Annotated in this window: 231 protein-coding genes and 5 riboswitches (1 of these 236 running past the window's edge); of the genes, 48 read left to right on the top strand and 183 right to left on the bottom strand. The window is 38.4% G+C overall.

The window, feature by feature from the left end:
- From ACMGGO_RS08710 to ACMGGO_RS08695, 4 genes are all read right to left on the bottom strand, one after another.
- Positions 1-329: the 5' portion of an ABC transporter ATP-binding protein gene (locus tag ACMGGO_RS08710; RefSeq protein ID WP_066037788.1), read on the bottom strand. 361 nt of this gene lie to the left of the window's left edge; only the first 329 of its 690 coding nucleotides appear in the window; the start codon lies at positions 327-329; its stop codon lies off the left edge, out of view.
- Positions 326-715 carry a GntR family transcriptional regulator gene (locus tag ACMGGO_RS08705; protein ID WP_004230719.1) on the bottom strand — a complete coding sequence of 130 codons (390 nt, stop codon included), beginning with the start codon at positions 713-715 and terminating at the stop codon, positions 326-328. The genes ACMGGO_RS08710 and ACMGGO_RS08705 overlap by 4 nt, the downstream gene beginning before the upstream one ends.
- Positions 716-1426: 711 nt before the next feature.
- Entirely contained in the window at positions 1427-2422 is a 996-nt protein-coding gene (locus ACMGGO_RS08700) for an LLM class flavin-dependent oxidoreductase (RefSeq protein ID WP_103118359.1), read from the bottom strand.
- A 74-nt stretch (positions 2423-2496) separates the two neighbouring features.
- Entirely contained in the window at positions 2497-2922 is a 426-nt protein-coding gene (locus ACMGGO_RS08695; RefSeq protein WP_048392403.1) for a hypothetical protein, read from the bottom strand.
- Between the two features lie 215 nt (positions 2923-3137).
- Between ACMGGO_RS08695 and ACMGGO_RS08690 the strand changes: the two genes are divergently transcribed.
- The 5 genes from ACMGGO_RS08690 (at position 3138) to ACMGGO_RS08670 (ending at position 8214) form a co-directional block, all read left to right on the top strand.
- Positions 3138-3905, top strand: coding sequence for a sulfite exporter TauE/SafE family protein (locus ACMGGO_RS08690; protein WP_066037790.1), 768 nt, complete (start codon positions 3138-3140; stop codon positions 3903-3905).
- Positions 3906-4058: 153 nt separating this feature from the next.
- Positions 4059-4577 (top strand): sigma-70 family RNA polymerase sigma factor, encoded by a 519-nt coding sequence (locus ACMGGO_RS08685; protein WP_004230723.1) that lies wholly within the window; start codon positions 4059-4061, stop codon positions 4575-4577.
- Positions 4570-5460, top strand: coding sequence for an RsiV family protein (locus ACMGGO_RS08680; RefSeq protein WP_054550465.1), 891 nt, complete (start codon positions 4570-4572; stop codon positions 5458-5460). Before ACMGGO_RS08685 ends, ACMGGO_RS08680 begins: the two co-directional genes overlap by 8 nt.
- A gap of 148 nt (positions 5461-5608) precedes the next feature.
- Positions 5609-6733, top strand: a complete 1125-nt coding sequence (locus ACMGGO_RS08675; protein WP_420281785.1) for a GerAB/ArcD/ProY family transporter — start codon at positions 5609-5611, stop codon at positions 6731-6733.
- A complete protein-coding gene (locus ACMGGO_RS08670; protein WP_048392399.1) occupies positions 6733-8214 on the top strand; it encodes a spore germination protein in 1482 nt (493 codons plus the stop codon). Before ACMGGO_RS08675 ends, ACMGGO_RS08670 begins: the two co-directional genes overlap by 1 nt.
- 39 nt (positions 8215-8253) lie before the next feature.
- Here ACMGGO_RS08670 and ACMGGO_RS08665 read toward each other — a convergent pair whose 3' ends face one another.
- Positions 8254-8673, bottom strand: coding sequence for an SRPBCC family protein (locus tag ACMGGO_RS08665; protein WP_387255165.1), 420 nt, complete (start codon positions 8671-8673; stop codon positions 8254-8256).
- Positions 8674-8968: 295 nt separating this feature from the next.
- A complete protein-coding gene (locus ACMGGO_RS08660; protein ID WP_420281784.1) occupies positions 8969-10729 on the bottom strand; it encodes an ABC transporter ATP-binding protein in 1761 nt (586 codons plus the stop codon).
- Positions 10730-11144: 415 nt separating this feature from the next.
- Here ACMGGO_RS08660 and ACMGGO_RS08655 point away from each other — a divergent pair, with 415 nt between their 5' ends.
- Complete coding sequence (locus ACMGGO_RS08655) at positions 11145-11906, top strand: TerC family protein (protein ID WP_016994674.1); 762 nt, start codon at positions 11145-11147, stop codon at positions 11904-11906.
- A 200-nt stretch (positions 11907-12106) separates the two neighbouring features.
- Positions 12107-12616 carry a ferritin gene (locus ACMGGO_RS08650; protein WP_048392396.1) on the top strand — a complete coding sequence of 170 codons (510 nt, stop codon included), beginning with the start codon at positions 12107-12109 and terminating at the stop codon, positions 12614-12616.
- Between the two features lie 119 nt (positions 12617-12735).
- Here ACMGGO_RS08650 and ACMGGO_RS08645 read toward each other — a convergent pair whose 3' ends face one another.
- The 17 genes from ACMGGO_RS08645 to ACMGGO_RS08565 all read right to left on the bottom strand — a co-directional run bounded on the left by ACMGGO_RS08645 (position 12736) and on the right by ACMGGO_RS08565 (position 35389).
- Entirely contained in the window at positions 12736-13908 is a 1173-nt protein-coding gene (locus ACMGGO_RS08645) for an iron-containing alcohol dehydrogenase (RefSeq protein ID WP_054550470.1), read from the bottom strand.
- A gap of 17 nt (positions 13909-13925) precedes the next feature.
- The gene (gene ahlS, locus ACMGGO_RS08640; protein WP_048392394.1) at positions 13926-14771 is read right to left on the bottom strand and encodes an AhlS family quorum-quenching N-acyl homoserine lactonase; all 846 of its coding nucleotides are present in this window, start codon (positions 14769-14771) and stop codon (positions 13926-13928) included.
- Between the two features lie 27 nt (positions 14772-14798).
- Positions 14799-16220 (bottom strand): aldehyde dehydrogenase family protein, encoded by a 1422-nt coding sequence (locus ACMGGO_RS08635; protein ID WP_054550472.1) that lies wholly within the window; start codon positions 16218-16220, stop codon positions 14799-14801.
- 100 nt (positions 16221-16320) lie between these two features.
- Positions 16321-17322, bottom strand: coding sequence for a LacI family DNA-binding transcriptional regulator (locus ACMGGO_RS08630; protein ID WP_231595618.1), 1002 nt, complete (start codon positions 17320-17322; stop codon positions 16321-16323).
- 72 nt (positions 17323-17394) lie between these two features.
- Positions 17395-18615 (bottom strand): RtcB family protein, encoded by a 1221-nt coding sequence (locus ACMGGO_RS08625; protein WP_054550473.1) that lies wholly within the window; start codon positions 18613-18615, stop codon positions 17395-17397.
- A gap of 104 nt (positions 18616-18719) precedes the next feature.
- On the bottom strand, positions 18720-20570 hold the full coding sequence (locus ACMGGO_RS08620; protein ID WP_048392390.1) for a dynamin family protein: 1851 nt from the start codon (positions 20568-20570) through the stop codon (positions 18720-18722).
- A gap of 256 nt (positions 20571-20826) precedes the next feature.
- Positions 20827-21711, bottom strand: a complete 885-nt coding sequence (gene rbsK / locus ACMGGO_RS08615; RefSeq protein ID WP_115673341.1) for a ribokinase — start codon at positions 21709-21711, stop codon at positions 20827-20829.
- A gap of 408 nt (positions 21712-22119) precedes the next feature.
- Positions 22120-22710: a 3-isopropylmalate dehydratase small subunit gene (leuD, locus tag ACMGGO_RS08610; protein WP_048392388.1), complete on the bottom strand. Its 591-nt coding sequence runs from the start codon at positions 22708-22710 to the stop codon at positions 22120-22122.
- Positions 22711-22743: 33 nt separating this feature from the next.
- Positions 22744-24153, bottom strand: coding sequence for a 3-isopropylmalate dehydratase large subunit (gene leuC / locus ACMGGO_RS08605; protein ID WP_279495346.1), 1410 nt, complete (start codon positions 24151-24153; stop codon positions 22744-22746).
- A 17-nt stretch (positions 24154-24170) separates the two neighbouring features.
- Positions 24171-25271, bottom strand: a complete 1101-nt coding sequence (gene leuB, locus ACMGGO_RS08600; protein ID WP_004231422.1) for a 3-isopropylmalate dehydrogenase — start codon at positions 25269-25271, stop codon at positions 24171-24173.
- Between the two features lie 184 nt (positions 25272-25455).
- The gene (locus ACMGGO_RS08595; RefSeq protein WP_048392386.1) at positions 25456-26991 is read right to left on the bottom strand and encodes a 2-isopropylmalate synthase; all 1536 of its coding nucleotides are present in this window, start codon (positions 26989-26991) and stop codon (positions 25456-25458) included.
- A complete protein-coding gene (gene ilvC / locus ACMGGO_RS08590; RefSeq protein WP_420281783.1) occupies positions 26978-28012 on the bottom strand; it encodes a ketol-acid reductoisomerase in 1035 nt (344 codons plus the stop codon). Before ilvC ends, ACMGGO_RS08595 begins: the two co-directional genes overlap by 14 nt.
- 86 nt (positions 28013-28098) lie before the next feature.
- Positions 28099-28614 (bottom strand): acetolactate synthase small subunit, encoded by a 516-nt coding sequence (ilvN, locus tag ACMGGO_RS08585; RefSeq protein WP_016991907.1) that lies wholly within the window; start codon positions 28612-28614, stop codon positions 28099-28101.
- Positions 28611-30377 carry a biosynthetic-type acetolactate synthase large subunit gene (ilvB, locus tag ACMGGO_RS08580; protein WP_054550476.1) on the bottom strand — a complete coding sequence of 589 codons (1767 nt, stop codon included), beginning with the start codon at positions 30375-30377 and terminating at the stop codon, positions 28611-28613. Before ilvB ends, ilvN begins: the two co-directional genes overlap by 4 nt.
- 485 nt (positions 30378-30862) lie before the next feature.
- Positions 30863-32533 (bottom strand): dihydroxy-acid dehydratase, encoded by a 1671-nt coding sequence (gene ilvD / locus ACMGGO_RS08575; protein ID WP_004231412.1) that lies wholly within the window; start codon positions 32531-32533, stop codon positions 30863-30865.
- Between the two features lie 370 nt (positions 32534-32903).
- Positions 32904-34226 (bottom strand): D-arabinono-1,4-lactone oxidase, encoded by a 1323-nt coding sequence (locus ACMGGO_RS08570; RefSeq protein WP_305192902.1) that lies wholly within the window; start codon positions 34224-34226, stop codon positions 32904-32906.
- A complete protein-coding gene (locus ACMGGO_RS08565; protein WP_420281782.1) occupies positions 34214-35389 on the bottom strand; it encodes an amino acid deaminase/aldolase in 1176 nt (391 codons plus the stop codon). The genes ACMGGO_RS08570 and ACMGGO_RS08565 overlap by 13 nt, the downstream gene beginning before the upstream one ends.
- 804 nt (positions 35390-36193) lie before the next feature.
- Between ACMGGO_RS08565 and ACMGGO_RS08560 the strand changes: the two genes are divergently transcribed.
- A complete protein-coding gene (locus tag ACMGGO_RS08560; RefSeq protein ID WP_004231402.1) occupies positions 36194-36451 on the top strand; it encodes a GlsB/YeaQ/YmgE family stress response membrane protein in 258 nt (85 codons plus the stop codon).
- 35 nt (positions 36452-36486) lie between these two features.
- On the opposite strand, the gene ACMGGO_RS08555 is transcribed toward ACMGGO_RS08560, so the two are convergent.
- Positions 36487-37185, bottom strand: a complete 699-nt coding sequence (locus ACMGGO_RS08555) for a lytic transglycosylase domain-containing protein (protein ID WP_016995260.1) — start codon at positions 37183-37185, stop codon at positions 36487-36489.
- Positions 37186-37389: 204 nt separating this feature from the next.
- On the opposite strand from ACMGGO_RS08555, the gene mscL reads away from it, so the two are divergent.
- From mscL to ACMGGO_RS08540, 3 genes are all read left to right on the top strand, one after another.
- Positions 37390-37779, top strand: coding sequence for a large conductance mechanosensitive channel protein MscL (gene mscL / locus ACMGGO_RS08550; RefSeq protein ID WP_009370295.1), 390 nt, complete (start codon positions 37390-37392; stop codon positions 37777-37779).
- Between the two features lie 473 nt (positions 37780-38252).
- Positions 38253-39368 carry a methionine biosynthesis PLP-dependent protein gene (locus ACMGGO_RS08545; RefSeq protein WP_026023403.1) on the top strand — a complete coding sequence of 372 codons (1116 nt, stop codon included), beginning with the start codon at positions 38253-38255 and terminating at the stop codon, positions 39366-39368.
- 3 nt (positions 39369-39371) lie between these two features.
- Positions 39372-40532, top strand: coding sequence for an aminotransferase class I/II-fold pyridoxal phosphate-dependent enzyme (locus tag ACMGGO_RS08540; protein WP_420281781.1), 1161 nt, complete (start codon positions 39372-39374; stop codon positions 40530-40532).
- Between the two features lie 52 nt (positions 40533-40584).
- Here ACMGGO_RS08540 and ACMGGO_RS08535 read toward each other — a convergent pair whose 3' ends face one another.
- Positions 40585-41013, bottom strand: a complete 429-nt coding sequence (locus tag ACMGGO_RS08535) for an NUDIX hydrolase (protein ID WP_004231389.1) — start codon at positions 41011-41013, stop codon at positions 40585-40587.
- A 69-nt stretch (positions 41014-41082) separates the two neighbouring features.
- On the opposite strand from ACMGGO_RS08535, the gene ACMGGO_RS08530 reads away from it, so the two are divergent.
- The gene (locus ACMGGO_RS08530; protein ID WP_004231387.1) at positions 41083-41574 is read left to right on the top strand and encodes a GNAT family N-acetyltransferase; all 492 of its coding nucleotides are present in this window, start codon (positions 41083-41085) and stop codon (positions 41572-41574) included.
- A 30-nt stretch (positions 41575-41604) separates the two neighbouring features.
- On the opposite strand, the gene ACMGGO_RS08525 is transcribed toward ACMGGO_RS08530, so the two are convergent.
- The 10 genes from ACMGGO_RS08525 to ACMGGO_RS08480 all read right to left on the bottom strand — a co-directional run bounded on the left by ACMGGO_RS08525 (position 41605) and on the right by ACMGGO_RS08480 (position 49490).
- A complete protein-coding gene (locus tag ACMGGO_RS08525; protein WP_279495374.1) occupies positions 41605-41943 on the bottom strand; it encodes a cupin domain-containing protein in 339 nt (112 codons plus the stop codon).
- A 20-nt stretch (positions 41944-41963) separates the two neighbouring features.
- A complete protein-coding gene (locus ACMGGO_RS08520; RefSeq protein ID WP_420281780.1) occupies positions 41964-42500 on the bottom strand; it encodes a hypothetical protein in 537 nt (178 codons plus the stop codon).
- 119 nt (positions 42501-42619) lie between these two features.
- A complete protein-coding gene (locus ACMGGO_RS08515) occupies positions 42620-42772 on the bottom strand; it encodes a YpzG family protein (RefSeq protein ID WP_004231380.1) in 153 nt (50 codons plus the stop codon).
- Positions 42773-42880: 108 nt separating this feature from the next.
- A complete protein-coding gene (locus ACMGGO_RS08510) occupies positions 42881-44053 on the bottom strand; it encodes an amidohydrolase (protein WP_420281779.1) in 1173 nt (390 codons plus the stop codon).
- Between the two features lie 17 nt (positions 44054-44070).
- On the bottom strand, positions 44071-45258 hold the full coding sequence (locus ACMGGO_RS08505) for a hypothetical protein (RefSeq protein WP_115673345.1): 1188 nt from the start codon (positions 45256-45258) through the stop codon (positions 44071-44073).
- A gap of 225 nt (positions 45259-45483) precedes the next feature.
- Positions 45484-45798, bottom strand: coding sequence for a DUF3784 domain-containing protein (locus tag ACMGGO_RS08500; protein ID WP_082148133.1), 315 nt, complete (start codon positions 45796-45798; stop codon positions 45484-45486).
- A gap of 11 nt (positions 45799-45809) precedes the next feature.
- Complete coding sequence (locus ACMGGO_RS08495; protein ID WP_259419657.1) at positions 45810-47093, bottom strand: alpha/beta hydrolase; 1284 nt, start codon at positions 47091-47093, stop codon at positions 45810-45812.
- Positions 47094-47106: 13 nt separating this feature from the next.
- A complete protein-coding gene (locus tag ACMGGO_RS08490; protein WP_269898236.1) occupies positions 47107-48186 on the bottom strand; it encodes a DUF1648 domain-containing protein in 1080 nt (359 codons plus the stop codon).
- A gap of 7 nt (positions 48187-48193) precedes the next feature.
- Positions 48194-48571, bottom strand: a complete 378-nt coding sequence (locus ACMGGO_RS08485) for a GntR family transcriptional regulator (protein WP_054549216.1) — start codon at positions 48569-48571, stop codon at positions 48194-48196.
- A gap of 541 nt (positions 48572-49112) precedes the next feature.
- Positions 49113-49490 (bottom strand): carboxymuconolactone decarboxylase family protein, encoded by a 378-nt coding sequence (locus tag ACMGGO_RS08480; protein WP_112118372.1) that lies wholly within the window; start codon positions 49488-49490, stop codon positions 49113-49115.
- A 103-nt stretch (positions 49491-49593) separates the two neighbouring features.
- Between ACMGGO_RS08480 and ACMGGO_RS08475 the strand changes: the two genes are divergently transcribed.
- Positions 49594-50948, top strand: a protein-coding gene (locus tag ACMGGO_RS08475; RefSeq protein WP_139111235.1) for an IS3 family transposase whose coding sequence is annotated in 2 segments (ribosomal slippage) — positions 49594-50047 and positions 50047-50948 — 1356 coding nt in all. Because the reading frame shifts where the segments join, the coding sequence is not laid out codon by codon here.
- Positions 50949-51141: 193 nt separating this feature from the next.
- Here the strand turns inward: ACMGGO_RS08475 and argH are convergent.
- The 6 genes from argH to ACMGGO_RS08445 form a co-directional block, all read right to left on the bottom strand.
- Complete coding sequence (argH, locus tag ACMGGO_RS08470) at positions 51142-52521, bottom strand: argininosuccinate lyase (RefSeq protein ID WP_009370279.1); 1380 nt, start codon at positions 52519-52521, stop codon at positions 51142-51144.
- A gap of 81 nt (positions 52522-52602) precedes the next feature.
- Positions 52603-53796: an argininosuccinate synthase gene (locus ACMGGO_RS08465; protein ID WP_004231366.1), complete on the bottom strand. Its 1194-nt coding sequence runs from the start codon at positions 53794-53796 to the stop codon at positions 52603-52605.
- 288 nt (positions 53797-54084) lie between these two features.
- Positions 54085-54891, bottom strand: a complete 807-nt coding sequence (locus ACMGGO_RS08460; protein WP_420281778.1) for a CPBP family intramembrane glutamic endopeptidase — start codon at positions 54889-54891, stop codon at positions 54085-54087.
- Between the two features lie 74 nt (positions 54892-54965).
- The gene (locus ACMGGO_RS08455; RefSeq protein WP_420281777.1) at positions 54966-55760 is read right to left on the bottom strand and encodes a MerR family transcriptional regulator; all 795 of its coding nucleotides are present in this window, start codon (positions 55758-55760) and stop codon (positions 54966-54968) included.
- A gap of 109 nt (positions 55761-55869) precedes the next feature.
- Positions 55870-56625, bottom strand: a complete 756-nt coding sequence (locus tag ACMGGO_RS08450; RefSeq protein ID WP_048392368.1) for an SDR family NAD(P)-dependent oxidoreductase — start codon at positions 56623-56625, stop codon at positions 55870-55872.
- An 8-nt stretch (positions 56626-56633) separates the two neighbouring features.
- On the bottom strand, positions 56634-57623 hold the full coding sequence (locus ACMGGO_RS08445) for an MBL fold metallo-hydrolase (protein ID WP_016995064.1): 990 nt from the start codon (positions 57621-57623) through the stop codon (positions 56634-56636).
- A gap of 347 nt (positions 57624-57970) precedes the next feature.
- Here ACMGGO_RS08445 and proC point away from each other — a divergent pair, with 347 nt between their 5' ends.
- Positions 57971-58774 (top strand): pyrroline-5-carboxylate reductase, encoded by an 804-nt coding sequence (gene proC / locus ACMGGO_RS08440; protein ID WP_004231357.1) that lies wholly within the window; start codon positions 57971-57973, stop codon positions 58772-58774.
- 48 nt (positions 58775-58822) lie between these two features.
- Positions 58823-59833, top strand: a complete 1011-nt coding sequence (namA, locus tag ACMGGO_RS08435; RefSeq protein ID WP_103118373.1) for an NADPH dehydrogenase NamA — start codon at positions 58823-58825, stop codon at positions 59831-59833.
- A 49-nt stretch (positions 59834-59882) separates the two neighbouring features.
- Here namA and ACMGGO_RS08430 read toward each other — a convergent pair whose 3' ends face one another.
- Positions 59883-60161 carry a DUF1450 domain-containing protein gene (locus ACMGGO_RS08430; RefSeq protein ID WP_004231354.1) on the bottom strand — a complete coding sequence of 93 codons (279 nt, stop codon included), beginning with the start codon at positions 60159-60161 and terminating at the stop codon, positions 59883-59885.
- Positions 60162-60537: 376 nt separating this feature from the next.
- Positions 60538-60753, bottom strand: a complete 216-nt coding sequence (locus tag ACMGGO_RS08425; RefSeq protein WP_004231352.1) for a DUF3955 domain-containing protein — start codon at positions 60751-60753, stop codon at positions 60538-60540.
- A 224-nt stretch (positions 60754-60977) separates the two neighbouring features.
- Here ACMGGO_RS08425 and ACMGGO_RS08420 point away from each other — a divergent pair, with 224 nt between their 5' ends.
- A complete protein-coding gene (locus ACMGGO_RS08420; protein ID WP_225340304.1) occupies positions 60978-61421 on the top strand; it encodes a hypothetical protein in 444 nt (147 codons plus the stop codon).
- Positions 61422-61507: 86 nt separating this feature from the next.
- Here ACMGGO_RS08420 and ACMGGO_RS08415 read toward each other — a convergent pair whose 3' ends face one another.
- The 26 genes from ACMGGO_RS08415 to ACMGGO_RS08290 form a co-directional block, all read right to left on the bottom strand.
- Entirely contained in the window at positions 61508-62182 is a 675-nt protein-coding gene (locus tag ACMGGO_RS08415; RefSeq protein WP_374805922.1) for a serine/threonine protein kinase, read from the bottom strand.
- A 355-nt stretch (positions 62183-62537) separates the two neighbouring features.
- Entirely contained in the window at positions 62538-63104 is a 567-nt protein-coding gene (locus ACMGGO_RS08410; RefSeq protein WP_269898231.1) for an NADPH-dependent FMN reductase, read from the bottom strand.
- A 13-nt stretch (positions 63105-63117) separates the two neighbouring features.
- On the bottom strand, positions 63118-64173 hold the full coding sequence (locus ACMGGO_RS08405; RefSeq protein ID WP_131521583.1) for an LLM class flavin-dependent oxidoreductase: 1056 nt from the start codon (positions 64171-64173) through the stop codon (positions 63118-63120).
- A 16-nt stretch (positions 64174-64189) separates the two neighbouring features.
- Positions 64190-65131: a ring-cleaving dioxygenase gene (locus tag ACMGGO_RS08400; protein WP_288584577.1), complete on the bottom strand. Its 942-nt coding sequence runs from the start codon at positions 65129-65131 to the stop codon at positions 64190-64192.
- Between the two features lie 58 nt (positions 65132-65189).
- Entirely contained in the window at positions 65190-65633 is a 444-nt protein-coding gene (locus ACMGGO_RS08395) for a MarR family winged helix-turn-helix transcriptional regulator (RefSeq protein ID WP_048392361.1), read from the bottom strand.
- Between the two features lie 100 nt (positions 65634-65733).
- Positions 65734-66354 (bottom strand): sporulation-specific diadenylate cyclase CdaS, encoded by a 621-nt coding sequence (gene cdaS / locus ACMGGO_RS08390; RefSeq protein WP_054549207.1) that lies wholly within the window; start codon positions 66352-66354, stop codon positions 65734-65736.
- 118 nt (positions 66355-66472) lie between these two features.
- The gene (locus ACMGGO_RS08385; RefSeq protein ID WP_009370265.1) at positions 66473-66703 is read right to left on the bottom strand and encodes a hypothetical protein; all 231 of its coding nucleotides are present in this window, start codon (positions 66701-66703) and stop codon (positions 66473-66475) included.
- A 65-nt stretch (positions 66704-66768) separates the two neighbouring features.
- Positions 66769-68763: a methyl-accepting chemotaxis protein gene (locus tag ACMGGO_RS08380; RefSeq protein WP_374805921.1), complete on the bottom strand. Its 1995-nt coding sequence runs from the start codon at positions 68761-68763 to the stop codon at positions 66769-66771.
- Between the two features lie 323 nt (positions 68764-69086).
- Complete coding sequence (gene rnz / locus ACMGGO_RS08375; RefSeq protein WP_054549205.1) at positions 69087-70019, bottom strand: ribonuclease Z; 933 nt, start codon at positions 70017-70019, stop codon at positions 69087-69089.
- Between the two features lie 98 nt (positions 70020-70117).
- Positions 70118-70954: a class I SAM-dependent methyltransferase gene (locus tag ACMGGO_RS08370; protein ID WP_048392356.1), complete on the bottom strand. Its 837-nt coding sequence runs from the start codon at positions 70952-70954 to the stop codon at positions 70118-70120.
- On the bottom strand, positions 70951-72450 hold the full coding sequence (locus tag ACMGGO_RS08365; protein ID WP_066036245.1) for a cobyric acid synthase: 1500 nt from the start codon (positions 72448-72450) through the stop codon (positions 70951-70953). The genes ACMGGO_RS08370 and ACMGGO_RS08365 overlap by 4 nt, the downstream gene beginning before the upstream one ends.
- A gap of 88 nt (positions 72451-72538) precedes the next feature.
- Positions 72539-73075: a cob(I)yrinic acid a,c-diamide adenosyltransferase gene (locus tag ACMGGO_RS08360; RefSeq protein ID WP_048392354.1), complete on the bottom strand. Its 537-nt coding sequence runs from the start codon at positions 73073-73075 to the stop codon at positions 72539-72541.
- A gap of 13 nt (positions 73076-73088) precedes the next feature.
- Positions 73089-73649, bottom strand: a complete 561-nt coding sequence (locus ACMGGO_RS08355; RefSeq protein ID WP_048392353.1) for a nitroreductase family protein — start codon at positions 73647-73649, stop codon at positions 73089-73091.
- Positions 73650-73682: 33 nt separating this feature from the next.
- Complete coding sequence (gene cobA, locus ACMGGO_RS08350) at positions 73683-74450, bottom strand: uroporphyrinogen-III C-methyltransferase (protein WP_054549204.1); 768 nt, start codon at positions 74448-74450, stop codon at positions 73683-73685.
- Positions 74447-75085, bottom strand: a complete 639-nt coding sequence (locus ACMGGO_RS08345; RefSeq protein WP_009370253.1) for a precorrin-2 dehydrogenase/sirohydrochlorin ferrochelatase family protein — start codon at positions 75083-75085, stop codon at positions 74447-74449. Before ACMGGO_RS08345 ends, cobA begins: the two co-directional genes overlap by 4 nt.
- Positions 75078-76445 carry a cobyrinate a,c-diamide synthase gene (locus ACMGGO_RS08340; RefSeq protein WP_048392351.1) on the bottom strand — a complete coding sequence of 456 codons (1368 nt, stop codon included), beginning with the start codon at positions 76443-76445 and terminating at the stop codon, positions 75078-75080. Before ACMGGO_RS08340 ends, ACMGGO_RS08345 begins: the two co-directional genes overlap by 8 nt.
- Before the next feature lie 11 nt (positions 76446-76456).
- A complete protein-coding gene (locus ACMGGO_RS08335; protein WP_259419665.1) occupies positions 76457-77578 on the bottom strand; it encodes a cobalt-precorrin 5A hydrolase in 1122 nt (373 codons plus the stop codon).
- Entirely contained in the window at positions 77571-78356 is a 786-nt protein-coding gene (gene cobM, locus ACMGGO_RS08330; RefSeq protein ID WP_374805920.1) for a precorrin-4 C(11)-methyltransferase, read from the bottom strand. The genes ACMGGO_RS08335 and cobM overlap by 8 nt, the downstream gene beginning before the upstream one ends.
- The gene (gene cobI / locus ACMGGO_RS08325) at positions 78356-79063 is read right to left on the bottom strand and encodes a precorrin-2 C(20)-methyltransferase (RefSeq protein WP_004231310.1); all 708 of its coding nucleotides are present in this window, start codon (positions 79061-79063) and stop codon (positions 78356-78358) included. The genes cobM and cobI overlap by 1 nt, the downstream gene beginning before the upstream one ends.
- Complete coding sequence (gene cbiE, locus ACMGGO_RS08320; protein WP_374805919.1) at positions 79056-80276, bottom strand: precorrin-6y C5,15-methyltransferase (decarboxylating) subunit CbiE; 1221 nt, start codon at positions 80274-80276, stop codon at positions 79056-79058. The genes cobI and cbiE overlap by 8 nt, the downstream gene beginning before the upstream one ends.
- Positions 80233-81366 carry a cobalt-precorrin-5B (C(1))-methyltransferase gene (locus tag ACMGGO_RS08315; RefSeq protein WP_004231305.1) on the bottom strand — a complete coding sequence of 378 codons (1134 nt, stop codon included), beginning with the start codon at positions 81364-81366 and terminating at the stop codon, positions 80233-80235. Before ACMGGO_RS08315 ends, cbiE begins: the two co-directional genes overlap by 44 nt.
- Positions 81366-82025, bottom strand: a complete 660-nt coding sequence (locus ACMGGO_RS08310) for a precorrin-8X methylmutase (protein ID WP_004231303.1) — start codon at positions 82023-82025, stop codon at positions 81366-81368. The genes ACMGGO_RS08315 and ACMGGO_RS08310 overlap by 1 nt, the downstream gene beginning before the upstream one ends.
- 12 nt (positions 82026-82037) lie before the next feature.
- Positions 82038-82799 (bottom strand): precorrin-6A reductase, encoded by a 762-nt coding sequence (gene cobK / locus ACMGGO_RS08305; RefSeq protein ID WP_048392346.1) that lies wholly within the window; start codon positions 82797-82799, stop codon positions 82038-82040.
- Positions 82796-83716, bottom strand: a complete 921-nt coding sequence (locus ACMGGO_RS08300) for a sirohydrochlorin chelatase (RefSeq protein ID WP_374805917.1) — start codon at positions 83714-83716, stop codon at positions 82796-82798. Before ACMGGO_RS08300 ends, cobK begins: the two co-directional genes overlap by 4 nt.
- 14 nt (positions 83717-83730) lie before the next feature.
- Positions 83731-85398: a precorrin-3B C(17)-methyltransferase gene (gene cobJ / locus ACMGGO_RS08295; protein WP_281216242.1), complete on the bottom strand. Its 1668-nt coding sequence runs from the start codon at positions 85396-85398 to the stop codon at positions 83731-83733.
- A 4-nt stretch (positions 85399-85402) separates the two neighbouring features.
- On the bottom strand, positions 85403-85774 hold the full coding sequence (locus tag ACMGGO_RS08290; RefSeq protein ID WP_004231296.1) for a (2Fe-2S) ferredoxin domain-containing protein: 372 nt from the start codon (positions 85772-85774) through the stop codon (positions 85403-85405).
- Between the two features lie 145 nt (positions 85775-85919).
- Positions 85920-86102, bottom strand: a riboswitch (cobalamin riboswitch).
- A gap of 251 nt (positions 86103-86353) precedes the next feature.
- Positions 86354-86539, top strand: a riboswitch (cobalamin riboswitch).
- Between the two features lie 148 nt (positions 86540-86687).
- Here ACMGGO_RS08290 and ACMGGO_RS08285 point away from each other — a divergent pair.
- From ACMGGO_RS08285 to ACMGGO_RS08265, 5 genes are all read left to right on the top strand, one after another.
- Positions 86688-87434 (top strand): energy-coupling factor ABC transporter permease, encoded by a 747-nt coding sequence (locus tag ACMGGO_RS08285; protein WP_048392343.1) that lies wholly within the window; start codon positions 86688-86690, stop codon positions 87432-87434.
- Between the two features lie 3 nt (positions 87435-87437).
- Positions 87438-87710: an energy-coupling factor ABC transporter substrate-binding protein gene (locus tag ACMGGO_RS08280; protein ID WP_009370241.1), complete on the top strand. Its 273-nt coding sequence runs from the start codon at positions 87438-87440 to the stop codon at positions 87708-87710.
- Between the two features lie 5 nt (positions 87711-87715).
- Positions 87716-88489 carry a cobalt ECF transporter T component CbiQ gene (gene cbiQ, locus ACMGGO_RS08275; protein WP_054549197.1) on the top strand — a complete coding sequence of 258 codons (774 nt, stop codon included), beginning with the start codon at positions 87716-87718 and terminating at the stop codon, positions 88487-88489.
- On the top strand, positions 88486-89322 hold the full coding sequence (locus tag ACMGGO_RS08270; RefSeq protein WP_054549196.1) for an energy-coupling factor ABC transporter ATP-binding protein: 837 nt from the start codon (positions 88486-88488) through the stop codon (positions 89320-89322). Before cbiQ ends, ACMGGO_RS08270 begins: the two co-directional genes overlap by 4 nt.
- Positions 89323-89469: 147 nt before the next feature.
- Positions 89470-92967 (top strand): S8 family peptidase, encoded by a 3498-nt coding sequence (locus tag ACMGGO_RS08265; RefSeq protein WP_374805916.1) that lies wholly within the window; start codon positions 89470-89472, stop codon positions 92965-92967.
- A 97-nt stretch (positions 92968-93064) separates the two neighbouring features.
- On the opposite strand, the gene ACMGGO_RS08260 is transcribed toward ACMGGO_RS08265, so the two are convergent.
- The gene (locus tag ACMGGO_RS08260; protein ID WP_374805915.1) at positions 93065-93505 is read right to left on the bottom strand and encodes a GNAT family N-acetyltransferase; all 441 of its coding nucleotides are present in this window, start codon (positions 93503-93505) and stop codon (positions 93065-93067) included.
- A 118-nt stretch (positions 93506-93623) separates the two neighbouring features.
- Complete coding sequence (locus ACMGGO_RS08255) at positions 93624-94712, bottom strand: glycosyltransferase (protein WP_054549193.1); 1089 nt, start codon at positions 94710-94712, stop codon at positions 93624-93626.
- Positions 94713-94968: 256 nt separating this feature from the next.
- On the opposite strand from ACMGGO_RS08255, the gene ACMGGO_RS08250 reads away from it, so the two are divergent.
- The 3 genes from ACMGGO_RS08250 to ACMGGO_RS08240 are packed head-to-tail and all read left to right on the top strand — an operon-like array spanning position 94969 to position 97478.
- Complete coding sequence (locus ACMGGO_RS08250; protein ID WP_016993848.1) at positions 94969-95568, top strand: glycosyltransferase family 2 protein; 600 nt, start codon at positions 94969-94971, stop codon at positions 95566-95568.
- A 30-nt stretch (positions 95569-95598) separates the two neighbouring features.
- Positions 95599-96627 (top strand): polysaccharide biosynthesis protein, encoded by a 1029-nt coding sequence (locus tag ACMGGO_RS08245; protein ID WP_054549192.1) that lies wholly within the window; start codon positions 95599-95601, stop codon positions 96625-96627.
- Positions 96624-97478, top strand: a complete 855-nt coding sequence (locus ACMGGO_RS08240; RefSeq protein ID WP_054549191.1) for an SDR family oxidoreductase — start codon at positions 96624-96626, stop codon at positions 97476-97478. Before ACMGGO_RS08245 ends, ACMGGO_RS08240 begins: the two co-directional genes overlap by 4 nt.
- 47 nt (positions 97479-97525) lie before the next feature.
- Here ACMGGO_RS08240 and ACMGGO_RS08235 read toward each other — a convergent pair whose 3' ends face one another.
- Genes ACMGGO_RS08235 through ACMGGO_RS08225 form a run of 3 tightly spaced genes read right to left on the bottom strand, consistent with a single transcriptional unit; the run spans position 97526 to position 100987 of the window.
- Positions 97526-98278, bottom strand: coding sequence for an alpha/beta fold hydrolase (locus ACMGGO_RS08235; protein WP_004231273.1), 753 nt, complete (start codon positions 98276-98278; stop codon positions 97526-97528).
- Between the two features lie 24 nt (positions 98279-98302).
- Positions 98303-99541: a DNA polymerase IV gene (locus ACMGGO_RS08230; protein WP_115673363.1), complete on the bottom strand. Its 1239-nt coding sequence runs from the start codon at positions 99539-99541 to the stop codon at positions 98303-98305.
- 48 nt (positions 99542-99589) lie between these two features.
- Positions 99590-100987, bottom strand: coding sequence for a PLP-dependent aminotransferase family protein (locus ACMGGO_RS08225; RefSeq protein ID WP_004231269.1), 1398 nt, complete (start codon positions 100985-100987; stop codon positions 99590-99592).
- A gap of 128 nt (positions 100988-101115) precedes the next feature.
- On the opposite strand from ACMGGO_RS08225, the gene ACMGGO_RS08220 reads away from it, so the two are divergent.
- Positions 101116-102279: a PLP-dependent aminotransferase family protein gene (locus tag ACMGGO_RS08220; RefSeq protein ID WP_048392333.1), complete on the top strand. Its 1164-nt coding sequence runs from the start codon at positions 101116-101118 to the stop codon at positions 102277-102279.
- Between the two features lie 42 nt (positions 102280-102321).
- On the opposite strand, the gene ACMGGO_RS08215 is transcribed toward ACMGGO_RS08220, so the two are convergent.
- On the bottom strand, positions 102322-102876 hold the full coding sequence (locus tag ACMGGO_RS08215; RefSeq protein ID WP_288584533.1) for a helix-turn-helix domain-containing protein: 555 nt from the start codon (positions 102874-102876) through the stop codon (positions 102322-102324).
- Positions 102877-102989: 113 nt separating this feature from the next.
- Between ACMGGO_RS08215 and ACMGGO_RS08210 the strand changes: the two genes are divergently transcribed.
- Positions 102990-103577, top strand: coding sequence for a LysE family transporter (locus tag ACMGGO_RS08210; RefSeq protein WP_103118395.1), 588 nt, complete (start codon positions 102990-102992; stop codon positions 103575-103577).
- A gap of 41 nt (positions 103578-103618) precedes the next feature.
- On the opposite strand, the gene ACMGGO_RS08205 is transcribed toward ACMGGO_RS08210, so the two are convergent.
- The 6 genes from ACMGGO_RS08205 to ACMGGO_RS08180 all read right to left on the bottom strand — a co-directional run bounded on the left by ACMGGO_RS08205 (position 103619) and on the right by ACMGGO_RS08180 (position 108073).
- Positions 103619-103741, bottom strand: coding sequence for a hypothetical protein (locus ACMGGO_RS08205; RefSeq protein WP_004231260.1), 123 nt, complete (start codon positions 103739-103741; stop codon positions 103619-103621).
- A gap of 318 nt (positions 103742-104059) precedes the next feature.
- Positions 104060-105055: a biotin synthase BioB gene (gene bioB / locus ACMGGO_RS08200; RefSeq protein ID WP_048392330.1), complete on the bottom strand. Its 996-nt coding sequence runs from the start codon at positions 105053-105055 to the stop codon at positions 104060-104062.
- Positions 105052-105645 carry a biotin transporter BioY gene (locus ACMGGO_RS08195; protein WP_374805914.1) on the bottom strand — a complete coding sequence of 198 codons (594 nt, stop codon included), beginning with the start codon at positions 105643-105645 and terminating at the stop codon, positions 105052-105054. Before ACMGGO_RS08195 ends, bioB begins: the two co-directional genes overlap by 4 nt.
- Positions 105638-107014, bottom strand: a complete 1377-nt coding sequence (gene bioA, locus ACMGGO_RS08190) for an adenosylmethionine--8-amino-7-oxononanoate transaminase (protein WP_374805913.1) — start codon at positions 107012-107014, stop codon at positions 105638-105640. The genes ACMGGO_RS08195 and bioA overlap by 8 nt, the downstream gene beginning before the upstream one ends.
- Complete coding sequence (bioD, locus tag ACMGGO_RS08185) at positions 106995-107699, bottom strand: dethiobiotin synthase (protein ID WP_259950830.1); 705 nt, start codon at positions 107697-107699, stop codon at positions 106995-106997. The genes bioA and bioD overlap by 20 nt, the downstream gene beginning before the upstream one ends.
- Before the next feature lie 191 nt (positions 107700-107890).
- Positions 107891-108073, bottom strand: a complete 183-nt coding sequence (locus ACMGGO_RS08180; protein WP_048392326.1) for a DUF4177 domain-containing protein — start codon at positions 108071-108073, stop codon at positions 107891-107893.
- A 139-nt stretch (positions 108074-108212) separates the two neighbouring features.
- Here ACMGGO_RS08180 and ACMGGO_RS08175 point away from each other — a divergent pair, with 139 nt between their 5' ends.
- Both ACMGGO_RS08175 and ACMGGO_RS08170 read left to right on the top strand, forming a co-directional pair.
- Positions 108213-108677 (top strand): hypothetical protein, encoded by a 465-nt coding sequence (locus ACMGGO_RS08175; protein WP_112118338.1) that lies wholly within the window; start codon positions 108213-108215, stop codon positions 108675-108677.
- A gap of 177 nt (positions 108678-108854) precedes the next feature.
- On the top strand, positions 108855-109556 hold the full coding sequence (locus ACMGGO_RS08170; protein WP_333879753.1) for a response regulator transcription factor: 702 nt from the start codon (positions 108855-108857) through the stop codon (positions 109554-109556).
- Positions 109557-109577: 21 nt separating this feature from the next.
- On the opposite strand, the gene ACMGGO_RS08165 is transcribed toward ACMGGO_RS08170, so the two are convergent.
- The 3 genes from ACMGGO_RS08165 to ACMGGO_RS08155 all read right to left on the bottom strand — a co-directional run bounded on the left by ACMGGO_RS08165 (position 109578) and on the right by ACMGGO_RS08155 (position 117640).
- Positions 109578-114713 (bottom strand): ATP-binding protein, encoded by a 5136-nt coding sequence (locus tag ACMGGO_RS08165; protein WP_387255228.1) that lies wholly within the window; start codon positions 114711-114713, stop codon positions 109578-109580.
- A gap of 891 nt (positions 114714-115604) precedes the next feature.
- Positions 115605-116648, bottom strand: a complete 1044-nt coding sequence (locus ACMGGO_RS08160; RefSeq protein ID WP_279495436.1) for a beta-carotene 15,15'-monooxygenase — start codon at positions 116646-116648, stop codon at positions 115605-115607.
- A gap of 98 nt (positions 116649-116746) precedes the next feature.
- Positions 116747-117640: an AraC family transcriptional regulator gene (locus ACMGGO_RS08155; protein WP_112118334.1), complete on the bottom strand. Its 894-nt coding sequence runs from the start codon at positions 117638-117640 to the stop codon at positions 116747-116749.
- Between the two features lie 106 nt (positions 117641-117746).
- On the opposite strand from ACMGGO_RS08155, the gene ACMGGO_RS08150 reads away from it, so the two are divergent.
- Together ACMGGO_RS08150 and ACMGGO_RS08145 are read left to right on the top strand one after the other, a co-directional pair.
- On the top strand, positions 117747-118664 hold the full coding sequence (locus tag ACMGGO_RS08150; RefSeq protein ID WP_257960718.1) for a DMT family transporter: 918 nt from the start codon (positions 117747-117749) through the stop codon (positions 118662-118664).
- 160 nt (positions 118665-118824) lie between these two features.
- Positions 118825-119874 carry a Cj0069 family protein gene (locus tag ACMGGO_RS08145; protein WP_420281776.1) on the top strand — a complete coding sequence of 350 codons (1050 nt, stop codon included), beginning with the start codon at positions 118825-118827 and terminating at the stop codon, positions 119872-119874.
- 30 nt (positions 119875-119904) lie between these two features.
- On the opposite strand, the gene ACMGGO_RS08140 is transcribed toward ACMGGO_RS08145, so the two are convergent.
- From ACMGGO_RS08140 to ACMGGO_RS08130, 3 genes are all read right to left on the bottom strand, one after another.
- The gene (locus ACMGGO_RS08140; RefSeq protein ID WP_048392317.1) at positions 119905-120537 is read right to left on the bottom strand and encodes a LysE family translocator; all 633 of its coding nucleotides are present in this window, start codon (positions 120535-120537) and stop codon (positions 119905-119907) included.
- A gap of 102 nt (positions 120538-120639) precedes the next feature.
- Positions 120640-121383, bottom strand: coding sequence for a tetratricopeptide repeat protein (locus tag ACMGGO_RS08135; RefSeq protein WP_420281775.1), 744 nt, complete (start codon positions 121381-121383; stop codon positions 120640-120642).
- Positions 121384-121473: 90 nt separating this feature from the next.
- Entirely contained in the window at positions 121474-123186 is a 1713-nt protein-coding gene (locus ACMGGO_RS08130) for a methyl-accepting chemotaxis protein (protein WP_420281774.1), read from the bottom strand.
- 202 nt (positions 123187-123388) lie between these two features.
- Here ACMGGO_RS08130 and ACMGGO_RS08125 point away from each other — a divergent pair, with 202 nt between their 5' ends.
- From ACMGGO_RS08125 to nspC, 3 genes are all read left to right on the top strand, one after another.
- The gene (locus ACMGGO_RS08125) at positions 123389-123595 is read left to right on the top strand and encodes a hypothetical protein (RefSeq protein ID WP_004231223.1); all 207 of its coding nucleotides are present in this window, start codon (positions 123389-123391) and stop codon (positions 123593-123595) included.
- A gap of 449 nt (positions 123596-124044) precedes the next feature.
- Positions 124045-125274, top strand: a complete 1230-nt coding sequence (locus ACMGGO_RS08120) for a saccharopine dehydrogenase family protein (protein ID WP_048392314.1) — start codon at positions 124045-124047, stop codon at positions 125272-125274.
- The gene (gene nspC, locus ACMGGO_RS08115) at positions 125271-126410 is read left to right on the top strand and encodes a carboxynorspermidine decarboxylase (RefSeq protein WP_004231219.1); all 1140 of its coding nucleotides are present in this window, start codon (positions 125271-125273) and stop codon (positions 126408-126410) included. The genes ACMGGO_RS08120 and nspC overlap by 4 nt, the downstream gene beginning before the upstream one ends.
- Positions 126411-126455: 45 nt before the next feature.
- On the opposite strand, the gene ACMGGO_RS08110 is transcribed toward nspC, so the two are convergent.
- The 6 genes from ACMGGO_RS08110 to mce form a co-directional block, all read right to left on the bottom strand.
- Entirely contained in the window at positions 126456-127337 is an 882-nt protein-coding gene (locus ACMGGO_RS08110) for an amidase (protein ID WP_328012600.1), read from the bottom strand.
- A 43-nt stretch (positions 127338-127380) separates the two neighbouring features.
- A riboswitch (cyclic di-GMP riboswitch) is annotated at positions 127381-127472 on the bottom strand.
- Positions 127473-127609: 137 nt separating this feature from the next.
- Positions 127610-128098 carry a chemotaxis protein CheW gene (locus tag ACMGGO_RS08105; RefSeq protein WP_004231214.1) on the bottom strand — a complete coding sequence of 163 codons (489 nt, stop codon included), beginning with the start codon at positions 128096-128098 and terminating at the stop codon, positions 127610-127612.
- Between the two features lie 23 nt (positions 128099-128121).
- On the bottom strand, positions 128122-129237 hold the full coding sequence (locus tag ACMGGO_RS08100; protein ID WP_420281773.1) for a M20/M25/M40 family metallo-hydrolase: 1116 nt from the start codon (positions 129235-129237) through the stop codon (positions 128122-128124).
- A gap of 134 nt (positions 129238-129371) precedes the next feature.
- On the bottom strand, positions 129372-130325 hold the full coding sequence (locus ACMGGO_RS08095) for a hypothetical protein (protein ID WP_066036220.1): 954 nt from the start codon (positions 130323-130325) through the stop codon (positions 129372-129374).
- A gap of 106 nt (positions 130326-130431) precedes the next feature.
- Positions 130432-131979 carry an acyl-CoA carboxylase subunit beta gene (locus tag ACMGGO_RS08090; RefSeq protein WP_009370220.1) on the bottom strand — a complete coding sequence of 516 codons (1548 nt, stop codon included), beginning with the start codon at positions 131977-131979 and terminating at the stop codon, positions 130432-130434.
- Between the two features lie 5 nt (positions 131980-131984).
- Positions 131985-132398 carry a methylmalonyl-CoA epimerase gene (gene mce, locus ACMGGO_RS08085; RefSeq protein ID WP_004231207.1) on the bottom strand — a complete coding sequence of 138 codons (414 nt, stop codon included), beginning with the start codon at positions 132396-132398 and terminating at the stop codon, positions 131985-131987.
- A 125-nt stretch (positions 132399-132523) separates the two neighbouring features.
- Between mce and prli42 the strand changes: the two genes are divergently transcribed.
- A complete protein-coding gene (prli42, locus tag ACMGGO_RS08080) occupies positions 132524-132619 on the top strand; it encodes a stressosome-associated protein Prli42 (RefSeq protein WP_009370219.1) in 96 nt (31 codons plus the stop codon).
- Between the two features lie 22 nt (positions 132620-132641).
- Here prli42 and ACMGGO_RS08075 read toward each other — a convergent pair whose 3' ends face one another.
- The 10 genes from ACMGGO_RS08075 to ACMGGO_RS08030 all read right to left on the bottom strand — a co-directional run bounded on the left by ACMGGO_RS08075 (position 132642) and on the right by ACMGGO_RS08030 (position 145778).
- Positions 132642-133652, bottom strand: a complete 1011-nt coding sequence (locus ACMGGO_RS08075) for an aromatic acid exporter family protein (protein WP_081010952.1) — start codon at positions 133650-133652, stop codon at positions 132642-132644.
- Between the two features lie 152 nt (positions 133653-133804).
- Positions 133805-134245 (bottom strand): BrxA/BrxB family bacilliredoxin, encoded by a 441-nt coding sequence (locus tag ACMGGO_RS08070; protein ID WP_004231203.1) that lies wholly within the window; start codon positions 134243-134245, stop codon positions 133805-133807.
- A gap of 161 nt (positions 134246-134406) precedes the next feature.
- Entirely contained in the window at positions 134407-135504 is a 1098-nt protein-coding gene (meaB, locus tag ACMGGO_RS08065) for a methylmalonyl Co-A mutase-associated GTPase MeaB (protein ID WP_048392309.1), read from the bottom strand.
- Complete coding sequence (gene scpA / locus ACMGGO_RS08060; protein WP_048392308.1) at positions 135504-137657, bottom strand: methylmalonyl-CoA mutase; 2154 nt, start codon at positions 137655-137657, stop codon at positions 135504-135506. The genes meaB and scpA overlap by 1 nt, the downstream gene beginning before the upstream one ends.
- A complete protein-coding gene (locus tag ACMGGO_RS08055) occupies positions 137654-139357 on the bottom strand; it encodes a methylmalonyl-CoA mutase family protein (RefSeq protein ID WP_420281772.1) in 1704 nt (567 codons plus the stop codon). Before ACMGGO_RS08055 ends, scpA begins: the two co-directional genes overlap by 4 nt.
- A gap of 121 nt (positions 139358-139478) precedes the next feature.
- Complete coding sequence (locus tag ACMGGO_RS08050) at positions 139479-140822, bottom strand: dihydrolipoamide acetyltransferase family protein (protein ID WP_048392306.1); 1344 nt, start codon at positions 140820-140822, stop codon at positions 139479-139481.
- Between the two features lie 170 nt (positions 140823-140992).
- Entirely contained in the window at positions 140993-141976 is a 984-nt protein-coding gene (locus ACMGGO_RS08045) for an alpha-ketoacid dehydrogenase subunit beta (protein WP_016993882.1), read from the bottom strand.
- A complete protein-coding gene (locus ACMGGO_RS08040) occupies positions 141976-142992 on the bottom strand; it encodes a thiamine pyrophosphate-dependent dehydrogenase E1 component subunit alpha (RefSeq protein ID WP_048392305.1) in 1017 nt (338 codons plus the stop codon). Before ACMGGO_RS08040 ends, ACMGGO_RS08045 begins: the two co-directional genes overlap by 1 nt.
- 86 nt (positions 142993-143078) lie before the next feature.
- Positions 143079-144506 (bottom strand): dihydrolipoyl dehydrogenase, encoded by a 1428-nt coding sequence (gene lpdA, locus ACMGGO_RS08035; RefSeq protein WP_054549169.1) that lies wholly within the window; start codon positions 144504-144506, stop codon positions 143079-143081.
- A 177-nt stretch (positions 144507-144683) separates the two neighbouring features.
- Positions 144684-145778: a Leu/Phe/Val dehydrogenase gene (locus ACMGGO_RS08030; RefSeq protein ID WP_048392303.1), complete on the bottom strand. Its 1095-nt coding sequence runs from the start codon at positions 145776-145778 to the stop codon at positions 144684-144686.
- Positions 145779-146165: 387 nt separating this feature from the next.
- Here ACMGGO_RS08030 and ACMGGO_RS08025 point away from each other — a divergent pair, with 387 nt between their 5' ends.
- Entirely contained in the window at positions 146166-146402 is a 237-nt protein-coding gene (locus ACMGGO_RS08025; RefSeq protein WP_004231186.1) for a DUF2627 domain-containing protein, read from the top strand.
- A gap of 47 nt (positions 146403-146449) precedes the next feature.
- On the opposite strand, the gene ACMGGO_RS08020 is transcribed toward ACMGGO_RS08025, so the two are convergent.
- From ACMGGO_RS08020 to ACMGGO_RS07935, 18 genes are all read right to left on the bottom strand, one after another.
- Entirely contained in the window at positions 146450-147178 is a 729-nt protein-coding gene (locus ACMGGO_RS08020; protein WP_048392302.1) for a glycerophosphodiester phosphodiesterase, read from the bottom strand.
- Positions 147171-148742 carry a DUF342 domain-containing protein gene (locus tag ACMGGO_RS08015; protein WP_048392301.1) on the bottom strand — a complete coding sequence of 524 codons (1572 nt, stop codon included), beginning with the start codon at positions 148740-148742 and terminating at the stop codon, positions 147171-147173. The genes ACMGGO_RS08020 and ACMGGO_RS08015 overlap by 8 nt, the downstream gene beginning before the upstream one ends.
- Positions 148743-149020: 278 nt before the next feature.
- Entirely contained in the window at positions 149021-149200 is a 180-nt protein-coding gene (locus ACMGGO_RS08010) for a hypothetical protein (protein WP_259950887.1), read from the bottom strand.
- Positions 149201-149502: 302 nt separating this feature from the next.
- Positions 149503-149694, bottom strand: a complete 192-nt coding sequence (locus ACMGGO_RS08005) for a hypothetical protein (RefSeq protein ID WP_420281771.1) — start codon at positions 149692-149694, stop codon at positions 149503-149505.
- An 11-nt stretch (positions 149695-149705) separates the two neighbouring features.
- Positions 149706-149954, bottom strand: a complete 249-nt coding sequence (locus tag ACMGGO_RS08000) for a hypothetical protein (RefSeq protein WP_420281770.1) — start codon at positions 149952-149954, stop codon at positions 149706-149708.
- Positions 149955-150303: 349 nt separating this feature from the next.
- The gene (locus ACMGGO_RS07995; protein ID WP_420282319.1) at positions 150304-150888 is read right to left on the bottom strand and encodes a tyrosine-type recombinase/integrase; all 585 of its coding nucleotides are present in this window, start codon (positions 150886-150888) and stop codon (positions 150304-150306) included.
- Positions 150889-151223: 335 nt separating this feature from the next.
- Positions 151224-151658, bottom strand: a complete 435-nt coding sequence (locus tag ACMGGO_RS07990; protein WP_420281769.1) for a phBC6A51 family helix-turn-helix protein — start codon at positions 151656-151658, stop codon at positions 151224-151226.
- Positions 151646-152125 (bottom strand): hypothetical protein, encoded by a 480-nt coding sequence (locus ACMGGO_RS07985; RefSeq protein WP_420281768.1) that lies wholly within the window; start codon positions 152123-152125, stop codon positions 151646-151648. The genes ACMGGO_RS07990 and ACMGGO_RS07985 overlap by 13 nt, the downstream gene beginning before the upstream one ends.
- Positions 152126-152201: 76 nt before the next feature.
- A complete protein-coding gene (locus ACMGGO_RS07980; RefSeq protein ID WP_420281767.1) occupies positions 152202-154382 on the bottom strand; it encodes a phage tail protein in 2181 nt (726 codons plus the stop codon).
- A 3-nt stretch (positions 154383-154385) separates the two neighbouring features.
- On the bottom strand, positions 154386-154700 hold the full coding sequence (locus ACMGGO_RS07975) for a hypothetical protein (protein WP_420281766.1): 315 nt from the start codon (positions 154698-154700) through the stop codon (positions 154386-154388).
- Positions 154701-154828: 128 nt separating this feature from the next.
- Positions 154829-155212 carry a hypothetical protein gene (locus tag ACMGGO_RS07970; protein WP_420281765.1) on the bottom strand — a complete coding sequence of 128 codons (384 nt, stop codon included), beginning with the start codon at positions 155210-155212 and terminating at the stop codon, positions 154829-154831.
- A gap of 186 nt (positions 155213-155398) precedes the next feature.
- Positions 155399-156166 (bottom strand): hypothetical protein, encoded by a 768-nt coding sequence (locus ACMGGO_RS07965; RefSeq protein WP_420281764.1) that lies wholly within the window; start codon positions 156164-156166, stop codon positions 155399-155401.
- A 17-nt stretch (positions 156167-156183) separates the two neighbouring features.
- Positions 156184-156405: a hypothetical protein gene (locus ACMGGO_RS07960; protein ID WP_330493224.1), complete on the bottom strand. Its 222-nt coding sequence runs from the start codon at positions 156403-156405 to the stop codon at positions 156184-156186.
- A 316-nt stretch (positions 156406-156721) separates the two neighbouring features.
- On the bottom strand, positions 156722-157264 hold the full coding sequence (locus ACMGGO_RS07955) for a hypothetical protein (RefSeq protein ID WP_420281763.1): 543 nt from the start codon (positions 157262-157264) through the stop codon (positions 156722-156724).
- Position 157265: 1 nt separating this feature from the next.
- Positions 157266-157484, bottom strand: a complete 219-nt coding sequence (locus ACMGGO_RS07950) for a helix-turn-helix domain-containing protein (protein WP_216485988.1) — start codon at positions 157482-157484, stop codon at positions 157266-157268.
- Between the two features lie 105 nt (positions 157485-157589).
- Entirely contained in the window at positions 157590-158330 is a 741-nt protein-coding gene (locus ACMGGO_RS07945; protein ID WP_420281762.1) for a hypothetical protein, read from the bottom strand.
- Between the two features lie 47 nt (positions 158331-158377).
- Positions 158378-159580, bottom strand: a complete 1203-nt coding sequence (locus tag ACMGGO_RS07940) for a hypothetical protein (protein ID WP_253294158.1) — start codon at positions 159578-159580, stop codon at positions 158378-158380.
- A 346-nt stretch (positions 159581-159926) separates the two neighbouring features.
- A complete protein-coding gene (locus ACMGGO_RS07935; RefSeq protein WP_420281761.1) occupies positions 159927-160148 on the bottom strand; it encodes a hypothetical protein in 222 nt (73 codons plus the stop codon).
- A 438-nt stretch (positions 160149-160586) separates the two neighbouring features.
- Here ACMGGO_RS07935 and ACMGGO_RS07930 point away from each other — a divergent pair, with 438 nt between their 5' ends.
- The gene (locus ACMGGO_RS07930) at positions 160587-161222 is read left to right on the top strand and encodes a hypothetical protein (RefSeq protein WP_420281759.1); all 636 of its coding nucleotides are present in this window, start codon (positions 160587-160589) and stop codon (positions 161220-161222) included.
- 257 nt (positions 161223-161479) lie between these two features.
- Here ACMGGO_RS07930 and ACMGGO_RS07925 read toward each other — a convergent pair whose 3' ends face one another.
- Positions 161480-161737, bottom strand: a complete 258-nt coding sequence (locus ACMGGO_RS07925; protein WP_420281758.1) for a hypothetical protein — start codon at positions 161735-161737, stop codon at positions 161480-161482.
- A gap of 112 nt (positions 161738-161849) precedes the next feature.
- Here ACMGGO_RS07925 and ACMGGO_RS07920 point away from each other — a divergent pair, with 112 nt between their 5' ends.
- Positions 161850-162086 (top strand): helix-turn-helix domain-containing protein, encoded by a 237-nt coding sequence (locus ACMGGO_RS07920; protein ID WP_420281757.1) that lies wholly within the window; start codon positions 161850-161852, stop codon positions 162084-162086.
- Between the two features lie 26 nt (positions 162087-162112).
- Here the strand turns inward: ACMGGO_RS07920 and ACMGGO_RS07915 are convergent, their stop codons facing one another.
- The 15 genes from ACMGGO_RS07915 to nusB all read right to left on the bottom strand — a co-directional run bounded on the left by ACMGGO_RS07915 (position 162113) and on the right by nusB (position 177743).
- Entirely contained in the window at positions 162113-163204 is a 1092-nt protein-coding gene (locus ACMGGO_RS07915) for a hypothetical protein (protein WP_420281756.1), read from the bottom strand.
- 25 nt (positions 163205-163229) lie between these two features.
- Positions 163230-163592 (bottom strand): hypothetical protein, encoded by a 363-nt coding sequence (locus tag ACMGGO_RS07910; protein ID WP_322605032.1) that lies wholly within the window; start codon positions 163590-163592, stop codon positions 163230-163232.
- Positions 163593-164309: 717 nt separating this feature from the next.
- Positions 164310-165281, bottom strand: coding sequence for a tyrosine-type recombinase/integrase (locus ACMGGO_RS07905; RefSeq protein ID WP_420281755.1), 972 nt, complete (start codon positions 165279-165281; stop codon positions 164310-164312).
- 139 nt (positions 165282-165420) lie between these two features.
- Positions 165421-166212 (bottom strand): sporulation transcription factor Spo0A, encoded by a 792-nt coding sequence (gene spo0A, locus ACMGGO_RS07900; protein ID WP_016993890.1) that lies wholly within the window; start codon positions 166210-166212, stop codon positions 165421-165423.
- Positions 166213-166596: 384 nt separating this feature from the next.
- Entirely contained in the window at positions 166597-167544 is a 948-nt protein-coding gene (locus tag ACMGGO_RS07895) for a SpoIVB peptidase S55 domain-containing protein (protein WP_048392300.1), read from the bottom strand.
- A 122-nt stretch (positions 167545-167666) separates the two neighbouring features.
- Positions 167667-169358 (bottom strand): DNA repair protein RecN, encoded by a 1692-nt coding sequence (recN, locus tag ACMGGO_RS07890; RefSeq protein ID WP_315061321.1) that lies wholly within the window; start codon positions 169356-169358, stop codon positions 167667-167669.
- A 33-nt stretch (positions 169359-169391) separates the two neighbouring features.
- A complete protein-coding gene (ahrC, locus tag ACMGGO_RS07885; protein WP_004231170.1) occupies positions 169392-169841 on the bottom strand; it encodes a transcriptional regulator AhrC/ArgR in 450 nt (149 codons plus the stop codon).
- A 100-nt stretch (positions 169842-169941) separates the two neighbouring features.
- Entirely contained in the window at positions 169942-170760 is an 819-nt protein-coding gene (locus ACMGGO_RS07880) for a TlyA family RNA methyltransferase (protein ID WP_004231167.1), read from the bottom strand.
- On the bottom strand, positions 170760-172661 hold the full coding sequence (gene dxs, locus ACMGGO_RS07875) for a 1-deoxy-D-xylulose-5-phosphate synthase (protein ID WP_048392297.1): 1902 nt from the start codon (positions 172659-172661) through the stop codon (positions 170760-170762). Before dxs ends, ACMGGO_RS07880 begins: the two co-directional genes overlap by 1 nt.
- Positions 172662-172824: 163 nt before the next feature.
- Complete coding sequence (locus ACMGGO_RS07870; RefSeq protein WP_269898196.1) at positions 172825-173706, bottom strand: polyprenyl synthetase family protein; 882 nt, start codon at positions 173704-173706, stop codon at positions 172825-172827.
- A gap of 3 nt (positions 173707-173709) precedes the next feature.
- Complete coding sequence (xseB, locus tag ACMGGO_RS07865; RefSeq protein ID WP_008179899.1) at positions 173710-173943, bottom strand: exodeoxyribonuclease VII small subunit; 234 nt, start codon at positions 173941-173943, stop codon at positions 173710-173712.
- On the bottom strand, positions 173940-175298 hold the full coding sequence (gene xseA / locus ACMGGO_RS07860) for an exodeoxyribonuclease VII large subunit (RefSeq protein WP_054549164.1): 1359 nt from the start codon (positions 175296-175298) through the stop codon (positions 173940-173942). The genes xseB and xseA overlap by 4 nt, the downstream gene beginning before the upstream one ends.
- A 230-nt stretch (positions 175299-175528) precedes the next feature.
- The gene (locus ACMGGO_RS07855) at positions 175529-176344 is read right to left on the bottom strand and encodes an undecaprenyl-diphosphate phosphatase (protein WP_048392294.1); all 816 of its coding nucleotides are present in this window, start codon (positions 176342-176344) and stop codon (positions 175529-175531) included.
- A gap of 129 nt (positions 176345-176473) precedes the next feature.
- Entirely contained in the window at positions 176474-177328 is an 855-nt protein-coding gene (folD, locus tag ACMGGO_RS07850) for a bifunctional methylenetetrahydrofolate dehydrogenase/methenyltetrahydrofolate cyclohydrolase FolD (protein WP_420281754.1), read from the bottom strand.
- Between the two features lie 31 nt (positions 177329-177359).
- Positions 177360-177743 (bottom strand): transcription antitermination factor NusB, encoded by a 384-nt coding sequence (gene nusB / locus ACMGGO_RS07845; protein ID WP_004231146.1) that lies wholly within the window; start codon positions 177741-177743, stop codon positions 177360-177362.
- A gap of 385 nt (positions 177744-178128) precedes the next feature.
- On the opposite strand from nusB, the gene ACMGGO_RS07840 reads away from it, so the two are divergent.
- Together ACMGGO_RS07840 and ACMGGO_RS07835 are read left to right on the top strand one after the other, a co-directional pair.
- Entirely contained in the window at positions 178129-179031 is a 903-nt protein-coding gene (locus tag ACMGGO_RS07840) for a MerR family transcriptional regulator (RefSeq protein WP_420281753.1), read from the top strand.
- Between the two features lie 126 nt (positions 179032-179157).
- Positions 179158-180327, top strand: coding sequence for an MFS transporter (locus ACMGGO_RS07835; RefSeq protein WP_048392291.1), 1170 nt, complete (start codon positions 179158-179160; stop codon positions 180325-180327).
- A gap of 95 nt (positions 180328-180422) precedes the next feature.
- Here ACMGGO_RS07835 and ACMGGO_RS07830 read toward each other — a convergent pair whose 3' ends face one another.
- Positions 180423-180833, bottom strand: coding sequence for an Asp23/Gls24 family envelope stress response protein (locus ACMGGO_RS07830; RefSeq protein WP_004231142.1), 411 nt, complete (start codon positions 180831-180833; stop codon positions 180423-180425).
- Between the two features lie 111 nt (positions 180834-180944).
- Entirely contained in the window at positions 180945-181271 is a 327-nt protein-coding gene (locus ACMGGO_RS07825) for a nucleoside triphosphate pyrophosphohydrolase (protein ID WP_305193082.1), read from the bottom strand.
- 103 nt (positions 181272-181374) lie between these two features.
- Here ACMGGO_RS07825 and ACMGGO_RS07820 point away from each other — a divergent pair, with 103 nt between their 5' ends.
- Positions 181375-181782, top strand: a complete 408-nt coding sequence (locus ACMGGO_RS07820; protein WP_305192932.1) for a hypothetical protein — start codon at positions 181375-181377, stop codon at positions 181780-181782.
- A gap of 176 nt (positions 181783-181958) precedes the next feature.
- Here ACMGGO_RS07820 and accC read toward each other — a convergent pair whose 3' ends face one another.
- From accC to ACMGGO_RS07755, 13 genes are all read right to left on the bottom strand, one after another.
- Complete coding sequence (gene accC, locus ACMGGO_RS07815) at positions 181959-183326, bottom strand: acetyl-CoA carboxylase biotin carboxylase subunit (RefSeq protein ID WP_004231135.1); 1368 nt, start codon at positions 183324-183326, stop codon at positions 181959-181961.
- 14 nt (positions 183327-183340) lie between these two features.
- Positions 183341-183847 (bottom strand): acetyl-CoA carboxylase biotin carboxyl carrier protein, encoded by a 507-nt coding sequence (gene accB, locus ACMGGO_RS07810; protein WP_279495485.1) that lies wholly within the window; start codon positions 183845-183847, stop codon positions 183341-183343.
- A 200-nt stretch (positions 183848-184047) separates the two neighbouring features.
- Positions 184048-184602 carry a SpoIIIAH-like family protein gene (locus ACMGGO_RS07805; RefSeq protein ID WP_004231131.1) on the bottom strand — a complete coding sequence of 185 codons (555 nt, stop codon included), beginning with the start codon at positions 184600-184602 and terminating at the stop codon, positions 184048-184050.
- On the bottom strand, positions 184603-185022 hold the full coding sequence (locus ACMGGO_RS07800) for a hypothetical protein (RefSeq protein ID WP_048392288.1): 420 nt from the start codon (positions 185020-185022) through the stop codon (positions 184603-184605). It abuts the gene before it with no gap.
- 62 nt (positions 185023-185084) lie between these two features.
- Positions 185085-185228: a hypothetical protein gene (locus tag ACMGGO_RS07795; protein ID WP_004231124.1), complete on the bottom strand. Its 144-nt coding sequence runs from the start codon at positions 185226-185228 to the stop codon at positions 185085-185087.
- A gap of 1 nt (position 185229) precedes the next feature.
- A complete protein-coding gene (locus ACMGGO_RS07790) occupies positions 185230-186141 on the bottom strand; it encodes a stage III sporulation protein AE (protein WP_004231121.1) in 912 nt (303 codons plus the stop codon).
- A 12-nt stretch (positions 186142-186153) separates the two neighbouring features.
- Positions 186154-186531, bottom strand: a complete 378-nt coding sequence (locus ACMGGO_RS07785; RefSeq protein ID WP_016994741.1) for a hypothetical protein — start codon at positions 186529-186531, stop codon at positions 186154-186156.
- A gap of 5 nt (positions 186532-186536) precedes the next feature.
- A complete protein-coding gene (locus ACMGGO_RS07780; protein WP_012295089.1) occupies positions 186537-186746 on the bottom strand; it encodes a hypothetical protein in 210 nt (69 codons plus the stop codon).
- Between the two features lie 90 nt (positions 186747-186836).
- Positions 186837-187844 (bottom strand): NAD(P)H-dependent flavin oxidoreductase, encoded by a 1008-nt coding sequence (locus tag ACMGGO_RS07775; RefSeq protein WP_048392287.1) that lies wholly within the window; start codon positions 187842-187844, stop codon positions 186837-186839.
- Positions 187845-188038: 194 nt separating this feature from the next.
- Positions 188039-188596, bottom strand: coding sequence for an elongation factor P (gene efp / locus ACMGGO_RS07770; RefSeq protein ID WP_004231115.1), 558 nt, complete (start codon positions 188594-188596; stop codon positions 188039-188041).
- A 17-nt stretch (positions 188597-188613) separates the two neighbouring features.
- Positions 188614-189675 carry a M24 family metallopeptidase gene (locus tag ACMGGO_RS07765; RefSeq protein ID WP_081010950.1) on the bottom strand — a complete coding sequence of 354 codons (1062 nt, stop codon included), beginning with the start codon at positions 189673-189675 and terminating at the stop codon, positions 188614-188616.
- Positions 189676-189677: 2 nt separating this feature from the next.
- A complete protein-coding gene (gene aroQ / locus ACMGGO_RS07760; protein ID WP_004231111.1) occupies positions 189678-190112 on the bottom strand; it encodes a type II 3-dehydroquinate dehydratase in 435 nt (144 codons plus the stop codon).
- Between the two features lie 122 nt (positions 190113-190234).
- Positions 190235-190660 carry a hypothetical protein gene (locus ACMGGO_RS07755; RefSeq protein ID WP_048392286.1) on the bottom strand — a complete coding sequence of 142 codons (426 nt, stop codon included), beginning with the start codon at positions 190658-190660 and terminating at the stop codon, positions 190235-190237.
- A 112-nt stretch (positions 190661-190772) separates the two neighbouring features.
- Between ACMGGO_RS07755 and ACMGGO_RS07750 the strand changes: the two genes are divergently transcribed.
- Positions 190773-191744: a DUF1385 domain-containing protein gene (locus ACMGGO_RS07750; protein ID WP_048392285.1), complete on the top strand. Its 972-nt coding sequence runs from the start codon at positions 190773-190775 to the stop codon at positions 191742-191744.
- Between the two features lie 36 nt (positions 191745-191780).
- Here ACMGGO_RS07750 and ACMGGO_RS07745 read toward each other — a convergent pair whose 3' ends face one another.
- The 5 genes from ACMGGO_RS07745 to ACMGGO_RS07725 form a co-directional block, all read right to left on the bottom strand.
- A complete protein-coding gene (locus tag ACMGGO_RS07745; RefSeq protein WP_420281752.1) occupies positions 191781-192515 on the bottom strand; it encodes an ABC transporter permease in 735 nt (244 codons plus the stop codon).
- Entirely contained in the window at positions 192512-193237 is a 726-nt protein-coding gene (locus ACMGGO_RS07740; protein ID WP_420281751.1) for an ABC transporter ATP-binding protein, read from the bottom strand. Before ACMGGO_RS07740 ends, ACMGGO_RS07745 begins: the two co-directional genes overlap by 4 nt.
- Positions 193227-193694, bottom strand: a complete 468-nt coding sequence (locus tag ACMGGO_RS07735; RefSeq protein WP_420281750.1) for a DUF3021 domain-containing protein — start codon at positions 193692-193694, stop codon at positions 193227-193229. The genes ACMGGO_RS07740 and ACMGGO_RS07735 overlap by 11 nt, the downstream gene beginning before the upstream one ends.
- A gap of 10 nt (positions 193695-193704) precedes the next feature.
- Entirely contained in the window at positions 193705-194145 is a 441-nt protein-coding gene (locus ACMGGO_RS07730; protein ID WP_048392281.1) for a LytTR family DNA-binding domain-containing protein, read from the bottom strand.
- Between the two features lie 457 nt (positions 194146-194602).
- The gene (locus ACMGGO_RS07725) at positions 194603-195529 is read right to left on the bottom strand and encodes an alpha/beta hydrolase fold domain-containing protein (RefSeq protein WP_420281749.1); all 927 of its coding nucleotides are present in this window, start codon (positions 195527-195529) and stop codon (positions 194603-194605) included.
- 466 nt (positions 195530-195995) lie between these two features.
- Between ACMGGO_RS07725 and ACMGGO_RS07720 the strand changes: the two genes are divergently transcribed.
- Positions 195996-196502: a helix-turn-helix domain-containing protein gene (locus tag ACMGGO_RS07720; RefSeq protein WP_066038258.1), complete on the top strand. Its 507-nt coding sequence runs from the start codon at positions 195996-195998 to the stop codon at positions 196500-196502.
- Positions 196499-197341 (top strand): IS3 family transposase, encoded by an 843-nt coding sequence (locus tag ACMGGO_RS07715; RefSeq protein WP_066038259.1) that lies wholly within the window; start codon positions 196499-196501, stop codon positions 197339-197341. Before ACMGGO_RS07720 ends, ACMGGO_RS07715 begins: the two co-directional genes overlap by 4 nt.
- A 62-nt stretch (positions 197342-197403) precedes the next feature.
- Here ACMGGO_RS07715 and ACMGGO_RS07710 read toward each other — a convergent pair whose 3' ends face one another.
- The 3 genes from ACMGGO_RS07710 to ACMGGO_RS07700 all read right to left on the bottom strand — a co-directional run bounded on the left by ACMGGO_RS07710 (position 197404) and on the right by ACMGGO_RS07700 (position 201519).
- Positions 197404-197556, bottom strand: coding sequence for an IS3 family transposase (locus ACMGGO_RS07710; protein ID WP_081010949.1), 153 nt, complete (start codon positions 197554-197556; stop codon positions 197404-197406).
- Between the two features lie 412 nt (positions 197557-197968).
- Positions 197969-200539, bottom strand: coding sequence for a vitamin B12-dependent ribonucleotide reductase (locus ACMGGO_RS07705; RefSeq protein ID WP_066036346.1), 2571 nt, complete (start codon positions 200537-200539; stop codon positions 197969-197971).
- Positions 200540-200739: 200 nt separating this feature from the next.
- Positions 200740-201519, bottom strand: coding sequence for a lipoate--protein ligase family protein (locus ACMGGO_RS07700; protein ID WP_081010955.1), 780 nt, complete (start codon positions 201517-201519; stop codon positions 200740-200742).
- Between the two features lie 263 nt (positions 201520-201782).
- Here ACMGGO_RS07700 and ACMGGO_RS07695 point away from each other — a divergent pair, with 263 nt between their 5' ends.
- On the top strand, positions 201783-202169 hold the full coding sequence (locus tag ACMGGO_RS07695; protein ID WP_004231073.1) for a rhodanese-like domain-containing protein: 387 nt from the start codon (positions 201783-201785) through the stop codon (positions 202167-202169).
- Between the two features lie 524 nt (positions 202170-202693).
- Positions 202694-202770: riboswitch (glycine riboswitch) on the top strand.
- A 152-nt stretch (positions 202771-202922) separates the two neighbouring features.
- Positions 202923-204260, top strand: a complete 1338-nt coding sequence (locus ACMGGO_RS07690) for an amino acid permease (RefSeq protein ID WP_349531903.1) — start codon at positions 202923-202925, stop codon at positions 204258-204260.
- Between the two features lie 34 nt (positions 204261-204294).
- Here ACMGGO_RS07690 and ACMGGO_RS07685 read toward each other — a convergent pair whose 3' ends face one another.
- The 21 genes from ACMGGO_RS07685 to comGA all read right to left on the bottom strand — a co-directional run bounded on the left by ACMGGO_RS07685 (position 204295) and on the right by comGA (position 226882).
- A complete protein-coding gene (locus ACMGGO_RS07685; protein ID WP_420281748.1) occupies positions 204295-205257 on the bottom strand; it encodes a glutaminase in 963 nt (320 codons plus the stop codon).
- Positions 205258-205326: 69 nt separating this feature from the next.
- Complete coding sequence (locus tag ACMGGO_RS07680) at positions 205327-206742, bottom strand: M20 family metallopeptidase (protein ID WP_420281747.1); 1416 nt, start codon at positions 206740-206742, stop codon at positions 205327-205329.
- Positions 206743-206761: 19 nt separating this feature from the next.
- Positions 206762-207982, bottom strand: coding sequence for an MFS transporter (locus tag ACMGGO_RS07675; RefSeq protein ID WP_048392272.1), 1221 nt, complete (start codon positions 207980-207982; stop codon positions 206762-206764).
- A 299-nt stretch (positions 207983-208281) separates the two neighbouring features.
- Positions 208282-209583, bottom strand: coding sequence for a hypothetical protein (locus ACMGGO_RS07670; protein ID WP_315061374.1), 1302 nt, complete (start codon positions 209581-209583; stop codon positions 208282-208284).
- 153 nt (positions 209584-209736) lie between these two features.
- Complete coding sequence (locus ACMGGO_RS07665; RefSeq protein ID WP_420281746.1) at positions 209737-212586, bottom strand: hypothetical protein; 2850 nt, start codon at positions 212584-212586, stop codon at positions 209737-209739.
- Between the two features lie 268 nt (positions 212587-212854).
- The gene (locus ACMGGO_RS07660) at positions 212855-215134 is read right to left on the bottom strand and encodes an ATP-binding protein (protein WP_112118808.1); all 2280 of its coding nucleotides are present in this window, start codon (positions 215132-215134) and stop codon (positions 212855-212857) included.
- Between the two features lie 50 nt (positions 215135-215184).
- On the bottom strand, positions 215185-215343 hold the full coding sequence (comX, locus tag ACMGGO_RS07655) for a competence pheromone ComX (protein ID WP_048392269.1): 159 nt from the start codon (positions 215341-215343) through the stop codon (positions 215185-215187).
- 276 nt (positions 215344-215619) lie between these two features.
- Positions 215620-216003 (bottom strand): SMI1/KNR4 family protein, encoded by a 384-nt coding sequence (locus ACMGGO_RS07650; protein WP_066036352.1) that lies wholly within the window; start codon positions 216001-216003, stop codon positions 215620-215622.
- A gap of 29 nt (positions 216004-216032) precedes the next feature.
- A complete protein-coding gene (locus tag ACMGGO_RS07645) occupies positions 216033-216980 on the bottom strand; it encodes an ADP-ribosylglycohydrolase family protein (protein ID WP_115674079.1) in 948 nt (315 codons plus the stop codon).
- Between the two features lie 30 nt (positions 216981-217010).
- Complete coding sequence (locus ACMGGO_RS07640; protein ID WP_420281745.1) at positions 217011-217778, bottom strand: macro domain-containing protein; 768 nt, start codon at positions 217776-217778, stop codon at positions 217011-217013.
- Between the two features lie 391 nt (positions 217779-218169).
- On the bottom strand, positions 218170-219633 hold the full coding sequence (gcvPB, locus tag ACMGGO_RS07635; RefSeq protein WP_048392265.1) for an aminomethyl-transferring glycine dehydrogenase subunit GcvPB: 1464 nt from the start codon (positions 219631-219633) through the stop codon (positions 218170-218172).
- Positions 219626-220972 (bottom strand): aminomethyl-transferring glycine dehydrogenase subunit GcvPA, encoded by a 1347-nt coding sequence (gcvPA, locus tag ACMGGO_RS07630; RefSeq protein WP_420281744.1) that lies wholly within the window; start codon positions 220970-220972, stop codon positions 219626-219628. Before gcvPA ends, gcvPB begins: the two co-directional genes overlap by 8 nt.
- Positions 220973-220997: 25 nt before the next feature.
- Positions 220998-222101, bottom strand: a complete 1104-nt coding sequence (gene gcvT / locus ACMGGO_RS07625) for a glycine cleavage system aminomethyltransferase GcvT (protein WP_054549144.1) — start codon at positions 222099-222101, stop codon at positions 220998-221000.
- A 248-nt stretch (positions 222102-222349) separates the two neighbouring features.
- Positions 222350-222442, bottom strand: a riboswitch (glycine riboswitch).
- A gap of 144 nt (positions 222443-222586) precedes the next feature.
- Entirely contained in the window at positions 222587-223102 is a 516-nt protein-coding gene (locus tag ACMGGO_RS07620) for a shikimate kinase (RefSeq protein WP_004231053.1), read from the bottom strand.
- Between the two features lie 20 nt (positions 223103-223122).
- Positions 223123-223284 carry a hypothetical protein gene (locus ACMGGO_RS07615; protein ID WP_225340350.1) on the bottom strand — a complete coding sequence of 54 codons (162 nt, stop codon included), beginning with the start codon at positions 223282-223284 and terminating at the stop codon, positions 223123-223125.
- 16 nt (positions 223285-223300) lie between these two features.
- Positions 223301-223726, bottom strand: a complete 426-nt coding sequence (gene comGF / locus ACMGGO_RS07610) for a competence type IV pilus minor pilin ComGF (RefSeq protein WP_115674082.1) — start codon at positions 223724-223726, stop codon at positions 223301-223303.
- On the bottom strand, positions 223719-224036 hold the full coding sequence (locus ACMGGO_RS07605) for a hypothetical protein (RefSeq protein ID WP_054549142.1): 318 nt from the start codon (positions 224034-224036) through the stop codon (positions 223719-223721). The genes comGF and ACMGGO_RS07605 overlap by 8 nt, the downstream gene beginning before the upstream one ends.
- On the bottom strand, positions 224029-224466 hold the full coding sequence (gene comGD, locus ACMGGO_RS07600; RefSeq protein WP_048392261.1) for a competence type IV pilus minor pilin ComGD: 438 nt from the start codon (positions 224464-224466) through the stop codon (positions 224029-224031). Before comGD ends, ACMGGO_RS07605 begins: the two co-directional genes overlap by 8 nt.
- Positions 224466-224804, bottom strand: coding sequence for a competence type IV pilus major pilin ComGC (comGC, locus tag ACMGGO_RS07595; RefSeq protein WP_048392260.1), 339 nt, complete (start codon positions 224802-224804; stop codon positions 224466-224468). Before comGC ends, comGD begins: the two co-directional genes overlap by 1 nt.
- Positions 224805-224814: 10 nt before the next feature.
- Positions 224815-225888 (bottom strand): competence type IV pilus assembly protein ComGB, encoded by a 1074-nt coding sequence (gene comGB / locus ACMGGO_RS07590; RefSeq protein WP_420281743.1) that lies wholly within the window; start codon positions 225886-225888, stop codon positions 224815-224817.
- Positions 225863-226882, bottom strand: coding sequence for a competence type IV pilus ATPase ComGA (comGA, locus tag ACMGGO_RS07585; RefSeq protein WP_420281742.1), 1020 nt, complete (start codon positions 226880-226882; stop codon positions 225863-225865). Before comGA ends, comGB begins: the two co-directional genes overlap by 26 nt.
- Before the next feature lie 327 nt (positions 226883-227209).
- Here comGA and ACMGGO_RS07580 point away from each other — a divergent pair, with 327 nt between their 5' ends.
- Both ACMGGO_RS07580 and ACMGGO_RS07575 read left to right on the top strand, forming a co-directional pair.
- Positions 227210-227920 carry a helix-turn-helix transcriptional regulator gene (locus tag ACMGGO_RS07580; protein ID WP_048392257.1) on the top strand — a complete coding sequence of 237 codons (711 nt, stop codon included), beginning with the start codon at positions 227210-227212 and terminating at the stop codon, positions 227918-227920.
- Between the two features lie 117 nt (positions 227921-228037).
- Positions 228038-228280, top strand: coding sequence for a DUF2626 family protein (locus ACMGGO_RS07575; RefSeq protein WP_004231035.1), 243 nt, complete (start codon positions 228038-228040; stop codon positions 228278-228280).
- A 75-nt stretch (positions 228281-228355) separates the two neighbouring features.
- On the opposite strand, the gene ACMGGO_RS07570 is transcribed toward ACMGGO_RS07575, so the two are convergent.
- Positions 228356-229000, bottom strand: a complete 645-nt coding sequence (locus ACMGGO_RS07570; RefSeq protein WP_257960689.1) for an MBL fold metallo-hydrolase — start codon at positions 228998-229000, stop codon at positions 228356-228358.
- 169 nt (positions 229001-229169) lie between these two features.
- Between ACMGGO_RS07570 and ACMGGO_RS07565 the strand changes: the two genes are divergently transcribed.
- Entirely contained in the window at positions 229170-229349 is a 180-nt protein-coding gene (locus ACMGGO_RS07565) for a DUF2759 domain-containing protein (RefSeq protein WP_004231029.1), read from the top strand.
- Between the two features lie 55 nt (positions 229350-229404).
- On the opposite strand, the gene tyrS is transcribed toward ACMGGO_RS07565, so the two are convergent.
- A complete protein-coding gene (tyrS, locus tag ACMGGO_RS07560; RefSeq protein ID WP_420281741.1) occupies positions 229405-230619 on the bottom strand; it encodes a tyrosine--tRNA ligase in 1215 nt (404 codons plus the stop codon).
- Between the last annotated feature and the right edge of the window lie 67 nt (positions 230620-230686).

The following is a 230686-nucleotide window of genomic DNA, read 5'->3' as shown; positions in this document are numbered from 1 at the left end:
AATTCTTCTGCCCTCTGAGGATTCCAGCTTTTATAAAAATCAGCCATGAACGCAAAAGCTTCATTGATTTTCATTTGTGGCAACATCGTTATTGTGTCTGGGATGAAGGTTATTTTTTCAAAACTTTCTTTTGTGATTTTTTCTCCATCCATTAAAATTTCACCACTATTAATTGGTGTGAGCGCCATAATAGCTTTCATAATGGTCGTCTTACCTACACCATTTATTCCTATTAAACAAGTAATCTCTCCTTTTTCTGCAGTAAAAGAAATGTCTTTTAAAACCTGTTTCCTGCCGTATTTCTTGTTAACATTTTTTACTTCTATCATTTCGATTCCTCCGCTTCTCCGCTTTCGGCATCATGTTTTTTCTTTACAAGTTCCAATACTTCGGCTAAAGGCACATCGATAGATTTAATAGAGCCTAAAAATAAGTCAACCGCTTCGATAATCAATTCCTCACGGACATTTTTAAGGACTGCTTCATCTTTCGTAATGCAGCTAGGCATATTCCCCTCTGTAAAAATCAATCCTTGTTCCTCCATTTCCTTATAAGCTCGTTGCGCAGTATTTGGGTTAATCTTTAACTGATTGGCTAATTCCCTTCTGGATGGAATCTCCTGACCTGGCTCATAAAATCCCTTGGCAATTTGTTCTTTCAAATGCCGAATAACTTGGACATACACCGGGTCCCGATTATTAAAATTTATAGTCAAATAACTCAACTCCTCAAAAATTAATTCCGCGTATTAACCACTTAATACACAGTATGTAGAATGATGGGTTGCACCTATCAACATGGACATATTTTTTCTCTCGTTAACACCTCAGTGTATTAAGCGCTTAATACACCGACAATAAAAAAATGTATTAAACAGTTAATACACTTCTTGAAATGTATTATATGCTTAATACACATTTTAAGTCAACCACATTTATGGAAATATCTATCAATAATTAAAATCACAGCCAGTTGTACAAGTAGCATGTACATCATGGATGCCAATATACTTTTCTTCAAACAGACGAGTGTTTTTATCTTCATTGTTAACTGGTAATGACTGTATGTTTTCTTGTAATTATTTTTTAGCACAAAAATATTTTATGTTCACAAGAGGTATAAGAAATAGAAGTTGAGCTATACTATTAAAGATTTCACTTCAAATCCAATGACTAGGAGGGTTAACCCGATGAGTGCGATTGATCGATAACTCAGAAGGACCATCAAAACTGAATAAGCTAAAGTACAGATTTCTTAGGAATATCTTAAGATCCTATGCGGAAGCGAGGCAGTGTGTCATGGAGCAGAAAATGTAAGTGGTAATCAGACCCGGAAATTCATTTCCGGGTTTTTCTAATTGTAAAGCCGTTATTCTAATTCAGCTAAATACATAAAAGCCATATTCAGATGAATATGGCTTTTCCTCTTATCCAATTAATTCCTTTGCAAGGAATCTATAGGTATTTAAACGACTTTCTAATTCATATTGATTGCAATTTAGCATCACTTCATCAAAGCCATAGCGTTCTTGCTCAGCGCTTAAAAAAGCAGCAATGTCTTGGGGTGTCCCGACAAGATTCGCCTTGCGATTATTGTCAATCGTCAATTTATCCATTTCAGTTAATGGATAATCTTTCGCTTCTTCGGGTGACATTGTTTGAATGATTTGCCCTTTCATTAATTGAAGACGAGAAATATCAATCGGTTTAGCTAAATATTCCGCTTCTTCTAGGGTTGGGGCAACTGTTGCTGCATATGTCACAATGATTTGTGGTTTATCCATATAATAAGAAGGCGTAAAATAGGCTTTATAGGCATCAAAGATATCCTTTGACATATTGCCCGTGAAAAATTGTGCATACGAATAGCCTACTCCCAGCTGGCCAGCCTGCATTGCGCTCTGACCACTAGAACCTAGTAACCAAGCCTCTGGTAATGAAATATGAGCAGGAGCTGCAATGACTTGATCATAGACATGTTCACCTGTTTTTTGATTATTCATTAGTTTTAATATGATTTCTAGCTTATCATACTGTTCTGTGAAGCGTTGTCGCCTTCCCTCTGCCAAGGCATAGATAGCGGCATGATCACCACCAGGAGCTCTCCCCACACCAAAATCAATACGATTGGGTGCCAGCCCCGATAATGTTTTAAAGACCTCTGCTAGCTTATAGGGTGAATAATGCATCATCATGACACCACCCGTACCAATGCGAAGCCGCTGTGTTTTAGCAGCTAAAAAAGCAGCAGTTACTTCAGGAGCTGAACTCGCCAATGACTGGCTATTATGGTGTTCAGCAAGCCACATACGGTGATAGCCAAGCTCTTCACCTAGCAATGCCAGCTGTTCTGTACGTTGGAAGGCCTCTTCTGCAGAATGACCTTTTGGAATCGGCATTTGATCTAAAATACTTAATCTCATGTAAAACATCCTCTCTGTCTCTAGCTCCCCCTTTTACTGTAATACAGTTTGGATGATTTACAAAATAAAAAACCTTACTCATAAGCTAGTTGTTTCTTTTCCCAAGTGTGATAGACCATGCCAACAAGCTTTTGTTGTTGTTGCTGGTTTAATACGACTTCTTTAAATTTCATTGCCTCTAGGGAAAATTGCTGCGTTTGTTCGTTCACGACAAATTGGAGAATAGCATGTCCTTTTTCGTCTTGAAACGTAATATCACCTGACAATTCTACAACTTGCTCCCCAGTTTTTGCTTCATAATAGCGCCAGTAAGGTTCATAAAAAGCGTAATTAAACGCATTTCGAACTGTGACATCTGAAAAATTCTCCAAATAGCCTTCCTTTACGGTATCAATATACTCATGATCTGTTATATCTTTTTTTGCATTAAAGACATACCCTACAAGTACTCCCATAAACACAACACAGAGAAATACACGTATATGATTTCCTAAACTCATGTCATCACGTCCCCTTTACGTAAAAACACCATTATCTACATAATACATCAAAATAATGACTCCAAGTAGAATTTTTTTGAGTTATGTAGAAATTATCGTCATTTCTTATTGGATCACTTCATTTATTTCTATTAAAAAATAGCAGCTAGAGTATTTACAGCCTATCCTCAGTTCGCTACTATCAGATTATTATGATAGAAAAGAGATGACCTTTTGTGCCTTTTGATTTAGATGTAAATATTTTATTAATTTTAATCCTCTTCGGTTTTTTAGCAGCCTTTATTGATTCAGTGGTTGGAGGAGGTGGGCTTATCTCATTACCAGCTCTTATGTTCGTTGGTCTTCCTCCCTCTGCTGCAGTAGCAACCAATAAATTGGCAGGTACAATGGGTTCCCTTACTAGCACAGTGACATTTTATCGCTCTGGTAAACTAGATATAAAAGCCGTCTATAAGCTATTCCCCTTCGTCTTTTTTGGCTCTATGCTGGGTGCTTGGATTGTCCACTTAATGGACCCAAGTGTACTGAAGCCATTAATGCTGATTATGCTTGCAGTCGTTGCCATTTATACCATCTTTAAAAAAGACTGGGGCAGTATGACCACCTTTAAACAATTAACCCCTAAGCGTTCTATTATTTTTGTTTTCGTGATTACACTTATTGGCTTTTATGATGGCTTTTTAGGTCCTGGGACAGGCTCGTTTCTACTCTTTGCTTTTCTCATAGTTGGCTATGATTTTTTACAATCAGCAGGAAACGCCAAATTTTTAAATTTCGGCAGTAATGTAGCTGCCCTCCTTATGTTTATATACTTAGGACAAATAAATTATGCCTATGGACTACCAATGGGTCTTGCGCAAATTGCAGGAGCTATTGTTGGTTCAAAATTTGCCATTAAACGCGGCAGTGGCTATGTACGTAAATTATTTATCGTTGTGACCATTCTATTACTCTTGAAAAATACATATGACTATTTTTCATGATCAGCCGTTATACTAACGTATGCCAATACTATAGAAGGATCAAACTTATCTCAATTGGGGTAAGTTTTTTTCATGGTATCAACTTTTTCCCTCTCCTCGTACGTCTAGTAAATGTATACAATTTGATAATGTTAAAAAGGAGCTTCTTTGGACATGAGAACAAGAAATGCATTTCAACATGAAGAGGTGTTTGTCCAATTCATTCGAGAACAAAAAGAGCGTTTTTATTTGCTCGCGTATAGCTATACAAAAAATGAACAGGACGCACTAGATGTTGTACAAGACAGTATCCAAAAAGCCATGCTTTCATTAGATCGACTTGAGAATGTGACCTATATGAAAAGCTGGTTTTATAAAATAGTTGTTCGTACAGCCATAGATTTTTTACGTAAGCATAAACGCTTACAAGTGACAGATGATGATACATTACAATATTTAACACCTGCTCAAGAGGATGTTTATGAGAATGTTGACTTGGAGCATGCGTTGGATGAACTCCCGCAAATGTATCGAGAGGTTGTCATTCTCCATTATTTCGAGGATTTAAAACTCGCTGACGTGGCGAACATCCTCGACATTAAGTTGAGTACAGCCAAATCGCGTCTTTATAAAGCATTAAAACTATTGAAAATCCAATTGGAAGATGTGAAGGGAGAAACTGCACATGGATAAAAAATTACAGGAGTTAGAAAAACAATATATGAAAGTCCCGATTCCAAAAGAGCTAGACTTCGTGGTTGAAAAAGCACTTAAGCAAGGTCGAAAAAAGAAAAAAAATCGTACACCTCAATGGGTCCTTGGATCTGCCGCTGCAGCCATGCTATTTACAGCTGGTTTAAATGTAAGTCCTGCAATGGCACGCACACTCTCAGAAATTCCCGTGGTTGGTAGTGTGATAAAAGTATTGACTTGGACAGAATATGAAGTGGCTGAAGATAATTATGATGCCAACATTAAAGTACCTTCTATTGAAAACTTAGAAAATCAAGATCTGGCGAATACATTAAATGAAAAATATCGTGCAGAAGGTAAGACACTTTACGATGAATTTATGGCAGAAGTGGGCGATTTAAAATTAAATGGCGGTGGTCATTTAGGTATTGATAGTGGCTACGAAATCAAAACTGATAACGAACAAATTTTGTCGATTGGCCGCTATGTAGTGAATACCGTTGCTTCTTCTTCAACGGTGATGGAATACGATACGATCGATAAAGAAAACGAAATTTTAATTACCTTACCAATGCTCTTTAAAGATCAACACTATATTGAAACAATTAGTGAAAATATTAAAGAACAAATGCGTACACAAATAGCTGAATCGAATCAAGATAAAGTTTATTGGGTAAAGGGTGCTGGCCTTGCCGATGAAGAGTTAATGGAGGAATTTACAACTATTAAACCTGATCAGCAATTCTACATTTCTGATAAAGGCAAGCTTGTGATTTCCTTTGATAAATATGAAGTGGCACCTGGCTATATGGGCGTTGTAGAGTTTGAAATCCCAACAGATGTCTTAAAAGAAGATCTTGTAAGCACAAAATATATTCATTAATTTAGCTTACTTTTCCTATGACGAGGTATTGGATGATGGTGTCATCCAATACCTCGTTTTTTCATGAAACCATACCATTTTCTGCTTATAAAGCCGACTTTTTTTGTCAAAGCTAATATGTATCAATCAATGTTAGAGGGTTTTCAACATGAAAAGTGTAGGATCAATCAGTATTTTACATGTCATCTTCCTATCAATGACTGTTATTGGCTTAAAAAATCATGTAACCATTATTCCTCCGCTACTAGATGTGGCCAAAAGAGATGGCTGGCTATCCGTATTGTTTGCTGGAGGAATTATTTTCTTTTGGCTATTTTTATTAGTATATATTCAATCAAAATCTAATCAGGAGCCCATCCGAGATTGGCTTGATTCAAAAATCGGGAAAATTGGCTCTACTATTGTTATTTATACAGTTGCTATTTTTTTAATGATTATGGCAGCTTTTACAATGGTTGAAACATTGCAATGGATTAATACTACATTTTTACCGCAAACGCCTGTTATCATCTTATTATTTATCTATACCATTCTGTGTATTCTTCTTGTGGCGACTAGCTTACAGACAATTGTCATTTTAAACGTTTTTGTATTATTCGGTGTAGTTATCTTTGGCTTTTTCGTTGCCTTTACGAACATGCAGGTGAAAGATTATGAATTATTGCGTCCATTTTTTGAACATGGATTCCAGCCTGTATTGCGAGGCATGATTTTCCCTGCATCCGGGTTTATTGAGCTTTTAATGTTGCTATTTTTACAGCATCAATTTAAGGAACGTATTCGCTGGTACCATTTTGCTATTATGCTGGCCATTTTAGTAGGACTGACATTAGGACCATTAATTGGGGCCATTACAGAATTTGGACCGAATGAAGCAGCTAAGCAACGCTATCCTGCCTACGAAGAATGGGGATTAGTGACAATCGGTCGCTATATCGAGCATCTTGACTTTTTCTCCATTTATCAATGGCTGACAGGAACCTTTATTCGTGTTAGCTTCCTTTTGTACATTGTGGCAGATTTATTGAAGATGACAGGAGATCCCAAGCGTATATGGCAAATGCTTGCTCCTCCCTTCTTTATTCTTTGTTTACCATTAATCATGCTAAATGAAAGCCTATTTTTAAAAGTAAAAGGACATTATATTCTGGCAGCCACTTTTATTTTTTTCTTTTTACTGTCAATATTTTTCGTAGTCGTAGCTTTCTTGTCGGATAAATCTTCTAAAAAGGGGAAAACTGAAAAACAAGATAAGAAAAGTGGTGAATCATAATGCCTCAGCAAGAACAAGCGCTAGATCTTAGTACGCTCAGAAAATTATTTCAAAAATCAGCAGATATTCAATTTCAGGAATATATGTTTAATCAGCAGAAAGTACACTTTATTACGTGTGATGCTATGATTGATCAACAAATGCTTAATGAAGTGATTATTCAACGTATTCAATATTTATATGATCATTTGGATGAGGTTCCCTTTGAAGAGAATATCGCAAGGCATCTTCATGTTCCAAGTATTCAAAAAGTACAAGACAAGGAACAGCTGATAACTTTTGTCTATAGTGGCTTCTTGTTGTTGTATTTTGACGAAGACAATCTTTTATATGCAAGCAATATTGCCCAAAAGCCGAATCGCCAGCCTGAAGAAACGCGCATGGAGGTTCTTGTTAAAGGGCCCAGAGATAATTTCATTGAAGATATTCGCGTCAATATCGCACTTATAAGAAAACGTTTGCCGACCAATTCATTTTGTGTGGAAAAAGTGGAGCTTGGGAAACGATCAAAAACTACGGTAGCCATTCTTTATTTTGATGATATTGTGGATATGGATATTTTACATGGCATCAAAAAGCAGCTTGCTGCTGTGGATACAGATATTGTTTTTAGTGGCGATTTATTGATGGAACGGGTGAATAAAAATTCCAAGCTTTTTCCGAAGTTTGATTATACTGGACGACCTGATTATGCGGTTCAGGCCTTAGCAAGAGGACGTTTTATTATTTTTGTAGATGGCGTCGCCTATGCCATCATTACCCCTGTCAATTTGTTTCTCTTACTGAAATCAGCTGAGGATAATGAATATCCTATTATTTTCAGTTCACTGGAACGATTATTAAGAATATTTGGTATTTTAATCGGCTTACTACTTCCTGCATTCTGGCTTGCCTTGACAACCTATCACCAAAACCAACTGCCGCTTCAACTACTCGCAACCGTCGTGCAAGCGAAGGCTGGCTTACCGCTCCCCTCTTCGCTTGAAATGTTGCTGATGCTGCTGATGTTTGAATTATTTCGTGAAGCAGGCTTGCGTCTCCCTTCCGTTATTGGTGGGACCATCAGTGTTGTAGGTGGATTAATTATTGGGGATGCAGCCATTCGAGCAGGTGTAACGAGTCCTGAAATGATCGTTGTCATCGCTATTTCTACCATTGCTTCCTTTACATTAGTGAATCAGTCACTTGTTACTTCAGTTAGCATATTACGCGTTGCCTTTATCTTTGCTAGTGCCTTTTTCGGGTTATTTGGCTTCTTTGTTTCTTTATACCTGACACTGCTTTATTTAAGTAATATTCGAATTTACGGCTACTCTTACATGAATCTAGCAACAGATCTAAATTGGGCAACCATTAAAAAATCCATCTTTCGATTATCACCCAAAGGCTATACTGAGCGGAACAAAGCGCTTGCTCCTCAGGATTATACACGAACTTCAAAAGGGCATGAGAACAAAGATTCTCCACATAAAAACAAATAGCATCCTTATCCATTGTGAAGGGATGCTATTTTTATTCGCTCAACTATTTTGGACTCTTTCTTTTATAAGGTCCAGTACACTTTCCCAATGACCTTTCATTTCTTCTCGTACTGTCTGATTAGAAAGATGTTCTTGATGAAAGCTAATAGTTGTTTTATTACGCTCTTTGGGTAAAATACGGATTTGTACGGTAGATGGTTTTGACCACTCTTCCTTTTGCCAAGTCAATCGAAGCTGCTCTAATGGTTTAACAATCCTGATTTCGCCTGTCCCTGTCTTTGAATGGTATTTGTACCCAGGTTCGAATATAACTGAAGTGTCTTCCCCCAGCCATGTACGTACTCCTTCTGTTGTCGTAATCAATGCCCATGCTTGCTCCTGCGAAATTGGAAATGTCCTTCTAACCCCGATTTGAAAACCCACACTTTTCGTTTGACCGATAATTTTTTCGTTATCCATTGCTTCACCTCTATTTTATGACCTTTATTGTGAACTGTAATGTTCTATTCGATTTACCTGCTAAACATTCCTTCTATGATTCATAAATGAATGTTCCATTTTCCATATTAAAGATTTGACCTGTTACCCTATGCATATTCGATGGCATTACCTTCAATCGATTCCCTCTTTCCACATAAACCTTCACTATGCATGTCAGTGTCCTTTGGCTACCACATAAGCAGTTGTACAAGTAACTAAGGGAAGCAACCAAAAAAGGGAAATTGTTTAAAAAAACAATCTCCCCCTCCTTCATTTACGTCAATTCCACAAACTCTTTCTGAACGCTTTGTTCTGTTTGTCCCTTGTGAAATTGAATATGATGAAGCTTTGCAAAAATCCCATTTTGAGCCACTAGCTCATCATAGGTACCATCCTCTTCAATGCCCTTCGGTGTCACAACTAATACACGATCAGCATTGCGAATAGTTGCCAGTCGATGGGCAATAACTAGTGTTGTACGATTTTCAGCAAGCTCTGTTAACGATTGCTGAATAATCATTTCTGTTTCTGTATCTAAGGCAGAGGTTGCCTCGTCTAAAATTAAGATAGGCGGGTTCTTTAGGAACATACGAGCAATCGCTAGTCGTTGCTTTTGTCCTCCTGATAATTTTAAGCCACGTTCACCTATTTGTGTATCATAGCCATCGGGCAGCTCTGCAATAAATGCCTCTAGATGTGCTTTTTTCGCTGCCTCTCGAATTTCCGCTTCACTTGCATCTAATTTTCCATAGGCAATGTTTTCACGAATCGTACCTGTAAATAAAAAGACGTCCTGCTGTACGATACCAATTTGAGCACGTAATGACGCTTGTGTCATATTACGTATATCGATACCATCAATCGTAATAGCGCCTTTTGTCACCTCATAAAATCGAGGAATCAATGAGCAGATTGTAGTTTTACCAGCACCCGAAGGCCCTACAAAGGCAATGGTTTGGCCAGCTTTTACATCAAATGATATATCATGTAAAACCTGTTTGGATGCATCATAATTAAAATGAACGTGATTGAAGGCAATATTTCCATCTAAATGTTTTATAACCTTTGCATCCTCACGATCTTGAATTTCTGGCTCCTGTTCAATTAATTCACGGAAGCGCTTAAAGCCAGCCATTCCTTTCGGATAAAGCTCTAATAAAGCACTAATTTTATCAATTGGTTTAATCAGGACATTCGTATATAAAACAAAGCTCACTAGCTCCCCATAAGATAATTTCCCATTAAAGCTTAGCCAAGCCCCGACCACTAACACCATTAATGTAAGGAGGCGCGTCATCATGTAAATACTGGAGTGTGTCCCTGCCATAATTTTATAGGCATATAATTTAGCCGTACGGAAATATCCATTTTGCTCCTTAAAGCGTTTAATTTCAAAATCTTCATTTGTAAAGGATTTCACAACACGGACACCAGACACACTATCCTCTACACGTCCGTTCACATCAGCAATTTTGCCATACATCGTTTTCCAAGCATTGTTCATTTTTATATTACTAAATGTCACAAGCCATGTTAAAAATGGCACCATAATCGCTGCAATCAAAGCGAGTGTTGGATTGACATTAAACATAATGGCAAAGGCCCCAACAAAGGTCATGATCGCAATAAAGAGATCCTCTGGTCCATGATGGGCAAACTCACCTATATCAAACAAATCATTGGTAATGCGACTCATAATATGACCTGTTTTCGTATTATCAAAGAATCGGAAAGATTGCCTTTGTACATGCGTAAATAATTCCTGACGCATATCCGTTTCGATATTTATGCCTAGTTTATGCCCTAAATAGTTAACGATAAAGTTCAATAATGTACTAATGGCATAAACAAGCAGTAATAGGACACTTATTTTCACGATCATGCCCCAATCCCCTGTTGGCAATAACTCATCGATAAACCATTGAACAGCCAATGGAAACGCAAGCTCTAAGATTGCTACAATAATGGCACTCGAAAAATCGATGACAAACAATCGTTTATGTGGCTTGTAGTAGGAAAAAAATTTTCTATACATGTTTGTCTCCTCTCTAAGTTGTAAAAATTTTGCCTATCTTTTAATAGTACCATTTGTGCAAACGTAACGGAAAAGTATTTTTTCTCCATAGCAGTATATTTTTATTTACTTTTAAAATGTTGCATGTTACTATGTTAGTAAGAATTGAATAGCTTTTGACTTTATTGTCAAAGGGGAGTAGCTAGCAGATGCGATCGAAGCATCTGATTCACATTCGTCATTACATGGTATATTACCATCGGGTGTGATGGCATTTCTTGTCACACAGAACACTTTCTGTGCAACGAACAGTTAATTGCTTAGCAAGACCTTTGCCTATTTTTTAGGCAGGGGTCTTTTTCTTTTGCTTAAAATAGGGAAAGAATAAGTTAGCAAGCCATTCATTTCTGTTCAACAATTAAAGGAGGCAATAAATTTGGAGGCAATATTTTTAGAATACGCATGGGTACTTGTCGTATTAATTGTACTAGAAGGTTTGTTAGCAGCAGACAACGCCGTCGTAATGGCTGTTATGGTTAAACATTTACCAAAGGCACAACAACAAAAAGCTTTATTGTATGGATTGGTGGGGGCATTTGTTTTCCGTTTTGCCGCATTATTCCTTATTACAACGCTCGTTAATTTCTGGCAGATTCAAGCAATAGGTGCCGCTTATCTACTGTTTATGTCTATTAAGCATATTTATGATTCACGGAAAGCATCTCAAAACTCCGAAGAAATTCAAGAGCCGAAAAAACAATCTGGCTTCTGGATGACGGTTGTAAAAGTAGAACTTGCTGATATCGCATTTGCTGTGGATTCTATTCTTGCGGCGGTTGCCATTGCTGTCACACTTCCACATATCGGTGATTTTGATATTGGCGGTATTAACGCAGGTCAGTTCGCAGTGATGTTCTTAGGTGGTATTATTGGTGTCATCATGATGCGTTTCGCAGCTCGTTGGTTTGTAAAGGTTCTCGACAAATTCCCATCACTTGAAACAGCTGCTTTCCTAATTGTCGGCTGGGTTGGTGTAAAATTAGCTGTATTAACATTAGCACATGAAAAATTGGGTGTGATTCCACACGAATTCCCCCACTCCACTCTTTGGAAAGCTATTTTCTGGATTGTCTTAATTGCTATCGCATTAGGTGGCTACCTAATCGGTGTCAAAAATCAAAAGAAACAAGAACAATAATAATGAAAAATCGCTTCGATTACGATCGGGGCGATTTTTTTATTTTCTTAAAAATATAAAAGAAGGTATTTTCTAATTGAGAACGAATATCAATTATTTTTTTGCATGAATTGCTTTAAAAATTAAATTTTTTGTATGTTACTGCCTCTACGCTGTATACTAGTAAAGAAGTCATTTACTGCAAAAGGAGGAAAACTTTTATGTTATCTGAAAAACTACACACAGCTCTTAATGAACAAATGAATTTTGAATTCTACTCTGCGCATGCCTATATGGCAATGGCAGCCTATTGCACAGATCAAGATTATGATGGCTTCGCTAACTTCTTTTTAGTACAAGCAGAAGAAGAACGCTTCCATGCCATGAAATTTTATAATTTCTTAAGTGATATGGGCTACCGCGCAACAATTCAAGGTTTTGAAAGCCCAGGCAATCATTTCGAATCCATTTTAGATGCCTTTAAAACGGCTCTATCACACGAAAAAGAAGTAACACGCCGTATTTACAATTTATCAGACATTGCTTTAGATGAACGTGAGCATGCGACAATGGCCTTCTTAAAATGGTTTATCGACGAGCAAGTAGAAGAAGAATCTACATTTGATACATTAATTCGTAAAATCGAGCGTATCGAAACTGACTCAAACGCAATCTTTATGCTAGATGCAGAATTGGCTACACGTACATTTACACCAGATACAGAAGCATAATATTTCTTATAAAAAATCTGCCATTAAGGCAGATTTTTTTAGGTATCTATCTTGCTTGTGGGATTTTCAAAAGATGCAATAAAAGAGAAACGTTGAAAAATCAACGTTTCTCAGGTTCTTTATGGTTCCCTTACCACACCATCAAAGGCAGCTTGATAGATTTGATAGATATCTTCACGCTTTAATGGCATTGGACTTCGCGCTAAAATACGCGTTTGTTTTGTAGCATCCTCTGTTAGCTGTTCAAGTGCTGATGCAGGGATATTGAATCCTTGTAATGTTGAGGGAATTTTCACATCTTGAACGAGTTGTTGTAAGGCGTCAACACATTTATAGGAAGCCTCTTCTTGCGATAAATAGGAAGATGATATCCCCATGGCATCTAAAATATCTTTCATTCGTTTTTCACAGCTTTGACGAATATACCCCATGACATATGGTAATAGTACTGCATTGGAATCACCATGAGCTATATGGAACTGACCTCCCAGGGGATAGGCTAAAGCATGGACGCCTGCTACACCGGCATTGAAAAAGGCTAACCCTGCTAAATAGCTGCCATAACTCATATCTGTGCGCGCTTGCTTGTCTTGCCCATTATGGACAGCTGTTCGTATTGACTGGCTAATTAAACGGATAGCTTGTAGTGCAAGTGCATCCGTTACTGCATTCGCATTTACTGATACGTAGGCTTCTATCGCATGAGTTAACGCGTCTACCCCAGTCGCCGCTGTCACCTTCGATGGTAAGGAAATCGTTAAGGCAGGATCTACAATCGCTACATCCGCTAATAAATAATCATGTGTCACAACATCCTTGGTTGTATCCAGTGATAGCACAGAAATATTTGTTACCTCCGAGCCTGTCCCAGAAGTGGTAGGAATTAAGATTTTAGGTAACCCTTTATTATCTAATGTTTTCGTTCCTGTTAGGTTTAAATAATCTGCAACTTTTCCATCATGTTTTGCTAATACGGCGGCAAGCTTTGCTAAATCCAGTGCACTGCCCCCACCTACACCAATCACCAAATCAAATGGATGCTTTCTCGTAAAATCAACCAGTTTTTCGCCAATTGCAAGCGGAGGCTCTGGTGCAATATCCGTATAAATGGTCGTTGTATAGCCTTTCTCAATCAAAGGCTTTTCAACATTGTCCGTTAGACCTATTTCTTTTAATAATGGATCTGTCACGATCAAAATATTGTGAGCGTTAAACTTCTTTACCTCTAGCAGAAGCTGACTCAAACAGCCCCAGCCAGTATAGCTAGCAGGCGTAAAGGTTAATTTATGCATGGCTTCTCTACTCCTATCTATTCATAATAGCCTTCCGTTGATTTTCTAAATGATTTAAATTGAATAGGATCATGGCCAAACCATACCTGTGAATTTGTTTCATTTGCTAGTCTTCGAATCCGTTCCACTGTTGAATTATAGCCTACAGAATCGTAGATAATGCCTGGTGGCTTGACAGGAGGCCCAAAGCTTTCTGCCGTATAAATGGCATCTGAGGCTAAAATAATACCACCTGTGTCAGGCATTTGAATATGCAAACCTAGCATTCCCCAAGCATGACCACTACCAAAATTTAATACTTGTATCCCTTCAGCTAGTTTTACATGATCCTCGCCACGTTTGATTAAGCGCCATTGTAGATTGTTTTTAATCCACATATCAATGTCACCCCAAACATAGGCACCGTCTTTCACGTTTCTAGCATATGTTTGTAATGTGCCATTAAACTCATCTTCCTGTACAATAATTGTGGCATTTGTAAAGAGTTCTAAGCACCCTGCATGGTCGAGATGCAAATGGGAAGCAACAACATATTTGATATCCTCTGGACGAACATTTAATTCTTCTAGACGATGATGTAAATAGCATTCTTCTGGCATATTAATAGGAAATGCTTTTTGCGTAAATTCACCCCATCGCCCTTCTGGACCCATCGAGTTTGGATTGCATGCAGTATCAAATAGAATTTTGCCTTCTGGATGATCAATCAATACTGTATAAACAGGGAATTCAACAAATTCATTTGGCTGGTTTGGATGATCGATGGTTGCGGGATTGTGCATCGCAATCATATAATTTTTATCCATTCGCATCGTACCATTGTCCATCACATACAATTTTGGATGTTGTTTAATCATTTTCATTTTCCCATCTCCATTCGTGATTATTAGTTATTGGTTATTCCAAATTACTAGCTTCATTTCCGTCATTTCTTCTAACGCATATTTAATGCCTTCACGGCCTGTGCCGCTTTCCTTTACACCACCATATGGCATGTGATCTACTCGATAAGTAGGTACATCATTAATGATGACTCCACCAACGTGCAATGCTTTTGTAGCCTGAAAAGCTGTCTGAATAGAAGGAGTGAAGATGCCTGCCTGTAGGCCATAGTGAGAATTATTGATAGCCGCTATCCCTTCATCAATGGTGGATACCGTATTAACGATAACAACAGGTGCAAAAATTTCTTCACAGGATACACGACTCTGTGGCTGAACATTATATAAAACAGTGGGCAATAAAATATGATTGTCAATGTGACCACCTGTAATTACTTGTGCCCCTTCAGCTACTGCCTCTTTAATCCATTGATAAGCACGCTGTTGTTCAGCTTGTGAAATCATCATAGCAAGATCTGTTTGATTATCCATTGGATCACCAATTGTAAGCTGCTCTATTTTTTCCTTCAGCCGAATTAAAAATTCCTCCACCATACTTTCCATGACATAGATACGTTGTAAAGAAATACAGACTTGACCTTGGTTGGAAAAGGCCCCCATCACAATGCGATCCATAATACGCTCTAGCTGTACCCCTTCATCGATAATTACGCCTGCATTGGAACCTAATTCTAAGGTTACTTTCTTCAAGCCTGCACGATTGCGTAGAGAAATCCCTACCGCTGGACTTCCTGTAAACGTTATCATCTTAACATTTGGATGTGCTAAAAATGCATCGCCTACTAATTTACCTTGTCCAGTTACAAGATTAAAGGCACCTGCTGGTAAATTTGTTTGCGCCAATAATTTTGCCAAAAAATGGGCGGATAGCGCTGTTTGTGTGGCAGGTTTCAATACAATCGTATTGCCTGCAGCTAATGCTGGCCCAACTTTGTGTGCTACTAGATTTTGCGGAAAGTTAAATGGTGTAATCGCTGCCACAACACCGATTGGCTCTCTTAATGTATAAGCAAAGCGCCCCTCTCCATTTTTTGATGCATCCATTGGAACCATTTCACCAGTAAGTCGCTTTGCTTCTTCTGCCGCAAATTTATAGGTTTCAACTGTGCGATCAATTTCAGCGTAAGCATACTTTAACGGTTTGGCTGATTCCATTGCAATGATACTTGCTGCTTCATCTCTATTTTCTGCAAAAAGGATGGATAACTGCTCTAATATCTCTGCTCGTTGAAAAGCAGTTAATGCAGCCATTTGAGGAGCTGCAGCATGCGCACTTTCAATGGCCTCCTGTACATCTTTTTCAGTGGCCATCGCAAAGTGTGCCAATACCTCTTGTGAATAGGGAGATTGGATCTCCATCCATTCAGCAGTCATCTTCCATTCTCCATTAATCCATAAGCCCTTTTTCAATCGTAATTCACTCCTTTCTTTTTATGGTTACGTATTCATTTCAGAAAATAAAGAAATGAATACGTAACCATTTTGGTGTAAAAAATAAACTGATGGTCTATCAGTTTATTTTACACGTTGTATTTCTTGGGAAAATCTTAACAGACTCTGTTTGTCTAATGCAAGTACTTTTTTTCTCCATTACCTCAAATAATTTTTCGATAGCAATAAAACCTAAGTTCTCTTCTGATGTTAAACCTACAGTTGTTAAGGCAATAGAGTGATGTTTACTAAGCTCTACATTATCAATACCAATGATATTAAAATCTCTCGGAACCTGAAAACCTCTCTCTAAACAAAGATTCAATATTTCAATGGCAATGGCATCCGTAGCAGCACAAATAGCTGTTGGTCTTTTTTCGAGTTGTAAAAGCTCTGCAAACGCACGTTCAATATCCATTTTATTGGTGTTCGTTAAAAAAGTAGGCACTAATTTTGCATCTAGCCCATAATCCTGTAAAGCTTGTTCAAATCCCAGATAGCGTCCATAGAAGGTACTCATTTGATGTGGACCCCCTATCCAACATAAAGAGTCATGCCCTAATGATAGGACATGCTTGGTCGCAAGGTAACCTGCTTGAACATTATCAATTTCTACAAAATGTCTATTCTCTTTATGCTTACGGTTAAACATAATAAATGGAATAGCTAGTTTTTCTAGTTTATAAAATAAATCATCTTGATACAACATAGAAGACAATATAATTGCGTCTGCTTTCGTTTCTAAAACGGCATTGTAGATTGAATTAAGATTATCCTCTGTGCCAAAATAGACATTAACTTTATAGCCACGTGCATTAACATAATTCACGATGGCTGTAGTTGTATCAACAAAAAAAGGGTTGTGTAAGGGCCCCGAAATCAATGTAATAATACCTGTTTTTTTCTGAACAAGCGATCTTGCTATATCATTTGGCACATAGTTTAGTTCCTCTATCGCCTGCATTACTTTTTCAATTGTTTTTGGCTTTACAAGCTCTGGTGTATTCAATACTCTAGATACAGTTGTTTGTGAGACACCAGCATGCTTCGCCACATCTTTTGAAGATACCAAAAAAACCACCCATTTCATCATTGTGAAGCTATATTATATCATCTATAGAATAATGATTATAGTGATGATTCCTTCTCTACCTTAACGCTTTCGCTCATATGGCTTTGCAGCTTCACTCGCTTTAAAGTTATAAACAGGTTTAATAACTTTGACAATATCTACAGTTTCCCTAATCGCAGAAGTAATTTCTGTCATCGGCTTATAGGCCATTGGTGCCTCATCCAATGTTTCTTCATTGACTGATGTTGTCCAAATCCCCTGCATCGTATCTTTAAAATCGGCCATATTCAAAGCTTTTTTCGCTGCGCGTCGTGAAAACATGCGTCCTGCTCCATGGGGGGCTGAATAATTCCATTCCGCATTGCCTTTCCCTATACAAATCAGAGATCCATCCCGCATATTCATTGGAATAACTAGCTTTTCATCTTTATTTGCACGAACAGCCCCTTTGCGAAGCGTCATCGTTTCTGTATCGATATAGTTATGAATCGTATCAAACGTATCTGTAAAATGCCAATCCATCTGTTTAGCAATGGTTTCTGCAATGGTCCAACGATTCATCCGTGCAAATTGCTGTGCAATCTTCATATCATGGATATAATCATGGAAAGCTTCCCCCTCTAAATATGACAAGTCTTTCGGAACGAACGGTGTTTGTTCTTTATAGGCTTGTATCATGGATTGAATCTCTTGTTGTCGTCCTTGCTGTTTCATTGCTTCTATTTTTTCTGTCAAATCTTCTCGACGTAAATTTTCATAAGCTCTTTTTTGATGCCAATTAGCAACCTTTGCCCCTACATAGCGTGACCCCGTATGGATGAGCAAATAGTGCTGATCATCTTCATCTTTGGCAAGTTCAATAAAATGGTTGCCTCCCCCAAGTGTACCTAATGACAAGTTCGTATAGTCGTCTTTCAAGCCGCTTGCTCGAAATTGTTTACCTTCAAACTCTACAAAATGTCGGCTTGGCGATACTTCTTTATGAATATCCTGCCCACTTGGTACATATGTGCGAATGATGGCATCGAGTTGAGCAAAATCAACTGTTGTTACGTCAAGTTGTGCTACAAATACACCACACCCCACATCAATGCCGACAAGATTGGGTACAACACGGTCTTGCAATTGGATGGTCGTGCCAATGACACATCCTTTACCCGCATGATAATCTGGCATAATACGTACTTTAGTGCCTGCCATAAAAGCCTGGTCTGTTAATTCTTGAATCTGATCAACAGCTGTTTGTAATGCTGTTTGCGCAAAGATTTTTGCATTCGTGAAGCGTCCATTTATTTCAATCAAGTGTATCCCTCCTTACTACTTATACGTAAAACTGGAATGATTTGTTTCATATCATAAAGAAAACGTTCTAAAAGCATGCTACTTTTAGAACGTTTGGTGAAAACCTAATCTTCATATTGTACAACTAATTTTTTAGGTATTTCGGGTATATCATTTGATTTTACATCTTCTTCCCTTAAGTCAAGCATTTGCAGGGGATATTTTTCTTGCACCTCAAAAGGTATTGCAATACTTTCCATTTTATTATTCATTTGACTTCTTGCGAGTAAGCCATTGTTTGATAAATCAATGGCTAAAATAGCCTGCACAGTTTCCTCAAGCATGGCAATATCCTTCGATTTCAACGGCATTTGCTCATTCATTAAAAATGGTTGAAGATGCTCTTTTATATAACCCTGTGCTTCGATTAAGCAAGAAAATTCATTTAATTTTTCAGCATAGCGCTTTAACTGACGCTTATCTTTTGCACGCTGTTGATTTAGTTTCTGTACCTTTTGTTCAATACGGCTCATGCGTACTTTCACTAAATCAATCAAAAAAGGCTGGGTATCTCGAATCGCCTGTAGCATTGAAACCTCTGCTTGTTGTACCTTGGCATATTGGGCGACACAAACCTCTTGCTGCTCATTGAGTTTTTGAACACGCTCTTTGAAAAATTCATTTTGCGTATGTTGGCCAAAGAAAGCTTTCATAAGACCTTTACCATGAATTTTTTTATGTTGTGCATCTAAACGCTCATATTCGCGTAAATACTCACTGTGCATGTTGCGGTATTCACGCAACATTTGTTGATAGTGCACAGCAATTTCAGTAAATTCTTCCACCTTGGAATCGTGTAAATAATCATGTTGCGCTATCGTTTGTAATAGCTGATACAGTGTTTGAACCTGTTTAAACGTGTTCGCTACCTGTTCATATTCTTGCTCATATTCTTTGACAATTGCTAAGTCACGTTGATAGCGAGAATATTCATATTGGGTATCGCCTGCGTATTTTTCTATATTCTCTACAGCAGATTGAAATGGATCTCGTTGTGGAATTACAGTTAATTCGAAGCGGAATCGTTCAAGCCATTGTAAGAAGCGAATTAGGATGGCATATGTTTTTTTATCACTATTTTCAGCCACACGATGAATGTGAGCAATTAATTGATCATACTGACTTTTTTGCCAAAGCTCATGACTGTCTGTTTGTTTGGCTACTAGTGCATTAATTGCTGAAATCCCTATAAAATCACTCATCAAATGACCAATACGTTGTTGTTCAGAGTCCATAAATGCTGTAGCATGTTCCTCATCATCGATGCCGTTGATGACACATAAAGGTTCAACACCTTTATTCTTTAACGTTTCAATCAAGAGAAGTTCAGCATCCATTGCCATTGAACCAGCGCGTAACACCCAGAAAATTTCATCAACACGGTTCATAAGCGCCTCTGAAAAATAAGCCATTTCTCCTCCGCCTGCTTCTAATGACACAGAATCAATTATTGTCACGGATTTTAATAAATCATTTTTCAAATAGACTTCTAGGTAATCTAAATGTTCACGTAAAATCTGGGAAGCAAACGTATCGCCAGTTGTTAGTAGCTCTAATTTACTGAGATCAAATACAGCGACAACACCATCTAAAAAATAAGCTTTAATCTCTTCTTGCTCGCCGTAGCGTATAAACGTATTTACACTTGTTGGATGCTGATCATCTACCGATAATATTTCGCGTCCTAGAAGTCCATTCACAAGTGTTGTTTTGCCCACCCGCTCTTTTCCAACTATTAAAATCATCGTCTGGTTATTGGCATCTTGAATGATTCGATTTAAATGTTTTGCTGTATCTTTCACATATGTATTTTGGACGATGATGCCATACAAGTGTCGTAGTTGGTCAACAAATTGGGGCAAAATATTATTCGCTGAGGTTGTATTTTCGATTGGCGTATTGTCAATGTTCGTCATCCTCAAAACCTCTTTTCGTATGTATCTATAAGACCATTATAAATGAAACTATGGCTTTTCTAATACATGGATTGATGAAAAGAGGACAATATACTTATACGTTTATACGACAAATAGGAATTCATCCTTACACCTATTTCCTGTCTGCTTCATATATGATTGCTACACAGACTAAAGGGAATAGTCCCAGCTATGAGTTTAGAAGTATTAGGCTTGGAGATTTCTCTCCAAGGTTGCTGAATAGCTGACCTTTGTCCTATTCCTCCAAACCAGCCATACGTGCATAAACAGCTCCAAGTAATGGCATTCCACCTTGGGCACCTAGTTTCTCTACAGATAAGGAAGCAGCGATATTAGCAAAATATACAGCCTCATCCAACGATTGCCCTTCTACTAAAGCATAGGCTAAAGCACCATTAAAGGTATCACCTGCGCCCGTTGTATCCACGACTGTTGTCATATAACCTGGAACATGAATTGGATAGGAGCCATCGAAATAACGTGCACCATCACTTCCTAGCGTCACGATTAATTTATTAGGATATTTTTCTAAAACTTGTTCCACAGGCTCGTTAAAAATTTCAGCACATTCTGTCTCGTTAGGTGTTAAATAGGTAATATCGTCCATCCACTGCACATCAAAATTGGCTGCTGGAGCAGGGTTTAACAGTACCGGAACACCCGCTTCTTTACATAAATGAATGGCATGGGCTGTCGTCTCTTTAGGGATTTCAAGCTGTATAATTACCAAGTGACTTTTTTGTATCAACTCTTTTGAAGCTTCAAGATGGGATATGCTTAGGTCATAATTAGCTCCAGGTACGACAACAATTCGATTATCGTTATTGTAAATAAGTATATTAGCAATGCCTGTAGGAGCAGTGGTGCTTTTTACAATGGCGTTTGTCTGAATCTGCTCTTGCTGTAAAGCGGCATGTAATGTCTCACCAAAATGATCATTCCCTAAACAGCCAACCATCGCCACCTCACTGCCAAGACGAGCTGCGGCAACTGCTTGATTAGCCCCTTTTCCTCCTGGAACTGTTTGAAACGAGTTACCTAGAATGGTTTCCCCCTGCTTTGGAAAAGCATTCATTTGTACAACTAAATCCATATTTAAACTTCCTATAACTGTAATCATGAAATTCCACCTTTCATCTTTTGATCAAACAAAAAACAACTGAAATGAGTAGTATCATTTCAGTAGCTTAACAATATAAAAATTCGTATAAACTAAAAACCTATCGACTGTTTTAGGGATGCCCTAAATTCTTTCACTTACTGTAAATCGATACGAGCTTCTTTTACTCGTTAAATGAAAACGATCTAGTCACTCAGGCTATCTTCCTGTTATGCGAAGCAATGCTTCAGATGACGCTTTCAAAAACTGGCTGGATTTGTCCTTTAATATACAAATATTATTATAATGATAACATAGTGCCACCTTCGCATTTGATGTTTCCTTTATTATAAATAATTTCATATAGGAAATGCACTACAAACACAAAAAAACTGAAGACAACATAAAACTTGTCTTCAGTCATATCAATTAATAGGCTACTCGCTTCGCCTCATATGCGGCAATGTGGTCCTCGTATTTAAAGGTTAAGGCGATTTCATCCCAGCCATTCAGTAACGTTTCTTTATAGTATGGGTCAATTGTAAAATGATAGACTGTACCATCTTCCCCTGTTACGGTTTGCTCTGCAAGATTTACTTCCATACTATAGGGCTTTGCTAAGCCTTTTGCTAAAATAGCATCACATTCCGATTCTGTTAGCTTAATCGGTAAGATACCGTTTTTGAAGCAGTTATTATGGAAAATATCTGCAAAAGAAGGTGCAATCACAACGTTAAAACCGTAATCTAAAATTGCCCATGGTGCATGTTCACGAGAGGAGCCACAGCCGAAATTATCTTGCGCCACTAGAATTTTAGATTCTTTAAATTCAGGTTTATTTAATACAAAGTCAGCTATTTCATTCCCTTGTGCATCGAAACGCCAATGGTAAAATAAAAACTGTCCAAAACCTGTGCGCTCAATACGTTTTAGAAATTCTTTTGAAATAATTTGATCGGTATCAACATTTTTTCGATCAAGTGGTGTGATGACACTATTTACGATATTAATTGGTTCCATTTTTCAATCATCCCTTCCCGAGTAAAGCAAGACTTACACTGTTTCCTTCACAAATTCACGTACATCGACGAAGTGACCTGCAATCGCAGCGGCTGCTGCCATTGGTGGTGACACTAAATGTGTACGAGCTCCAGCGCCCTGACGTCCTTCAAAGTTGCGGTTTGAGGTAGAGGCACAGCGTTCTCCAGCTGGTACGATGTCATCATTCATCGCAAGACACATCGAGCAACCAGACTCTCGCCATTCAAAGCCTGCATCCATAAATATTTTATCTAAACCTTCTGCCTCTGCTTGTTTTTTCGTTGTATGTGAGCCTGGGACAACGATGGCTGTGACCTTGTCATGCACCTTACGCCCTTTGATAACATCAGCAGCTGCACGCAAATCACTAATGCGTGAGTTTGTACAGGAGCCAATGAAGACATGCTGGATGTCAATGGATGTTAATGGCTGGCCTTCCTCTAAGCCCATATAGGCAAGTGCTTTTTGAAGTGCCGCCTTGTCTGATTCATCCTCATAATCTGCTTGTGTTGGAACATGCCCAGAAACACCAGTACCCATCGATGGGTTTGTTCCCCACGTAATGATTGGTTCAATTTCTTCAGCTTTTATAATACGAACCGTATCGTACGTTGCATCTTCGTCTGAAGCAAGACTTAACCAGTAAGCGGCTGCTTCTTCCAATTTTTCTCCCTGCGGTGCATATTTGCGTCCACGAATATAATCGACTGTTGTTTGGTCAGGTGAGATAAGCCCTGCTTTTGCGCCTGCCTCAATTGACATATTACAAATCGTCATGCGTTCTTCCATAGATAGTTTGTGGATAGCCTCTCCAGTGAATTCCACAATATGTCCTGTACCAACACCTATTCCGAACTTGGCAATGATGGCTAGAATAATATCCTTTGCCGCTACCCCAACTGGTAGCTCCCCTTCAACACGAATCTCCATCGTTTTCGGCTTATTTTGCCATAATGTTTGCGTCGATAATACATGCTCCACCTCTGATGTTCCAATACCAAATGCAATGGCCCCGAAGGCACCGTGTGTCGATGTATGAGAATCACCACAAACAATGGTTTTACCAGGCTGTGTTAATCCAAGCTCTGGCCCAATCACATGGACAATCCCTTGGTCAGGGTGACCCATGCCCGCTAACTCAACGCCAAATTCCTCAGCATTTTTAGCTAATGTTTCGATTTGATTGCGCGCAATGGGATCATGGATAGTTGGTAAATTTTTTGTTGGTACGTTATGATCCATTGTCGCAAAGCTTAAATCAGGACGACGCACTTTACGTCCGTTCATGCGTAACCCTTCAAAAGCTTGCGGAGATGTTACTTCATGAATTAAATGAAGATCAATATATAACAGGTCCGGTTTGCCCTCTTCCTGATAAACAACATGTTTATCCCAAATCTTTTCAATTATATTTTTACCCATTGTCTTCACCTATTTCTTTAAATATATGTTGTCATAATACTTTGTGATACAAAGCTAGTATCAATTTCGTTAATTACCTTATCTGTCCATTCATTAGTCGATAAAATACGACTGCCGTCACGAGCAAGATCTGCTGTAAAGTAGCCATCATCAAATACTGCACTTACCGCGCGTTCAATTTCTGCTGCTTCTTCTTTTAAGCCAAATGAATATTGCAGCATCATCGCTACGGATAAAATGGTTGCAGCAGGATTTGCTACACCTTGCCCTGCAATTTCTGGTGCGGAGCCATGTACTGGTTCATATAAGCCAAAATTATCACCACGAATGGATGCGGATGGTAAAACACCTAGAGAACCAGTAATAACAGATGCTTCATCACTTAAAATATCACCAAACATATTTTCAGTAACGACTACATCATAGTGTCCAGGATTTGTAATAAGTTTCATTGCGACAGAGTCTACTAGGTTATGTTCTACGATTACATCTGGATACTCTTTTTTCTTTGCTTCTACAACTTCACGCCATAAGCGACTTGTTTCAAGCACATTCGCCTTGTCAACAGAGCATAATTTGCCACCACGTAAACGTGCTAGTTCAAAGGCATTTTCAACGATACGCTCTACCTCTGCTTTAGAGTAAACCGTTGTATCAATTGCGCCATTTTCAGTACGCATACGTGGTTCCCCGAAGTATACGCCGCCTGTTAGTTCACGTACAATCATTAAATCAACGTTCTCAGCCACTTCACGCTTTAATGGTGAAGCATCTAGTAAACTCGGGAACGCCTTTACTGGACGTAGATTGGCAAATAAATCGAAGTGTTTCCGAATTCGCAGTAACCCTTTTTCTGGGCGCAATTCAGGAGGGTTTTGATCCCACTTTGGACCACCTACAGCTCCTAATAAAATCGCATCACTATTTTCACACATCTCGATTGTTTCATCAGGTAATGGATTATTGTGCTGGTCAATCGCAGCACCACCAATTGTTGCATATCCTAAATGAAATGTATGATTAAATCGTTTACCAATCACCTGTAATACACGTACAGCAGAAGCAACAACCTCTGGCCCAATTCCATCACCGGGAAGTACTGTAATTTTTCTCTCCATCGTCAAAACACCTTTCTTTGTATAGCGTATTCGCTAATTTAGTAAAGACGCTCACCTACCTTTTATCGAGGTGAGCGTAGTCATTACGTCTAAGCGTAATTTTTGGTTAATTGATACAATACGCCATGACATCATTGCATCCGACTTGTGAATGGTACTTCATACAATTCACTACCTCAGAAACCTATACAGGATGTGCGCGAAGGCTTGCTTGAATTAAATGACGGTTAATAGCATTTAAATAAGCTTTTGCCGATGCTTCTAAAACATCTTGAGAGGAATTACGGCCTGTAGTCGAAACCTCATCATAGCGAATATTAATAACCGCTTCACCCAGTGCATCTCGTCCTTTGCCAACCGATGTCACACGGTAATCAATGACATGTACAGCTCCAGGTACAAGTTGCTCCAGTGTATTAAAAATTGCTTCTACTGAACCAGAGCCAGTAGCTACAACGGTTTTTTCTAGTCCCTCAGGTGTAAGCACAATAGCTGTAGCTGTAGGAATATTTTCAGTACCATATTGCACCTGCACCATTTTCAACTCAAAGAGTGGTACATCTTCTACTTGAACTTGTTGCTCAGTAAGAAGAGTAAGTAAATCTTCCTCTGTAATTTCTTTTTTACGATCAGCCAATTTTTTAAATTCCACAAATGCTTTGTTCAACTTTTCATCAGAAAGATGGAAGCCCATTGTTTCCGCACGATCACGGAAGGCTGCACGACCAGAATGTTTCCCGAGAACTAATGGAATCTCACCTTCGCCGATTAAAGCAGGTGAAATAATTTCATAGGTTTCTGGATTTTTTAAGACACCGTCTTGATGGATGCCCGATTCGTGTGCAAAAGCATTTCTTCCTACAATCGCTTTATTTGGCTGAATCACAACATTTGTCAATTTACTGACTAATTGAGACGTACGTTTAATTTCTTGCAACTGAATGCCCGTTTGCACCTGATAAATATCCTTGCGAATATGAAGTGCTACAGCAATTTCCTCGAGTGCCACATTACCTGCGCGTTCGCCGATACCATTGATTGTTCCTTCGACTTGTGCAGCACCATTTTCTATTGCGGCAATCGTGTTAGCTGTTGCCATCCCTAAATCATCATGACAATGGGCAGAGAATTTCACTTTATCAGCACCTTTGACATTTTCCAGTAGGAACTTAAATAATGCACCATATTCTTGCGGGGATGCATACCCTACAGTGTCTGGAACATTAATCGTTGTTGCACCAGCAGCAACCACTTCGTTCATAATTCGCACTAAAAATTCACGATCAGAGCGGAATGCATCCTCGGCAGACCATTGTACAAGTGGGAAGTACTTTTTAGCGTATTTAACAGCCTCTACCGCTTGCTCCACCACTTGCTCAGGGGATTTTTTTAATTTGTATTCCATATGAATAGGTGATGTGGCTAGAAAAATGTGAATATGTGGCTGTTGTGCTACTTTTATCGCTTCCCATGTAGCATCAATATCCTTTTGGATACAGCGAGCTAGCCCCGTCACAATGGAATTTTTTACTGTACCTGCAATGCGATGGACTGCATCAAAGTCACCAGGTGACGAAGCAGGAAATCCTGCTTCTATAATTGTCACACCAAGGCGCTCTAATTGTTTGGCAATTTCAATCTTCTCGGCTGTGTTTAAGTTGATCCCTGCAGATTGTTCACCATCGCGAAGCGTAGTATCGAAAATATCAATTTTTCGCACTTGTCGCCACTTCTCTCACAACTTTTTCTTTACCTTCGTTGATGAATGGCATCATAGCACGTAGTTTTGCGCCTACTTCTTCGATTTGATGGTTCGCACCAGCTTCTTTGAATTTTGTATATTCTGGACGACCATTTTCATTTTCTTGAATCCAACGACGAGCAAATGTACCATCTTGGATATCTGTTAATACGTCTTTCATACGAGCTTTTACAGACTCATCGATAATGCGTGGTCCTGCAACATAATCTCCCCACTCTGCTGTATCTGAAACTGAGTAGCGCATTGTTGCCATACCGCCCTCAAACATTAGGTCAACAATTAATTTAAGCTCATGTAGTGTTTCAAAGTAGGCTAATTCTGGTTGATAACCAGCTTCTACTAATGTTTCGAATCCTGCTCTTACTAGCTGTGTTGCACCACCACAAAGTACCGCTTGTTCACCGAATAAATCTGTCTCTGTTTCTTCTTTGAATGTTGTTTCAAGAAGCCCACCACGTGCAGCACCGATTCCTTTACCATACGCAAGCGCTAAATCTTTTGCTTGGCCTGTAGCATCTTGGTGAATAGCGAATAGTCCTGGTACCCCAGCACCTTCTTGGAATTGACGACGAACTAGATGTCCTGGTCCTTTTGGTGCTACTAAAAATACGTCAACGTCTGCTGGTGGTGTAATTTGACCGAAATGGATATTGAAGCCGTGTGCAAACATCAATGCTTTACCAGCTTGTAAATGTGGCGCAATTTCCGCTTCATAAACTGCTTTTTGGCGCTCATCTGGTAGTAGAATTTGGATAACATCTGCTTCTTGTGCTGCTTCAGCCACTGTTTTCACGTCAATACCATCTGCTTTTGCCGCATCGAAGGATCCACCTGGACGAACCCCTACTACCACGTCAAAACCTGATTCTTTAAGGTTTAAAGCATGTGCATGACCTTGTGAACCGTAACCGATAATTGCGATTTTCTTTCCTTTTAATACGTCCTCGTTGATATTTCGCTCATAGTACATTGTAGCCATTGTTAATTTCCTCCTAGAATATGTTTTGTTTTTTATAGCTTTAGATACTTGCTCTGTCTATAAAGCTATTCATTTTTATATGCAAACTATTTTAAAATAGAGAGCTGCGGGTTTGAGACTTTTTGTGTTTCACGAACGGAGGCAGTTGCCCCTGTACGTGTAAGTTCTTTAATGCCATATGGTCGAATGAGTTCGATAAAGGCATCAATCTTCTCTGGATGCCCTACTACTTGATACGTCACAACATTTTTGGCTGTATCAATAATTTGGGCGCGGAACGGTTCAACAATTGAATTCATTTCCAAACGTAAATTTGGTGGGGAAATCACCTTTACTAGTGCTAGCTCTCGCAGAACAATCGATTTATCGGTAATGTCATTGACCTTTAACACATCAATTTGCTTGGATAGCTGTTTCACTAGTTGCTCAATTTTGCGTTCGTCCTCTATGTTGACAACGAAGGTCATCTTTGAAAAATTCGGTTGCTCCGTATGACCTACTGTAATCGATTCAATATTGAACTGACGCTTCATCAATAAACCTGTCAAACGGTTTAATACACCACTTTGGTTAATCACAGTTACGGTAATTACTCGCTTCAATTTTTTTTCACCCCAATCATTTCATGTAAGCCTGTGCCAGGTGCTACCATTGGGTAAACACATTCAAGCTGTTTCACTCGACAGTCAATTAATACTGGCTCATCAGACAACAGTGCCTCACGGAAAATAGACTCTGCTTCATCGATTGTGTTAATACGATAACCTTTAATGTTATAAGCATCAGCTAACTTAACAAAATCTGGTTGGATCGGCATAAGTGATGATGAATAGCGCTCTTCATAGAATGTTTGTTGCCATTGACGTACCATGCCAAGACAGCTATTATTCAAAATCACTATTTTTACTGGTAAGTTAAATTCCTGTAGGATGGATAGCTCCTGTGCCGTCATTTGGAATCCTGCATCTCCTACAATCGAAATAACTTTTTTGTCTGGCTTCGCAAATTGGGCGCCAATTGCGGCCGGGAAGCCGAAGCCCATCGTACCAAGTCCACCAGACGTTACCCATGAATGATCATTATTTAAATGATAATATTGCGCTGCCCACATTTGATGCTGCCCAACATCTGTCGTCACAATGGCATTACCTTCAGTTACCTTGTGCACTAATTGCAATGCCTCTTGTGGTAGGATTTCTTGCGTATTTGTATCCTTGCAATACCATAATGGATATTCCATCGCATGATTCCTTAAATAAGCTAACCAATCGGCTGTATCAGGACCTTGGAAATCCTTTTTCAATAGTGCTTTTAAAGCCTCCTTGGCATCAGCAACAATTGGAATATCTGTCGGTACATTTTTGCCAATTTCAGCAGGATCAATATCGATATGGATAATCGTTGCATTTGGTGCAAATGTAGCTAGATTACCTGTTAGACGATCATCAAATCGTGCCCCAATATTGAGTAATAAATCCGATTTTGTGATCGCTGTATTTGCTGTAGCTGTACCATGCATCCCAGCCATCCCAAGGAATAAGTCATGTTCACCATGGATGGAGCCCAATCCTAGCAATGTGTTCGTTACTGGAATACGATATTTTTCTGCGAAAGTCGTTAATTCCTCACGTGCATCCGCAAAAAGAACACCTGCACCCGCTAAGATGATTGGGTTTTTTGCCAATGAAATGGCTTGAATCGCCTTTTGGACTTGTAAATAATTTGGTTTATATGTTGGCTGATAGCCTGGTAAATAAATTTCATCAGGTGCTTGCGGTGGATTCTCTACATCAAACAACATTTGGGAAACGTTTTTTGGGAAATCCACGACAACTGGTCCCTTACGACCTGTGCTAGCGATATGGAAAGCTTCCTTCACAATGCGGGGAATATCATTGACATCCTGCACCTGATAGTTGTGCTTTGTAATCGGTGTTGTAATCCCCATAATATCGGCTTCTTGGAAAGCATCTGTACCGATCACAGATGTCGCAACCTGTCCTGTAAAAACAACCAATGGAATAGAGTCGATCATGGCATCCGCAATACCTGTTACAAGGTTTGTTGCACCAGGTCCACTTGTGGCAATAACAACGCCCGTTTTACCTGAAACACGAGCATAGCCTTCCGCCGCATGAATAGCACCCTGTTCATGTCTTGTTAAAATATGGCGAATTGGGTTTTTATACATCGCATCATAAATTTGTAATACGGCTCCTCCTGGATAGCCAAAGACAATTTCAACCCCTTGATCGTGCAATGCCTGCACTAATACATCTGCACCGTCCTTCGCTTGATAGGTTTGTTCAGCTGTTGCTGTTGTAGCTAATTGTTCTTGTTCATTGATTGAAACATTCGCACTCATCAAATTATGCCTCCTTCATTTCTTTCAAACTCACACATCAGTGTTGTAGATTAGTGAAGTGTCAATAGCTGGATTGACTATTCCTCTCATCCTTTTCGTTGAGAGGCTGTTCAATTGCATCGTGAAAATAATAAAAAGCCTTTTTCTCCACACGCAAAGAACTACCTTACGTAGGGATGAAAAAGACTTTCCATGGTACCACCCTTTTTTATAGCAAATAATTGCTACCTCGCGAATAAATGACAGCATTTATGCACCAATGCGAAAGACATCGCATCCAATATAGTGCCATAAAACATTTATTCATTAATAACGAGCACTTTCGACTATGCCCGGAGCTATCTAATGGTGTAAACACGTTTAATAGCCCACTCCGAGGGGATGTCGGATCTAGTTGTATCGCCGGCTTCCAGCACGACCGGCTCTCTGGTAGATACAAGGCTCTAGAACCTTTAACCTCATCAACGTTTTTATTTATCTAGTTGTTAAATTTTCATTACGCCTCCAGTGGAAGCGCTCGTCACTAATTTTGAATATCTTGCTAACCAACCACGTTTGATTTTTGGCTCAAAGACTGGTAATTTTGCACGACGTTCAGCTAAAACTTCATCTGAAACTTGTAAATTAATCGTACGATTTGGTAGATCAATTTCGATAATATCTCCGTTTTCTACTAAAGCGATTGGACCGCCTTCAGCAGCTTCTGGTGAAATATGGCCAATTGAAATACCACGAGATGCACCTGAGAAACGACCATCTGTAATTAATGCAACCTTTGTACCAAGGCCTCGACCTTGAATGGCAGATGTTGGTGCAAGCATTTCTGGCATCCCTGGGCCACCCTTAGGTCCTTCATAGCGAATGACGACTACATGGCCCTCTTTCACCGTTCCATTATCAATGTTTTCTTGTGCTGCTTCTTGTGAATCAAAGACAATTGCCTCGCCCTTGAATACTTTGATAGAAGGATCAACGGCCCCTACTTTAATAACAGAGCCATCTGGTGCGATGTTACCGAATAAAACTGATAATCCACCTACAGCACTATACGGATTGTCTTTTGTTCGAATGACTTGATCATTCGTGATGTGATAATCTTTGACAAGCTCACCCATTGTAACGCCTGCTACGGTTGGACGGTCTGGATGAATAGCACCTGGAATAGATGTTAATTCATTAATAATGGCACTTACTCCACCTGCTTTATTAATATCATCCATTGAAATATCTGAAGCAGGCATGATTTTTGCTAAATAAGGCACTCTTTCCGCTACTTTATTAATATCTTCAATGTTGTAATCTATTTCGGCTTCATTGGCAATTGCTAATGTATGAAGAACTGTATTTGTGGAGCCCCCCATTGCCATATCAAGAGCAAAAGCATCATCAATTGCCTCTTTTGTAATAATATCGCGAGGTTTAACGTCTTCCTTGACCATGCGAATTAATTGCTTAGCTGCTTCTTTAATCAGCTTGTGACGCTCTTCAGAAGTGGCAACGATTGTACCATTTCCAGGTAAAGCAACACCAAGCATTTCCATTAAGCAGTTCATGGAATTTGCTGTAAACATGCCTGAGCATGAACCACACGTCGGACAAGCATTATTCTCAATATCCAACAGCTCTTCCGCAGACATTTTTCCTGATTTGTGTGCTCCTACACCTTCAAACACAGATGTTAAGGAAAGCTGTTTCCCTGCTGCAGAAGTTCCTGCCTCCATTGGACCACCTGAAACAAAGATAGATGGTACATTCGTACGAACTGCTGCCATAAGCATTCCTGGTGTAATTTTGTCACAGTTTGGAATATAAAATACGCCATCAAACCAATGTGCATTAATAACTGTTTCAGCAGAGTCTGCTATAATTTCACGACTTGGTAAGGAATAACGCATACCAATATGCCCCATTGCAATACCATCATCGACACCAATTGTATTAAATTCGAATGGAATACCACCCGCTTCAATAATAGCTTCTTTCACTACATCAGCGAACGTACGTAAATGAACGTGACCTGGTATTATGTCGATATAAGAGTTACAAACCCCAATAAATGGTTTGCCTAGATCTTTTGCTTTTACTTTGCCTGTTGCATATAAAAGACTTCGATGTGGCGCTCGATCTACGCCTACTTTAATCATGTCACTTCTCATTTTAAACGCCCCTCATTGCTATCCATACTATGTTCGTTGCTATAGACAAAATGTTCTGTCTTTTTAATTTTTGTTTATAGAGTAATAGCCTCTTAGACGACTACTGCTGTAACGAACGTGTTAAATTGTTGTTATCATAGTACGAAAAAAAGGTCTCGTCAACACTATTTTTTGAATTGTTTAAACAATTAAAAAAATCTGTCAAAATTGAAATCGTTTACATGCTGATTAAGCATCAGTTTTATCTCGCTTTGATAAAAATTTTGACATTTCGTTCAAATTTTAATTTTTTAATAATAAACAAAAATGGATAAATAAAAAATTCCCATATATTTGAATAAGCTAAGTTATCCAATCCTAGAGATAACGCTTACAATAGAAACAACTTTTTTAAGTATCCTGTAAAAAATATTTGTTCAGGATCGTATTGGTGTCGAATGCTTAAAAACTTTTCAATCTCTGGATACAACGCATAGACCGTTTGCGCTGTTAAATGATGTTGTTTTCCCCAGTGAGGACGACCTTCATATTTTTGCATCAATGTATGCACCCATTTAAAGTAAGGCTCTTCTGCCATTCCCTTATACATATGAAAGGCTATAAAAGCCGACTCACGCCCTTGTGTTGGACTTAAAAAACCTGCTTCGCCTGCAGTTGTTCGACACTCTAAAGGAAAATGAACATTAAAAGTCCCTTTTTTAAAGGTTGCATGGATTTCCTCCAAACAAGCTTCAAACTGTGATAAAGGGATGGCATATTCACTCTCTTGAAACTTCACGCTACGAGGTGAGGGATAAATTTCGTAGCTTATCCCTACTTTTTCACTTTCTACCACATTGGCAGCCGCTATCTTGCTCATGGCACCACTTAAACCTGGTTTCCACTTACAAAGCTCTGACATCGCAAAGAAAGCCCCGTTTTCTACTATTTGTAGCTTTAACGTTTCTATTTTTTTATTCCATTCACTTTGAAAAACAGGCGCGACCGCATTCATCCGTTTTACTTGAATTGTTTCACTACCAGGGAAATAAAACCACTCCACATGACGATGTTGACGAATATCCTCCGCAAATAACGAGAGACCATTTGTCAATGTTTCTCTTGCCCCCACATAATGCAAACCATATAGTGGTATGACCTTAATCGTTACTTTGACCAGAACACCTAGCATCCCAAGAGATACATGCAGCGCTTCAGATAAATCATCCATACCTCTCCTATGTTCCTGATAAGTACCAGTACCGTCTACAAATCCCCATGCCTGGACAGCTGACGATAGAGAACCAAGTGTAACCCCTGTGCCATGTGTGCCAGTTGACACTGCCCCTGCAATGGTTTGCTCCTGTATATCGCCCATATTGATTAACGCAAAACCGTGTTTCGCTAGCATTGGTCCAATTTCATATAGGTAGGTCCCCGCCCATAATGTTGCCTCCTGCCTTTCCTCATTCACAGCGATTAATCCACGCAGATTATGTAAGGAAATTGCTATATGCTCAGGCATAGCCACAGCGCTAAAAGAATGAGCAGCACCTGTGACACGGATTGTCTTTCCTGATTGACACGCATGCTTCACAATTGCTGAAACTTCATCAATAGAGTGTGGTAAATACATTTCACTCGGATAGGAAATAACATTCCCAGCCCAGTTTGTCCACTTTTCACCATTTCGCCATTTTTCTATAGAAAACATTGTCCATCTCCCCTATATGTTGTGTAATGTCCTGCATACTTGTCACCACGAATAGCATGCAGGACCTGAAAACGCTCACAAAGCTCTCCTGCCTTCGCATGTCGAAAATAAATGGTATCGCCAATATTGATAATCTTCCCTTTGACCTTAATAGGTGTTTGCACTTCCCCTGCGCCTTCTAGGCTAAGATATGCAAAAGTGGTAGGGTCATAGAATACAGGCAAACGATCCATCCCAATGGCTCCAGAAGCCGTATAGCCTCCCCCATGACAAACAACGATATTTTTTTCAGGCATTCTTGTTACACGTAAGGCAAATCCAGCAGCCTTTTCTAGCTGTAAATGTGTAAATTGATCGAACAATGCGGGTGCATAAAAAGCCGAGCCAACTGTAATTTCCGTTACTTCCTTCTGTTGATTGGTGTACGTCATACTTCCTGATCCTCCACCATTAACAAAGCGTAGATTTGGAAAATAAGCCTTGATATGGGCGATCGCTAATCGACGAAACTGCGTTACTTGCTTTTTGGCTTGTACTTGTATGGCTTCTATGACTCTACCTTTTAAAGCATTTGCAGGACGATTGCCCACCCCTGCTATTTGAGCCTCATAGCCCATCGCTCCTACCACTTCAATTACAGGGGTGTTTTGAATGGTTTGTAAAAAAGGTGTCAACGTTTCAAGAGAAGACAATGACGAACGTTTTGTTCCAAAATACAATACTTTAAAATCATTAGAAACATTAAGATCAATACAAACCTGTACACGTACGCCAATCTCTTGTCCTAATTTCTCCAATAGTTGGATATGTTCTGGTCTGTCTACCATAAAGGTGACGATTTTTCCTTTCTTTACAAAATGCAACAATCGACGAATCGTTGCTTCCTCCATTACTGGATAGCCAAGCAATAAGTCATCAAACTGCTGCTCTAATAAAAAAAGGGTCTCTGCTGCAGTAAATGTCATAAACCCCACAACATTCACAAGTTTTTTCTGTATATAAAGAAGGACCTCAATAGAACGAATCGATTTTGTTGCAATACGAATTTGTTTTCCCCCACAAGCATCTTGAACCATTTGTATATTTTTATCTAGTGCATCTAAATCTAACCATGCAAATGGTCTTTCCAAATCACAAAATGCTTGATCCAATCTTGACGTCATTTCATCACTCCCTTGTATAAACTATGTATTTGACATTTAGCGGAATAATTCCTTTTTTCAGTTAATTAAGCATAATAAAACAACCGTGAGCCTGTTTTACAATAAGACTACACGGTTGTTTTAATATGGGATAAACATTTCATTCACCTTTCTATTAAATTGGTTACGATGCGTATAAGAAATCAGCTGCAAGATTTAGCATTACTAATAAATGCAAACCAGCAATTAAAAAGCCTTGACGATTTAGACGTTTCATAACAGCCATATTCATATGACCACGCTCCTTTTCTACATTATAATCCCTTTATACAGAATTTTCAAACTATTAAAAAGTGGAAATTTACCCATTTTTCTTTTTCTACACAAAAAATTCTCCCAAAGAAATAAGGAATCGCACATAGAATTGACATTCTGTTTCAATAAAAAATAATGTATTTTTTCACGAATGAAAAGGTTATTGTAGTAAATAATTTAGTTAAATGGCTGTTTTTTTATTGTTACTGGCGATTGGGCGTTGCATGCATTTCTGGTACGAATTGAATACATGAACATACTATAGAAGTAAGCGATAATCGGTGTATGTACAATATAGAAGTAATTGTAGTTAATGTGGACATTTTCACGGTAGTTTATGCAGGGGGATTAGCTATAAAGTGAGCACAGCAAAGGAGCTGCATTCACTTGTCTACAGCCTTATTTACAACATGTAATAATTACTAAACAAAATCACAGTGTTTAATCTACTCCATTCAGGGTATAACTAAGTAATCGCCATTATATCTTAAATTTAAGGAGATGAAAGTAATGATTAGTTTCATTTGGTATTTAATTATTGGAGGAATTCTTGGATGGCTAGCTGGCGTCATTTTAGGTAAAGATGTACCAGGCGGCATCATCGGGAATATTATTGCAGGGATTGTCGGTTCTTGGATTGGTAGTATGGTTTTAGGGAACTGGGGCTGGAGAGTAAGTGATTTCTACGTGTTCCCAGCACTAATCGGTGCCATCGTGTTGATCTTTATCGTCAGCCTTATTTTAAAAGGTATGCGTAAAGCAACTTAAATATGTAATGAAGAGCCATCCAATGTGATGGCTCTTTATTTTTTTTCATGTAAGAGAACAGCTGCTTGGAGTTCATCGTGAAAATCATCATACAACTGGTAGTAATATAACACATCCTCAACATATTTCTCGCTATGGTTGTATTGGTAAACAGCTTTCTTAATATTCCCTGTCGCAGCACCGTATTTGGATAAGTAATTCGCAGCACTAAATACTGCATCCTCAATATCATAGGGATCAGCTATTCCATCCCCATTTGCGTCAACGCCATATCCTCCATATTTAGCAATCGTCTCAGGACTCATCAATTCAGTTTTTGTGATGCTTCCTTTTCCCAAACCTGAGCATGTGGGATGCTGCCAGCCAACGAATGTACAGGGCATGAATTGCATATGCCCCTCTGCCCCAGCAGATGATACCATTGATTTTACCGTAGAAAACCGTGTTTCAATACGATGATGCGCAGCAAGTAATGTCCAGGGTACACCATATTTTTCTTCTGCAGCTACATAAACGGGAATGTATTGCTCAGGAATTTTCATATCGAAATGCTGTTGAATCTCCTCAATTGCCTTTTGCTGGACAAGCTTTTCGAATATCGGTAATGTTTGAAGCTCCTTCCAAGCAAAAAATGTGAGAACATAAACGGTAATTGCAATTGGAATCAATAATGCTATCATACCCAATTTTGTCGCGGGTGATAACAGAGGTTTGTTATTCTTTTTCTTTGCCATACGTCACACCTAATCTAGTATTCTTTTTCTATATTACCAAATTTTCCGTAATGTGCAGTATATCTTTTCATTTTGAAAGAATGAAGTCTTCCACATCTATGAAAGTACATCATTTCCACCATGAAAGCAGTTGAAAGGTTTGCTAAAAATATAGTAAAATACAGATTGATTCGTTTATTGGATAATAATAGGGAGGAATTTATTTTGTGGAAAGACTTTAAAGAATTTGCGATGAAAGGCAATATTGTCGATCTAGCAGTAGCAGTAGTCATTGGTGGTGCTTTCGGTAAAATTGTTACCTCCTTAGTTGAAAATATCATCATGCCATTAGTCGGTGTTTTAACAGGTGGTATTGATTTAACAAAGAGTTTTGTTTTTGGCTCAGGTGAAGCCCAAATCAATTTTGGTGTATTTCTACAATCCATCATTGATTTTTTAATCATAGCATTTGCCATTTTTATGGCCTTACGAATTATGACAAAGCTCACACGTAAAAAAGAAGAAGCAGTCGTGGAAGAACCGGCACCTGAACTCGATGCCAAAGAAGAGCTTCTCAAAGAAATTCGCGACTTGCTAAAAAAAGAACAAGCCTAACATGTTGTTAAAGCATCTGTCTCTCAAAGGAGGCAGATGTTTTTATTTTGTCTCCTTTATTTTTTGTGTTCTAACCGCTACTTCAAAACTATCCCCCACTTTGTCTGCTCTATCCACCACTTTTCGCGTTGTATCCGCCACTTTTTACGTTCTATCCGCTACTTCAGAACCTATCCCCCACTTTGTCCGCTCTATCCCTCATTTTTTACGTTGTATCCGCTACTTTTCACGTTCTAACCGCTACTTTCTATCTTGTATCCGCTAACTTGAAACTATCCTCTCTTTAGCTCTATCTTTATCCTGGAATCTCCTACTATTCCTAGGTGATTAACTATAAATAATCTAGCTAATTTTCAGAAATCACCTTGTTCTTCTTTAGTATCCATGTTAAATTGGTAACAATTATTGAGAATACTATTAAATTGAAAGCAAAAGTTGTTGCTTTTAATAATATTGAAGAAAAGAGTGACGTCATGACATTAAACAGAAGTATTGAAACAAAGCTTGTACAACTTGGTAATTTAAGTGACCCAGCAACAGGAGCTGTAAGCCCACCCATTCATTTATCGACTGCTTATAAACATACTGGGATTGGTGAATCTACTGGTTTTGACTATACACGTACAAAAAATCCAACACGTGCTCTTTTAGAAGCAGGAATTGCTGATTTAGAGGGTGGCGATATGGGCTTTGCCTGTAGTTCCGGGATGGCTGCCATACAATTGGTGTTATCCCTATTTAAACCAGGCGATGAATTAGTCGTGCCAGATGATTTATATGGTGGTACATATAGACTTTTTAATTTCTTCCAAGATACTTATAATATTAAGCCTGTTTATTCAAAATTTGAATCGGTTGAACAGGTGGAAGCATTAATGAATGAAAATACACGTGCAATATTTATTGAAACACCAACAAATCCACTTATGCAGGAGTTTGATTTACAAGTGTATGCGGAGTTAGCACATAAGCATGGGGCATGGTTAATTGTGGATAATACTTTTTATACGCCTTACTTCCAACGCCCTATTGAATTAGGCGCAGATATTGTGCTTCATTCTGCAACGAAGTATATTGGTGGTCATAATGATGTTTTAGCTGGGCTAGTGGTTGCTAAAGGCACAGAATTAGCCGAACGCATTGGCTTTATTCATAATGGTAGTGGCATGGTGTTAGGAGCTATGGATTCATGGTTACTTATTCGTGGTCTAAAAACAATGCATCTACGCTTAAAGCAACATGATGCCAATGCGAAGGCTATTGCTGCTTACTTAGAGGAAGAAGAGTTAGTGACCGATGTCCTTTATACTGGAAAAGGTGGCATGCTGTCATTCCGCTTGCAAAAGCCTGAGTGGATTGACCCATTCCTTCGTAACTTAAAGTTAATTACTTTTGCTGAAAGTCTTGGCGGTGTCGAAAGCTTTATTACGTATCCTGCTACACAAACACATGCAGATATGCCTTATGAAGAGCGTGTGGAGCGTGGCGTTTGTGATCGTTTATTACGCTTCTCTGTTGGCATTGAGGAAGCAGAAGATTTAATTGCAGACTTACGACAAGTGTTTGATATCCTTAGAAAAGAGGCGTAATTGATGAAGCAACGTATTGAAACAAGCCTCATTCACGCAGGTGTTCGTGATGGCTATAGTAATAAAAAAGGGGCTGTTAACGTCCCGATGTATCTGTCCTCTACTTTCCATCAAGAAAGTATAGATGAATTTGGAGAATATGATTATGCTCGTTCAGGCAACCCTACAAGAGATGCGTTAGAAAAAGCTGTAGCAGAGCTTGAGGGTGGCGTTCGTGCCCATGCATTTTCATCTGGTATCGCTGCCGTATCAGCAGCATTAATGCTGTTATCGCAGGGAGATCATATCGTCATGACTGAGGATGTTTATGGTGGAACCTATCGTTTTGTAACAAAGGTGTTGCCGCGCTTTGGGATTTCCCATACATTTGTAGATTTTACGGATCTAGCAGCTGTAGAAGCAGCAATCACGCCAGCTACAAAACTACTTTATATGGAAACACCATCAAATCCAACGTTAGGCATTACAGATATTCGTGGTGTAGTGGCGCTTGCCAAGCAACACCACTGCCTTACATTCTTGGATAATACTTTTATGACACCGTTACACCAACGCCCACTAGAACTTGGTGTAGATGTCGTCATTCATAGTGCAACGAAGTTTTTATCTGGACATTCTGATATTATTGCTGGCTTAACGGTTACTGCCGATGAAAAGCTAGGTCAGGATCTCTACTTTATCCAAAATTCATTCGGTAATATTTTAGGTGTACAGGATTCATTCACACTACTACAAAACATCAAAACAACAGATGTACGTTTTAGTCGTTCTGCTGAATCTGCACAAAAAATTGCTGTGTATTTGGCTAGCAATCCACTAGTTGAGCAGGTCTACTATCCAGGGCTTGCTTCACACCCTGGCTACGCTATTCATCAACGTCAAAGCACAAGTCCTGGGGCCGTTTTATCCTTCCGACTACCAAGCTATACAGCTGCAAAGGTATTGGTTGAGGCGATGACAATTCCAGTATTTGCGGTCTCTCTTGGAGGAGTAGAATCTATTCTTTCTTACCCTGCAAAAATGAGTCATGCTGCTATGGAGCCTGAAGAGCGTGCTAAACGAGGCATCACAGATGGTCTTCTACGTTTTTCTGTAGGACTTGAGCATGTTGATGATTTAATTGCTGATTTTGCACAAGCCCTAGAGATTGCTGCCAAGGCTTAATTGAATCAACATAAAAACCGCGTCCAATTGACGCGGTTTTATTATAATAGGTTCAATTTCTCACCTTTGCTAACAATCGGTATAAATAATCGCCATGCCCCTTTGCTAGCAGGGCATCTTGCTCAGCTGAAATCCAATAGAATGAAAAGATTAAATCCCCTTCGTTTAAGCCTGTTGGATGATGTTGCCATGCATCCCGTGTTTCATCGGATGTTAAATGATAAAAATACCGTTTCTGTAAAACACCTGATGGATGATTAAAATAGTCCTGTGCTATTAGCGCTTGAACGACAAGTGTGGTTAGACCTGTTTCTTCTAGCATTTCACGTTTCACAGCATCTAAAGGTGTTTCCCCTTCCTCAACCGTACCTTTGGGCACCTGGATACCTGCCCCAACTGAATTCTGTTCAAATACGAGTACCTGTAATTGATCCTCATGCGTTCTCGTGATATAGCCAAAAGCTTTTTCAATTACTTGCATGAAAGTGACCCCCTTTGAATGATTGAATGTTACAATAAAGAGAAAAATTGGAATAGCAGGTGAAAAGTGTTGACACTTATTATACGACAGATGCAAGAAAATGACATTACTTTTGTACAAGAAATTGCTAGAATAAGCTGGCATCATACATACGAAGGAATCATTCCACGTGACATTCAAGATCGTTTTTTACAACTAGCTTATAGTCGAGAACGATTAATCGAACGTCTTATCAATAGTCCGTTTCTCGTTGCAATTTTTGATGAATGGCTAGTAGGCTTTGCTAATTTTTCAAATGTAACACAAGGTGAGGCGGAGCTACATGCGATTTATTTACATCCTGATATGCATGGTAAGGGCGTGGGTACTGCACTTTTACAGGAAGGACTACGCATGCTCCCAAATCTATCGTCTTTATTTGTTTGTGTAGAGAAAGAAAATAAACTTGGTATGCATTTTTATCAAGCAAAGGGATTTGTAGCAATAGAAGAATTTGATGAACAATTTGATGGCCATCTACTTAAAACAGTTAAATTGGTTAAACAATATGAAAAAGTGTAACGGTTCTTGCAACTACCGTTACACTTTTATTTATGTAAGATTTATCTGCTCCGCTTGGATAACAAGTGCTGTTAAGCCCGTTATACTACCAGATTCATGTGCCTGTCCTTGATGCCATAGTACTCCCTGTCCTGTTTTTATCGTGATTTTTTCAGCATCTTCACCACTAATCCATCCCTCTCCATTAATAACGATAAAAAGCTGTGGAATGGGCGCGTCATGCAAACCAACCACACCGCCTGGCTCAATATAGATGAAACCGATCGTCGTAGGTACTTCCGTTTTCGTGATTTTTCTATAAAATGTATCGATGGATTGGTATTGATGAATTGGATTTGCTAAATCTTGTGTAAATTGTATGAGTTGCATTTCGCGAAAATCCCTTCCTATTAGGCTAGTTCTTCTTCAGCAAATGCTAAAAGTGTTCCATCTTCTTTTTTAAAATAAAAAGCAAATGCATCATAGCCATTTCTTTTAATCGTTTCCCAGTTAGTGGTTTCTCCATTTATAAGTTGAACATTTTCTTGTTCATCTACCTCATAGTCGTCTATTTCTTCGTCATAGTCGATGTTATAGAAAAATGATAATACGACTTTTGTTTCGGGTAAATTATATTTTTCTAGTGGACGGTTGTCACGGTGATTCTCTGTATACGCCTCACAAAATAGCGCATTATAACCATGTAGAGTCGCATCAAAGAGCAAAATTTCCTCGGCGGATAAAGGATCTTTAGCAACGATTCTAGCGGTTGAGCCTGTAATATAAGGCATTTCCTCCCCTTCAATCATTAGCAAATCACCGTAATACCAAATTTCAAATTGTTCATTGCCTGCACTAGAATGAAGCTGAAGCTGGGATTCAACGTCATCTATAATTTGGACGTTTCCTGCAAATTGCTGTAGATAAATGGGAATAGGATTAATCATAGCTTTCCTCTCCTTTTCTGTTAGAAATTACCTCCTTACAATATAATACATCTTTCTTAGTCATAAAGAAAAACCCAGAATTTTTTCTGGGCTTGATGACACTTACTTTTCTAGCATGATTAAAACTGACGGGCCTTTGCTTCACTTCGCAAGAGGCGGTTATGGAGAGTAATCTCCGTTTCACCATTTACTTGCGATTTTGATCGCTTAATCCTTGACCAGTTGCGGTGGATTTTTTGAGATTTGGGGTCTAGTTGTTCGAACCTACTCATTTTTCATCCTCCTCATCATTATAGATTTCATAAGTGAAATCTTCTTTATTATGACCCGCTAAGGTGAATTTATACTAATTTCATAAGAAGCTTAGTTACTTCACTTTATTAGTTTTCGCTTAACCAAGTTAATGCATATTGTACATATAATTCGGCTCCAACGCGCAAACCATCTTCATCGATATTAAAATGACCGTTATGATGTGCCCAGCGTGTATCCTTTTCTGTATTGCCTGAGCCTACTAGAGCAAAACAGCCAGGTACTTCATCTAAGTAAAAGCTAAAGTCTTCTCCACCCATTGTCGGATCATCAATATGATAAGCATCCGCGCCAAAATGTTCAGCTGCAAGGAGCTCGACTAAGCTGGCACTCGCCACATCATTGTTGACGGCTTGTGTACCATATTCATAAACGACCTCTGCTGTGCCCCCATAAAGTGAGGCAATCTGGTCAGCATAATGACGAATTTGCGTTTCGATATGTGAACGAACCTCTTTATCAAAACAACGCACAGTCCCTTCTAAAATGGCATCTTCTGCAATTACATTAAAGCGTGTGCCAACCTCCATTTTTCCAATTGTAAGAACGGCAGGTTGAAGTGGATTGACTGTACGTGCCACAACTGTTTGGACATTCAAAGCAAACGTTGAAGCAATCATCACGGCATCAATGGCATCATGTGGGACTGCGGCATGACCGCCCTGCCCTTTAAAGCGCACTTTGAAAATATCAGCAGAGGCAAAGGCAGGACCTTTATTACACTGAATTTTCCCTGTGTCAATTTGTGACCAAATATGAATACCAAAGACGTTATCTACACCTTTCATTGCTCCTTGCTCTACCATCGCTTTTGCGCCTGTAGCTACTTCTTCCGCTGGCTGGAAAATAAAACGAACTGTTCCCTCAATTTCTTCTTGTACCATATGTAATGTCTTAGCTGCAATCAGCAACATGGCTGTATGCGCATCATGACCACAGGCATGCATCTTACCATCAGTTTTAGAGCGATACGGAATATCTTCTCGTATTTCATAAACTGATAATGCATCCATATCTGCACGTAAGGCAACGGTTTTTCCTTCCTTGCCCCCTTTTAACTCCGCAATAATGCCTGTTGGCTCTGTTCGTCTATACGGAATACCAAGGTTCTCTAAATATGCTGCTACATAATTCGTTGTTTCATATTCTTCCCAAGATAGCTCTGGCTCACTGTGCAATTTTTGACGAATTGCCACAAGCTCACTATTTAATTCCGCAATAATTTCTTTCATTTTATTCATGCTGACTCTCTCCTTCTTTATAGCCAATTGACAAAAATACCCGCTAAAATCACAGATGTTATCGTTACACTAATGAAACCTCCCACAAGCATCGGTGGTAACATATGACTTAACAGCATTTCTCGTTCTTTTTGATCGGCTGTGGACGATTTCACTACTTCATTCGTTAAAATATAATCTGCTGGGAACCCATAGAGCGCTGTTAAGGATACAGCAAACGCTAAATTCGGGCTGACCTTTAAAACTTTTCCTGCGATGAAAGAGAAAATATACATACCAATGACTGCTAAGACAATAGACACTACTAATGGCACAATAATACGCATCAGCATTTCAGGGGAAGCCTGTTTTAAGCCATCAAATATAAAGAGCATTAACCCCATAATGGCAAAACCGAAGCCATTTGCTTTTTGCAATGGTTGTCTTTCTAAAAAACCAAATGTCGATGCAAGGACACCAAACACTAGGCATAGCACTAACGCATTGACTGTCACAACAGGTGCTAATGCTGTAGATGTACCATACGCTAATAATCCAACAAGCGCTAAACGGAAAAATTTAAAGTATTCTGTATTGTACTTGGTAGGAATTTTACTAAATAATTTTGGTTGCTCAGATGCCTGTTCAACATCTTCCTCTACCTGTGTTACCGATTGTATATTCCCTTGCTGATGTTCTTTTAATAAACGTTTTGCTTCACGCTTCAATACAATGGACGTGATGGGATATCCTGCAAAACCTTGAATAACATAAATTACAATGGCAAAGACGGCTAAATCCTCTAAGCCAGCTGCAGAAGCGCCTTCTGACATCACTAGCGCTGCCACAACACCACCGACTAATGGTGGAACTGCAACAATCATCGTTTTTAAATCAAATAGCAAGGCACCAATTGTAAATAATATGGCGATGATGCCTACAATACCAGCTAAAGAAATAACGATGGCTTTCCACTGGTTTTTCAATTCCTTAAGGGACAGAAGTGTACCCATATTCGTAATTAATAAATACATTAACATCGTGGCAACGACTGGACCAATCCCGGCAATACTAACAATATCTTTCGGGAAGAATGTCCAATAGCCAATTAAAAATAATACCGCACAGACGAACACAGATGGAATCCACGCCTTCGTTCTTGTTGCTACGATATCTCCGATGTAAAGAATAGCAAGTACTATCGTCAGTGCTAACATTTGCGACATATCAAAGAATTCTCCTAACTTAGTAATTTTTTAATGTCATCTATAATAATACTAATTATTCTTAAAATTCTATTTTTACAGAAAAGAAGAAAAACAGCGCATGAACGAGCATATTCGTGACACTAAAATTACGGTTTTCCAAATATTTAGATTTTAAAGAATTTTCATAAAGCGCTTACAAAAAAATAGAACCATTATAAAATGGTTCTACTTTTTTCTTACATGCTATTTTTTGAAACGATTACCTGTGTTCGCATAGATCAATAAAAATATCGTAAGGGCGACAAAAAGTACAAGACCTACATGAAATAACCATTGTGTATGGAAAAATTCGTTTAGTATCCATAAAAGGACACAAAAACAGTAGCCATACATCATTTTTCCCATAAATCTTGCCAGTGCCTTTTCATCATATTGTTCTTTATCTTCCTGTGCCATCGTATGAAAGCCTTCAAGTAGAAAAGATCCTTTACCTTGCGATAGAACAATGGCGAAGATGAGAAACGGCAGCATGATTATTAAATAGACAAGTACTCCCAAGGTTAATCATCCTACTTTTCATTTTTAATAAATTGCTCAATTGCTGGTAGTAATTCTTCATGCAGTGGCAGCGAAGGGTCTGCATAGGTTGCTAAGTTTTTGGCGCGATCTGCCGGTGCCTTTTTCAATACGTGATTCATACCCGCTAGATAAAGTAATTTTGAGTCTTGTTTGCCTTTCTTCAATGCCTCAGCATCGGCTTCCTTCACTTGTAAATCCGTTGTTCCTTGTACTAGCAATACACGGCTTTTTACTTTTGCAAGCTCATTAGCAGGTTGATATTTTAGCAAGGAAATCAGGAAAGGCTGTACAGATGGACGGAAAAGGGCCTGTAGCTCTGGCGAAATATTTTTCACTTGCTCCCCTTGCTTTAAAGCTGTCAAAATATTCGTGGATTCATTAAAAAGCTTTGGTGCTAATTGACCTTTTAATTGCTCTAAAAGCACTTCATCTAACGATCTACCTGCACCGGCAATGGAGACAAAGGATGCTACGCCTGTCTTTTGAGCCGCGAGCAAACCAATGAGTGAGCCTTCGCTATGACCAATCACATGGACACTTGTGTAGGCTTTATCAGCCATCAATGTTTGGATAATTTGTACAGCATCATCAACGTATTGGTCAAACGTTCCATCCTCTTCCTTTGTTAAGAGCGCTTGATTGTCACCAAGTCCTCGCTTATCATAACGCACCGTCGCAATGCCCTGTTGTGCTAAACCTTCCGCCAACATTTTCAAGCTATTATTTTTTCCAGCCAAAGCGGAATTACCATCTTTATCAGTTGGCCCCGATCCTGCTATTATCAGTGCCACTGGTGATGGAGATGGAGAAGCCTTTTGTACAGCTACCGTTAAGTTACCGTTTTGAACGGGAATTTTTAATGTGTCATAGGTAACAGGTTGCTCTTTATAAGCCTTTAGTATTAAAGGAAATTTCCCACCATTTTGTTGAAATGTAGCCTCTATTTGTTCATTTTTGATTGTGCCATTAATGGCAATAGCAGAGCCGTTTAAATTTATGGACACTTTTACTTTATCACCTGTATACGTCACACTTTGAAATGGAAAATTAGATAAGCCCTGTGCTGGCACGGATAATGTACCACTTTCCTTCTTTAAATCGATAATAATCGGTAATGGTCCATTTGGCGTTTCAATAGTTCCTTCCCATTTTCCAATAAACTGTTCATTCATTGCATTTGTCCCCTTTGATCCTTGATGTTGTGCAGTGACCTCTTTTTGCCCACAGGCAGCTAAAAGTAAAATTGTACAGCAAATCAATAACCATTTTTTCATCTAATCTTCCTTTCTATATGAAAATCACCAATAAAATTGGCAGTAACGTAATCGCTATTAAGATGTAACACCATTTGTTCGCGAAATTTACAGTCCAACCAATCCCGAACTTTTTAGGCACTAATAAGGATGGATCATTTTTATTGCAATAAAAAATACCCCATTTCCAGTATTGATCATCTGTGGCAGCTGTTTCATTTGTATGTACCTCATCAAAACGTTCATTACTTTTACTGAGCTTCCAAATGAACACTAGTAAACCACCCAACGTAACGACATTAAAGACAAGAAAAAGTGGGAAGAAGTAGGGAGCCGTTTGGTCTTGTAAAATAACAGTTGTATAGTGTAAAACAACAAATAGAATTGTCATACTAAAATTAATGGCTGCCAGGTACCAGCTTCCGTATTTACGCTGAGTTAACTCCCGATGAATGGATGCTTCTTTGGCCTGTGCACTTAATTGAATTTTGGCACTTTTCATGCCTTGACTCATCATGAAAAAACTAATTTGTATTGCCAATAATATAAGTGGCATACTGATGACTGAGAGCCGCGATTTTTGAGTCCAACCATCGACCTCTCCTGCCCCATTCCAATGTGTTGCGAAAACCTCAGGGATTGACTCATAGTTCATGTACGTAAAAGCGATTAATGCAAGTGTGATGATAATGGGTACACTAAAAAATATAGGTGATAATGTTTCCTCTTTCTGACGGATAGACAAATCTGTCACATATACTGTTTTTATTTGTGCCTCCCACTGCTCCTGCACCTTTAATTTTTTCGTTTTAGCATGATAACTCATGTAGAGACCTGATGATAAAAGGAGCATGACATACAAAAGGATAAAGGAAATTAAAGATACCTTCTCCTCTTGTATAGGTGAAAGATAGAGAGCGATTTGACCTACTAAGAATAAGCCAGCAACCCCTGCGATGATTTGGCTATAATGCTTCTTCCACAGCTTTAATTGTGGATGTTTGACATAAGGTTCGGGTATGGAAACACCAAAAACAAGTGTTTTTCTTGTTAAATGTGGTGTCATCATTTCCATAATTCCGACAATGATAAAGATGCCTACAATTATAAGCATACTACCCCTACTTCCATTGTTTTAAAATTCGCTGGAACAAACTTGTCATTTGCTCTTTCTCGAGGCCACGCGCAAAAGCCTCCGCCATGATAGGCTTCAAGGCATTTTCGACTTTTTCAACCTCCGTTTCTTCCAGCGCTCTCTTTTGACCACCAATAATGACCGCTTTTGCTTTCGGCTTCAATTCAATTAAGCCCTTCTCTTCAAGCTCATGATAACTTTTACTGACCGTGCTAACATTGATGCCTAGATCTGTAGCCATCGAACGTACAGACGGTAAAGTATCACCATTTTTCAGCTCACCTTGCGCAATGCATTCTATTATTTGATTGGCCAATTGTTTATATAGCTGCAATTCACTGTTTGGATCTAATTGTATTTGCATAATAACCCTCCAATCTGTATTGCTTGTAACCAAACAGAAATCTGTTATGTATAGAGTAATACAGATTTTCTTTAATGTCAAATGAAGGAATTTTTCATGGTGTTGAGTAGAGGTTTTTTCACAATAAGAGCGGGAGCCTTCCCTTAGTAGTGCTTTGAACTTCATTTAGAGCGGGTTCTCCTTCCTTATGAGCGCTTTAAATTTCATTTAGAGCGGATAGCTTGAGTACTTTAGACCCCAAATAAGAAACAAAAAGGACCCAGAATAATTCTGGATCCATGGACACTTATTGCTTCTATTTGATTTTTAACTGATATGGTTTACACTTCTTCTTAATCTATAGCAAAACAGAATGTTCTGTTTCACCTTTAGGCTTAAGATTTATGAAGCTTCAACCTTCAACAGTTGTGGCGGACTTTCCTGAGATTCTTGGTCTTTGGGTGTTTGACTATTACTACTCATTCTGCATCCTCCCCATCAGATTAGATTAATAAGTGGTTCCTCTCTTATTATGAACCTTCTTCTATTTTTTATACATGCTTTAGCTTTTTTCTGCAAAGACCTGTTGGGCTATCGTTAAAGCATTTTGCACTCTTGGAAAACCGATGTAGGGTGCTAATTGTAAAAGTGCCTCGACCACTTCTGTCTGTGTCAAGCCTGCATGTAATCCACGCTGAATATGCGTTTTGGTTTGTGGTGCAGCACCTTGTGTAACTACCGCTGTTATCACGACGAGTGCTCGACTCTTTGCATCCAGCCCAGGCCGTGCATAGACATCACCGTAAGCAAATTCAATAATCATTTTGCGTAAATCGGGTGCTATATCGGCTAATGCATCGGATTCAATCATCCGTGCTGCTTCTTCTTCTGTCACATATTGTTTAATTGTTTCGAGCCCCTTTGTAAAACGTTCATTCATTTCTTCATCCCTCCTACATTTACTTATACAAAAACCCCAATTCCGCGTCTGAACTGCTCCCCAAATGTTAGACACATCTAACATTTGGAGGAGCAGTTTTTATATGGCTAAATTTACATCGGAAGAAAAACTACAAGCAGCCTTACGTTACATAAAAGGCAATGAAAGTTCACATGAAATTGCTAAATCTATCGGAACAGATCACAAAGCAATTCTTAATTGGGCGAAACAATATGAGTATAATGGCGTAGAAGCGTTTATAAAGCGATATACAAATTATTCGGCACAGTTTAAACTAGACGTACTAAACTTTATGATTGAAAATGGTACGTCCTTACTTGAAACAGCAGCTATCTTTAAGATAGCTACGCCTTCTACACTTCGTAGTTGGAAAAAGCAATTTAAAACAAAAGGATTCGATGCCCTTCAATCAAGGAAAAAGGGGCATCCATCCATGAAAAAAGAAACGAACAAACAACCAAAACAAGCACCAGTAGAAGGGACACCTGAAGCACTTCAAGCAGAAATCAATCGTCTACGTATGGAAAATGAGTACTTAAAAAAGTTGAACGCCTTAGTTCAAGCCAAGGAAAAATCACCAAAGAAGACAAAGTAAAGGTCATCTATGAATTAAGGCATAAATACTCGGTGAAGGCGCTTGCGAAATTCGCAGGCATTCCACGTAGCACGTACTATGATTTAGTGAAGAAGATGGATCGTCCAGATCCAGATGCCGAGTTAAAGGCCGAAATTCGAGCAATTTATAACGAACACGAAGGTCGTTATGGTTATCGTCGTATTCGTGATGAGCTAGCAAATCGTGGGAAAAAAGTGAATCATAAAAAGGTTCAACGTATCATGAAAGAATTAGGTTTAAAGTGCTTAGTGCGTATGAAGAAATACAAATCTTATAAAGGGACAATCGGTAAGATTGCGCCTAATAGATTGGATCGTAACTTCATAGCAGAAGCACCGAATGAAAAATGGGTTACAGATATTACGGAGTTTAAGCTGTTTGGTGAAAAGCTCTATTTATCACCTATTTTAGACTTATTTAACGGCGAAATTATTACGTACACAATTGGTCATAGACCAACATATTCGCTTGTATCAGAAATGTTGGAGAAGGCACTAGAGAGGTTGCCAGAGGAACATCAATTATTGATGCATTCAGATCAAGGTTGGCATTACCAAATGAAACAATATCGCCACGCCCTTGAATCAAGAGGCATTGTGCAAAGTATGTCACGTAAGGGAAACTGTTATGACAACTCTGTCATGGAGAATTTCTTCGGCATCATGAAGTCAGAATTCCTCTACTTAAAGGAATTTGATAGTGTCGAGCATTTTAAAAAGGAACTTGAAAAGTATATAACGTATTACAACACGAGACGTTTAAAGGCAAAATTAAAACTGAGTCCGGTAGAATACCGAACTCAGTTTACCCAAGCTGCCTAAACGAAATAACCGTGTCTAACTTATAGGGGTCACTTCAGTCTCCAGAATTGGGGATTGTCCTTCACATATGTAAGGTTCTCTTCTTCACGTCACCCTCTGGCTCAGTGAAAAAGGATAAAGGTTTTCATAGTGCCTCACAGGACAGCTTTAATGAATATCTATGCAAAAAGTCACAAGGACATGCACGCAAAAATTAAATGGCTACAAGACAGGCTTTCGCTTTTTCAATTTGGATTTTTACTTGTTCAAAGCCAGTACCACCTAAGGAATGGCGGCGGCGAACAGCAGCTTCTGGCGCTAGTACATCATAAATATCCGCTTCAATTAACGTACTTTCTTGCTGCATTTCTTCCAATGGCAAGTCTAATAAATAAATGCCCTTTTGAATACATGTAAAGACAAGCTTACCAGTCACCTCATGTGCCTCACGGAATGGCATCCCCTTTGTAGCGAGGTAATCTGCTAGCTCCGTTGCATTTGAAAAATCAGCGTGAACAGCCTGATGTAAGCGTTCCGTGTTGACGGTCATTGTACGAACCATACCTTCAAAGATTTTAAGGGAACCAAGAATCGTATGAACAGTGTCAAACATCCCCTCTTTGTCCTCCTGCATATCTTTGTTATATGTTAATGGTGTGCCTTTTAACACCGTTAATAAGCCCATTAGATTCCCATAAACACGCCCTGTTTTACCACGAATAAGCTCTGCCATATCTGGGTTTTTCTTTTGTGGCATAATCGAAGAACCTGTTGAGAAGGCATCATCCAGTTCGATAAATTTAAATTCATCTGTAGACCAGATAATAATTTCCTCAGCAAAGCGTGATAAATGCGCCATAAGTAAGGAGGAATGACTTAAAAATTCCACGATAAAATCACGATCACTTACAGCATCCATGGAGTTTGCGTAAACCTCGCTAAACCCTAATAGCTCTGCTGATTTTAAACGGTCAATCGGGAAAGTTGTCCCTGCCATTGCCCCAGCACCTAAAGGTAAAATATCAATACGTTTTATGGATTCTGTAAAACGTTGTTTATCACGCTCTAGCATCCAAAAATAAGCCATTAAATGGTGTGCAAAGGAGATTGGCTGTGCACGTTGTAGATGCGTATAACCTGGTGCAATCGTTTCAATATGCTCTTGTGCTTTGTCTAATAGTGTTTGTTGGAACGTCACAATTAAATCAATTGCTTCCTGCACACGCTTTTTCAAGAAAAGATGCATATCCGTTGCTACTTGGTCATTTCGGCTACGTCCTGTATGTAGTTTGCCACCGACAGGACCTATTAAATCAATTAACATTTTTTCTAAATTTAAGTGTATATCTTCATTGGCAACGCTAAATTCAAGCTCACCTGCGATTGCCTTATCTTTTAATTGGGCAAGACCACCTAGTATGGCCTCTACATCAGCTGCTGGTAAAATTCCTGTGGCACCAAGCATTGTGACATGTGCAACACTACCTTCAAGGTCCTCTAGCACAAGTTGCTGGTCAAAGCCAATGGATGCGCCAAATTCGTCTACCCATGCTTCTGCTGATTTTTGGAAACGTCCACCCCAAAGTTTTGTCATGTCAGCTCACCTTTTCCTCGATTACTTATCAAAAGGTGTAGTATAAGCACAAATGCCTCACCACACCTTGCTTGTTCAACATTACTTTTTATTCACAGATGAGTTCACTACAGTTGGTAGACCCCATAACTCGATAAAGCCTACAGCGGAAGCATGATTGAATTGATCTTCCTTCGAGTATGTTGCTAGCTTTTCACTGTATAATGAATTTGGTGATTTACGTCCTTCTACAATCGCATGTCCTTTAAATAGTTTCACACGTACTGTACCATTCACATATTGTTGTGTTTGCGCAAGGAATGCTTCCAGAGCATCACGTAATGGTGAGAACCATAGACCGTCGTAAATTAATTCGGATAGTTTTTTCTCGATTACTGGCTTGAAGTGTGCTAATTCTTTTACAAGCGTTAAGTCCTCAAGCTCTTTATGCGCTGTTAACAGCACTTTTGCACCTGGAATTTCATAAACCTCACGAGATTTAATACCAACTAAACGATTTTCAACGTGATCGATACGTCCTACACCATGAGCACCTGCTACTGCATTTAATTCTTGAATTAAATCAGCAAGCTTCATTTCTTTTCCGTTTAATGCTACTGGTTTACCAGCTACAAACTCGATTTCCACATACTCTGCTTCATTCGGTGCATTTTCAACAGAAACAGTTAAGCCATAAGCTTCTTCTGGTGGTGACACCCATGGGTCTTCCATGATGCCAGCTTCATTCGCACGGCCCCATAGGTTTTGGTCGATTGAGAATGGTGAATCCAATGTTGCAGGAATCGGTACATTATGCTTCATTGCATATTCGATTTCCTCATCACGGCTCCAGCCCCACTCACGTACTGGTGCTAATACCTCTAAATCTGGATTTAATGCTTTAATCGATACTTCAAAACGAACTTGGTCATTCCCTTTACCTGTGCAACCATGCGCAACAGCATCTGCGCCTACTTGATTAGCAATCTCTACTAGTTTTTTCGAGATAAGTGGACGGGAAAGTGCTGATACTAATGGATACTTTTGCTCATACCAAGTATGTGCTTGTAAAGAAATTAATGCATACCCTTCAGCAAATTCGTCTTTCGCATCTACCATATAAGATTCAATCGCTCCTACTTGAAGAGCTTTATTTTTTACGAATTCAAGATCTTTCCCTTCGCCAACGTCAAGACATACTGCAATTACGTCCCAACCTTGTTCTTTTAACCATGGAATTGCTACCGAAGTATCAAGTCCACCTGAATAAGCTAATACCACTTTTTTATTTGCCATTAAAAATGCGCCTCCATTGCTCTATCGATATGTATGTTTATACATTCATTTAAAAGTTTATACACGAATAGTATCATGTTATAAAAATAAATACAAGTGTATTTTTATAAATTCATAGACTTTTATTTTTATTGTCAAAAGTAAGTCGTTCCTTGTATAAGGTTGACAAGAAATCCATGGCAATTCACTCGAAAAAACGTTTTTTTACTATATATATAAATGTATACTATATAAATTTAGCAACGGACGAAAAAAAAGAATCCATGATACAAACTGGATTCTTTCTAGTTACTCGGCTGATTGTATCTTATACAATACTTTTTTAGGATTAATCAAAATAAGTAGAACGGCCACCGCCGAATATAAAATGGCATTATACATAATTAAATCAATTAGGTTTCCATTAATGGAGCCGATAAAAAAATTAAAGAGCTGATGAATAATAATAGGAATGATTAAATTCTGATTGATCGTATAAAATACTGTCATGATGATGGTCGTAGCTATAATCGTTAACATAAAGAAGAAGCTATATTTGATCAAATCCATTCCTATAAACCCTGTTGTAAGCCATATCGGTAAATGCCACATTCCCCACCAAAAGCCTATGATAATTGAAGCTATTAATGGCGAATACTTCTTTTGCAGCTCCAGCAGTGCAAAGCCCCTCCATCCTAACTCCTCACCCAGTGGTCCTGACAAAAGCGTTTTAACAAAATAAAAACTGAGCATGCCCCATGAAGACAGCGTAAAAATAGAGTTTTCTTCATAATTATTCATGATATGAAACAAAATCATGATAAAGATAGCTGTTTGTATCATCACGATTAAAACAATTACTGAAAGTGACAATTTGTTTTTGAATTTTTGTTTGACAAAGTGTATAAAACGTTGCCCAGGATAGATTCTTGGAAATAGTAACGCAAAGGCAAAGGTGGATGACCAAGCCGATAGACAGCGTACGGTATCAAATAGCCAAGTAGGATAGCCTAATAGCTTGGCGGCTCCTACAACACAGAAAAGTGGCCAAAAAATAATATTGGTTAAAATAATAAAGCTTGCTACTGTTTTTTTTAATTTCTTTTTTCTACGCAAGTAGATCCCCCATTTCATCTGAATATCTTCAGCATAAACCTAGGGGTTGCTCACAGGTCAAACCCATTTTGCCATTATTTTATCGGTACATACATTTCTAAAAAAATACGTTCAAGCCCTTCTTCATAAGTGGTAAGCAATAAGTTGATATAAACAAGCCCTAAAAGCTCATAGCCATTTTCCTTAGCTACTTTTCTTATACTAGCCTCTACTTTATTGTCTGTATTTTTGCCACCTGTTGACCAGCGCCCATCTTCAATAACTGTATAAAGACATTTGGGATGCGCTAAAACTTCACCTTTAATTGGATAATCGCTATTTTCTACTTTCCTGACAACCATAAATTTATTTTCGAGCATTCCGCTATCATCGAATCTAATAACTCTTCTTAAAGAAGTAAGAATTACCGCTTTCTTTATACTGTCTGCATTTTCTTTTAACGAATCATATTCATCATAGGCTGTATAATGATCTATTACGCCCATTATTTCTAATGGTTTCATTTCCTTTATAGTATACGTGCCTAGATATTGGCTAATTTTTTGACAATCCTCTTTTACAAGCTGGAGCTTTTTTAATTGTAGCTTTTTATAAGCTATTTCCTCTAACATTACTTGTTCTTTTTCTACTAACAATGATTGGATGCCCTCTATACTCTTGCCTTTTCTCAATTCCTGAATCTTTTTGATTTCAAAATCAATTTCTCTATAAAAATTGATTGTTGTGATATCGTATATATCAAAATGATTGTATGTTCTATACCCATTTTCACTATTTTGCTGGGGCTTTACTAATCCCTTTTCTTCATAAAATTTTAAGGTATCTCTAGAAACTCCTAAAAATTTTGCAACTTGACCAATTGTATACATCTATGTCTCCTTTTCAACTCTTCCTTTTTACTACTATAGCTACAATTATATGTAAATATGAAAAAACCGTAGACATGCACGTGAAGCATGTTTACAGTTTCAAATGTTGTTATTTCTTATGGAAAAATGATTTGCCTAGCCATTCAATGGTTGCAGGGGCTAATGCATACAATTTACTCGACAATCCCATAATTCTAGGTAGATTAATCTCACGAACAGGACGATCAATCGTTTTCACTGTCTCTTGAGCTACTTCCTCCGCTGACAATAAAAAGCGCCCTAAGGATTCTCGGTAGCCACTTGTATCATTGGCTTTATCTAAAAATGGTGTATCAATGGGACCAGGATGGATGGCTGTCACTTTTACATTGTACGGAGCTAATTCCATACGCAATCCATTGGTAAAACCGACAATAGCATGTTTCGTCGCAGCATAGACACTCGCTTTTGGTGTGGCCACTTTCCCAGCCTGAGAACCAATGAATATTAAATGGCCCTGTTTGCGCTCTATCATCTTAGAGGCTAATCGTTTGGCAAGATAAATGGGTACGCTAACATTTAATTCGATCATTTGCGCAATATCCTCATCCTGTAAAGCAGGGGCTACAGCAAACTTCCCTACACCTGCTGAAAGAATCGCTACATCAATCGGTGGTAGCTGCGCACAAACATCATCAAGTGTATGTAGATTGGTTAAATCCGCTTGGATCACTTGAGCACCTAAACGCTCTAGCACCTTTAGTGCAACGGCATTGCGACCTGTGGCATAAACGATATGCCCTTGAGCTACTAGTAATTCAGTTATTTTTAAGCCAACCCCACTTGTAGCTCCTGTCACAAAGATTGTTTTGTTAGGATGTTTCATGTATAAACCTACTTCCTTTGAAATAAATAGATACCTGCTTCTGTCTTTGTTGACGTAATATACTCATTGGCCTCTAGGTAATCTAAATGACCAAGTGTTTTAGATAAAGTTAAACCAAGCTGATGCTGGAAGATAGCCGGATACAAGCGTTTTGTTACTTGGACAACTGTTAATTGATCATCGCCTAATAATTCAAAAACTTTCATTGATTGTTGGTGCTGTCGCTCTAATCGTTTATCAATTAACAACGGAATATCCTCTAGCTCTGCTCCATGCCCTGTATGCATCATTTTGACAGGTAATTGACGTAGAATTTCAAGGGATGCATTATATTGTAGTAAAGATTTTGTACGTCCTACAGTACGATCCAATGGTGGCTCTATTAATGGATTGGGCGTTATTTTTTCAAGCAATAAATCTCCACCAATCACATGATGAGTTTTTTCATCCCAAAAAATGAAGTGACTTTGTGCGTGACCTAATGTTTCGATTGCCTTTAATCCTGGATGCCCAGGAACTTCATCTCCATCTTCCAAAATTTGCGTTAATGGTCTTTCCCCTACAAGCTCCAATTCACGACGAACATGGACACTTTTTGCAATATATTCTTGTGGTACCCCATGCTCCAATAAACGTTCACTGTAAAATTGTTCATGATAGCGTAAAAAGTCTTCATCATGACGAAGCCATTTGTCATTATAGGCATGCCCTAAAATTTCTGCATATGGAAAAGCATCGACCCATCCCGCATGATCTGGATGATGATGGGTTAACACAACCTGTTCAATATCTTGCATGTCAAAGCCTGCTGCTCGAATCCCCCATTTTAAAGCATCATAGGCTTCCATTGTTTTTGGGCCAACATCAAAAATGCTAAGTGCATCGCCTTTTACAATAAATGCATTGACATCTCCTACTGCATAGGGTGTTGGTATTTCTATTTTGTATATAGACAAAGTTGTCTCCCCCTTTTCACGCACTTGTGAATACTGATTCATTCTATTTTACAAGTTTTTTCTGTTTTCGTCATCCTCCTGTTGACAGGTTGCCTATTCCTCACTATAATTTTGAATAATCTAATTATTTATGTGCGTTGAAGAAGACGAGTACGTATCTGGTGAAGGTGTTAGAGAGTGTTACATTTGCTGAGAGTAACATCACCCGCTCCCATTACCGAACCTACTTCTGAGCAGTTATGCAAACATAACCGTTTCCCTTGCGATAAGAGGGCTAAGAGTTGTGCCAACAATTGGCAAACAAAGGTGGTACCGCGGAAACGAGAGCGTTTTCGTCCTTCTAGATAAGGACGAGAGCGCTTTTTTATTTTGAACTGGAGGTTTTGTTCATGAAAAAAATTTTATTTATCGGTGCAGGCTCAATGGCGGAAGCATTGATGCAAGGCTGGATTAAACAAAAGGTGTTCACACCACAGGAAATTTACGTCACCAATCGCTCAGACAAGGAACGCTTACATTTCCTACATGAAACATATGGTGTCCATTGTGTGTTTGATCCTGCGATTTTTCAACAGGCAGATCTGATTATCTTAGCGATGAAGCCGAAAGATGCTATTGCTGCTATGTGTGATTTAAAGCCTAAACTTACAGCGCACACTGCTGTACTATCTATTTTAGCAGGCATTGCGATTGATACGATTACAGAATTTTTAGGGAGTCGCCCAGTAGCAAGGGTGATGCCGAATACTTCCGCTACAATCGGCATGTCAGCAAGTGGCATTGCATTCAATAACGAGGTATCTGCAGACCAGCGTATCCTATTCCTCCAGTTATTAGAGGCTGTTGGCTCCGTTATTGAAGTCGATGAAGATCAGTTACATGCAGTCACAGCCCTTTCAGGTAGCGGCCCTGCCTATATCTATTATTTAATGGAAGCATTTGAACGAGTAGGGACGAAGGTAGGCTTATCGAAAGATACGGTGCGCTTGCTGATGACTCAAACACTTGCGGGGACAGCTGAGATGCTCAAGCAGTCATTAGATGAACCAGATGTCTTACGCAAAAAGGTGACGAGTCCTGGTGGCACGACGGAGGCAGGGATACAGGCATTAGAGCAATATCAATTTAATGAAGCCATCGAAGCTTGCATTAAAGAAGCCGAGGCACGATCTCGTTCACTTGCAAATGGGTAGCATTATGTGCAAAATAGAGTGTATCACTAGGAATTAGGAGGCTTTATTTTGAGTAAATTATTCGAACCCTATACATTGCAATCTATCACCTTAAAAAACCGTGTTGTGATGGCACCTATGTGCATGTACTCAGCACAAGACGATGGCATGGTAACACCCTTTCATTTGGTCCATTATGCAACACGTGCAGCTGGTCAAGTAGGCTTAATCATTTTAGAAGCTACTGGTGTTGTGCCTGAAGGTCGTATCTCAAATAAGGATTTAGGGATTTGGGATGATGCACATATTGAAGGATTAAGTCAATTAGTTGAGGGGATGAAAGCGTACGGCGCTAAAACAGGCATCCAGCTTGCACATGCTGGTCGCAAAGCAACAGTAGATGGCGAAATTTTTGCTCCATCAGCTATTGCCTTTAGTTCAGACTATAAAACACCAACAGAAATGACAGAAGAGGACATTCACTATGTCATCGAGGCATTTAAACAAGCAGCTATTCGTGCCGCAAAGGCTGGCTTTGATGTACTAGAAATTCATGGCGCACATGGCTATTTAATTAGCGAGTTTTTATCACCTGCTACGAATAAACGTCAAGATCAATATGGGGGCTCACAGGAAAATCGATATCGCATTCTACGTCAAGTCATCGATGCTGTTCGCAGTGTATGGGATGGTCCTTTATTGGTACGTGTCTCTGCGGAAGATTATGCGGAAGATGGTACAACAATGGATGACTTTATTGTTTTTAGCCGCTGGATGAAATCTCAAGGTGTTGATTTAGTTGATGTGTCAACAGGGGGCGTTGTACCAGCAGCCATCAATGTCTTTCCAGGCTATCAGGTACCACATGCAGAAGCGATTAAGCATGGGGCTGATATTCCTACTGGTGCAGTTGGTCTTATTACCACAGCCATTCAAGCCGAAGAGATACTCCAAAATAATCGTGCAGATTTAATATTCTTAGCGCGTGTTTTATTACGAGACCCTTACTGGGCACTACATGCAGCTAAAGAGCTAGGAGAAGACGTGCAGCCTCCCGTACAATACGTCCGTGGTTGGTAATTACATTTCCATCAAAAAACAGCTTGTGCTCCAGCAAGCTGTTTTTTCATTAGAAAAGTGGATTTTGTTTTAATTCTTCATCAATAGCCTGTACCAATGTCTCCGCGTCATCTGCTGTCACAACTTCCCCATTTACTATCGCAAAAATACCTTGCTCACAGATTTCACAATGGGATGTACAACCAGATTCCTCTATCTCAATATCTTCTCGTTCTACTAATACATCATACGCATCTGCCGCACCAAGTGCTAAATTAGTGATACAAAACTCCACTCTATTTTTTAGCTGCTGTGGTTCCTTCTTTTTTTTAAAAAGAGAAAATACCATGTTATTGACCTCCTACTCTCTAAAAATAATCATACCACAATTCCGTAAACTTCATGAAAACTGTAGCGTTAAGCAAAATGATTATCATAAAATACTATTAATCTTTCAGCTCAATCAACATAAGTTTTTCTTATGAAATTAATGTACAACCATTAAACGAAGATGACTGCCTTGAAAAAAGGTAGTTACAAACTTATCATGCAAAACCTTCAAGTACAATTTTGCAGTCAACTAAAATAGCTATTTATGTTGTTCAATCAAATCATCAGTCTACTCCATAGATCGTAAACAAAACTCCCACACAAATGTAGTGCTTTTATTAAGTAAATATTAAAAACAACCAAGTCTCTTATGTATGACCTGGTTGTTTTATCTCTTATTTAACGTATTGTGTCTTTTTAATAACCGATTTTAACGCCACCCCTACTACACATATAAATCCAATAAATAACAATAAAAATCCTGTTGGAATAAGAAAGAATGGTTCTTCTAATGTACCATCAGGTGCTACATTACTCCCTTTCACCATAAAGATTAAAAAACTAAGTACGCCTAATATGATTGGCATTAATGCAAAAATATATTTTTTCATAACTTTTTCTTCTCTCCTAAATATTTTTATGTTTAATTCCTACACGGCAGCTTTCTACAACTCGCCGTAACAATCATAAATCCAAAATATATTCCAAGTCAATCATTTTTTATTGATAATCAATAAATTTTTATTCTAATTCAACCAATCTCAAAATTGACATTTTGAAATTCTAACTATAAAATGACCATAATCTCAAGTGATAATATGGAAGGGTGATTTGTATGAACTATGAAGATTTAATGCAATGGAAAGGTTATTTGTTTTTAGATAATATAGTAGAGCCAGGGACAAACTCTTTGAGAGTTTCTATTTCTAGAGCTTCCGTCAGCGCCGAAAGCGAGGATATAAGTTTTGAGGAATATACTATAAATGATGTCTATCCTATTGAAATTGATAAGACATTACCGGTCATACATATAGAATTCGATTCATATGTAGCCTATACTGTTTTTGACGAATCATTTCATTTTGTCAATCAAGAAGATGATTTCTTGGGTAACTTAGTACGTCTTTTTACAAAATCAACTTATTTAGATTTTATAAGTAAAGGAACTATAGCTCTCGATATCTATTCCTACAAGGAGCTATTCCATTATCAGATTGTTTGTTTAGACCATATTATTGATATTGTCTCATTCGATAAACCCACTATTATAAGCGAATAAGTATTTTTTAAAACAGTCAATGAAATTTTGTTGTCTGTTTTCTTTATTTCTATTAAAGCATCTCGTAAAAGGTAGCTCCCGTAAGTTCAATTATTTTTTAATAGAAACTTTAAAATATTTTTTGTAAACTCTTCGTATGAAGTATTCTTTCCACGCTGGTTATACCACTTTCGTATTGTTTCTACTAACCAAAACGGCACAGAATTTCCATCAATTAAATGATAGTATTGCTCATATCCTTTTTTTAAATGCTCCCATCGATGATCATTACCCTGTAGTGTGTACTCAGAGACATCAATTATTTTTGCCCTTCCATTCTGTAGCAAAATATTTTTCAAATGAATATCACGAGGGTTAAGGCCCTTCTTCCGAACATATTCTCTTGCATCCTCCACTTCATTTATAACCTGTTTTGGAATGTGAATACCTTGTAGAGTGCAATCAAAAAGCGTTTTTCCTTCTTCGTAACTTAAAACAAGGTATTCGTCATGTGAAGCAAAGCATGTTGAAAAGAAAGGTGAATCTCCAAGTAATTGATACACATTTGCTTCAACTTTTACTTTGTGCACTTTGTCTTTGGCATATACTTTAAATGCATACGCTGGGGCGGAAAGAGCTTGAAAAACAGCCGCATCTGTCCCAACACCTATACATTTCAAATCATCAGCTTCACCACTTATGGTAACCGGCTCGTTATTTGGATTTGAATAAACGTTTATTTTAGAAAGAGAACCTATAGCTTTATCCCAATCGTTTTCCATTTCCATCTCTCCCATCATTTGCATTGAAGTATACTACACTATCTAATTACTTTAGTAGGGATTCTATATCGCCCCTAACAATATTCAAATCTCAAGTTTCCTACACGTACTCTTTAATTTTAAAACGTTGGGAACTACTAGAAGTTTCTATATCCATTTCTCCATATGAAAGTATACGGCTTTGTTAGCTACAGAAGAACCAGTTCTATCCTCTATTTACCCTTAACCACCTTTATTAAAAACTCAAAGTGATTTGGGTTTTATTTTTATCATGATTGTCACGAACTTATAGCTAGCCTTGACACAAAAAGAAACGCTGTGTCAGACTACTTCACAGCGTTTCTTCTATTAATCTTTAAAAATCATATTCAGCATCTTTTTTGGCTCGAATTTCTGCAAAAGCCTCTGTAACCATCACGGTATCCTCTGCTAACCGTTCTAAACGAAAAAGGACATCATCATTGACAATTTCTTTACGTAAAAAATCCTTTTCTTCTATAAATACATAGGTCGGTACGATGTGCGCTTTCATATAAGCAAGGATCGGCTTTAGTTGCTGTTCCACCATTAAATAATGCTTGGATGTACCTGCTGTAACAATAACACTGACGACTTTATCGCGGAAGGCATTGACAGGTAAAAGGTCAAAGATGTTTTTTAATGTAGCTGGTATAGATGCTTGGAATGTTGGCGTCCCAATAACGATTGCATCTGCAGCCATAATGGTTTCCGTCACATATTTTGTATCGCCTTCATATTCAAAGTAATTACGTCCATCACTAAAAACTAGCTGATAGTCAGCAAGATCTAGTAATGTTACTTCATGCTGTGGGTATTTTTCTTGTAACATCTCGACTAACTTTTGTGTAGCTGTTCTTGTCTTTGAGCCGACAATAGAACCCGCAAGTGCGACAATTTTCATAATGAGCCACTCCTTATTTTGCTGTGTGTTTTTTTATCGCTGGAATTATATCATTACCAATGATTTCAATATTTTTCATCAATTTTTCGAAGGGTACGCCACCAAAATCGATTTGTGCCATAAAGCGTTGCATGCCATATAGTTCGTATTGATAAAGTAGTTTTTCAATAATTTGCTCTTTACTGCCCACCATTAAAGCATCACGTGTATCAGGCGCTTGTGCAAATTGTTGCTTTGGATAGCCCCCACCACGAATAGCTTGGAAACCACCGTTTAAATGTGGATACATGCCCTGTAATGCCTCTTTTGTTGTGTCTGCTACATAAAACAAGCTTGTTGTGGCAATAGGTAATTCATTTGGGTCAAAGCCTTTGCGCTCTGCCGCTTCGCGATAGGCATCCACTGATGGTTTAAAGTTGATAGCAGGTCCACCTAATGTTGTAAGCATCATCGGAATGCCCATATATCCTGCTTTAATGGCGCTGGCAGGTGGTCCACCCACCGCACGCCATATTGGCAACGAGCCGTTTTTTGGCTGCGGTAAAATTTGTGCATGATGGAGAGGTGCTCTAAATTGCCCTTCCCAAGTCACAAGCTCCTCGTCATTGATTTTCATAAGAAGCTCTAATTTTTCCTCAAAGATTTCTTCATAATCTTGTAAATCAACACCTAGTAAGTGATAGGCACCTACACGTGAACCACGTCCCGCTACAATTTCTGCACGACCATTTGATAATAAATCAATTGTGGCAAAATCCTCATATACTCGTACAGGGTCTGAAACACTTAATACGGTTGCGGAGCTAGACAATTTAATGGTCGAAGTTGCTTGTGCGATAGCACCTAACACGACCGTATGTGCCTGTGTTGTAAAATAAGACTGATGACTTTCACCTATGCCAAATACATCAATTCCAGCTTGCTCTGCTAATTGACTTGCCTCGACTAGCTCTTTTAGTCGTTGTTGAGCAGAAATACGCTCGCCTGTTAGTGGATTAGGGATATGATCACCTAAAGAGTACAGTCCGAATTCGAGTCCTTGTGCTTGATCAATACGATATTTTTCCATCATGTGTTATCTCTCCTTATTCTAGCGGTTCTAAAATAGCTTCAATTTCTGAACGTCTCTCTTCTAAAAATGGCGGGAGGTCTAACTCTTTGCCAAGTTCTTCGACTGCTGAATCTACCGTAAACCCTGGCCCATCTGTCGCCATTTCAAATAAAATACCGTTACGATCTCTAAAATATAGACTTTGGAAATAATAACGATCAACCACACCAGTACTATCCAATCCAAGCTCCTTAATTTTGGTATCCCATTGCTGTAATTCTTCAACGGTTGCAACACGTAACGCAAGATGGTGAATACTGCCTTTACCAGGTTTCTCGCTTGGTCCTTCTAATTCTTTGACAACAATCTCGCCAAGCACTTCCCCTTCTATCGATTGTAGAACCGTTTCTTTGTCCTTTTCTGCAATAACTGTATAGTGAAATAAATCTTGTAATAAATTGACCGTTCTTGGTAAATATCGCACAGTGATTTCAATAGTCCCCATGCCTAAAATACGATGTTCCTGCGGTATATCATTTCCATCCCATGGTTGCCATTGAGCAGGCGTTTCTTGTCCTTGGTGGTTTAACAATACCATCCGTAAACCTTCATGATCTTCAAAAAATAAAGCCTCTTTGCCTGCATAAGTAGTGATATCGCTATGTTCTACCTCTAGCTGCTGAAAGCGTTCTTTCCAATATAGTAGGCTTTCGAAGCTAGGTACAAGTAAGCCAATACGTGTAATAGCATTCGTCCCTCGCACTGTACGTCCTGCAACAGGCATTTCAAAAAATGTTAATTCTGTACCTGCTGCGCCTGTTAAGTCTCCATAAAATAAGTGATACATGGAAGGTGAGTCTTGATTCACCGTTTTTTTCACACGTCGTAACCCTAAAATAGTTGTGTAGAAGTGATTATTCTGTTTACCATTTTTCGTTAGCATTGATATATGATGGTGTCCGCTTAATTTGTTCATCATAATTGTTCCTCCTCATTATTTTCACTTGACTAAGCAAGTGATTTCACAAAAAAAATTACACGGGCGGCAATTTTTTTTCTCGGCTATGTTTTTCAAGCTTTGTCATCGCAATATATAAAGATTTAATTTCTTCAGCTGATAATACTTCTTCAAAAAACGAAGACTGGAAGTGAAGTTGACTAGGTGTTGCTGCATCAATCATTTGCTCCCCTTTTGATGTCAATGAGATGGTTTTCGTCTTCCAATTTTGTTTACGCTCGATTAGTCCCTCTTTTTCTAGTCGGGCAAGCATGCGAGACATGCCACCTTGTGTTACAGTTACTTTTTCTGCTAATTGAGACTGTGTAATCGGGGCATATGTTTTAATCTGGATTAACACATCAAATTGTGCTGTCGTTAAGTCGAAACGTTTTAAAAATTCATTCGATAACTGATTACTTTGCGTTGTAAAGCGCATCATCCGAATCCACGTTAAGGTGCCTAGTGTATGATTTCTCATGACTTCACCCTCCCTTCAGTTATCACTTTACCACGCAAGTGATACTTCCGCAAGAAAAATATCTCGAATTCAAGATATTTTTTTAACATAGGGAGACCCCCTATATGATGCCAGGTGTTGTAACAGGATATAAATTGCCCTTAAGAGCAAAAGAAATTCTACCCGTTTCTTCTGATACAACCATTACAAGTGCATCACTTTGCTCACTCAATCCCAGCGCTGCACGATGTCTTGTTCCTAACTTCTTTTCCCCTGTATACCGCTCTGACAATGGCAGTACATTGGCAGCTGACTCAATTTGATTTTGATGGACAAGTACCGCTCCATCGTGAAGTGGATTACCAGGGAAGAAAATAGATTCTAATAAAGAATGGGTTAAATCTGCACCAATATGAATACCAGGCTGAATTAAATTCTCTAAAGCATCCTGTCTTTGAATAACAATTAAACCACCATGCCTTCTCAAAGACATATTTTGCACACTGTGTGATAGCTCTGGATACTTTTCAGTAAACGGGGAAAGATAACAATTTAAATAGAACGTTGCAGCTTTCATTTCAATTGTCATAAACTTCTCTTTAATTTTTTCAAAATTACCGAGGAGACAATTTGCATCTGTATCCATTTCCTGCACACTCTGCTGTAAGGACATGATCACTTCGAGAAGCTCATCTTTTAAAGTTTCTTTCATTGGTGAAAAATCACAATTTGTTGGATCCATATGATACACACCTCTTCATTTCATCACTGTTTACGATAGTTTTTCTCTCTATATGTTTTTTATTCTCCTTTAAGTAAAACGACCTCCTACAATGTTGAATAGGAAGTCGTTAATATCCTTACATATGCCCTGCTCGGATTTTCTTTACGATGCTGAAAGTCGTGTAGGCAGCAGCGGGTGCTAATACGACAATAAAAATAATCCACACAGTTAAATTATTGGTTGCTTTTAATGTTTCATAATTTGTCATGACAAAAATAATTAGACCGAATAATAGTAAATAGCTCAGCACATTGGGAAAAATGACGATTAATCGTAATAATGCTGGCGGCATCTTTTGTTGATTCATTTAAACCACACCCCTTTTTTCAATTATACGGGAATATAGTGATTTATCGTACTATATTTTTCCTTTTATACTTTATATTTGCCTGCTGATAGTTGGAGGTTTGCCGCTGTTGTATTTAATTGGTCGATAAATGCGGTCATGCTCTCCATATTTTCCGCTTGATGTTTAGCCTTTTGAGCAACGGCATCAACACTTTGCGATGTCTGCTTAGCCAAGAGCGAAACATCTTCCATGGTAGCTGTTACTTCCTCTGTACTAGCAGCAATTTCCTCAGTGGAGCTTGATACTAAATCCACTTGTGTTGCTAACACCTGTACATCATTATGAATTCCTTCAAACGATTGCTGTGCTTCTTGTACGATTGCACGTCCTGCATGTAAGACATCTGCTGTTGCTTGGATGGTTGCTACAATATTGGCTGTTTCCTTTTGGACATTCATCACCACCTGGGTGATTCTATCCGCCGCACTCTTAGAATCTTCAGCTAATTTCCGAACTTCTTCAGCTACAACGGCAAAGCCTTTCCCCGCTTCACCAGCACGCGCCGCTTCAATAGATGCATTTAATGCCAGTAAATTCGTTTGATCAGAAATTCCCGTAATCACATTGGTAAATTCCCCGATCATTGTAGATAGCTTTTCAAGCTCCTGTGTTCCAATCACCGCAAAATTCGTTTTCTCATGAACAGTCACTAATTGCTTTTGTAAGGACTGCATAATTTGTAATCCATTATCTGCGTTTTCCTCAGTATTACGTGAAATACTAGAAATTTCTGCTATGGATTCCGAAATATATTGAATGCTGCGCGCCAATTCCTCCATTGAATGCGCACTGTCTGCCGTATTATTCTGTTGTGCAAAGGAGGCCTGAGCTACCTGACTAGATTCTCCTTGGATAATTGCGGCTGATTCAAGTGTTTCATGAGCATTTTCTTGAATTGTATAGGTAGCTTCTTTTATTTGATTGGCCCCTTGCTTTATCTCACACATAATTTGTTGGAAATTATCCATCATCCCATTAAATGATGTCACTAATTGGCCAATCTCATCTTTTGCATGGATTGGAATACGCTTGGTTAAATCTGCTTCTCCATTACTAATTTCCTCTAAGGAATTGCGCACACTTAAAATACGCGATACTTGCTTTGAAATAGACAGGCCCGTAGTGAAGAAAATCACACAGACAACGATCAATGAAGCTACAATTGTGCCTACCAAAATTTGTGAGAGGATAGCATTGGATACAATAATAGCTAAGTATGTACCGTTTGATAATGGCTTTACATATTGCGTGACACGTGTGCCATCGTAGCGCCCTGAAAATTCAGTCGACTTTTGTGCTGAAAATTGGGCTGGCTCAAAACCAATATTCGCTAAATTTTGTTTTGCTGTAGCGGCAATGGCTTGGCCTTTTTCATCTACAATAGCGGCGAATAATACGGTTGAGGATAAATAGTTGTTCAGTTGATCGATATAAGATTCACTGCCGATACTTGCTTCTAAATCTAGTAGCTGCTGTCCATGGCGAGCCACCTGTACAATTTGTGGAGTTGCTGGATTCCAGCTACCTACCCCGACAAATTTGAAAAATTGATCATCGACATCGCGAATTTGTGCTTTTTGGACAATTTCTTTCGCTCTTCCATCTAAAAGTTGCATATATTCGGCAGCTTGTCCGTTTGGATCAGCGCCAAAGTTAAAATCAACAGTTGGAGCTACTGATGTCACCGTTGTATTCCCTTTATCATCTGTACTCCAAATCTCATCGAGGCCACCACGCTCAGCAATGGCCTTTAAATCCTCATATGTAGCACCTTTGTCAATGATATAAGAAGCCATTACAGATTCGGCAATCATTTCTTTTTCCATAATTTCTTCTGCTTTTTCTCTAGATTGAATTGCTCCTTCCAATCCCATGACAATGGAGTTGGCGATTGCTTCTCCATTGCTTTTTTCACTTTTATATGTAGCTTGATAAACATAAATAGAAAATGCCGCTATAATGAACACCACAATGCCCATAATCTCCAGAAGCATTTTCCATTTCATTGACTTTCTCATGATGAGATCCCCCTAAAAATTACGATTATTTCCACTTCATCATACAATATTACTTCCATATATTTCATTAACAATTTATTAAATATAAAATAATAATTTTTGAAGAAGTTTAAATTGTCATTAATTTGTAAAAATTTCGAAATAGAGAAGCAAGGAGGATAAATCTAACTATTTTGTACTAGTAGAGGTATGCAAAAAAGGATAATTCTCATGATTAAACAGTAATATTTAAACAAAATTATCTATACACCTTTAGGACTATAAACTAAAAACATCTATTAGAAGAATATCCTCTAATAGATGTTTCTCACTTAATAACTATATCAAAATAATTTATTATGTTGCCATGTATATACGGCTTGATCAGCTGTTAGGAATGTATTCGGAAAAATCCCCTGTGCTTCAGCTAAAAATTGAGGTAAGTCATATGGAAGAAAACGTGCGCTTAAATGATTTAATAATAAATAGTGTGCTCCAGCTTGCTGTGCGACTTTTGCTGCCTCCACATTTGTTGCATGACCGTAGCTTGCTGCTAAATCTGTTGTTGTACCATCAAAAGTTGCTTCATGGACAATGATATCAGCGCCCATTGATAATTGGATTGCTTCTTCACAATATTTCGTGTCGCCTAAGACTGACAATGTAAAGCCCTTTTTGGCTGGTGCCACCACGTCTTTCGCAAGTACCACATCACCATTTTCAAGTACAATATCGTGGCCATTTTTTAATTGGCCTAGTAAAGGTCCCTTTGGAACACCAAGTGCCTGTGCTTTGTCGATTAATAATTCGCCTGGTAAATCCTTTTGTTCGATACGATACCCATAGCAAGGTACAACATGGCGTAATTCCTTAGCATGAATTGTAAAATGAGCATCCTCAAAAATAATGCCTTCTTGTACTTCTACAAAGCGTAAAGGATATGTTAAATGGGTTTTTGATAGGGCCAATGTTTGTTCAATCCATTGTTGTAAGCCAGATGGTCCGAAGATCGTTAGCGGCTCATCCCCACCTTGAAAGGAACGCGAGCTTAAAAAGCCTGGAAGTCCAAAAATATGATCCCCATGTAAATGTGTAATAAATATTTTCGTCACTTTCCGTGGCTTTAACGACGTATGAAGGATTTGATGCTGTGTCGCCTCCCCACAGTCAAATAGCCACATTTCACTCACTTCGTCTAATAGCTTTACCATCAGAGCACTTGTATTTCGTTCTTTTGAAGGCATGCCTGCGCCTGTCCCTAGAAAATGTAGCTGCAACATAAGCCACCTCACTTCTTATTTATATCATTTTATTGTACCTTATCCATTCCCATAAGAAAAACCTTTGGTGTACAGTTTCTCCAAAGGTTTCTTAATTATTTTGGTTGCCATGAAACAAGCGCCGCATGGAAATCATGACGATAATAATAACGTCCATCCTTTTCTTCGATAAAAGGTAGCAGTGATTCTTCTACATGGGCTCGCTGAAAATTCGTCGTTAATATTTTTTTACTCTGCGTTGTCACAAGCTGCTCATAGCTTTCATATTCATAGACACGTTCTAGAGGGATAATCTGACAATCCGCGTAAATATCCATTTCATAGAGTAGATTCAAAAACTCGATATAATCTCTGCGCGGAAATTTAATGTCATAACCATACTTTTCATATAACTTTTCATAGTGTGGCTGAATGGGGCCTGTCGTCATCCCAATGATAGCACGCTTTCTCGCCAGCCGATTCATGTGATATAAAGCTGCTTTTATTTCATACATTCGGTAAAAACAATTCACGCCCAAGACGATATCATGTGGTTCAATCTCATCATGCTCTAAACTTTCCCACTTTGCATGAATATAGGAAACGTGCTCCTCCTGCGGCATACACTGCTGTAAGTAATGCAAAATGCTTTCAGAGCTATCCACACATGTGAGCTTCCTTACTTTATCAGCTAATGGAAATGTATAATTGCCCCACCCAGGACCAATTTCTAATACAGAATGCTGAGGTTCAATCTTTTTTTGAAGCTCCTGAAAAATCAATGCAGCATAAGGATCTGTTTGTCCCACTTTTTTACGTGCCACTGATTGGGCCCAAAATTGCTCCTCTAGCTGATCATTCACCATTCGTTCAGGCATATTGCCATGCCAGTCCTTCATGCCTTCCTGCCATAATGCCTCATAGTTAATGGCTAACGGTCCTTTTCTCGTCATATAGATACCTCTAACGATAATATTTCATATATTTTTTTCATATCAAGATTTGCACGAACGTGGTCGGCTAACATATTATAGGCATCTTCTCTTCGTTCTGCGTCACTTTTCACATCACTTGGTAAAGCTGCTAGCCCTTTTTTCACTCGTATTTCATTGACGAGTTGGCGGGTAAAGGGACGATTATGGAACAAGCCGTGGAAATATGTGCCAATCACTTGCTCATCTTGACTAACCGCACCATCTTCTCTTCCATCCTCTAATAGTAAAAACGGTGATACCGCACCACGTAAAATTTTTGTACGCCCTAGATGGATTTCATAGCCTGTCAATGTGTCCTGCCCTCTTACGCCTGTCATTTGCACCGTTTTTTTATTGCCTACAAAAATGGTTTCCATCGGTAATAGCCCAAGACCATCTGCAGATTCACCATTCCCCTCCACTGCTTCTGGATCAAGTAATGTTTCACCAAGCATTTGGAAACCGCCACAAATGCCAATAATTTTAGTACCGTACTCACGTAAATGTGTGATGGCTTGATCGAAGCCCTGTGCTTTTAGCCAAGCTAAATCATCCATTGTACTTTTCGTTCCTGGCAGAATGAGTAAATCTGGTGTACCTAATTCATTGACATGACCAATTAAACGTACACCCACCTCAGGCTCATCGAAAAATGGATCAATATCGGTGAAGTTTGAAATACGAGGTAAACGAATCATGGCTACATCTACAGCAAATTCGCCTGGCTTTGGTTTTTTAAAACGTAGTGACGATAATGCAAGAGAATCCTCTGCTTCAATATTGACATCGACATAAGGAATCACACCAAGTACCGGAATACCAGTTTCGCGCTCCACCCATGCCAAACCATCATCCAGTAATTCACGCATGCCTCTAAACTTATTGATAATTAATCCCTTAACACGTGCTCGTTCTTCCTCATCTAACAATGCCAGTGTACCAACAATCGAGGCAAAGACACCGCCACGATCAATATCAGCAACGAGGACTACCGCTGCATCTGCTAAATGAGCCATTCGCATATTCGCAATATCGCGATCCTTTAAGTTAATTTCTGCTGGGCTACCAGCGCCCTCTAGGACAATAACATCATATGTATGTTGAAGCGTGCGAACTGATTTTTCTACGATTGGCATCGCTTCTTGCACAAAATTATTGCGGTAGCTTTTGGCATCCATATTTAAAAAATGCTTACCATGAACGATAACCTCTGACATCATATCTTGCTTCGGTTTCAGCAAGATAGGGTTCATATCTGTCGTTGCAACAACACGAGCCGCCTCTGCCTGTACCCCTTGTGCGCGGCCGATTTCACCGCCATCCTTTGTAACAAATGAATTAAGAGCCATATTTTGTGATTTAAATGGGACTACCTTCAGTCCATCATCTGAAAATATACGACATAGTGCAGTACAAATCATACTTTTTCCAACATCGGAAGCTGTTCCTTGAATCATGATTGATTTTGCTGGCATAGTCACTCTCCTCCGTAATTATTCTATGGCAGAACGCATGTATTCGTTTTCGCTTCGTGTGTATTCCCTCCAGCAATTGTAAAGGGCTTTAAAATTCGAGCCCTTTCACCGCTGGAATCCCTTCATCATAGTAATGCTTTGTCGCCTCAATGGTTGACACTAAATCAGCCATTGCTAGTAATGCTGGATTCGCACTTCGTCCTGTGACAACCAAATGCATTGTAGAAGGGCGGTGTTGGATTGCCTCGATGACTTCTGCTAGGGGAAGGACATCATCGATTGGAAACTTGGTGATCGCTAGGGCATTGTTGAGTTCATCTAGGACCAATAAATCAATGCTGTCATCCTGTAGAGCTGCCTTCGTTTTTTTCCAAGCCTTGGCTAATGCAGCTCGATGCTCCTCAGGTGTTTTTGTCCATGTAAAACCTATGCCCATTTGTTCCATTTCTACGCCTAGCTTACGAAGGGCAATTTGCTCTCCATAAGTACGTTCTGGGGATTTGATAAACTGCAGATAACGCACATTTAAGCCTCGACCAACTGCACGCAATGTAACGCCAAGAGATGCTGTCGTTTTGCCCTTACCCTCACCTGTATATACTAAAAACAAGCCTTTTCTTGCCATACTGATAGCCTCCTTACAGCCATGTTGTCTTTTCTGCAAACGGCGTTCGTTTCTTGTCGGTTTGTTCTTGCTCCTGTGGGTAGCCAATAAATATTGTACCAACTACTTTTTGAGCGTCGCTTGCACCAATAAACGTATGCATACGAGGATCATGTACGAGGCCAACACCACGTGTACGCCAAACAAAGCCAAGACCTAGCTCCTCTGCTGTCAACCACATAGACATAATGGCACTACATACAGCAAAGACATTATCTTCTGTCGCATCTGTGTCCCCTTCTACTATGTCAGCTGTCACCACAATGGCTACAGGGGTTGTTTGTACAACCTTTAATGAACTTTCCACTAAATTTGGCTTCGTGGGAAAGCGTTCTTGTAAATAAGCACTTGCCATTTCTTCATAACGCTTCATGGCTTCATCTTGAATGACATAAAAATGCCAGGGCTCACGCATCCGGTCATTTGGTGCATAGGTTGCTGCCTGTAAAATTTGCTCAATTTTTTCTTTCTCTACCGGTTGTGTCGTGTAATTACGAATTGCTCGACGTTTTTTTAATGCTTCAATGACAGTCATAGTGCTTCCTCCTTGTGCGCTTATAAGAAATGATTATGAAAAGGTAAGACCTTGCTCTTCAAACCATTGAATTTTTTCCCGTACATTGACAACCTCGCCAACAACAATCATAGAAGGGTTATGGTACCCTTCACGCTCAATGATGCTGGCTATCTCATCTAGCGGCCCTGTAATCGTGCGTTGCTGAGCAGTTGTTCCCCACTCAATGACCGCTACTGGCGTTGTTGCCTTCCGTCCATTTTCGATTAATTTGCGAGCAATGTAGGCAATATTACCAACGCTCATATAAAAGGCAACGGTATCTATACCCGTAGCTAAAGCGGGCCAATTCAAAAAATCTTGTCCTTTTTCTTCACGACCATGTCCAGTTACAAGGGCAAAGCTTGTCGCGAAGTCTCTATGTGTAACTGGAATTCCTGCGTATGCAGGAGCTGCAATTCCTGCTGTAATCCCCGGAACGATTTCATAGGCAATGCCATGATTTTTTAATATTTCAGCTTCCTCCGCGCCACGTCCAAAAACAAAGGGATCGCCACCTTTTAGGCGTGTAACAATTTTACCTTCTTGTGCTTTTTCAACGAGTAATGCATTTATTTCCTCTTGAATGAGATGATGTTTCCCAGGTAATTTGCCACAATAAACTAGCTCCGCATCCTTTTTTGCAAAATCAAGCAATTTAGGATTTACAAGACGGTCATAAGCAATTACATCAGACTTTTGAATACATTCCAGTCCATACACAGTAATGAGCTTCGGATCGCCAGGACCTGCTCCCACGATATATACGATTCCATCCTTCATTGCGTTGCTCCCATCAATAGTTGTTGTAAATATGCTTCTCGTCGATCGATCTCACCATGACGTGTCCATTCAAGGATGTTTGGCTCTAGCAATGCTTGTAATGCCGCACGTCTTTGTGGACCTTTATCATACTTAGCAGCAATCATTAATCGAGCTTGCTGTAAAAAGCATACATAGTCATCATAAGCATCATCGAATTGCTCTTCTAAATCTGCTTTAATCTTGCGGGCTAGACTTGGGCTTGCTCCCGATGTCGAAACAGTTACCACCAACGGACCACGGCGAACAGTAGCAGGCGTAATAAAATCACTTTCACTTTGTTTATCTGTTCGGTTGATTAATTGCCAATGCTGTGCTGCTTCTTGAACGGCTTCGTTAACTGCTGTCACATTCGTTGCAGCGATAATGAGAATGGCGTCATCTAAATCACGAGGTTCAAATTCCTTTTGCTTCCAAGTAATTTGCCCTGACTCTGCAAGTGACTGTAATGTGTTATGTAAGGTTGGACTGACAATCACGATGTTTGCCTTTGCTGGTAACAGGGATGCTACCTTCTGCGTTGCCACGTGACCCCCGCCTACAATCACAACTGTTTTATATTCTAGATTGATATGAATAGGAAAATAATTAGTCATTACTTTTCACCTTCTTACAAGCTGTTAACCAATTGTCAACTAGCTTTGGGTTTGATACAAAATGGAAATGAGTATAGCCAGCCACTAAATTTCCTTCTTGATAGCCTTCTTTCTTTTTGCCAAAACGACCAATCGTTTCATAGGCTGCTGTATTGTGAGAACCACTATATTTGGAATAATGGAACTCATGGCCCTTCGCTTGTTCCTCAGCACCAATTAAGAAATTATCGGCTGTGCCAAAAATTTCACGATAACCAAGTGCTGCTAGTTTTGTTTGCATCGCCACTTCTCCAGGAATTACCCCTACCATGTCATAGCGGTCGCCATGGCTATTTGTAATGGCCTCTGTTAAATACATAAAGCCCCCACACTCAGCTAATGTTGGAAGACCTTTAGCAATGACTTGACGAATAGAGTCTTTAACGACTGTATTGGTAGCAAGTGACTCTGCAAATTCCTCAGGAAAGCCACCACCAATATACAAGCCATCTGCTTCAGCTGGTACAGGCTCATTCGCAAGCGGTGAGAAAAACTGTAGTGTCGCACCTTTCGCACGTAACAAAGCCAAGTTCTCTTCATAATAAAAATTAAAAGCTGCATCTCTTGCAACTGCTATACAAATATTTCGTGAAGGCTCCTCCCGAAATAAATGGCCTGATTCTTGCAAGATAGGAGCCTTTGTTAAATGTATTAATTGATCTAAATCAATCGTTTCCGCCATCAGGTTCCCTAGTTTATCAAAAAATGAATCTAGCTCTCCTCTTTCAATAGCAGGTACTAACCCTAAATGACGACTAGGGATATCGATCCCTTCCTCACGCTTTAGGTAGCCAATAACAGGTATGCCGCATTCTTGTTCAATAGCTGCCTTCGCAATTTCGTAATGACCGACACTACCAACCTGGTTCGCAATAACACCAACGATATTCGGCTTATCTGATAGTAATTGGAAGCCTTTCACAACTGCTGCTACGCTACGTGCCATGCTAGCACAATTGACAATTAAAATAACAGGACTCTCTGTCACTACGCTAATATCAGCAGCAGACCCAGCGTCAGATAAAGGGCTTTTACCGTCATAAAAGCCCATCACACCTTCAATAATAGATACATCTGCATCTATACTTGCACGTGCCACAATATCACGGACTGCTTCGTGTGAAAACATCCAGCTATCAATATTACGTGATACTCTGCCCGTTACAGCTGTATGATAGGTTGGGTCGATATAATCAGGACCGCATTTAAAGCCCTGCACCACGTTCCCTTTGTTTTGAAGTGCCTTCATCAGTCCAATGGTAAAAGTAGTTTTGCCTACACCACTACCCGTACCAGCTAGTACAAAGCGATTTGTTTGCATGGACTTCCTCCTTAAAATAGGTATCTAGCAACTGAAATCGTAGCATTACCCGATTTTTTCTTCTCTAATAGAAGTGATGGAACCTGTGCATAGCGCATAGCTGCTGGTTCACTCACTCCGTATGCACCTGTATATTTAAAGACTGTTTCAGAGGGTGATGGAAATTCGATTTCATTTAATTCATCCGGTGTATACGTAACGAACTCCCAATCATATTTCTTCGTAATCTCTAAGAAACATTGCTCATCTTTCTTCAAATCAATCGTGCATAAGGCTTTCACACTTTTTTTCGAAAGCTTTAGCTCTGCCAAGGTTTCATCGATTACTTGTTCAATTTCCTCTAAAGATGTACCACGGTTACAGCCCATTCCTAGCACAATGGATTTTGGGCGATAAATAACACCGTTTTCTAGAAGAACCTCTTCTTCAGGTTCAATGATTCGATCTGTTATTAATAATGTGGCATGGGGAGTTGCTTGGATGGCTGCCTGTGTTGATGGATAGATTTTAATTTGCTCTGGCATCGGTGTTTCACGCATCCACCAATCACGTTCGCCTGTTTCCTGTACAATGGCTACATGTTCCTCATTTACAACAGATGCACTAACTGGTGTCAATTTATCCGCACTATCCCATACCCAGCCAAAGCGGGCTCCAAATAAATCAACTGGAATCGTCTTTTGTACATCAGAAGCCGTTGTAATAATCGGATTTGCACCAAGTGCAGCTGCCACCTCGTGTGTTAGCTCATTGGCACCACCTAAATGCCCTGATAATACGCTAATAACATTTTCCCCTCGATCATCAATCACCACAACACCAGGGTCTGTCTTTTTATCCTTTAAAATCGGCGCAATCATTCGTACAACTGCCCCTAGTGAAATAATTAAAATTAACCCTTTATATTGCTTAAAAAGTGTTGGCAATAGCAGGCGCACTGTTCCTGTAAATAGTTGAATATGCTTTTCTTCTTCATCGCCTTGTTCAAATTTACTCATATAATATAAATCACTTGCTGCAAAGGTTTGCTGCAGACGACGTCCTATTTGGACACCATGCTTCGTAATGGCTACAACGGCATAAGGATTACGTTGGTCAACCTCTGGTAACACACCCTCTTGTAACTCAATCACTTGTCTTCACACCTTTTCTAAAGCCGTGTGTAAAGCTTGCATCATATAACTTCGAACGATATTGATCTTTATCATGAATGTTCGGGTCTAATGCCCAGCCCGCTAAAATCATCGCATGCTTACGAATACCATTCACACGCATCGCTTCATCTAATTTGATTAAAGTTGTTCGTACGATTTTTTGATCGGGCCATGAAGCTCGTTGAATAACTGCTACAGGCGTGTCATCAGCCCAACCAGCACTTTGTAGCTCTTTGACAATTTTTTTCGTCAGCGTTGCACTAAGGAATAAGGCAATTGTACAATGATGGCTCGCTAAATCACGCAGCTTTTCAAATTCTGGTACAGGTGTGCGCCCCTCTGCACGTGTTAGAATAAGGGTTTGTGTTAGATCAGGAATTGTTAGCTCAGCTCCGATTGCAGCGGCCGATGCAAATACAGAGCTAACTCCTGGAATGACTTCATACCCAATGCCTTCCTTTTTTAATAGCGCAACTTGCTCCATAATGGCACCATACATCGCTGGATCACCTGTATGCATACGTGCCACTGTTTTACCAGCATTGACTCGGTCCACCATCACAGCAACCATTTCCTCCAAATGCATACCAGCTGTACGAATGACCTCCGCATCTGGTCTAGCTTTCGCAATAAGGTCCTCACTCACTAAAGAATCTGTATACATGACAACGTCCGCTGTTTGTAACATATGTAAACCTTTGACTGTAATTAAATCTGGATCACCAGGACCAGCGCCGACAATATAGATTTTTTTCATTATTTACGCACCACCATTAATGTTAAATATTCTAAATCGACCCCATCCAACTCACGCACATCCCAAATGATTTCTTCATCAGATGTTACCTTTGTCACCACGGATGCTTTATCTAATAAATCTAAATCGCGTAGCACTTCAAGCATTAAATCAATCACTTTCGCCACTTTAATAAAAACAACAGCATCATGTGTTTCAATCGCTTCACGCATAGCTTCGTAATTGTCATACGCAGGAATAATCGCAACACGATCATCACCATCCGCTAACGCAATGCCTAAGCGTGATGCAGAGCCATTAAACGAAGAAATTCCTGGTACCGTTCGAATTTCGACATCTGGATGCTTGTCCTGCATTAGCTTCATCATATGAATAAACGTACTATACAATAATGGATCGCCCTCTGTAACAAAGGCTACATCTTTGCCTGCTTGTAATTTTTCGTAGACAAGTTCTACTGACTTTGTCCATTCACGTTCTAAAACAGCCTCATCTTTCGTCATTGGGAATACAAGACCAAGCATATCTTTTTCTTCTGGATTAATATACACATCTACAATACGATGGGCATAGCTTTTACTGCCTTTTAGCTTTTTTGGGTAAGCAATAACAGGTGATTCCTGAATCACTCGAAATGCCTTTACTGTAATTAATTCTGGATCGCCAGGACCAACGCCCAAGCCATATAAAATTCCTAGATTACTCATGATTTTCTTCCTTTCGATAAGCGGAAATAATGTATATTGGATTTAATGGCACAAAGCGTGTCATATCTAAAATTGGTTTACTGCGTGCCAGCTGAGCCTGTAAAATGTCAACAGCAAAACCACAAGCTTTAAATGCCTCAACAGCTTTATATAAATTTTCAATAGTCGCCGCATTTAAGACAATGCGCCCATTTTGCTTTAAACGCTGACAGCATAATTGCAGTAACTCAGCCATTTCACCACCAGTGCCCCCGATGAAAATGGCATCAGGGTCTGGAAAGTTGTCTAAACCCTCTGGTGCTTTACTATGAATAGCAGTTATATCGACTCGAAACTTTTGTTGGTTTTGAAGACAGTTTTCTAAATCAGGGGCATTTTTTTCTACGGCAAAAACTTGTCCCTCAGGAGCAAGCTTACCTGCCTCAATGGCCATGGATCCCGTACATGTGCCAATATCCCAAATAATGCTATCCCGTTGAAGCTGCATGGCTTGCAAACTTAAAACTCGAATTTCTTTCTTCGTAATAAGTCCTTTATCTGGCTTTCGTTGTGAAAATTCTTCATCATCAATCCCAAGTGTGTAGCGTTTCGGTGCTATTGTTTGTTTTAAAACCACGACATTTAAAGGAGAAAAATGAGTAACTTCCATTTCATCGAGCGAGTACCAGCCACTTTTTTCGTTGTCGCCCTGTAAATTTTCGGCGACAAACGCACGATATTCCGTCATACCAAAATGCTTTAGATATTTAGCAAGAGCATTCGGACTATTCTCTACATCGGTTAAAAGTGCTACTTTCTTTTTGCCATCAATTCGCTGTGCCAAGCCCTTCATTGGTCGTCCATGAATACTCGTTACGTAAGCATCCTGCCAGCTCTCTCCCATTTTCGCAAAGGCCAGTTGGACGGAGCTCATATAGGGATAAACCTCTATTTGTAGCTTTTTGGCTAAATAGCCTCCGATGCCATAAAATAATGGATCTCCAGATGCAAGAATCACGGTATTTCTTGTTTCTTCAGACAATCTTTCAACAAGTGTTGAAAGACCTCCTTTTATCAAGATTTTTTCACCCCTAAAGTCTGGGAAAAAATCAAGTACTCGCTCACCACCAACAAGTACCTCACAGTCTTCAATCCACTGAAGGTATTGAGGTAATAAGCTTGCTAATCCGTTATCCCCGATCCCAATCAACTTCATCGATCGATGCAATGTCATCAGCCCTTCCTAATAATTGTCCCTGCATCGAATAGATCGATGTGGAAAGCGTTAAACCGCCCTTAATATGATGGATAGAGGAATAGCAGCAAGCCTCACATAAACGATGGAAGAACGCATCATAGCCCTTCTCCATCATCATCTCACCTACTTGTGAAGCTGTATTTGCCTCCAGAACTTGTGCTATCGTTTCTCTATCTGCCCCTATATCCTCTGCCAGTTGTGCTAAAAAATTAAAATCGATTGGTGCACTTTTGGAATGCACCATCATGACTCCTTGTGCGACTTTAGAAAATTTCCCCATCATCCCAACGAGTGAAACTTGTTTGATGCCTAGACGCTTACAATGCTTTAATGTAAAACCTACAAAGTCACCCATTTCAATAAACGCTTCTTCTGCTAGATGTGGGTATTGTTTCATCGCAAACTTCTCACTTCGTCCACCTGTTGTCACCACTAAATGCTCACAGCCAGCCTCTTTCGCTACACTGATGGCTTGGACAATACTGGCCATATAAGCAGAACTCGAAAAAGGCACGACGGTTCCCCTTGTGCCTAAGATTGAGATGCCCCCAAGTATACCGAGTCGTCCATTTAACGTTTTTTTAGCAATCTCCTCACCCTTAGGTACAGAAATCACCACATTCACGCCTCGTGTAATGTGAAATTCGTCCAACACACCTTGGACCGTGCTATAAATCATTTTACGAGGTACAGGATTAATGGCTGCCTCTCCGACAGGCACTGGCAAGCCAGGCTTTGTGACACGCCCGACGCCAATACCTCCATCTAAATGAATCCCAGGTGTATCTGCCCAGCTCACTGTGCCAACAATGAGTGCCTGATGGGTCGCATCAGGATCATCACCAGCATCTTTAATCGTCTCACAGCTGACAGCATTTTCTTCAAATATGCATTTTTCAATTGTAAAGGTTGCATCTCGACCAATAGGTAAATGAATCGTACTTGTCTCTTGCTCCTCCTTAGTAATAAGGGCAAGCAGTGCAGCCTTTGATACAGCAGTTGCACAGGCTCCCGTCGTATAACCGTGACGCATGTCCTTGGGGTCCTTTTTTGGCTTCCGCTCCATTATTTTTTCGCCTGTTCGTCCGCTAAAAGTGAGATGGCATTTAAAGCAGCAACCGTCACTGTACTACCGCCTTTACGCCCAACATTTGTAATGTATGGAATCCCTTCTAGTTTAAGCAGCTCTTCTTTTGACTCAGCTGCTGACACAAAACCAACAGGCATACCGATAATTAAATCTGGTTTTGCTAGCCCTTCTTTAATTAATCGAATCAATTCCAGCAATGCAGTTGGTGCATTACCAATGGCATAAATACCACCTTCATGTAATTTTGATGCCTTTTGCATCGAAATAATGGCACGTGTTGTATTTTGTTTTTTCGCTTCTATTGATACATCTTCATCCGCAATATAGCAATGCAAATCACCACCATGTTTTTGGAAACGCTTTTTACCAGAGCCACTTTCAATCATTTGCACATCTGCAATGACATGACGTCCTGCAAGAATAGACTTGATACCCGCTTCAATAGCACCTGGTGTAATGATGACACTACGACCTAGCTCGAAATCAGCTGAGGCATGGATAATGCGACGTACAACTTTCCATTCATCTTCTGAGAAGTCATGCTCGCCCATTTCCTCTGCAATAATAGAGAAACTGTAATCGTAAATTTTATCTGGGTCTACCGTTAATGGTTTAAAATCTGTTTTAAAATCCATGGAAAATGCCTCCTAAATTGTATGTTCAACAGCCTGTAATACTTCTTCAAATGTTGAATATTGTTGGCCGTACTGTATATTTGGTCGTGCAATAAGAATCGTTTCAATCTGGCATGCGAGAGCTGCCTCTAGCTTCTCATCAACTGAGCCCACTTTACCGCTTTCTTTGGTAATCATCAACGTCACTCCGTATTGACGAAATAGAGCTTCATTTAATTCCTTTGAAAACGGACCTTGAATAGCCACAATATCTCGCTGCGCCACGCCAAGTGCCTCACATTTTTCCATATTATCCAGTCGTGGAAGCATACGAGCGATTACTCTTGTGTTTTCTAAGCCCTGTAAAACCCTTGTAAATGTAGCGAGTGTTTTACTACCTGTCGTTAGCATAATGACACCGCGTTTTTCTGCAGCTAGCTGAGCTGCCTCCTCATAATCCTTTACAACAGTAATCAAAGGATGGGCATAATGTTCATGAGCTCTTTCATAGCGAATATAAGGAATCTTTGCCTGCTCTGCCGCTGCCATCGCATTTTTAGAGGCTTCCTCCGCAAATGGATGAGAAGCATCTACCACCAATTGATAGCCCTGCTCTGTCATGATGGTCGCCATTTCCTCAGCTGTCAGTCTACCGATCAAATGTGGCAGGCCAACGTCAGCAAGACTAGAGGCTGCCGATTCAGTGACGACCGTAGCGGTTACCGCATAACCTGCGCTTTGTAATGCAAGGGCTAGATCCCTTGCATCACTTGTCCCTGCTAACATGAAAATCATTTTACCGGCTCCTCTTCATGATGATGGTCATGGTCATGATGGTGATGGTCGTGATGATGATGATGCGCATGTCCATGATCGTGATCATGATGGTGATGGTGATGTGCATGTCCATGTACTGCCGCATAGGCGCGATAATCTTCTAGATCTTGCATACCTGTTGATGTACCGTTGATTGCCTGTTCAATACGCTCTAATAAAACATTTTGTAACCGTTCATGGTAGCCAAAATAGTTAGCAATTTGAATATCACAATCTGGATAAAGTTCATTAAACTTCTCACACATGCCATGCATGCGTTCCATCAAAATGCCTGTGAATAAAAAGTATGGTAACATGATGATTTTTTTTGCACCTAGTTTGACACAACGTTCAATTCCTTCTTCAACTCGTGGATCTGTGACACCCATAAAAGCACTTTCTACGTATTTCACAGGTAGTTTTTCCCATAAAAGTCGCGTGATTTTATAAAAATCACCATTAGCAGATGGATCACTGCCACCTCGTGCAATCAATAAAATCGCTGTGTCTTCCTGCTCTTGTTCTGAATTAAAGCCAATTTCAGCTAGGCGATCTTGTAAAATGGCAAAGATTTCATCATGGATACCAATTGTTTGACCATATGTGAAGGTAATCGTTGGATAATGCTCACGCGCATGCTCTATTTCCGCTGGAATATGCAGTTTTGAATGGCCTGCATGCAGTAAAATGATTGGAATTACATGTACCTCTGTAGCTCCCTTTTTCACACAGTTTGTAATACCTTCTTCGATGTTAGGTGAAGCAAATTCAAGGAAACAAGTTTCCACTAAAAATTGTTCATCAATACGCGGTGTCATTTGTTCGATAAATGTACGAACCTCATCATTTCCTGCTGCTAAACGGCTCCCATGGCCGACAAATAAAATAGCTTTCATCTCTCTACTCCTTACTAGTCGCCGCACGGAGCTGGCTCTACTTTTATTTTGGAAGACATATCTTGATACGTAAAATGCAGTATTTTTTTCACACGTTTAAAATATTTAAATAAGCGTTCATTTGGATGAGCATTTGCTTTATATTCTTCAATAATATCTGTAATGAGTGGAATCAGCTGCTCAGGCTCCAGCCCTTCTACAACAGGCTGTGCTGCGTGTGCTGTACGACCGACTGGTTTTGCTCCAATAAAGACATCAAATTTACTTTTGCGGTAGACGATGCCAATATCATCAAATACAGCCCGATAACAGGCCATCCCACAGCCATTAAAGCCAATATTTAATGTCTTCGGTAAGGACATACCGCCTAGTTTTTCTTGTATTTCCTCTGCATATGGTATTGAATCAGCCTTTTCACCGTAGCAAAAATCACAAGCCTTCAGTGATAACACATCACCAATCGGGGCTAATAAAAACCCTACTTCCTGTAATTTCTCTGTGATCTGTTCAGGGGCAGTCGTTGGTATTTTCAAATGAATTTGATGATCTGGTGTGTATTCCATCGTCCCCTCATCCCCAACGACCTCCGCTAACATCATCATTTGCTGGGGAGTAAAAAACTTATTGGCTACACCAGGACTTACTGCTAATTCAAAAATAGATTCTATTTTTTGCTGTACAAGCTTCGGTGTTACTTTGACTGCGCTTGTCCCTTTTACCATTGCAAGTGCCGCTGTAGCCATTTCAAGAGCTGTTTTTTTCGGCTTTGGCGTAGCGGCTATACTGGGTTTATTAAAGCGCCCTGCATTAGGGTCAGCCGTAAAGTCATTTCGCGCTGTTCCCGTCTCTTGGTTCATTGCCCAAGGTTCATTTTCTTCGCGTAAACGTTGATGTGGACGTAATGGCTGTTTCTCTTCACCCAGGGTATATTTACGTTGGTAACCGCGGGGCGTAATCATCTTATTGTCATAGAAAAATGTTGACGAATTCCCGATAATGACAGTTGTCAACATACCAATATCATGTTCTAGCATTTCTGCTAGTGTTGTCATGGTCACTTCTTGACGTTCTCGATAGGCACTTTTCACAAGCCCAACTGGTGTGTCTGGCGAACGATATTCTAAGAGTATTCGTTGAGCCTCGACAATTTGTCTTGTTCGACGTCCACTTTTAGGATTGTATAAAGCAATGACAAAGTCCGCCATTGCAGCTGCCTCGACACGCTTTGCAATTAAATTCCAAGGTGTTAGATGGTCACTCAAACTGATTGTACAAGCATCATGCATAATAGGTGCACCAAGTATGCTAGCGCATGAATTAATCGCAGAAATCCCAGGAACAATTTCAACTTCAATTCCTGTTGCTTCTGTCCAGCCTAGCTCAATTAACACCTCATAGACTAATCCTGCCATGCCATAGACGCCTGCATCACCACTCGAAATTACTGAGACGATGCTCCCTGCTTCGGCTTGACGAACGGCTTCCTGTGCACGCGACACTTCTTCTGTCATGCCTGTACTAACAATCGATTTTGCACTTACTAAATCTTGAATCAGCTCTACATAGGTTTTATAGCCTATAATCATATCACTTTGTTGTAAAGCCTCTACTGCACGTGTCGTAATATGCTTAAAATCTCCAGGTCCAAAGCCTACTACGAAAATTTTTCCTTTTTGCGCCATGTTGTTACCCCTCTTTCACCTTTTCGATCCCTTTAATGGCAGTTGTTTGAGCAGTACGCTGTAATGTACCTTCACGAAGTGTAAAGACATGTTCGTTGTATAAGGATTCATGATGTAAATCTTGTACTAGTGTTCTAGCATGCTCTGTTGATGGCACACGATACCAGTTTCCTTGAGGATAAGCGATTACCACACAAGCATCCTTGCAGCGTCCATTACAGCGCGTTCTTGTCGTATGTATTTCCTGATCGAGTGCTTGCCGTTGTATCTCATCTCGAATGGCTAAGGTAATTTCCTCCCCATCCTTCTTCATGCAGCTACTGCCATTGCAAATAAAGAGATGTGTTTTCATCCCCTCTAAATTCCAAGTTGTCATCTTCTGTCTCCCCTCATTTGCTTTTTGGAAAAAGAAAAACCTTTACTCTATAACGAAGAGTAAAGGTTTTGTAGAAGCCAAATAAAAACGAATAGAATGAAATACAGGTACCCGCTTTCGCTTCAACTTCTCCCTCCGAAAAGTTTGCATGCACAATCAAATAAGCAGGTTTCCTGACTTAAGCTTCATTTTACTGTCGCACCTTCCCAAGTTTGTACCAGTGGCTTTGCGATTTCATCAGCTATTACAGTAGCGGGGGCTGTATTGGATTTTCACCAATTTCCCTATTATCTCGAGCTATTCGAGCACTTATTGACGTTTTATATGAAATTTTTAGTAGAATTTTAAATAGAAAACTGTCTTTATCATATCTTATTATTTTAAAATTTCAATATTTCTTTAAAAATTTATGACAAATTTATCAATTTTGAATGGAACTAGGTATGAAATTTATACAATCTATATAATTTGCGCACAAAATTTTATCAGAATATTCACCGTTGACCTTTAATTTAAAAAATTTCATAAAAGGTATAGCATATTTATGGAAATTCATGTTACACTTTGTCGTGAAATCTCACAATTTGAATGTTTTTCGGTGCAAAGTGCTTGTCATTTTGCTTAAAAGGGAAGCCGGTTTGAGTCCGGCGCGGTCCCGCCACTGTAATAGGGAGCTTTATAGAATATGTCACTGTCCAACGGATGGGAAGACCTATAAAGCATTGAACTAGAGCCAGGAGACCTGCCGAAAAATAAGTGATCGTTTCAACCTACGAGGATAGGTGTGCGGCTTAGCAGATGAGACTGTTATTTGCTTTTTTAGCTATGCACTTTTCCACCTAAGGAGAAGTGCTTTTTTTAATTACGCACGCAATATTCTAAAAATCTATTAATTAGTTAGGAGGAAAGCTTTTTGAAATTATCATGGTGGAAACTTAGTTATTTTTTACTAGCCTTTTTAATCGTGCCAAAACGTGCCTTTGCCATGCATATCATGGAAGGTTTTTTACCAATCGAATGGGCTATTTTTTGGTGGGTGATCTCTATCCCATTTATCATTCTAGGATTGCGTTCTATTCGAAAAACCATTGATGAAAATCCTGAAACAAAAATGCTTTTGGGGCTTTCAGGGGCCTTTGCCTTTGTGCTATCCGCCCTAAAAATCCCTTCAGTTACAGGTAGTTGCTCTCACCCAACTGGTGTAGGACTTGGGACAGTACTCTTTGGCCCTCTAGCAATGAGTGTAATTGGAACAATCGTTTTATTATTTCAATCTTTATTATTAGCTCATGGAGGAATTACAACTTTAGGGGCTAATGCCTTTTCTATGGCTATTGTTGGTCCTTTTATTGCTTACTTTGTCTTTAAAGGGGCTCAAAAAGTAGGGTTGTCATTTTCACTAGCCATATTCTTTGCAGCTATGCTTGGTGATTTAGGTACATACATTGTGACTTCTGTACAACTAGCACTAGCCTTTCCTTCAGAGGTTGGAGGCTTTATGGCATCCTTTACAAAGTTTGCAGGTATTTTTGCCTTAACTCAAATTCCTTTAGCAGTGAGTGAAGGAATTTTAACGGTCATTGTGATGAATTTCTTGAAAAAATACAATGTTAGCGAATTAAAAACGTTACGTGTTTTCTCAACAAAGGAGGCACATTAACAAATGAAGAAAAATTTATTGTTATTAGCAATTGTTGTGTTGTTAGCCATCATTCCCTTATTCATACAAAAAGGTGCTGAATTTGGTGGTGCTGATGGAGAAGCAGAAGCAGCTATTGGTGAAATTAATGCGGAATATGAACCATGGTTTGAAAGTCTATGGGAGCCACCAAGTGGTGAAATCGAAAGCTTATTATTCGTGCTACAGGCAGCTATAGGAGCTGGCTTTATTGGCTACTTCATCGGCTATATGCGTGGCAAACACAAAGAAGGTTAACCATTATGTTACTCATTGATAAGTATGCCTATCTGAATAAGCTAGCGTCCGTTCATCCGCTAGAAAAAATGATATTTTCACTTGGACTACTTCTCATAACGCTCATCATGAGAGATGAACGACTTTCACTCATTACATTTTTTGTAATGAGTGCTTTTATCATTTTAGGTGCAAAAATTCCGCTTGCATACTACGGCAAATTATTATTGCTACCTAGCTTTTTCTTATTAACAAGTCTCGTATCTATTTTACTTTCCTTTACATCATCAACGAATACACTCCCTGCCCATATTTGGTCGTTTACATTTAGGAATTGGACTGTCTTTATTGGGAATGCAAGTGTTTTAGCAGCGCAACAGCTGTTCTTTATTGTCCTTGGTAGCATTAGTTGTTTATACTTTTTAATTCTAACCACTTCCGTACAAGGAATATGTTATGTGCTACGACAATGGCGACTTCCCTCTTTATTAGTGGAGCTCGTCGAACTAATCTATCGTTTTATTTTTATGTTTTTAGAAAGCATGCAAAATATACATCTCGCCCAGCAAGCACGTCTTGGCTATCATTCACCGATGCAATGGCTACGCTCTGTCTCCATGCTTATTGTGGCATTATTTGTGGAAATGTTTCAGCGTAGCCGAGAGCTCAACAATGCCATGCAATCACGTGGAGGCGAGGCTGTCTACTGGCAAGAGATGGGCTCTTATAGCAAGAAAAATTGGCTAGGCATGGCAGCTATTTTACTAGTCCTCATCGTATATGGAGGGTATTTTACATGACAGCATTTTATTTTAAACTCAACCAATTATCTTATGCCTATGCGGATGGTACGAAGGCGTTGTCAGATATTACATTAGACATTCCAAAAGGTAAAAAAATCGCCATACTCGGGCATAATGGCGCAGGAAAATCGACTTTATTTCAGCATCTTAACGGTATTTTAAAACCTACAGCTGGAACGATTGTATTCGAAGGCAACGATCTGGAATATAGTCGAAAAGCTTTAAAGGCCCTACGCCAAAAAGTCGGCATTGTTTTTCAGAATGCAGATCATCAGCTTTTTTCAGGGACCGTCAAGCAAGATATAGCATTTGGCCCATTGAATCTCGGCTGGTCTACTGAAAAAACGGAAGAAAAAATAGCATGGGCCGTTGCGCAAACCGAAGTGGAAGATTTGCTTGATAAACCCATTCATTTTTTAAGCGTAGGTCAGAAAAAACGTGTAGCAATGGCAGGTGTTTTAGCGATGGAGCCCTCTGTCCTTTTGTTAGATGAACCAACAGCAGGTCTTGATAATTATTATGCTACACAAGTATTACAATACTTAGCCAAATTAGATGATGGTGAGAGAACCATTTTACTAGCAACCCATGACATACCTCTCGCCTATGAATGGGCAGATCTAATCATTGTTATGGAGGCTGGAAAAATTATTTATAACGGTGATCCAATCACCTTGTTTTATGAAGACGAATTGTTACATCGCGCGCATCTTGAACGTCCATGGATTTTTGAAATGGTCATAGCTTTGCAAAAAAAGAAGCTATTGCAGGAAAATATCAACATCCCTCGTTCCAAGCAGGAGCTACAACAATTAATAGAACAGATCTAAAGCTTTTAATAATGCTAGGTTTTTTCGTTATACCTACCAAAAATTAAAATAGCAAAGAAAAATTTTCCTCCATTACGAAACTTTTCTAATCTTTGTCCGTATTAATATAGTCGAGATTTAATTTATAACACCAAGGAGAGATAACAATTGAAAAGTTGGTATAAAAAATCAGTCGCTGTTGTAGCATCTGCTGCACTCATGGTTCCTGCTGCCTCTGCCTTTGCTGAGGCACCTCAGCATAAAGCGAAAAACATGCTGGCAAACAGTGCGAAACAAACAGAGAAGAATGAAGAAAAATGGATGAGTAAGGATACAATTGTTATCAAGCATTCAGGTCTTGATAAAAACGTACATAAAAAAATTGGCTCCAAGGTCATCCGCTCCATTCCTTCATTAGGGTATGATGTTGTACAACTAAATAAAGGCGTATCGATCGAAAAAGCCGTCTCTTACTATTTAAAGCAAAACGGAATATCAAGTGTATCTCCTAGTTACATCTATCATTCTTTTAATAAAGAAGCTGATCCTAAAAAACAAGAGATGTATCATTTAAACTTACTGCAAATGGATAAGGCACTAGAATTAGCAGGCAACCATGATGTCACAGTTGCTGTCATTGATTCTGGTGTAGATTTTAAACACCCCGATCTAAAGTCACAAGTACTCCCACCCTATAATGCAGCAGCACCTGCTAATACTACCTATTCAGGCGATCACGGAACACATGTGGCAGGTATTATCGCCGCAGCAAAAGATAATGGCGTAGGTGGGCATGGGATTAATCCGAATGCAAAGTTACTGCCAATTGATGTATTTAACGGCAAAGAAGGTGCTAATGATTTCATCATTGCACAGGGTATACTTTATGCAATTGAGCAGGGCGTTGACGTCATTAATATGAGTCTAGGAGGCTATGGTGAATCTCCCCTGATGAAGGAAGCCGTTCAGAAGGCGATTGATAGTGGGATTACAATTGTGGCGGCCGCAGGAAATGAATCGACAGATGAATATTCCTTCCCCGCTTCTTTCGAAGGTGTCATTAGTGTTGGTTCAACAAACGAACGCAACAAACTATCAAGCTACTCCAATAACGGCCCGTCTGTGGATATTGTTGCACCAGGTGAAGACATTTATAGTACCGTTCATGATGCGAAGAAAGGATCATCTTTTGTCAAGTTTAGTGGAACATCCATGGCCTCTCCTGTCGTGGCAGGTATCGCCTCTCTTCTTAAATCCAAAGACCCATCTTTAAAACCGCATCAAATAGAAGCGATTTTAGAAATGACCGCACAAGATTTGGGCGAGAAAGGCTATGATCTTACTTATGGTCACGGATTAGTTGATCCTGTAAAAGCATTACAATTTGATTTAAATAAATTGCCTAAGCATTATTCAGAGACAAAGGAAGATCGTATTAAGAACGCCAAGATCCTTGCTAAAAATAAGCTAAATACAGAACATGGTGCTTTTGAACAGCAAGACGAAAAGAAATGGTATAAAGTCGATTTAGAAGAAAATGAATATGCTCAATTAACATTAAAAGGCGCTGACAAATACGACTATGCCTTTGATTTATATTTCTACCCAAATAGCGGGATTGGAGATGTAGAGCCTATCCATGTCAATGATGTTCGCGTAGGAAAAAAAGAAGGTTATCTATTTAAAGCAGATCAAAAGGGAACGCTTGTTATTGGTGTCAAAGATCATAATGGAAGCTATAGTTTAAAAGGCAAATCTACTTACATTTTTACAGCACAAACGACGAAGGACTTGCCAATTGATACAATAGACAAGTCTACGATGGAGCCTATTAAAAAGTTCCCATATAGTACAGCAGGTAAAAACTATACATTACTGTCAAAAGATCAACAACAAGATCAAGATTACTTCACGTTCTCTGTCAAAAAACCGACGACGTTACAATTTGATCTATCGGGAATTCCAGGTGTCACTGCCTCTATGGAGCTTTATCTAAAAGATGACTTTAATCCTGTGCCACCAGAAGAAATCGATCAAGCTGAAAATGATGAAGGTGAAGAAGAAGCCTATCCAATGCAGACCGCTTATGGTACAGCAAAAGGTGAACCGGTTCGTATGATTATCGACGCTGTTCCAGATCAAGAGTACGTTTTAAGTGTATCTAATGAAAGTAATAGCGAGTTTTCTATGGAGATGTTCTTTAGTGGCGGCATCGAAAAAGAAGAAACGATCAGTGAATCGATGATCCCTTACACATTAAAAGGTGAAGTAGTTTCCCTCCCACCTGATGAGGATGGTCTACCTGTAGATGAAGCCATGATCGAAGAAAATGTTCCAGAGAGCCAATTACCGCTTATAGAAAACAACATAAAAAAACGTAATGAAATTGACAGCCTGATGAGTATGTTATTGAATCCTACGGCTTCAGGCAACCTAGAAAATGTTGACCCTATCATTAAGCAAGCAATCCGCTTTGAAATAGGTGACGATCAAAAAGCTTATTTCCAAACAGATTATGATGAGGATTATTTCTTATTTAAAGCGAAGGAAGACGCCCTTTATAGCTTCAGCTTTTTGAAAGGCATGAACCAAATGCCGACAGGTACAGTGTTTGAATATGATGAAGAAACAAAAGAATTAATTCCCGTTTCTTCCTTAACTAATGACCTTGGTATACTGGCACTACTACTTGGTTCAGCTGGTAACGAAGACGATGCAAAGGTCATACCATTGAAAAAGGACAAAACATACGTGGTAGCCGTTGTCAATGCTGGAGAACGATCTGCTGAGCCTTATACATTGAAAACAAAGAAAATAGGCGATATTCCAGCAGAGTACAATCCAAACAATCATGAGGAAGCAAAAGCGCTAAAAATTCAACCAGGTACTACTTATAGAGACCACCTGATTTATCAAGATGATGTAGATTATTACTACTATAAGCAACAAGGCAATGATGAGGTCATGAGTCTGCTTCTTTCTTCAGTTCCTTTTACTAATGAACAATTGGCTCAGCTACCTAAAGAACTGCAAAAAGACTTGAAATTTGCAGGAGCTATTATCGAAGATACGAACGGCAATATGAAGATTGATGCCAAAGAAATGGAGACAGAAATTCCATTTGGCTTAGGTGATAATATTCTTGAAATGTTACTTGGAATGATGGGTACAAACGATGTAAATACATCGTTTAAGGCGAAGAAGGATCGAGGCTATTTTATTCTAGTCAACAGCATGGGGCTTGGCCAAGTATCGATTCAGCCTTATACATTAACATTGTTTGATCATAAGCATGTGGATGAAGATGCGGATTCAAAATTAGTAAATGGAGTACCTAGCAAGCCATCTGTTCTTGTGAAAAAGGATGAGAAATGGGTTGCAACGCAATATTTAAATGCAGGTATACCATTTGGTGATAAAGACTATTTTGAATGGAATAACGATCAGAAACGCGAAGTCTTCTTCTCACTCCAAACAGAAAAAGCGTTGGATGGTGTTATTCGAGTGTTAGATGCAAACGGAAAAACCGTCAAAAAATTCGATCTTTACGGTGTTGGTGATGCCGAGGTTGGTACGGTGGAGCTTGATGCAGGCAAATACTATATTGAAGTAAGTGAGTTTGATGGCAAAGCTAGCACACAACCCTATACGCTTGAAATAAAATAGTTAGAATTAAAAATATCCCCTAGATCAAAACGATCTAGGGGATATTTATGATCTGAAAGAAGCATTTTCATCCAACGATGAGATTCACCACTTCGGCTTACATAAAATATTTAACATAATTACAATATTCATCTTGCTTCATTTGTAGCTTTTCATAAAGCTTACGTGCATTTACATTATCAGCCGCCGTTTGTAACGTGACATAGCGAGCATACTGTTGCTCACAATAATGAAATACCTTTTCCATCAATGCCTTGCCCACCCCTAGGCCTCTAGCATCTTCTGTTACATAAATATCATTTAAAATATAGGCTTGCTGTAAAGCAATGGACGAAAATGTTGGATATAATTGTGTAAATCCAATTATCTTGTCATCCATCAGCGCGATAAAAATGACGGATTCTTTCAAGGCCAATCGTAATTGTAAAAATGCCTTGGCACTGCTTATATCTGACTCAATTCCATAAAATTGACGATATTCATCAAACAGTTTTGCTAAGTCCTCTAGTTCATCCATTGTTGCTTGTAGTATTTCCATTCTAGTCTCCCCTTGTGTCTACCCATGATTGTCTAGCTTTATAAAACTAGTTTTTATTATATAGGAAATACTGGTATAAAGAAAAGAATACTCCTCTCAATCCAGAAAAGATTCACTTTTATTCACCTAAATAATTGGCAACCTTCTTGACGATCTGCCTCCAATTTAATTCCTTGCGGGCAAATGCTTGAAGCTGGACACAAGTATCTGCCAATAATGATTCCTGTGCTGCAACTTGTTGCAATGTCTGACCTATCGCCTCCCAATCATGTGTAGGATGGATTGTACCAAAACGCTGTTGTTGTGTAATATCAGCAGCACCATCCACATCTGTTGTCACGATATAGCAACCATTTTTAGCTGCCTCCGCAAAGACATGGGCATAGCATTCGACTAAAGACGTTAAGCAAAAAATTTTAGCCTTACGATACTCCTCTTCTAGCTGAACCTTATCAAAAATAGGTCCTACCATCGTTACTTGAGCGGCAAGCGGATGACTATCTAGTAATAGTCTCAGCTCTTCTTGAAATGAGACTGACATCGGCCCTACTAAACGAAGCTCCCAATCTGGCAGTTGTGCTGCTAAAAATGCCTTGACTGTCAAAATTGTTTGCTTCTCTGGTGCATCCAATCGCCCAACTGTTAGAATTCTATTTTCTTTCTCGTGAAACGGCACTGGCTCTGTGGGAAAATGTTCATAAAAACCATTGGGTATATGTTTAACATCCAATTGTGAAAAGTCTTTGATTGCTGTTTGAATAGATATGCATTCAGAGGTAAGGAGATCACAAAGCTGCAACAACTCTAAAAAATAGGGATAGGTTTTTAATCGATTTAGCCAAAATCGATTGACATCTAATTTCATATAAATTTTGCCATTTGGATTAAAATGCTTATAGGTTTTCAAAATAGCTAAATAGGATGGATAGGGTCCAATAGCAAAGGCAATGTCGATGTCCCTTGCATGCTGGGCTAAATAAGCATTCATATTCACCACATAATCATCTTCAAATGGTACAGACTCAAATTTTACAGTGGGAAAGACTTGTTGAAGTAGAGCTTCATTCATTTCTGTCGTGACAATAGTGACCTCATAGCCTAAATGTTCCCCCAATAAAATAGGCACTAGACACAAATCTTTGAAAATATGGGCATCCGAAAGTTTGTAAGATTCCACGCTACAAATAAATGCTATTCTTTTTGTCATCGTATCCCTCTTTCTAAAAAAAGCGCTCTCGCTAGTTTATGACCTCTCTTGCTAAATGTGCTTATGTTAGTAAATTTTCATCTTTCTTATGCCATATCTCTAGTAAACATAAAAATTCTATCTAAAAACACTCTCTTAAAAACATCCTAAAATAAGCAATTGCCTACAGTAGCACTACGTCTACGCATATTGTATTAAAGGATCTACTCAGTCACATGGAACAACTCTACTAATGAACATAGAATGGAGGGATCAGATGAAGATTAGTTTTTTATCACCTGCATTTAATAGCGAAGAATGGATCGTAACGATGCTTGATAGTATTCCTAAAGAATATGCCTATGAAATTATTGTGGTAGATGATGGCTCTACAGACAATACGCTAGCCATTTTACAGGATTATCAGAAAAACTGTGCAGCTTTAAAAATCATCGTTCACCCAACGAATTTAGGTGCGAGTGTTGCCTACAATCGCTGCATTGCAGAAGCAACAGGAGATTATATAGCCATCATCGATAGTGATGACCACTATTTACCTGCTATTCGCAATGTACTAGCACAAGTGGATGGCACATTTGATATTTACTACTACAACATGATTATTAAAAATGGCTTTGCTTTTATTAAAGATGAATCCAACCGTTATTCCTTGCCTGGGCAATTTAAGATTATCAGGAGAAGTTTAATTGGAGATGCGAAATTTACGATACGCAAAGATATTGCAGGAGATTGGGATTTTAATTGCGCCCTGATGGATAAAAATCCGACAAGTAAATATACTAACGAATTTGCTTATTGGTACAACTACCCTAGGGAGAACTCAGAATGTGACCTACATCAAAGAGGATTGAAATAATAGCATGCAGGAGGTGTAACGAACTATACAATGTTTACAGATAAAATATTATTGATTACTGGAGGCACGGGCTCTTTCGGGAACGCCGTATTAAAGCGATTCTTAAATACGGATATCAAGGAAATTCGGATTTTTTCAAGGGATGAAAAAAAGCAAGATGATATGCGAAAACACTATCAGCATACAAAAATTAAATTTTATATCGGGGATGTCCGCGATATTCAAAGCATTCACAATGCGATGTATAATGTTGACTATGTATTTCATGCCGCCGCTCTCAAGCAAGTTCCCTCCTGCGAATTTTTTCCCTTAGAAGCTGTGAAAACCAATATTTTAGGAACAGATCACGTACTAACAGCCGCCATTCAAGCTGGCGTCAAGAAAATCATTTGCCTGTCAACAGATAAGGCCGCGTACCCTGTCAATGCGATGGGTATATCCAAGGCAATGATGGAAAAAACGTTTATTGCAAAGTCACGAATGGTTGACCCTCACCATACCCTAATTTGTGGCACTCGATACGGTAATGTCATGGCTTCGCGAGGCTCGGTTATCCCATTATTCATTGAACAGATAAAGGCTGGGAAACCTTTAACGATTACGGACCCTCATATGACACGTTTTATGATGAGCCTTGAGGAAGCGGTAGAATTGGTATTGTACGCATTCTCACATGCTCAAAACGGGGATATTATGGTGCAAAAATCACCTGCTGCCACAATAGCAAATTTAGCACAGGCTTTACTTGAGATCTTTCAAGCAAACAACGCCATGCAAATTATCGGAACACGGCACGGAGAAAAAATGTATGAAGTATTATGTACGAAGGAGGAAGCAGCAAAAGCTATTGATATGGGCCATTTCTATCGAATCCCCGCGGATAATCGGGATTTAAATTATGGAAAATACCTCGATGAGGGCTCTCCAAAAATTACATTAACGGATGAATATAACTCCAACAATACCCAACAATTAAGTGTGGCTGACATTAAAGTAAAGCTATTAACATTGCCTCTTATACAAGAAGAGCTCCTTCATTGGACAGGAGGAAAACCATGAAATTTTTAGTGCTCGGTGCTACAGGCATGGCTGGTCATACCATTGCCATCTATTTATGTGAACAAGGGCATGATGTAACAACATACTCTCGAACCCCTTTTCCCTATGGCAATAATAGAACAGGTGATGTGACAGACTCCCATTTTTTAAGGTCGCTACTACTAGACAATGAGGTAGATGTCGTCATTAATTGTATTGGTGTTTTAAACAATGCTTGTGAGGCTCATCCTGCCCAAAGTGTTTTACTGAATAGCTATTTACCGCATGCCATTGTATCTCTCCTTGAAAATCGTCACACAAAGCTTATTCATCTAAGTACCGACTGCGTATTTTCAGGCAAAAGTGCTCCCTACTATGAAAATAGTGTACTAGACGGGGAAACCTTTTATGACCGCACAAAAGGTATAGGGGAAGTGAATAACGACAAGCACATAACATTTCGTAATTCCATAATTGGTCCTGATTTGAAAAAGGATGGCATCGGACTCTTCAATTGGTTTATGCAACAAAAAAGTCCCGTCTATGGCTATTCGGGTGCTATTTGGACGGGAGTGACAACACTTACTTTGGCTAAAGCCATTGAACGTGCTGCACAACAAGATTTAACAGGACTCTATCATCTCGTCAATACGACAAATATTTCTAAACACGATCTACTGCATCTATTTAATAAGCACTTCCTGAACAACAGTATAAAAATTCTTCCTCATCACGTTGTTCAAATCAATAAAACATTAATAAATACAAGAAATGACTTTTCATTTATTGTCCCTAGCTACGAAGAAATGATGATAGAGATGAAGGAATGGATATTACAGCATAAACACTTATATCCTCACTATTTTCAATGATCCATACATCAACTCCATTATGGATGACGATTCGTAATGGGGTTCCCCTACCGAATAACTGTCCCTTCAGGTAATTGACCATCCTTAATCCAATTCTCTACAAAGCGATTAAAAAATGCAGGCTGGGCTAATGAGACGCCGTGACCGATGTTCTTCAATAACACACCCTTGCTATTTGGATGACTTTGCACAAGTGCTTTAGCGGATTTTCTCATGTTGCTTTTCTCTTTTTCTCCCACAGTTATTAGGATCTTTCCTTGAGCTTTGTTAAAGTCAGCTGGGATGGAAAATGACATATTTTCTCGCAAAATTTGAATCAATGTATCTACTTTCATCGTGGCACTCTCTTGATAGTAACGCTCAAAATAGTCTTCTTGAATGTACAGGGCTTTTGCTTGAAGTTTCGCAAATGTTTTATTTTTTATAAGCGGAAATGACAGCCGAATAAACGGTTGAAGCATCCTTTCTACAGTAGGAGAGGGTATCACGAGCGCACTATTGATGATCGTAAAATCGATTAAACTAGGCTGTAGACTTAGCATTTGAATAGCGATTTGCGCTCCTAAAGAGAAACCAATTACTATAACAGGCTTCCCATTGGCTTTTTTCTCAATAAGCAGAAGAAGCTCTTTCGCACTTTGTTCAATGGAAAATGGATTGTGTGTCATTAGCTCAGGTATAACACAGTGATAATGGGAAAAATGGCGAACTTGCTGATCCCACATCCACCCTCCAACGCCCCCTCCATGAATAAACATCATGAAAGGATTGTTAGCATCCCCATACTCCTTGTATTGCATAGATACACCTACTTTCATTCTTTCTCATTCATGGTCATCTAAAAAATCTTTACTAAAGCTTGTTTGTGATTGATAGGAGGAACGTTTCCCTAAATCTACACCACGTTTTATAATCCCCTTGCCAAACCGTCCCTCAATTTCATCGACAAGCTTGAGAATCGGTTCATCTTTCGCATGCTCCTGAAAATCAAATATCGATAATTGCTGTGAATAATCTTTACGATCCACCACATTGGAAACCGTTACACCAAGTAATCTTACAGGAGATTCATCCCAATGCTTATCAAATAAAGTACAAGCAATGTCGTAAATTTCTTCATAACGATACAGGACATTGGACATTGTTTTCGAACGTGTATGATTATGCCAATCAGCATCCCGTATTTGAATGCTCACAGTTGAACCTGCTAAGCGCTTGGCATCAAGACGCTCCACCACTTTTTTACATAGACCTTCGATTGTTTTATGAAGTGTACGAACATCTGTTACATCTTCTGGTAATGTTGTTGAATTCCCAACGCTTTTCGTATCAAAGATTGCCTCAGGATCGACCATGCGCTGATCCACCCCATTGGCCCTTGCTCGAAGCCGTACCCCATTCTTCCCTAAAATTTGCTTCATTTTAAATTCTTCTGTCTTAGCTAAATCACCTATTGTAAAGATGCCTTGTGCATTTAATTTTTTAGCAGTACTTGCTCCAATCCCATGCATGTTGACAACCTCACGATGCCATAATTGCTGTTCAATATCCCGTATTCGTAGTACGGTAATCCCCATTGGTTTCTTCATATCAGAGGCTGTTTTCGCTAAAAATTTATTCGGTGCAATACCGATGGAACAAGGTAAATCCAGCTCAGCTAAAATGCGCACTTGTATTTCCTGGGCAATACTTAAGGCATGCCGTTCCTTGCTTAGCTCAGTCACATCCAAGTAGCCCTCATCAATCGAAACAGGCTCTACTAATGGTGTATAGCTTCGAAGAATGGTGAACATTTCTTTAGATGCATGACGATACTTTTGAAAATCTGGAGGTAATAACAATAGCTCAGGACATTTACGCTTCGCTTCATGAACAGTCATAGTTGTATAAATGCCTAGCGCTCTTGCTTCATATGAACAAGTTACTAAAATGCCACGCCGTTCCTTTGGGTTCCCTGCAATTGCGATAGGCTTCCCCTTTAAACTTGGGTCATGTGCTTGCTCCACAGAAGCATAGAAACTGTTCATATCCACATGCAAAATAACACGCCCTTTATGTGCCATGCTCATCACCTCGTTTCTTTCTTAGCCTTATTATACGCCCCATAACCTCTAATCAACAAATGCATAATCACCATTACTTTCGAGGAGGTCCTTTAAAATAATTAACGCTTGCTCAAGTTGAGATTCTGGCGCTGCAATGGCTAAACGAACGGCATTGACAGGCTTTGTATTCCCTACGGCAAAGCGTTCCGCTGCATAGACTTGTACACCAGCTTTCGAAGCTAACAATTCAAATTGAACACCCGTAAATTTATCAGGCAATTGGAGCCACCTAAAAATACATTCCTCATCCCCTAATATGTGATAATCCCCTAAATACTGATCGACAAGCGCATTTTGCTGCTTGGCATATGCTCGGTGTTTTTCTAATATCGTTTGGGCAACACCTTCATGGATTAATCGTGCTGCAAGCTCCAGCATGATAGGAGAAACAGAAATGTTGATATTATAGAGTGTCTCCATTATTTTTTTACGTAGCGCAGGCGGTGTCACAAGGAAGGATAATCGTAAACCAGGTGATAGTGTTTTAGATAGGCTAGCAATGTAAATAACCTTATCAGGTGCATAAGAAGCAATCGGAGCAAGCGGTTGCTCCTTGAGAAAACTATAGATAGCATCCTCGATTACAAGCAAATCCTTCTGTCTTGCCACGTCTGCAATCATTTTTCTTGTTTCTACTGACATCGTATGAGTCGTTGGGTTATGAAAATCAGGGATCACATAGATTCCTTTGATATGCTCATTTTTACAAGCATATAGTAATCCTTCTTTTGTCATTTCCCCCTGACATTGTTGGATAGCCACAAGCTGGATACCAAGCATATTTGCAGCTGTTTTAATGCCTGCATAGGTAATTGGATCTGTACCAATGCGGTCGCCTGGCTGAAATAAAGCTGCAAGGGTTCCCACAATGGCATTTTGTCCGCCTGCTCCTAGAAGAATAGGCTGATCTGTTTGAAAATTTACTAGTTCGAGTAGCTTCATCACGGCTTCGTTTTGCCATGCATTGCCCTCAGGTCGTCCATATTGAAATAGCATGCTAAAACTAGGTTCGTTTATCATTTTCTTCATAAAGCGTGTAATATCATCATTAACAAAATTATCTGGTAAAACAGAGCCCATTTCAATGATAGGTGTGGCATGGTTGGTTGGCAGTAGCATTTTATTGCTAGCCGCATCTGTTGAAACGAATGTACCGCTGCCAATTGAGGCATAAATTAATCCTTTTTGGCCACAAAGCTTAAAGGCTCTTGTAATCGTACTCAAATTCACATCTAAAAAATCAGCTAATTCACGCTGGGGTGGCAATTTTGTTCCTGGTACTAGCTTTCCATCCTTAATATCTTGTTCTAGCTGATGTGCGATGGCTATATATAACGGAGCAGAAATATTGCTAATATCCGGCTTCCAACTCATTGGATACTCGTCAAATGAATTAATAGGCATTCACTAGGCCCTTCTTTCTCTTAATTTGCATACAATAGTTTAATTGTCTTGCATACAATGATAATATTGTATGCACACGATGACAATGATATAATTTTTAAAAAATCAGAAAAAAAGGACCGATAATTATGCAATATTCTGAAAGAATCTTAAAAACACCATCCTCATTTATTCGAAATATTTTAAAAGTGACAGATGCCGAGGACGTTATTTCCTTTGCAGGCGGGCTTCCAAACCCGATTTCTTTCCCGATTGATGCATTGAGAGCATCCGTAGACCATGCTATTACAGTAAATGGCAGCCGATTATTCCAATATTCATCCACACAGGGTTATGCACCATTGCGTGAATATATTGCCGCGAAATATCAACGTGTCCATGGACTTGATGTACATGCTGACGATGTCTTTATTACTACAGGTTCACAGCAAGCGCTTGAACTAATTGGTAAAGTACTTATCAATAAAGGCGATGGCATTATCATCGAAGAGCCAGGTTACCTAGGGGCTATTCAAGCCTTTACTTTAACAGAGCCAACTTTCCATGGTGTTACGCTAGAAAATGATGGTCTTAACTTAGAAGAGTTAGAGCGTGCTCTACAACAACCAAATGTAAAATTCATTTATACGGTGCCGAACTTCCAAAACCCAACAGGACTCACATATTCGAAAGAAAAGCGTGAGCAAATTTGCGAAATAGTGGCAAAATATGATGTTGCTTTAATTGAGGATGATCCATACGGAGAGCTACGTTTCCAAGGGGAGCCACTTCCATATATCGGTGCTGGAAAATTAGAAAATAGTATTTTACTAGGTTCTTTCTCTAAAACGGTCACACCAGGCATGCGTCTTGGCTTTATTATCACAAAAAACAAAGAGCTATTGCAGCATATTGAAACAGCGAAGCAAGCGTCTGATCTTCATACTAATATTTTTTCACAATATGTTATCTACGATTACTTAGCAAGTAATGATTATACCGAACATGTAAAGAAAATTATTGCTTTATATAAAAATCAGTCGGATGCGATGCTTGATGCTATGCAGGAGTTTTTCCCTGCCCATGTTGAATATACTCGACCTGAGGGTGGCATGTTCATTTGGGCAACAATGAAGGACGGTACACCGGCCCTTGATGTATTCAATAAAGCGATGGAACAAAAGGTAGCTTTCGTGCCTGGCGATCCATTCTACACATCAAAAACAAATGTGAATACAATGCGTCTTAACTATACAAACGCAACACCTGAAGTCATCCGTGAGGGAATTAAACGTTTAGCTAGTATTTTATAAAACGAAAACGTATAAACGCTGTGAAAAGCGTTTATACGTTTTTTAATGTGGATAGTAAATAGTCATACTAAGTCGTGTTACTGTACTACCTGGATTGCTGTATGTGTGTGGACGGTCAGCCTTAAATCGTATGGCATCACCACTTGTTAATCGATAATCCTGACCCTGTATATGGATGATTAATTCCCCATCAAAAACGGTTATATATTCCTCCGTTCCTTCTCGATGAGCCTCAGCATCTAACATTCCATTTTCTTTGATTTCAATTGTATATATTTCAAAACGACTATCCTTTTGATAGGGGAAATGAGGATAAACCATATATCGGCCATGATCTTCCTTCAATACTTGAATTTCTTTACCGCGAATAACCTCCGTCTCAGGTTGGGGAGGATGAATAAGCTCTGTAAACGAAACCTTTAATCCATTTGCAATTTTCCAAATCGTTGTCAAAGTTGGACTGGATTCTCCCCTCTCAATTTGACCAATCATCGTTTTACTCACGCCACTAAGCTGAGAAACTTTCTCTAAGCTTAATTTCTCCCTTTCTCGAATTGCCTTTAAATTTCTCGCAAAGACGAGATGAATTTCTTCCATCTAAAAGCCCTCCTTGCATGTACAATATAACGTACGTTTTGTATAATAAAAAGACCGACGTTATACAGTCTATTTCGTGCATTATATCACACAACTTGAAAGAAGGGATTGTTTTGCCTGTATTTTCCTTTTTATTATTTATCATCATTACAAGCTTTACACCTGGCCCTAATAATTTTATGGCGATGGTTTTTGCTAAACAATATGGCTTAGCGAAAACGATTCCATTCTGTTTAGGTGTAGGGATTGGTTTTTTCATCATTATTGGTCTTAGTAGCTTTTTTAACACGATCATGTTAAACATTTTACCTGCCATTGAATTACCCCTAACCATATTTGGTGTAGGCTATATGTTGTACCTGGCTTATAAAATTTTAACAAGCAAAGAAATAGAGGATCACGACAACGAAGAAAAAAAACGAAACCTATTTTTTTTAGGAGCGTTCGTTCAATTTATTAACCCAAAAGGTATTTTATTTGGTCTTACTGTTGTCGCAACTTACATCCTACCCTACTACTCATCCTACATAAGCTATCTACTCTTCTCGTTCTTTTTAGCGCTAATAGGGGTAATCAGTACATTTAGTTGGGCATTATGTGGCTCCGTTTTTCAAAAAGCACTACAGCAATACCGAAAACCATTTAACATGATCATGGCACTATTATTAATGTACAGTGCTGTTTCCATTGTTGTACATTAAAAAACAGCCCTCTGTCGGTAGAGGGCTGCTTTATCAGCAACTTATTTTGTATACGTTAAAACGGCATTTTTCTTGAATTTTGCTAAAGCTTCTGTTGCCTCATTTTTGCTCGCGTACTCAAAAATTCGAACGTCCTTTTTATCAAAAACTGTAATAACCCACATGTGAAAAGCTCCCTTCACTCATTATTTTTGTAATATAACAACCACCAAAATTTGTGATACGACTTATCAACTGTTTTATAACAATTCCTTACTTGATTCTTATTTTACGCTGATTTTTTCAAAAAGAAAGCTTTATGTGAAGGTCTTCACAAACTGTTCAATTTCAAAACGCTTTCATTGAACAATTTGTGAAAACCTTGATTTTATAGGTATATCCACTGCCAGTGAAGTAGGTCTATCCGTCTCTTTTCATCTATAGCCAAAAAACCGTACAAAAGTACGGTTTTTGCTGTAGTAGTAGATTTACATGTCATAAGTTTAACAAAATACTTCTTCTTGTTTATGTGTTAATTCAATTTCGAAGCCCAAATCCTCCAGCATGCGATAATCGCTATTCGCTTCCTGTCCTGCTGTTGTTAAATAATCCCCAACAAAAATACTATTAGCTGCATAGAGACCAAGTGGCTGAAGTGAGCCTAAATTGATTTCACGACCACCCGAAATACGGATTTCCTTTGTCGGATTGATGTAGCGGAATAAAGCTAAAACCTTTAAACAATAACGGGGATTTAAATCCTTTGTCCCTTCTAGCTTTGTGCCATCAATTGCATTTAAAAAGTTTACAGGAATAGAATCAGCGTCCAATTGATGGAGGGCGCGTGCAATATTGACGACATCCTCTTTTGTTTCCTTCATCCCAATAATGGCACCCGAGCAAGGTGAAATTCCATGCTTTTTCACAATCTCTACCGTATTGACACGATCCTCATATGTATGTGAGGTCGTGATGAAGGAATGATGACGTTCCGATGTATTTAAATTATGATTGTAGCGATCCACCCCCGCTTCCTTTAGTTGCTGTGCCTGTTCTTCTTTTAGTAAGCCAAGACAGGCACAAACCTTCAAGCCATACTTTTCTTTTATTTCAGCAACCGCCTCACTCACGACATTGACATCCTTACGTGTTGGCCCACGACCACTGGCTACAATACAATACGTCCCAATCTTATTGTCAAACGCTCGTTTTGCACCTGCTAAAATTTCCTCTTTTGTAATAAATGGGTATTTCTCAATAGGAGCCGTTGATTTAGAGGACTGGGAGCAATAGCCACAATCCTCGGGGCAATATCCGCTTTTGGCGTTCATAATCATATTCAATTTAACTTTTTTACCATAATAATGACGACGAATCGTAAAAGCACCATCCATAAGCTGTAATAGCTCATCATCCTCACTATTTAATATGGCAAGTGCCTCTTCATTGCTAATGATCTTTCCAGCAATAACTTCTTGTGCTAATTGGTAATAATTCATATTACATTCTCCCCCTCTACGTGTGAAAATTTCACATTTCTTGCTGACTGAAATACTTTATACAAGCGCTCAGCTAATAGCGCTGATGTAATAGCTAAGCAAAAATCAGCGACAATACTACTTAAAAAGCCGACAACAAACACATGTGACCAGCTTGACTTCATGTCTAACCAGAAATTCAATGCTACATACAAATAAGGAACAGCCACAGCATAAATAATAACCAGCCCAATAATGGTTGCTGCAATAAAATGCTTTTTCGTCGGCGTCTCAATCCTTTCAATAATGAACCCAATCACATAGGCGGCTAGGGCAAAGCCAATCAGATAACCAAAAGTTGGCTGTAAGACATATGTGATACCACCACCCTGTGTAAAAACAGGTAAGCCTACTAAGCCCACGCTGATATAGACAAGTTGACTATAAAAACCATTCCGACTTCCCAATAAACAGCCTGCTAAAAACACAAAAACAATTTGTAATGTAAACGGTACGACAGGCAATGGAATTTTAACAAAAGCTCCGATTGCTGTTAGAGCAGCAAATATGGCAATCATGACTAGCGCTAATGTTTGTTGTCGCTTACCCACCCTTAGCCCCCCTGTCCTGGAAAAATTGTTCGATTGTCTCTTTCGTTGTATGAATCATAAATGACATTTCCTCTTCAGAAATAATATAAGGTGGCATAAAATACAGAACATTGCCGAGCGGTCTGATGAGTAAGCCTTTCGTTAAAGCCCGTTGATAAATTTGATAGCCGATACGCTCCTCACTTGTGAACGCTTCCTTTGTCCGCTGGTCCTTTACTAGTTCAATCGCTCCCACTAAACCAACTTGTCGGTATTCACCCACATAAGGCATATCACAAAAAGCTTCCATGGCTAACGCTCGCATGTATTGTCCCTTGTGCTGAATCATCTCCATCACTTGTTCCTCTTGAAACATCGTTAATACTTCTAGTGCCACACGACAGGCCAAAGTATTGCCTGAATAGCTATGCGAATGTAAAAAAGCCTTCATTGTTCCGTAATCATCATAAAAAGCGTCATAGATTTGCTCCGTCGTTAAGACAACTGATAAAGGTAAATAACCACCTGTTAGCCCCTTTGATAAACACATAAAATCTGGCATGATGTCCGCTTGTTGACAGGCAAATAATGTACCGGTCCGACCAAAACCTACAGCAATTTCATCTGCAATGAAGTGCACATCATAATGTGAGCACAACGCCCGTAAGCGCTGTAAATAGACAGGTGGGTACATTTTCATACCTGCTGCAGCCTGAATTAATGGTTCAATAATAACTGCTGTGATTTCCTCATGATGCGCTTGAAGTTGTTCCTCAACAAATTGACTACATGGTGCATTACAGCTTGCTGGATCTTCCTGAAATGGACAGCGGAAGCAATCTGGCCCTTTAGCACGAACAGTATCTAATAACAGTGGCTGGTAAACTTCATTGTAAAGCCCTACCCCTCCTATGGATAAAGCACCAATAGTTTCTCCATGATAGGCATCCGTCAAGGCGAGAAAGCGCTTTTTTGCTGGTTTCCCCGTCTGCATATGGTATTGAAAGCTCATTTTCAGTGCAACTTCAATAGCAGATGAGCCATTATCGGCAAAAAAGACTTTATGTAATCCCTGTGGTGCTAATGCGGTTAATTTTTCAGCCAATTGTATGGCTGGTTCATGTGTAAAATTAGCAAAGATCGTATGCTCTAATGTAAATGCTTGCTCACTTAAAGCTTTGCTAATACGCGGATTGGCATGTCCAAATAAATTAACCCACCAAGAAGATACAGCATCCAAATAACGCTGATCATGTTCGTCATAAAGCCACACACCTTGCCCCTTTTTTATGACGATGGGTGGAAATGCCTCATAGTCCTTCATTTGTGAGCATGGATGCCAAACATGACGTAAATCTCTTAGCTGTAAATCAGTTAATGCTTGTTTCATAGTTAAAAAGCCTTTCAAACAGTGTTGTGTGCGTCATGGCATAATCCATTAGCTGTGACAAATTTTGTAGCTTTGGAATAATCGCATAGGGCAAGGGATGGTACTGTAAAATCGTTTGTATATTATCTTGCTCCATACTGCTACCTGTGTTCCCATTAAACACTATGCCAAGAACGTCAACTTCACGAGAGCGCAATGCCTCTATTGTTAATAATGTGTGATTGATCGTCCCTAGGGATGTCCTTGTAACAAGCACTACTGGCAGCTTGCTACTGACGATGACATCAAGCAGCGTCATCCCATGGGGAGCAGTAAAAGGAACAAAAAGCCCACCCGCTCCTTCACATATCACAACATCATAGGACGCTTGTAATAATTGAATCCGCAATAATAGCTCATTGACATCAATTTGCTGCCCCTCCAGTTGCGCAGCAAAATGTGGCGATGCAGCTTCTCTAAATGAATAGCTATTGAGATGCTCTTGTTGAAGCTTTTGTAAGGAATACTTTTCATACATGGCTGTATCATGATAATAGCCACGACCGTTTTCGTATACCTCTCCTGTTTGCACAGGCTTGTATGGTGAAACTTTCAAGCCTTGTTTTTGTAAATGACACATCAACATGGTGGTGACAATTGTTTTCCCAACATCCGTATCTGTACCGACAACCCAAAAATGTTGCATTGTTAACCTCCCTCTTTTAAGTTAACCATTAACACTATTTAAGTTAACACATATATTTTTGTTTTGTAAATGCTATTTCTATATTTTTCTGAATACACTATTTTTGTTAATAAAAACAGCAAATTTTGTATTAAAATAAGAAAACGCTAAACTCCCACCATTTATGGCAAGAATCTAGCGTTCATTGATAGTCATGATAATAATCTCTCAAAAATGATTTCATAGTCTGTTGGTTTCCCATGACCATTATAAGCAATCGGCAATACTTGCACTAAACGCCAACCTTGCTTCGCGTATTCTTCGATTGTTTTCCGATAGGTAGATTCCTGAAAAAAGCTACCTAAATGTGTTTGTACAAATTTATACTCATACATTCACTCACCCCCTGTAAATCTTTACGTAACTACGGAGTCAGGGTTTCAATAATTAGCAGGTTCTCGCTTTTGAATATTATGATTATTTTAAAGGATTTTAATCTTCACTCGTAGTATTAAACTACATGGGGGTGGTAGTATGTTTGGCATTTTTAAAGAACCAGCGAAGATCATCGATACATATGAACAAGTGCATTCAATTTTAAAATCATTACTTACCTATGAACTAAAAGAATTACCTAATCGTTATGAATTTTGGTATCGTGTGGCCATCCGTCAAGAGGAGTATCGGACATTACAAGCAGAGCATCGGGCAAAAATCTCAATGACTTCTGCCGTAGGACGTTTTCATCAAACACAATATGAAGTGATGACACAGAAATTAGCAAAGTTTGAACGCTTATCCGATATTTATAAACTATTTTGTATTGAAGAAGAACGAGAGCTATTAAACCATCGTCTCTCTTTTCATCAAGAAACGATTGCTGCCATCTATGACCATGTTCAACATAAAGAGCTTTATACGTACAGTGATAGTGTTCAACAGCAATTTTGGGAGGCCATCCGTGATGATCTACTCCGAGCTATCGCACACTTAGATTAATTTTTTAGAGACTTCATTTCTAATGGGAAATAGAAGTCTTTATTTATTTTTAGTAAACTCGCATGATTATTTTGACTAAGGTTATGAGGGATTCTAAAATCATTCGAGTCCTAAGTCTTCTAATTCCCAACCTAGACAAAAGTTGGTATATTTGAAATAGGAAGGTGATTAATAGATATGTCGAACGAGAAAATTTTAATAGTGGAAGATGATATAGATATTATGGAGGTTTTATCGCTCACGCTAGCTATTGCTAACTATAATGTATTAAAGGCATCATCTCTAGCCAGTGGCTGGCATCTCGCTGTCACGCAACAACCAGATTTAATCTTGTTAGATGTTAATTTACCAGATGGTACAGGCTTCGAGTTAGCCAAAAGAATCCGTGATGTATCGGATGTCATTATCATTTTTGTGACCGTCAATCATCTAATTGAACAGAAACTTGAGGGCTTTGAGGTGGGGGCAGATGATTATATGACAAAGCCATTTATTCCAAAAGAATTATTGGCCCGTATCCAAGCAAATTTAAAAAGAAGAAACCCAACAAAGAAAAGTAATATTGTACATATAGATAATTTGTCCATACATTTAGATGAGAAAAATGTTTATAAGGATGGACAGCTTTTAAATTTATTTACGAAGGAGAAGCTACTCCTCTTTTTTCTAATTGAGCATGCGAATCAAGTGATTAGTGTCGATCAACTCATTGATCATGTGTGGGGCTATGACGGTGTCACTGATTTGAAAACCGTATCTGTCCATATTAGTACGCTTCGTCGTAAAATTGAAGATATCCCCTCAAAGCCGAAATGGATTCAAACAGTGAGAGGTTTTGGCTACCAATTCGTTTATAAAAAAGAGAGTGGTGAGAAGTAAGAAAACACTCACCACCCCTTTTTAATTTTTTACCAATACCTTAACTAGTGGTAATGTAAAGCTAAATATGCTTCCTTCATTTTCAAGACTTTCAACAAAAATCTCACCATTATGCTGGTGAACAATTTGTTTACAGATAGCTAAGCCAATGCCATGCGAATGTGCTTCATGGATGTTAGTTGCTCGATAATAGCTATCAAAAATAAAGGGAAGATCACTCTCAGCAATACCAATGCCACTATCTGCTATCGAACAAATCAAGTGCTTGTCCTCTACATGGAAGGACAATTGAATACCACCATTTGATGTATATTTCATTGCATTTGTCATGATATTTTCAATCACTTGATTGATTCGCGTTTTATCAATCAGTAGCTGAGCTTCTTCATGACCGTAAAAGTGAGCACTGAATGTTAATCCTGATTGTTTTACTTCATCCTCATAACGGGTTGCCATTTGTAAAAATAATTCCTTTGCCTTTACCTCTGTAAAAGAAAATTCTGCTCTACCAGCTTCTAGATTTGCTAAATCAAACAAATCTTGAATTAAGTTATTTAATGATAATAGCCTTTCTTTACTTCGTATTAAATATTTCTTTCTGGCTACTGCGTCATCAATCACGCCCTCTAGCATAAGTTCTATATACCCTAATGTAGAGGTTAACGGGGAGCGTAATTCATGGGAAATACTATGCAAGAGTTTTTTACGTTCCAGTTCATTTTTTTCTAAACGTTCATTCATTTTTATCAAATGCCGATTCGTCTCATCTAGCTCCCTAGTACGCAACTGAACACGTTTTTCTAAATCTCCATATATTTTCGCATTTTCAAAAGAAACGGCAATTTGAGCCGCAATTACTTTCAATAGCTGGACATGAGATGGATGGAAGGCATTCGTCATTAAAGTATTCTCAAAATACAATATCGAAATAATTTCATTTTGATGGATAATAGGTAGGCAAAGAATAGATTTAGCCGTCGAATAGGAGAAAAGAGGATGCTGTGTTATTTGTGTATTGTCGATAATCACATGCTCTTTACTATTAAGAACATAGCGTATAATCGATTGCATATTCGCATTAAAATTCTCCATACTTTGTTGATCATACATCGTAAATGTTTTTTCCGCAGCTTCCGCCTTTGCTAACACCAATAATTCCTGCTGCTGTTTATGAATGAAATAGCCACTATCTGCCCCCACATGCTTTAACAGTGAAAACAATATTTTATGCAGTAATTCTTCCATACGAATAGCTGTTGCAAATGATTGAGTCGTTTCAAAAACCGTCATCATATCAAACGTGAGTGATTCTCTACTGTGATTCTCCAGTTTGCGATGCACTTGATATTCTCTTGCCCATCTGCTAGCAACTGTTTCTGCTCCCCACGTTTCAATACTTTGAATACCATTCAATATATAATGCCTTGCCGTTTTCTTTTGCTGTTTTGCGAGATAATAGTTTGCAGCTCGTTCATATGCTAAGGCTGTATCCTGGACAAAACCATTCATACTTGCTAATCGTATTGCTCGGTCATAATAGAGTTCTGCCTCACTGTCGTTGTTGTGTAAACGGTAATTCTCTGCCATTAATAAAGCATAGAGATGCTCATAATTTTCTGAAGAATAAACAGCCCATTTCTTAAATTTCTTGAGGCTTTGACGTATATCCGTTAAAAATAACCTCTGCTCCTGTACCTGACAATTTTGACTATGCAGAAAGTGAAATTGCCACATGGCCCGATAAAAATAATAGACTGTGGTGATTGGTAATGTATAAGTGTCCTTACTTAGCTTCTTTAATTCAACCAGAATCGCTTTCCCTTGTATTTCATCCGCTAATAAAAAGGACATTTGTAAACGCACTGAATAATGCATGATTTTAATAGCAGGCTGATCCTGTATTGTGATAGGACAGGCCCAATGTACAGGATGATGAGGAGAGCGGAGGATATTCATCCATCTCCCCATTTCGGCTAAAAAGTCAATCGAAAGGGTACTTGCATGAATAGAAAATTCATCTTGTTGTCGTCTAATTTCTTGTTGTAAATCCTCTAGGTTAACACCCTGAATAAGGCGTATAGCGACAATAAAACATGATGCTGAGGATACTAAATGATATAAGCCAAGCTCTTGGCTTTTTGCTTGAGCCTCATTAATATATTGAATACTGGTTTCATAGGGCTCTGTCCAATGACTGATAAACACGCCATACACATAATAAGTATGGCCCTTGATATATATGCTTTCTTGGTTATCCGCAACAATGATGGCAAGTTTGCCAAAGCGAGTGGCTTCTTTTATATTGGTAAAACCTGCATTTAAAAGCATAGCATAGTTAATCAATACCATGCCGCTTTTCGATGTAGCGCCATACTTCAACTGTAAACGCAGCCCTTTCATTAAAAGAATGCCTGTTAAGTTAGGATTTAATAGGAAAGCACTTGCCGTCATATTAATAATTAAATGAATCAAAATATCAATTTCTTTACTATTCGTTGGCGGATGCTGCAACAAGTCTTGGTCAGACATATGTCGCAATGCCCATTTCAACAATAGATACTCTTTTAGAAGCTGTGACTTTTTAGGATATGCTGAAATTTTAAGATTCGCAACTTGAAAACCTGCCAAGCCTGCTTCTAGACCAATAGTAGGGTTATCGGACTCAATGTATAATACCGTTTTCAAATTGTTAATCATCAGTTTTTCTAATTTTGTCTCTGCGTGCTGTAAAGCTTCTGTTAAATGCATTTCCGATTGTTCGTAGTGGCCAGTTAAATATTCACATTCACCTAAATTTGCATATAATTTAACCGACTGTTCTCTCCTAGTCTCCCAATGATCAGGCGTCAATAGTTCTTTACTAGTTGTAAAAAATTTTAGCGCATTATCAAAGAGCCCTATTCTTTTAGCCTCAATACCGAGTTGATAATTCCAGATAGCCAGCTTTTGCTTTTCTTCCCCAGTCAATAATTGGCGACTGTAATTGAAATGCATGACGATTTCGCTTAATCGATCATGATCTGCAGCCATTTGAGAGTCATCTGTTAAAAGCTGGCCAATTTGATAATGGTATTTAGCACGCAATTGCCCTGATAAGTCCTGATAAGCTACTTGTTGAATACGATCGTGAACAAATTGGAATTTGGTAGAAAATGTATGTAAAATTCCTTCATGCTCTAACGTACTTGCCCATTTATAATGGGCATCTAACGGAATAATAAAGCCATTCTCAACAAGTGTTTCCAGGTGTTTTAATAACGCTTGAGCTGATAAGGACACGAGCTTTAAGACATCTGTAAATTCAAAGCGCTGACCAAAACATGCAACTATGCGTAAAATCTCATGGGCTTCTGTTGTTAAATTAGCCATTCTAGTTTCAATAAAGACAAGTAGCTCGTTGTTCAATCGGGATAAATTAAATTTCTTACGATTAAACTCCCATTCTTTTGTTGTTGCATTAAAATAAATTGTGTTATCTTGCTGGAGTGATCGAAACGCCTCTTTCACAAATAACGGATTTCCTTTGGTCAAATTAAATAATTGCTTGGCAATTATCTGTATGGTATGAGGCTTTGCCTGGAAAGATGCCTCCAACCATTGTTGAACATGTTGTTCCTGAAGCAAGGGTAAATGGATATGATGACCGCTCGAAAAACTAGAAGTTCTTTGCTGATTTTCCTCCTCTGCGCTGTCCTTATTCACTCGGAATGTACCAATCATCATAAAGTATCCTGCTCGGTGTTGCTCAAAAATTTGGGTCATAATTTCAACTGTACTTTGATTGGCCCAATGCAAATCATCTACAAACCATATAACTGGTTTCTTCTGCATAGCAAATGTTAATAAAATTTTTTGAATCGATATAAACGTATAGGAATGGAGCTGTTTTGTATTTTGGCTAACTTCTTTTTGGAAGTGTACTTCCTCCTTCACAAACCATTTAAGTTCAGGTAATAGATGGATAAGTTCATCTGTCACAACTAATTTAACCTCTTGAAATAATTTTTTCCATAAATGGACAGACCTTTCACCTTCCATATAAATAAATTTCAATAAACTCCTTAAAGGATGGATAACAATGGAATAGTCATTTTCTAATTGCAATTGCTCATACTTAGTTGTAATAAAATAGCCTTTTGCGGCCGCTATTTCACCCTTTAATTCTTGAACTAACTTGGACTTTCCATACCCTGCTTGTCCTGATATCGTAACCATCTTTTTGTCACCTTTTGCAACCTGACGAAAAACAGAGGAAAGCTCTGCGAATTGCGATTCTCTCCCATAAAGCTTAGTAGACAGTCCCGTATTCAGATGCAAATCCTGTTCACCAAGCAGGAAATTTTCAAGCGGTTCGTTTACTAAAAGTTTCTGTTGGATTTGTAGCAAATCCTCTCTCAAACCAATGGCACTTTGATAACGATCAGCTGGGTTTTTAGCTAATAGCTTTTCAATCATTTCCCAAAGCAATGAATGATAACGACTGTCTAAACTTACCAATGGTTCTGGTTTTTTTGTGATGATTTCATAAATCAAATCGACGGCATCCTTTGCTTGAAAAGGCAATTGACCGCCCAGTATTTCGTAAAAAATGGTCCCCAGTGCATATAGATCTGTCCGATAGTCTACCTCTAAATGAAGTCTGCCAGTTTGCTCAGGTGCATAATAGGGTAGCTGTTCTAGTCGTTCATAGGGATTTTCAATCACAACTGGAGATTCTACATCATATTTTGTACTAAATTCAGAGCTTAATAGTTTTATTTTTAAAGAATTAGGATTGATTAAGATTTGATTAGGATGTAGGTGTAGATAAAGTAAACCACTTTGTTGCATTTTCATACAAATATTGACAAGGTCAATGGCAATCTGGAGAAATTGATGCAAAGAAATCAAGTTATTACTGAATTGCTTTAAGGGGACTCCATTAAAATTTTCATAGATGATCGCATATTGATCATCTATATAATCAATAGCTATTGGCTTTAATAACCAAGGATTTTGCTCATTCGAAAACAAGGAAAATTCATATTGTAGTTTGGCTCTTGTCTCTGCTGAATTATGATGAACACTTTTTACCAGTACCAGTTTGTTAAACTTCTTCATATACATTCTCTGTAGATGCCAATCTTGACTAGACTGCAAAAGAATGCAATCGTTCATACACAATCCCTCCTTTTCTATGCTAGTATTTATCATCTTTGTAACCGCTTATATTTTTGCCATGCTACCTTTAGATTTATTTGTTTAACTGATTGTCCAGCAAAGCTAAAAACGAGGCCCTCTAACTTCTTTGGTATAATATAATAGACTCTTCGAATGAACAGATAGTGTCTCTATCATAATAGGACAGATATCCTTTACATAAAAAACACCAGTAAAGGAATACTTGCTCGTAGATTTTGATTGACTAGAAAGATGCAGAGGTTTTTGTTTTCGTATCTTTTGTTACTCTTACATTTTCTAACATTACTTGTTCTTTAAGAACATCGATTGGATGTACGGGAATAAAAATTTTTGTAATGCTGTCAGAAATGGTATGTTGCTCATTAAGCTTATTATAATATTTCTCCAATAAATGCGCTTCGCCTTTTATTAAAGAAAGTTTTGGAACAAGTGATCTGGTGTTTATACATAATATGTTATCTGCTCATATCGTCTTTCTGTCCTTAATTCTGCTAGTGCAGGCTGGAATTTTGTCATTTCAATCCGTTCACTACATACCAAAGGATGGCTGTTGCTCTGTCATAGACTGTATTTGATTGATCTCTTCGTTATTGGTACTTCCATATAGCCATGTTGAACATTGCGGTTTTGTAATCTTGTACTAATTCGTGCTTTTATTACACTTCCCCTTTTATCTCAGGCATACAATTTTCAACATATCAATCTTTCGCTAAAACAAAGCCTTCCTGTAAATCAATCATTCTCAGTACATTAAAACTATAAAATCCGAAGGTTAAAATTAGTTTAAATAGTATTAAAATCAATCAATAAAAAAATAGTCAATGTTTTGATTACAAAACATTGACTACTACTTTTTTATTAGTAATTTTAATGATGTTGGCTCATTGCCATTCCTTCTACAAGCATTTGTCTAAATTCTTGAACCTGGTCTGCTTTAATGGCTATGTGACTATAGTGCTTCTTGATCCCTAGCATAAACGTTACTTCCACAGGCTCCTTCATTTTCAAAATAAAATGCGGATAGGCCTCACCAAAATCACGTGCTATAAAGTCTATCGTATCTTTTGATAATTTTCCCTCTAACCGCTCCTTGTCTTCGATGATTTCAGCAATATGATCAAAACGAATTTCAGTACGTTTCATTAATCCCAGAGATAAGTACAATGTATCATTTGTGACATAAACAGGATTTAGGCGAATAGCCTGCATATCCGCAAGAAAGAAGATTACTGAATAAATATTAAAAACAAGCAACACAATGGAAAGTATCATTGACTTTTCATGTAGCCACCAGTGAATACCAATCGTTTCAATAGCAATCCCATGAATAATCATGAGCTGAAAAGCGATATAGCTAGAATTTTTATGCAAAGATAAGCCTTGTCGTTCTTGTCTTTTCCAACTCGCGAAACCATAATAAAGCACTAATAAATCAGCACAGATCATCTGAATAACTGGATGCTTGGGTGCATGTTGTTCTACAGCTTTTGAAAATGAAAAGAGATCTGGTAAAGAGCTTCTCCGCACTTCCCCTAGGATTTTTGGCAGGTATCGTACAAGTGTTGCCACTAGGATAATTTCTAATAGAATAATAGACCCTTCAATCGCAAAGCCAGCCCATGTCACTGCCACATAAGGCTGAAGGTGTTCCATAGGAATGATAAAACGTGCAGCAATACAGCCAGCTGCAGCTAATAGGATGGCTTGCTTTAATGAAAATTTACCTTTATAAAGCATAAATAGCACAGGCACCACCACAATACAGTCAATTAATGAGCCCATGACAACACCATTTGTTTCGATAGGTAAAAGGGATGTGCCAAATCCTGTATTATAGAGTGTATAGTTACTCGCTAATACCACTAATAATAAGGCTAGCCAAATATTTTGCTTACTTTTTAAGACCATCATTCACAATGCCCCCTCTCTACTAATAATTTTACTTTATGCCAAATGGTTCATCTTGTATAGAATTTGAGAATAAAAGATGGTCCTATTTCCATTCACGTTCAATTATTTTTCACACTTAAAAACTTCTTACGATAAACATGTGGCGGATAGCCAGTGTATTCTTTAAACTTTTCAATATAATAACTGACGGTACTAAAGCCTGTATTAACAGCTATTTCTGTTATCGATAGCTCATTACCCTTCAATAATTCTATGCTTTTGCGCAGTCGATATTGGCATAAATAGGTAAACGGTGTCATGCCCACTATTTTCTTAAAAAAACGACTACATTCAGCGCGACTTATATACACATGGCTAGCTAAATCTTCTAATGCTATTTTCTGCTGATAATGTGCATGTAAAAAATCTAGCATAGCTTTTGCTCGTTCATGCTGAACAATAGTGGCAGAATCCATTATTTGTTCTGTCAATAAGGATTGGGTTAGCATGGATTCCCAAATAAATAGAAGCTCTCTCCGTACCTTTAACTCAAAAAAAGCGGTTTGCTCTCGCATTAATTCCGCAATCGTTGCTACTTTCTGTGCTAACTCTCCTGTTAGTTTGACATAAGGTATTCGATTTCTTGTAATATACGGTTCTACATATTTTGAGAAAAAGATACTGCCCTCATGCCCCCCCATTAACTTTGGATCTACATTTACACAATAAACGATCGCTTGCTCTATTTGATAAGGCTTTGCTTCATGTAATCCAGAGGCATTAATAAAGAGCCCCTCGCCTTGGTTCAAAACAAAAACGTCCGTCCCCACTCGATACTGAGCACATCCCTTTTTTATCAAAACAAATTGTATTTCTTTATGCCAATGGAGAGGTAGAAAATCCATGCTTTCTAATCGCATAATCGTTTCATACAAGGCAACTGGAAATTCCTTTGTTCCATGCAAGGTTAATTCTTGTAAATCCTTGGCAATTTTAATATGTGTTAACGGCATCTCTAACACCTCAATATATTGATATTTTATTGGATTAAATCGATATTTATTTCCACTTAATCACTTTATAATCATCTTATATTGATAGTTTAGGAGATGTAAACAGATGAATCAAATTATCCAAAATAAACGTACACTGGGCTTTCTACTAGTTATTCTTGGAGCAAGTTTCTGGGGAATCGGAGGGACCGTTGCCCAACGACTATTTCAGCAGGACAATTTAGAGGTCGGCTGGCTTGTTTCTAGTCGTTTACTTTTAGCGGGTCTGTTACTAATAGCTATTTATAAAATGACCCATCGGCATGAATCCATTTTCGTCATATGGCGCACAAAGCAAAATGCTTTTAGACAAATTTTATTTAGCCTACTCGGCATGCTTGCTGTCCAATACACCTATATGATGTCAATCGCTATTGGTAATTCAGCTGTAGCCACATTATTGCAATATTTAGCACCACTGTTTATCATGGCTTATTACTTTCTAACGAGGCAAAGTCCATTGACAAAGCAGGATGGTATAGCTGTGTCACTTACACTTGTGGGGACCTTTTTATTATTAACAAACGGTTCTTTCTCAACATTGTCCGTTCCTTTAATGGCTGTGTTATGGGGTATCTTATCTGGTCTTTCTGTTGCATTTTATACCATTTATGCCGTCCCACTTTTACAGCAATTCCATTCATTACTAGTTGTCGGCTGGTCGATGATCATCGGTGGTATAGTTATGAGTATAGCTCATCCACCATGGGCTATCGATCTATCTGATTGGACGTTTTCAACCATTGCCTATTTTCTCTTTATTGTTATTTTTGGGACAATGCTCGCTTTTTGGTTTTATATTGCTAGCTTGCACTATCTTTCACCAAAGGAGTCAAGCCTACTAGGTAGTCTTGAACCATTAATGGCTGTCATCACAAGTGTTTGGTGGTTAAAGATTGCTTTTGGTGGCTATCAGTTTATTGGTACATTGCTAATTCTTCTTATGATTTTATACCTTACAGTATTTCAGAAAAAGCAAGCTTGAAAACAGAAAATTAAGAGAGTTATGAATTTTAATAGTCAATACCTCCTATTACCGAGATAGTAATATATGAATTTATACATAAAATTTACATATTTTATCTATCTTTTCTCCTTATTTGTCTACTATACTGAACATAACAACAGATATAAGGAGGTATTTTATGGATAAAAAAGTTATTTTTTTCGAGGTGGAAGGCGGCACAGATAAAGGACCAGATGGCTATCGCCCAGATACAATGCCAATGGTGGAAGCGCTACAGCAACGTGGACAGAATGCAGAGGTACTCTTCTTTGATATCACAAAAAAGCAGGAAATCTTTCACTATGTTAAGGAACATGGCATTGCCTATGTATCTCGCATTAACCCAGGCAACTTACAGCATGAGGATGAGTACTTTGCTATGCTACGAGAGCTATGCCAAGCTGGCGTTATAGGGATGCCACATCCAGACGCCATGATTAGCTATGGTTCAAAAGACGTATTATCAAAACTGACGACAACAAATTTAGTACCTGATGATACATTTGCCTACTACACAATCGAAGCATTCAAAAAACAATTCCCTACTTCCTTAGCCTTAACAGAGCGTGTTTTGAAGCAAAATCGTGGTTCAACTGGAGAAGGTATTTGGCGTGTAAAATTGGTGGAACCGCTAGCAGAGGGTATCACTGAAGTGCCACTTGATGCACAAATCAAATGTACTGAAGCAAAAGATAATCATGTAGAATATTGGCAGCTTGGCGACTTTATGACATTTTGTGAGCAGTATATTACAGGGACGAATGGTATGTTAATCGATATGCGCTTTCTTCCAAGGATTACAGAAGGCGAAATCCGCTTATTCATGTTGCGCGATCATCCTGTACACGTCGTACATAAAAAACCAGCTGCTACCGAGGATGCCTTTAGTGCAACTCTATTCTCTGGCGCTCAATATCGCTATGACAAACCTGAAGACTGGCAAGAGCTGGTACAAAACTTTTTAAAGCAGCTCCCTCAAGTAACAAACCTACTAGGCAATTATGATTTACCGCTAATCTGGACAGCCGACTTTATGCTAGATACCAATGAAGTCGGAGAAGATTGCTATATTTTAGGTGAGATGAATTGTTCTTGTGTTGGCTTTACTTCAGAACTAGCATTAGCGCATGAAGTAGCAGAAGAAATTTTAGCTTGTTTAAAAGAGCATACTGAGGCTATTGCGCAATAAAAAAAGTGCGATCTTTAGGGATCGCACTTTTCATATATAAATCTTAATTCCTTGTATAAATTCATAGATAAAATAACAAGCAAAACCAATCAATAAGAATCCTGCGACAATTGTAAATGTCCTAATCATCTTCCGATTCATAGCTTTACGAGTAACCGAGACAATGGTCAGCAAACCGATATCGTGGAGTAAAATTCCACTTAAAACACCAGCAGCAATAATTAAAAAGCTCGTTGACTCCCCTTGTCCATAAGATTTTGCTAGCACCACACCAAATACGTTGACCCAAAAAACAAGATTACCAGGCGAAATGGCCACTAGTAAGCCGTTAAAATAAGAGGCAAAAAACGATTTGGTTACTTTTTCTCCTGCCAATGTAATATCATGGTCAGCGTTCTTGATAGAATCATAGCCTAACAAGAATAAAAAGCCCGCTCCAATAATCCACATAGGTAGTTGAATTAAAGGCATAGCTAAGATGGAAGCTAGTCCCATATACAAAGCAAAAACCAATACAATATCAATGGTCATGCCACCAAGTCCAACTGCCCAGCCGTGCATAAAACCATTTTTGAGTCCTTGCTTTGTCATTTCTACTGTAATAGCTCCTACAGGCATGGCAATGGCAAGTCCTACCAATACATACGCTACATATAAACTCAAAAAAACACTTCTTTCATGTCATCGATAAGCTTCATACGTCCGTTTATGGTTTCACTATAGCATAATTATACTTGAAAGGAAATAATTATTAATAGATACCTGTTAGAGCATTTGCTTTTTCCATTGCGCTAACAAATCTTTTGACTTCTCCAAATCCAATTTCAATGTGACCTGCTTAGCTGTACAACGTTTTTTAGCTTTCTCCCATGCTTCTTCCAAGGCAGGTAAATAGCTTAAATTTTTTGTCGCTGCTACTAGCTGGAAAATTATATTACCTTGAATATAGTGCCAACGAGGATTCATTCCATCTAGGAGTATTGCTTCTTCAATCAGTCTTAATGCCAAATAAGGGCTACCTTCGTGACGATTTAAAAACTGTGCAAATGCTCCCCAATACAATGCCTTATTAGGCTGCAATTTGATTGCCTCCGCATACTGTACTGATGCCTTATCCTGTTCTTTTGCAAGGACATAATATTCTGCCATTGTATAGTAGGCGTTCGCCTGCGCTTCTATAGGTCCTGCTAATAATTCATCGACCACTTTACCAAATTGCTCATCATCCTGACTACCTATATAAGCTGCGAGAACATCTCGTTCTGGATACGAACCATCTGTACGTTCCTTACTTTGCTTTGCTTTGTCATCAGTAGGCTGAGGCATATTTGCATACCCATTTGCCTCTAGCATTGCCACATGCTGCTGAATGACTTGATAGGCCTCTTCTGCGATCGCTGTATCATTGCCCAATATTTCTTTAGCTAGTTGATAACTTTCCTTTACTTGACCACTCAAAAATAAGTCATTGACTTGTTGAACTTGCTCGTTCATTTGTTTTACCACCATTAAAATCCTCACCTTCGCAAAAGAAAAATCTTATTGCTAGTTTACCATTTAAGTAGTATTAGCAAAAGCCAACATGTCCTAATTTTTCTATTATTCTTTTAATTTAAACGCCTTTACATGCTGTTCGAGTGTGTGTGCCATGTGATTTGTTTCATTAGAGCCATGTGCCACCTCATCAATGCTTGCAGTTGTTTGCTGTGCTGCGACAGTAATCATATTCATCGTTTCTTCTATATCACGAATAGATTCTGTTAATTGTTGAATCATCTGCACAATACGTGTAGATTTTTCGTTTTCAGCGGTCATAGCATTAGAAATGGCAATCATTTCTTCTACTGTTGCAGCCACTGCTGTAGAAATATTTCCTAAAGATTGTGCGGTTAGACGTACTGTCTCTGTTCCTTTTTCAATATATTGCGTATTATCATTCGTAGATGACATGACCTGCTGCACATGCTTCATTATATCCTGAATAAGCTGTTCAACTTGCAATACCTCTTGATTAGATTGCTCAGCAAGCTTCCGTACTTCCTCAGCAACAATAGCAAAGCCTTTGCCATGCTCCCCTGCTCTAGCCGCTTCAATGGAAGCATTCAGTGCTAGCAAATTTGTTTGTGATGCGATGTTTGCAATAGACGTTGTAATCGTTTGAATTTTGGTTGCAGATGTAACTAAGTTTTCTACTGTTTGTCGTACCTCACCTGATCCGCTGTGAATTAGTGCCATATCATTGCTTATATCTTTTGCTAGTCGTTCACCCTCTGTTGCTAATTCCATCGTTTGTCGAGCGTTATCAGCACTGTTATTGGCATTGCTTTGAATCATTTGAAGGTCGTGTGCTAAAGAAGTAAGAACATCTGTCGCATTTTCAGCATGGTGCATCCCTGCCGTCACGGCACTTGTTACCTCTTCGATATTATTGGCGACACCTTGAATGGTATTGCTCATATCGTTCAAGGTGGAAGCGGTTTCATCTGCGTTATTCGTTAAAGTGTTAGAAGTGGAACGCATCGTCATAATCATATTTTGTAAATTAGCTGTCATTCGATTTAATGTATTCGCTAAATCCGCTACTTCATCTTTACTGTTAATTTTTGTTTCAGGTACAGCTAAATTACCATTGGCAATTTCTTTCGCCTGCTGAATTAACACACTAATCGGTCTTACTTTACGACGAATTAAAAAGCCTGTAATGATGGAAGCAATTAGCATAGGGAAAATACTAATTAAAATCCCATTTCGTACAACATCCCATGTTCGCTCCTTTACGATATTGGCATCAAAGTCGATGACACTAATGGCAATAATTTCTTTACTGGAATCATGGTCTTTAAAAATAGGGGCATAGCCAGATAAACGGTCCATCCCTGCATAGGTATAAGGCTGTGAGTATGTTGGATGCTTATGTGTAAGCAACATATCAATAGCTTCTTTATCTAAATAAAATTGATCACCAGGGGCATAACCTTTTTCAGCCAAATGATCATCAAGCGCTAATAATGTGCCATCCAACGATAAAATATATTGTGTTTGGAAAATATCTTTATGACCTGTTGTCCAGTTCAAATCGTTCCCAATGCTTTCCTGTACAGCCTTGTCGCCTTGAATGGCCTTGTCCAATTGTTGCGGATTGATCAAACCTGTCGTAATATTGGCACAGCCATAGGCCTCAACACCAGCAGCATCATAAAGTTTATTGTAAGCAGTTATGTATGTAGCGAACGAAGTAATCCCTAGCATCACCACTAAAATACCAGCGATAATCGTCCCAAGTTGAAAAGTTAATGAATTGCGTAATTTCACGATCCATCCTCTCCCCTTTCTTGTAATAATCTATGAATATTCCTTTTGTGTTTCATCATACTACAAAAAGATGTATTAAAAAAGCATCTTTAATTATTCTAGTAAGATAAAAACATTGGAAAAAGTTCTGAATTGTGCGATAATTGAAGTTAATTAACTTAAATCCTGAGCATTACCAATTCATCTAATAGGAGGGCTTGCTATGAATAAACGCTTTCATCTAGTATCGATTGTTACAGGCAACTTGTTAACAATAGGGGCCATTTTTATTTATGCCATGCAAAGTCAAGTGGGAGTAGCCCTCAGTACGTATGCTCTTGTGATGGGTTTTTTTAGTACTTTGCTTGTGGTTTTCTTCTATATATGGGGGGAAGAAAAACAACAAGTATCCAATCGTTTTCTGAAATAATATGCATCATTTTCCAGTACACAGATACCTGTAGCACGTTTAATGTGGTTCCTTCCCTTTCTATATGTAGAGGGATTTTTTTATGTAAAGTTAGTAGAAATGATTTAGTAGTTGGTATCAAATCGTCAATCGGTAGAGATACTATGTCAAAACATTCATTTAGAAAAATATTTACTTGATGTCGTAGTATCTTGGATGAATTGTGATATAACTACACCAATTATTTAGGTCTATACAACAGCAACTTTCCTCTATTTTTACTAAAATGGCGTTGTAGATTTATTCATGATTCCCTTCTTTTCCGAGGCATTCCCCTCCTTATACGTCTAATTGTTGTAGAAAAATAAAATTTTTTGTAGAAAATTTTAAAACAATGATTGAGTAGTATATCAATTTTCTGTATAATCAGCTTGTTTGACAATACTTTATATGAACTTGGGGGTAGACAATTGGGTAAAGCATTGATTATCGGAGCTGGCGGAGTTGCCAGTGTTGTGGTACACAAGTGTGTTCAAAATTCGGACGTATTTGAGGAAATTTGTATCGCAAGTAGAACTGTTTCAAAATGTGACGCTCTAAAAGAAAAACTAGACGGCGGAAAAACAAAAATTCATACTGCACAGGTAGACGCAGACAATACAGAAGAGGTTATTGAGCTTATTAAAGCTTTCGGACCAGATGTAGTGATTAACGTGGCTCTACCTTATCAGGACTTAACGATTATGGATGCTTGCTTAGCGACAGGTGTGCACTATGTGGATACTGCAAACTACGAGCCACCTGAAACGGCAAAATTTGAATATAAATGGCAATGGGCTTATAAAGAGAAGTTTGAAAAAGCTGGCTTAACTGCATTACTTGGAAGCGGTTTTGACCCAGGTGTAACAGGCGTTTTCACAGCTCATGCACAAAAACATGAATTTGATGAAATCCACTATATCGATATCGTGGATGCCAATGCGGGAGATCATGGATATCATTTCGCAACAAACTTCAACCCAGAAATTAACATTCGTGAAATTACAGCGAATGGTCGTTACTGGAAAGAAGGCGAGTGGATTGAAACTGCACCACTTGAGAAAAAAGAAGTGTATAACCTACCTGAAATCGGACCAAAAGATATTTACCTTCTATACCATGAAGAGCTTGAATCCCTTGCAAAAAATATCAAAGGTTTAAAACAAATCCGCTTCTGGATGACGTTCTCTGAAAAATACTTAACACACTTAAAAGTGTTAGAAAACGTAGGTATGACATCAATTGAGCCAATCGAATTCGAAGGGCAAATGATTCAACCAATCCACTTCCTTAAAGCGGTATTACCAGATCCAGCTTCACTTGGACCACGTACGAAAGGTAAAACAAACATCGGTTGTATCATTCGCGGTCTAAAAGATGGCAAAGAAAAAACGTACTATGTGTACAACGTATGTGACCACGAAGAGTGCTACAACGAGGTTGGTTCACAAGCGATTTCTTACACAACTGGCGTACCAGCTATGATCGGTGCAATGCTTGTGATGAACGGTGAATGGCGTAAACCAGGTGTATGGAATGTGGAAGATTTCAATCCAGATCCATTCATGGATGCACTAAATAAATGGGGTCTACCATGGCAAGAAAGCCATAACCCAGAATTATTAGACCTTGATTTAGATGCAAAGGAATTAAGCCGATGAAACCAATTGATTTTTCAAAAGTTCCATCCCCTTCTTATGTAGTGGATGAGCGATTATTAACAAAGAATCTTGAGCTTTTAAAATCAATTCAAGATCGAACAGGCTGCCGCATTTTATTAGCCCTTAAAGGCTTCTCTATGCATTCAACATTCCCACTAGTAGGGGAATATTTAGCGGGCATTACATCTAGCTCACTGCATGAGGCACGTCTTGGCTATGAAAAAATGGGCAAAGAAGTTCACGTTTATGCACCTGCTTATATTGAGCATGAAATGGACGAGCTTCTAGGCTATGTGGATCACATCGTATTTAACTCATTTAACCAATGGGCTCAGTTCAAGGATAAAGTTAAATCTGCTGGTAAAACAATTGAATGTGGTATTCGTGTGAATCCTGAATACTCTGAAATTGAAACAGCTCTTTATGATCCTTGTTACACAAACTCTCGCCTTGGTACAACATTGGCTAACTTTGATAAATCACAGCTTGATGGTATCGATGGCTTACACTTCCATGCGATGTGTGAACAAAATTCTGATACATTAGAGCGTATTATTGAAGTAGTTGAGGAAAAATTTGGTGATGTTTTACACCAAATGAAATGGTTAAACTTCGGTGGCGGTCACCATATTACACGTGATGATTATGATGTAGAAAAACTTGTGAACATCATTAATTATATTCAAGAAAAGTATAACCTGCTTGTTTATCTTGAGCCAGGTGAAGCAGTAGCCCTTAATACAGGCTATTTAGTAGCAACGGTGCTAGATATTCAAGAAAATGGAATGGATCTTGCTATTTTAGATACATCAGCAACATGTCACATGCCTGATGTACTTGAAATGCCTTACCGTCCAATGATTATTGGTTCTGGACAAGCAAATGAATTAGCACACACATATCGCTTAGGCGGACTAACATGTCTAGCTGGTGATGTGATTGGCGATTATTCGTTTGAACAGCCATTAAAACCAGGTGATCGTCTTGTATTCACAGATATGGCTCATTATTCAATGGTGAAAAACCATATGTTTAACGGTGTCAACTTACCATCTATCGTTTCTTATAATGATGAAGAAGGTATTAAAGTCATTCGTGAATTTAAATTCGAGGACTACAGTGGTCGACTGTCCTAATACCAATAGAAAAGCCCTTCCAGTTTAACACTGGAAGGGCTTTTTTTATGGACGCATGGTCATCCAATTCTCCACATAATGAATGGCTACTCCATGAAAAGCATCGTTATTTGAAAAATGTTGCTGAACAAGTATAAGCTGTTCATTCATAAAGGCTTCTCCATTATCATAAAAAGTAATATTTTCCCCTTCCTCTGAAGCGCCTGTTTCTACACCAATTACAATTGATTTATTCACAGTGGAAGCATAAGCGATTTCATGTTCTACAATAGAGATAATATCTTTTGCAGCATCACGATAGGCCATGATCGTCACACTATCCACATGGTCAATGACCCAATCAGCTAATAACCCTTTTCCAAATTCATTATTATACTGAACTTCATCAAACCAAAATGGCATATCTACTTCTAAAGTAAGTTGTAACTGACTTGCTTTCTCATTTGCTTTCATTATTAGTGTTTGATAGGATTCTATCGTTTGTGCTTGATGTAAACTCCATCCACTATTTAAATAAGGTTCTACATCAAGGTGAACCCCAGAAAATTGCTCAGATTCAGTTGAATTCTCATTATATGTATGTAACCAATTAAACAATTCGTCTTGGCTTCGACTACCCTCAGCTGAAACCCAGCTTGCAGCACCATCCAATGCATAAATGCGAATACCTCTGTGAGAAGCGTTACTAATAAAATGCTTATAGTCATTGCTCGCTATGCCTTGATCGATTTGCAGATAAACTTTATTGACATCGTTATGTTCTAAAAATAATAATATTTTTTCTTGGTCATCAATGATGAGGGATGTATCCCACAGCCATGTAGCCTTTTCCTGTATAGACATTGCATCAACCTTTCCACTTGATAAAGCTAATGAACTAATCATGATGACGATTAGTGCGGTCCATACTTTTAATTGTCTCTTCATACGAACTAACTCCATTCTACTCGCCACGGCTCCTAGAACAGAACCTGGCAACCTGACAATCTTGCACTGAAATTATAGTGTTTAGACTCATGGCTTTGCGTCCCTCCCTTTCGGTGAAGTTTGCCTTTTTCAGTTTTTTCTTAATCATTATCATACGCGGTTAGTAATTGTTTGTCTGTAGGTATAATGCATAATTGTCACATGTATGATCAGGTAAAAACGACAAAATACAGGTTAAATTTACTATTCAAACATAAAAAAACGTAGAGTACTTAAGCCTCTACGTTTTCCTTTTCATTTTCAAGCATTTTGTGTAAATAATCGATAATTTCTCGAATGCCCTCTAATGAATTAACCAGTATTTTTGGATCAACATATGTTATCATTCGATTTTCAAGATTAGCTACCGCAGTAAAATAGCGTGTTTTACTATAATTGACTAGACCCAATTGCTGAAGTACTGATTCATCGAAATCAAGAATTTCACGTGCTTCTGTAACAAGTAATCCATAATTAACAACATCTGTATTCAACACAATGATACGAGCAGTTGCTGTATTCGATGAACGATTGTACAGTATGCGTTCAAAATCAAGAACAGGTACAAGCTCACCGCGAATTCTTGTAAAGCCTAGAAGATAGTTAGGTAAATGAGGAATAGGTGTTACTTGCTCTAATTTTTCAATTGAAATCGCTTGCTCCACAGGCACAGCATACTCCTCTGTCCCACAAGCAAAAACGACTGCTTTGACACTTTCCATAGGGTCACATCCTTATTCGACTGTTAGTTTTTCGCCGATTCTTTGACGATTTCTACTAGTAAATCTGCTAATTTTTCAAGTTCTTCTACTGGTATTTTTTCATTTGTTGTATGGATATCCTCGTATCCAACAGATAAATTAACTGTAGGAATACCAAAGCCTGCGATGACGTTTGCATCTGAGCCTCCACCAGAAATGCCTAGTGTCGGTGTACGATCAATATTGCGTGCAGCAGCCATAGCTACCTGAACTACTTTATCCGATTCCGTTACACGGAAGCCTGGATACATTAGCTTCACTTCTACCTCTGCACGTGCGCCTAAAGAAGCAGCTACTTGTTCAAACGTATCTTGCATATGCTTTGTTTGCACATCCAATTTAGCTTTGTCTATAGAGCGTGCTTCTGCAAGGATTGTCACTTCGTCACAAACAATATTCGTCGCTTGTCCACCTTCAAAACGCCCAATATTCGCTGTCGTTTCTTCATCTAAACGACCTAGTTTCATTTGAGCAATGCATTTTGATGCGACTGTTATGGCAGAAATGCCCTTTTCAGGAGCAACCCCTGCATGTGCCGTTTTTCCAATAATCTTTGTGAAAATTTTCGCTTGGAATGGTGCTGCTGTCACGATACCACCAACTTTGCCATCGCTATCAACCGCAAATCCATATTTTGCTTTAATGTTAGCTGGATCTAACTCTTTAGCGCCAACAAGGCCACTTTCTTCACCAGCCGTAATAATAAATTCAATATCGCCATGTGCAATATTTTGCTCTTTCAAACGTTTGACCATCTCAAATAGAGCAGCTAGTCCTGCTTTATCATCGGCACCTAAAATCGTCGTACCATCTGATACGATATAGCCATCCTCACGCAAAGACGGTTTGATGCCTTTTCCTGGAACGACAGTATCCATATGAGAAGTGAAATAGATTGGCTCTACATCCAATGTGCCTTTTAATGTGGCAATAATATTACCTGCCCCATGTCCATTACGCGTATGTGCATCGTCTTGAATCACTGAAAATCCAAGTGCAGTTAACTTATCTACAAGAATTGGTGCTATTAGTTGTTCATGTTTTGTTTCCGAATCAATTTGTACGAGCTCAAAAAACTCTTCTACTAAACGACTTGTCATGTTGTAAAACTCCCTTAGTTTACGTGTATTTCCACGTTATAGTATATGTATCATTTTAGCACAACGTCAGAAGAGTTGAAATCATTGAACAATACTACCAAAATAAAAAGTCTGAGAAAAATCTCAGACTTTCCCTAGTCATTGAAAATAAGCTCTTTTTCTTTTTCTAATGATTGTAAGTAGTTGACAGCTTTATTATGTTTATCCTGTAAGCGCCAAATCGTATTATGTACATCATCTTGAACACGCGAGACCTGTTCCCTTGCTGTCGAGATTTTAGAATGAACAGACCATGCTGAAAAAATATCATCAAAAAAGTAATCAGCAAACTTAACAAACCCATCTGTTTCAATATGCAGCGATTTCGTAGACATTTCATGAACATCTAATAATTCATTATGAAACCTTTGTAACGCAATTTGAGCACTATGTAAATAGTTTTCAGACTGATCGAGTGCATCATGCTTTAAGTGCGTAGCAATCAGCCCACCGCCAAAAAATGTATCCCATGTGGAATACCCATTGGCCGAATGTAATGAAGCTGCTGCTTGCCCTAGCCTTGTAAGAGCTACTTCTCCCGCTTCCTCCGCCTCTTTAATTTCTCTAATGAGCTGCTTTGTTAGCATTTCCTCATGTGCTAAATGCTCTAGCCTTTCTGCTTGGGCAGCATCATGAATCTGTAAATACTTCTTCTTTTTAAGGTAGACCTGTTGAAGTGATTGCTGTAGCGCATTTTCATCAATCTGGGCAAGCTGATTCATCACTTGCACGTTGTCCTCTGCTAAATCATTTTGCATTTTCTTTGCTTCATTCAGCTTTAATTCAAGTACTGCCGCCTTATCAATTTTTTCTGCCCTCAGTTCATCTTGTTGCCCTGTCCATGTACGAATCATATTCATAAACGAGAAACCATCCAATTTATCAAGTTTGGATCGAATTTGGTGGAGTGCTGCTGTATGAGTGTCTATTTCCTGTTGTGTATGTTTAATTTGCCCATCAATTAACTGATTTTGTTCGTTTAATCTAGATGCTTTTCTAAGTTGTGCATGAATCTTTTCTTGCTCTGTTTGTAATTGCTGCCATTCCATTCATCTCAACTCCTCATATCTATCAGTACGGATGACAAACAAAAATGTTTCACTTTTTGGCAATGAAAAACCTAGCAACTTTTGAGCTGCTAGGCTTGTATGACTATTATAGAGGAATATTACCGTGCTTTTTCTCTGGACGTGTTTCATGTTTGTTTGACAGCATATCAAGTCCTTGAATCAGCTTGATACGTGTATCTCGTGGATCGATTACGTCGTCTACCATACCGCGAGATGCTGCAACATATGGGTTAGCAAATTTCTCTTTATATTCTTCGATTTTTGCTGCACGAGTTGCTTCTGGGTCATCTGATTTTGCAATTTCACGGGCAAAAATGATGTTAGCTGCGCCAGCAGCACCCATAACAGCAATTTCAGCATTTGGCCATGCAAATACAAGGTCAGCACCAATTGATTTAGAGTTTAACGCAACGTAAGCGCCTCCATAAGCTTTACGTAAAATCACTGTAATTTTTGGAACAGTCGCTTCTGAGTAAGCATAAAGAATTTTCGCACCATGACGAATAATACCACCATGTTCTTGTTTAACACCTGGGAAGAAGCCAGAAACGTCTTCAAATGTGATGATTGGGATATTGTATGCATCACAAGTACGAATGAAACGAGCAGCTTTATCAGAAGAATCGATATCTAAGCCACCAGCAAGAACTTTTGGTTGGTTACAAACAAGTCCAACTGATTCGCCAGCAATACGTGCAAAACCGACAACTACGTTTTTAGCAAACTCTGCATGTACTTCCATGAACGAACCTTCATCCACTACTTGCTCAACAACTTTACGTACATCATATGGACGTGTTGTTTCGATTGGTACTGTATCTACGATTTCTGGACGGTAGTCATCCCCTTCAGGTCTAGCTTGACGAGGTGCCTTTTCTTTATTGTTTTGTGGTAAGTAGCTTAATAGTTTTTTAATTTCATCAATCGCTGCCTCTTCAGAAGGAGCACGGAAATGAGCATTCCCACTGACCGCATTATTTACTTTCGAACCACCTAAATCTTCAGCAGAAATTTTCTCTCCTGTTACCGTTTCGATTACTTTAGGTCCTGTAATGAACATTTGAGATGTCTTATCCACCATTAGAATAAAGTCAGTAATAGCTGGAGAATAAACAGCTCCACCAGCACAAGGTCCCATAATCACAGAGATTTGTGGAATCACACCAGAATAAATGGCATTTCGGTAGAAGATATGACCATAGCCATCTAATGAAAGAACACCCTCTTGAATACGTGCACCGCCTGAGTCATTGATGCCGATAAATGGTGTACCATTTTTAGCAGCTAGATCCATCACTGTTGCCATTTTTTTCGCATGCATTTCACCAAGCGCCCCACCAAACACTGTGAAATCTTGAGAGAATAAGTATACTGGACGTCCGTTAATTTTACCGAATCCAGTTACGACACCATCACCAGGTCCCTCCATTTTTTCCATGCCGAAGTCTACTGTACGATGTGTAATAAATGGGTTGATTTCGAAAAATGTACCTTCGTCTAGCAACAAGTCTATACGCTCACGAGCAGTAAGTTTCCCCTTCTCATGCTGCTTATCGATGCGATCATAGCCACCACCAAGTTCAATTACCGTTTTACGGTCATACAAGTCATTGATTTTGTCGAACATATCCATACTAATCACTTATCCCCTTTTCCACTTTTATCACATAATTCATATAACACCCCAAATGAGGATTTAGGATGCATAAACGCAACCTCTGCCCCTCCAGCACCTGGCCCTGGCTCTTCGGATAAGAGACGTACACCTTTTTCACGAAGCTCTGCCATTCGTTCACGAATTCCCGTCACACCAAACGCAACATGATGAATTCCTTCTCCACGTTTTTCAATAAAACCATGGATGGCACTTTTATCACTCATTGGTTCTAATAGCTCGATTTTCACATTCCCTGCATCGATAAATGCCACACGAACCTGTTGAGACTCTACTTCTTCCACTTTCATCAACTTTAAGCCCAAAGTTTCTGTATAATATGTAATGCGTTCATCAAGATCGCGCACTGCAATCCCAATATGGTCTACTTTCTCCATGGTGACATCTCCTTCTGTTATGGTACATACTCTATTTTACAGACTTTTTTGTCAAAACTCTACTACTTGAGAAATTTTTCAGATTTGCTAAACTATTTATAAGAAAAGAAGGAGCGAACGAGCATATGAGTAATAAAAAATTTCAAAAAGTCGTTATTTATAGTATGATCGCAATTATGCTAATCTCATCTCTAGCATTCGGATTATCTATGATAATTTAAGGCAAAGCACGAGGCGTCCACACTACTGTGGGCGCTCTTTTTTAGCCTTTAACCCTTTAAATGACTGCTTTATTTCTAAATACCTGTCCATTTCCTCTATAAACTGATAGAGGGCTGCCTGAGCGATAAATTGCTCGTGGCTTTGTGGTAAAGGAAGCTGAGAAAAATCGCGCTTAACATGTTCGAGTTTTTCGCGATACTGACTAGCCGTATTCCCCGAATGAACATGCTCACCTAGGTCTTGTAAAAAATCTGCCACAATTTCAGCCTCTTGTACTATAACAGGTAATGTCGTCACTTTGGGTAGCACTCTTTCGATAATTTCTAGCTGCTGCTCTCGCATATCGAAATATACATAGTAATCATTTTTACGTCTTGTAAAATGGTTTTGAACATCTTTAAACGCTAATGATTTTGCCTCTTCTAGTGCTTTGATTGCATCGATAATTTCTTGGCCGTTCCACAACGTATCTCCTTGCCGTAAATAGCTGGCAATTTCTAAAAAAATCTTACTATATAGCTCCTCTATTTTGACTCTGTAGTAATTTAATTCCTTTTGAATGTCTGGCATATACATATTAATGGCAATCCCTGTTCCATAACCGATAGCCATCAACGCTAATTCATTATAAACAAGTGTTAATGAATAACCTTCAGCAGCGTAAATATGCATAATAATCACGACACTGGAGATAAATCCATCCGCAACCTTTAAAGATACAATAGTAGGAATAAAGAGTATAAGCATGCCTGCTAGTGTAAGTGGATGATAAGCAAATAACTCAAAGCTTACAAAGGCAAAAAGCATTGCTACAATACTTGCAACCAATCGTGTATAGGCTGCATAAATGGATTTCTTTTTTGTTGGTTGCACACATAATATCGTTAGAATACCAGCAGATGCATATGAGGCTAAATCAAAATACTGTGCAATGGCAATAGCGATGGCCGCACCAATTGCTGTTTTTAAAGTTCGATAGCCGATTGAAAACTTCTTCAGGCCGACTGCCTCCCATCCTTTAGTACTCTTCACTCATTCAGTTAATTATTTAGCCAATATTACAAAAATTTTAACAATAATGAAACTACCTATACATGAGGATCAGTAGGAAGCCTACATAGATAGCATAATCTATGAGGCTTTTCTACTTGATTGAAAATGATTTTTCTTATGCAAGAATAGACTTAAAGTTCGTCACAATATTCTTCAAAGTTTGCTTGTAAATTTGTCACAACTGACATTGGGTCATGCCCTTCAATTTCATAGCGTCCCACTTCTGCGACAACTTGTCCGTCTTTTAATAAAACGAATGATGGTGATGAAGGTAGATGATCTTCTCCAAAATGGTAACGCGCTGCTGCAGTTGCTTCTTTATCTTGCCCTGCAAACACTGTTACTAAATGGTCTGGACGTTTATCATAATGAACGCATTGTGCTGCTGCTGGACGAGCGATACCACCCGCACAACCACACACTGAGTTCACCATTACTAATGTTGTACCTGGACGAGCAAACGCCTCTTCTACAGCTTCTGGTGTTGTTAATTGTTCATAACCAGCTGCCTCAATTTCAGCACGTGCTGTTTTTAAAATTTCCTGCATAAATAAATCGTAATCCATATTCATATAGCGATAGCTCCTTTCAAGTTCGCGCCAATTTAGTTATATTTCAGATAGTAGATTTTTGACGCTTATCCATCTCTTATCATAGCAGTTTGCAAGCAATTTGTGCACCTACTTGCTCAACACATTTCAGTTGAAATTACTACGATTTCAATAAGACTCGTTTACTTGTCTTCCTGCTCCTCGCTAAATAAACGATCCACACCTTGTGTAACTGTCAACTGTCCACTTAAAATTTGACGTTCAAGCTGTTGTACTTGTGCTTTACGTTGCGGGTTTCCATAAAAGAGATCTATTAAATGATCGGTAATCATCGATTGGAACCACTCTTTTGTTTGTTGCTGGCGTCGGGTAGCCCAATAGTGATTTGCTTCTACGATTTGCTTGAATTCCCCAATTGTTTCCCAAACCTTATCAAGTCCTCGATTTTCTAGTGAACTAACAGGCATGGCAGTTGACATCCAACCAGGTGTAGCAGGCTGTAAAAAGTGCAAAATTTGTTTGTACTCTGCAACCGTTTTTTTAGCTAGACGTACATTATCACCATCCGCCTTATGCACGACAATTGCATCTGCTAATTCCATAATGCCTTTTTTCATGCCCTGCAATTCATCCCCCGCTCCTGTTAAAACTAGAAGCAGGAAGAAGTCAACCATGCCACGGACATAGGTTTCACTTTGTCCAACACCAACTGTTTCAATTAAAATCACATCATAGCCTGCTGCCTCACAAACTAACATGGTTTCTCGTGTCTTTTTGTGAACACCCCCTAGGGTACCTGCCGATGGCGATGGACGCACAAATGCACTAGGCTTCTTAACGAGCTCTTCCATACGCGTTTTATCGCCAAGTATACTTCCTCCCGATAGAGAAGAACTTGGATCAATGGCAAGAACAGCAACTCGTTTCCCCATATCACAAAGCATAGTACCGAAAGCCTCTATGAATGAGCTTTTTCCTGCCCCAGGCACACCTGTTATGCCAATTCGGATACTATTGCCTGTATGTGGAAGAAGCTCCTGCAATAGTTCTTGTGCCTGTACTTTATGGGTAGCGTTTGAACTTTCAATGAGGGTAATGGCTTTTGATAAATGTGTGCGAGAGCCCGCACGTACTTGTTGTGCAAGCTCTCCTACATTTAGAGTGTCTGCCTTTTTCTTTCGGAACTTTTTGGGTGTACCATATTGCATCCCGTCGTGAGTCGCCTCTACTCCGTCCATGACAAATAGCGCACTTTCTTCCATTCCTTTATTTTTGTCCATTATTCAGACACTTCCTCATAGCCTAAACGTTTGTAGATTTCTTCAATAATTTTTTGTGCGGATACAGGAATCACTGTACCTGGTCCGAAAATGGCTACTGCACCGGCATTATAAAGGAAATCATAATCTTGTGCTGGTATAACACCACCCACAATAATGATAATATCTTCACGACCTAGTTTTTCAAGCTCAGCTATCAATTCAGGCACTAATGTTTTATGTCCTGCTGCTAGTGAAGACACACCAATAACATGAACATCATTTTCAACAGCCATTTGAGCAGCCTCAGCAGGCGTCATAAATAATGGAGAAATATCTACGTCAAAGCCTAAATCTGCATAACCAGTTGCGACAACCTTTGCACCACGGTCATGTCCATCTTGTCCCATTTTAGCAACTAAAATACGCGGACGACGACCTTCATTTTCAAGGAATTCTTCTGTCATTTGTTTCACTTCCGCAATTTGCTCCTCATCAGAGAAGTTTGCAGAGTAAACACCAGAGATCGAACGAATGACCGCTTTATGACGACCAGAAACTGCTTCAATTGCATCAGATATTTCACCTAAAGAAGCACGAGCGCGCGCTGCATCCACTGCTACCGCTAGCAGGTTTTCTTCTCCATCTTGAGCCGCCTTCGTTAAGCGAGCTAAATGTTTTTGAACTTCCGCTTCATCACGAGCTGCCTTCATCGCTTCTAAACGTTCAATTTGTTTTTGACGAACAATGGTATTATCGATATCTAAAATATCAATTGGCTCTTCTTTTGCTAAGCGATACTTATTCACGCCAACAATCGTTTCTGTTTTAGAATCAATTTTAGCTTGACGTTTTGCTGCTGCTTCCTCAACCTTCATTTTTGGAAGTCCCGTTTCAATCGCTTTAGCCATACCACCAAGCGCTTCTATCTCTTCGATTAACACCCAAGCAGATTTTGTAATTTCTTCTGTTAATTTCTCTACGTAGTACGAACCACCCCAAGGATCAATGACTTTTGTCATCGCTGTTTCCTCTTGTAAAAATAACTGTGTATTACGCGCGATACGTGCTGAGAAATCTGTTGGAAGTGCAATCGCTTCATCTAATGCATTTGTATGAAGGGATTGCGTATGTCCCATCGAAGAGGCATTTGCTTCGATTAAAGTACGTGCAACATTGTTAAATGGATCTTGCTCAGTTAATGACCAGCCAGATGTTTGGGAGTGCGTACGTAATGCTAATGTCTTTGGATTTTTCGGGTTAAACGTAGACATCATTTGTGCCCAAATACGACGTGCTGCACGCATTTTAGCAACTTCCATGTAATAGTTCATACCAATTGCCCAGAAGAACGATAAGCGAGGTGCAAATGCATCAATATCAATACCTGCTTTTAATCCTGTTCGAACATACTCCAAGCCATCTGCTAATGTATAGGCAAGCTCAATGTCATTTGTTGCGCCTGCTTCTTGAATATGGTAACCAGAAATTGAAATAGAGTTAAATTTTGGCATATACTTCGCTGTATATTCAAAAATATCTGCAATGATTTTCATTGACATAGCTGGTGGGTAAATATATGTATTACGCACCATGTATTCTTTTAAAATATCATTTTGAATAGTACCTGCTAATTGATCTGGCGTTACCCCTTGTTCTTCTGCTGCTACAATATAGAATGCAAGGACGGGTAATACGGCACCATTCATTGTCATTGAAACTGACATTTGGTCTAACGGGATTTGATCGAAAAGGATTTTCATATCCTCAACTGAGTCAATCGCAACCCCAGCTTTTCCTACGTCCCCTGTTACACGTGGATGATCAGAGTCATAGCCTCGGTGTGTTGCTAAATCAAACGCGACAGAAAGACCTTTTTGTCCCATGGCCAAATTTCGTTTGTAAAAGGCATTGGATTCTTCAGCAGTTGAGAAACCAGCGTATTGCCGAACCGTCCATGGACGTGCTACATACATAGTAGGGTATGGTCCACGTGTGTTGGGTGCAATCCCTGCCACATCATTTAGATGTTTAGCCTCTTTAATATCTTCTTTTGTGTAAATATCTTTAATTTCAATCCCCTCATTTGTCATGAACTTATCTTCAGACGCTTGAGGTGCTTCAGCTGTTAAAACCTTTTCTATTTCTATTGCATTAAAATTTGGCTTGCTCATCGTTGGACCTCCTTCATGCTCGCAAACACGGACTGTAATTTTTCAATGATGTTTTGTCCTGCGAAAATAAAGCCGTTTAAGCCATTTGCTAACCATGCTTCTTCTTCGTCTTTAAATTTGCCCGCTACATCTACAAGCACATTCGCTGGTTTTTCAGCTAAAATGGCTGATACAAATGCTTTTGTATCATCATCATTGCCTGCAATCACTACATACTTAGCCTCTGTCGCCTTCAGCCAAGCTACTGCCTCTTCTACAGTTGTCACTGGCTCACTTTTTTCTGGTACAAGACCCACTGTGTTTAAGAAGCCCGCTACAAAATCTGCGCGTGGTTTAGAGCTTTTTAATGATCCTAATGCTAAAATACCTGTTTTTACATCTCCTGCTGTCATGTCTGCACGTAAGTCCTCAAATGGAGCAGCGATACGCTTAATATCAGCAAATAATGGATTTGTATCCTGTTCAAGAATATCAGCTGGATTAGCATAAATATTCGTTCCAATTAATGATTGCTTACGTGTTTGGGCAGCTTTGATGCGTTTTTGATAGGATGCTTCCACTTCTTCTGCAAGCTTGCCAGAGGCTGTATATTCATCGATACCGCCAGCTGCCTGGATGTCTAAAAATAGTGCCCATGCTTCTTTCACAAAATCTGCTGTTAACGACTCGATAAAGTAAGAGCCCCCTGCTGGATCTTTTACTTTTAAGACATTTGTTTCTTCTCTTAAAATTAATGATACATTACGAGCGATACGAATGGATTGATCCGTAGGCTTTGTTAACACGTCATGTGGATGAACCGTAAAGAGATCAGCACCACCGATTAAACCAGAAAGCGCTTCATTTGAAGAGCGTAATAAATTTACATACACATCTAATTTAGAAAAGCTTCTTAATGATGTTTCAGCAACAGTAGGGATTTTGATATGATCTGTTACGCCATAAGCGGATGAGAACGCTTTCCAAAGTACTTTAAAAGCACGTAGCTTTGCAATCTCCGTAAAGAATTGTGTATCAATGGCAAATGATACAAAGAATTTCTTCGAGAACGCTTCAAAGCTTTCTTCTTGTTCTGCAAATTTGGCTGCTAATGCAAGTGCATAGGCTAATTCTTGTACAGCGTTAGCACCTTCATTATGATAAACCGTTGTGTCTGCACTGACTGAGCGCACGTTCGGAAATGCAGTCAAAGTGATAGGGTCTTTTGAAATAATGTAACCTTTAATGGCTTCTTGTTGATCTACTGGAATGTTGTCGAATACTGCTAATAATGGGTCTTTTGAATTTTCAATAGTAATTTTAAACGAATATTCTGAGAAATATGATGCTAATTTGACCAATACTTCTTCTGTCCAAGCAAAGCTCACTCGGCTATCAATTGTAATAACTTCATTGCCTCGAGCTAGACTATCCTCAAGCTGTGCAAAAAAAGCTTCGCTTGAATCAGCGTGAATTTGTTGTGCCACCTGAAATACTTGATCATTTTGTAGGGAACGGATTGTGGCAACTTGTAAATCAAGCTCTTCTCCAAGCTTAGCTACTAAACTTTCTTGCGTGTAAAGCGGCTGTAGTGTAACACCTTCATTTGTTTTTGTGAATAGTGACTCAAATGGTTTCCCTTTTAAAGCTTTGATTGCTGCATCTTGCCAGTCTGAATAGGCTGGTATTTCAAATTCAATATTTTTCATGTTGTTTGACATGCGGACGCTTAATCAGCTTCCCCCCTTAGTAGTTTCTATTTGTTATTCTACATGACAAATTGCGACTCGAAAAGCATAAAAAAAATCGGAAACCCTTATACAGCAGGTTTCCGACAAGTCATCAGTAGACTGACGTTGAAGATTTATTTGTATTTTCGAGTATTTCTTTTACTCTATTTAGGAATTTACCACAGACAAGTCCATCAAGCACACGATGATCTAATGATAAACATAAATTCACAATATCACGTGCAGCAAACATTCCACCTGGTAAAACAACAGGTTTTTTTACAATACTTTCCACTTGCAGGATCGCTGCTTGTGGGTAATTGATGATGCCCATTGATTGAACAGAGCCAAATGCACCTGTATTATTCACTGTAAATGTACCACCAGTAATGTCATCCATTGCTAATTTTCCTGTACGAACTTTGATAGCCAGTTCATTGATTTCTTTCGCAATTCCTTTAATGGATTTTTCATCTGCGTGTTTTATAACAGGTACAAATAAGGCATCATCCGTTGCTACTGCAATCGAAATATTGATGTCATGTTTTTGAATGATTTTATCTTCCGCCCACATCGAATTCAGCATTGGGAATTCCTTTAAAGCTTGAGCAACCGCTTTTACAAAGAAGGCGAAATATGTAAGATTAAAGCCTTCTTTTTGCTTAAATTCATTCTTTAAGCTATCACGATAAGTCACTAAATCTGTTACATCCACTTCCATCATCATCCAAGCATGCGGCGCTTCATGTACACTTTTCACCATATTATTCGCAATGGCACGACGGATCTTCGTCACTGGAATTTCGATATCTCCTGGATGAATAGGTTGTACAGGTGCAGCTGCTTTTTCCACTTGTTGCTGTGGTGCAGAAGCTGCTGTAGGTGCTGATGTCGTTTGAACGGTTGGAGCTGCTTGTGCTACATCATTTGCCGTTGGGATATTACCTGTTTCAATGAGCTTTAACAGGTCTTTTCGTGTAATACGACCACCCTCGCCAGTACCTGTTACAAGGTCTAAAGCTATATCATGCTCCTGTGCAAGTCGAAGAACAGCTGGTGAATAACGTACTTTACCCGTACGTGCCTCTTTTGGTGCAGATACTGGAGCTGCTACCTGCTGTGGTGCCTCCTGTTTCTTTTGAACACCTGCATTTAAAATAGCCGTACTTACCGTTGATTTTTTTTCAGGTGGCGGTGCTGGTAATTCACCTTCTCCCGCTATTTCAATCGAGCAAACGACTGCTCCAACTGGTAATGTCTGACCTTCTTGCGCAAGTAGCTCCGTGATAACCCCTTCAAATGATGACGGGATTTCAGCATTTACTTTATCTGTAACAACCTCTGCTAATGGATCATACTTTTTAACTGTATCTCCAGGCTTTACAAGCCATTTTTCAATTGTACCTTCTGTTACACTTTCGCCGAGCTGTGGCATTGTAATATTTTGAACCGACATCTTTTATTCCTCCCATCAATTAAGCCTAGGCGTCATTGTACCTGATGCAGCGCTAAAAACATTAAACGTAGACAGGCATTTAGACAGATTTTGACTTTCATATGTGCAAAGTCAAAATCTGTTGTTCCGTCTGAGGCTTTTATTTTTTCATTCAGCCTTGTTGTAATCTATTAGAACGCAGCAAGTTCTCGCATAGCACGTTCCACTTTATCAGGATTAATCATAAAATATTTCTCCATCGTTGGTGCATATGGCATGGCTGGCACATCAGGTCCCGCTAGACGTTGAATTGGTGCATCAAGCTCAAATAAACAATGTTCTGCAATAATTGCAGCAACCTCACTCATGATACTACCCTCTTTATTATCCTCTGTGACAAGCAATACTTTACCTGTCTTACTTGCAGCCTCAATAATCGCTTCTTTATCCAGAGGGTAAACTGTACGCAAGTCAAGGATATGAGCGGAAATACCATCCGCAGCTAGGCGTTCTGCCGCTTGTAAAGCAAAGTGGACTGCTAAACCATAGGTAATGACTGTCACGTCATCTCCTTCACGTTTTACATCTGCTTTACCAATTGGCAATGTGTAATCATCTAGTGGTACTTCCCCTTTAATTAAACGATAGGCACGTTTATGTTCGAAAAATAATACTGGATCTTCATCACGAATAGCAGCTTTCAATAAGCCTTTTGCATCATACGGTGTTGATGGAATGACAATTTTCAAACCAGGTGTACCAGCAAAAAGTGCTTCAACGGATTGTGAATGATAAAGTGCCCCGTGAATACCTCCGCCAAAAGGTGCGCGGATGACCATTGGACAAGTCCAGTCATTATTAGAACGGTAACGAATTTTGGCTGCCTCTGAGACGATTTGATTGACAGCTGGCATAATAAAATCAGCAAATTGCATTTCAGCAATCGGACGCATACCGTACATCGCAGCACCGATACCCACACCAGCTATTGCACTTTCTGCAAGCGGTGTATCAAGCACGCGGTATTCACCAAATTGATCGTATAGCCCAGTAGTGGCTTTGAATACACCACCTTTACGACCAACGTCCTCTCCTAAAATGAAAACTCGTTCGTCACGTTCCATCTCTTCTTTCATTGCTAATGTAATCGCATCAATATAAGACATTACTGCCATTACATGTCACCTCCGTCCACTGGTGCATAAACATATTTAAGTGCATGCTCTGGTTGTGCATATGGAGCCGCTTCAGCATAATCAGTTGCTTCATTTACTTCTGCCATAACACGCTCTTCGATTTCAGTACGTATCGCGTCAGTCATCACGCCAGTATCCATTAAATACTTTTCAAATAATACAATTGGATCCTTCGCTTTGCCTTCTGCAATATCTTCAGCCGTACGGTATTGACGGTCATCATCATCTGAAGAATGGGCTGTTAAACGATAAGTTACTGTTTCGATTAAGCTTGGACCTTCCCCATTACGTGCACGATCTGCAGCCTCTTTCACCACTTTATACACTTGTAACGGATTTTTCCCATCCACGGTCACTCCTGGCATTCCATAGCCAATCCCACGATCAGATACTTTTGCACAGCCTAGTTGACGCTCTACTGGCACAGAAATCGCATATTGATTGTTTTCTACCATAATAATGACTGGTAGCTTATGCACACCTGCAAAGTTCGCTCCTTCATGGAAGTCTCCTTGGTTGGATGAACCTTCACCAAGCGTAACGAAAGAAACAAAATCTTCATTTTGTAGACGTCCTGCAAGTGCAACGCCCACTGCGTGAGGAACTTGAGTCGTAACAGGAGATGAACCTGTTAAAATACGATTTTTCTTTTGACCAAAGTGGCCTGGCATTTGACGACCCCCAGAGTTTGGATCTTCTGCTTTAGCAAACGCAGATAACATCAGTTCTCTTGGTGTCATACCAAAATGTAAAACAACACCCATATCACGATAATAAGGTGCAATATAATCCTTACTTTTATCCAGTGCAAAGGCTGCTCCAACCTGTGCCGCCTCTTGACCTTGACAGGAAATTACAAACGGAATTTTACCAGAACGGTTTAACAACCACATACGCTCATCCAGTCTTCTGGCCATTAACATTGTTTCGAACATAGCAAGTACATCTTCATTTGACAAACCTAAATCTTCATGTTTGATTTGAACATCTTGCATACGAACACCCCTTTCGTATTATAGAGAAATAACTATCTTATCCTATATCCCCACATTTGGATATGTTAGTTATGAAATTCAGAAAATTAAAAATGGATAGCGCGATCATCCACTGCTAGAGCAGATTCCACTAACACCTCATTTAAGGATGGATGTGGATGAATTGCCTGACTAATTTCCCATGGTGTTGCATCTAACACTTTTGCTAAGGATGCTTCACCAATTAAATCTGTTACATGAGGCCCTACCATATGAATACCCAAAATATCATCTGTTTCTTCATCAGCAATAATTTTGACAAAGCCTTCTGTCTCTCCATTTACTAATGCTTTACCAATAGCCTTAAACGGGAATTTACCAATCTTTAATGAAAATCCTTGTTCTTTAGCAGCACTTTCTGTTAATCCAATGCTAGCAACTTCTGGATAGGAATAAACACATTTCGGTACTTTTAGTGCATCCAATGTCTCGGTTTTCCCTGTTGCTATATGCTCAATAGCTGAAAGCCCTTCATGAGAAGCAACATGCGCTAATTGTAAGCCACCAATCACATCTCCTATGGCATACATATGAGACTCTTTCGTTTGATAGGAACCATTCACTTTAATAAAGCCATTTTCCACTTCAATCTCTGTATTTTCTAGACCAATACCTTGCGTATTCGCCTCACGTCCTACACAAAGTAATAGTTTATCAGCCTCAAAAACTTCTTCTTTTTCATTCACTTGCGCAGAAATGAAAACGTTATCATTTTCAATTTTGAATGTATTTGTATCTAAGCGAGCATTCGTAACAATACGAACGCCTCGTTTCTCAAGTTGTTTCGTCACTTCTTTAACGATGTCCGCATCTTCAGCTGGTAAAATGGATGGACCATATTCTACTACTGTTACATATACACCAAAATCGCATAGCATAGATGCCCACTCAATTCCAATAACACCACCACCAACGATTAGGAGTGACTTTGGTAAACTTTCTAACTGTAATGCGTGGTCTGAATTCAGCACATATTGCCCATCTATCGTTAACCCTGCCATACCACGAGGCTTTGAGCCCGTTGCAATGACAACATTCGTAGGCACAAGCATTTCATTTTCATCGCCATTGGACATTTCTACAGATATTGTACCAGGCATAGGTGAGAAAATAGATGGACCCAAAATTCGCCCTGTACCATGATAAACATCTATTTTGCCTTTTTTCATCAGTGTATTCACACCCTGGCTTAATTGCTCAACGATTGCTTGTTTCCTAGCTTGAACTTTGTCAAATTGTAATGTTACACCTTCAATATCGACACCATATTCGCTAGCTGTTTTATTAGCCATACGATATACTTCGGCACTTCGGAGTAACGCTTTACTTGGAATACAGCCTTTATGCAAGCATGTACCTCCTAAACGCTCACGCTCTACAATGGCTGTTTTTAAGCCTAGCTGAGCAGCTCGGATGGCTGCAACATATCCACCTGTACCTCCACCTAAAATGACAACATCATAATTTTGAGCCATGTTTATTCCCCCTATTGAGAAAAGTGCTAAAGGATTCTATTAAACAATAACCAAGTGATTTTTTTAACAGTCAGTGCTTTAGAAAAACTTTAGCTTTACTTCATTAAAGCCCTAATTTCTTGTTGAAAATAGAAGAAGTCGACAATGCGACTTCTCTTCATGTATCAACTGTCTAAATTAGCGACCGTGTAAAATATTTTTTTCATTTTTTAAAAATTGGCTGCGCGATTTTGCTACGCGAGCGATACGTTCCTCAGCTAAGCGGTTCGCTGCCACATATGTTGGAATGCCATCTCGTTTTGAAATAGCAAAGATTTTTTCAATACTATCATAAATGCCATCAACGCGTTTCATTGCACGTTCACGATTATAGCCATATAATTCATCCGCAACGTTAATAACGCCACCAGCATTGATTACATAATCTGGTGCATAGACGATACCTAATTCATGTAGGTAGTCTCCATGACGTGAATCTTTTAATTGGTTATTTGCAGATCCAGCAATCACTTTCGCTTTTAATTGCGGAATTGTTTCATCATTTAAAATTGCCCCTAATGCACAAGGTGAGAAGATATCTACTTCTTGCGCATAGATTTCATCTGGTGCCACTGCAATCGCGTCGAAGTCATTAACAACTCGATCAATAGCTGCCTGATTGATATCTGTTACAACAAGTTTTGCCCCTTCATTATGTAAATACTCGCAAAGCTTGTAGGCTACATTTCCTAGACCCTGTACAGAAACTTTTAATCCTTCTAGTGAGTCTGAACCGAATGCTTCTTTTGCAGCTGCCTTCATACCACGGTAAACACCATAAGCTGTTACTGGAGATGGGTTACCTGAAGAACCGAATGCAGGAGAAATTCCTGTTACATAATTTGTTTCTTCATGGATTAAATCCATATCTGATACCGTTGTACCTACATCTTCAGCTGTAATATAGCGGCCATTTAATCCTTGAATGAAACGACCTAACGCACGGAACATCTCTTCGTTTTTATCTTTAAATGGGTCACCAATAATGACCGTTTTTCCACCGCCAAGGTTTAAACCAGCTGCAGCATTTTTGTAAGTCATTCCTCGTGCTAAACGTAATGCATCTTCAATTGCATTTTCTTCCGACGCATACGTCCACATACGTGCTCCACCTAGTGCTGGTCCAAGTGTTGTATCATGGATAGCGATAACCGCTTTTAACCCTGATGCTTCATCTTGGCAAAATACCAATTGTTCGTAATCATACTTTTCCATATACTTGAAGATTTCCATGAAACTCGCCCCTTTGCTTTGGAAAGTGCATCCCCAAATGCCCATCCAATCAAGTTTTATCTAACAATCTAATCTTCATAGCGTCCTCACTCAGCAAATTCTGAGCTCCTATTCGGTAGTAGGTGTTTAGACCCTAATACTTAAAGAAGAAATTGTTTAGTAATGGATAATATTGCTCCACTTATTTTTACAATACTGACAAATTCACAATTTCGCAACTATTATTACATATTCTTATTTAAGTAAGAATTTTCTAAACATTCAGTTACAATCGCTACTTTCTGTCCTGTCACGTTTTTAGCTAAAAATATTATATTGGTTTATACCCTTCCTTGACATTCCCCCATCCACAGGTAAAATTAATCATAGGAATAAGGAGGGGTATACATGGCCCGTTTAGCTGCATTTATTGTAATGCTTATTCCAGGTCTTATGGCTGCAGGTGGCATTAAATTTATGCGTGATACATTATTTGGTAAGCTTATTTCACCATTCCCATTTTTATGGTTGCAATTTGTAGTTGGTGTCATTTTCTTCGTCATAGGCTTTGGGTTTTTCGCTGGATTTTTACTGCATCGCGATCGAAAAAACGGAAAAGTAGCACCACGCTTCCAAAAAAAATAAAAAAAGCTATCCAAATAAGTCATGCAAGACTTACTGGATAGCTCTTTTTATACCCGCTGCTGAGATGTGATAACTTTATCAGGATAATCCGTAATCCAACCAATAACAGAAGGGTGCGGATTAGTTAAAAATGGTTCCGTGCCATCAATAGCATAAAAACGACATGCTTTTTCACTTGTAACACAGGCCTCCAAATATCTTGGTTTGTAATACCTTTTATGCATATGCACACTATCAGCCGCTTTATAATCAGCTAGAAGATCCCATTTTATTTTTTTCGTTGCAATAAGGGCCGTTTCAAATTCAGGTCTATGCTTTTTTACGATCTCTAAAAGCTCATAGTGAAAGGATGAAAAATGACTACCTTTTGGCAGAGCCAAGCCTCCAAGAAAATGAATTAGCCCACTCTTATTGTCCAAGATCGTTGATTTTAATTCAATATTCAACGGCATCTGCTGTATATTTGCCCATGCTAAAACTGCCTCAAACGCTGGCATTTTATAGGACGAAAATAGACGTCTCCAAGGCTTGCCAAGTTTAAAGCGCAGAAGCTCCTCCATCGTACAATCGCTCACCAATTTATTGGTGCCTACTAACCTCGATAATTGTGGATCATGATACACTACAGGTAATCCATCTTTTGAGAATTGAATATCTAGTTCAATCCCATCAGCACCTAGCTCTAATGCCTTTTCAAAAGCTTGAAAGGTATTCTCTAATGCATAAGCAGAAGCACCTCGATGTGCAAAAACAGGGATAAAAGCTGCCTTAGACATTTAACTCACCAAATTCTAGTAGGAATTTACCATTCGTCATTTTGCTTAATAAAGATGATTTTCTACCAATTTGAATATAAGTTCCAGGGTGCGCCTCTTTTGTCACAATAATCTCTTCTTTCCCTACATGACGCATTTCATCCATTAATAGTTTTATTTCACGATCTAATGTAATCGCTTCAGCCTTTAATTTAGTTAAGGCTTGTTTTGTTACCTCAAATGACGCTGATTGTTCTTTGGACATTTGATTGAGAAAAGGTAATAAATTTTTCATGCTATTCTCGTGTGCGGAAATCTCTGTTTGCAATTGTTTTAGCTGTGCTGCTTTTTCCTGCATCACGGTGTTATTTTCCTGCTTATTAATACTTTCTATTATTAAATCTGTTCGACGCTCTAATCGGTTTCCTGAAATGGCCGTAACAATCGTATTTTTAGCTACTGCACGTCCCCCAATAATTTTACCTTTTCGTTCATCCACATATATTGAATGAGCAGAAAGTTGTGAACCTAGTGCGTAAAAACCAATATGAATACTATTAGCTGCAAATAAATTTGCTTCATTTACATGTTTAACAAATATATTGCCACCTGCTTCTACCACTGTTGAACCAAGACCAAAGATGCCCCCACGAATATATACATCACCCTCAATGGATTTAATAAGCTTGGCACCGCTTACACCCTCAGCCCCTTCAATGGAAATATCGCCAGTCGCAATAACTGTATAGCCATTTGTTACTGTACCTTTAATACTAAGTGAACCATTAAATTCAAGGTTACCTGTTTCTACTCCTACATCACCATTTATAGGAAGGTGCCTGTTTACACCAATCATGCCTTTGACATCATCTAAAACGCCAGCAATTTTCGAGCGAATGACGATTTTTCCGTCTTCTTCCACTTCATAGGCAGATTTTGTATCATATTTAATAGGATAATCTCGTCCAGGTACAGCAGCAACTTCTTGACCTAGCACATTTTTCCCTGGTTTACCTAATGTAGCAGGAATTTTTTCACCTAGCCAAGAGCCTTCTGAAATTTCCGAAATAAAATTCATATCATAGTAATCCGCTTTACCGTCTTCACGAATGACTGGCTTTCTCTCGGGTTTAGGTAAGTATGTAATTTGTGCATCTATTCCTGCTATAGGTTGCTCACCTTGAGCAATTAAGAATGCTTTTCCTGGTTCAGCCTTCAATATATCAAAATCTAATATGCCATGTATAATTCCATTTTCATTGAGTGTTTCTCGGATTTGTTGTGTTAATTTTTCTTTATTATTTTGAATATAATCATGCGTTTCATATATAAAAACAGAGGCTGACATCTTATCACGTGCCACTTCTGCTTCAATGTTCGGAAGCCAGCGTCCAATTTCAACAGGATTGGTATTCTGGGTTGATAACACATTTTTTAAAATTGAAAAATTAGATAATTTCAGTCGTGGATGACTACGTAGGATGCTATCAAATTCTTTTAATGGGAAACCTGCGCTAAAAGTAAGCATAAATACCTTGCCATTTTCCTCAGAAATTTCGAAGTTTTCATTTCGAACTAGAATCAAGCTACCTCCTCCTTCCCTCTATATGTAAGTATATACAATCCACTTACATTTGTTTAGAGACCATTGTCACTACCGAGAAAGAAAATAGTACCACTTAATCATTAAAATATAAGACAATATTTTATTTACCCTAAAAGATTATAGATATTTAGTACTAATAAATTGTTTGTTTTTGAGTTTTTTTATTAAAATTACCGATAAATTCAAAGTAATTCCATCAGGCTATTTTGAATATATCATCTTCCAAGTACAGGTATCCACGGGTGCTTCCCACAAAACTATAGGTCTGAATAGGTCTTTTTAACTAACAGCGTATTGATATTCCTTTCAATTCGGAAAGTAGAACCTAGTTGTATCAATTGCTGTCGATTCATATATTGCATACTTATTTTACCATCGAATGCTAAACGCACCTCAAATAGCTCTTCTGTTATCTGTGTGATTTCGAGCGAATTCATTCCCTCTAATTGAAAATTTATACTTTTTATTGTAATCACCTACTATAAGTTTGTAGAAAGGTCTCAAATGATTTTACTCTTCATCTTTAGAATATGACGTTAAATCCACTATACATGTATATATCGTGTTTTTTAGCTGATTTGACGTTCTTTTAACGATTTCAATGTTAAAGGTCAGCCACAGAAATTTCCACAGTATTTGTTCAAGTAACAAAAAAAGCGCCCCTTTAAACTATAGATTTAAAAAGGCGCTATACTATGCGAAGTATAATTGCTGTATATGTTAATGATATATATCGGTACTAGCTAGCCATCATATCAATACGAATTTTGTCTGCGATCATGGCGATAAATTCGCTATTTGTTGGGAGTAAAAACGGTAATTTAATGTCTAAAACAGTTATACCACGTAAGTTTACCGTATATTCTATCGGCAGCCTTCGCAGTTTTTCTCGACTTGTATTTACCGATAATATTACGCTAACACTCTGCAATTGTAAACTACTTACTTACGATTTAAATACTCATATTTTCCTAACGCCTTGAATAAGGCAACTATCCCTCTTTTAACTCTTCCTGTCGCCTCAATAGTACGTAGCATTTTCATATAAGCTGCGGATTCATCTATAGAAAATATAGTGACACCATCGTTCCCCAACGCAAACCCCTCGTCAAAAAGTCTAATTTCTTGTAAATGTTCGTATATCCTAGAAATAGAATAACCCGAAAACAAGGACATTTCTTTTACATCCATCTTCAATTTAACTCCTTTGTTCTATTACCGGTAAATATTATTTTTGCGCTGAATCAAACTATACATATCTAGCAAATAAATTGCAACCCCTAAATTCCACTCAAACCCTTGATATGACTGCGTTAGAAGTGCGTCACTTTGTTTAAAGTATACCCATAATTCTATTTGCGTTGATTTTGCGTTAAAAGGTCTTTATATAGGAAGAAACTCGATTTAAATTTTTACCTTGGGAAATTAAAAATACTATCTAGAAGTAACAATCGGCAGAAAGGCGGATTGCAGCAAATAGGCTTTGGGGGCAAAAAAAAGAACGACCAACAAACGACTTGAATCGCTGTTGATCGTGTTATTAAAAGAATGAAACGTTTTTAATACTTTGTTTGATTCGTTCGTCAGTCATACCTATATAACGAAGCGTTGTCTTTTGTGAACTATGATTAAAGATTTCCATCAGCGTTGCTATGTCGTTAGTTGCATTGTAATAAGTGTATCCGAAAGTCTTACGCATTGTGTGAGAACCGACAGAATGATTGCCGATTTTATCCCCAGCATCAGTAATAATGCGGTAAGCTTGCGTCGTACTAATATGTGCGTCGCCTTTACGTGATGGGAATAAGTACGTTGTTCCTGGAGGCAAAGTGTCGATGTAGTCTGCAATATCAACCATTAGCTGATCGAGGTGTACAGTGCGCTCCTTCTTCGTCTTGCCTTCCCGTATCTTAAACGATGACTTTCCCTTTACTTGTTCGACTCTAAGCGCAACTAAGTCTCCGGATCGTAATCCGGTAGAAATGCCGAGCTTGAACAGTAGCTGATTGCGTAGACCAAATTCCTTCGACATACCTAAAGCTTCTAACATCTCACGTATTTCTTCTTTCGATTTTAACGGCTGCACATCGATTAACATGCCTTTTTTCTCGTTATGATTAGCCATAATTACGCCCCTTTTTAATGTATCCTTTTTATCGTTATATCTAAAATAGCATACATTCGTTAGATGCGCAATTATCAAACGTCTATATATCAACGTTTTATATGTATCCTTTTCATAAAAAGCATACATTCGCAAGGTTCCCGACTGCCTGTCTCTTGCATAACGTTATAATGCTATAATGCGTCGAAACTGCGTCATATCGAACCGTGGAGATTTCAGACACCCTCGCGCGCCAGCCCTGTGTGCCCGATGATTTCGTGATTATTCGTGATATTGCAGACATAAAAAAAGACGGACACATCCGAAGGCATGTCCGTTAATATTGCGTCATTTATTTATACTGTACCACGTAGTCGCTCAATTTCCGCCCTAATCGCATCAACGTCATGTACTTGCGTCTCTTGCGAACTCTGTACAATTTCTCGTTTCTCCGTCAACTTACCGATTAACTTGTAGTACAACTCTAGCGCCTTAATCGAAGCGTTACCATTGTTGGAAGTACCATGTACTAAGCGCATAAGCTGCGCATCTGCTGCGGCTCTAGCGCTGTCTAACTTTGTATCGCTGACTGCTGCTAAATAGTGCACGAAGTCAACATTTTGGCGCCAATGATAAAGTGTACTCGTATCAATTCCGAGTTCTTCTGCAATTTCTGCGTAAGTTTTTTTCTCTCCTTTTGGAGCGTATTCTTTTTCTAGTAGTAATTCCGCCGCTCTTAATTGATTCGTCGTTAGTTTAGCTTTTAATCCGTCTAGTGTTAGTTTAGCCATTGTTTATATTCCTCCATTTTTTGCGTTAAATATGCGTCATAGTCACCATCGTAATCGAGACGCTCCATTTCATCTTCATGAGGACGATATGTTTCTTTTACGATTGATAGAATCGAAGCCGAACTCGCAATAGCGGACCCTGTACCGCCTTGAATCGCTTGCTTTAAATGATACGCAGTCATGACGCATGTGCATCCTAGTATTACGTCGTTACAAGTCCCGGCTACCTCAAATGCGTCTATCCACTCGCGCAGTTTAGGTGTCTCGTCTACGTTAAAATAGCTTCCTGTCTTAGCGAGAATGCCAGCGCAACCTAAAAGAAATTGTTTCGCTTCACTTGCATATCGTATATATACCTCGTATGCAAAGTAATCGCTAGTAGGCGGAAAAGGTACGTATTCATCACCTAGTAGTGAATCAAGTGCTGCCAGTTCTTCCGTCAATTGTGCGTCAGTTCTATAAACCATCTAATCCCTACTTTCCGTTTTATTAGAAAAGGCAAACAACCTACAAAAGCCGATGCCCGCCCGTTGTTTATTCATATTAATGACCTCTTTGAAATTTAGCCTCTTCCAATAATTTCGCTAATCTAAATGCAATGTCTTGAATGTCCGATTCCTTACGAACTTCCATCTTCGCAATGTTAATCGCAGGCATACTAGAACCTCCACCAGCTTGGCCGTTACGATAAGCCTCGGCATCCTGGCGATTAAGCACAGCCTCACCCTTGTGTAAAACGGCTCTGTACCCGTCATACCTAACGTTGTCTAAACCGTGATAGTGCGAGCCGTCCGGTTTACTGTTGCCCCCGCCTGGTATCAGCTTCTTCGCCCAGCTAACGGCACCCGAACCGATTTTACCGATCCAGTCCGGCACTTTAATCTTTCCGATAAGGTCTGCGAAAGTCTTTAAGTAGCCTGCCGCTGTACTAATCCAGCCACCTACCGTTTTGAATGCTGGAGTCAGTGCTTTTACGATTTCCGTAGCTGCTCCGAACGCTTGCGTAAATGCGCCTGCCAGAAATGCTACGAATGGTCCGATGATTGTGTCCCAGGCTAGTCGTAATACTGCGAAAGTTGCCCCAATAACAGCGCCAAATAGCTCTAACACAGGACCTACGACCGCCCATAGCATCGTGAATGCTTTCATAACGAATGTGATCGCCGGTGCAAGGATATTATTCCAAGCCAGCATCGCAATGTCGGCTACGATTTTTAATGCGTTGCCCAAAGCGCCAAGTATCGGCTGAGCTGCGGTCCAAACGGATTGAATAATAGGCACTACGTAGCCAACGATATTAGAAAAGACGCTTGTAATCTGCTCTTTCACAGTAGCAAAGCGCGTCATTATAGCGTCAATGGCTTCGGGTGATATTAACGTTTCAAGTACGCCTCTAAATCCGCCTTCTTTGAATGCGGACATTAATCCGGAAATCTTCGTCTTGATTCCGTCTACTGCCGAATTAACTTTCGCAGCAATATCTGGCGGGAATAGTGCGTTAATTAAGCCGCCAGTTCCGCCTGTCTTGAATGCGGACATTAGTGTTTTAACCTTGCCGACTATGCCGTCGATAGCACCGCGGAATATTTCGCTATTGTCATAAAGCGCTTTAAGCCCGACTGCTGCTGCGGCTATCCCTGCGGCGATTAACGCTACTGGATTTACTAGTGCTGCGATGATTCCTACGATTGCAAATGCTCCCATTGCTACCGTAAGTGCTCCGGCAATGTAGGCGATTGGTTCTCGCCATTTCCAGACGAATTTGCCGAATGCGATTGCTTTATCTGTCAGTTCTCCTAATTTGTCGCCTAGCCTTTTAGCAATCACATCTACATCTAATTTTTCTAAATACTTATTTATATTTCGAAGGGCGTCTCCGAGTTTGGTATTCCCCGCCTCACCGACCTTACGTCCAAACACCTGTGCCTTTTCAGTTATTTGACTCCATTGTGAAAGAGTAGTTTCAGACATCTTATTTACTGCTTTTTGTGTGTATCCCATTTTAACAAGCATTTTATCAAGCTCGACAACTTGTCCTGCAGGGTCCAACTTTTTAATTCTGTTTAATTCACCTTTCGGCAATTCGAATCGCGAGGATAACGATATTGCATCTCCTCCAAACATTTCCTTCATGGCAAAACTAGCACCTTCTGTGCCTTGTGCCGGGTCCAGTAGTTGTAAACGTTCGATAATAGACCATGTCTTTGCCAGGGTATCAAGATCTTTTGTCATTGCAATTAGACCTTTGGAGGAGCTGTACATTTCAGTAGAATTTAAAATAGGGCTATCAAGTGCCATTTTTTCAACTGACTGCATATATTTTTTTGTTTTTGCAGCATCATCAAAAAGTGCTCCTATTGTGACTGAACTCATTTCGTAATTGGCTGCAGCAAGAATGGTAGAGTTGAATGCCTTTGCAGCACCCTGGGCACCTAAATACGCACTTGCTAGACCTATCAGTGTGCTTTGTAATCCTCCAAAAGAGGCGCTTAATCCGTTAGAACCTACGTGAATTCGGCTGATACTTGCGGAGAAGCCGTTCATACGATTGGATGTCGAAGATACAGCGCTACCAAACCTATTTACCGCTGTTTGTGATCGGCTTACTGATTCACCTGTCGCTCTGCTTGTCCGATTCATCCTGTCCATCATTTGAGTGATGCGTCGTAGTCGCGAAGTTCCTTGATCACGAACTCGAAATATTGCGGTTAAATTTACGGCCATAAACTAATCACACCCTTTACGGTGTGCAAGTCTTTTTAAACGTCCTAATTCTTTGGCTACTTCATTTCCGTTCCTACGAGTTAGTTTTGCGTCTGATTGTTTTCCACTAGAACAATATCTAATCGCCGCATTCACCGTCATAATTACTAACCTTTTTAAATTTTTGTGTACATCTAGTTGAGTCGCTTTTGCTTCGTTTTCAAGCACTTTTAACTTTGGCAGCATCGCCTCACGCTTACTTACCTCTGCGTTTAATATAGCGCCTGCTAGTAATGTGGCATTAGTTAAGATCTCTATTTCTCTATCTGCGTTATTCATTTTTCATAACCCCTTTGCGTTTTTTTGCATATAAAAAGGCACAACGTCGATAAAAACGTCATGCCTTGAGTACCTTAATATACTATTCGTTCACTTTGGGTTGTTTAAATATAACCACTACTTGTTTTCTAATATTGAATATCTGTTGAGTTAGTCTGTTCGAACTCAGCTTGAACTGCAGTATTTGGCGGTAGAAAACCTATAGTATCTTCTTTTACAAACCTACCAAGTTTAATTCCACTACTTTTTTCAAAATCTTCGCGACACTGTTGAGGAGTATCTTTCCATCCAGAATTAATAATATGTTCTCTTTTTTCGAAATTACGATTCGGTGCGTGTGTAGTTTCTTCTGCATAATACGCCTTTATATGATACTGAATTTTGAATGGAGTATGGAAGCGACCCTGATATTCACACCATATATAATTAAAATTTATATTGCACCCTTCGCCACATTCATAAATTTCATCCTTATAGTGGAACGCTCCTGCAAATTCTTCTTTTTCTTTCATTATTATCATCTCCTTCTTCTATAATTATCTTTAATATGGTTTTACAAATTGCAAAAATGCCTGGAAAAATTGAGCTTATAGTTCTACAGGTTATGCTTAATTTCTATTTTACAAATATCAGAATTTAATTAACGTTTTTATTGTAAATAAATTATAATTGAAATTTTAGAAATCCGGTTTTATTCGTTATTCAATTACATTTGTCCCCGCCATGCCTGCAAAAGTTTGTACTGTGCCGTCGAGAATACCAATGGCTTTTTCCGGCTCGTTAATGTGGTTTGCGATAGCACCAATATACGTTTTAACAGTGTCATGCTGAGGCGAACCTTCGCGGAACAATTTAATGTTCTCACCATCGCTAAAGTACGATAGGATATTGTCAGCCTTCTCCACTTCTGGCGTAGTAGCCTTTTCCTCGACGCGAGAATAAATGCGTGTTAGTGCTTGTTTATGTTTCGGACTGTCATCGATAGTAGTTACTGCCTGGATAAACGTTGGGAACGTTTTTTGAAGTTCAGAAGCATAGTAAGGTTCATCACCATATTTCGATTGGAAAGCGTCAATTGCTTTAATAGCTGTATCTGCGTTTGTATTGAGCATGATAGACGTCTGCAAGGCAGCGAGTTCTTGTTCAAACAATTTAACGTCTACCGCATTAGATGGAGGTTTAATAGTGTCTGTTTTCATCTTTTTAGCGAGTGCCGTAGCCTCTGCAGCAACCTTCGCATATGTGACCTTTTCTTTCGCTACAACGTCGAATACTTCGCGAGCAACTTCTCGTTTTAATTCTTCAATTTTAGCCTTTTTACCGTGAACAGTAAGATGTTTATCTGTTCTTATTTTAGATATTTCCTCATCCATTCCTTGCTTTAGTTGAGTAGCGATCGTTGTACCGAATTTCGATTTAATTTCGTAACCTTTGTCAAATAACTCGTTTAATTTTTGGATTGTCATATAGGATTACCGTCCTTTTAATAGTTTTGGATTGCTTTATAATCGTGCTTTATTAAATATTTCTCGATTTCTTTTCTTACTTCATCATCGAATTCGAGTATTTCTTCGGGATCGTAACTATAAGGTACGTGGAAGGATTTAATTACTATTCCTCCAGGTACTTTACGAACCTTATAAATGTACTCAAAACCACCGTAGTTGCTGACTTGTCTCTCGAATTTTTCTACTAATACGTCCATATTAATCACCGCCTTTTAACAGTTGCTCAATTACATACATTGCTGCTTCTGATTGCGCAAAATATCGCGCATCCAGTGTGGCCACTTCTTTCGGCAAGAATATCCGATGCTGGCGATCTCCCTCGTCGATGTAAACGCAATGTTCTCTGTTGTCATTACTGTAGTAAATCTGCATTAATAAAACACCATCCCATTGATTACTCGCGGCCTTGGCGGTCGCTGTCCGTTGATTTCGATACCATTTTTGTTGAATTGTTTCTTTCTTCGTTTCAGCTTTGCTCGCTTACCTTCGCCATGATAATTAGATGAATACTTTTTATGCTCCATATCGTTTCATTTCCTCGCTTTCTTCTTTAAAGCCTCGTTTCCAGGCTTCGATTTCATGTCCGTTTGGCTCACGCCTCAATAATCGACTTGCGAATTGTTTAACAAATTCGTTCCACAACTCGTCTGTGAAACTAGCTGACCGTTGGTAATAGTCATAGATGTGTAATTGTCCTTTTGAAGTATTACAGCTACGACAGCAAACAACCACGTTATCATCGATATTGTGACCGAGATATACGTGATCGAGCGTCGCTTGTTTCGCATGTTCCTTTTCCCGTGTAAGTTCGTCACCACAGTAACAGCATTTTTCTGCAGTTAATACAGCGTTAATAGTCACATCTGTATAAAACATAGTGCTATTATGACGATACTGATGTTTACGAAATCGCTCTCGTAAGTAAGCTCCATTTTCATAGCGAGCTTTGCTACGACATGCCTTGCATTGATACTCTCGTCCTTGCGGCGCTTTTGGACGTCGGGTAAATTCGGTTAGATTCTTAACTTCTTTGCAAGTGCGACATTTGCGCATCATTTCAAACCATCTCCATTTTCAATTCAATTAAAAAACGCTCAAACTCGATTGTTCGTGGGAACTCGCGAGTGAGCGCTACTTTTAGCCGTGTCGACGGATGTTTTCTTTTATTTTCTACTTCCGAAATTAATGCTTGTGTATAGCCAAGCCGAGCTGCAATTTCCTTTTGTGTCAGCCCGTGAAAAAGCCTAGTAAATCGTAGGTACTCTGAAAAGTCCATGATTATCAATCCTTTCATTTTTTATACGTTTTTATAACTAATGGGTAAATAAAATAGCCGACTTTTCCGAATCGGCTTCCTCATATATAGCCGAGTTGGTCGTACCTAAATTTTATACCTACCTAATGCCGCCATTTGAGCGCGAACACGTTCTTGTTGTAGCTTTTTGGCACCATAACGTGCTAGCAATTCCGCCTCGATTTCCTCGCGACTTTGTTTTATTACAGTTACTTTTCCACACCCTACATGCCCGCCTAACTTAACGTGAATATTACGTGGTGCATTATATCCGTCATAATCAATACGCTCTGGCGTTTTACGCTTACCTCCCATTTCCGCCTTACGTTTTTGTTGCGCTACATATTGCTCGAAGTCGTCTCCGAAGGAATATACTTTTCGTTTGCGGTCGTATTCAAACATGTGCCAATCAGAGCTCCAAAACGGGTACTCTAATGGTTCTCCCTTATATGATGATGCGTAATGTAAATCTAACCACGTCAGTCGGCGTACCTTACCGACCTTACGAACTTCTCGTCTCCATGCTTTTAACACAATATCCTTTCCACTGGCGCACTGTTTACAGCAAGTTATCGAGCTATTGTTTTTAGTTATATCACGGTAGTAATATCCACAGTGCGCGCAACGACGTACTTTTGGGTCGTCTACGCCTTCAAAATGGCCATCGATTAGCGCTGATGCAATCTCTAAAGCGTCATGATACTCGACGTTTGGCGGAAAGTATTTACGAGCTAACTCAATTGCTCCTGTTCCCGGTAGAACCTTTAAGAATGTGTGTTTTAATACTTCGCCTTTTTTCATTGTGATACTCGTATTTACAGTTGTCATATTTTCATTTCCCCTTTGCAGAATAGTTTTTTTGTAGAGTGTTACCATTAGATATCGTATCGTGCCCACTTATCGAGTAATTCTCGCATACGTCTAGCAGGCATATATAGATTGATAGATTCGCCGTTGCGGATTCTTGAGCGCCAAACCCATTGAAGTAAATCTGACACAGCTAACTTGTCCTCACTAACTGTTATATCGTGATCTTGAAAGAACGATTTCTCTATAGGATGCATGTATCGGTTGTAGCAGTACATTAATGTTGAACGGTCTGCATATTCATTAGACGCTCGGGCATTACACGCCAGAAAACCCTTTGTATAGCCTTTTCCTTTTAAGTCCGATTGATAACTTTTGATCGTCGTCCATAAAACTTCGTCAGTCTTTGCTTTGATAATATTTCTGACGTACGACTGCATACTAGAACGAATTGCAGCCATTTCTCCATCGCTTCGACGGCTCAGCCAACCTTTAGAAAACGCGGTCGGAACACTACCATGATCGTTGTGCGGTCCGTCATATAGAGTAATCAATGAACGAAGATGCTCTCGTCCTTCCTGGTGCTTGTCATACTCGATTAATTGTCCGTCTTTGACCGCTTTTAAATCGTAAGGAATCGAATACAACTCGAAATAATATTTCATTAACTGCGCCTCAAATAGATATGTCAAAACGTATACACTAGTAAAAGTTTCGAAGATTGAAGGCGGAAACGCATAAATTAAGTATTTGTCACGGTGATAAAAAAGCGTCCCTGCTTGCGCCAGTAGCTTGATACGGTCGAATACCCCGTACTCATATTCAACTTCGCTCGCAGTCCAAACGACCTTGTTGTTCTCCATTTTCACTAAGCCTTTATCTAGTAGAAGTCGCATATCAGACGGTGAAACGCCCGCCTTATCTATAACGCTTATAACCTCGTCCAATATTAAGGTGTAGTTATTCTCACGCAACAAGTAGCGCAGTTCATCGTCTGCCATTTCAAAAAGGCTATGCGTTGCTACGATGTCTTTACCGTCCTCAATCAATCGCTTTAGGCTCGTTAATTTACTACCGCCTTCTACGTTATTCGTTGGCTGTACAAACTCGCGACCCGTTACCGAGCTAATCACACGGTCGACCTCAGCTAAGAACGGCGTAACATATATGAAACGCTCTAACAGGCTTGCGCCATTTATGTAGTCAATAGCATAAGTCGTCTTACCTGCTCCCATCACCGAATCAATTACCGTTACGTTTTTCATTTCCATTTGAATACCTCCCGATTTGTAGAATTATTGTTGTAGACGACGACCCCACCGCCTCAGTACTTTTTATATACCTCTCTTTAAGGGATAAAACGATATACATGAATAAATGACAACAAAACTAAATTTACGAGAATATAAGTCACTATAAGTGTTTATCAACAGATATCATTTTTGCGATTAGCAAAAATAGAAGTATGAGCGTTAGCGAATGCTTCGTAAAGAACTCTACGGCTCATTACATTCGCCTATCGCTGCCAGTAAACTGTCATCGATGATAAGCACTTTTTATATACCTCTCTTTAAGGACGACACCTCACAAACGTTGATATGACGCGGTTTCTAACGGTCAATAAGCACTTTTTATTTCGGATAAGTGTTGCGGTTGAGGTCGTCGAGAACTTTTGGCGAGAATTTCATCGATAAGATGTGAGCGTTCAAATACAAATACAAGTTTGCCCCGCCTATGTCGACTCGGTTCCATTTTAATTAAAGCCTGTCCTGCATCGATGATTTCCTGCGCTATTTGGCGAGAATGGATTACGATAAATTTTTCGATTTTCGCTTGCATTGCTGTTCATCCTCCTGTATAATGACATTATAAATTGATATTTGATAATATTGGTTAATTCTGCACAAAAACAGACATACCAACTTTTATTATATCGTCAGCACTTGCGGAATGTAAAGTGCTTTTTTGCATTTTTTTAAACTTTTTTTCTTCTATTACATATACCCGAACAAATTCTCTTTTCGAGACACCTTTTCCGCAAAACCTTTTAAATATTTCCCCCGATAAATCTCGCTGTTTTACCGTTGATTTAGCAGTTCTAAGCCTTTAATGATAAATACCATTACTTGTTTACTACGGTGCTTAATAGGCGGTCTTTTAAAAGGCAGAACTGTACTGAAATTTATATTTATTTATGGTAAAATTTAGATTCATATAACATCCAATTCAGAGTAAGAGTAACTTGGATTTAATAGTAATTTTATAAGGAGTTGTCATATGTCACAGGATATAATTAACCAGTTTGTAGATGATGTAGAAGGTCTTTTAAAAGAACTTTATGAATTAAATAGTTATTATCTTCTAAACAAATATCTTAAGGAAAAAAAGAATCAAAAAGAGAATTTAGAGTTGATGAACAAAGCACCTGCTTTTTTCGGCTTAACAATTCATTCTTTTCAGTATTCTGCAATTATGGGTTTAGCGAGATTGTTTGAACCATCCTCTAGAGGTAGTAAAAACATTAATAAGTTTTTAAACTTTATTGAGGGTAATCATAAAAAGATTTTTTCAAACGATCCAATTACTAAGGAGAAACTTGGACGAAAATCGGATATTGATGAATCAACCGTTATTAACGATAGGGAAAGATTAAATGAGGTTGAGCCTATAATTAGTAATTTAATAGCTTGGAGAGATAAAGCCTTTGCTCACAATGATAAAAAGTTTTTTAAAGATAGAGGAGCATTAGGAAAAGAATTCCCAATTACGTATAAAGAAATCGAAAATTTAATTGAGCTTGCAGCTGAAATATTAAATACTTATCAGGTAGGATATAACGGTAATTATACAACAGTTATTCCAACAAACACCTATGATGTTGATAAGGTTTTAATGGCAATGAGGAAGTTATAGGATCTTTTATTATTGTACAAAAGGCGCGATTGCTTTATAAGTCGCTGTTCTTCTTCAAATAACTGATACTTTTAGTTGAGTAATTTAAGAAAAGCTAGGCGTTGGCGCACCTAGCTTTCAACGACACGACCATTGTTGGCGCAATGATCCTTCGTATCAATTGCTAAAGTCGGTTGGCGCTGACTCTAGCGTATTTATTATCCGTAATGTTGGCGCAAAACAGACGGTTCAACTCGTTGGCGCGAGTATGATTCAGTTTAAGCTAATACTTTCGGTGCTTGCGCAAGGATCGCCAGCAATTCGATAGGTTCTGCTGTATCCAATTCGGTGAAGATAGAACGTGCCTCATCATCCCACTTGAATAAAATCTCATTATCACCGATGTACAAAATCGCATCATCTTCATATCCCGGCTGCTTAAATACTTCTAAATATACACCGTCAATAACCTGAGTTCTTTCTACGACATAAGAATATCCTGGCTCAACTTCGAAAATTTGCATTTGCGTCATCATAAAACAACCTCCCGATAATTTTTATTTTCGGTACGCTTATGAGTACCACTTCTGTTATCATTATATGGTACGCTTTTGCGTAACGTCAAGTATATTTTAGGAGGAATTTTAAATGGCTAAGAAAGTAGTTGTTAAGATTGATTACATAATTGAAAAGTACGAGGTCGGCTCATTGAGAAAGTTAGCGGAGAAATGTGATATAAGACATGCAGCACTAAGCGAATTGAATAACGGCAAGAGAAGAAATATCAACTTTGGGCATATCGAGAGGATCGCTGAGACATTAGGGATTGATGATATAACGGAGATAATTGATTTTGTAGAAGTAGACGAAGAAAAAGCGCTCTAGAATTACTAGGCGCTCATTTTAGTTAGTTATGTCTGTTTAACCTCTTTGTTAAGATAGTTTATTCTACGTGTTATCAATTCAAGATCAGACATACTTTCATAGCATTGAATGTTGAGACTAGTAGAAATAATTTCTCTAATCTTACTAATGTAATCATTAAATATAATTTTAATTAATTTATCTGGATACTCATTGTCTTTTTCTATCTGTTTTTGAAGGTAACCAAAAAAATTAATATCTTGGCTATTATAATGAAGCATATTTCTTAAAATTTTCATTTCATCTTTAATAGTTCTTTCGTACTGAACAAGCAAATAATCTAATTTGTTTAGATTGATATCATTCCAATGTTTTTGGAGTTCTACCCTACCTTTAATATCCAACAGATTCCTCATTGTTTCGAATAACTTAATTGATACTAATCGTAATAAAATGTACTTATCTAGGTTTAATGTTGATGATTTATAATCTAAGTGGTTTTCTAACCATATACAAGTGGTTAATTCATTTTGGACAAGAAGAATTCGTGTTAAAAATACATTATATGTTATATCTTTACTAAAAAATCTTTGATCCCAAATTTCCTTTAGGTCATACTCTTTCATATTAATGTTAATTAATGGTTTAGATTCTAACTCAATTGGTGTATTTATCACATCTAGAGTATCACGCATTAACGAACCAATAACAGAAGTAAAATCTATGAAAGTATTTCTATCAAATATATTAAACAAAGGAGTATCAGCAAAAACAAACGAAGGAAATAAAGTACTACTGGCCAATATATTATTATCTAAATAAAAACCTATATTATCTATATCAGATCCAAAAAGACTTTTATGCCCTTCCAGAAGCTTATTAAAGATTTTCTTATTTTTGAAGCCTTGATTAGTTTTCACTTTATGCCGTACTTCTTTAATTACATTAAAATGTAATAAATCAGACTGAATCACCCCATCTTCTTTAAATACCTGGTTAGTTTCAAAAAGAATAATACAAGCATCGCGAAACAGAGAATAAATAGGTGCAATACTAAAATCAGAAGTCTTTTGACCTTCTAAAATCAACTTTTTTATTCCGTTTATATCATAATTTATTGTTTCTAAGTAATTTTCCATATATCACCTCATGATATATCTAAATTTAATCCAAGAACTCACTGATATTAACTGTTGTTACACCACTCGACATCGGTAATTGATTAGGTTCTTCTATACAAAAAAAGAATGATTCTGCATGTTCCTGTGGAATCCAATATTTAATTTGAGGGCGTTCTTCATATGTAACTTTATCAACTATCAATCTAGTTGTTACTTCATGATTAAATAACCCCCTTAATCCTTTGTACTTTTTTTCATGAAAAAGTTTATGATGTTCATGCTTAATTGATTGATCTTTCATAGCATCTTCTAACGTGTAAACATCAGTAATTAATGTTTCGTTAATATCTCCCTCGTAAACTTGAACTTGCCCTACAACATTAACATACCAAGTATATTGTTTCATTCCAAATTCCCCTTCACAGATGTAAAATATTAGTATGTTTAATTGTACCACTTTCTCATAGTGAAAGAGAATTACAAATCCTATCAAGATTTTTTTAACATTTGTACTTGACAACCGCACCCTCTTGCTAGCAGAATGGCTGCTTGCTCCAGGAAATCGGAGCAAAAAATCGTTACCTATTATCGCAAGAAACGTTGAAAACGATTCAAACGACAATAAGTAACGACCGCATTTGCTAGCGTCAGGTGACGTCCGAGGTTGTCTCGTATGCTCCTGTTAAATCGGGATATTTCTATCCGTATGTACTCGTCTAATTATCGTCCTAGACGTGCGGTAGTCCTTAATTGAGCGTATTTGTACGCTGATTGTCCGCTTGTACATGCTTACCCTAGCCGTAACTAGCCGATAAACCATGCCGCGCCCTTAATGGTGGCGCTCACCAATTCATCGCAACCGTAACAGGAAACGGCTTGACCTACGATATATTCCGTAGTTTGCGTTGTGACGGACGGCACTGACCAGGTTAGATTAACGACGAATTAGTGGGCCACCTCGTCGCTACTGCTAAAAAAGGATGCACTTAATAGAAGTTGCATCATCGAATTTTTTTCGATATAATGAACCCTAAGTAAACGCAATTGCTGCCAGGCAATTATTAGCGTAGATATTAAGTTGTAAAGTCGGTCGACGCTCCAACGTCAGCCGGCTTTTTTGTGTTTAAATATCCAAATTTTCAAGTGGACTATGCTGTCGATACTTCTTCATCACTTCCTTATCAGCGAAATCAAGATAGATTTGCGATGTGACCTCAACACTCGCATGTCCGAGAAGTCGAGATAATGTTGCTAAATCACCACCGTTTATTAGATACCTCTTAGCAAAATTATTTCGAAGTAAGTGCGGTGTTATTTGAAGGCCAACGTCTCGACTCCGAAGTCTAAACGAACGCTCCACTCCTTCTATGCGATGTTTTGTACCTCGATTTGTCGGGAATAAATACTTACTATCTGTATACCTATCTTTAAAGGCAATCCACGATTTTAAGTGATTACGAGTTTTCTGCGAAAAATAAACAAATCGCTGTTTTCCCGATTTAGTCTTCCTTAATAAAATTGCATTACTGCGTAAATCAATATCTGATGGCACCACTTCTAAAATTTCGCCAATCCTGGCTCCACTATCAAAGATTAATCGAGCTATTACCCAATCACGGTATTGATCGAATTTAGTAACGTCGAAAGAACGGAAAAACTGTTTTAATTCATTATCTTCGAGCATAACTTTGATTTTTCGCTCGGGTTTAACATTCTTTAAATCCTTTAACGGATTGCTGCGAATAAGTTGCTCTGAATATAAATGCGAATAAAATGCTTTTATGTTACGTACATAATTCGCTATTGTCGTTTTACTTACCGGCTTACCAAAATCGACCCGTCGTTCTGGGTAGTTTACAGGCGATTCTACGGCACTTACAGTAAACTTACCTCTTTCTTCGATTGAACGAATATAAGCTTGAATATGCTCTGCCTTGACGCTTTTAACGTCATCTATTTCGAAGTTATCCAATAGGAACCTTGCGAATAATCTAAGCGTCTGTTCATACGATTTTAATGTTTTAGGTGACAGACCTTTCGCTGAACAATCGAGCATGTAGCGATCAATTTCTACTAAAAACGGATTTAAAGCCATAAAAAATACGCCCCCTTAATCAGTCGTAAAAAACTGTTTAAGAAGACGTTATAATTAACGTAATATAACTGTTTTATATAATAAGTTTACCGCATATTCTCCGCTAGCCTGTCGTCCACAAACGCAGTCATACCAACGCTTAGCTAGCCATCATATCAATACGAATTTTGTCAGCGATCATGGCGATGAATTCGCTATTTGTTGGTTTGGATTTCAAGTGATGGACTGTATAGCCAAACATTGACGAAATGGATTCATAATTGCCACGATTCCAGGCTACCTCTATGGCGTGACGAATCGCACGTTCCACGCGGGATGGTGTCGTATTAAATTTTTTAGCGATTTCTGGATATAAAATTTTTGTCACAGATCCTAATAATTCAATATCCTCAAAGACCATTTGAATGGCTTCACGCAAATAGGAGTAGCCCTTAATATGTGCAGGGACACCGATTTCTTTGATGATGGCTGTAATCGTACTGTCTAATTGATGCTGATTTAATTTTTGAGGTACTGTCGGTTGTAATACGCTTGTCTTTTTCGGAAGTGTCGCCTTCTGTCCAGCACAATGTAAAATCTTTTGTACCAATTGGTCGAATTCAAAGGGCTTTAGCATGAAATAAGAAGCTCCTAAATCCACCGCCTGTTTCATGACATCCTCTTGGCCAAAAGCCGTTAGCATAATGACTTGAATTGATGACATTTTCTCATTTTGATACATGGACTCTAATACAGCTAAACCGTCAAGATGAGGCATTATTATATCTAGAAGTAAAATATCTGGTGTAAATTCCTCAAGCATTTGTAGACATACTTTTCCATTTGAAGCAGTTGCAATAATTTCTATTTCGGCATGTCCTTGAAAATACTGCTCCATTGTTTTTAATAACTCACGATTATCATCTGCAATCGCTACTTTTACCTTTGTCATTTCAATTCCTCCTTCTGGACTTGCTTTGAACACCTCAAAGCGATAACCTAAACCCCTAAATGCCGTTTTTGGCACACTGTGGAATTTTCGACATTTTTGTTTTAAAAACCTTTTCTATTTCCAAAAATGAGTATGTAGTCCGATACTTTCTTTTAATATCGACAAGTTACGCTAAATGACGCGACTTGTCGAATGCTCTTATAACTTATTTTAGATAAATTTAGTAGATAAAACTACAGTTTTTTTAAATATCATGCCTTCTTCAGGAAATTATCGGAAATACATGTTGGATTCGATGAAATAAGGGTAAAAAATCCGTGTAGTTTCCCGCGGCTTTTGTCCTGCCTGGGGAAAATTAAACGGATTTTTACCTTTCATACCTTTTTATGAAGACCTTCTTAACATTTCCGCTACTGTTAGCGCTGCACCTTTTTTCGGCTCCTCCACAAACATATGTGTCACAGCACCGACAAAACGACCGTCTTGGATAATAGGACTGCCACTCATTCCCTGCAAAATGCCACCTGTTTTTTCAATGAGCTTCTCGTCAGATACTATAAATTCAAGGCGTTCATTTTCCACTTTGGTAATTTCTATTGAAAAGGTTTCCACCTTACTGCCTTCAATGGCTGTATAGATTTCAGCTTTCCCCGTTTTTATATCTTTTTCATGCATAATTTCTATCGCTTTGGGTAATCTTTGTTGATAACCGTCTTCCCAGCGGCCAAAAATACCATAAATAGTATTTTTATCTATACTACCTAGACGTTCTTGATGCTTTTCAATGGAGGAAATTTTATAGCCAGGTTGGCCTGGTGTGCTTTTTCGGATTTGCTGAATAGAAGCTAAAAAAATGGAGCCAGCTCTAAAAACAGGGGCTTCTTGTAGGGTTGAATCGACAATTTGATGACCTAGTGCACCGTAATTTTTTGTCTCTGGATCAATATAAGTCAGTGTTCCTACTCCATCTGTTTCATCTTTTAAAAAGGAAATGACATGCTCTGCTTCTTGGTTTTGTAATTCCAATGTAATTTGTTGGCCTTCACTATTGATCGTCCATGTCTGTTGGCCATCTTTTGCCACAGCCTGCTTGGCATCAGCAAGAGATTTTACTGGTATATCGTTTATTTTTTCAATAACAGCGCCTCCTTTCATCCACTGATTGGAAGCTAACAGTACATCGTGTGCGACAAATACATGGGACAATTGAAGTTGAATTCCAATTGCTTCGCCCATTGGTATAAGCTTTTTGGCGGCTAAAGCTTGTATAGGCAACACTAATAAAAAGATGAGCATAGGCAAAATGACTAATTGACGCCAATGACGATTCATACGACACCTCCTTTTCATTTTTGTCTTTTTACTATGTGTTGTTGTGACGTTCTTATAAGCGGTAAATATTTGCGCAAAATGAAAAAAGCCAGAAACAGCTGAAACTGTTTCTGGAATAATGGTTAACGCATTTGTTTTTTTCGTTCATCTGCCATTTTTAAAAGCTCCGTCGCATGCTGTAGTGTCAAGGCTGTAATTTCCGTTCCAGACATCATACGGCTAACTTCCTCTATACGAGCATCTTGATCAATTTCTGATAAGGAAGTAAACGTTCGATCATGCTCGACTTCTTTTTTAATGAAGTAATGATGATCAGCCATCGCTGCAACTTGAGGTAAATGTGAAATACATAAAACTTGAGAATTAACAGAAATCGCGGCAATTTTCTCTGCAATCGCCTGCGCAACCCGACCACTGACACCTGTATCCACCTCATCAAAGATAATGGAAGTAATTCCATTGGAAGAAGAGAAAATGGTTTTCAACGCTAGCATCATTCGTGATAATTCTCCACCTGATGCAATTTTCGGTAAAGACTTTGGTGGTTCCCCAACGTTTGTGGAAATGTAGAAGATAATTTGATCTTTCCCATTGGCATCGAAATAGGGTAATTCATCGAAATTGACAATAAATTTTGCTTTTTCCATATGTAATTCACGTAGCTCTGCCATAATTGCTTCACTCAATTGTTGAGCTGCAGCTTTACGTACAGTTGAAAGTTCACTAGCCAGCTCATTGAGTACAGCTTCCATCTCTAACACACGTCGTTCTTTCACCTGCAAAATCTCATCACGATTCAACAGCTCATTTAACTCGTTTTTAATTTTTTCATAATAAGCCAAGATCTCTTCCACTGTCGTTCCATATTTGCGTTTTAAAGTTTGCAACAACGCTAAACGCTGCTCAACCTCGTTTAAACGTGCAGGGTCAAATTCCAATTCATCTAACACATTTTTGACCTGATAGGCTGCATCCTGTAATGCATAAAACGCAGTTGTCACTGCCTCAGATGATTCTTTGAATTGTTCATCAACCGTTGCAGCATCTTCTAAAGCACCCATTGCTGTTCCGATCCAATCAAGTCCTTTTGTTTCGCCCTGAATGGCTTCATAGGCTGCACTAGAACGTTCAAAAATTTTATTAAAATTCATCAGACGACGGCGTTCGTCTAGAAGCTCGTCTTCCTCACCTAACTTTAAATTAGCTTCGTCCAACTCTTTAATTTGAAATTGATACAAATCGATACGTTGTGCCATCAACTGCTCATCAATGGATATAGAAGCTAAGTCTTTTTTGAGCAAACGGTATTCATCATATTGGGCGCGATAGTTTTTTTGAATCGGCAACAGCTCTTCTTCTGCAAACTGATCAAGCAAATTGATGTGCTGCTTTTCATCCATTAGCTCTTGATTTTCATGTTGGCCATGAATGTCAATGAGACTTGCCCCAATGTCTCTTAGTACCGACAAAGGCACGAGCTTACCATTCACTCGGCAAATACTTTTACCGGTATCATTCAAATCACGACGTAAAATAATTGTATCTTCTTCTATTTCAATGCCTGCTTCTTCTAACTTTTTCAGAACAGGATGAACTGAACTCGAAATTTGAAATAAGCCACCCAATTCTGCTTTTCTTGCGCCATGACGAATAAATTCAGTGTTGCCTCGTCCTCCTGCAAGTAAATGCACCGCATCAATGATAATAGATTTTCCGGCACCTGTTTCCCCAGTGAGAACTGTTAAGCCTTCTAAAAAGCTGACAGTCAAATCCTCAATGATGGCAAAATTTCGAATACTAAGCTCTCTTAACACAAATTGTCACCTCTAAATCAAATTAACCATTTTTTATAGCATGTCTAATAAACGATTTTTTGTATTTTCACGCTCATTTTCATTTCGACAAATAATTAAAATGGTATCATCTCCAGAAATTGTACCTAAAATTTCCGGCCAATCTAAATGGTCAAGTAGGGAAGCAATGGCATTCGCATTCCCAGGAAGAGCTTTCATGACTAAAAAATGTGATGCCCCATCAATACTTACAAAAGCATCCGCTAATGCACGATGTAATTTTTGGACTGGATTGAAACGTTGATCTGCGGGTAGGCTATATTTATAACGCCCATCCTGTAATGGTACTTTTACTAAATGAAGCTCTTTAATATCTCGTGATACTGTAGCTTGTGTCACATTATAGCCTGCTTCTTTTAAAAAATCGACTAAATCATCTTGTGTTTCAATTTCATGATTGGCGATAATATCCCGAATCCGTATATGTCGTTGTCCCTTATTCAACGAAATCACCTCTTATAAATAATTGTATATGTGTATAATCACACTACCATTTTCAACAAAAAAGCACAAGAAAAAACACGGCTCTATAAGCGAGCACGTGTTATTTTAATGAATTATGCGCTTCTTCAACGAGTGCATTAAAAGCTGTATATGCAGGTAGCACTTCTTGTCCAATAGGATTCACTAAATGGAATAAAAATTCAATATTTCCTTCTCCACCTGTGATTGGAGAGAATGAAGCATCTTTTACTACAAAACCAACTTCAGTTGCCATTGCAGCCGTTTTTTCCAAAACTTCTAAATGTACTTTTTTATCACGAACGATTCCTTTTTTACCTACTTTATCTTTCCCAGCTTCAAACTGAGGTTTCACCAATGCCATAACATCCCCACCTGGCAGCAATAATGTTTTTAATACTGGTAAAATCAGTGATAATGAAATAAAGCTAACATCGATTGTTGCAAAATCAGGTAAACCTTCTGATAAATCGGCTGCCGTTGTGTAGCGAAAATTCGTTTTCTCCATTACTGTCACTCGTTCATCAGAGCGAATTTTCCATGCTAATTGGTTCGAGCCAACATCTAGTGCATAGCAATGTCTTGCACCATGTTGTAAGGCACAATCTGTAAAGCCACCTGTAGAGGAGCCAATGTCAAGCATTAGCTTCCCTTCTACAGACATATCAAAAATTTGTAGCGCCTTTTCTAATTTAAGGCCTCCACGACTCACATATTTTAAATCTGAGCCCTTTACTTGTAGCGGTGCATCGACGGCAATTTTCTCGCCTGCCTTATCAATTCGTATTTCATTTGAAAAGACAAGGCCTGCCATAATGGACCGTTTTGCTTTTTCTCTTGTTTCACATAGTCCACGCTCTACAAGTAAAATATCTACACGTTCTTTTGGTTGTTTTGTCATTATTTATTCAAACCCACTTGCTGTTTTTGTTGAAGTAATACATGCATACGTGCAACCGTATCTTCTGCTGTCATATGAATTTCTGCGAGTAGCTGATCTACGTTACCATGCTCAATATATTGATCTGGGATGCCCATTCGATCAACTAGCGCATTTAAATAGCCGTGGTCATGAGCAAACTCTAATACACCACTACCAAATCCACCTTGTAGAACTGCTTCTTCAATTGTTAAAATCGGTTTTTGACTAGATAATATACGGTGTAGCATATCCTCATCCATCGGTTTGATAAAGCGAGCATTGACCACTTCAATATCGATTCCTTGTTGCGCAAGCATTTCAGCAGCAGCCATTGCCATTGGAATCGTTGTTCCAAATGTCAAAATAGATGCATCTTTCCCCTCACGTAAAACTTCCCAGCTACCAATTGGTAAAGCTATAAGCTCATCATCTAATGGCACACCAATTCCATTACCACGTGGATAACGAAGTGCAATAGGACCACCATCATAATCAATTGCTGTTTTTACCATATGTTGCCCTTCATTCTCATCCTTTGGCATCATAATTGTCATGTTTGGAATATGACGAAGGAAAGCAATATCAAATACACCTTGATGTGTTTCCCCATCTGCTCCCACTAAACCAGCCCGATCTATACCAATAAAGACATTTAAATTCGGGCGAGCAATATCATGCAATACTTGGTCATATGCACGTTGCAGGAAGGTAGAATAAATCGCTAAAAATGGCTTCATCTTTTGCGTAGCTAATCCTGCAGCCATCGTTGCCGCATGTTGCTCCGCAATCCCTACATCAAAGAAACGATTTGGGAAGTCCTTTTGAATACCTTGTAGCTTTGAACCTACAGGCATGGCAGGTGTAATCGTTACCACTCGCTCATTTTCATGAGCAATTTTACGAACCGTCTCAGCAATTAAACTACTCCAAGCTGGTCCAGTAGTCTCAGACTTCACAAATGCACCATTTTCAATTTTATAAGGACCTGTTCCATGCCAATTCCCAATTGTATCATCCTCGGCTGGTTTATAGCCCTTTCCTTTTTTCGTAATAACATGAACAAGGACTGGTCCTTTTACTTTTTTCGCATGTGATAATGTCATTTCAAGCGCTTCAAAATCATGTCCATCAATTGGACCAAGATATTTAAAACCTAGCTCCTCAAAAAACACACCAGATACTACTAAATATTTTAAGCTATCCTTTACGCGTTCAACAGTAGAGGCAAGCTTTCCACCTAATACAGGAATCTTATTAATAAGTGATTCCAGCTCTTCCTTGGCTTTTGAGTACTCCTTGGCTGTACGTAGACGACCTAAAACATTGTGTAATGCGCCAACATTTGGGGCAATCGACATTTCATTATCATTGAGGATGACAATCATATTTGTTTTTGCATGGCCAATATGATTTAATGCCTCAAGTGCCATACCACCTGTTAAAGCCCCATCACCAATAATAGGGATAACAAAGTTGTTTTCTTTTTTTATATCACGTGCTGCTGCCATACCCATGGCTGCTGATAAAGATGTCGAGCTATGACCTGTTTCCCACTCATCATGTTCACTCTCCACGCGCTTCGGAAATCCACAAAGCCCTTTGAACTGACGTAGTGTGTCAAATTGACTCGCACGACCTGTTAAAATTTTATGCACGTAAGCTTGGTGGCCAACATCCCACAAAAACTTATCTTTAGGACTGTCAAACATTTTATGCAGCATCATCGTTAACTCAACTACGCCTAAATTCGGCCCGATATGCCCACCTGTGACAGAACATTTTTCGATTAAGAAGGTACGAATTTCTTGGGCAAGCTGCTCAAGCTCCTTCTTATTTAAGTTTTTTAAAAAGGATGGACTAGTTATTTTATTTAAATCCACCTTTCTCACACACCTTTTCAATAAAATATTCACCGCAATTGTGTTTCCACCATTATAGCAGTGTTATCAATATGCTAAAAGTACGAGCACTTCATTGTTTACATATTGCAAACGTTCCCACCTATTCTAGCATATTCTTTTCCTTCAACGCCTTGATTTTCTCTTAGTTTTTACGATGAACTATATAAGCAGCAAAGTCACGTAATAGGCTGACATCTATTGGTAATTGATCGAGTGCGTTAATGGCATGTTGATAATGCTCAGCAAGCTTTTCTTTTGCTCCCTCTAGGGTTAAGAGTGCTGGATAAGTGCTTTTATCACTAGCGACATCTTTTCCAGCTGTTTTTCCTAGTTCTTCAGTCGTTCCCTCAATATCTAAAATATCGTCTTGAATTTGGAAAGCTAAACCAATATGGTGCGCATATTCTTTCAATGTAGCACGGTCTTGTGCTGATACATCTGCAAGTACGGCTCCCGCTTCAATACTAAAACGCAATAAAGCACCTGTTTTATTGACATGGACTTGTTCCAATTCAGCTAAATTAAGCTGACGTTGCTCCCCTTCCATATCTAGTACTTGACCACCAACCATGCCTTCTGCACCTGCTGCAACGCTTAGCAACTGGACAAGCTCAATACGCTTTTCAGCAGAGATATCCATGCGTGCTAAAATGCCAAATGCCAGTGTGTTTAATGCATCACCAGCAAGCGTAGCCAGCGCTTCTCCATAAACTTTATGATTTGTTGGCTTGCCTCTTCTAAAATCATCATTATCCATGCTTGGTAGATCATCATGGATTAAAGAATATGTGTGAATGATTTCAATAACCGAACCGACAATCAAACCGTCCTGAAGATTTTCACGGTAAAGCTCTAGTACCGCTAACACAAAAAGCGGACGAATTCGTTTACCCCCTGCCTTTAATGAATAAAGCATGGATTCCTTTAAATCTGCTGGTGCATCAATTTGTTCAACAAGTGCAAACATCATCTCTTCAATTTGTGGTGTATTGCTTTCAATAAAGTACTTTAATGGCTCATTCATTTCCTAATTCTCTCCCTTTAGTGGATCAAATGCTGTTGTTTCACCAGTCTCTTGGACAATTGATACAAGCTGCTCCTCAGCATGTTGCAGCTTACTATGGCAAAACTTTGATAGCTCCATTCCTTGCTTGTATAAATCAATCGCATTTTCCAATGGCACATCACCCTGTTCTAACTGGCGAACGATTTCTTCTAGTGCCGTCATGGCTTCTGCAAATGTTTGTTGTTTTTCAGTCACAACAATTCCCCCTCATTCTTTGGCAAGATATTCGTCACGTTAGCCACAACCTTTCCATCATGGAAAGTCAGTGTCAGTTGATCTTGCTTTTGCACCTCAGTGGATGATTTGATCATTTGCTGATCTTTATATGCTACTGTAAATCCTCTTGTTAGAATGGACAGTGGGTTTAAAGCTTCTAATGTTCTAACGGTTGACTCAAATTGTTGTTGCTTTTTTGCCACATAATACGTTGTAGCACGTGATAATTGTTGAACGCGCGCTTCAAGCTCTCTCTGATGAAAAGCAAGTGCCTTTTTGGGTGAATGTTGCTCCACCGTACTATGTAATTGTTGAAGTTGGGCAGCTTTTTTCATCAAGCTCACTTGCATTGCTGCCTGTAATCCTGACTCAAGCTGTGCCAATCTTTCTGTAAAAGGTCGATAAAGTCTTTCTGGCATTGACAATGGATAAGACTGCTGGAGCTTATTTAGACGTTGTCGCTCTGCCATAAGTTGCGACCTAACCATTTGATGTAGCTGTGATTTCTGCGTAAGCACGCGTTGGTAGAGATCCGCTTGATCGGGCACAGCCAACTCAGCAGCAGCTGTTGGAGTAGGTGCACGTAAATCGGCTACATAATCGGCGATCGTTGTATCTGTTTCATGGCCAACCGCACTAATAATAGGAATTCGGCTTTCAAAAATAGCTCTTGCCACAATTTCTTCATTAAAAGCCCATAAATCCTCGATGGAGCCTCCTCCTCGCCCGACAATCAACACATCACAGCTTGCCTCTTGATTAGCACGTTGAATATTTTGCACAATATTCGGTGCAGCCTGAGCTCCTTGTACAAGGGTTGGATAAATCAAAATTTCAGCAAGTGGGTAACGCCTCTTTAATGTTGAACAAATATCCCGTATAGCTGCACCAGTTGTTGACGTGAGCACACCAATTTTTTCAGGAAATTTTGGTATCGGTTGCTTCCACTCAGGTTTAAAAAGACCTTCTTTTTGTAATTGCTCTTTTAATTGATTGAAGGCAACAAATAAGCTACCAATGCCATCCGGTTGCATTTCCTGTACATATAGCTGATAGGTTCCATAGCCTTCGTAAACGTTTACATCCCCTCGGATAAATACTTGCATACCTTCCTTTGGTTCAAACGCTAATTTGGTAGCCGCTGCTTTAAACATCGTCGCAGCTATTCGGGCACCATCATCCTTTAATGTAAAGTAAATATGGCCGGATTGATGAATTTTCACATTTGATAATTCACCTTTTACATACACTTCACGCAAATGTGGATCTGCATCGAATTTTCGTTTAATATATTTTGTTAACGCTTTTACTGTTAAATAAGAAGCAGAGGACATGTTTTCGGCTCCTTTACTAAAATCAAGTTTTTCACAAAACTACACCTATCATAACATTTTTTGCAGTCGTTGACGTGCCAAAATGCAGTTTCGATAGAAAAAATGACTGTCTTTCTTCTATTGAAAAACAACTATAACACATTCCTACACGTTCTCACTATTAGAAATCGTATATTATGACAAATAACAAACAAAGCCCCATAACTTCATACGTTATGAGACTTTATATTTTAATAAAATAGTAATAAAAGAGTTCCTACAATAAAACAATAATACGTAAAGTAGCTAAGTTTGCCACTTTTCATAATGCCCATAAACCAACGCATCGCAAAATAAGTCATAATGAGTGTTGCCAAGAAAGTGGCGGCATATGGAAGAGCTAAGGCACCTTTATTCGGCTCGTCTAAAAAATCTGTAATGCCAAGGACTACCCCACCCAAACTTACAGGAATATAAAGCATAAAGGAAAAACGTAAGGCTGTATCCTGCTTCATCCCTACTGCTATGGCGGAAATAATCGTAGCTCCAGAACGGCTAATGCCTGGCGTTAAAGCAACTGCTTGCCCCAGCCCTACAATGATGGCATCTTTAGCACGTAAATCTGCATCTTTCTTCTTGCCACGCATATTACGAATTAACCATAATGCAGTCCCTGTCACAAATAGCATGAGCGCAATCGTCGTCATACTTACGTTATCTGCAATAACATCACTTAATAACACCCCTAAAACGCCAGCAGGAATTGAACCGATGACAATATAGAGAGCAAAGCGAAAATCTGCGTTATACCGCTTTTCTCTAGTTTTCAAGTAAAGAAAAAAATGACTGATCAGACGAACAATATCCTCACGATAAATATACATAATAGCAAGTAACGAAGCTGTATTGGTTAAGATGGCAAAAGTAAAACCTTGTTCACCTAGTCCCAGCATTTCGCTAGCAATCATTACATGTCCACTCGACGATACAGGAATTGGCTCTGTAAAACCTTGGACAAGTCCAATAATGATATGCTTGACAATTAACATAATATCGATATTTTCCATAAAAACCTCCTCCTCAGTATGTATGTCCCAAACGTTACATTAGACGACAAAATCGAAGAAAAGTTCTGAATTTACACAACAAAAAAGTCACCTCACACAATGTTGAGATGACTTTCTTCAAAAGGTTTTTTATTTTGCAAGCGTATTTTCAGCCGCTTGCACTGTGTTGAATAGTAACATTGTGATGGTCATTGGTCCTACACCACCTGGTACAGGCGTAATATGAGACGCAATCCCATCTACTTCTGCAAAGTTTACGTCACCGCATAATTTATTGTTGTCATCGCGATTAATGCCTACATCAATAACAACAGCCCCTTCTTTCACGTGCTCTTTCGTAATAAAGTTTGCACGACCAACTGCGGCAATTAAAATATCTGCTTGTTTTGTAAATGAAGGTAAATCTAGCGTTTTAGAGTGTGTATAGGTTACCGTTGCATCCTTTTGTAAAAGTAGTTGTCCCATTGGTTTACCAACGATATGACTACGACCTACGATTACAGCATGCTTTCCTGCGATTTCAATTCCTGAATACTCAAGAAGCTTCATCACGCCAAACGGTGTACAAGGTAAAAATGTTTCTTGGCCAAGCATCATTTTCCCAACGCTTACAGGTGAGAATCCATCCACATCCTTCTCAACAGCAATCGTTGCAATGACTGTATCCTCATCAATATGTTTTGGGAGTGGTAATTGAACTAAAATACCATGAATATCCTCACGTTGATTTAAAAGCTCAATTTGTGCTAGTAATTCCTCTTGCGTTGTCTCTTCGGGTAATTTAATGAGTTCTGAAAACATACCAATCGCTTCACAAGATTTTTGTTTATTTCTCACATATGTAGCTGATGCCTGGTTGTCTCCAACTAACACAACCGCTAAACCAGGTGTCAATCCTCGCTCTTTTAAACGAATGACACGCTCTGCTACAGCATTACGAATTTCTTGACCAATCTCTTTACCATTAATAATTGCACTTGACATAAACCTTCGTTACTCCTTCCAATTCAACACATTATTCTTGTTCTGTAAATTTAGAAAGTACACCATTGACGAATTTAGATGAACTATCATCGCCAAATGTTTTACATAACTCGATTGCTTCGTTTAGTACTACTCTTTTTGGTGTTTCTGGCATGTATAACAATTCATATACAGCTAAACGTAAAACCGTTCTTTCAATTTTGGGTAGACGGGCAAGTGACCACTTTTCAAGATGCTGTTCTAATGTAGCATCGATTTCCTCCAAATGTTCAGCTGTTCCATTTACGATCTTTTCGTAGAAGGCATTGGTAGGTTGACCTTTAATATGGCCCATTGCTTCTTCAACTGTTAGATCCGTATTGTCTAGCTGAAACAAAACTTGCAACGCTTTTTCGCGTGCTTCATGTCGTTTCATGTAAAGCTCTCCTTCTTAAGTGGCATTAAGGTTTATAATAGCATAAAATCACATGAGAAACACGATTTCAAGCAAGTTTTCAATAATCTGAACCTTTTTCAAGGAACTTTTTGTTTAAGCCCACTTCTCATCGAAATAGTGGTATTCCAAAAATGAATGTTTCCTGTTCGTAATGGTATAATAAAGAAAAACTTTAGAGGTGTCACAATGCAAACTGAAGCTATATGTCTTAGCTGCAAAAAACATTTAAAATGGTTGACGGTGAAGAACAATATCAACAAATGAAGGAACGTACATTTCACCTATTTTACTGGGTGGATGCAAGCATAAAATTCGTTTTGATGCCATTCGAAACTTTTTTAGCTTTTATTAGTGGAGGCCATTTATGAAGGAACATTATTATACGATAGGTGAGGTTGCCAAACTTTCAAACTTATCGGTTCAGACATTACGTTATTATGATCAAATTGATTTATTTAAGCCTGCTTATATCGATACCTTCACCAATTATCGGTATTATAAAGGCAATCAGCTATTCTATTTAGACATTATAAAGTCCCTTAAATATATCGGCGTGACGCTCGATGATATAAAAAAAGCACTTAGATTAACCTCTGAGGAATTGCTTGATTTTTTAGCTCAGCAGGAGCTACGCATCAATGAAAAAATTTCACGTTTAAACGAAGCAAAAAATACCTTACTGAAAACAAAAAAGCAATTACAAGAGCAAATTGATATCCCAGTCTTCGGTGAGATTTATGCGCAAATAGAGGAAGCAATGCCCGTTCTTCAAGTAACCACTACTGAATTAACACCGACATCGAGCACCAGTACATACTATGCCACTTTAATTAAAATCATCGAAAAGGAAGGCAGTGTCTTAAACAGTCGTTATGGCTGTATTTATCCACTAGAGCCCTATAAAGATGTCAATGACATCATTTATGATGCTATTTTCACTCCCCTATTAACGGAGCGCACATTTTCGCAGCTTTCACCAAACATACAACAAACCATTATTCCTGGGGGTAAATATGTATGCATCGCCTTTATTTACGATCCTGATACTTATTTTTCATTCTATGAAAAGTTGAGAAATCATGTACTAGCTCAGCAGGAACTATTTGAGTCGCAAGTGTATGAGCTATACATGCCAGCAACGCTCACTATGGAACAAGAAAAGAAATTTATAGTAGAATTAAAGATTAGGCAAAAACAAGAGACACAAAATTCCTCCGAAAAAGTAGTGGCGCATTCGTATAACTCTCAGCCAGAACTCCCAAACTGATAAAAATTTTTTTAAAAATAAAAACAAATCTTTTGACCCTATAGTTACTATAGGGTTTATCGTATTACATGGAAATATTCTAGTAGATTGAAAACATGTATCGCGAACAATTAGAAGGAGAAGTTTATGAGCAAGAAACAAAATATAACCTTAGCTATTTTATTATCTAATCTTTTCATTGCCTTTTTAGGGATTGGTTTAGTCATCCCTGTTTTACCAACCATCATGAATGAGCTACATATTTCTGGCTCTGTTGTTGGTTATATGGTGGCAGCCTTTGCCATTACACAATTAATTGCATCACCAATTGCAGGTAAGCTTGTTGATAATATTGGCCGCAAAGTTATGATTGTTGCAGGTCTTTTTATTTTTGGACTTTCTGAGTTTTTATTTGGGTTTGGTCGTTCTGTTGAAATTCTTTTTGTCTCTCGTATGTTAGGTGGCGTGAGTGCCGCTTTCATTATGCCAGCTGTAACCGCCTATATAGCTGATATTACGACATTGGCACAGCGCCCTAAGGCACTTGGCTATATGAGTGCAGCCATTAGCACAGGTTTTATTATCGGCCCTGGGATCGGTGGTTTTTTAGCTGAAATTGGTACACGTGTCCCATTTTATGCAGCTGGGGTACTTGGTCTGTTCGCAGCTATCCTGTCATTGCTGTTTTTAAAAGAGCCAACACGTGCTACAGACAATGAAGAAGTAGCACAATCCATGTTAGGTAGTGTCAAGCGTGTGTTTAGTCCACTCTACTTCATACCATTCATTCTTATTTTCGTGTTATCATTTGGCCTCGCTGCATTCGAATCATTGTTTAGCTTATTCGTCGATCACAAATTTGCGTTTACACCATCGGATATTGCCATAATTATTACAGGAAGTGGTATTGTTGGGGCACTAGCTCAATTAATACTATTTGATTGGCTGACAAAGAAAATGGGTGAGATTAATGTTATTCGTTACTCTCTAATCCTTTCAGCAGTATTAACATTTGCCATGACGATCGTGAGTCATTATTTTGCCATCTTATTCGTGACATTCTTTATTTTCGTAGGCTTCGATTTAATTCGACCTGCTGTTACTTCGTATTTATCGAAAATTGCCGGAAATGAACAAGGATTTGTTGGTGGCATGAACTCTATGTTTACAAGTCTTGGTAATATTTTTGGCCCAATTCTAGGTGGGGTATTGTTCGATATCAATCTGAACTATCCATACTACTTTGCTACAATCGTATTGGTGCTAGGCGTCATACTTGCGTTATTCTGGAGAAAGCCAAAGCATATAGAATTATAAAATAGCGATACATCCACATGAACATCCTAGAGAAATCCATATAAAAAGGACTGCCCTTTGATGAACGAATCATCATTGGGCAATCCTTTTCTTTTTTATTCATGCACTACTGTTTCTTCTTTTTCAAAGTGAATACCTGTAATATGCACATTTACTTCTGCTGTTTCTAGTGCCGTCATATTAAAAATAGCCTGACGGATTTGCGTTTGAACTTCTTTTGCTACTTTAGGAATGGCATATCCATATTTCACAGAGCAAAATACATCAATCGCAATTTCACCAGTTTCCGTTACACCTGATTTAATGCCTTTATTGTGTACTTTTTTACCGAAACGTTCCACGACACCCGTCGCAATATTCCCACGAGTTGCAGCAATGCCTTCTACTTCATTGACAGCAATCCCAGCCACAACCTCGATCACCTCTGCCGCTACCTCAATTTTTCCAAGCTCTTCTTTCCCAGAAGGTGTTGGTTGTACGAAAGATTGTCCTACTTTCTCTGCCATACAAATATCATCCTTTCCCTTACACATCACAAACAAGTGCTGTACTTACATTTATTATACTATAAAAAGGAAGGTTTGGCTGTCGAAAGCCGTTTTAATTTAAAACCGACTTTACTGATCCACTACATCGATTAAATAAATTCCCTTTTCAAATCCCCCACGAGCATTTCTCTTGTGTTCACGCGTCTCTTCTAGCTCCTCAAAGCTTACACCTAGCACACCGATAGCGATATGAAGGAGCTCCAGTATATCTGCAAGCTCTTCTACACTTTCTTCTCTACATTCGGCTTCGTAAAATTCTGTAGCTTCTTCTATTATTTTAGCCTTTATTGCCTTTACCAGCTCACTAGGTTCTAAAATGTGTGCATGATAGGATAAACCCTTCGCTTCAATTACTTCTAAAATTTTATCCCTCACTAGCTTATTGTATATTGGCATCCATTGTTTCATTCCTTTTCAGGGGGATGACTATTTCTTTCTTCTATTATATAGTATTCTTTCTATAATATAGAATTAATTTGAGATAAAGTAGAGGTAGAGTATGTTACAAAAATGGTTGTTTGGCATCGGTGGGGTTGTCCTCATGTTTACAATGTTTTTTTTATTTTTGGGAAATAGTGCTAGTGAAGATACATTGCTTGCGAAAAATATAATGGAAAAAGCAAATAATGGTACAACTGTAGTTTCACTAAATAAATTAACGGATTTTGATTGGGAAAAAGCGCAAATTTTTGGACCTTATACAACGAAAGATGCGATTGAAGAAACAATGAACATACAGTTTAAAGGTAGTATTAGTGGATTAGATGTACGGGAAGATATTTTCCTTCTTGTATTTGCGAAAGAAGGCCATGCGATAAAGACAGCTGTGCTTTACAGAAACATAGGAGATTATTCAACAAAGAATGGTATGTTAACACCAGATAACGATCTTCTATCTATAAAATAGAACTTTTATAATCTTTTTCACCACACTTCAATTAGTAACGGTTTAAGCTTCTATAACGATCAATCTTTCTTCTATAATTGATCTTCCTACCTGCAAGTAAGTCTTCCATCTAGTTATGCTTAGACATAAAAAACCTCCTAACTAATAATAGCTAGGAGGTTTAAACTTGCGAACGCTTACTTCACTTTTTCTGCTACACCCAATACATCGTTCTCTTCTAGGAACTTCGTATTGAATTGTGCTGATTTGAAAACGTCATTGTTCATCAATGCTTGGTGGAATGGAATCGTTGTATTAATTCCAGGACCAGATACTTCGAATTCACTTAAGGCACGGTTCATTTTCGCAATCGCTTCTTCACGTGTATCCGCATGAACAATTAGTTTTGCTACCATTGAATCGTAATATGGTGGGATTGTATAGCCTGCATAGACAGCAGAATCAATACGTACACCATAGCCACCTGGTGTTATATACGTATCAACAGTTCCTGCTGAAGGCATGAAGTTTTTATAGGCATTTTCTGCGTTAATACGGCATTCAATGGCCCAACCATTTAATTTTATATCATCTTGTGTGAATGGAAGCTTCTCACCAGATGCAATTTTTAATTGTTGTTGTACAAGATCTACACCAGAAATCATTTCTGTTACTGGGTGCTCAACCTGAATACGAGTGTTCATTTCCATGAAGTAGAACTTGTCCTCTTGATAGTCATAGATAAACTCGATTGTGCCAGCACCTTCATAGTTACATGCTTGTGCCGCTTTTACTGCAGCTGCACCCATTTCAGCACGACGCTCAGAAGATAGGGCTGGAGATGGAGCTTCCTCTACTAACTTCTGCATACGACGTTGAACCGTACAGTCTCGTTCGCCTAAATGCACCACGTTACCGTAGCCATCTGCTAAAACTTGGATTTCACAGTGACGGAAGTACTCGATAAATTTCTCTAAATATACGCCAGGGTTACCGAATGCTGCAGCAGCCTCTTTTTGCGTAATTTCAATACCTTTTACAAGATCTTCTTCTGTACGTGCTACACGGATTCCTTTACCGCCACCACCAGCAGTTGCCTTGATGATGACAGGGTAACCAATTTTAGCAGCCCATTCTTTACCAGTTTCGATATCTGGTACAATACCAGTACCTGGAACAAGTGGAACGCCTGCTGCTTCCATTGTTGTACGTGCAACGTCCTTGATGCCCATAATTTTAATAGAATCAGATGATGGACCGATAAATTTAATGCCAGCGTTTTCACAAGCTTCAGCAAAATCAGCGTTTTCTGATACGAAGCCATATCCTGGGTGGATGCCATCAGCACCTGTCTTTTCAGCTACGCTAAGTAGCGCTGGGAAGCTAAGATAAGAATCTTTTGATAGCTTTGGTCCGATGCAATAAGCTTCGTCTGCTAACTTCACATGTAATGCGTCAGCATCTGCTTCAGAGTACACAGCAACCGATTGAATGCCTAACTCTTTACAAGCACGAATGATACGCACAGCGATTTCGCCGCGGTTTGCAATTAAAACTTTTTTCATTTGTTTTGCACTCCTTACTCAGCTTTTACAAGGAATAATGGTTGGCCGTACTCTACTAAGTCGCCATCTTTAACTAGAATTTCAACGATTTCCCCTTGCACTTCTGCTTCGATTTCGTTGAATAATTTCATTGCTTCTACGATACATACGATTGTTTCGTCCCCTACTTTGTCACCCACTTTTACGTAAGCAGGAGAATCTGGGTTTGGTGCTTGATAGAAAGTACCGACCATTGGAGATACAATTTTATGTAACGATGGGTCGTTAACTGATGGTGCCGCTGCAGCTGTTGCTGGCGCTTCTTCTTTCGCTGGTGCAGGTGTTACTGCTGGAGCTTCTGCTGGTGCAGATTGTTGTACAACAGGGGCTACTACTTCTTTTTTAGGTGCTACAGTTTCTGTAACAACAACATTATTCTTTTTAAGTTTTACTTTTGCGCCATCTACTTCGTACACAAACTCGTCAATTGAAGAAGAATCCACTAATTTAATAATTTCACGAATTTCTTGAATTTTGAACATTTCTAACTCTCCTTATGAATTAAAATCTACTACAATAACTATTCTATATTTTTTCGTATCAATTTGAAATAGTTAAATGAAAATTAAGTAAATATGAACAAAATAAAAGGCTTTCCTTTACTAAGCGAAAGCCTTTTCATGAAGCTGATATATAACAACCTTTTATAAATTAACTAAAAATTTATTTTTTTCTTTATTTTTTAATAATTATTTGCACTGAACTTGACTTGCACATCATTTGCGCCTTCCATCTCTGTTTTTACCAAATAAATAATTTCGTTTGCTTGGGCTTTTGACAATTCCTCTGCCATCACTGTCACCGACACTTTTTCTCCCTCAGCACGAACAAACGCATCAGAGTAGCCTAATGATTTTACGAGCATCTCAAGCATAGCTTCAGCTGATTCACGTTTAATAAGGCCATCCATTTCATTATATGCCTCATTTTTTTCTTCGGCAGAATATTCTTCTGAGGCAATCTTTTGTGTTAACTGCTCACGAAGCTGGCTTCTCTCATCACTAACCTGCATACGCATTTCTTCAAATAAGTGACTTGGTGAAGATACTTCTTGTGTTATATCATTTGTTGCCTCCTGATCTGTAACACCTGTGACAGCTGTTTGTTGCAGTGTATCATCTGTAAAAATAGTAAGACCATTGAATTGCTTTGCTGGATCTACCAAATAATACACTGAAATGACTGCTACTAAACTTAATAATGTCATAAACCAAACTGTTCTTCTACGTACGCGCATTTACTTTTCCTCCTTATTTTCCATTGGAACGATAATAATTCGATGAATCGGTAATTGCATCACTTGACTGACGACAGCACGAATTTCATTTTTCACAAAGATATCGGAAGCACCCTCTGAAACAACGAGCATTCCTGTCACGTTTTTCGTGCCTTGTTCAGTCCCTCGAAAATATTGGCTGAATAGTTTATTGGCATTCTGATCATCTGTCATCTCTCCATAATAAAAGTAGACTTTAACCTTCCCAACACCTTCCATTGCCTTCAGGGTTTGCTCAAGTTTTTCTTCATTCGTGAGCGGTGAACCATTGTCGCTTGTTGAATTCGTTTGATACATAGGTAAAATGATGAAAATTCCCACGGAGGCAGCTATCAAAATTAAAACCATCAATGACGTTGTTTTTTTTCGTGTCTTTTCCACATCACTTGTACATTGCCTCCTTTCATCTTCTCTTTTTCAAGTGTATGTACGCTTGTTTCTTCCTATGAATTGATAAATGGAATCTTTAATAGCAATTGCAAAAATACTAACGTGATGACCAACTTTGTCAGTGAAATTATTTCCTTATCATCCGTTAGAAACACAAAAATCTGACAGACAAACAGCAATGCCAATAAAAGAATCAATCTATCTCCCCCCTGCCATGACTTGTACGAACACAATGAGGAAAAAACAAGAAAACATAAATGAAAAAGCAATTAAAAATGATACAGCACATAAAGTAAATAGTGATTTGCTAACTTGATCTAGTAGTCTACAAATATCATCAAAGGCAATCGGTTCTAAAATAGCAGCGAGCATTTTCAAAGAATAGGCACTAACTACAAGCTGCACGGTTGGGATAAAAGACACCGTAATGACGGCGATAAAAGCGCTAATACTTGTAAGAGAAGATGTAAATTGAGTCATATGCTGAAACATCGAAAAACTATCCACAATAAAAGAACCAACAACTGGAATATTTTCTTCAATTAATTTTTTGACGGGCTCTGCTACAGCCGCATTGACACTAAATGCTGCTACACCACTTGCGGTCATCAGTAAGACATAGCAAATAACTGAGGCCGACACGATGCTCATAATTGTAAAGCGAATTAATTCAGCTATTCGAGTAAAGGATATTTCCTTTACGATGACACTGCATACATCAAAGACAATGGCCAAAAGCACGCCAGGAATAAGCCACTTACTACTGATAATGGTGAGGACTTGTACAAAAAACAGTAAAAAAGGCTGCCAGGAAGCAATCGCTGTAATACTACTGGATAATAAAAAGCTTGATGTAAGAATCGGATAAAATGCCGTAAATAGATGGGCTAGTCCTTGTGCAATTTCATCAATTAATGTAAAGGAGTTGACAACAACAGGACCGATTGTTGCTAAAACGATAAGAAAAAAAAGTATCCTTGTCCCTTTTTCAAACTCTGGTAATAGCATGTTCACAATCAAAATGATGATGACGTAGCTGCAAAGCATGAGCGTCATCTTGAGCAAGAGAAAGAATGGGTCGATTAAAAACGATAATATTTGCTCCTGCAATGGCTTCGCTCCTTAGTTTAGCCTTTTTAAAATGGCCGACACCTCCTGTAGAACAGCCAAAAATTCTTTGAACCAATACAGTAAAATTACAATTTTTACCGCAGCAAAAACGATGTTCCCGAGCACTTTATAATTATGTTCTGCCAAAAGCAATGCCACCCACTGCCCGACATAGAACATACTTGCACTGATTAAAATAGCCTTCGCATAAGGTAAAAACGCAAGTGTTTCTAACAATTGTTTGGCGAAAGGCAATAAAAGTGTCGAGAACAACATGCCAAAAAGCAAAAAAGAAAACATCACACTGATTAGCGCATGGAGTGGCTGTATAACTTCTTTTATCAGCAATAATAAAAGCAGCATGACAACAGCGACGATGACAATTTCCATTCACATTACCCGGATGAGGTAAGCCATTGGAAGAAGGTTAAAATCTCATTAAAGAATAGACGTAAAAATCGAAGTAATTCTGCTGTCATATATAAGTAAGCAATGAAAAAGAGGAAAAATGAAAACTCCTTCTTCCCTGTTTGATCAAAGAAAACATGAAGAAGCGCAACGACTAGTCCCACTCCAGCAACTCTTAATACGTCTTGTAATTCCATTCCTACGCCCCCTCGTGTACAGCAATATATGTCGCTCTTCAAAAAAAAAGACCTCTATACAGATGTATAGAGATCTTCTACGATAAAAAATTATAATAGTTTGCTCACAATGTTTTTCACCGTATCCGTTTGCTGTATGAGGTGACTATTTTCACCCATCCACATGGATAAATATTCTGCATTACCTTGCTCAGCACTTTCCTTACGAATGGTAGTCGTTAGATAATTTTGTAGTGGATAGGGTGCTACTGTCGCATCCTCCATACGTTTCGTGAAATCATTTGCTAAACCTCTTGCTGGTTTACCAGTAAATGCAAGCGTAATCGTCGTTTGTTGTTCTTTTGATGCCAATACAGCATTTTTATAGAGTGGCGAAATTTCGCATTCATCTGCCACTAGTAAAGCCGTCCCAATTTGTACTGCCTGTGCCCCACTTTCAAGTGCCTTTTGAATATCCTCTTTGGTTACAAGGCCTCCCGCAGCTATAATCGGAATCGCAACTTTTCCCACTACTTGTTGTAGTAAGTCATGCAATGGAATTAATTGCAAAGGGTCAGTAAAAGAGCCTCGATGACCGCCAGCCTCTCCCCCTTGTAATACAACCGCATCCATTCCTGCTTGCTCCACCAGTATGGCTTCCTCTAATGTGGTTGCAGTACCAATCGTATAGACGCCATGATCTTTTAATTGTTTAAGAACAGCCGGAGATGGCAGCCCAAATGTAAATGAACAAACTGCTACCTTTTCTTCAATCACAGCTTGAACCTGTCCCGCAAAAACTTCCTTTGATGTTACGCTCTGTACAGGGGATAATCCTAATTCATCGTAAAAAGGTTGCAGTGCCATTCTGGCTTGTTGTAAAACCTCGACATCAATTTTGGGTTCTTCTTGCACAAATAAATTGACCGCAAAGGGCTTTGTCGTTAATTTCTTCACTTCTTGAATAAACTGCTTTGTTTGTTCACCATCTAAGTAACCTGCACCAATTGAACCTAATAGGCCTGCCTCAGCACAAGCCGCCACAAATTTAGGTGATGTCACGCCTGCCATTGGTGCTTGTATAATTGGATATCGCATATCAAATGTTGTTTGTAGCATACCTTTCACTCCTTACTCTGATTGTAAACAATTCTACCAGTAATGACCATCTATCTGATGATAGAAACTTGATAGTACCTCAATAAAAATTAAATAGTGCTTCTATCTATTATCACATTAAATGAACGATTTGACAGTATATGTATAAGAAAAAAATAAAAACCTACTCTTTAATGAAAAGAGTAGGCTGATCATTATGCACGAGAAACGTAAGAACCTTCATCCGTGTTAATGATTAAAACGTCACCTTGGTTAACGAAGAATGGTACTTGTACGATTAGACCTGTTTCAAGAGTAGCAGGTTTTGTACCGCCAGAAGCTGTATCACCTTTGATTCCTGGTTCTGTTTCTGTTACTTCTAATTGAACAGTGTTCGGTAATTCAACACCTAACATTTCACCTTGGTAAGATTGAATATGCACTTCCATGTTTTCTTTTAGGAATTTTAATTCATACTCAATAGCAGATGAAGCTAGTTCAGTTTGCTCATATGATTCCAAGTCCATAAATACATGCTCGTCACCTTGTGCATATAAATATTGCATTTTACGATTATCGATTTGTGCCTTTTCAACTTTTTCACCAGCGCGGAATGTTTTTTCATTCACTGAGCCGTTACGTAGGTTACGTAATTTAGAACGTACGAATGCAGCACCTTTACCTGGTTTTACGTGTTGGAAATCTAACACGCGGTATAATTGGCCATCAACAATAATTGTTAGACCTGTACGGAAATCGTTTACTGAGATCATTTGTGTTCCTCCAAAGTTTATAAAATAATGAGTTCTTTTGACGAATGTGTTAGTAGTTCATTACCCGTTTCTGTGATTAAAATATCATCCTCGATACGGACACCACCGATTCCAGGTAAGTAAACACCTGGTTCAATCGTCACGGCCATACCTGGCTCTAGCACTGTATCAGAACGCATCGATAAGCCAGGGCCTTCATGTACTTCAAGACCAATACCGTGTCCTAAAGAATGACCAAATGCTTCGCCATATCCTTTTTCTTTTAAGTAGTCACGTGCAATCGCGTCCGCTTGAATACCTGTTAATCCAGGACCCACTTTTTCAAGTGCTAACAGTTGAGAAGCAAGGACTGTATTGTACATATCTACCAATTTTTCAGATGGTTCTCCCACAGCCACAGTACGTGTGATATCCGAAATATAGCCATTATAAAGCGCACCAAAGTCTAATGTAACAAAGTCGCCTTTTTCAATCACTTTATTCGTTGCAACGCCGTGTGGTAATGCTGAACGAAGACCAGACGCAACAATCGTGTCAAACGAAGACTGAGTTGCTCCTTGTTTACGCATGAAAAATTCTAATTCATTCGAAACTTCAAGCTCGGTTTTACCAGGCTTGATGAAGCCTAAAATATGTGTAAATGCGTGATCTGCAATTTCACACGCAGCCTTAATAATATTAATCTCTTGTTCCGTCTTAATCAAGCGAATTTTTTCAATTAGCCCAGAAATCGGCACTAAATCTGCTTGAATCTTCGATTTATACAGTTCATAAGTGCCATAGCTTACAGTATCTTTCTCAAAGCCCAATAATTTGATACCCATATTATTTACTTGAGTAGCAATTTCTTCAATAATTGTGGCTTCATGCTTGACAATACGGAAGTCCTGAATTTGTGCAGCAGCCTGCTCTGTATAACGGAAATCTGTAATAAATACAGCATCATTTTGAGACACAATTGCTACGCCTGCTGTCCCTGTAAAACCTGTCATATAGCGACGGTTGTACCCATTCGTAATTAAAATACCATCGATGCTTTGTTCTTGAAGTGCTTTACGTAGCTTTTGTAATTTCAACATAATCAATTCTCCCTCTCGATAAATGTACGTAGTGCCAGTTCATAGCCTTTCGTACCTAGTCCACAAATTTGACCAAGGCAGGCCGGAGCAAGATAGGAATGATGTCGGAAAGCCTCACGTTTGTGGATATTGGAAATATGTACTTCGATAACTGGCACAGAAATACCTGCTATCGCATCATGCAATGCGATGCTTGTATGGGTATATGCACCAGGATTAAAGATAATACCATCATATTTTTCGTCCTCTGCTTCATGCACCCAATCTACTAGTACCCCTTCATGATTGGATTGACGAAATTCAACTGTAGCACCTAAAGAAGCCGCAAGATTTTGAACATTTTCTCGAACATCATCCAATGTTTCATGTCCATAAATATGTGGCTCTCGTTTACCAAGTCGATTTAAGTTCGGTCCATTCAAACATAATAACTTCACGCTTCTATTCGCCTCTTTCTATGTACTTGCCATTTATTTTATCATACACCGTGCATTCAGCAACTAATTTCAACTAGTGGTGCCATAAATATCCCCTTAAACGAAGGGGATATTTTGTACCTTCAACTTTGTTTTTGTGCTGTATGTTCCTTCTGATGGAAATTGGCGGTTTCAAGCAAGAAACGTAATAAACAAATAACGGTCACCATAAAGGGAATCGACAGTTTTTTAAAAGACGTAAGCTGTAATGGTAAATCTAAAGCAATCCATTCCAATGAGATGGTCACCAATAGACCTAATAAAAGGGAAGAAAAAACAGCTGGGATGATATATACATAGCGCATAGTCATGTATAAAAATAAGCCGATAATAAATAGTAGAAAAATAAAAAAGGTCCATTGAAATAATTTGGAGCTTTCTTCAAACCAATTCCATTTTTTATAAAACCCTATCGGATGCCATTTAATGAGATGGAAATAATGTAAACCTTTTAAGCACAGCGCTAAAACAAGCGCATTGACAAGTGCTGTAATTGTCGCTACTTTCACCCTATACCTCTCCTTTATGCACACTAATTATTTCCTAAAATGTACGATTAGTGTAGCCATATAGAAAATTTACTATGCGTAACGGTAGAGGTTTTTCACTAAATTTAGTACAATGGTACAGTTGAAATATATAAAGAGAGTGGTGTTAGCCTTGAGCAATTCACCTGTATACGGGGGACAAGCACAATTAGAGGGTGTGATGTTCGGAGGAAAGGAACATACTGTTACAGCCATTCGTCGTAACGATGATTCCATTGATTATTATCATTTCAAAAAAGTACAAAAACCTTTGTTACAAAAGCTTAAAAAAATCCCATTTGTACGAGGCGTTGTCGCGCTAATTGAATCCGCTGGCTTAGGTTCTCGTCACATGCAATTTGCTGGGGATCGCTATGATGTGACACCTGGTGAAGAGGAAGATCATAAAGAAGAAGGCTCTAAACTTCAAATGATACTGGGCGTTGCTGTAGTAGGTATTCTTTCCTTTCTATTTGGAAAATTTGCCTTTACATTAATTCCTGTTTTTATAGCTGATTTTTTCTCAAAATGGATTGAAGGAAAAACGGGACAAATTTTACTGGAAAGCGGTATTAAATTATTGTTACTGCTAGCCTATTTATATTTTATCTCGTTAACCCCCCTCATTAAACGAGTATTTCAGTACCATGGTGCAGAGCACAAGGTGATAAATTGCTATGAAGCTGGATTAGACATTACCGTAAAAAATGTTCAAGCTCAATCACGCCTACACTATCGTTGCGGCAGTAGCTTCATATTATTCACAGTGTTCGTTGGGATGTTTTTATATTTCTTTGTGCCTACAGATCCACTGTGGCTTCGTATTTTAGATCGTATTCTATTAATTCCTGTTGTTCTAGGGATCTCATTTGAAGTCTTACAAGCGACAAATGCCTGCCGTAATATTCCAGTGTTACGCTTCCTTGGCTACCCTGGCTTATGGCTCCAATTACTAACAACTCGTGAACCGAAGGACGATCAAGTAGAAGTAGCGATTGCTTCCTTTAATATGCTACGCCAAGTAGAGCAGCAACCTGAAATCGCTGCGACATTAAATCATGATTAATAAAAAAGGCAGCCCAACGTCGGAGCTGCCTTTTTTTCATGTTGTACTGCCTTGCATTTTCTGCTTAAACATAAAGATGGCGAGAATTGTCATAATTATTGTATAACCAATGACAACAATAAGTGAATAAAACACATTCGCATACTCTGCATGTAAGATAGCCCTAGCTGCATTGACTGCGTGCATGAAAGGTAAAAGTTGCGCAATCTTTTGAAATGTTCCACCAATCATATCTAATTCGAACCATGTTCCACTTAACCAAGTTGTCACATTAACAAAGATGGCAAATATCCCTCCTACCTGCTTATCTGTAAATAATGTCCCAAATAATAATCCACAACTAATATAGAGTGGTGAAATTATTAGAAGTACAAGAATCATAAAGAGGATAGACTTATTAAATGGCAACCCTAAAAACATGGCGGTAGCTAAACAAACAAAAATTTGTAGCAGAGCTATTGGTAGTAAAGGTATCATATACCCTAAAATGTAATCAGCGGCAGACAAAGGAGAAACAAAAATCCTCATTAAAAAGGATGAACTTTTATCTTTTCCTAGTAACATTCCTGAAAACAGTGTGAGAAAAGAAAAACTAAATACAATGACGCCCGGTGTTAGGTTATTCATTTCATATAAAGCAAATGGCATATTTTTTTGCATAACAGAAAATAAGCCCAATAAAAGAATTGGTAAGCCTATACCAAATAATAAAGTGATTGGATCACGGACAATCTCTTTATGATTCCTTGTTGCAAACGCAGCTACCCTCACAATAACGCCTCCTCTGTTTTTTCCAAGAATACCTCTTCTAAAGAATGCTTGCCTGTTTCACTGATCAATTGTTGTATCGTGCCTAGTGCACATATTTGCCCATGATGCATAATTCCTACACGATCAGCCAAAGCCTCTATCTCTTCTAAATAATGGGAGGTCAAAATAATCGTGACATGTCCTTTTAAGTGCTTCAATATGTTCCATACATCATTCCTTGCCCGTATGTCCATCCCTAAAGTCGGTTCATCGAGGAACAATACCTTTGGGTTTGACATTAAAGCCATTGCTACACTTAAACGACGCTGGTAGCCGCCAGATAGTGTCTTAGCCTTGTCATGCTGATGTGGTGTCAGTCCGAATAAGGCCATTTTGTCATATACTTGTTGTTGTGCTTTTTCTTTTTCGTGGCCATAAATCTGACTGAATAATAATAGATTTTCATATACCGTTAAATTAGGCGCAACGGCCGTTTCTTGGGGAGAAATATTAATAACTTGTTTTACAGCCTGTGGATTTTGCACAATGCTTTTTCCATCTATTGTGGCATCCCCCTCTGTAGGTGAAAGGAGCCCACACAACATTTTGATTGTGGTTGTTTTGCCAGCGCCATTTTGTCCTAAAAGAGCAAAAAGTTCACCTTGATGGATTTGTAAATTTAATTGATTAACGACTACACGCTCTTTATAAAGCTTTGTTAAATCTCTTATGTTAATCATCATGCTCTTCACCTCGATTAGTAAGAATCGCATTAATTTTTTCTATGTCACGTTGTGAAAATCGATATTGTAAAACCCATGTCACAATATAAGTTCCGAGAAAGCTGGCTACGAGAGAAAAAATATTAGCCATTGTTTTTGGCATCCATAGTAGCGTTACAATCGGTATCCAAATCATTGCCGTTATGAAAAAGTGGACCAAATATTGCTTCAACATTCCCCAGCTAGCCATTTCAAAAATAAGTGCTGCAAGAGCAAAGGTAATGCCAATAACACCCGTTAATAGAATTTGAGTAATTATTGCACTTATTTCATCTGTAAAGTAAGCACGAAATTCTGGCACCACCCAAACATATTTTCCTTGCCCTATGCCCATTGATACAAAGAATTGCACAATTTGTCCCATTACTATACCGATCAAAAATCCACCAATAATACGTGTTAAAATGTCTTTTCGCATATTTATCACCTCAGATTCCTAATTGCTTCTTAATTTTGCTTACATAACGCCTAGAAGCGTATGTTTTCGTGCCATTCTTCAATTCAACTCCGATTGTACCTGTTCTACTAATGTCCATATGCTTGATCATGTAGCGATTGACTATTTCAGCATTTGAAATACGGAGAAACATTTGAGGATTGAGCTTTTCCTCCAGCTCATAAAGACGCAAACGTACCGTATAAACACCGTGAATGCTCTGGACACAAACCTTTTTTTGCTCTGTATAAATACGCACGATCTCCTTACTATCGATCAATTCAACGCCTTTATGGGAGAAAGCTAATAAAGTGCTTTCTGCTGTCGTAGTAATAATTTGCATAAGATGCTCAATGTCATCAGTCATTTTATCTGTGAGAATGATTACTTTGGGTTCTTTATATGTAGGGTCAATCGATATTTCCACCTTCATATGATCACTGTCCTTTCTACGCCTCACTATAAATTTTTCCATACATGTTGTAAATGGATTATCGACAACTGGTCGTTATCAAGGAATAAGTGGTAATCTCAAAGATTCTGGCGAACAATAAAAACACCCTTTAGATAGGCCTATCCAAAGGGGTTAAACGTACAATTTAGCTTACTTAGAATCTTTTTTTACTTACTAGTAGGGCTGTAAAAAAACACCCATCATATTCAGGAGCTTTTAAAATATTGGAGGTAAGCTCTAATGATTGATTAAATTTTCCCAAATCAATTGCAGTGATTGATTGTTTTGAGACACCAACTAATTTTGACAAATCCTTCTGCGATTTCTGCAATTCACAAATTTTATTTTTCAAACATCTACAAATAAATAAACCTTGCTAAAAATGTATATAGAAAAAAACGTATTTTGAATGGCTCAAAACACGTTTTTCTGTGAATTATTTACTTAGGATATTGATAATCTTCTGTTGCGCATCCACTGCCTCAGGGATCGGCATCACAACAAACACATGATTCATCTTAGGATAAACAAAGGTATTGATTGCAACGCCTTGTTCTGTTAGCTTTTCATCAAACTGTATTGCATCTGGATATAAGCTTTCGTGGGACCCAATAAAATGAGTTATCTTGCCAACTCCTTGAAAATCGCCATAAATTGGACTAATTATTGGATCCTTTAGAGCTTTATCAGCTGCCCATATTTTTGTTATGACTTCCATTCCTTCACTAGCTAACATGGGATCGTTTTCTTCATATTCCTGAATAAGTGGATTTTCTAAACTCATATCAACACATGCCGACAATAAAATAATATCTTGTGGTTGAGGCAGACCGTCTCGCTTCAACAGTTGAATTAGACCAAGTGCTATATTTCCACCTGCTGAATCTCCTATAATGGTTAATTGATTGGAGCTTTCAATAGATGCTAGAATCTCTTTATATAAGCTGAGCATCTTTGGGTACGTATCTTGATAGCTAAAATGAGGGACTTTTGGATAGATAGGCGCAATAACTTTTGCATTTAAGGCTTGTGCCATTTTATCCATGAACAACCAGTGTAAATTTAAAGGTTGATTCGTCCAAGCTCCACCATGAATATAAAGAATCACCATTTGTGATGAAGACTTTTGGTCATTTAAAATAAAAACCTGCATATCCTCGAATGTTTGCTCCTTCAAATCGCTTAAAAAATTGACATCCTCCCCAATCACATAGGGGTGAATATTTTCTGTTCCTCTTTGCTTAATAAATTGTTGAGCATTTTCAATACTAGAAAAGCTCTTTTTATTACTTTGTGAAAACAATAATTTTTCAAATTGCACACTCTCTGCAGATCGTTCTCCATTAAAAATTTCTATACTCATGTTTTTCTCTCCTTTTATTGTTCATTCTGTTTCCAAACATGTAATGATTAATAAAGTGATGCGCCAAACCACTAAAACTGAGTCTCGAAGATGGTAAAATGCATCTTTTTAGCGAACTTTATTTTAATTCCATATTTTGAAGAATACTCCTTCTAAAATCTATCATCAAATAAAAAGACCTTCCTGATGTAATCCCTAAATGTAAAGAGCATTGATTGTGCTGTATATAAAAAGCTGCCATTTTGAAACAAAATGACAGCTTTGTTGTTGAAAAAAGATGATGTCAACAGCAGAAAAAGTAACTTTGCAAGGTGAGAGGTTGATTTCCGTTCCGCCAGCGTCCTTTCCAGGGGGCGTCCGATGAGCCGCTTCACTCACTTCCGTTCGCTGCAGGGTCTCATCTGTGACGCTATGAACTGCACCCAAAATATTGGACTTAAAAAATCTAATATAGGGGGTGCAGTTAGTGATTTCTGATGAACAAAAGTTAGCCGCAGTTCTAGCTTACATTGAAGAAAAGGAAAGTACGTATCAGATTGCCAATAGATTACAGAGGGATCGACAGTACGTTCGATTATGGATTGAATTATATCGATACCATGGCATTGAAGGAATTATTCGTCCTCAAGGGTTCACGAATTACGAAGATTCTTTTAAAATAAAAGTAATTCAACACCTGATAGAGACGGGCGATTCGCTCCTTCAGACTGCTGCGAAGTTTAATATTCCTTCTCGTGAAACCATTCGGAGATGGAAAAAACAGTGGATGTCCAAGGCTGGAAAGGTGCTCTATCAAATAGAAAAGGAGCACCAATCAATGCCAAAAAAACAACCACCTTCGTCTGATTTAAATGAAAAAACAACGGAAGAGTTAAAAGCGGAAATTGAGTATTTACGGATGGAAAATGCCTATTTAAAAAAGTTGAAAGCCTTAGTTCAAGAAAAGGAAGCATTCAAACCGAAGAAAAAATGAGAGCTGTGTATGAGCTAAGGCTGGAATTTCCACTTCAAGCTCTATTAAAAGTGGCAAAAATCAAGAAAAGTACGTATTATTATCATCTTCAAAAATGGGTAAAACCAGATAAATATCAGGCGATCAAAGAACGAATCCAGACACTTTTTCATCACCATAAGGGGCGTTATGGCTATCGTCGTATTTGTCTTGCCCTCCGAAATGAAGGTTTTTTCATCAACCATAAAACGGTACAACGATTGATGCAAGAATTGGGCTTAAAAGGGACGGTACGCCCTAAAAAATACCGTTCGTATAAAGGGACAGTCGGCTATGTCGCAGAGAATGTCATCCAACGTGATTTTGAAGCCACTGCATCCAATCAGAAATGGGTAACCGATGTCACAGAGTTTAAAATAAACGGTCAAAAAATCTATGTATCGGCTGTATTAGATTTATTCAATCGAGAAATCGTTGGATATGAGGTATCAAAATCACCTAATTTTGAGTTAGTTCAACAGTCTTTTAAAAAGGCGTTTACGTATACAAAGTTATCGAAAAAGAGTGGCTTAATCATTCATTCTGATCAAGGATGGTTATATCAAATACCCCGTTTTAAAGCGTTATTGACAACGCATGAAATCAAGCAAAGTATGTCACGGAAAGGAAATTGTTTAGATAATGCCGTAATAGAAAGCTTTTTTGGTATTCTGAAATCAGAATTTCTGTACACAACTACGTTTAAAAACTATGTAGAATTTACAAAAGCATTAGCAGATTATATTTACTATTACAATCATGAGCGGATTAAAAGAAAACTCAACGGAAAAAGTCCCGTTGAGTATCGAAAAGCTTCGTAAAAAAGTTTATATTTTTGGGGTCAGATCATATTGGTAGTGACCCCTTAAAGTTAGAGTTTTATTTATGCAGCTAATTGGCTGGCATAAGTTCGGTATTTTACTGAACTCATGCCGGCCAATTTTTGTTTAATTCGATCATTATTATAGTAATCGATATACTTTTCTATTTTCTTCTTAAACGCTTCGTAGGAGATCAATTCTTCTCTGTAATACATTTAGCCAAAGAAGTTCTCCATGGCCGCATTGTCTGCACACGTTGCTTTACAGACATGCTTAGGAAAATCTTATTTTGCTTGAATGTTATCACCAATGATGTTGATAGTGCCACCCCTGGCTTGAATGAATTGCTGCACAAAATCATTTCATTTAGTTTATTTAATGTATCTAACAACACTTCTTTTTATTGTACTAACATTCCCCTACAACTCAACAAGAGTCGCCTAATTGAAGTAATTTGCACCTCAAAAAATTCTTCTTGTTATACAGCCAATTATAATTTTAGATGTTCTGTTTGTGTTAGACATGAAAAATACCCCTCTAGATAAAATATCTAAAGAGGTATTTCATTGCCATTATATAGATCGCAACTTTATTTCAAAGCCACAACAAATTAATTTAAAATATTAATTACAGACCGCATTTCAACTGTGCGCCACAGTTTGTACATGTATTACAGCCGCCCATTTCTTCGACTGTGCCTTTACGGCATACTGGGCATGTATTCCCAACGTCTGAGCCAATAACAGTTGTTGACTCTAACGCTTGAATCGTATCTACTAATACGACTGGACGTTTTGTATGTTCTTCAACCAATTCCTCTTCAAATGAAAGTTGATCCATATCATTTTCTTCTGCTTTTAGTGTAAGTACTTGTGAATCACGGCTACCGTCAACATAGACCGTACCACCTTTAGCGCCACCTTTATATAGTCGCTCGTACACTTTTTCAACTTGCTGTACTGTATAGCCTTTTGGTGCGTTTACAGTTTTAGAAATAGATGAATCGATCCATTTTTGAATAATACATTGCACATCCGCATGCGCTTCTGGTTTTAGCTCCATTGCTGTAACGAACCATTCTGGAAGCTCTTGCTCATTTACTTCTGGATGATGGTTCAGATATTCTTGGACAATTTCAGCTTTTACTTCAATGAATTTACCTAGACGACCAGAACGATAGTACGTGAAGGAGAAGTATGGCTCAAGACCTGTTGCTACCCCTACCATTGTTCCTGTTGACCCTGTTGGTGCAACCGTTAATAAATGTGAGTTACGGATTCCAGTCGCTAAGATTTGCTCTTTGATATGAGCAGGCATTTTTCGCATAAAGCCTGTCTCTGTAAAGGCTTTACGTAAACGAGCTGTTTCTTCGTCTGTAGCACCTACTAAGAATGGGAAGCTACCACGCTCTTTCGCAAGCTCTGTAGACGCCTCATACGCAGTTTCAGCGATTGTTTTAAAGATTTCATCGACTAACGCATTACCTGCTTCTGAACCGTATTCTTTTTCACAGTAAATCAGCAAATCGGCTAAGCCCATAACGCCTAATCCAACACGACGTTCACCAAGAGCTTGTACACGGTTTTCTTCTAAGAAGTAAGGTGTCGCATCAATCACATTATCCTGCATACGAACACCAACACGAACTGTTTCACGTAGTGCTTCGTAATCAACTGATTGATTTTCTTTATTCGCAAACTGTGCTAAATTCACAGCAGCTAAGTTACACACAGAGTATGGTGCAAGTGGTTGCTCGCCACATGGGTTCGTCGCTACAACACTTTGACCGTATGCCTTTGCATTTGTCATGTCATTGGCGTTGTCAATGAAGAAAATACCTGGCTCTGCCGAGTATGTTGCACATACATTAATTAAATTCCATAACTCTTTTGCTTTAATTGTACGGTATGTGCGGACTTTATAGCCCATTTTCTCCCATTCACGAACATCACCAACTTCATGCCATTTCGTGTTGTAAACGCTCATTTCTTCCTTTGTATATTCTTCAACAGCTGGGAAACGAAGCTCGAAGTCAGCATCTTTTTCAACTGCTTCCATAAATTCTTTTGTTAATGTCACAGAAATGTTGGCACCTGTTAAAAACTCTGGGTTATGAACAGTGTACGTGCCACCATCACGTAATTTATTTTCAGCCTCACGAATGATCGCTGTATCAAATCCACCTAAGCCTTCAATGTTTTTATAATTCACGATGCCTTGATACATCGCTTCTTCTTGCATAGAAAGTGGCTTGAAGTTTAATTTTTCTTTGGCTAGACGGATGATTGTTTCATCCGTTGTATTTTCGATCAGGTAACGCAGAATACGTGGATTTTGCATTTTGGAAATAATAAACTCCACAATATCTGGATGCCAATCTGCTAGCATAATCATTTGTGCGCCACGACGTGATCCACCTTGCTCCACAAGATGTGTCAATTTAGCAATGTCATCTAACCAGGAAACAGAACCAGATGATTTACCGTTTACACCACGAGCTAATGTGTTGCGTGGACGTAATGTTGAACCATTTGTTCCTACACCGCCACCACGGCTCATAATCTCCATTACTTGCTTACGATGATCACTGATACCTTCACGAGAGTCAGCGACAAATGGCATCACGTAACAGTTAAAGAAAGTTACATCTGTTTCAGAACCAGCTCCATAAATCACTCGTCCAGCTGGAATGAATTTCAAGGATACTAATTGCTCATAAAATTTTTCAAACCATTCTTGACGTTTTTCTGGTGTTTTTTCAACAGCGGCAAGGCCCGTTGCATTTCGTTTTGCAATTTGTTCATAAAATATCTCAAGAGGCTTTTCTAACACGTCAATTGAACGCGTAATCACACCCGTTTCTTGCTCTTGCGGATCGTCTAATGCGCTACGATAATCCTCTTCAATCAAAATCTCTGCTGTTTTTGTAGACATGTCCAATTTTTGAATTGTCCCTAAACCACGTGCAGGAAATTTCGGATCAGCTTTTACCGTTAATACAACAAAGTCGCCGGCTTTCAATGTTTTCTTTTCTGTGTCTTTAAACGAATAGCGATCGATCATGACAAGTCTTGATACACCTTTGTGTGTAATATGCATATCAGATGTTACGGGGTGTACCTGCGGGAATTGTTCAATATCTTTGTTTAACTGTTCAAATTGATTGTTTACTTCGGGTTGATGATTTGTGAGTACCATCGTTTAGCCTCCCTTGTTTTCTTCATTACAAAATAAATACACAATATCTTGTGTCGTTAAACACTACATATTGTGTATATGTCTTTAAAAAAGATACTATATATAGTTTTTTAATTCAACTCTTGCTTTTTTTAATAGATTCAGAACTACTTGTTATGACTAGGATTGAACGTTAAAAAATATTTTTTTCATACCATTTTTTACTTTTTAAAGTTCCACTCATCTGAAGCATATTTTTTTTCTTCTAAAGCTTGGACATATTCTAATTGCTCCTCAGAAAGTGTAAATGGTTTTAATTCAATTTGCAACGATTTTGCAAAGCCATCTCTAAAAGCTGTCACACATTGTTCAACTGTCACTGGCTCTTTTACAAGACTGTTGATGGCAACAGCCTTTTCTGGTAGCTTTCTACGCATACGATTCTTCGCTTCTTCACTGGAGAAATTAAATACGGATAATAATTTCTCTTGATCCAAATCTAATAAAATGGCGCCATGCTGTAAAATGACACCCTTTTGACGTGTTTGAGCACTTCCAGCTATTTTTTTCCCTTCTACGACAAGTTCATACCAACTTGGTGCATCAAAGCAAACAGCACTTTTTGGACTCTTCAGGTCCGCTCTTTTCTCCTCTGTATCAGGTACACTAAAATAGGCATCCATACCTAGGTTATGGAAACCTTGCAAAATTCCCTCACTTAACACACGATATGCCTCTGTCACAGATTCTGGCATATTCGGATAGCTTTCCGTCACAATGACACTATAAGTTAGCTCATGTTCATGTAGGACAGCTCGTCCACCAGTTGGTCGACGTACAAAACCTAAGCCTTGTTCACGCACAGCATCTAAATTAATATCTCTCTTAGCTTGTTGAAAATAACCAATGGATAATGTCGCAGGCTCCCACTCGTAGAAACGAATTACTGGTGGAATTAACCCCTCACTATGCCAATCAAGTAAGGCTTCATCTAGTGCCATATTAAAAGAAGGACTACATTTCCCTGAATTTAAAAAATACCAAGTTGTCATATGCTCATCTCCTACAAATATAAAATGATCCATCAGGCCCCACCTGTGGGTCAACTTTAACGAATATTATACTACAGTTCAAATTGCGAACGATTGCTTGTGTAACGAAAAAAGCGAATTCGCTACAACCTAGTTAATTTTATCAAACTCATTGGACTATCGCTAGCGCATCTTTTATAATAATAGAGAAGATAGAAAGGGGTAAGAAAATCTTGGACATACTTATCACAATCGGTGTCGTTTTAGTAGTCACAATTGCATATATCGGAATTAATGCACTACGACTCAAAAAAGCCGTAACCAACCTAACACAAGAGCAATTCATAGAAGGCTATCGTAAAGCCCAGCTGATCGATGTTCGTGAGCAAAAAGAATTTGATGCTGGTCACATTCTTGGTGCACGAAATGTGCCTTCGACAACACTACGTCAACGTTATAAAGAAATCCGCCCAGATTTACCAGTATATCTATACTGTCAAAATACAGGCCGTAGCTCACGTGCTGCACTATTTCTTAAAAAACGTGGGTACAACCAAATTTACCAACTTCAAGGTGGTTTCAAAACTTGGACAGGTAAAATAAAAGCAAAAAAATATTAATGCTCTCATCAAAAAAAGTCGTCTCAAAGTACTATGAGACGGCTTCTTTTTTAAAAAATTCAGAGTTTCTACTATATTATATCTATTTCAAATGATGCTGTACGAGCTTCATGTCATTAAAATAAAAAAGTAAAGCAACAAAACGCATTATAGTCCCCTTTTTTGATACAAAATCTACTTTGAACGAGTTCGCTACTTGAGTCGGGTCCTCATAAAAATGAGCGCTTTGATGTCTTTTTGGAGCGGTTTTCACTTATGTTTGAGCACTTCGAAAGCTACGTTGAGCACTCTTCCAATAAACCACCTCATATTTAAAAACTCCTTCACGAAACACTTTGTATGACCAAAAATACTATTTTTCGTTAGAGATATGCCAGTTACGAACCCTATTCTTCTATTTTTCTGAAAATAGTTAAAATTTATTGTTGAATAATTTTAGAAGCACTGTTAGGATGTATAATATCTTACAATAATAATTCATTATCAAGTTAATAAGCTATGAATGCTATGGATCAAACTATAGCAGGAGCAGTTCTGGAGAGAGCGCACATTGCGTCGCCGAAGGGTTCACTATCTCAGGCAAAAGGACAGAGGAGTAATACAGCTTTTATAAGCGATGCTACACCATTTCATGTAGACATCTGCGAATAAATGGTATTTGTTATTCTGACGTTTTTCCGAGACTAGTGTCACAACTAGTCTCTTTTTATTTTTCCAGTCATAGTTTTTTATGCATCTTTGAGGGGGATTAACGTGGAACAGCAACAATTAAAACGAGATTTAAAAAATCGCCATGTACAGCTTATTGCCATTGGTGGAACAATTGGGACTGGTTTATTTTTAGGCTCTGGAAAAGCTATTGCCTTAGCAGGGCCTTCGATCATCCTAGCCTACTTAATTGTAGGGACAGCGCTATTTTTTGTGATGCGTGCCTTAGGTGAATTGTTACTATCCAATGCAGGCTACACTTCATTTACGGATTTCGCATCCGAATACATAGGGCCTTGGGCAGGTTATATCACCGGTTGGACATACTGGTTCTGTTGGATTATGACTGCGATGGCAGACATTATTGCGGTGGGGGTTTATACACAATATTGGTTTGATATCCCACAATGGGTGCCAGCCATTGGTTGCCTCGTATTGTTATTACTACTAAATCTATTAACTGTTAAGCTTTTTGGTGAGCTAGAATTTTGGTTCGCTATTATTAAAGTTATTACAATTGTAGCACTTATTATTATTGGTCTTATTATGCTAGTAACTGGCTTTCAAACTAGCTCAGGAACAGTATCTGTTGAAAACCTGTGGGCACATGGAGGCATGTTCCCAAATGGAATATACGGCTTTTTAATGGCCTTCCAAATGGTTGTCTTTGCCTTTGTTGGTGTGGAATTAGTGGGGGTTTCAGCAGCTGAAACAGCAGATCCTCAAAAAAATATTCCTTCTGCCATTAATAAAATTCCATTTCGCATTTTACTTTTCTATGTAGGGGCATTATTTGTCATTTTATGTATTAACCCATGGTATGAGATGTCTGCTTCAAGCAGCCCCTTTGTCCAAGTGTTTACATTAGCAGGTATACCGATTGCAGCTGGTATTATAAATTTTGTTGTGCTTACTTCAGCGGCTTCAGCAGGTAACAGTGGGTTATTCTCCACAAGTCGGATGCTCTATAATCTTGGTAACAATAAACAGGCATCTCCAGCATTCGCCAAACTCAACAAAAACAGTGTACCAAGTAATGCACTCGTTATTTCTACTATTGTTGTATCAGCTGGTGCTCTGTTAAGTAAGTTGATGCCAGAGAACGCCTTTAGTGTTGTGACGACGATTAGTGCAATTTGTTTTATATGGGTGTGGAGCATTATCATCATTTCGCACATTATCTACAAACGAAAAAAACGTGCTTTACATGAAGCTTCAATCTTCAAAGCACCACTGACACCTTTTATCAACTACGTCGTGCTTGCGTTTTTCGCCTTTTTATTAATGGTGATGTTTATTTCTGAGGCTACGCGTACAGCACTGCTGTTAACACCAATTTGGTTTATCGTTTTATTTATTATTTATAAAATGAAAAAAAGATGACTTCAGACTAAGCGCTGAAATCATCTTCTACTTATTAAAAAATAGTCATATCCCATTCTGTTGCTAGCTGTTTCAGCAACTGTACACCTGCCACACTATTTCCTATTGGATCAATCGCTGGTCCGTAAATTCCGATACCACAGCCAGTAGGAAACGGCGAGTGTAGGCCTGCATGTCCTGGAACAGCCGCAAGAATCGCACCTGATACACCACTTTTGGCAGGTAGACCAATAAATGCCGCAAACTTCCCTGAGGCATTGTACATACCACACGTTACCATCAAAGCCTTCGCTAATTTTGCCACTTGTTTTGGGAATAGCTGTTTCTTTAACAGTGGGTGATAGCCATCATTCGCAATAACTAGGCCAATCATGGCTAAATCTGATACATTGACTTCAATTGCACATTGCTTCAAATAAACCTCAAGCGCCGCCTCTACTGGACAATCTAAAAACCCTGAATCCATTAAGTAGTAGGCCAATGCTCGATTACGATTAGCCGTTTGCCACTCTGACTGGAATACTTCTTCATTGATACTCAATTGCTTGCCTATGATTTGTTCTAAAAATTGTAGAATCTTTGTGACCTTCTCTTGTGGAGAATGACCAGCCAACATGGAGGATACCGTAATAGCCCCAGCATTAATCATCGGGTTAAAGGGTTTACCTGGCTGATGACTTTCTAAGCGAATAATTGAGTTAAAGGTATCTCCTGTTGGTTCAACATCTACTCTTTCTAAAACATATGGTAAGCCTCGATCCATACAGGCTAAAATAAAGGTAACAACCTTGGAAACGCTTTGAAGGGTAAATAGTTCTTCGGTATCTCCCGCTTTGATTTCGTGGCCTTCAGTCCCAACAATCGCCACAGCTAATTGATTAGGATCTTTTTTGGCTAAAGCAGGGATATAATTAGCACATTGCCCTTCTTTGGTAGCTGCACGATACTGTGATACCCACTGTGCTAGAAGATGATGATGATTGGGTTGTGTTGACATGTCGCGTTCTCCTTTCAAAATGAGGCAAAAACAGAGCCTTCATAGTTCTCCTATGAAGACTCTATCCTGTTAGCGCTTAGGTGGCTGTGTTCCCTCTGGAATTAAAGATTGATATGTTTCACCATCTAGACGTTCTTGCCATTCCTTTTTCGCTTTTTCAATGTATAGAGGATTATCCAGCAACGCTAAGGCTGTACAAGCCATAATTTTAGCAGCCTGTAGCATTCCTTTATGCGCTATTGGGGTCACTCCCTGAGACACTACCTGCCATGTATGTAATGGTGTCCCTAATGCCATGCATACAGTTGTACACTGTACGGTTGGTACGTTCCAGCTAACATCTCCAACATCTGTAGAGCCACCCATAATAAATTCAGGTAGCATGCCTGGAACATGATCAGCAATCACTTTTCCTTGTAATAGCTTGGCATCTTCTTTACGCAAGCCCACTAATGAAGCTGCTTGTACTTCTGGTGTAAACGTATTGAAAATAGCCTGCGCATACTGTTCATCCTCTATTGTATAGTCTGGCATACCAATTTCAAGTATTTGTTGATACATCACATCATAAAGTGTTTTATTTGTAATAAGATTCGAAGCAGCACCTTCAAACTCAATGTCCACTGACGTCCCTGTCATCATTGTGGCACCCTTTGCAATGTTCTCAACGCGTTGATAAATTTCCTGTACTTGCTGCTTTTTAGGTGCCCTAACTAGATACGTTACCTCTGCATATGGTTGAACTACATTTGGCGAAGTTCCACCAGAATTAGTAATGGCATAATGCACACGCGCTTCTGGAATGATGTGTTCTCGTAAGTAGTTTACCCCAACATTCATAAGCTCAACAGCATCTAAAGCACTTCGTCCAAGATGTGGTGCAGCTGCGGCATGAGCACTTTTGCCCGTAAACTTAAACGTTGCGGCATAGTTTGCTAGAGAACTACACGTCATCACAGTCGAAAACGTACCTGGATGCCAAGAGATCGCGATATCAACATCATCAAAAAGGCCAGCCTTTGCCATATAAGCTTTACCAGATCCATTCTCCTCTGCAGGGCAACCGTAAAAACGGATTGTTGCTGACTGATGATTTTGCTCTAAATAATCCTTTACAGCAACAGCAGCTGCGAATGCGCCAGTACCTAATAAGTTATGACCACAGCCATGTCCACTTCCACCATCCACAAGAGGCTCATGTTGTGTCGCCCCACCTTTTTGACTCAAGCCTGGAAGCGCATCATATTCACCTAAAAAGGCAATTACAGGCTTGCCAGAACCATAAGTTCCAACAAGCGCTGTGTCAAGATCCGCAACACCGACTTCTGTTTGAAAACCCTCTTTTTCTAGTGCCTGTTTCATATATTCCATCGATTTCTTTTCTTGAAAATGAAGCTCGGGCACAGCCCAAATCACATCGCTTAATGCTACTGTAGCTTGCTGTTTTGCTTCAATTAACGTTGAAATTTTCTCATGATAACTCATATTTGTCCCTCCAATTTCATTATGCTTTTAACAATGTTCCTTTTTGGTCGTTTAGTGTGACAAGCGACACAATACAGATAAGCGCAAAGCCAATTAACATCCAAAAGGCTGCATCAAAGGAGCCATTAAAGGCATCCACCATAAATCCAATTGCCATCGGTGTAACAAACCCTGCTAATTGTCCCCCTGTATTGGCAATCCCCATTGCAGAACCTGTGATAGAAGAAGGTAATTTCTTGAGTACAATAACAGGTAGTAATGTAATGACAAACGCAATAAATATCGAAACGACTGTTTGGTAACCAATAAATAACGTCACTGTTTTGGCAGTAAACATTAAATACAATAAAAGACCAATGACTGCGCAGGAGATGGAGCCTAACACTTTCTCCATACCTTTTGGTAGCTTATCAATGATATAGCCACTACCATATACACCAATTATCGTTGTAATCGCAGGTATTGTTTGCGCCCAACCAATGGACATTAAATCCAAGCCTCGATTTTTTTGAAGATATGTTGGAATCCAAGAAACTAATCCCCAGTTCACTGCATAAATACAAAAATAAGCAATGATTAAATTCCACATTAGGGGTGTTTTCAGTAACTCTTTAAAATTCACTTTGTTCGTAGTATTTTCTGTTCCAGCTGTAGCTGCCTCATCTTTCGGGAGTTGAATGTATTTCCAATATATAAAGGCAATTATTGCCCCAATGGCCCCAATGATGATAAACATCATGCGCCAGCCAATCGTTCCTAATAAATAAGCAGCTAGCAAAGGGACGATGAGTGAAACAATGCCACCAGAAGTAAGCATGATGGACATCGCTCTACCTCTTTCCTCTTTTGGGAAAATCGTAGCAATAATTTTAGAGCTTGATGGCTGAAAACCACCCTCACCAATGCCAAATAAGAAGCGAATCACAATCATTGCTGTTAAAGACCAAGCAATAGCCGTTAGGCCCGTAAAAATAGACCACGTGATAACAGCCATTAATAAAACTCGTTTTGCGCCAAACTTATCGGCAAGCCAGCCACCTGGTATTTGCATAATGGCATAGCCTAAAAAGAAAGCGCTTAAAATAATACCCGTTGAAGATGCATCCAGTTGCAAATCCCCTGTAATCGAAACTACTGCATAGTTCATAATATAGCGATCTAAATTCCCTAAAGACCAGCCTAAAAATAAAAGTGCAAGGATGACATTTCTAGATTTCTTCGTTATTTCATTTGTTGTCATTCATATCCCTCCCATATATAGAAATCTCTCTTTATTGCCACGACTATTCTTGAATATGCTTGCCCCCTTGTCCGTAAATCCCCTTTTATATACCGACATTTTCGTTATATATTCGTATAATAATCAAAGTTCAATAAAAAGACAATATTTTTTTGAAAATTTCTAATAGATAATCGTCTTCGTAAATCCATATTATTTACCTAAATAACCGCTAAATTCATTAATTTATCAGTATTTAAGGCTTCAAAAAGCATAAAAAAATGTCCCACACCATTGATTGGTTTGGGACATTTTTGTTTTTAGACAAGTTGATACATTTTAATAGGTCTGCCTCGAGTATGCTGTAATTCTTCCCCACAAATTCTCGCTAAATCTACATTACATAAATCTGCTACGATTCGTTGGGCATTTCTCTCGCTCATTTGCAGTTGTGACGCCAAATCCTTTGTCGTAAAATGCTTCCAATGCATTTTTTGTACAAGTGCATGGATTTTCATATAGGTTTTAATACTAATATTCCCTTTTTTTAGTTTTTCTAAAATATAAGGGTCTTCTGCTCGGTAGGAATAGGATAGCTCTTCTACATTCCCTACCGATTCAATAATGGTGCCATCATCCTGTATCATCACGATGTCAATAGCCTCGTTTTCCTTCGTCTGTCTTAGTCCTCGGTGAGCATGTAACTCAGCATTGAACACTGTTTGAGCAAAGCCAATGCCTGCTGTCACCTTCGTCTCCATTTCAATCGACAACTGATACATTTTTTCCTGTAAAAATCGTATTTGCCCTTCAATCGCACCTCTTGTACTAAAGATCGTATATTTACCATTCCCCTCTTCAATAAGAGAGCCATCAATCTGTTCACAGAGCTGTAGTAGATTTTCCTTCGTACGCAATTCTAAATATTGAATACGATAGCCTTGCTTCATGCGCTCTTTTAATGAATCAAAGTCCTTAATTTCAAGCATGACTGCACCAATTTGTGTCTCTTTATAGTAGGACGTTTTGATCTTCTCTGTAAAAAGCTGAACTGTATGATAAATTTCTGTTTTTGTCGGGGAAACCCAATAAGATGCAACGCCTCGTTTCTTCAGTTCTTCATCAACAGAGGGATAACAAGTAATCGCAAAATCAATTTTGCCCGCCTGCCAAAGACTATAGTGGAAATCAAATAGCTCTTGTGGATCAATAGCGACATCAAATTCCTTTAAATACATATGATGGACATTATGCTGAATCTCTGCAAGACTTTCTGAAGCCATTTGAGAAGGCGAAGGAATAATATCGATACTAACATTTTCTATAAACTTTTTTTGCTGATAGGATTGCTCTAAAAAACCCCGATAAATAGCCGCTTCGGAAAAAATAATATGGGTCAATTTATCTTTGGATACATTCGTTTGACTGGCAAGCTTATAAGGGATGTAACCAGAAAACAACCAGAAATCGACAGCCTGATTATGTGTCTCCACAAGATGCTTTGTTTCTGTCGCCACTTCATATATATACGGAATAAATTCCATATCCTGTTCGATTTCTCGTGCTAAGGCAATAATTCTTTCAACGGATTGAATGGGACCAACAACACCTATTTTATACATCTTTTGTTCCTACCTTCTTTGTGAAACTACAATCTTTATGTAAAAAATTTCTTCCTTTGTTGTACATAGTATAGCGGACAATCAAATTACTAGACAAATCTTATGTATAAAGAAAAGCCTCGAAAAATGTTCGAGGCCATCTGGAAGTAATAATTATTGCTCGGTTGGATACATGTTTGTATAGAGTAACTCTAATCTTTTAGAGAGCTTTCCATAGGCTGTTTGCCATGCTTTACGTGCAGCATTATTACTGCTCCCTGCTGGTTCGTATATAGCATGCACCTCTTCAACCTTCTTCAAATCACCCTCTGCTTGCGTGAGCTTCGAATAATTTTTAACAACCTTCTTATCAGCATCACTCAGAGCATCATAGGCTTTACGGATTTCACTTACTTTCTCCTGTAAACCATCGATATACTCACCTTTTACAAGAAGTGAATTGATGGATTCAATTAATGACAATGCATTTTCATTCGTTTGCTGTTGTCCTTTTTGCTTATCAATGATCAATTGTCTAGTTCCTGCATCAATCAGGCTCACTTGTTTAGATGTAAGCTTTTCATATGCCTTGATCACAGTGCTTGGATTTGAAGCAAAGGATTTCTCATAGGTCTTCATAAAGCTTTCCACTTTTTTCACGTCTGCAAGCGCAGTTTTTAAAATATCATAGTTCGTAATCAGTTTTTTCTCACTTGAACTAAGGCTACTATATTGTGTAGAAAGATTTTTAATACGTTCAATCGTTACGACATAGAGATTATTGGAAACAATTGTGGCAATATCATTATTTAGCTGTGTAATTTTCGATGCATTTTCATCTATATTTTGATTTTTTAATAAAGCTTCATATTGTTCTTTTGCTAAATGCTGCTGATTCGCAGGTAATTTCGCATAAGCTTTTTGCACTGTTTCAATTTTTTTAGCCTTTTTCGCAGCATCTGTTTCTTCTCTAGCAGTCTGTATTTTTTTATAGAATGATTTTACTCCTGTAATATCCTTATTTGCTGCTGTTAATAAATAATAATTTGTCACGTATTTTCTTGCAGCTGAAGACAATTTTTTATAGGATTCAGAAGCTGTATTAACAGCGGTTTCTAATTGATTGAATGAATATTTCGTAACATCCGCAAATTTGGCTATATCCGCCTTTAACGCCTCTGCTGCTGCTTTATCAGTAGGCACTTTACCATTGCCATCAACTGAAATCTTTGGCGTGTTTAGTAAAAATTCTTCAGCATTATATACAAGTGATTGCTGTAAATTTGTAAGATTATTATAAGCTTTTAAAGTACCTGTATAGCTTGAATTAAGTTTACTTTCCGTTACACCAGTTGTTGCAGATAATTTTTGATAGGCATCCATATCTTTAATTACTTTTTCAGCTGCTTTTAAATCTTTCTGTAAGGTAACAAGACTATCGTAGCCATTAATTTGTGCTGCTGAGACTTTTGTTAAGCTCTTATATTCCTTGATCATTTGATTAACATTATTGACATGACTTTGCCATGAACCAGCAGACGGATTGAACGGATAAACATCATCGCTAATATAGCTATCTATAACATTATTTAAATTTATAATTTGGCTTTCTTCTGCACGTTCTGCTGTAGTCAAACGCTGCACATACACATCTGGCACTAATTTTAATTGTTTATACGTTAATTTTTCATAGGCTGTACGGATTGATTTAGCAGTCGTCACTTGTTTATTAGGCGTACTATTTGTAGCTAATTTATCAAATGATTTAATGAATTGCTCGACCTTTTTAATATCCGATTTAGCCTCAGACAAAATTGCTTGGTTTTGAACAGCGGCTCGGTAGCTTTGTGATAATTTCTCAATATCCGCTTCGATTGTCTTCACGCTCGCTTGTAAGGAATCAACATCCGAAGCTACATATTTTACAAGTGAATTCTCATAAGATAATAAATTAATAATAGCTTGATTGAGTTTTCTGACCTCTTTTATCTCTTCAAGATCATTTGGCTCGTTTAATAGTTTTTTAATGCTCGTATATAGGGTCTCATCTACATCTAAGCTACGCTGTAACAGATCTAGCTTATTATAAGCCTCTTCTAGTTCCTTTATTTCTTTTTCATTACTAGTCTCTATTTTGCTCCATTTTTCATTTAACTTAGTTATTAATTCAACATCAGCAAGTGCTCGCTTTAAGACATCATAATTAGACACATTACCTTTAGCTGCCGCTGATAAGGATTGATAGTTTTTTTCTAGTTCCGCAACTTTAGCACTAAATTCTGCTAAGCTTGATACATTGTATTTATTATCATTGACCAGTAAAGCTTTAATCTCTTTCGTTAAAGTATCAGTGGGTTGTTTAGAGACTGTGATGGTATCAGATAGTTTAGATTCCGCAAAAGAAAGACCCACTTTTGCTTTGACAGTGACAGCAATATTTTTAATATCCTTTTCAATGGCATCCTTCGGAATCGTATATGTACTACCTGCAGCTCCCTCTATGATAGTAAAGGAGTTATCACCTAATTTATAAAACCATTGATAACTATATGTAATTTGATCACTTTGCAATTTTGCACCATTCTTATCAGTTACAGTAATACCAGCTACTTTCACTGTTTCTCCAGGTGCTACAAAACCAGCGGATTGACCTTCTAACGTTGGAATGGTGATATCGAGCTCTAATGGCTGAATAGTGCGCGGCGCACTTTTAAATTTTTTACCGTCTGTCGTAGTTGCTTCCACAAAAATACTTTTTCCAGCTGCTTCAACAGGCACTTTTAAGGAAATAGATGTTGCTCCCGAGATGGGCTTATTTGTTGAACCCTCTTCACCAGTAATTTCCTCTAGATAATACCATTGATAGGCATTGACGATTGAATCATTTGGTAATTTTTCTACTTTTAATGTTGCATTGACAATATTTTCTCCAGTGACTGAAACTGTTTCGGCCGCACCTGCTACAGTGGGAACGATAAGTGCAACAGGAATAGCTGCTGCTGTTAAAAATAATTTTTTATTCAAATCTATTGACCTCCTCAATCCTTCTCCTGAATTATATCGGTCATATGGCCATAATTTCCTTGAATATTAGGTAAATACTCTAAAAAGTGTATTTTTTCCTGATTTACTATTTAACAAATAATATTTTTTTGATAACGTTTTATTATTTTTGATTATAAATAAATACTTTTCAAACAAAAGCCTTCTAACCCACATTCGTAGCCTCTACGAAGAGATTAAAAGGTGTTAAAAAAAAATATATATGCACTTATGCTTCCGCTTCATCTGGTTATCCTCGTATCATATAAGTTGGTCGGGTCAGGGTCTTATAGGTATAGGGATTCGTATGTTGGGTTTCACTTACTTGGATACGAATCGTCATCCCTTCTCCTACTTTGCTATCTAATGCGAATTTCCCATTAAAAGCTTGAACGCGCTCCTGCATGCCTTGTATGCCCATAGAATCGGCAAGTAGAATATCATCTATATTACAACCCACACCATCATCGCTATACAAAATTTGGAATCCCTCTTCGGTGCCCAATAAATGTATTTCAACTGTATTAGCATAGGAATGTTTTAACGCATTGTTTAATAATTCTTGAAACAGTCGATAAATCATTAAATTTAAACGCTCATCCTCTAAATAGAGGCGGTCAATCGTATATATCAAAACAAAATTAGCCCGTTTATGAATTTTCTGTATTAATTTTTCAAGGGCTGCATTTAAGCCCAATGTATCTAATAGAGGTGGCTTTAAGTTTTCGCAGTAGCCCCTCAAATCATTCAGAGAGATAATCATATGTTCATGAAGCTTTATAAGTTTAGATGGGATCTCCTCTTTTTCTTTGGTATGCATGAGGACATCCATTTCCCTTGCAATGTGCAGTTGTTCTTGTAAAATCGTATCATGAAGTTCCTGTGCTAACTGATATTTTTCTTCCTCGAACCTTAGCCAGAGTAATTTATTGAGCCATGGTAGCTGTCGATTATCGGCTTCTTTCATATGCTTTAACTGATTTAAAAGCTCCTCAACCATTTTTGTGTTTTCGATAAAATTATTTAAATAGAGCAGCAATAATTCTAGCCATAGCAGCTCCTCGTCCTTGAGATAAATCGTTTTATTATGATCCACAACAAGGATTCGTTTATAGTTCACATCCTGATGAATAAAGGCGATATAGAAATGATCTGTCTTTTTAATATCTCCCAAGCCTAATCGTTCGACTAGTACCTCATCTATTTGATGCTGCGTGTATTCTTTGGATTTATTTGTTAAGGTAACTTGATGTGTTTGAAAATCATATGTGAGCACATACACACTTTCCATTTCAAGCTGAACCACAACCTCCTGTACAAATTTCTCCAATAAGTCCTCAATTTTCACCACTCTACCAATACTCTCAACGGTCGTATACAAGCGGTGGATGTAGTCGCCTTTTGTAGAAAATAAAATTTTCCGCTTACGATAATCAATCCGCTCTTTAATGTAGAACAACGCCATTAACGATAGAAAGGCAAAAAAGAAAATCTCCGTCATACGCGAAACTGATAAATCTGCAAATAAATATAAACCGATTAACAGCCATATCGTAAAGCCAAATGAGAAATTAAAATAATAACGCAATCGAGAAATGAAATACTCCATATCAAAAATACGTTCAGTGAGTTGTGTGAAAATGAAGCTGAATGGAATTAGTAAAAGAAATATGGAACTTATATCTGCCGAAAGAATTTGCCTATGAAAAAAAGTCTCAGGTAACGCATATAGAAATAAGAAAGGTATAAATGGAATAATAATACTACTAATAAGTATTTTAAGTTTTGGCACTCTATATATAATATAACTAATAATCATAATGCTAAGAATGGCTACTAGTAATAAGAAAAATATGCCCAAAATAATACTTGAAACTAGAGAATGAATGTCGTCAAAGACTATACCGAAGATACTTAGAATTACTACAGTTAGAGGAAGTATATATAATACCTTAATATTTTTTAACAACGGCCATTTTATATTCAGAAAGCTAAAATACTCTTTTAAAAAATGTAATAAAAGAACTAGGCAGAGTAGCATACTACCGCGATTAACAATAATTCCAAAATTATTTAAGATACCAGAGGCACCTAAGCTTACATATGCTAATGATACAGTTAATATAAACAATATCAATAAATCCAATAATGGCGTATTTCTTTGTTTAAAATATAAATATAATGAAATCATTAAAGTTAAGAAAAAGTAACACGTTGGTACTATAAAAACAAAATAAAAATACTCAGGAATAGCTAATGGTTTTATTTGGATGTGAACCAAATTCCCATTAGGTTGCATTATGGTTAAACTCTTTGCTTCCCTGATAATATATTCACTTTTTATAAATGGAATGTCGTTTATTTTATTTCCATCGATTTTTACTACATTATCTCCAGGAGTTATTTGTCGTTCTGCTGCCCAGTCTTTATAATAAAAATCTGTTACAAGCCATTGTTCATTCTCTTTTTTTATTTTTATACCTAAAAATGAAGTGCTATAAGTAATAAATAATAAATAAACACCCAACATTAAATAGATACTTATAGCACTCAAAAACCATTTTTCTTTTATTTTTAATTTTAGTTCCACAGTCCCCACTCAGGACCTAACTTTTCTTCAAAAGAATCTAATATTGCTTTTTGTTCAAGTTCTGTTACACCAATGAGAGAAGCTTTTTTTTCTTTTAACAATGTCACTAACGTCGGATTTTGCTCTAAATACTGAATCATGTTAATCATTAAAATCGCCTCATTTCTTCATTTTTTTAGTTTATAGTCACTATTTTTTGCCAATAATTCCTCTTAATAAGGAATTATTAACCATTTATGTAACTATATTTTCATTATACTACCTCTCTCCAATAATTCAACATAATTTTCTAAAAAATTCAAAAAATAATAGATTACGTAATAATTTTGCTTTATTTTCAATTATTTTTCTCCAATAATAGACATAAAAACAAATGAAAAGCTCCTTCCTTCTAGTAGGAAGAAGCTTTTCATTTTTCTCTTTTGCTAATACCGACACCCTTCTTGTAGCCACTTGTAGAAATCACAAGTAATCAATGTTGCATGCTTTGGGTTCATATCACCACTATCTACTGCTAAAACACGATAATCCTCTGCCTTTATGTCCATTAAAAAGACCATTCCTCCACTATCATCACCAATTGCAATATAGCCTTTTGCATATTCTTCCACTTCCCAAGTCTGGTTTCTTTCTATTACTTCCTCTGTACCATAAATGAACACGCCATTCGTAAACGATAAACCGTTACTTTCCTTTAATACAAGTGTATACGCACTCGGAAGTTGGCAATTCAGCCTATGTTCTATGTGTACAATTTGGTGATCTGTTGCTGGTGGATTAGCTGTATAGCTATTATGTATAGGTAACATGTCGTCACCGTCCTTTCCAATAAACTTTTTTACGTCTGCGCTGCACAAAATTCATAAAACGCCAGGATTAAGGCATCAACCTTTTGTTTACTGACAATTTTACCTAACCATTCTTCTGGAATATTGTCCAACTGTTTATACATTCCCGCGATCGATCCTGTAATTGCTGCAACGGTGTCCGTATCTTCTCCTAAATTAACTGCCATCAGAATCGCTTCTTTAAATGTTGTAGAATTACCTACACACCAAATAGCCGCTTCTAACGAATGAACAATATAGCCACTGGATTGAATCTCGTCTTCAGGCGTATTTAAAAAGTTTTCATGAAAAATCCTTGCATAAGCATTTAACTCTGCTTTCATTTCATTTTGTAAATTATTTTGGAGTAGTTCAAAGACCTCTTTTAAGGCCACTTCTAGTGAATTATTTCGGTATAAGCTTAATAATAGTTCAATGTAAATGATGGACCCTACTATGGAACGCGGATGACCATGAGTAATCTCTGTATACTGATGAACTAATTCTTTTCTTTTAGTAAAATCTACCTCATGCATGACAACGAATACTAAAGGAGCAATTCTCATTAACGTACCATTGCCATTATCAAACTCGCCCGTTTTACCACATTTTGCTGGCGGAACACCTTTTTTATAGTTCGAAACGGCTTCAGCTGTAGTAATTCCAATATCAAACATTTCGCCAAATGGTGTGAGATAGCCCTGCTCCATGTATTGTACAAATTTATTCATTAATGTTTTGGTATCCCCATTTTCAATAATGTTCTCGACCAGGCAGAGTGTTAAAGAAGTATCATCAGACCAAGTACCAGGTGGCTGATTGTAAGTACCGTACCCCATCACATCTTGCACATGGAAAGTCCCTCTTTGTTTAAACTCAACAGGTACGCCCATTAGATCACCGATAATCCCACCGTATAAAGTGTCAAACACCCGCTCCCTCAATTTTGTATCTACCATAGATGCCACCCCTAGCTTTAATTTAATTTATCACAATTCAAAAACAGTACATTTAATTTTATAATAAATCAATTCCTCATTTATTATTTTTTCGATCTCTCTCCAATCTCCTCCAGCTAAACCTGAACCAATTTTAGGCATCTGTATCGATAATCTATTTTTTAATGCAAACCTAGCAACTTTTCTTAAACATAAACGAAGCACATCATAATCAATATAGGTTGTACGATCTTTATCATTTTTCCTCACACCATGCTGTGCAAGCATATTGGCAACAAAAGTAGCTTTCTGCTGGTCTACACATACAAACTGAACCTCTCCTAACCCAAAAGTTTCTTTATCCTTCGACCATTTTACATAATCATTTTTAGCAATAGGGAATTGCTTTGATAAAGATAAAACAAAGCCTTTTCCCCATTTTCCTAAAATATTGACAACATGAATAATGAGTGTATGTTCTTCTAAAGGAAGAGATGCATCGCCCTTTAAGTAGTTTATTGGAGATTTGTTAGCTACAATTCCTTCCTGCCATTTATTCTCAAATTCTAATTGAGTAATAAGGACACTATCGCTTACATCTAAACTATCGATATGTCCGTCATACAATAAAAATCCAATATCTTCGTTCCAATCGTGCAATGATGAAGAACAGTACATATCATTTTTTATTATATTGATCTGCCTAGTTGCAACGCCATCATCAAATTCTGTATACAATTGTCCATAACCTTTTAAAAATTCAATATTATCACATTTATAGTATAATAGACTATTACCAAACTTGATATCTTCTTCCACCACTTTCCCCCCTTAATAGAACCAACCTAACCCTATCATATTTTTGTGCTTAATAAGGTGCAAAGATTTTATTAATTATACTTTCGATTGTAGATAGTTAGGCACTAACTCTAAGTCCTTAAATTGAATCCCTTTAAGATGGAATTTTTCACAGATTTAAATTTTTCTGAACAAAACAGGTATCTTCCAAGTTTAAATCGTTTAATGGAAATAAATCAAGATCAGAGTCTTTTAACACCAATCTTATATACTTATCAACGAAACTTCCATCAACTTTTAATTTTGCATTACTTAGCACTTCTCTTGTAAGATACTCAGATTTTTCATAACTAACTCATGCATGTCTTTTTGACAAAAAAACCGCTCACATGAACGTGAACGGTTTTGTAGACTATGCTTTTTGATAACGAAGCACTGGTGTACGAGCAGCGCGTGTTTCGTCTAGACGAGATACGACTGTTGTATGAGGTGCTTCTTGAACGATTGATGGATTTTCTTCTGCTTCTTTCGCAATTTGAATCATTACATCACAGAATGCATCTAATGTTTCTTTTGATTCTGTTTCAGTTGGCTCAATCATCAATGCCTCTTCCACATTTAATGGGAAGTATGTTGTTGGTGGATGGTAGCCAAAGTCTAACAGACGTTTTGCGATGTCTAATGTACGAACGCCTAGTTTCTTCTGACGACGACCTGATAAGACAAATTCATGTTTACAGTGACGGTTATATGGTAGATCGTAGAATGGCTCTAAGCGACGCATCATGTAGTTGGCGTTTAATACAGCATATTCTGTAACAGCTTTTAAGCCATCAGGACCCATTGTACGAATGTACGTATAAGCACGAACATTGATACCAAAGTTACCATAGTAAGGTTTTACGCGTCCGATTGATTGTGGACGATCGTAGTCAAAGTGGTATGTGCCTTCTTCAGTTCTTACTAATACTGGTTTTGGTAGGAATGGAATTAAATCTGCTTTTACACCTACTGGACCAGAACCTGGACCACCGCCACCATGTGGGCCTGTAAATGTTTTGTGTAGATTTAAATGCACACAGTCAAAGCCCATATCGCCAGGACGTGCTTTACTCATTACAGCATTGAGGTTCGCACCATCATAGTACACTTTACCGCCTACAGAGTGAATTAGCTCTGCCATTTCGATAATGTTTTCTTCAAACAACCCTAGTGTATTCGGATTCGTTAACATTAGAGCTGCTGTATCAGAACCTACTACTTTGCGAAGGTCTTCGATATCAACTAAGCCATTTTCATCTGATTTAACAGTGATTGTTTCAAAGCCTGCTACTGTCGCAGATGCTGGGTTTGTACCGTGAGCTGAATCAGGAACGATTACCTTGTTACGGTGACCTTCACCATTTGCTTCATGGAAGGCACGAATCATCATTAACGCTGTCCATTCACCATGAGCACCTGCTGCTGGTTGTAATGTAACTTCATCCATCCCAGTAATTTCCACTAAAGAAGTTTGAAGATCATAAAGAAGCTCCATTGCCCCTTGTGCTGTTGATTCATCCTGTAATGGGTGAACATTTGCAAAGCCAGAAAGACGTGCAACTGTTTCGTTAATTTTCGGATTATATTTCATCGTACAAGAGCCAAGCGGATAGAAGCCAGAGTCTACTCCATGGTTTCTACGAGAAAGTGCTGTATAATGACGCATAATATCAAGCTCAGACACTTCAGGTAGTTCTGCTGCCTCTGAACGTACTAAGTTTGCAGGTAATAAATCTGCTAGGTCTACCTCAGGCACATCTAGTGCTTCTAAGCTATAGCCAACGCGACCTTCTTTTGAAATTTCAAAAATGAGTGATTGATTTTCGTTATGCATTAAGAGCCCCCATTTCTGCAACAAGTGCATCAATTTCTTCTTTCGTGCGTAATTCAGTTACTGCGATTAGCACATGATTTTTAAGAGAGTCATAATTTTGACCTAAAGGATAGCCACCGATAAAACCCTTTTCGATTAAGCCTTTATTGATTTCCTTCACACATTTATTCGTTTTCACAACGATTTCATTGAAGTGTGCGCCTTGGAATGCTACTGTAAAGCCTGCTGCTTCAAAGGCATTTTTTGCATAACGTGTTTTCGCGATATTTTGAGTAGCCATTTCACGAATTCCTTGTTTCCCAAGAGCTGTCATCGCTACAGAAGCTGCAAGTGCAAGTAGTGCTTGGTTCGAGCAAATATTGGAAGTTGCTTTATCACGACGGATATGTTGTTCACGTGCTTGTAGTGTTAATACGTATCCACGACGACCTTCACCATCCACTGTTTCACCAACAAGACGTCCTGGTACCTTACGCATCAATTTTGTTGTCACTGCAAAGAAACCACAGTGTGGGCCGCCGAAAGCTTCAGAAATACCAAATACTTGCGCATCACCTACACAAATATCAGCACCAAGCTTGCCAGGAGGCGTTAAAATTCCTAATGCCAATGGGTTAGAAGATACAACGAGTAAGCTTTTTGCAGCATGTGCAATATCCCCGATCACTTGGATATCTTCCACTTGGCCAAAGAAGTTTGGATATTGTGCAATAACAGCTGCTGTGTTGTCATCGATTAACTCTTTTAATGCATCCACATCTGTCACACCATCTTTTTGCGGGATAGTCACGATATCAATGGATTGACCATATGCATATGTAGCAACAACATCGCGATATTCTGGGTGCACTGTTTCTGACACTAAAATTTTCTTGCGACGCGTATGACCAGCTGCCAACATACCCGCTTCTGCCAATGCTGTACCACCGTCATACATAGAAGAGTTAGCAAGATCCATTCCCGTTAGCTCAGCAATCATCGTTTGGAATTCAAAGATGGCTTGTAGCTCACCTTGTGAAATCTCTGGCTGATATGGTGTATAAGCTGTATAGAATTCTGAACGAGAAATAACATGGTCTACGATCACTGGTTTATAGTGGTTATAAACACCTGCACCTAAAAATGATACGTTGGCATTTGTGTCCTTATTTTTAGCAGCAAGTGCCGTTAACTCTTTTAATAACGCAGATTCTGATTTTGCTTCTTTAATATCATAAAGGCCTTTAAAACGGACTTTCTCAGGAATATCCTCAAATAACTCATCGACTGAGGATACACCGATTACGTCTAACATTTCTTTTTGATCTTGTTCCGTCATAGGTAAATAACGATGTTTCATAAATGTAGGTCCCTCTTTTCAACTATTATTTTGAACGCTTGTAAAACGGTGTTTCTACTGTTATTACCTTTAAGTGTTTACCGCGAATTTCAATTTCTAGCTCAGTTCCGATTGTTGCGAATTGACTGTCAATTAATGCGTGACCAACATTACGTTTTGATGAAGGAAGCTGTGTACCAGTTGTCACTTCACCGATTTCTTGACCATCCTTAAACACTTTGTAGCCATGGCGTGGAATGCCTTTATCAATCATTTCAATGCCTACAAGTTTGCGTGGTAGACCATTTTCCTTTTGAGCTACTAATGCTTCATGACCAATGAAGCCTTCTTTATTTAATTTCACAGCGAAACCAATACCAGCCTCTAGAGGAGAAATTGTTGCTGATAGCTCTTGACCATATAGTGGTAGCCCCGCTTCAAAACGAAGTGTATCACGACATCCTAGTCCAGCTGGAACCACACCTTTTTCTTGACCTGCCTCTAAAATTTTACCCCAAAGCGCTTTGATGTCTTCTGGAGCTCCATATAATTCAAAGCCATCTTCACCTGTGTAGCCACTGCGAGAAACTAATACTTTATGTCCTGCAACCTCCACATTCTCTTGGAAGCGGAAAAATTTAATGGCACTTACATCAGTCGAAGTAAGTGATTGAAGAACTTCTTCTGCTAGTGGTCCTTGAAGAGCAATTTGTGCGTAGGCATCCGATTGGTTATCAATCGTCACATCATATTGATGTTGATTTTCCATCATCCAATCATAGTCTTTTTCAATGTTAGCTGCATTGACACATAATAAATAGTGATTGTCAGCTAATTTATATGTTAATAAATCATCAACAACGCCACCATCTTCGTAGCACATTGCCGTGTACTGCGCTTGACCGTCAACAATTTTTGATACATCATTTGATAAAAGATTTTGTAAAAAACCTAATGCATCGGGACCTGTTACTAAAATCTCTCCCATATGTGATACATCAAATAAGCCTGCACGATTACGTACTGCATCATGTTCTTCTTTAATAGAAGAGAATTGAACAGGTAATTCCCATCCACCGAAGTCAACTGTTTTTGCACCATATTTCGCGTATTCTTCAAATAGAGGTGTACGTTTTAATTCATTCGACATTCTTTTTTGCCCCCTTATTGTTAGTTACATTTTTACTGGTAGTAGTTCGTCTGCTTTTTGTATTCCTACAGTCACTTAAGTAAAACGGGCTATAGACATAAAAAAAGACAGACGAACCCCTTTTCGGGATTCTCTGTCCTTGCACCTGAAAGTTACACCAGACTGGCTCGCAAGCTTTACCGTTGCCAATCAGTCGGCTTTCCCCTTTGGTGGCTGTTATTGTTATACTACAGCTCTCTCCAGAGTTGCGTCTTGTACGAGTCCTTTTACCTGAGAGATTCATAGCCCATTGCTACTTGCTCCTTCGGTGACGTCTACACGCTCTCTCCCCGCACAATCATCCGCCCAAGATAAATCTTGGTACTATTTAGTATTCAATGAACATTTAGTTACTTATTTGTCTATATCCTAACATTAAATGCATTGGAAAGGCAATCATTTTTTAAAAGATAATAAAACACGAACATTAAATAAAAATAAGCTACTTATCGTTCGTTTTTCAATCTTTTCACTTGAAATACTAAATACTCTAGAATTTGGCGAATCGTCCTACCTTCTGTCAGTACCTGAATATGACCTGCATCACGGTAAAACTTCCTTCTGTAGTGATACAGACTTTCTAGCTCCTCCTTTGTAGAGCTCTGTACAATGGGTCTATTTGGATCATGCTGAACTCGTTTATAAATATCCTCAAACGACGCATCTAAAAAAAACACCAGTCCACTGCGTCTCATAATTTTTCGATTTTCAGCATTGATGGCAACGCCACCACCAGTCGAAATAATACAGGCCTCGTCCCTAAAATTTTTCAAAAATTCTGTTTCTATTTCTCGAAAGTGGGCCTCACCGTATTTTTCAAAAATCTGTGGAATTGTCATCCCCTGCTGACGCACAATCTCATGATCCATATCGTAATATGGCATCTTCAATAAATAGCTTAAACGTCTTCCTAATGCACTTTTTCCACTACCCATAAAACCAACTAAATATATTTTTCGCAATTCGATTCACCTTCTTATAACTACGATTCTACACTGTCTGACAAAATTTGTCCCAATAAATTTATCGTAGCTCGAACATTCAATTTTTCTAGCCCATCATATGTTCGATACTGCATTTCATAAGACATATAATACGCAAGAACAAAAGTAGTTACAAAAAATAATAATGCAATTGCGATCAAAAAAATAGCCCCTCTGTCATTTTTCAATAATTGGCACATAAAAGGCTCGCTCCTTTTGAATACCACTAGCCATTTCAACAGCTACCGTCAGCTTATTTTCGGAATAGCTAAATTGACATTTATTGATTCCTATTAGCATAGGAACATGTCCACCCTTTACCTGCTCACGAATAATATTCGAGTAGCAATCAATATGATGGAGCGTATTAGCTGTTTGGAAAGTTATTCTTTTTTGATCTTCACGAATGGAAAAGGTGGAAATATCTTTTAGAGAGAGGTTCAAGTCAGAAACAAATAGTTCCCACTTTGTTTGTTCATCTATTAGCATAGTTGATTTCATTTCAGCAAACCAAAGTATTATAAGGACAAAAAAATGAGAAATAAGCACAAAAACGACTAATTGAAACATAGCTTCTATTAATGTATAGCCTTTCTCATTCATGCACTTCACCTGTCACTTGGATACATTTTTGGCGTGACTCCTGTAAATTTTGAAATTGGACACAAACTTGTTGTTCGTCAACTATCCAATGATAAGCAACCTGTTCAATGGTCCGAGAGCCCTCTGTTACTTGAATAGCATGGTACTGTTTTAAACCTTCGTATGCTGTTTCAGCTGCAATTAGCTCCATTTTTTTATTAGCAAGATTTGTTTTCATCGTATAGGTAATGGGGATTAACGAGGTACAAAGCAGCATCAAAATACCCACACCTAAAATAGTTTCTATAAAAGAATAGCCTGACTCATTCAATCCTAGCTCTCCCTCGCCCTAATGTTATGATTACTTTTTTCTTGCCCTGTGGTGTTTTAAATGCCATGGTGCCTGCTGTCATCACATTGCCGCTATAGTTATAGACAAGTGTTTGAATTGAACTCTCCGCTGGCAAAAATTCAACCCCCTTTGGAAAAGAGCGTTCATATAAATGAGTATAAATATCTTTTTGAATAGTATAACGATTTGTTGAACCTTCCATTTTCAGGGCTATATATTGTCGTTGGCTCATACTATAGGTTTGAATATATTGAATATCCAGTTGTAATTGCGTAAAAAATCGTTCTAATTCCTTGGTTTCTGCTATTTTCAATGAGAATTTACTAACAATCGCTGTTAAACTCATAACAAGAAATAAGACAACCAGCATTTCAAGAATTGTAAAACCACCGTTTTTATGAACATTCATTAGCTATCCGTACCTGTTTCCAAGTTGACATTGGCTGGACGTACCTCTCCCTCATTAGTAATCACTATTTCTTCTTTATTTGGGCAGGTTGTTTCATTTTCCTTTAAATAGCCCTTTGCCACTAAATCCTCTAAGGTAGGATAAGCCATATAATCTACACGATACGCCTCTACTTGACCTTGTACCATGGATATATAAGCCGTACAGCCTTTCTTATCTATTGTGGCGAAATGCTTTGTAACATTTGGGATTGTAATTAAAATAAGAATGGATATAATTAACAAAACTATAAGCATCTCAATTAAAGTAAAACCAGCTTGTTGGTTAAGACGTTTCATCATCTTCCTCCTAAACTAATTCAATCATGTGATAGATGGGTAATAATAAACTGATATAAGCCGCTATTATACAAGCAGCTATAAGGATAAAGAAACTTGGCTGCACAAAAGCTAATATTTTTTGCAAAAGCTGTTCCTGCTTTTCCATTAATAAATCGCTATACAATACTAACTCTTTTCCTAAATATCCGCTGTGCTCGCCATGCTCAACGAACATCGGAAAATCCTTTTGAAAAACGGCCATGATCGTTACCGCCTGTGTGAGTGATTCTCCAAAGATGACTCTATCTTTTATACGCTGTGAAAGAACTTGAAGAAATGGTTGTAGTTGCTGTTCCTCTAATAGCTGTAGGCTTGCTTGTAATGAAAATCCACTTTGTAGTAAGCTTCCTAAATAAGCAGCAAATTGCCTTGTCAAAGTCAACCTAAAATAGCGTTGTATAAAGGGGATTTTTAATAAGACTGTAAGTTGATGAGCAACAGCTTGTCGTTTAAGATAGAATCGAAAAAGGAATACGCTACCTATTACTATGAACATGGTCGAGATAACTACATCTGGAACATGCAATAACAGATTGGACAATGCAATGCTTGTCTCTTCTGTTTCAGAGGTACGACTGCCGACCATTCTTTCAATGTTCGGCAAAAAAAATGTACGAAACACAAAAAATAATAACAATAAAAAGATAATCAGTGTGACAGGATAGATCAGCAGCTTGATTAACTTTTTTTTAGTCTTTTCACTTACTGTTATCTGTTTACCTACACCTTTAAATGCTTCTATCATGTGGCCATTGTTTTCCGCCACCTTAATTGCCATTAAATAATGATTCCCTAGCTGTAATGTTTCAAATATCCCTGCAACGCCTACTCCTTGTCTGAGCTTTTCATCAATTTGCTGCTGTATGTCCTCATGTGCTTCAATATGATGAGGTAGTAGCATGGAAATAGCTTGGGGAAATAAATATCCTTCCTGCATTAATACACATAAACGATTGAAAAGCTGAGCTTGCTCCTTTACCCGCCATTTCGTAGCCCGATTATAAAAAAGAACAATTTTATCGATGTATGTTTGTAACTGCATATAGGCTCTCCACTAATTCTTTTTGTCCCATTAATGTTACATCATAAGGAAGTTTGTAATTGCCCTTATCTTTGATGGCGGTGATGGCTCTTGATAGATGGTCATCATGTAATATCTCAAAGATAGCTCGACGTTCTTCATGTATAGCTGAGGTTTGAACAAGCATTTGGGCAACTATACCGATAACCGTTTGACGAAGCTCCTCTATCGACACACCTAAATCCATTAAACGATAGAGACAATTAATGGAGTCTTTTGCATGAATAGTGGAGACAACTAAATGCCCTGTTAGAGAGGCTTGGATGGCAATATTTGCTGTTTCTCTATCGCGAATTTCACCAATCATAATGACATCAGGTGAATGGCGCAAAATGGCTTTTAATCCTGCAGCATATGTAACGCCTGCTCGCTCGTTGACTTGAATTTGAAGTAAATTGGCTTGGCTGTTTTCTACAGGATCTTCTAAAGAAATCACATGTCGATTCAATTCTGTGGAACAGTAGTGGATGAGGGAATAAAGTGAAGTAGACTTGCCAGAGCCGGTTGCTCCCGTAAAAAACAGAAGACCTTGTCGGTTTTGTACCAGCTCCATGAGTTGGTAAGCTGCGCTTTTGGAAAAGCTTAGGGAAGTTAGTGGAAATGCATGATTTTGGAGAAGTAAACGAATAATTAAGCTTTCTTTTAAAAATACAGAAGGCAGTGTGGATACACGAAACGAATAAGAATTTTGCTCCATTGCCTTTTGAAAGGCACCGCTTTGAGGTTTACGACGCTCACTAATATCTAATTCTGCAAGAAATTTATAGTAAGAGATCATTCTTTCTGCAAGTTCATGAGGTAGCTCACCAGCGTGGAGAAGTTTATCATATTTTCGAAAATAGATCCGATATTTTATGTTTCCTGGAACTAGCAATAAATCGGATGCTCCAAAATGATAGGCCTTTAGTAAAAGTTGCTCACATTTTTGTTCAACAACTGTTTCAAAATTCTGCATATATGCACCTCTCTTTTAGTTCATTCGAATATGACCGCTCTATTCGTTATTTCCTAGTATAAGGAGGAACTCGCCACGAGAAAAGCCCTTTTCAGAAAATAAAAATTTATAAGTTAATTTTCTGCCAATAATGTTTTTTGCTATAAAAATGTGGATAAAGTGCAATTTTCCACTAAAAAAGAATATAAATACATGAAAAAATTAATATTTATGCCGAAATGAACTGTATCTTTTTCAATAATACAATATAATAGTATCAACATGATTATTTTCCTAACACTTGGTAGACGAACATAATTTTTATAATTAATTAAAGAGGTGAAGCTCATGATCCATCCATTAAAAATTACTAGTACACTAGCGGATGAAACAAGATACTCTATTTATGAGTACATATTGCAAGAGAAAAAAACAGTTACTGTACAACATATTGCTGATAAATTCGGTATCCATCCAAACGTTGCTCGACTTCATTTAACGAAGCTTTCAGAAATAAATATTATTACAGCTGACTATGTAAAAACAGGTAAAGGTGGCAGACCTGGACGTGTTTATAAAGCTTCAGAAAAAGGCGTATCTCTTACTTTTCCAAGACGTGATGAAGATCGTTTATTAAAATGGACGATACAATTAATTGAAGACTTTGGTCCATCTGCATTAACAAAGTGCCAGGAAATTAGCTACCAAGACGGCTACCAGCAAATGAAAAATTATATGAGTGCTGAATTGACATTAAGTAATTCTCTTTCCTTCGATGAAAAACTTCAGCTATTAACGGACAATGCCGCTTTAATTGGCTATATTCCACAGATTCAACAAACTGAGCAAGGAAAAAAAGTTATCTTCTCCATCTTCAATTGTCCATTCCAGGAGCAACTGACAGCCTATTCTGAAATTGTTTGTTCATTACATGAATCCTATTTAAAAGGGCAATTAGATGCATTGTTTACGAACAATGAATTTGTGCAAATGGAAAGTATGATACATAATTGCGATTTATGTAAATATGAAATAAACGTGACAGAAATCGATAGCTAGATTAAAAATCCATTTGTTTGTCACAAACATGGAGAAGTTCCAGTTTACAGACACCTTTCATATCATTTATAATGAGTAAGAGATTATTGTGTCGTGGGCAAAAGGAGGGGAAATTTCATGGATAATATGTATAAAGTTATGGCATTCTGGACAGGTATTTTTGCCGTTATGTTCTACCTTGGAGGTATGAACGAGGTATCGCTATTATTCTTAGGTAATACAGGTTTATTCTTATTATTAGGCTTCTTAAACCTTTCAGAACGTATGTACATGTACATTTTCGGAGCATATTTAACTGTATTCTTCGCTGGCTTCACGTACTATACAACATTCATTCACGTACCTGGTGGCGGTCATTAATACAAACAAAATCGCGTATCTCACTTTCGGTGAGATACGCTTTTTTATGTGCTAAAACAGTTTATTATCCATGTTTTAAAATCCATTTAAAAAAGGATTTGTCTCCATTTCTGCGCCTACCGTTGTATAATTACCGTGTCCAGGATAGATAATAGTATCCTCAGGTAATGTCAACAGTTTATTATGGATAGATTCCAATAAAATTTTGGTTGATCCCCCTAATAGATCTGTACGTCCTACACCTTGTTCAAATAACGTATCTCCCACGATGGCAAAACCGTCGTTTTCAAAGATATAAGAAATACTCCCCGGTGAATGCCCAGGTGTAAAAACAGCTTGAAACACAAAATTACTTATTTCAATTTGCTGTTCTTTTTTGATAATTGTATCTTGCGCTGGTGCAGCTACCCTATAATCTGGTAATGCAGGATATTTACTAGAGCCATTCTTCGTTGGATCTGCTAGCCAACTAACTTCCTTTTCATGAATCCATACAGGAACGTCAAATACCTCACGCACTGCATCTACTGCCCCTATATGATCAAAATGGGCATGTGTTAAAAAGATAGCAAGAGGTTTTAAGCCGTTGCTACGGATTGTTTTAATTAGACGCTCCGCCTCTTCACCTGGATCAAATACGATACATTCTTTTTCTTTATTCGATACGATATAGCAATTCGTTTGGACGGGACCAAGAGAATAACTTCGTACGTTCATCATAGTTATCACCTCAACTTCCTATTATACAGGCTTTGCCACAATTTGACGATAAATGTTCATAGTTTACAGTATTTTAGTCCTCGACAAAAACAAGTAGAACGTTTACAATTAAGGAGGAATATTGTTTGCGACATTCATTTTCTGATGTCGAAAGGAGTGTCTATTTTTAATGAACTTATTAATGGTTATTTTTGGTCTAGTAGCGATTTTAGCTGTATTTGGTACATTCCAAGCAATTAAAGAAAAGAACCTATTAAGCGTTGTTTTCAACTTATTAAGTGCTGCTGTATTCGGATGGTTCGTCATCATGACGATTGTTCACAGCGGTTACCCACCAAAATTACACTAAAATTCAGACAGAAAAAGAGCAGTCTCTTCGGAGATTGCTCTTTTTTTGTCTATTATTACTTATTGAATTGAAGAAACCGCTTCTTGCCGATTTGTAGTACATCATTATTCATTAATACTTGTGATATGTCATCCATCGCCATTTTTTCTCCATTCAAGGATACTCCTTTTTGCTTGATTAACCGCAAAAACTCACTCTTACTTTGAATAAAACCCATTGTCACCAGTTGTGGAATGATATCCACGATTCTTTCCTTATCAATTTCTAAGAGCAGTATAGGAATGTTTTTTGGTATGTCCTTTTTTTGAAATGCTGCTTCAAAATAAGCTCTTGCTTCCTCCACTGCTGTAGATCCATGGTATAAAGCCGTTATAATTTCTGCTAATAGGAATTTCAAATCGCGGGGATTCTCTCCCTTTTGTAGTCTATCTTGAATAGCCTGCACTTGTAGTGGATGCTCATCTGTTGCTAATTCGAAATATTTGATAATTAAAGTATCTGGTACTTCCATCACCTTTTTAAACATAATCTCAGGTGCTTCATTGATGCCAATATAATTACCTAAACTCTTACTCATTTTTTCAATACCATCTAACCCCTCTAGTAAGGGCATAAAAATAGCAATTTGTTTTTCTAATCCTCGATGCTTTTGTAAGGTGCGTCCCATTAAAATATTGAACGTCTGATCCGTTCCACCTAACTCTATATCTGCCTCAAGTTCTACTGAATCATATGCTTGCATAAGTGGGTAGAAAAACTCATGTATACCAATTGGGATGTGCTGTTGGTAACGTTTCTGAAAATCTTCGCGCTCTAGAAGTCGAGCAACAGATGTTGTGGCTGCTAGCTTGATGACTTCTTCAAAGGACAGCTTCGCTAACCATTCACTATTAAAACGAACCGTTGTCTTGTTCGGATCTAGTACTTTAAAAATTTGCTCACAATAAGTTTGGGCGTTTTTCTTCACTATATCGTCATTTAAGGCTGTTCGCCCCTTAGCTTTACCTGTAGGATCGCCAATTCGTCCTGTAAAATCACCGATAACAATAACTGCATGATGGCCTAAATCTTGCATTTGCTTGATTTTCCGTAGAACAACCGCATGACCTAAATGAATATCTGGTGCGGACGGATCGAGCCCTAGCTTAATCGTTAAAGGTCGCTGTTCTTTATACGATCGCTCTAATTTTTCAAATAAATCCTGTTCATCAACGATCTTGTTAGCACCCTTCTTGATAATCGCTATTTGCTCCTTTGGTGTTAAAAACATACGAAACATCTCCTTGTAATATTAAATATTAATATTGCAAGTTCTATAAGAGTAAATGGGGTACCGA

Origin of the sequence: Lysinibacillus sp. BNK-21 (genome assembly GCF_048684915.1) — a bacterium.
Classification (GTDB): domain Bacteria; phylum Bacillota; class Bacilli; order Bacillales_A; family Planococcaceae; genus Lysinibacillus; species Lysinibacillus capsici.
This window is presented reverse-complemented; position numbering and strand designations above follow the sequence as displayed.

Excerpts from the sequence above, each read along its gene's own strand:
- ACMGGO_RS08345 (WP_009370253.1), bottom strand. The coding sequence starts at position 75,085 with ATGACTAATTATTTTCCTATTCATATCAATCTAGAATATAAAACAGTT.
- efp (WP_004231115.1), bottom strand. The coding sequence starts at position 188,596 with ATGATCTCAGTAAACGATTTCCGTACAGGTCTAACAATTATTGTTGAT.
- ACMGGO_RS08040 (WP_048392305.1), bottom strand. The coding sequence starts at position 142,992 with ATGCAAGATGTTCAAATCAAACATGAAGATTTAGGTTTGTCAAATGAA.
- ACMGGO_RS08490 (WP_269898236.1), bottom strand. The coding sequence starts at position 48,186 with ATGCTTATAATTGTAGGCATCTTTATCATTGTCGGAATTATGGAAATG.
- ACMGGO_RS07995 (WP_420282319.1), bottom strand. The coding sequence starts at position 150,888 with ATGGCTAATCATAACGAGAAAAAAGGCATGTTAATCGATGTGCAGCCG.
- ACMGGO_RS07650 (WP_066036352.1), bottom strand. The coding sequence starts at position 216,003 with ATGTTACCTATACATAATAGCTATACAGCTAATCCACCAGCAACAGAT.
- ACMGGO_RS08465 (WP_004231366.1), bottom strand. The coding sequence starts at position 53,796 with ATGGCAAATAAAAAAGTGGTATTAGCTTATTCAGGTGGACTTGATACT.
- scpA (WP_048392308.1), bottom strand. The coding sequence starts at position 137,657 with ATGAGCAAGCCAAATTTTAATGCAATAGAAATAGAAAAGGTTTTAACA.
- ACMGGO_RS08180 (WP_048392326.1), bottom strand. The coding sequence starts at position 108,073 with ATGTATGAGTATAAATTTGTACAAACACATTTAGGTAGCTTTTTTCAG.
- ACMGGO_RS08225 (WP_004231269.1), bottom strand. The coding sequence starts at position 100,987 with ATGCCTATTAATTCATTTGACGAGTATCCAATGAGTTGGAAGCCGGAT.
- ACMGGO_RS07805 (WP_004231131.1), bottom strand. The coding sequence starts at position 184,602 with ATGCGCGTACGTAGAAGAACAGTTTGGTTTATGACATTATTAAGTTTA.
- ACMGGO_RS08665 (WP_387255165.1), bottom strand. The coding sequence starts at position 8,673 with ATGGATAACGAAAAAATTATCGGTCAAACGAAAAGTGTGGGTTTTCAA.
- ACMGGO_RS07730 (WP_048392281.1), bottom strand. The coding sequence starts at position 194,145 with ATGAAGGTGGAAATATCGATTGACCCTACATATAAAGAACCCAAAGTA.
- ACMGGO_RS08570 (WP_305192902.1), bottom strand. The coding sequence starts at position 34,226 with ATGTTTTCTATAGAAAAATGGCGAAATGGTGAAAAGTGGACAAACTGG.
- ilvB (WP_054550476.1), bottom strand. The coding sequence starts at position 30,377 with ATGAGTGCGAATGTTTCAATCAATGAACAAGAACAATTAGCTACAACA.
- proC (WP_004231357.1), top strand. The coding sequence starts at position 57,971 with ATGAAAAAAATTTTATTTATCGGTGCAGGCTCAATGGCGGAAGCATTG.
- ACMGGO_RS07785 (WP_016994741.1), bottom strand. The coding sequence starts at position 186,531 with ATGGAAATTGTCATCGTCGCTGTTGTCATGCTGCTTTTATTATTGCTG.
- ACMGGO_RS08545 (WP_026023403.1), top strand. The coding sequence starts at position 38,253 with ATGACATTAAACAGAAGTATTGAAACAAAGCTTGTACAACTTGGTAAT.
- lpdA (WP_054549169.1), bottom strand. The coding sequence starts at position 144,506 with ATGGCTCAAAATTATGATGTTGTCATTTTAGGTGGAGGTACAGGTGGA.
- ACMGGO_RS08420 (WP_225340304.1), top strand. The coding sequence starts at position 60,978 with ATGAACTATGAAGATTTAATGCAATGGAAAGGTTATTTGTTTTTAGAT.
- ACMGGO_RS08280 (WP_009370241.1), top strand. The coding sequence starts at position 87,438 with ATGAAGAAAAATTTATTGTTATTAGCAATTGTTGTGTTGTTAGCCATC.
- ACMGGO_RS07960 (WP_330493224.1), bottom strand. The coding sequence starts at position 156,405 with ATGGACGTATTAGTAGAAAAATTCGAGAGACAAGTCAGCAACTACGGT.
- ACMGGO_RS07855 (WP_048392294.1), bottom strand. The coding sequence starts at position 176,344 with ATGGAAAATATCGATATTATGTTAATTGTCAAGCATATCATTATTGGA.
- ACMGGO_RS08165 (WP_387255228.1), bottom strand. The coding sequence starts at position 114,713 with ATGAACGATTGCATTCTTTTGCAGTCTAGTCAAGATTGGCATCTACAG.
- comGB (WP_420281743.1), bottom strand. The coding sequence starts at position 225,888 with ATGCAGTTACAAACATACATCGATAAAATTGTTCTTTTTTATAATCGG.
- ACMGGO_RS08110 (WP_328012600.1), bottom strand. The coding sequence starts at position 127,337 with ATGAAGAGACAATTAAAAGTATGGACCGCACTAATCGTCATCATGATT.
- ACMGGO_RS08245 (WP_054549192.1), top strand. The coding sequence starts at position 95,599 with ATGTTTACAGATAAAATATTATTGATTACTGGAGGCACGGGCTCTTTC.
- ACMGGO_RS07895 (WP_048392300.1), bottom strand. The coding sequence starts at position 167,544 with ATGAATCGTCATTGGCGTCAATTAGTCATTTTGCCTATGCTCATCTTT.
- accC (WP_004231135.1), bottom strand. The coding sequence starts at position 183,326 with ATGAAAAAAGTTTTAATTGCAAACCGCGGCGAAATCGCTGTGCGTATC.
- ACMGGO_RS08240 (WP_054549191.1), top strand. The coding sequence starts at position 96,624 with ATGAAATTTTTAGTGCTCGGTGCTACAGGCATGGCTGGTCATACCATT.
- ACMGGO_RS07940 (WP_253294158.1), bottom strand. The coding sequence starts at position 159,580 with ATGGAAATGAAAAACGTAACGGTAATTGATTCGGTGATGGGAGCAGGT.
- ACMGGO_RS07925 (WP_420281758.1), bottom strand. The coding sequence starts at position 161,737 with ATGATGACGCAAATGCAAATTTTCGAAGTTGAGCCAGGATATTCTTAT.
- ACMGGO_RS08155 (WP_112118334.1), bottom strand. The coding sequence starts at position 117,640 with ATGCCGTTAACACATATTAAAATTGCCAAGGATTTACAAGAATTAACC.
- ACMGGO_RS08425 (WP_004231352.1), bottom strand. The coding sequence starts at position 60,753 with ATGAAAAAATATATTTTTGCATTAATGCCAATCATATTAGGCGTACTT.
- leuC (WP_279495346.1), bottom strand. The coding sequence starts at position 24,153 with ATGGGTAAAAATATAATTGAAAAGATTTGGGATAAACATGTTGTTTAT.
- gcvPB (WP_048392265.1), bottom strand. The coding sequence starts at position 219,633 with ATGCATAACGAAAATCAATCACTCATTTTTGAAATTTCAAAAGAAGGT.
- ACMGGO_RS07575 (WP_004231035.1), top strand. The coding sequence starts at position 228,038 with ATGGATAATATGTATAAAGTTATGGCATTCTGGACAGGTATTTTTGCC.
- ACMGGO_RS08160 (WP_279495436.1), bottom strand. The coding sequence starts at position 116,648 with ATGATGGTCTTAAAAAGTAAGCAAAATATTTGGCTAGCCTTATTATTA.
- ilvD (WP_004231412.1), bottom strand. The coding sequence starts at position 32,533 with ATGAGAAGTGACATGATTAAAGTAGGCGTAGATCGAGCGCCACATCGA.
- ACMGGO_RS07750 (WP_048392285.1), top strand. The coding sequence starts at position 190,773 with ATGGTACAGTTGAAATATATAAAGAGAGTGGTGTTAGCCTTGAGCAAT.
- ACMGGO_RS07675 (WP_048392272.1), bottom strand. The coding sequence starts at position 207,982 with ATGACAACAAATGAAATAACGAAGAAATCTAGAAATGTCATCCTTGCA.
- ahlS (WP_048392394.1), bottom strand. The coding sequence starts at position 14,771 with ATGAAAATGATTAAACAACATCCAAAATTGTATGTGATGGACAATGGT.
- ACMGGO_RS07920 (WP_420281757.1), top strand. The coding sequence starts at position 161,850 with ATGGCTAAGAAAGTAGTTGTTAAGATTGATTACATAATTGAAAAGTAC.
- ACMGGO_RS08340 (WP_048392351.1), bottom strand. The coding sequence starts at position 76,445 with ATGCAAACAAATCGCTTTGTACTAGCTGGTACGGGTAGTGGTGTAGGC.
- ACMGGO_RS08510 (WP_420281779.1), bottom strand. The coding sequence starts at position 44,053 with ATGAATAAAATGAAAGAAATTATTGCGGAATTAAATAGTGAGCTTGTG.
- ACMGGO_RS08520 (WP_420281780.1), bottom strand. The coding sequence starts at position 42,500 with ATGATTAATCCTATTCCCATTTATCTACAGCAATTTGCAGGAAACGTC.
- ilvC (WP_420281783.1), bottom strand. The coding sequence starts at position 28,012 with ATGGCTACAATGTACTATGAGCGAAATATCAACGAGGACGTATTAAAA.
- ACMGGO_RS08150 (WP_257960718.1), top strand. The coding sequence starts at position 117,747 with ATGAATCAAATTATCCAAAATAAACGTACACTGGGCTTTCTACTAGTT.
- ACMGGO_RS08105 (WP_004231214.1), bottom strand. The coding sequence starts at position 128,098 with ATGGAAAGTGTCAAAGCAGTCGTTTTTGCTTGTGGGACAGAGGAGTAT.
- ACMGGO_RS08290 (WP_004231296.1), bottom strand. The coding sequence starts at position 85,774 with ATGACAACTTGGAATTTAGAGGGGATGAAAACACATCTCTTTATTTGC.
- ACMGGO_RS08675 (WP_420281785.1), top strand. The coding sequence starts at position 5,609 with ATGAAAAGTGTAGGATCAATCAGTATTTTACATGTCATCTTCCTATCA.
- ACMGGO_RS08430 (WP_004231354.1), bottom strand. The coding sequence starts at position 60,161 with ATGGTATTTTCTCTTTTTAAAAAAAAGAAGGAACCACAGCAGCTAAAA.
- ACMGGO_RS08050 (WP_048392306.1), bottom strand. The coding sequence starts at position 140,822 with ATGTCGGTTCAAAATATTACAATGCCACAGCTCGGCGAAAGTGTAACA.
- argH (WP_009370279.1), bottom strand. The coding sequence starts at position 52,521 with ATGACAAAACTTTGGGGTGGACGTTTCCAAAAATCAGCAGAAGCATGG.
- ACMGGO_RS08555 (WP_016995260.1), bottom strand. The coding sequence starts at position 37,185 with ATGGCAAAGAAAAAGAATAACAAACCTCTGTTATCACCCGCGACAAAA.
- ACMGGO_RS08310 (WP_004231303.1), bottom strand. The coding sequence starts at position 82,025 with ATGGATTTTAAAACAGATTTTAAACCATTAACGGTAGACCCAGATAAA.
- ACMGGO_RS07685 (WP_420281748.1), bottom strand. The coding sequence starts at position 205,257 with ATGTCAACACAACCCAATCATCATCATCTTCTAGCACAGTGGGTATCA.
- ACMGGO_RS08455 (WP_420281777.1), bottom strand. The coding sequence starts at position 55,760 with ATGTATACAATTGGTCAAGTTGCAAAATTTTTAGGAGTTTCTAGAGAT.
- ACMGGO_RS07975 (WP_420281766.1), bottom strand. The coding sequence starts at position 154,700 with ATGAATAACGCAGATAGAGAAATAGAGATCTTAACTAATGCCACATTA.
- ACMGGO_RS08215 (WP_288584533.1), bottom strand. The coding sequence starts at position 102,876 with ATGGAAGAAATTCATCTCGTCTTTGCGAGAAATTTAAAGGCAATTCGA.
- ACMGGO_RS08385 (WP_009370265.1), bottom strand. The coding sequence starts at position 66,703 with ATGAATCAACAAAAGATGCCGCCAGCATTATTACGATTAATCGTCATT.
- cobK (WP_048392346.1), bottom strand. The coding sequence starts at position 82,799 with ATGATTTTCATGTTAGCAGGGACAAGTGATGCAAGGGATCTAGCCCTT.
- ACMGGO_RS07645 (WP_115674079.1), bottom strand. The coding sequence starts at position 216,980 with ATGGTAGATACAAAATTGAGGGAGCGGGTGTTTGACACTTTATACGGT.
- ACMGGO_RS08410 (WP_269898231.1), bottom strand. The coding sequence starts at position 63,104 with ATGAAAATTGTCGCACTTGCGGGTTCTATTGTCGGCTCAAAGACAAGA.
- ACMGGO_RS08135 (WP_420281775.1), bottom strand. The coding sequence starts at position 121,383 with ATGGTGGTAAAACAAATGAACGAGCAAGTTCAACAAGTCAATGACTTA.
- comGC (WP_048392260.1), bottom strand. The coding sequence starts at position 224,804 with ATGAAACGTCTTAACCAACAAGCTGGTTTTACTTTAATTGAGATGCTT.
- ACMGGO_RS08205 (WP_004231260.1), bottom strand. The coding sequence starts at position 103,741 with ATGTGGGTTATTACAGTTTTTGATAAAAAGGACGTTCGAATTTTTGAG.
- ACMGGO_RS08480 (WP_112118372.1), bottom strand. The coding sequence starts at position 49,490 with ATGAATGAACGTTTTACAAAGGGGCTCGAAACAATTAAACAATATGTG.
- comGF (WP_115674082.1), bottom strand. The coding sequence starts at position 223,726 with ATGAATGAGAAAGGCTATACATTAATAGAAGCTATGTTTCAATTAGTC.
- tyrS (WP_420281741.1), bottom strand. The coding sequence starts at position 230,619 with ATGTTTTTAACACCAAAGGAGCAAATAGCGATTATCAAGAAGGGTGCT.
- ACMGGO_RS07715 (WP_066038259.1), top strand. The coding sequence starts at position 196,499 with ATGAGAGCTGTGTATGAGCTAAGGCTGGAATTTCCACTTCAAGCTCTA.
- cbiQ (WP_054549197.1), top strand. The coding sequence starts at position 87,716 with ATGTTACTCATTGATAAGTATGCCTATCTGAATAAGCTAGCGTCCGTT.
- ACMGGO_RS08400 (WP_288584577.1), bottom strand. The coding sequence starts at position 65,131 with ATGAACAAATTAAGCGGACACCATCATATATCAATGCTAACGAAAAAT.
- ACMGGO_RS08100 (WP_420281773.1), bottom strand. The coding sequence starts at position 129,237 with ATGACAAGTCGTTTAGTAGAAGAGTTTTTTGAGCTCGTACAAATTGAT.
- ACMGGO_RS07905 (WP_420281755.1), bottom strand. The coding sequence starts at position 165,281 with ATGGCTTTAAATCCGTTTTTAGTAGAAATTGATCGCTACATGCTCGAT.
- meaB (WP_048392309.1), bottom strand. The coding sequence starts at position 135,504 with ATGGACAAAAATAAAGGAATGGAAGAAAGTGCGCTATTTGTCATGGAC.
- ACMGGO_RS08360 (WP_048392354.1), bottom strand. The coding sequence starts at position 73,075 with ATGGCAAGAAAAGGCTTGTTTTTAGTATATACAGGTGAGGGTAAGGGC.
- ACMGGO_RS07930 (WP_420281759.1), top strand. The coding sequence starts at position 160,587 with ATGTCACAGGATATAATTAACCAGTTTGTAGATGATGTAGAAGGTCTT.
- ACMGGO_RS08670 (WP_048392399.1), top strand. The coding sequence starts at position 6,733 with ATGCCTCAGCAAGAACAAGCGCTAGATCTTAGTACGCTCAGAAAATTA.
- bioA (WP_374805913.1), bottom strand. The coding sequence starts at position 107,014 with ATGAAACAAGCATTAACTGATTTACAGCTAAGAGATTTACGTCATGTT.
- ACMGGO_RS08535 (WP_004231389.1), bottom strand. The coding sequence starts at position 41,013 with ATGCAAGTAATTGAAAAAGCTTTTGGCTATATCACGAGAACGCATGAG.
- ACMGGO_RS07965 (WP_420281764.1), bottom strand. The coding sequence starts at position 156,166 with ATGACAATCCAAAAATTAAACGAGTTATTTGACAAAGGTTACGAAATT.
- ACMGGO_RS08660 (WP_420281784.1), bottom strand. The coding sequence starts at position 10,729 with ATGTATAGAAAATTTTTTTCCTACTACAAGCCACATAAACGATTGTTT.
- cdaS (WP_054549207.1), bottom strand. The coding sequence starts at position 66,354 with ATGGATCCAACAAATTGTGATTTTTCACCAATGAAAGAAACTTTAAAA.
- mce (WP_004231207.1), bottom strand. The coding sequence starts at position 132,398 with ATGGAGAAAGTAGACCATATTGGGATTGCAGTGCGCGATCTTGATGAA.
- ACMGGO_RS08515 (WP_004231380.1), bottom strand. The coding sequence starts at position 42,772 with ATGAGTAGGTTCGAACAACTAGACCCCAAATCTCAAAAAATCCACCGC.
- ACMGGO_RS07840 (WP_420281753.1), top strand. The coding sequence starts at position 178,129 with ATGAAGGAACATTATTATACGATAGGTGAGGTTGCCAAACTTTCAAAC.
- ACMGGO_RS08680 (WP_054550465.1), top strand. The coding sequence starts at position 4,570 with ATGGATAAAAAATTACAGGAGTTAGAAAAACAATATATGAAAGTCCCG.
- ACMGGO_RS07830 (WP_004231142.1), bottom strand. The coding sequence starts at position 180,833 with ATGGCAGAGAAAGTAGGACAATCTTTCGTACAACCAACACCTTCTGGG.
- comX (WP_048392269.1), bottom strand. The coding sequence starts at position 215,343 with ATGATTAACATGATTCAGTATTTAGAGCAAAATCCGACGTTAGTGACA.
- ACMGGO_RS08525 (WP_279495374.1), bottom strand. The coding sequence starts at position 41,943 with ATGCAACTCATACAATTTACACAAGATTTAGCAAATCCAATTCATCAA.
- ACMGGO_RS07835 (WP_048392291.1), top strand. The coding sequence starts at position 179,158 with ATGAGCAAGAAACAAAATATAACCTTAGCTATTTTATTATCTAATCTT.
- ACMGGO_RS08560 (WP_004231402.1), top strand. The coding sequence starts at position 36,194 with ATGATTAGTTTCATTTGGTATTTAATTATTGGAGGAATTCTTGGATGG.
- ACMGGO_RS07765 (WP_081010950.1), bottom strand. The coding sequence starts at position 189,675 with ATGTTGAAATTACAAAAGCTACGTAAAGCACTTCAAGAACAAAGCATC.
- ACMGGO_RS08025 (WP_004231186.1), top strand. The coding sequence starts at position 146,166 with ATGGCCCGTTTAGCTGCATTTATTGTAATGCTTATTCCAGGTCTTATG.
- ACMGGO_RS07700 (WP_081010955.1), bottom strand. The coding sequence starts at position 201,519 with ATGGCACTAGATGAAGCCTTACTTGATTGGCATAGTGAGGGGTTAATT.
- ACMGGO_RS07680 (WP_420281747.1), bottom strand. The coding sequence starts at position 206,742 with ATGAGTTATCATGAGAAAATTTCAACGTTAATTGAAGCAAAACAGCAA.
- cobI (WP_004231310.1), bottom strand. The coding sequence starts at position 79,063 with ATGAGTAATCTAGGAATTTTATATGGCTTGGGCGTTGGTCCTGGCGAT.
- prli42 (WP_009370219.1), top strand. The coding sequence starts at position 132,524 with ATGAGTAATAAAAAATTTCAAAAAGTCGTTATTTATAGTATGATCGCA.
- ACMGGO_RS08070 (WP_004231203.1), bottom strand. The coding sequence starts at position 134,245 with ATGAATATGGATTACGATTTATTTATGCAGGAAATTTTAAAAACAGCA.
- ACMGGO_RS07950 (WP_216485988.1), bottom strand. The coding sequence starts at position 157,484 with ATGGACTTTTCAGAGTACCTACGATTTACTAGGCTTTTTCACGGGCTG.
- ACMGGO_RS08020 (WP_048392302.1), bottom strand. The coding sequence starts at position 147,178 with ATGTCTAAGGCAGCTTTTATCCCTGTTTTTGCACATCGAGGTGCTTCT.
- ACMGGO_RS08505 (WP_115673345.1), bottom strand. The coding sequence starts at position 45,258 with ATGTCGCAAATGTTAGCACTGACGATAGTACTTGCTATTCTTTACATC.
- ACMGGO_RS07565 (WP_004231029.1), top strand. The coding sequence starts at position 229,170 with ATGAACTTATTAATGGTTATTTTTGGTCTAGTAGCGATTTTAGCTGTA.
- ACMGGO_RS08695 (WP_048392403.1), bottom strand. The coding sequence starts at position 2,922 with ATGAGTTTAGGAAATCATATACGTGTATTTCTCTGTGTTGTGTTTATG.
- leuD (WP_048392388.1), bottom strand. The coding sequence starts at position 22,710 with ATGGAACCAATTAATATCGTAAATAGTGTCATCACACCACTTGATCGA.
- ACMGGO_RS08000 (WP_420281770.1), bottom strand. The coding sequence starts at position 149,954 with ATGGATGTAAAAGAAATGTCCTTGTTTTCGGGTTATTCTATTTCTAGG.
- ACMGGO_RS08010 (WP_259950887.1), bottom strand. The coding sequence starts at position 149,200 with ATGAATTCGCTCGAAATCACACAGATAACAGAAGAGCTATTTGAGGTG.
- ACMGGO_RS07820 (WP_305192932.1), top strand. The coding sequence starts at position 181,375 with ATGTTACAAAAATGGTTGTTTGGCATCGGTGGGGTTGTCCTCATGTTT.
- ACMGGO_RS07775 (WP_048392287.1), bottom strand. The coding sequence starts at position 187,844 with ATGCTACAAACAACATTTGATATGCGATATCCAATTATACAAGCACCA.
- ACMGGO_RS07910 (WP_322605032.1), bottom strand. The coding sequence starts at position 163,592 with ATGAAACAATATACTTGGTATGTTAATGTTGTAGGGCAAGTTCAAGTT.
- ACMGGO_RS08260 (WP_374805915.1), bottom strand. The coding sequence starts at position 93,505 with ATGGAAATACTACAAGCAACAATGGATGAACTAGAGGACTTAGCAAAA.
- ACMGGO_RS07935 (WP_420281761.1), bottom strand. The coding sequence starts at position 160,148 with ATGCAAGCGAAAATCGAAAAATTTATCGTAATCCATTCTCGCCAAATA.
- ACMGGO_RS07825 (WP_305193082.1), bottom strand. The coding sequence starts at position 181,271 with ATGCCAATATACAATAAGCTAGTGAGGGATAAAATTTTAGAAGTAATT.
- ACMGGO_RS08270 (WP_054549196.1), top strand. The coding sequence starts at position 88,486 with ATGACAGCATTTTATTTTAAACTCAACCAATTATCTTATGCCTATGCG.
- gcvT (WP_054549144.1), bottom strand. The coding sequence starts at position 222,101 with ATGTCGAATGAATTAAAACGTACACCTCTATTTGAAGAATACGCGAAA.
- ACMGGO_RS08055 (WP_420281772.1), bottom strand. The coding sequence starts at position 139,357 with ATGTCAAACAACATGAAAAATATTGAATTTGAAATACCAGCCTATTCA.
- comGD (WP_048392261.1), bottom strand. The coding sequence starts at position 224,466 with ATGAATGTTCATAAAAACGGTGGTTTTACAATTCTTGAAATGCTGGTT.
- ACMGGO_RS07780 (WP_012295089.1), bottom strand. The coding sequence starts at position 186,746 with ATGGAATTACAAGACGTATTAAGAGTTGCTGGAGTGGGACTAGTCGTT.
- ACMGGO_RS07710 (WP_081010949.1), bottom strand. The coding sequence starts at position 197,556 with ATGTATTACAGAGAAGAATTGATCTCCTACGAAGCGTTTAAGAAGAAA.
- ACMGGO_RS08370 (WP_048392356.1), bottom strand. The coding sequence starts at position 70,954 with ATGACGAGAAAAGGACCGTTAGCCATTAACTATGAGGCATTATGGCAG.
- ACMGGO_RS08255 (WP_054549193.1), bottom strand. The coding sequence starts at position 94,712 with ATGACAAAAAGAATAGCATTTATTTGTAGCGTGGAATCTTACAAACTT.
- ACMGGO_RS08620 (WP_048392390.1), bottom strand. The coding sequence starts at position 20,570 with ATGACGAACATTGACAATACGCCAATCGAAAATACAACCTCAGCGAAT.
- ACMGGO_RS07740 (WP_420281751.1), bottom strand. The coding sequence starts at position 193,237 with ATGATGATTAACATAAGAGATTTAACAAAGCTTTATAAAGAGCGTGTA.
- ACMGGO_RS07990 (WP_420281769.1), bottom strand. The coding sequence starts at position 151,658 with ATGGCTAAACTAACACTAGACGGATTAAAAGCTAAACTAACGACGAAT.
- ACMGGO_RS08540 (WP_420281781.1), top strand. The coding sequence starts at position 39,372 with ATGAAGCAACGTATTGAAACAAGCCTCATTCACGCAGGTGTTCGTGAT.
- ACMGGO_RS08045 (WP_016993882.1), bottom strand. The coding sequence starts at position 141,976 with ATGGCAGTAATGTCTTATATTGATGCGATTACATTAGCAATGAAAGAA.
- ACMGGO_RS08090 (WP_009370220.1), bottom strand. The coding sequence starts at position 131,979 with ATGGATATGTTCGACAAAATCAATGACTTGTATGACCGTAAAACGGTA.
- ACMGGO_RS08230 (WP_115673363.1), bottom strand. The coding sequence starts at position 99,541 with ATGGCACATAAAGGGCGTGTTATTTTGCATGTGGATATGAACAGTTTC.
- ACMGGO_RS07880 (WP_004231167.1), bottom strand. The coding sequence starts at position 170,760 with ATGACAAAACAACCAAAAGAACGTGTAGATATTTTACTTGTAGAGCGT.
- ACMGGO_RS07570 (WP_257960689.1), bottom strand. The coding sequence starts at position 229,000 with ATGATGAACGTACGAAGTTATTCTCTTGGTCCCGTCCAAACGAATTGC.
- bioB (WP_048392330.1), bottom strand. The coding sequence starts at position 105,055 with ATGAATTATTACCAATTAGCACAAGAAGTTATTGCTGGAAAGATCATT.
- ACMGGO_RS08650 (WP_048392396.1), top strand. The coding sequence starts at position 12,107 with ATGTTATCTGAAAAACTACACACAGCTCTTAATGAACAAATGAATTTT.
- ACMGGO_RS08380 (WP_374805921.1), bottom strand. The coding sequence starts at position 68,763 with ATGAGAAAGTCAATGAAATGGAAAATGCTTCTGGAGATTATGGGCATT.
- xseA (WP_054549164.1), bottom strand. The coding sequence starts at position 175,298 with ATGTCCTCTGCTTCTTATTTAACAGTAAAAGCGTTAACAAAATATATT.
- gcvPA (WP_420281744.1), bottom strand. The coding sequence starts at position 220,972 with ATGAAACATCGTTATTTACCTATGACGGAACAAGATCAAAAAGAAATG.
- folD (WP_420281754.1), bottom strand. The coding sequence starts at position 177,328 with ATGTCAAGTGCAATTATTAATGGTAAAGAGATTGGTCAAGAAATTCGT.
- rbsK (WP_115673341.1), bottom strand. The coding sequence starts at position 21,711 with ATGATTACAGTTATAGGAAGTTTAAATATGGATTTAGTTGTACAAATG.
- ACMGGO_RS08395 (WP_048392361.1), bottom strand. The coding sequence starts at position 65,633 with ATGAGAAATCATACACTAGGCACCTTAACGTGGATTCGGATGATGCGC.
- ACMGGO_RS07870 (WP_269898196.1), bottom strand. The coding sequence starts at position 173,706 with ATGAATGAGCCATTAAAGTACTTTATTGAAAGCAATACACCACAAATT.
- ACMGGO_RS08235 (WP_004231273.1), bottom strand. The coding sequence starts at position 98,278 with ATGCAATACAAGGAGTATGGGGATGCTAACAATCCTTTCATGATGTTT.
- ACMGGO_RS08175 (WP_112118338.1), top strand. The coding sequence starts at position 108,213 with ATGTTTGGCATTTTTAAAGAACCAGCGAAGATCATCGATACATATGAA.
- cobA (WP_054549204.1), bottom strand. The coding sequence starts at position 74,450 with ATGAAGGATGGAATCGTATATATCGTGGGAGCAGGTCCTGGCGATCCG.
- ACMGGO_RS08170 (WP_333879753.1), top strand. The coding sequence starts at position 108,855 with ATGTCGAACGAGAAAATTTTAATAGTGGAAGATGATATAGATATTATG.
- ACMGGO_RS08405 (WP_131521583.1), bottom strand. The coding sequence starts at position 64,173 with ATGGAAAAATATCGTATTGATCAAGCACAAGGACTCGAATTCGGACTG.
- accB (WP_279495485.1), bottom strand. The coding sequence starts at position 183,847 with ATGTTCAAAATTCAAGAAATTCGTGAAATTATTAAATTAGTGGATTCT.
- ACMGGO_RS07670 (WP_315061374.1), bottom strand. The coding sequence starts at position 209,583 with ATGTATAAAATAGGTGTTGTTGGTCCCATTCAATCCGTTGAAAGAATT.
- ACMGGO_RS08355 (WP_048392353.1), bottom strand. The coding sequence starts at position 73,649 with ATGACTGTCATTGAAGCATTAAAAAAACGTCGAGCAATTCGTAATTAC.
- ACMGGO_RS08300 (WP_374805917.1), bottom strand. The coding sequence starts at position 83,716 with ATGAAAGCTATTTTATTTGTCGGCCATGGGAGCCGTTTAGCAGCAGGA.
- ACMGGO_RS07955 (WP_420281763.1), bottom strand. The coding sequence starts at position 157,264 with ATGATGCGCAAATGTCGCACTTGCAAAGAAGTTAAGAATCTAACCGAA.
- ACMGGO_RS08145 (WP_420281776.1), top strand. The coding sequence starts at position 118,825 with ATGGATAAAAAAGTTATTTTTTTCGAGGTGGAAGGCGGCACAGATAAA.
- bioD (WP_259950830.1), bottom strand. The coding sequence starts at position 107,699 with ATGCAACATTTTTGGGTTGTCGGTACAGATACGGATGTTGGGAAAACA.
- ACMGGO_RS07735 (WP_420281750.1), bottom strand. The coding sequence starts at position 193,694 with ATGCGAAAAGACATTTTAACACGTATTATTGGTGGATTTTTGATCGGT.
- ACMGGO_RS07915 (WP_420281756.1), bottom strand. The coding sequence starts at position 163,204 with ATGGAAAATTACTTAGAAACAATAAATTATGATATAAACGGAATAAAA.
- cobJ (WP_281216242.1), bottom strand. The coding sequence starts at position 85,398 with ATGGCGCAAAAAGGAAAAATTTTCGTAGTAGGCTTTGGACCTGGAGAT.
- ACMGGO_RS07705 (WP_066036346.1), bottom strand. The coding sequence starts at position 200,539 with ATGGTACTCACAAATCATCAACCCGAAGTAAACAATCAATTTGAACAG.
- comGA (WP_420281742.1), bottom strand. The coding sequence starts at position 226,882 with ATGCAGAATTTTGAAACAGTTGTTGAACAAAAATGTGAGCAACTTTTA.
- ACMGGO_RS08220 (WP_048392333.1), top strand. The coding sequence starts at position 101,116 with ATGCAATATTCTGAAAGAATCTTAAAAACACCATCCTCATTTATTCGA.
- ACMGGO_RS08030 (WP_048392303.1), bottom strand. The coding sequence starts at position 145,778 with ATGGAAATCTTCAAGTATATGGAAAAGTATGATTACGAACAATTGGTA.
- ACMGGO_RS08450 (WP_048392368.1), bottom strand. The coding sequence starts at position 56,625 with ATGAAACATCCTAACAAAACAATCTTTGTGACAGGAGCTACAAGTGGG.
- ACMGGO_RS08565 (WP_420281782.1), bottom strand. The coding sequence starts at position 35,389 with ATGACGTCAAGATTGGATCAAGCATTTTGTGATTTGGAAAGACCATTT.
- ACMGGO_RS08685 (WP_004230723.1), top strand. The coding sequence starts at position 4,059 with ATGAGAACAAGAAATGCATTTCAACATGAAGAGGTGTTTGTCCAATTC.
- ACMGGO_RS08415 (WP_374805922.1), bottom strand. The coding sequence starts at position 62,182 with ATGGAAAACGATTGGGATAAAGCTATAGGTTCTCTTTCTAAAATAAAC.
- ACMGGO_RS08095 (WP_066036220.1), bottom strand. The coding sequence starts at position 130,325 with ATGGAATGGCAGCAATTACAAACAGAGCAAGAAAAGATTCATGCACAA.
- nspC (WP_004231219.1), top strand. The coding sequence starts at position 125,271 with ATGAAACCAATTGATTTTTCAAAAGTTCCATCCCCTTCTTATGTAGTG.
- ACMGGO_RS08485 (WP_054549216.1), bottom strand. The coding sequence starts at position 48,571 with ATGCAAATACAATTAGATCCAAACAGTGAATTGCAGCTATATAAACAA.
- ACMGGO_RS07725 (WP_420281749.1), bottom strand. The coding sequence starts at position 195,529 with ATGAGTATAGAAATTTTTAATGGAGAACGATCTGCAGAGAGTGTGCAA.
- cbiE (WP_374805919.1), bottom strand. The coding sequence starts at position 80,276 with ATGACATTGCATCGATCGATGAAGTTGATTGGGATCGGGGATAACGGA.
- nusB (WP_004231146.1), bottom strand. The coding sequence starts at position 177,743 with ATGAAACGACATGAAGCACGCGAAAAAGCGTTGCAAGTTTTGTTTCAG.
- spo0A (WP_016993890.1), bottom strand. The coding sequence starts at position 166,212 with ATGACAAAGGTAAAAGTAGCGATTGCAGATGATAATCGTGAGTTATTA.
- ACMGGO_RS08645 (WP_054550470.1), bottom strand. The coding sequence starts at position 13,908 with ATGCATAAATTAACCTTTACGCCTGCTAGCTATACTGGCTGGGGCTGT.
- ACMGGO_RS07980 (WP_420281767.1), bottom strand. The coding sequence starts at position 154,382 with ATGGCCGTAAATTTAACCGCAATATTTCGAGTTCGTGATCAAGGAACT.
- leuB (WP_004231422.1), bottom strand. The coding sequence starts at position 25,271 with ATGGAGAGAAAAATTACAGTACTTCCCGGTGATGGAATTGGGCCAGAG.
- ACMGGO_RS07945 (WP_420281762.1), bottom strand. The coding sequence starts at position 158,330 with ATGACAACTGTAAATACGAGTATCACAATGAAAAAAGGCGAAGTATTA.
- ACMGGO_RS08250 (WP_016993848.1), top strand. The coding sequence starts at position 94,969 with ATGAAGATTAGTTTTTTATCACCTGCATTTAATAGCGAAGAATGGATC.
- ACMGGO_RS08700 (WP_103118359.1), bottom strand. The coding sequence starts at position 2,422 with ATGAGATTAAGTATTTTAGATCAAATGCCGATTCCAAAAGGTCATTCT.
- cobM (WP_374805920.1), bottom strand. The coding sequence starts at position 78,356 with ATGAAAAAAATCTATATTGTCGGCGCTGGTCCTGGTGATCCAGATTTA.
- ACMGGO_RS08495 (WP_259419657.1), bottom strand. The coding sequence starts at position 47,093 with ATGAAAAAATGGTTATTGATTTGCTGTACAATTTTACTTTTAGCTGCC.
- ACMGGO_RS08125 (WP_004231223.1), top strand. The coding sequence starts at position 123,389 with ATGAATAAACGCTTTCATCTAGTATCGATTGTTACAGGCAACTTGTTA.
- ACMGGO_RS07660 (WP_112118808.1), bottom strand. The coding sequence starts at position 215,134 with ATGTTGGGTGTTTATTTATTATTTATTACTTATAGCACTTCATTTTTA.
- ACMGGO_RS08315 (WP_004231305.1), bottom strand. The coding sequence starts at position 81,366 with ATGGAGCGGAAGCCAAAAAAGGACCCCAAGGACATGCGTCACGGTTAT.
- ACMGGO_RS07970 (WP_420281765.1), bottom strand. The coding sequence starts at position 155,212 with ATGAAAGAAAAAGAAGAATTTGCAGGAGCGTTCCACTATAAGGATGAA.
- ACMGGO_RS07580 (WP_048392257.1), top strand. The coding sequence starts at position 227,210 with ATGATCCATCCATTAAAAATTACTAGTACACTAGCGGATGAAACAAGA.
- ACMGGO_RS08445 (WP_016995064.1), bottom strand. The coding sequence starts at position 57,623 with ATGAATCAGTATTCACAAGTGCGTGAAAAGGGGGAGACAACTTTGTCT.
- ACMGGO_RS07985 (WP_420281768.1), bottom strand. The coding sequence starts at position 152,125 with ATGGTTTATAGAACTGACGCACAATTGACGGAAGAACTGGCAGCACTT.
- ACMGGO_RS08365 (WP_066036245.1), bottom strand. The coding sequence starts at position 72,450 with ATGCCAGCAAAATCAATCATGATTCAAGGAACAGCTTCCGATGTTGGA.